General features: G+C 64.9%; 188 protein-coding genes, 3 tRNA genes, 1 pseudogene and 1 riboswitch (2 of these 193 only partly in view). Of the genes and pseudogenes, 99 read left to right on the plus strand and 93 right to left on the minus strand.

The genetic code is table 11. The annotated features are described in order from the left end of the window. The 8 genes from HWQ56_RS17070 to nac all read right to left on the minus strand — a co-directional run. On the minus strand, nucleotides 1-245 hold the 5' end (the start) of the coding sequence (locus HWQ56_RS17070) for an SDR family oxidoreductase (RefSeq protein ID WP_176571255.1). Its footprint begins 508 nt before the window's first position; the window shows 245 of its 753 coding nt (coding positions 1-245); its start codon is at nucleotides 243-245; its stop codon lies beyond the left edge, outside the window. A 93-nt stretch (nucleotides 246-338) separates the two neighbouring features. Then, a complete protein-coding gene (locus HWQ56_RS17075; RefSeq protein ID WP_176571256.1) occupies nucleotides 339-1109 on the minus strand; it encodes a LamB/YcsF family protein in 771 nt (256 codons plus the stop codon). An 11-nt stretch (nucleotides 1110-1120) separates the two neighbouring features. Beyond that, nucleotides 1121-1525 (minus strand): acetyl-CoA carboxylase biotin carboxyl carrier protein, encoded by a 405-nt coding sequence (locus HWQ56_RS17080; RefSeq protein WP_176571257.1) that lies wholly within the window; start codon nucleotides 1523-1525, stop codon nucleotides 1121-1123. 11 nt (nucleotides 1526-1536) lie between these two features. Further along, nucleotides 1537-2496, minus strand: coding sequence for a 5-oxoprolinase subunit C family protein (locus HWQ56_RS17085; protein WP_176571258.1), 960 nt, complete (start codon nucleotides 2494-2496; stop codon nucleotides 1537-1539). Continuing rightward, nucleotides 2493-3164 (minus strand): 5-oxoprolinase subunit PxpB, encoded by a 672-nt coding sequence (pxpB, locus tag HWQ56_RS17090; protein WP_176571259.1) that lies wholly within the window; start codon nucleotides 3162-3164, stop codon nucleotides 2493-2495. Before pxpB ends, HWQ56_RS17085 begins: the two co-directional genes overlap by 4 nt. After that, nucleotides 3161-4513, minus strand: coding sequence for an acetyl-CoA carboxylase biotin carboxylase subunit (accC, locus tag HWQ56_RS17095; RefSeq protein ID WP_158153314.1), 1353 nt, complete (start codon nucleotides 4511-4513; stop codon nucleotides 3161-3163). Before accC ends, pxpB begins: the two co-directional genes overlap by 4 nt. A gap of 1 nt (nucleotide 4514) precedes the next feature. Further along, nucleotides 4515-4937 carry an acetyl-CoA carboxylase biotin carboxyl carrier protein gene (locus HWQ56_RS17100; RefSeq protein ID WP_158153315.1) on the minus strand — a complete coding sequence of 141 codons (423 nt, stop codon included), beginning with the start codon at nucleotides 4935-4937 and terminating at the stop codon, nucleotides 4515-4517. A gap of 101 nt (nucleotides 4938-5038) precedes the next feature. Then, a complete protein-coding gene (nac, locus tag HWQ56_RS17105; RefSeq protein ID WP_176571260.1) occupies nucleotides 5039-5956 on the minus strand; it encodes a nitrogen assimilation transcriptional regulator NAC in 918 nt (305 codons plus the stop codon). 436 nt (nucleotides 5957-6392) lie between these two features. On the opposite strand from nac, the gene HWQ56_RS17110 reads away from it, so the two are divergent. From HWQ56_RS17110 to HWQ56_RS17125, 4 genes are all read left to right on the plus strand, one after another. After that, a complete protein-coding gene (locus HWQ56_RS17110; protein WP_158153727.1) occupies nucleotides 6393-7601 on the plus strand; it encodes an aspartate transaminase in 1209 nt (402 codons plus the stop codon). A gap of 10 nt (nucleotides 7602-7611) precedes the next feature. After that, nucleotides 7612-9153 carry an MFS transporter gene (locus tag HWQ56_RS17115; RefSeq protein ID WP_176571261.1) on the plus strand — a complete coding sequence of 514 codons (1542 nt, stop codon included), beginning with the start codon at nucleotides 7612-7614 and terminating at the stop codon, nucleotides 9151-9153. A 62-nt stretch (nucleotides 9154-9215) separates the two neighbouring features. Beyond that, complete coding sequence (locus tag HWQ56_RS17120; protein ID WP_176571262.1) at nucleotides 9216-10556, plus strand: OprD family porin; 1341 nt, start codon at nucleotides 9216-9218, stop codon at nucleotides 10554-10556. 66 nt (nucleotides 10557-10622) lie between these two features. Continuing rightward, nucleotides 10623-10835, plus strand: coding sequence for a hypothetical protein (locus HWQ56_RS17125; protein ID WP_176571263.1), 213 nt, complete (start codon nucleotides 10623-10625; stop codon nucleotides 10833-10835). 47 nt (nucleotides 10836-10882) lie between these two features. On the opposite strand, the gene HWQ56_RS17130 is transcribed toward HWQ56_RS17125, so the two are convergent. Then, the gene (locus HWQ56_RS17130) at nucleotides 10883-11551 is read right to left on the minus strand and encodes a glycosyltransferase family 2 protein (protein WP_158153731.1); all 669 of its coding nucleotides are present in this window, start codon (nucleotides 11549-11551) and stop codon (nucleotides 10883-10885) included. 172 nt (nucleotides 11552-11723) lie between these two features. Here HWQ56_RS17130 and HWQ56_RS17135 point away from each other — a divergent pair, with 172 nt between their 5' ends. Continuing rightward, the gene (locus HWQ56_RS17135) at nucleotides 11724-12623 is read left to right on the plus strand and encodes an SDR family oxidoreductase (protein ID WP_158153732.1); all 900 of its coding nucleotides are present in this window, start codon (nucleotides 11724-11726) and stop codon (nucleotides 12621-12623) included. Nucleotides 12624-12699: 76 nt separating this feature from the next. On the opposite strand, the gene HWQ56_RS17140 is transcribed toward HWQ56_RS17135, so the two are convergent. Both HWQ56_RS17140 and HWQ56_RS17145 read right to left on the minus strand, forming a co-directional pair. Continuing rightward, nucleotides 12700-13071 carry a termination factor Rho gene (locus tag HWQ56_RS17140; RefSeq protein ID WP_158153733.1) on the minus strand — a complete coding sequence of 124 codons (372 nt, stop codon included), beginning with the start codon at nucleotides 13069-13071 and terminating at the stop codon, nucleotides 12700-12702. Between the two features lie 236 nt (nucleotides 13072-13307). Next, nucleotides 13308-14501, minus strand: a complete 1194-nt coding sequence (locus HWQ56_RS17145; protein ID WP_176571264.1) for a DUF2252 domain-containing protein — start codon at nucleotides 14499-14501, stop codon at nucleotides 13308-13310. Between the two features lie 97 nt (nucleotides 14502-14598). Between HWQ56_RS17145 and HWQ56_RS17150 the strand changes: the two genes are divergently transcribed. The 3 genes from HWQ56_RS17150 to HWQ56_RS17160 all read left to right on the plus strand — a co-directional run bounded on the left by HWQ56_RS17150 (nucleotide 14599) and on the right by HWQ56_RS17160 (nucleotide 16042). Beyond that, entirely contained in the window at nucleotides 14599-15294 is a 696-nt protein-coding gene (locus HWQ56_RS17150; protein ID WP_176571265.1) for an SOS response-associated peptidase, read from the plus strand. A 39-nt stretch (nucleotides 15295-15333) separates the two neighbouring features. Continuing rightward, nucleotides 15334-15648, plus strand: a complete 315-nt coding sequence (locus HWQ56_RS17155) for a hypothetical protein (RefSeq protein WP_158155945.1) — start codon at nucleotides 15334-15336, stop codon at nucleotides 15646-15648. Nucleotides 15649-15727: 79 nt separating this feature from the next. Next, entirely contained in the window at nucleotides 15728-16042 is a 315-nt protein-coding gene (locus tag HWQ56_RS17160) for a hypothetical protein (protein WP_158155943.1), read from the plus strand. A gap of 5 nt (nucleotides 16043-16047) precedes the next feature. Here HWQ56_RS17160 and HWQ56_RS17165 read toward each other — a convergent pair whose 3' ends face one another. The 3 genes from HWQ56_RS17165 to HWQ56_RS17175 form a co-directional block, all read right to left on the minus strand. Further along, nucleotides 16048-16986, minus strand: a complete 939-nt coding sequence (locus tag HWQ56_RS17165; RefSeq protein WP_176571266.1) for an AraC family transcriptional regulator — start codon at nucleotides 16984-16986, stop codon at nucleotides 16048-16050. A 22-nt stretch (nucleotides 16987-17008) separates the two neighbouring features. Continuing rightward, nucleotides 17009-17842, minus strand: coding sequence for an oxidoreductase (locus HWQ56_RS17170; protein ID WP_176571267.1), 834 nt, complete (start codon nucleotides 17840-17842; stop codon nucleotides 17009-17011). A 296-nt stretch (nucleotides 17843-18138) separates the two neighbouring features. Continuing rightward, nucleotides 18139-18426, minus strand: a complete 288-nt coding sequence (locus HWQ56_RS17175; protein WP_176571268.1) for a hypothetical protein — start codon at nucleotides 18424-18426, stop codon at nucleotides 18139-18141. 306 nt (nucleotides 18427-18732) lie between these two features. Here HWQ56_RS17175 and HWQ56_RS17180 point away from each other — a divergent pair, with 306 nt between their 5' ends. After that, complete coding sequence (locus tag HWQ56_RS17180; RefSeq protein WP_158159283.1) at nucleotides 18733-20319, plus strand: ABC-F family ATPase; 1587 nt, start codon at nucleotides 18733-18735, stop codon at nucleotides 20317-20319. Between the two features lie 131 nt (nucleotides 20320-20450). Beyond that, nucleotides 20451-21650: an MFS transporter gene (locus HWQ56_RS17185; RefSeq protein WP_176571269.1), complete on the plus strand. Its 1200-nt coding sequence runs from the start codon at nucleotides 20451-20453 to the stop codon at nucleotides 21648-21650. On the opposite strand, the gene HWQ56_RS17190 is transcribed toward HWQ56_RS17185, so the two are convergent. Then, nucleotides 21644-22681 carry an alpha/beta hydrolase family protein gene (locus HWQ56_RS17190; RefSeq protein ID WP_158153334.1) on the minus strand — a complete coding sequence of 346 codons (1038 nt, stop codon included), beginning with the start codon at nucleotides 22679-22681 and terminating at the stop codon, nucleotides 21644-21646. The genes HWQ56_RS17185 and HWQ56_RS17190 overlap by 7 nt on opposite strands. Before the next feature lie 214 nt (nucleotides 22682-22895). Next, nucleotides 22896-23459: an FMN-dependent NADH-azoreductase gene (locus HWQ56_RS17195; RefSeq protein WP_158153333.1), complete on the minus strand. Its 564-nt coding sequence runs from the start codon at nucleotides 23457-23459 to the stop codon at nucleotides 22896-22898. A gap of 131 nt (nucleotides 23460-23590) precedes the next feature. On the opposite strand from HWQ56_RS17195, the gene HWQ56_RS17200 reads away from it, so the two are divergent. Both HWQ56_RS17200 and HWQ56_RS17205 read left to right on the plus strand, forming a co-directional pair. Then, nucleotides 23591-24499, plus strand: coding sequence for a LysR substrate-binding domain-containing protein (locus HWQ56_RS17200; protein ID WP_158153332.1), 909 nt, complete (start codon nucleotides 23591-23593; stop codon nucleotides 24497-24499). Next, complete coding sequence (locus tag HWQ56_RS17205; RefSeq protein WP_158153335.1) at nucleotides 24499-24849, plus strand: MmcQ/YjbR family DNA-binding protein; 351 nt, start codon at nucleotides 24499-24501, stop codon at nucleotides 24847-24849. The genes HWQ56_RS17200 and HWQ56_RS17205 overlap by 1 nt, the downstream gene beginning before the upstream one ends. 114 nt (nucleotides 24850-24963) lie before the next feature. Here the strand turns inward: HWQ56_RS17205 and HWQ56_RS17210 are convergent, their stop codons facing one another. Together HWQ56_RS17210 and HWQ56_RS17215 are read right to left on the minus strand one after the other, a co-directional pair. Beyond that, entirely contained in the window at nucleotides 24964-25383 is a 420-nt protein-coding gene (locus tag HWQ56_RS17210; RefSeq protein ID WP_158153331.1) for a DUF1294 domain-containing protein, read from the minus strand. Next, entirely contained in the window at nucleotides 25370-26200 is an 831-nt protein-coding gene (locus HWQ56_RS17215; protein WP_158153330.1) for an undecaprenyl-diphosphate phosphatase, read from the minus strand. Before HWQ56_RS17215 ends, HWQ56_RS17210 begins: the two co-directional genes overlap by 14 nt. Before the next feature lie 335 nt (nucleotides 26201-26535). On the opposite strand from HWQ56_RS17215, the gene HWQ56_RS17220 reads away from it, so the two are divergent. The 7 genes from HWQ56_RS17220 to HWQ56_RS17250 all read left to right on the plus strand — a co-directional run bounded on the left by HWQ56_RS17220 (nucleotide 26536) and on the right by HWQ56_RS17250 (nucleotide 32331). Next, nucleotides 26536-27081: an AAA family ATPase gene (locus HWQ56_RS17220; RefSeq protein ID WP_176571270.1), complete on the plus strand. Its 546-nt coding sequence runs from the start codon at nucleotides 26536-26538 to the stop codon at nucleotides 27079-27081. Nucleotides 27082-27361: 280 nt separating this feature from the next. After that, on the plus strand, nucleotides 27362-27802 hold the full coding sequence (locus HWQ56_RS17225; protein WP_176571271.1) for a hypothetical protein: 441 nt from the start codon (nucleotides 27362-27364) through the stop codon (nucleotides 27800-27802). 1 nt (nucleotide 27803) lies between these two features. Beyond that, nucleotides 27804-28382, plus strand: coding sequence for an adhesin (locus HWQ56_RS17230; RefSeq protein ID WP_176571272.1), 579 nt, complete (start codon nucleotides 27804-27806; stop codon nucleotides 28380-28382). Nucleotides 28383-28432: 50 nt separating this feature from the next. Continuing rightward, complete coding sequence (locus HWQ56_RS17235) at nucleotides 28433-29413, plus strand: heme utilization protein (RefSeq protein ID WP_158153326.1); 981 nt, start codon at nucleotides 28433-28435, stop codon at nucleotides 29411-29413. A gap of 67 nt (nucleotides 29414-29480) precedes the next feature. After that, a complete protein-coding gene (locus HWQ56_RS17240) occupies nucleotides 29481-30164 on the plus strand; it encodes a C39 family peptidase (RefSeq protein WP_158153325.1) in 684 nt (227 codons plus the stop codon). Between the two features lie 34 nt (nucleotides 30165-30198). Continuing rightward, nucleotides 30199-30954 carry a hypothetical protein gene (locus HWQ56_RS17245; RefSeq protein WP_158153324.1) on the plus strand — a complete coding sequence of 252 codons (756 nt, stop codon included), beginning with the start codon at nucleotides 30199-30201 and terminating at the stop codon, nucleotides 30952-30954. Between the two features lie 69 nt (nucleotides 30955-31023). Further along, the gene (locus HWQ56_RS17250) at nucleotides 31024-32331 is read left to right on the plus strand and encodes a coiled-coil domain-containing protein (RefSeq protein ID WP_158153323.1); all 1308 of its coding nucleotides are present in this window, start codon (nucleotides 31024-31026) and stop codon (nucleotides 32329-32331) included. An 86-nt stretch (nucleotides 32332-32417) separates the two neighbouring features. On the opposite strand, the gene HWQ56_RS17255 is transcribed toward HWQ56_RS17250, so the two are convergent. From HWQ56_RS17255 to HWQ56_RS17265, 3 genes are all read right to left on the minus strand, one after another. Next, entirely contained in the window at nucleotides 32418-32636 is a 219-nt protein-coding gene (locus tag HWQ56_RS17255) for a DUF7661 family protein (protein WP_158153322.1), read from the minus strand. A 107-nt stretch (nucleotides 32637-32743) separates the two neighbouring features. Continuing rightward, nucleotides 32744-33703 (minus strand): beta-propeller fold lactonase family protein, encoded by a 960-nt coding sequence (locus HWQ56_RS17260; protein ID WP_176571273.1) that lies wholly within the window; start codon nucleotides 33701-33703, stop codon nucleotides 32744-32746. Nucleotides 33704-33825: 122 nt separating this feature from the next. Next, nucleotides 33826-34773, minus strand: a complete 948-nt coding sequence (locus HWQ56_RS17265) for an AraC-like ligand-binding domain-containing protein (RefSeq protein WP_158153320.1) — start codon at nucleotides 34771-34773, stop codon at nucleotides 33826-33828. A 165-nt stretch (nucleotides 34774-34938) separates the two neighbouring features. Here HWQ56_RS17265 and HWQ56_RS17270 point away from each other — a divergent pair, with 165 nt between their 5' ends. The 4 genes from HWQ56_RS17270 to HWQ56_RS17285 all read left to right on the plus strand — a co-directional run bounded on the left by HWQ56_RS17270 (nucleotide 34939) and on the right by HWQ56_RS17285 (nucleotide 39565). Next, nucleotides 34939-35949 (plus strand): nitrilase, encoded by a 1011-nt coding sequence (locus HWQ56_RS17270; RefSeq protein WP_158153319.1) that lies wholly within the window; start codon nucleotides 34939-34941, stop codon nucleotides 35947-35949. Nucleotide 35950: 1 nt separating this feature from the next. Next, nucleotides 35951-36979 carry a phenylacetaldoxime dehydratase family protein gene (locus HWQ56_RS17275; protein WP_158153318.1) on the plus strand — a complete coding sequence of 343 codons (1029 nt, stop codon included), beginning with the start codon at nucleotides 35951-35953 and terminating at the stop codon, nucleotides 36977-36979. Between the two features lie 73 nt (nucleotides 36980-37052). Then, nucleotides 37053-37937: a transporter gene (locus tag HWQ56_RS17280; RefSeq protein WP_176571274.1), complete on the plus strand. Its 885-nt coding sequence runs from the start codon at nucleotides 37053-37055 to the stop codon at nucleotides 37935-37937. Nucleotides 37938-38578: 641 nt separating this feature from the next. After that, nucleotides 38579-39565 carry a LysR family transcriptional regulator gene (locus HWQ56_RS17285; RefSeq protein WP_176571275.1) on the plus strand — a complete coding sequence of 329 codons (987 nt, stop codon included), beginning with the start codon at nucleotides 38579-38581 and terminating at the stop codon, nucleotides 39563-39565. On the opposite strand, the gene HWQ56_RS17290 is transcribed toward HWQ56_RS17285, so the two are convergent. From HWQ56_RS17290 to HWQ56_RS17305, 4 genes are read right to left on the minus strand one after another with little or no spacing between them, the layout of a single operon-like run. Then, nucleotides 39546-40172, minus strand: coding sequence for a DUF6250 domain-containing protein (locus tag HWQ56_RS17290; RefSeq protein WP_176571276.1), 627 nt, complete (start codon nucleotides 40170-40172; stop codon nucleotides 39546-39548). The genes HWQ56_RS17285 and HWQ56_RS17290 overlap by 20 nt on opposite strands. Nucleotides 40173-40188: 16 nt before the next feature. Then, nucleotides 40189-42939, minus strand: a complete 2751-nt coding sequence (locus HWQ56_RS17295) for an exo-rhamnogalacturonan lyase family protein (RefSeq protein WP_176571277.1) — start codon at nucleotides 42937-42939, stop codon at nucleotides 40189-40191. A gap of 12 nt (nucleotides 42940-42951) precedes the next feature. Next, complete coding sequence (locus HWQ56_RS17300; protein ID WP_245217769.1) at nucleotides 42952-45204, minus strand: TonB-dependent receptor; 2253 nt, start codon at nucleotides 45202-45204, stop codon at nucleotides 42952-42954. A 32-nt stretch (nucleotides 45205-45236) separates the two neighbouring features. Then, nucleotides 45237-46244: an ABC transporter substrate-binding protein gene (locus HWQ56_RS17305; protein WP_176571278.1), complete on the minus strand. Its 1008-nt coding sequence runs from the start codon at nucleotides 46242-46244 to the stop codon at nucleotides 45237-45239. 246 nt (nucleotides 46245-46490) lie between these two features. On the opposite strand from HWQ56_RS17305, the gene HWQ56_RS17310 reads away from it, so the two are divergent. Further along, nucleotides 46491-47672: an MFS transporter gene (locus HWQ56_RS17310; protein ID WP_245217770.1), complete on the plus strand. Its 1182-nt coding sequence runs from the start codon at nucleotides 46491-46493 to the stop codon at nucleotides 47670-47672. On the opposite strand, the gene HWQ56_RS17315 is transcribed toward HWQ56_RS17310, so the two are convergent. The 3 genes from HWQ56_RS17315 to HWQ56_RS17325 form a co-directional block, all read right to left on the minus strand. Then, nucleotides 47657-48475, minus strand: coding sequence for an alpha/beta hydrolase (locus HWQ56_RS17315; protein ID WP_176571280.1), 819 nt, complete (start codon nucleotides 48473-48475; stop codon nucleotides 47657-47659). The genes HWQ56_RS17310 and HWQ56_RS17315 overlap by 16 nt on opposite strands. Next, entirely contained in the window at nucleotides 48454-49746 is a 1293-nt protein-coding gene (locus tag HWQ56_RS17320; RefSeq protein ID WP_176571281.1) for an alpha/beta hydrolase family protein, read from the minus strand. Before HWQ56_RS17320 ends, HWQ56_RS17315 begins: the two co-directional genes overlap by 22 nt. A gap of 129 nt (nucleotides 49747-49875) precedes the next feature. Further along, the gene (locus HWQ56_RS17325; RefSeq protein WP_158158011.1) at nucleotides 49876-50688 is read right to left on the minus strand and encodes an AraC family transcriptional regulator; all 813 of its coding nucleotides are present in this window, start codon (nucleotides 50686-50688) and stop codon (nucleotides 49876-49878) included. Nucleotides 50689-50914: 226 nt separating this feature from the next. Between HWQ56_RS17325 and HWQ56_RS17330 the strand changes: the two genes are divergently transcribed. From HWQ56_RS17330 to HWQ56_RS17350, 5 genes are read left to right on the plus strand one after another with little or no spacing between them, the layout of a single operon-like run. Beyond that, nucleotides 50915-52546, plus strand: coding sequence for an APC family permease (locus HWQ56_RS17330; protein WP_158158012.1), 1632 nt, complete (start codon nucleotides 50915-50917; stop codon nucleotides 52544-52546). After that, on the plus strand, nucleotides 52543-53469 hold the full coding sequence (locus HWQ56_RS17335) for a 4-hydroxyproline epimerase (RefSeq protein ID WP_176571282.1): 927 nt from the start codon (nucleotides 52543-52545) through the stop codon (nucleotides 53467-53469). Before HWQ56_RS17330 ends, HWQ56_RS17335 begins: the two co-directional genes overlap by 4 nt. Nucleotides 53470-53525: 56 nt before the next feature. Then, entirely contained in the window at nucleotides 53526-54473 is a 948-nt protein-coding gene (locus HWQ56_RS17340) for a dihydrodipicolinate synthase family protein (protein ID WP_176571283.1), read from the plus strand. A gap of 52 nt (nucleotides 54474-54525) precedes the next feature. Next, a complete protein-coding gene (locus tag HWQ56_RS17345; RefSeq protein WP_176571284.1) occupies nucleotides 54526-56103 on the plus strand; it encodes an aldehyde dehydrogenase (NADP(+)) in 1578 nt (525 codons plus the stop codon). Nucleotides 56104-56105: 2 nt separating this feature from the next. Then, on the plus strand, nucleotides 56106-57371 hold the full coding sequence (locus tag HWQ56_RS17350) for an NAD(P)/FAD-dependent oxidoreductase (RefSeq protein WP_176571285.1): 1266 nt from the start codon (nucleotides 56106-56108) through the stop codon (nucleotides 57369-57371). A 289-nt stretch (nucleotides 57372-57660) separates the two neighbouring features. Here HWQ56_RS17350 and HWQ56_RS17355 read toward each other — a convergent pair whose 3' ends face one another. The 3 genes from HWQ56_RS17355 to HWQ56_RS17365 form a co-directional block, all read right to left on the minus strand. Beyond that, complete coding sequence (locus HWQ56_RS17355; protein ID WP_176571286.1) at nucleotides 57661-58158, minus strand: DUF1543 domain-containing protein; 498 nt, start codon at nucleotides 58156-58158, stop codon at nucleotides 57661-57663. A 173-nt stretch (nucleotides 58159-58331) separates the two neighbouring features. Beyond that, a complete protein-coding gene (locus HWQ56_RS17360) occupies nucleotides 58332-59708 on the minus strand; it encodes a PepSY-associated TM helix domain-containing protein (protein ID WP_176571287.1) in 1377 nt (458 codons plus the stop codon). Nucleotides 59709-59790: 82 nt separating this feature from the next. Next, nucleotides 59791-60168 (minus strand): DUF2946 domain-containing protein, encoded by a 378-nt coding sequence (locus HWQ56_RS17365; RefSeq protein WP_158157275.1) that lies wholly within the window; start codon nucleotides 60166-60168, stop codon nucleotides 59791-59793. Nucleotides 60169-60318: 150 nt separating this feature from the next. Between HWQ56_RS17365 and gabP the strand changes: the two genes are divergently transcribed. After that, complete coding sequence (gene gabP, locus HWQ56_RS17370; RefSeq protein ID WP_176571288.1) at nucleotides 60319-61710, plus strand: GABA permease; 1392 nt, start codon at nucleotides 60319-60321, stop codon at nucleotides 61708-61710. Between the two features lie 19 nt (nucleotides 61711-61729). Here gabP and HWQ56_RS17375 read toward each other — a convergent pair whose 3' ends face one another. Then, nucleotides 61730-63994, minus strand: a complete 2265-nt coding sequence (locus HWQ56_RS17375) for a hybrid sensor histidine kinase/response regulator (RefSeq protein WP_176571289.1) — start codon at nucleotides 63992-63994, stop codon at nucleotides 61730-61732. 191 nt (nucleotides 63995-64185) lie between these two features. On the opposite strand from HWQ56_RS17375, the gene HWQ56_RS17380 reads away from it, so the two are divergent. Beyond that, a complete protein-coding gene (locus tag HWQ56_RS17380; protein WP_158157282.1) occupies nucleotides 64186-64440 on the plus strand; it encodes a hypothetical protein in 255 nt (84 codons plus the stop codon). A 6-nt stretch (nucleotides 64441-64446) separates the two neighbouring features. On the opposite strand, the gene HWQ56_RS17385 is transcribed toward HWQ56_RS17380, so the two are convergent. The 4 genes from HWQ56_RS17385 to HWQ56_RS17400 form a co-directional block, all read right to left on the minus strand. After that, nucleotides 64447-68556, minus strand: a complete 4110-nt coding sequence (locus HWQ56_RS17385; protein WP_176571290.1) for a CheR family methyltransferase — start codon at nucleotides 68554-68556, stop codon at nucleotides 64447-64449. Nucleotides 68557-68756: 200 nt separating this feature from the next. After that, nucleotides 68757-70001 (minus strand): saccharopine dehydrogenase family protein, encoded by a 1245-nt coding sequence (locus tag HWQ56_RS17390; protein WP_158157286.1) that lies wholly within the window; start codon nucleotides 69999-70001, stop codon nucleotides 68757-68759. Between the two features lie 28 nt (nucleotides 70002-70029). Next, nucleotides 70030-71127, minus strand: coding sequence for a carboxynorspermidine decarboxylase (locus tag HWQ56_RS17395; RefSeq protein ID WP_158157288.1), 1098 nt, complete (start codon nucleotides 71125-71127; stop codon nucleotides 70030-70032). A 151-nt stretch (nucleotides 71128-71278) separates the two neighbouring features. Next, nucleotides 71279-71689, minus strand: coding sequence for a PA0061/PA0062 family lipoprotein (locus HWQ56_RS17400; protein ID WP_158157290.1), 411 nt, complete (start codon nucleotides 71687-71689; stop codon nucleotides 71279-71281). A 481-nt stretch (nucleotides 71690-72170) separates the two neighbouring features. Between HWQ56_RS17400 and HWQ56_RS17405 the strand changes: the two genes are divergently transcribed. The 11 genes from HWQ56_RS17405 to glcF all read left to right on the plus strand — a co-directional run bounded on the left by HWQ56_RS17405 (nucleotide 72171) and on the right by glcF (nucleotide 84911). Then, on the plus strand, nucleotides 72171-73289 hold the full coding sequence (locus HWQ56_RS17405; protein WP_245217771.1) for an ABC transporter substrate-binding protein: 1119 nt from the start codon (nucleotides 72171-72173) through the stop codon (nucleotides 73287-73289). Between the two features lie 114 nt (nucleotides 73290-73403). Then, on the plus strand, nucleotides 73404-74318 hold the full coding sequence (locus HWQ56_RS17410) for a branched-chain amino acid ABC transporter permease (protein WP_158157292.1): 915 nt from the start codon (nucleotides 73404-73406) through the stop codon (nucleotides 74316-74318). Beyond that, a complete protein-coding gene (locus HWQ56_RS17415; RefSeq protein WP_245217772.1) occupies nucleotides 74311-75315 on the plus strand; it encodes a branched-chain amino acid ABC transporter permease in 1005 nt (334 codons plus the stop codon). The genes HWQ56_RS17410 and HWQ56_RS17415 overlap by 8 nt, the downstream gene beginning before the upstream one ends. After that, nucleotides 75312-76067 (plus strand): ABC transporter ATP-binding protein, encoded by a 756-nt coding sequence (locus HWQ56_RS17420; RefSeq protein WP_158157294.1) that lies wholly within the window; start codon nucleotides 75312-75314, stop codon nucleotides 76065-76067. Before HWQ56_RS17415 ends, HWQ56_RS17420 begins: the two co-directional genes overlap by 4 nt. After that, nucleotides 76064-76768, plus strand: coding sequence for an ABC transporter ATP-binding protein (locus tag HWQ56_RS17425; protein WP_158157295.1), 705 nt, complete (start codon nucleotides 76064-76066; stop codon nucleotides 76766-76768). The genes HWQ56_RS17420 and HWQ56_RS17425 overlap by 4 nt, the downstream gene beginning before the upstream one ends. Continuing rightward, on the plus strand, nucleotides 76765-78198 hold the full coding sequence (locus HWQ56_RS17430) for an NAD(P)-binding domain-containing protein (protein ID WP_176571291.1): 1434 nt from the start codon (nucleotides 76765-76767) through the stop codon (nucleotides 78196-78198). Before HWQ56_RS17425 ends, HWQ56_RS17430 begins: the two co-directional genes overlap by 4 nt. A 196-nt stretch (nucleotides 78199-78394) precedes the next feature. Further along, on the plus strand, nucleotides 78395-80206 hold the full coding sequence (locus tag HWQ56_RS17435) for an ABC transporter ATP-binding protein (RefSeq protein WP_176571292.1): 1812 nt from the start codon (nucleotides 78395-78397) through the stop codon (nucleotides 80204-80206). 80 nt (nucleotides 80207-80286) lie between these two features. Further along, entirely contained in the window at nucleotides 80287-81060 is a 774-nt protein-coding gene (locus HWQ56_RS17440; protein WP_176571293.1) for an ABC transporter ATP-binding protein, read from the plus strand. Nucleotides 81061-81139: 79 nt separating this feature from the next. Continuing rightward, complete coding sequence (gene glcD / locus HWQ56_RS17445; protein ID WP_176571294.1) at nucleotides 81140-82639, plus strand: glycolate oxidase subunit GlcD; 1500 nt, start codon at nucleotides 81140-81142, stop codon at nucleotides 82637-82639. Further along, nucleotides 82639-83682, plus strand: a complete 1044-nt coding sequence (gene glcE, locus HWQ56_RS17450; protein WP_176571295.1) for a glycolate oxidase subunit GlcE — start codon at nucleotides 82639-82641, stop codon at nucleotides 83680-83682. Before glcD ends, glcE begins: the two co-directional genes overlap by 1 nt. 2 nt (nucleotides 83683-83684) lie before the next feature. Continuing rightward, nucleotides 83685-84911, plus strand: a complete 1227-nt coding sequence (glcF, locus tag HWQ56_RS17455; RefSeq protein WP_176571296.1) for a glycolate oxidase subunit GlcF — start codon at nucleotides 83685-83687, stop codon at nucleotides 84909-84911. 240 nt (nucleotides 84912-85151) lie between these two features. On the opposite strand, the gene HWQ56_RS17460 is transcribed toward glcF, so the two are convergent. After that, nucleotides 85152-86027, minus strand: coding sequence for a DMT family transporter (locus HWQ56_RS17460; protein ID WP_245217773.1), 876 nt, complete (start codon nucleotides 86025-86027; stop codon nucleotides 85152-85154). A gap of 358 nt (nucleotides 86028-86385) precedes the next feature. Here HWQ56_RS17460 and HWQ56_RS17465 point away from each other — a divergent pair, with 358 nt between their 5' ends. Next, nucleotides 86386-88437, plus strand: coding sequence for a TonB-dependent receptor family protein (locus HWQ56_RS17465; RefSeq protein ID WP_176571297.1), 2052 nt, complete (start codon nucleotides 86386-86388; stop codon nucleotides 88435-88437). 16 nt (nucleotides 88438-88453) lie between these two features. Continuing rightward, nucleotides 88454-89857, plus strand: a complete 1404-nt coding sequence (locus tag HWQ56_RS17470; RefSeq protein WP_176571298.1) for an LLM class flavin-dependent oxidoreductase — start codon at nucleotides 88454-88456, stop codon at nucleotides 89855-89857. A gap of 13 nt (nucleotides 89858-89870) precedes the next feature. Here HWQ56_RS17470 and glgB read toward each other — a convergent pair whose 3' ends face one another. From glgB to HWQ56_RS17485, 3 genes are read right to left on the minus strand one after another with little or no spacing between them, the layout of a single operon-like run. Then, entirely contained in the window at nucleotides 89871-92090 is a 2220-nt protein-coding gene (gene glgB, locus HWQ56_RS17475; protein WP_158157311.1) for a 1,4-alpha-glucan branching protein GlgB, read from the minus strand. Between the two features lie 3 nt (nucleotides 92091-92093). Further along, nucleotides 92094-95411, minus strand: coding sequence for a maltose alpha-D-glucosyltransferase (treS, locus tag HWQ56_RS17480; protein WP_176571299.1), 3318 nt, complete (start codon nucleotides 95409-95411; stop codon nucleotides 92094-92096). Between the two features lie 13 nt (nucleotides 95412-95424). Then, a complete protein-coding gene (locus tag HWQ56_RS17485) occupies nucleotides 95425-97443 on the minus strand; it encodes an alpha-1,4-glucan--maltose-1-phosphate maltosyltransferase (RefSeq protein ID WP_176571300.1) in 2019 nt (672 codons plus the stop codon). 188 nt (nucleotides 97444-97631) lie between these two features. On the opposite strand from HWQ56_RS17485, the gene HWQ56_RS17490 reads away from it, so the two are divergent. Further along, nucleotides 97632-97793, plus strand: a complete 162-nt coding sequence (locus HWQ56_RS17490; protein ID WP_176571301.1) for a hypothetical protein — start codon at nucleotides 97632-97634, stop codon at nucleotides 97791-97793. Between the two features lie 308 nt (nucleotides 97794-98101). After that, nucleotides 98102-98341, plus strand: a complete 240-nt coding sequence (locus HWQ56_RS17495; RefSeq protein ID WP_158158000.1) for a DUF3203 family protein — start codon at nucleotides 98102-98104, stop codon at nucleotides 98339-98341. 28 nt (nucleotides 98342-98369) lie between these two features. Here the strand turns inward: HWQ56_RS17495 and HWQ56_RS17500 are convergent, their stop codons facing one another. The 4 genes and pseudogenes from HWQ56_RS17500 to mhpT form a co-directional block, all read right to left on the minus strand. After that, the gene (locus HWQ56_RS17500) at nucleotides 98370-100211 is read right to left on the minus strand and encodes a feruloyl-CoA synthase (RefSeq protein WP_176572423.1); all 1842 of its coding nucleotides are present in this window, start codon (nucleotides 100209-100211) and stop codon (nucleotides 98370-98372) included. Between the two features lie 87 nt (nucleotides 100212-100298). Continuing rightward, a complete protein-coding gene (locus tag HWQ56_RS17505; RefSeq protein WP_176571302.1) occupies nucleotides 100299-101747 on the minus strand; it encodes an aldehyde dehydrogenase in 1449 nt (482 codons plus the stop codon). Between the two features lie 97 nt (nucleotides 101748-101844). Next, nucleotides 101845-102675, minus strand: coding sequence for a p-hydroxycinnamoyl CoA hydratase/lyase (locus HWQ56_RS17510; protein ID WP_158158002.1), 831 nt, complete (start codon nucleotides 102673-102675; stop codon nucleotides 101845-101847). 88 nt (nucleotides 102676-102763) lie between these two features. Beyond that, nucleotides 102764-103980, minus strand: a pseudogene (gene mhpT, locus HWQ56_RS17515) (3-(3-hydroxy-phenyl)propionate transporter MhpT). A 213-nt stretch (nucleotides 103981-104193) separates the two neighbouring features. On the opposite strand from mhpT, the gene HWQ56_RS17520 reads away from it, so the two are divergent. Then, nucleotides 104194-104460, plus strand: coding sequence for a hypothetical protein (locus HWQ56_RS17520; protein WP_158157535.1), 267 nt, complete (start codon nucleotides 104194-104196; stop codon nucleotides 104458-104460). Between the two features lie 42 nt (nucleotides 104461-104502). Here HWQ56_RS17520 and HWQ56_RS17525 read toward each other — a convergent pair whose 3' ends face one another. Further along, on the minus strand, nucleotides 104503-108099 hold the full coding sequence (locus tag HWQ56_RS17525) for a transporter substrate-binding domain-containing protein (RefSeq protein WP_176571303.1): 3597 nt from the start codon (nucleotides 108097-108099) through the stop codon (nucleotides 104503-104505). Between the two features lie 10 nt (nucleotides 108100-108109). Further along, entirely contained in the window at nucleotides 108110-108736 is a 627-nt protein-coding gene (locus HWQ56_RS17530; protein WP_158157533.1) for a response regulator transcription factor, read from the minus strand. 213 nt (nucleotides 108737-108949) lie between these two features. On the opposite strand from HWQ56_RS17530, the gene HWQ56_RS17535 reads away from it, so the two are divergent. The 5 genes from HWQ56_RS17535 to csrA all read left to right on the plus strand — a co-directional run bounded on the left by HWQ56_RS17535 (nucleotide 108950) and on the right by csrA (nucleotide 115785). Continuing rightward, nucleotides 108950-109999, plus strand: a complete 1050-nt coding sequence (locus tag HWQ56_RS17535) for a DNA topoisomerase IB (protein ID WP_158157532.1) — start codon at nucleotides 108950-108952, stop codon at nucleotides 109997-109999. 70 nt (nucleotides 110000-110069) lie between these two features. Beyond that, nucleotides 110070-112580: an excinuclease ABC subunit UvrA gene (locus HWQ56_RS17540; protein ID WP_176571304.1), complete on the plus strand. Its 2511-nt coding sequence runs from the start codon at nucleotides 110070-110072 to the stop codon at nucleotides 112578-112580. Between the two features lie 65 nt (nucleotides 112581-112645). Next, a complete protein-coding gene (locus HWQ56_RS17545; protein WP_158158467.1) occupies nucleotides 112646-113446 on the plus strand; it encodes a glucose 1-dehydrogenase in 801 nt (266 codons plus the stop codon). After that, nucleotides 113439-115262, plus strand: a complete 1824-nt coding sequence (locus HWQ56_RS17550; RefSeq protein WP_176571305.1) for a glycoside hydrolase family 15 protein — start codon at nucleotides 113439-113441, stop codon at nucleotides 115260-115262. Before HWQ56_RS17545 ends, HWQ56_RS17550 begins: the two co-directional genes overlap by 8 nt. A 325-nt stretch (nucleotides 115263-115587) precedes the next feature. Beyond that, nucleotides 115588-115785: a carbon storage regulator CsrA gene (gene csrA, locus HWQ56_RS17555; protein WP_027979421.1), complete on the plus strand. Its 198-nt coding sequence runs from the start codon at nucleotides 115588-115590 to the stop codon at nucleotides 115783-115785. An 86-nt stretch (nucleotides 115786-115871) separates the two neighbouring features. On the opposite strand, the gene HWQ56_RS17560 is transcribed toward csrA, so the two are convergent. From HWQ56_RS17560 to HWQ56_RS17615, 12 genes are all read right to left on the minus strand, one after another. After that, entirely contained in the window at nucleotides 115872-118277 is a 2406-nt protein-coding gene (locus tag HWQ56_RS17560) for a hybrid sensor histidine kinase/response regulator (RefSeq protein ID WP_176571306.1), read from the minus strand. A 34-nt stretch (nucleotides 118278-118311) separates the two neighbouring features. Next, nucleotides 118312-118770: a response regulator gene (locus HWQ56_RS17565; RefSeq protein ID WP_158158470.1), complete on the minus strand. Its 459-nt coding sequence runs from the start codon at nucleotides 118768-118770 to the stop codon at nucleotides 118312-118314. A 17-nt stretch (nucleotides 118771-118787) separates the two neighbouring features. Next, entirely contained in the window at nucleotides 118788-121106 is a 2319-nt protein-coding gene (locus HWQ56_RS17570) for an ATP-binding protein (protein WP_176571307.1), read from the minus strand. 177 nt (nucleotides 121107-121283) lie between these two features. After that, nucleotides 121284-122024 (minus strand): hypothetical protein, encoded by a 741-nt coding sequence (locus HWQ56_RS17575; protein ID WP_176571308.1) that lies wholly within the window; start codon nucleotides 122022-122024, stop codon nucleotides 121284-121286. A gap of 133 nt (nucleotides 122025-122157) precedes the next feature. After that, a complete protein-coding gene (locus HWQ56_RS17580; RefSeq protein ID WP_158158473.1) occupies nucleotides 122158-122391 on the minus strand; it encodes a hypothetical protein in 234 nt (77 codons plus the stop codon). Nucleotides 122392-122552: 161 nt separating this feature from the next. Next, nucleotides 122553-122639: transfer RNA gene (locus HWQ56_RS17585), tRNA-Leu, on the minus strand. A 227-nt stretch (nucleotides 122640-122866) separates the two neighbouring features. Continuing rightward, nucleotides 122867-122940: transfer RNA gene (locus tag HWQ56_RS17590), tRNA-Cys, on the minus strand. Nucleotides 122941-122982: 42 nt separating this feature from the next. Then, nucleotides 122983-123058: transfer RNA gene (locus HWQ56_RS17595), tRNA-Gly, on the minus strand. A gap of 66 nt (nucleotides 123059-123124) precedes the next feature. After that, the gene (pgsA, locus tag HWQ56_RS17600; RefSeq protein ID WP_158158999.1) at nucleotides 123125-123685 is read right to left on the minus strand and encodes a CDP-diacylglycerol--glycerol-3-phosphate 3-phosphatidyltransferase; all 561 of its coding nucleotides are present in this window, start codon (nucleotides 123683-123685) and stop codon (nucleotides 123125-123127) included. A 33-nt stretch (nucleotides 123686-123718) separates the two neighbouring features. Next, on the minus strand, nucleotides 123719-125542 hold the full coding sequence (gene uvrC / locus HWQ56_RS17605; protein WP_176571309.1) for an excinuclease ABC subunit UvrC: 1824 nt from the start codon (nucleotides 125540-125542) through the stop codon (nucleotides 123719-123721). A 2-nt stretch (nucleotides 125543-125544) separates the two neighbouring features. Next, entirely contained in the window at nucleotides 125545-126132 is a 588-nt protein-coding gene (gene gacA / locus HWQ56_RS17610) for a response regulator transcription factor GacA (RefSeq protein ID WP_176571310.1), read from the minus strand. 167 nt (nucleotides 126133-126299) lie between these two features. After that, nucleotides 126300-126668: a helix-turn-helix domain-containing protein gene (locus HWQ56_RS17615; RefSeq protein ID WP_158157162.1), complete on the minus strand. Its 369-nt coding sequence runs from the start codon at nucleotides 126666-126668 to the stop codon at nucleotides 126300-126302. Nucleotides 126669-126749: 81 nt separating this feature from the next. Here HWQ56_RS17615 and HWQ56_RS17620 point away from each other — a divergent pair, with 81 nt between their 5' ends. Next, nucleotides 126750-126962, plus strand: coding sequence for a DNA-binding protein (locus HWQ56_RS17620; RefSeq protein WP_158157159.1), 213 nt, complete (start codon nucleotides 126750-126752; stop codon nucleotides 126960-126962). 12 nt (nucleotides 126963-126974) lie between these two features. Here HWQ56_RS17620 and HWQ56_RS17625 read toward each other — a convergent pair whose 3' ends face one another. Further along, entirely contained in the window at nucleotides 126975-127409 is a 435-nt protein-coding gene (locus tag HWQ56_RS17625) for a GNAT family N-acetyltransferase (protein WP_176571311.1), read from the minus strand. Next, nucleotides 127399-128175, minus strand: a complete 777-nt coding sequence (locus HWQ56_RS17630; RefSeq protein ID WP_176571312.1) for a carbon-nitrogen hydrolase family protein — start codon at nucleotides 128173-128175, stop codon at nucleotides 127399-127401. Before HWQ56_RS17630 ends, HWQ56_RS17625 begins: the two co-directional genes overlap by 11 nt. A 613-nt stretch (nucleotides 128176-128788) precedes the next feature. Here HWQ56_RS17630 and HWQ56_RS17635 point away from each other — a divergent pair. The 7 genes from HWQ56_RS17635 to HWQ56_RS17665 all read left to right on the plus strand — a co-directional run bounded on the left by HWQ56_RS17635 (nucleotide 128789) and on the right by HWQ56_RS17665 (nucleotide 136771). Then, complete coding sequence (locus HWQ56_RS17635) at nucleotides 128789-129877, plus strand: 3-deoxy-7-phosphoheptulonate synthase (RefSeq protein ID WP_158157153.1); 1089 nt, start codon at nucleotides 128789-128791, stop codon at nucleotides 129875-129877. A 184-nt stretch (nucleotides 129878-130061) separates the two neighbouring features. Beyond that, entirely contained in the window at nucleotides 130062-130343 is a 282-nt protein-coding gene (locus tag HWQ56_RS17640; protein ID WP_048370005.1) for a peptidylprolyl isomerase, read from the plus strand. 117 nt (nucleotides 130344-130460) lie between these two features. Next, nucleotides 130461-132308 carry an extracellular solute-binding protein gene (locus HWQ56_RS17645; RefSeq protein WP_176571313.1) on the plus strand — a complete coding sequence of 616 codons (1848 nt, stop codon included), beginning with the start codon at nucleotides 130461-130463 and terminating at the stop codon, nucleotides 132306-132308. Next, entirely contained in the window at nucleotides 132308-133369 is a 1062-nt protein-coding gene (locus tag HWQ56_RS17650; protein ID WP_176571314.1) for a microcin C ABC transporter permease YejB, read from the plus strand. The genes HWQ56_RS17645 and HWQ56_RS17650 overlap by 1 nt, the downstream gene beginning before the upstream one ends. After that, nucleotides 133369-134391, plus strand: a complete 1023-nt coding sequence (locus HWQ56_RS17655) for an ABC transporter permease (RefSeq protein ID WP_176571315.1) — start codon at nucleotides 133369-133371, stop codon at nucleotides 134389-134391. Before HWQ56_RS17650 ends, HWQ56_RS17655 begins: the two co-directional genes overlap by 1 nt. 7 nt (nucleotides 134392-134398) lie before the next feature. After that, entirely contained in the window at nucleotides 134399-135985 is a 1587-nt protein-coding gene (locus tag HWQ56_RS17660; RefSeq protein ID WP_158157335.1) for an ABC transporter ATP-binding protein, read from the plus strand. 15 nt (nucleotides 135986-136000) lie between these two features. Beyond that, entirely contained in the window at nucleotides 136001-136771 is a 771-nt protein-coding gene (locus HWQ56_RS17665) for a 3-hydroxybutyrate dehydrogenase (protein ID WP_176571316.1), read from the plus strand. 151 nt (nucleotides 136772-136922) lie between these two features. Here the strand turns inward: HWQ56_RS17665 and HWQ56_RS17670 are convergent, their stop codons facing one another. Then, nucleotides 136923-138077 (minus strand): PilT/PilU family type 4a pilus ATPase, encoded by a 1155-nt coding sequence (locus HWQ56_RS17670; RefSeq protein WP_158157331.1) that lies wholly within the window; start codon nucleotides 138075-138077, stop codon nucleotides 136923-136925. 87 nt (nucleotides 138078-138164) lie between these two features. Here HWQ56_RS17670 and HWQ56_RS17675 point away from each other — a divergent pair, with 87 nt between their 5' ends. The 3 genes from HWQ56_RS17675 to HWQ56_RS17685 all read left to right on the plus strand — a co-directional run bounded on the left by HWQ56_RS17675 (nucleotide 138165) and on the right by HWQ56_RS17685 (nucleotide 141226). Continuing rightward, nucleotides 138165-140345: an ATP-binding protein gene (locus HWQ56_RS17675; protein ID WP_176571317.1), complete on the plus strand. Its 2181-nt coding sequence runs from the start codon at nucleotides 138165-138167 to the stop codon at nucleotides 140343-140345. Nucleotides 140346-140380: 35 nt separating this feature from the next. Further along, complete coding sequence (locus tag HWQ56_RS17680; RefSeq protein WP_011061856.1) at nucleotides 140381-140656, plus strand: peptidylprolyl isomerase; 276 nt, start codon at nucleotides 140381-140383, stop codon at nucleotides 140654-140656. A 162-nt stretch (nucleotides 140657-140818) separates the two neighbouring features. After that, on the plus strand, nucleotides 140819-141226 hold the full coding sequence (locus HWQ56_RS17685; protein WP_158157327.1) for a hypothetical protein: 408 nt from the start codon (nucleotides 140819-140821) through the stop codon (nucleotides 141224-141226). 52 nt (nucleotides 141227-141278) lie between these two features. Here HWQ56_RS17685 and HWQ56_RS17690 read toward each other — a convergent pair whose 3' ends face one another. Then, nucleotides 141279-141539, minus strand: coding sequence for a DUF1652 domain-containing protein (locus HWQ56_RS17690; protein WP_158157325.1), 261 nt, complete (start codon nucleotides 141537-141539; stop codon nucleotides 141279-141281). A gap of 332 nt (nucleotides 141540-141871) precedes the next feature. On the opposite strand from HWQ56_RS17690, the gene ligD reads away from it, so the two are divergent. Then, nucleotides 141872-143491 (plus strand): non-homologous end-joining DNA ligase, encoded by a 1620-nt coding sequence (gene ligD / locus HWQ56_RS17695; RefSeq protein WP_176571318.1) that lies wholly within the window; start codon nucleotides 141872-141874, stop codon nucleotides 143489-143491. A gap of 21 nt (nucleotides 143492-143512) precedes the next feature. Then, nucleotides 143513-143638 (plus strand): hypothetical protein, encoded by a 126-nt coding sequence (locus HWQ56_RS29290; protein ID WP_280634413.1) that lies wholly within the window; start codon nucleotides 143513-143515, stop codon nucleotides 143636-143638. 13 nt (nucleotides 143639-143651) lie between these two features. On the opposite strand, the gene HWQ56_RS17700 is transcribed toward HWQ56_RS29290, so the two are convergent. Together HWQ56_RS17700 and HWQ56_RS17705 are read right to left on the minus strand one after the other, a co-directional pair. Further along, a complete protein-coding gene (locus HWQ56_RS17700; protein ID WP_176571319.1) occupies nucleotides 143652-144275 on the minus strand; it encodes a LysE family translocator in 624 nt (207 codons plus the stop codon). A gap of 56 nt (nucleotides 144276-144331) precedes the next feature. Continuing rightward, entirely contained in the window at nucleotides 144332-144508 is a 177-nt protein-coding gene (locus HWQ56_RS17705; RefSeq protein ID WP_176571320.1) for a hypothetical protein, read from the minus strand. Between the two features lie 159 nt (nucleotides 144509-144667). On the opposite strand from HWQ56_RS17705, the gene HWQ56_RS17710 reads away from it, so the two are divergent. Next, nucleotides 144668-144916: a hypothetical protein gene (locus HWQ56_RS17710; protein WP_158157502.1), complete on the plus strand. Its 249-nt coding sequence runs from the start codon at nucleotides 144668-144670 to the stop codon at nucleotides 144914-144916. A gap of 3 nt (nucleotides 144917-144919) precedes the next feature. Here the strand turns inward: HWQ56_RS17710 and HWQ56_RS17715 are convergent, their stop codons facing one another. Further along, nucleotides 144920-145108, minus strand: coding sequence for a hypothetical protein (locus HWQ56_RS17715; protein ID WP_158157499.1), 189 nt, complete (start codon nucleotides 145106-145108; stop codon nucleotides 144920-144922). Between the two features lie 118 nt (nucleotides 145109-145226). Then, the gene (locus HWQ56_RS17720; RefSeq protein ID WP_176571321.1) at nucleotides 145227-146294 is read right to left on the minus strand and encodes a catalase family protein; all 1068 of its coding nucleotides are present in this window, start codon (nucleotides 146292-146294) and stop codon (nucleotides 145227-145229) included. A 262-nt stretch (nucleotides 146295-146556) separates the two neighbouring features. Between HWQ56_RS17720 and HWQ56_RS17725 the strand changes: the two genes are divergently transcribed. From HWQ56_RS17725 to HWQ56_RS17740, 4 genes are all read left to right on the plus strand, one after another. Further along, entirely contained in the window at nucleotides 146557-148080 is a 1524-nt protein-coding gene (locus HWQ56_RS17725; RefSeq protein ID WP_176571322.1) for an FAD-dependent oxidoreductase, read from the plus strand. A gap of 54 nt (nucleotides 148081-148134) precedes the next feature. Then, nucleotides 148135-148698 (plus strand): type 1 glutamine amidotransferase domain-containing protein, encoded by a 564-nt coding sequence (locus tag HWQ56_RS17730; protein WP_176571323.1) that lies wholly within the window; start codon nucleotides 148135-148137, stop codon nucleotides 148696-148698. A gap of 210 nt (nucleotides 148699-148908) precedes the next feature. After that, on the plus strand, nucleotides 148909-150006 hold the full coding sequence (gene zapE, locus HWQ56_RS17735) for a cell division protein ZapE (RefSeq protein WP_176571324.1): 1098 nt from the start codon (nucleotides 148909-148911) through the stop codon (nucleotides 150004-150006). Between the two features lie 34 nt (nucleotides 150007-150040). Further along, nucleotides 150041-150526 carry a P-loop nucleotide/nucleoside kinase family protein gene (locus tag HWQ56_RS17740; RefSeq protein WP_176571325.1) on the plus strand — a complete coding sequence of 162 codons (486 nt, stop codon included), beginning with the start codon at nucleotides 150041-150043 and terminating at the stop codon, nucleotides 150524-150526. A 9-nt stretch (nucleotides 150527-150535) separates the two neighbouring features. Here the strand turns inward: HWQ56_RS17740 and HWQ56_RS17745 are convergent, their stop codons facing one another. Continuing rightward, the gene (locus HWQ56_RS17745) at nucleotides 150536-152413 is read right to left on the minus strand and encodes a propionyl-CoA synthetase (RefSeq protein WP_176571326.1); all 1878 of its coding nucleotides are present in this window, start codon (nucleotides 152411-152413) and stop codon (nucleotides 150536-150538) included. A gap of 86 nt (nucleotides 152414-152499) precedes the next feature. On the opposite strand from HWQ56_RS17745, the gene HWQ56_RS17750 reads away from it, so the two are divergent. Further along, on the plus strand, nucleotides 152500-153786 hold the full coding sequence (locus HWQ56_RS17750; protein WP_176571327.1) for a leucine-rich repeat-containing protein kinase family protein: 1287 nt from the start codon (nucleotides 152500-152502) through the stop codon (nucleotides 153784-153786). Between the two features lie 106 nt (nucleotides 153787-153892). Here the strand turns inward: HWQ56_RS17750 and adeC are convergent, their stop codons facing one another. The 3 genes from adeC to HWQ56_RS17765 are packed head-to-tail and all read right to left on the minus strand — an operon-like array spanning nucleotide 153893 to nucleotide 159594. Continuing rightward, a complete protein-coding gene (gene adeC, locus HWQ56_RS17755; RefSeq protein ID WP_176571328.1) occupies nucleotides 153893-155302 on the minus strand; it encodes an AdeC/AdeK/OprM family multidrug efflux complex outer membrane factor in 1410 nt (469 codons plus the stop codon). Then, nucleotides 155299-158448: an efflux RND transporter permease subunit gene (locus tag HWQ56_RS17760; RefSeq protein ID WP_176571329.1), complete on the minus strand. Its 3150-nt coding sequence runs from the start codon at nucleotides 158446-158448 to the stop codon at nucleotides 155299-155301. The genes adeC and HWQ56_RS17760 overlap by 4 nt, the downstream gene beginning before the upstream one ends. A gap of 3 nt (nucleotides 158449-158451) precedes the next feature. After that, nucleotides 158452-159594, minus strand: a complete 1143-nt coding sequence (locus HWQ56_RS17765; RefSeq protein ID WP_158158315.1) for an efflux RND transporter periplasmic adaptor subunit — start codon at nucleotides 159592-159594, stop codon at nucleotides 158452-158454. 218 nt (nucleotides 159595-159812) lie between these two features. On the opposite strand from HWQ56_RS17765, the gene HWQ56_RS17770 reads away from it, so the two are divergent. Then, a complete protein-coding gene (locus HWQ56_RS17770; RefSeq protein WP_158158316.1) occupies nucleotides 159813-160022 on the plus strand; it encodes a hypothetical protein in 210 nt (69 codons plus the stop codon). Between the two features lie 493 nt (nucleotides 160023-160515). Here the strand turns inward: HWQ56_RS17770 and HWQ56_RS17775 are convergent, their stop codons facing one another. Beyond that, a complete protein-coding gene (locus HWQ56_RS17775; protein ID WP_176571330.1) occupies nucleotides 160516-163977 on the minus strand; it encodes an indolepyruvate ferredoxin oxidoreductase family protein in 3462 nt (1153 codons plus the stop codon). Nucleotides 163978-164142: 165 nt separating this feature from the next. Beyond that, nucleotides 164143-165012, minus strand: a complete 870-nt coding sequence (locus HWQ56_RS17780; protein WP_176571331.1) for a LysR family transcriptional regulator — start codon at nucleotides 165010-165012, stop codon at nucleotides 164143-164145. 94 nt (nucleotides 165013-165106) lie between these two features. Here HWQ56_RS17780 and HWQ56_RS17785 point away from each other — a divergent pair, with 94 nt between their 5' ends. From HWQ56_RS17785 to HWQ56_RS17805, 5 genes are all read left to right on the plus strand, one after another. Further along, nucleotides 165107-165520, plus strand: coding sequence for a VOC family protein (locus HWQ56_RS17785; protein ID WP_176571332.1), 414 nt, complete (start codon nucleotides 165107-165109; stop codon nucleotides 165518-165520). A gap of 25 nt (nucleotides 165521-165545) precedes the next feature. Continuing rightward, nucleotides 165546-166814: a cation:dicarboxylate symporter family transporter gene (locus tag HWQ56_RS17790; protein ID WP_245217774.1), complete on the plus strand. Its 1269-nt coding sequence runs from the start codon at nucleotides 165546-165548 to the stop codon at nucleotides 166812-166814. Nucleotides 166815-166879: 65 nt separating this feature from the next. Next, nucleotides 166880-167347, plus strand: coding sequence for an Lrp/AsnC family transcriptional regulator (locus HWQ56_RS17795; RefSeq protein WP_158154035.1), 468 nt, complete (start codon nucleotides 166880-166882; stop codon nucleotides 167345-167347). A gap of 445 nt (nucleotides 167348-167792) precedes the next feature. Continuing rightward, entirely contained in the window at nucleotides 167793-168302 is a 510-nt protein-coding gene (locus tag HWQ56_RS17800; RefSeq protein WP_158154036.1) for a sigma factor-like helix-turn-helix DNA-binding protein, read from the plus strand. Between the two features lie 58 nt (nucleotides 168303-168360). Then, a complete protein-coding gene (locus HWQ56_RS17805) occupies nucleotides 168361-169503 on the plus strand; it encodes a M14 family metallopeptidase (RefSeq protein ID WP_158154037.1) in 1143 nt (380 codons plus the stop codon). Between the two features lie 61 nt (nucleotides 169504-169564). Here HWQ56_RS17805 and HWQ56_RS17810 read toward each other — a convergent pair whose 3' ends face one another. Both HWQ56_RS17810 and HWQ56_RS17815 read right to left on the minus strand, forming a co-directional pair. Then, a complete protein-coding gene (locus HWQ56_RS17810) occupies nucleotides 169565-170113 on the minus strand; it encodes a cytochrome b (protein WP_158154038.1) in 549 nt (182 codons plus the stop codon). Further along, nucleotides 170110-171189 carry a catalase family peroxidase gene (locus tag HWQ56_RS17815; protein WP_176571333.1) on the minus strand — a complete coding sequence of 360 codons (1080 nt, stop codon included), beginning with the start codon at nucleotides 171187-171189 and terminating at the stop codon, nucleotides 170110-170112. Before HWQ56_RS17815 ends, HWQ56_RS17810 begins: the two co-directional genes overlap by 4 nt. Before the next feature lie 153 nt (nucleotides 171190-171342). Between HWQ56_RS17815 and HWQ56_RS17820 the strand changes: the two genes are divergently transcribed. From HWQ56_RS17820 to HWQ56_RS17830, 3 genes are all read left to right on the plus strand, one after another. Continuing rightward, nucleotides 171343-171849 carry a sigma-70 family RNA polymerase sigma factor gene (locus HWQ56_RS17820; RefSeq protein WP_176571334.1) on the plus strand — a complete coding sequence of 169 codons (507 nt, stop codon included), beginning with the start codon at nucleotides 171343-171345 and terminating at the stop codon, nucleotides 171847-171849. Continuing rightward, nucleotides 171846-172565 carry an anti-sigma factor family protein gene (locus HWQ56_RS17825; protein ID WP_176571335.1) on the plus strand — a complete coding sequence of 240 codons (720 nt, stop codon included), beginning with the start codon at nucleotides 171846-171848 and terminating at the stop codon, nucleotides 172563-172565. The genes HWQ56_RS17820 and HWQ56_RS17825 overlap by 4 nt, the downstream gene beginning before the upstream one ends. Before the next feature lie 305 nt (nucleotides 172566-172870). Next, nucleotides 172871-174892 (plus strand): FIST N-terminal domain-containing protein, encoded by a 2022-nt coding sequence (locus HWQ56_RS17830; RefSeq protein WP_158154042.1) that lies wholly within the window; start codon nucleotides 172871-172873, stop codon nucleotides 174890-174892. A 45-nt stretch (nucleotides 174893-174937) separates the two neighbouring features. On the opposite strand, the gene ydiJ is transcribed toward HWQ56_RS17830, so the two are convergent. Then, nucleotides 174938-177958 (minus strand): D-2-hydroxyglutarate dehydrogenase YdiJ, encoded by a 3021-nt coding sequence (gene ydiJ, locus HWQ56_RS17835; RefSeq protein ID WP_176571336.1) that lies wholly within the window; start codon nucleotides 177956-177958, stop codon nucleotides 174938-174940. Between the two features lie 153 nt (nucleotides 177959-178111). Between ydiJ and HWQ56_RS17840 the strand changes: the two genes are divergently transcribed. After that, on the plus strand, nucleotides 178112-179008 hold the full coding sequence (locus HWQ56_RS17840; protein WP_176571337.1) for a LysR substrate-binding domain-containing protein: 897 nt from the start codon (nucleotides 178112-178114) through the stop codon (nucleotides 179006-179008). On the opposite strand, the gene HWQ56_RS17845 is transcribed toward HWQ56_RS17840, so the two are convergent. Together HWQ56_RS17845 and HWQ56_RS17850 are read right to left on the minus strand one after the other, a co-directional pair. Continuing rightward, nucleotides 179005-179538, minus strand: coding sequence for a cupin domain-containing protein (locus HWQ56_RS17845; RefSeq protein ID WP_158154047.1), 534 nt, complete (start codon nucleotides 179536-179538; stop codon nucleotides 179005-179007). The genes HWQ56_RS17840 and HWQ56_RS17845 overlap by 4 nt on opposite strands. 260 nt (nucleotides 179539-179798) lie before the next feature. Continuing rightward, nucleotides 179799-181124: a sigma-54 dependent transcriptional regulator gene (locus HWQ56_RS17850; RefSeq protein WP_176571338.1), complete on the minus strand. Its 1326-nt coding sequence runs from the start codon at nucleotides 181122-181124 to the stop codon at nucleotides 179799-179801. A gap of 329 nt (nucleotides 181125-181453) precedes the next feature. Here HWQ56_RS17850 and HWQ56_RS17855 point away from each other — a divergent pair, with 329 nt between their 5' ends. Further along, complete coding sequence (locus tag HWQ56_RS17855; protein WP_158158175.1) at nucleotides 181454-181723, plus strand: hypothetical protein; 270 nt, start codon at nucleotides 181454-181456, stop codon at nucleotides 181721-181723. 106 nt (nucleotides 181724-181829) lie between these two features. Here the strand turns inward: HWQ56_RS17855 and HWQ56_RS17860 are convergent, their stop codons facing one another. From HWQ56_RS17860 to cobW, 4 genes are read right to left on the minus strand one after another with little or no spacing between them, the layout of a single operon-like run. Continuing rightward, nucleotides 181830-182471 carry a vWA domain-containing protein gene (locus tag HWQ56_RS17860; RefSeq protein WP_245217775.1) on the minus strand — a complete coding sequence of 214 codons (642 nt, stop codon included), beginning with the start codon at nucleotides 182469-182471 and terminating at the stop codon, nucleotides 181830-181832. 17 nt (nucleotides 182472-182488) lie between these two features. Beyond that, the gene (locus HWQ56_RS17865; RefSeq protein ID WP_158158174.1) at nucleotides 182489-183490 is read right to left on the minus strand and encodes a magnesium chelatase ATPase subunit I; all 1002 of its coding nucleotides are present in this window, start codon (nucleotides 183488-183490) and stop codon (nucleotides 182489-182491) included. Then, nucleotides 183490-187248: a cobaltochelatase subunit CobN gene (gene cobN / locus HWQ56_RS17870; protein WP_176571339.1), complete on the minus strand. Its 3759-nt coding sequence runs from the start codon at nucleotides 187246-187248 to the stop codon at nucleotides 183490-183492. The genes HWQ56_RS17865 and cobN overlap by 1 nt, the downstream gene beginning before the upstream one ends. Nucleotides 187249-187251: 3 nt before the next feature. Then, nucleotides 187252-188319, minus strand: a complete 1068-nt coding sequence (gene cobW, locus HWQ56_RS17875) for a cobalamin biosynthesis protein CobW (protein WP_176571340.1) — start codon at nucleotides 188317-188319, stop codon at nucleotides 187252-187254. A gap of 96 nt (nucleotides 188320-188415) precedes the next feature. Beyond that, a riboswitch (cobalamin riboswitch) is annotated at nucleotides 188416-188610 on the minus strand. Between the two features lie 390 nt (nucleotides 188611-189000). Here cobW and HWQ56_RS17880 point away from each other — a divergent pair. From HWQ56_RS17880 to HWQ56_RS17890, 3 genes are all read left to right on the plus strand, one after another. Beyond that, nucleotides 189001-189396, plus strand: coding sequence for a cobalamin biosynthesis protein (locus HWQ56_RS17880; protein ID WP_176571341.1), 396 nt, complete (start codon nucleotides 189001-189003; stop codon nucleotides 189394-189396). A 69-nt stretch (nucleotides 189397-189465) separates the two neighbouring features. Beyond that, a complete protein-coding gene (cobM, locus tag HWQ56_RS17885) occupies nucleotides 189466-190212 on the plus strand; it encodes a precorrin-4 C(11)-methyltransferase (RefSeq protein WP_176571342.1) in 747 nt (248 codons plus the stop codon). Between the two features lie 8 nt (nucleotides 190213-190220). After that, nucleotides 190221-191192 carry a GlxA family transcriptional regulator gene (locus tag HWQ56_RS17890; protein WP_425331909.1) on the plus strand — a complete coding sequence of 324 codons (972 nt, stop codon included), beginning with the start codon at nucleotides 190221-190223 and terminating at the stop codon, nucleotides 191190-191192. Here HWQ56_RS17890 and HWQ56_RS17895 read toward each other — a convergent pair. The 3 genes from HWQ56_RS17895 to HWQ56_RS17905 are packed head-to-tail and all read right to left on the minus strand — an operon-like array spanning nucleotide 191158 to nucleotide 193740. Then, nucleotides 191158-191571, minus strand: a complete 414-nt coding sequence (locus HWQ56_RS17895; RefSeq protein WP_176571343.1) for a VOC family protein — start codon at nucleotides 191569-191571, stop codon at nucleotides 191158-191160. The genes HWQ56_RS17890 and HWQ56_RS17895 overlap by 35 nt on opposite strands. After that, the gene (locus HWQ56_RS17900; protein WP_176571344.1) at nucleotides 191568-192533 is read right to left on the minus strand and encodes a hydroxymethylglutaryl-CoA lyase; all 966 of its coding nucleotides are present in this window, start codon (nucleotides 192531-192533) and stop codon (nucleotides 191568-191570) included. The genes HWQ56_RS17895 and HWQ56_RS17900 overlap by 4 nt, the downstream gene beginning before the upstream one ends. A gap of 16 nt (nucleotides 192534-192549) precedes the next feature. Beyond that, the gene (locus HWQ56_RS17905; RefSeq protein WP_176571345.1) at nucleotides 192550-193740 is read right to left on the minus strand and encodes a CaiB/BaiF CoA transferase family protein; all 1191 of its coding nucleotides are present in this window, start codon (nucleotides 193738-193740) and stop codon (nucleotides 192550-192552) included. A 113-nt stretch (nucleotides 193741-193853) separates the two neighbouring features. Here HWQ56_RS17905 and HWQ56_RS17910 point away from each other — a divergent pair, with 113 nt between their 5' ends. After that, nucleotides 193854-194756, plus strand: coding sequence for a LysR family transcriptional regulator (locus tag HWQ56_RS17910; RefSeq protein WP_425331910.1), 903 nt, complete (start codon nucleotides 193854-193856; stop codon nucleotides 194754-194756). 81 nt (nucleotides 194757-194837) lie between these two features. On the opposite strand, the gene nfuA is transcribed toward HWQ56_RS17910, so the two are convergent. From nfuA to HWQ56_RS17925, 3 genes are all read right to left on the minus strand, one after another. After that, on the minus strand, nucleotides 194838-195422 hold the full coding sequence (gene nfuA, locus HWQ56_RS17915; RefSeq protein ID WP_158155652.1) for a Fe-S biogenesis protein NfuA: 585 nt from the start codon (nucleotides 195420-195422) through the stop codon (nucleotides 194838-194840). 69 nt (nucleotides 195423-195491) lie between these two features. Next, nucleotides 195492-196514 carry an acyltransferase family protein gene (locus tag HWQ56_RS17920; RefSeq protein ID WP_176571347.1) on the minus strand — a complete coding sequence of 341 codons (1023 nt, stop codon included), beginning with the start codon at nucleotides 196512-196514 and terminating at the stop codon, nucleotides 195492-195494. A 180-nt stretch (nucleotides 196515-196694) separates the two neighbouring features. Further along, nucleotides 196695-198989: a fatty acid cis/trans isomerase gene (locus HWQ56_RS17925; protein WP_176571348.1), complete on the minus strand. Its 2295-nt coding sequence runs from the start codon at nucleotides 198987-198989 to the stop codon at nucleotides 196695-196697. 182 nt (nucleotides 198990-199171) lie between these two features. Between HWQ56_RS17925 and metH the strand changes: the two genes are divergently transcribed. From metH to HWQ56_RS17945, 4 genes are all read left to right on the plus strand, one after another. Beyond that, nucleotides 199172-202864, plus strand: coding sequence for a methionine synthase (gene metH, locus HWQ56_RS17930; RefSeq protein ID WP_176571349.1), 3693 nt, complete (start codon nucleotides 199172-199174; stop codon nucleotides 202862-202864). A gap of 44 nt (nucleotides 202865-202908) precedes the next feature. Beyond that, on the plus strand, nucleotides 202909-203118 hold the full coding sequence (locus HWQ56_RS17935; protein ID WP_176571350.1) for a DUF2970 domain-containing protein: 210 nt from the start codon (nucleotides 202909-202911) through the stop codon (nucleotides 203116-203118). Between the two features lie 354 nt (nucleotides 203119-203472). Beyond that, nucleotides 203473-205131 carry a nitrite/sulfite reductase gene (locus tag HWQ56_RS17940; protein WP_158155662.1) on the plus strand — a complete coding sequence of 553 codons (1659 nt, stop codon included), beginning with the start codon at nucleotides 203473-203475 and terminating at the stop codon, nucleotides 205129-205131. Then, nucleotides 205115-205609: a DUF934 domain-containing protein gene (locus HWQ56_RS17945; RefSeq protein ID WP_158155664.1), complete on the plus strand. Its 495-nt coding sequence runs from the start codon at nucleotides 205115-205117 to the stop codon at nucleotides 205607-205609. The genes HWQ56_RS17940 and HWQ56_RS17945 overlap by 17 nt, the downstream gene beginning before the upstream one ends. Before the next feature lie 142 nt (nucleotides 205610-205751). Here the strand turns inward: HWQ56_RS17945 and HWQ56_RS17950 are convergent, their stop codons facing one another. The 3 genes from HWQ56_RS17950 to sohB all read right to left on the minus strand — a co-directional run bounded on the left by HWQ56_RS17950 (nucleotide 205752) and on the right by sohB (nucleotide 216954). Further along, nucleotides 205752-210473 carry a dermonecrotic toxin domain-containing protein gene (locus tag HWQ56_RS17950; RefSeq protein WP_176571351.1) on the minus strand — a complete coding sequence of 1574 codons (4722 nt, stop codon included), beginning with the start codon at nucleotides 210471-210473 and terminating at the stop codon, nucleotides 205752-205754. A gap of 66 nt (nucleotides 210474-210539) precedes the next feature. Further along, the gene (locus HWQ56_RS17955; RefSeq protein WP_176571352.1) at nucleotides 210540-215825 is read right to left on the minus strand and encodes a dermonecrotic toxin domain-containing protein; all 5286 of its coding nucleotides are present in this window, start codon (nucleotides 215823-215825) and stop codon (nucleotides 210540-210542) included. A 103-nt stretch (nucleotides 215826-215928) separates the two neighbouring features. After that, entirely contained in the window at nucleotides 215929-216954 is a 1026-nt protein-coding gene (gene sohB / locus HWQ56_RS17960; protein ID WP_158155669.1) for a protease SohB, read from the minus strand. A gap of 823 nt (nucleotides 216955-217777) precedes the next feature. Here sohB and HWQ56_RS17965 point away from each other — a divergent pair. The 9 genes from HWQ56_RS17965 (at nucleotide 217778) to HWQ56_RS18005 (ending at nucleotide 226161) form a co-directional block, all read left to right on the plus strand. Next, the gene (locus tag HWQ56_RS17965) at nucleotides 217778-218479 is read left to right on the plus strand and encodes a histidine phosphatase family protein (RefSeq protein ID WP_158153689.1); all 702 of its coding nucleotides are present in this window, start codon (nucleotides 217778-217780) and stop codon (nucleotides 218477-218479) included. A gap of 52 nt (nucleotides 218480-218531) precedes the next feature. Next, nucleotides 218532-218846, plus strand: coding sequence for an SCP2 sterol-binding domain-containing protein (locus HWQ56_RS17970; protein WP_158153690.1), 315 nt, complete (start codon nucleotides 218532-218534; stop codon nucleotides 218844-218846). A 219-nt stretch (nucleotides 218847-219065) separates the two neighbouring features. Continuing rightward, on the plus strand, nucleotides 219066-219908 hold the full coding sequence (gene efeU, locus HWQ56_RS17975) for an iron uptake transporter permease EfeU (RefSeq protein ID WP_176571353.1): 843 nt from the start codon (nucleotides 219066-219068) through the stop codon (nucleotides 219906-219908). Between the two features lie 14 nt (nucleotides 219909-219922). Continuing rightward, nucleotides 219923-221113 (plus strand): iron uptake system protein EfeO, encoded by a 1191-nt coding sequence (gene efeO / locus HWQ56_RS17980; protein ID WP_158153692.1) that lies wholly within the window; start codon nucleotides 219923-219925, stop codon nucleotides 221111-221113. Between the two features lie 18 nt (nucleotides 221114-221131). Further along, nucleotides 221132-222439, plus strand: coding sequence for an iron uptake transporter deferrochelatase/peroxidase subunit (gene efeB, locus HWQ56_RS17985; protein WP_176571354.1), 1308 nt, complete (start codon nucleotides 221132-221134; stop codon nucleotides 222437-222439). A 27-nt stretch (nucleotides 222440-222466) separates the two neighbouring features. Further along, the gene (efeO, locus tag HWQ56_RS17990) at nucleotides 222467-223294 is read left to right on the plus strand and encodes an iron uptake system protein EfeO (RefSeq protein ID WP_158153694.1); all 828 of its coding nucleotides are present in this window, start codon (nucleotides 222467-222469) and stop codon (nucleotides 223292-223294) included. A gap of 162 nt (nucleotides 223295-223456) precedes the next feature. Continuing rightward, a complete protein-coding gene (locus HWQ56_RS17995) occupies nucleotides 223457-224524 on the plus strand; it encodes a phosphotransferase family protein (RefSeq protein ID WP_176571355.1) in 1068 nt (355 codons plus the stop codon). Nucleotides 224525-224534: 10 nt separating this feature from the next. Next, complete coding sequence (locus tag HWQ56_RS18000) at nucleotides 224535-225302, plus strand: SDR family oxidoreductase (RefSeq protein ID WP_158153696.1); 768 nt, start codon at nucleotides 224535-224537, stop codon at nucleotides 225300-225302. 85 nt (nucleotides 225303-225387) lie between these two features. Beyond that, the gene (locus HWQ56_RS18005) at nucleotides 225388-226161 is read left to right on the plus strand and encodes a TSUP family transporter (protein WP_158153697.1); all 774 of its coding nucleotides are present in this window, start codon (nucleotides 225388-225390) and stop codon (nucleotides 226159-226161) included. A 26-nt stretch (nucleotides 226162-226187) separates the two neighbouring features. Here HWQ56_RS18005 and nudC read toward each other — a convergent pair whose 3' ends face one another. The 3 genes from nudC to HWQ56_RS18020 form a co-directional block, all read right to left on the minus strand. Continuing rightward, on the minus strand, nucleotides 226188-227018 hold the full coding sequence (gene nudC, locus HWQ56_RS18010; protein WP_158153698.1) for an NAD(+) diphosphatase: 831 nt from the start codon (nucleotides 227016-227018) through the stop codon (nucleotides 226188-226190). Nucleotides 227019-227038: 20 nt separating this feature from the next. Further along, nucleotides 227039-227851 carry a crotonase/enoyl-CoA hydratase family protein gene (locus tag HWQ56_RS18015; RefSeq protein ID WP_176571356.1) on the minus strand — a complete coding sequence of 271 codons (813 nt, stop codon included), beginning with the start codon at nucleotides 227849-227851 and terminating at the stop codon, nucleotides 227039-227041. 205 nt (nucleotides 227852-228056) lie between these two features. Further along, a protein-coding gene (locus tag HWQ56_RS18020) for a glycoside hydrolase family 15 protein (protein WP_176571357.1) crosses the window boundary here: on the minus strand, nucleotides 228057-229254 show its 3' portion. 596 nt of this gene lie beyond the right edge of the window; only the last 1198 of its 1794 coding nucleotides appear in the window; its start codon lies beyond the right edge, outside the window — the gene reads right to left on this strand; its stop codon occupies nucleotides 228057-228059.

The raw sequence follows: 229254 nt of genomic DNA on the forward strand, positions 1-229254 counted from the left end.
CCGGCGTTGTTGACCAGGATGTCGAAGCGCTGGCGCTGGAACAGCGCGGTCAGCCCGGCCAGGTCAGTGACGTCGATGGCGTGGGCGATGCAGCCCGTGCGTTCGGCAAGCTCCGCCAGCTTGTCGGCGCTGCGGGCCAGGGCGTGTACCTGCAAGCCTTCGGCGCACAGGCGCTCGACCACGGCGGCGCCGATGCCGGAGGAAGCGCCGGTGACCAGCGCGGTTTTATAGTCGGAGAATGGCATGCTGTGTTCCTCAATTCCTGCTTCTGTTCTGGACTGTACCGAGCCAGGCTCGCAGCGACCAAGACGCATTGGTTGTGTGGCAATAAGGTGCGCTTATGACCGCACCAGTTGGCTGACAGGGGTGATGACGGCGCCCTGCCCTTCGATGAATGAGCGCAATTGGCGCGCCAGTTGCACTGCGCCCGGCGTGTCGCCGTGCAGCAGGATGGAACAGGCATTGACCTTGACCGCTTCGCCGTCGAGCGTGGTGACAGTGCCGTGTTGCAGCAGTTGCGCCACCCGCTGGCGCACCTGGGCCGGGTCCTTGATGACCGCGCCGGGGGTACCCCGCGGCACCAGCAGGCAGTTGCGGTCGTAGGCACGGTCGGCCAGGAAGGTGGTGGCCACGCGCAGCCCATGCTGGTCGGCGGCGGCCTCGATGGCCTGGCTGCTGGACGAACTGATGATCAGGCTCGGGTCGAACCTGGCCACCGCCCCCACCAGCACCTCGGCCATGTGCGGGTCGGCGGCCACGCGGTTGCCCAGGGCGCCGTGGAAGCTCATGTGGGTCATGGGGTGGCCGACCACGGCGGCCATGCCGGCCAGGGCACCCAACTGGTAGACCACGCAGGCGGCCAGCTCGGGCAGGTCGATGTTCATGGCGCGGCGGCCAAAGCCTTGCAGGTCGGGGTAGCCGACATGGGCCCCCAGGTCGATACCCAGGGCCTTGGCCCGACGCACGGTGGTGTCCATGATCAGCGGGTCGCCGGCGTGAAAACCGCAGGCCACGTTGGCAGAGGAAACGATCTCCATCAGCGCCTGGTCTTCGCCCATGGTCCAGGGCCCGAAGCCTTCGCCAAGGTCTGCATTCAAATCGATACGCATGGTATGCCTCCTCAGTTGACCAGCTCGAACAGCGGCTGGCCATAGCCCACGGGTTCACCTTCACCGGCACGCAAGGCGCTCACCTGCCCGGCCCGGTCGCTGCGCACCGGCAGCATCAATTGGCCGATCTGCAGCACGCCCAGCAGTTGCCCGGCCTGCACCCGGTCGCCCACCTGGACCCAGGGCTTGCGCTCGTCCGGGTGCTGGCTGAAAAAGTGCCCCGGCCCGCTGGCGTTCACCGTGGCCACGGGTTCCGCTGCCTGCACCACCTGGGCCACAGGGACCGGCGCTGGCAACGGCGCCTTGGCCGAACCGCGCCGGATCATCAGCTCGAAACCGCTGCGCTGAATGTGCAGTGCAGTGAGGTTGGCGGCGCTGAGCCAGGTGACCAGTTGGCGAATATCCTTGATGTTCATGGCGGCGCTCCTCAAAGGGTGTGCAAGGTCAGCAGGCGCCGGGTGGCGTCGAGGAAAGCCCGGTTCGCCTCCAGCGCGTCCAGGGCCTGTTCGTAGCTGCAAGGAATGAACCGCACGTGGCTGCCAATGGGCGCCTGACCCAGCCGCCAGAGGTCGGCCTCGATCACCGTGGCGAATTTCGGATAGCCGCCGCTGGGTTGGGCGTCGCGCATCTGGATGATCGGCTGGCCGCCGTGGGGCACCTGGATCACGCCGGGCACGATGCCGTGGGAGCGGATTTCCAGTGGCTGCTTCGGCAACAGGGGCTCGCCTTCCAGGCGGTAGCCGTAGCGGTTGCTCTGGGTGGTTATTTTCCACTGCCCGGCCCAGAACGCGGCTTGCGAAGCCTCGCTGAAACAGTCGTATTCGGCTGCCGGCAATACACGCATGGCGGGTACGCCGTCCACCTCCAGGGGCAAGGCCCGGGCCGCCAGGCCGACGCCGAAATCGGTAGCCCCCGCCAAGCCCGGGCGGCCGGCTGGCAGACGGTCGCCCTGCTGCAGCATACGCCCCTGCCAGCCACCGAACTCCCCGCGCAACTGGGTGCTGCGCGAGCCGAGCACCTGGGGTACGTCGACACCGCCGGCCAGGCACAGGTACGCGCGGCTGCCCGCCGCTGGGTAATTCAACTTCAACACCTGGCCGGCTTGCGCCTGTGCCACCCAGTTGGGCGGCAGCGCCTGGCCATCCAGGGTCGCGCCGCATGCGGCACCGGTGACGGCGAAGGCACAGTCTTCAAGGAAGCGCACCTGGAAAGGGAACAGCGGAATCTCGATGGCGGCGTCGCCCTCGGCGTTGCCCAGCAACAGGTTGCCGAGCATCAACGACAGGTTGTCCATGGCCCCGGACGTGCCGACACCGTAGCCCAGGCTGCCATGGCGACCCAGGTCCTGGACGGTGGCCAGGGCGGTGGCGCTGATGATCTCGATCATCGAATGATCCTCTCGATACGCAGGCGAATATGGTCACCCGGCTGCAGCAGCGCGGGGGGCGATTGCAGGGCGTCGAAGAACACCATGTCGGTGTGGCCGATGGTGTTCCAGCCGCTGGGGCCTGCCGAGGCCGATACACCGGTTTGGACGCCGCCGATGGAAACGGCACCGGCGCCGATGTTCAGCACCGGTACCTGGCGCCGGGGGGTGGCCAGCCGCGGGTCCATGCCGCCCAGGTAGCAGTAACCCGGGTGACTGCCCAGGGCGTACACCGGGTACAGCGGTTCGCAGTGCAGGTTGCAGAGGGTTTCCACGTCGAGCCCGGTGTGGGCGACGACGTCGGCCATGTGGGGGCCGAATTCGCCGCCGTAGGTCACCGGCAGTTCGACGATGCGGCCTTCCAGGGGTAGCGGCTGGCAGGCTTCCCACGCCTCCAGCAGGTGGCTCTTGAGGCCATGCAGGTCGCGCGGGGGTTGGTGGAACGTCAGCATCAGGTTGTTCATGCCCGGCACGGCTTCGCGTATCGCCGGCCAGCCCTGGGCGAGACGGGCCAGGGCCCAGATCCGTTGCTGTGGCGCCAGGTCCAGCGCCCCCGGGGCTTCGAACAGCACGGCGGTGGTGCCCAGCAGGCTGATGCGCGGGGTGGCGTCGATGTTCAGGGCACTCATGCTGAAGTCCTCGTGTGCAGCCAGCGTTCAAGGTGGTGGATGTCGACGCCGCCTTCGCGGAAACCCGGGTCCTGGAGGATGTCCAGGTGCAAGGCGATATTGGTGCTGATGCCTTCCACGCGCATCTCGCCCAAGGCCAGCCGCATCCGCGCCAGGGCCTCTTCACGGGTGGCGCCGTGGGTGATCACCTTCGCCACCATGGAGTCGTAGTACGGCGGTACGCGGTAGCCATGGCTGACGTGGCTGTCGACCCGCACCCCGTAGCCGCCGGGCACTTCCCAGCGGCTGACGACGCCGGGGGTGGGCATGAAGCTGGCCGGGTCTTCGGCGTTGATGCGGCATTCCAGGGCGTGGCCGTGAACGCCGATGTCGGCCTGGCTCAGGCTCAGCCGCTCGCCACGCGCCATGCGAATCTGTTGCTGAACGATGTCGATGCCCGTGGTCATTTCGGTGACCGGGTGTTCCACCTGCAGGCGGGTGTTCATTTCGATGAAATAGAAGGCGTCGTGCTCGAACAGAAATTCGAACGTACCCACCCCGACGTAGCCTATCTGCCGGCAGGCGGCGGCGCAGCGTTCGCCCACCTGGGCCAGTAGTGCCGGGGCGATGCCGGGGGCGGGTGCCTCCTCCATGACTTTCTGGTGCCGGCGTTGCAGCGAGCAGTCGCGCGCCCCCAGCCACAGGGCATTGCCGTGGGCATCGCAGAGCACCTGGATTTCCACGTGGCGCGGCTCGCCGAGGAATTTCTCGATGTACAGCTCCGGGTTGCCGAAAGCGCGCCGAGCTTCTTCGCGGGTCAGGTTGATGGCGTCGAGCAGCTGGCTCTGCTGCTCCACCACGCGCATGCCGCGCCCACCGCCACCGCCGGCGGCCTTGACGATCACCGGGTAACCGATGTCGTGGGCGATGGCCAGGATGGTCTCGGGGTCTTCAGGCATGCTGGTGTCGGGACCCGGCACGCAGGGCACCCCGGCCTCGCGCATGGCGCGCTTGGCAGCCACCTTGTCGCCCATGGTGCGAATGCAGGCGGCGCTGGGGCCGATGAAGGTCAGGCCAGCCTGAGCCACGCGCTCGGCGAAAGCGGCATTTTCCGAGAGGAAACCGTAGCCAGGGTGAATGGCCTGGGCGCCGCTCACTTCGGCGGCGAACAGCAGCGCAGCCTGGTTCAGGTAGCTCTGCCCGGGGGCGGCCGGGCCGATGCACACGGCCTGGTCGGCCAGTTGCACGTAGCGGGCCTCGCGGTCGGCCTCCGAGTACACGGCCACGGTCCTGAGACCCAGGCCCTGGCACGCGCGCAGAATGCGCAGGGCGATTTCGCCGCGGTTGGCGATCAATACAGTGTCGAACATGTCACGCCTCCCCCAGCTGAAAAACGGCTTGGCCGGCCGCGACTTCCTCGCCGCTGGCGGCAAGCACCGCCAGCACGGTGCCGGCCCGTTCGGCCTTGAGCGGGTGGAACATCTTCATGGCTTCCACCACGGCCAGGGTCTGGCCGGCTTCCACTGGGTCGCCCACTTGCACGAATACCGGCTGGTCGGGGGCGGGAGTCAGGTGCAGCACGCCATACAGGGCCGCGCAGGCTTCGAAGCCCGCGGCAGGTGCCGCCTGGGGGGCGACAGGGCTGGGCGCTACCTGCGGCGCGGCGGCGACAACAGGCGCCGCCGCACCCTCGCGCAGCAGGCGCAAATGGGTATCGCCTTCGTTGAGGCTCAGTTCGCTGAGGTCTGAGGCGGCCATCAGGTCGATCAGCGCTTTGATGCGTTCCGGGTTCATGCAAAAGCCCCTGCCGTGAATGAGAAAAGTGGCTGGGTAAACGATATCGAGCGGCGCAAAACACGGCCAAGACGGTTTGACTGTGGGGAGATAAGCGGCCCTTATGACTGCGCAGACACCAGATTGCCGCGCATGTCGGCAATCAGTTCCAGCAGGATGGCCTTGACCGCCTGGGCCGGTACCGACAGCGGCAAATGCCCGGAGAGGCACAGGGCCAGGGGCGCCTCGATGTCCGGCTGGGTGATGCGGCACAGGTGTGCATCGTGCACCGCCACCAGGGCGCGGGCGGCGGACTCCGGGAGGATGGTGGAGCCGAAGTGTTCACTGACGGCCGCCGCTAGGGTGGTGGACGACTCCACCTCGGCGATCACCCGGGCACTGAGGCCGAGCTTCAGGAAGGCTTCGTCCACCAGGCGGCGCATGGTGTTGTAGGTACGCGGCAGCAGCAAGTCGAGGTCCGCCACCTCGGCCAGGCTGATGTCATCCCGGGCGTGCAGTTCGGGGTCGGCGCTGACCAGGTACAACTGCTCGCGCATCAACGGCACGAAGCTCAGGCCATGCACTTCACGGCCGCCGTACAGCACGGCCATGTCCATGCGCCCGTTCATGATCAGTTCGCTGAGGGTGGTGCCGAAGTTTTCGTTGAGGTACAGCAGAATGCCGGGGTGGCGCTCACGCACCCGGCGTAGCAGCGGCAGCGACAATGCGGAAGCGGCCGTGCCGGGCGCCAGGCCCACGGAGACCTGGCCGGACAAGGCGAAGCCGGTGGCATTCACATCGCTCTGGGCCTGTTCGCACTGGCGCAGAATCAACTGCGCGTGGCCGTAGAGCACCTTGCCGGCCTCGGTGGGGGTGACGCCGCGCTTGGTGCGGATAATCAATTGCTGTTGCAGCTCGGCTTCCAGGGTCACCAATTGCTGGCTGAGGGCTGGCTGGGCAATGTGCAGCACATCGGCGGCCTGGGTCAGGCTGCCGACATCGACGATCTTCACGAAGTACTTCAAACGGCGCAGGTTCACTGGACAACACACTCGGGCAAGGTGGATGAGTCCTTTAGAGCAAAACCCGGGCCAGCCGGGCTCCTCCTGTAGCGTGAACCCACCGGCGCGGCCATTCTCTGTGGGACCCTGCGGTGCATCAGGCCTACCGCGTTGTGGCCTTCCCGAGCTTCGCCCGGTCCCACAGGGTCAACCTCACCGGCGCGGCCATGCCCTGTGGAACCCTGCAGTGCATCAGGCCTACCGTGAGGTATAAGCCTTCGCTATGGATACGCTTATCCACGAAGCAACCCATCTCGCCACGGCTAGCAATCAGGGCTCGGCACTGTTTTGGTGCGCCCTGCGCTGGCGGCGGTCATAAGCTGTGCCTATCAAACCAGAACAAACTTGTCTTATCAGCGGAACCGCCGTGCCTCGTAACGTAGCCGTCATCAGGCCACCACCCGAGGAAAACCCCGTGACCGTTTCCCGCATCGCCGCCCGTGTGCACCGCATCAAACCCTCGCCCAGCAGCGCCGCCGCCGACCGTGCCAACGAACTGCGCCGCGCCGGCCACTCGATCATCAACCTGGTGGTGGGCGAGCCAGACTTCGACACCCCAAGCCACATCCGCCAAGCCGCCTGCGCCGCCATCGAAGCCGGCCATACCCGCTACACCCAGAACGCCGGTACCCCTGAGCTGCGCCAAGCCATCGTCGACAAGCTCAAGCGCGAGAACGGCCTGGATTACACCCCGGCGCAGATCGTGGTCACCAACGGCGCCAAGAGCGCGATCTACAACGCCTTCTCCGCCACCCTGGGGGCCGGCGACGAAGTGCTGATCCCCGCGCCCTACTGGGTGTCCTACCCGGACATGGTGCTGGCCTGCGAAGGCGAACCCGTGACCCTGGCCTGCGACGAAGACCACCACTTCAAGCTCACCGCCGACCAATTGCGCGCCGCCATCACCCCACGCACCCGCTGGCTGCTGCTGAACTCCCCCAGCAACCCGACCGGCGCCGTATACCACGCCGACGAACTGCGCGCCTTGGCCGATGTATTGCTGGACTACCCCGACGTGCTGGTGATGACCGATGACATCTACGAGCACATCCGTTACGACGACCGCCCCGCCACCCATATCCTGGCCGTGGAGCCGGCGCTCAAGGACCGTGTGCTGGTGATCAATGGCGTGTCCAAGTCCTACGCCATGACTGGCTGGCGCATCGGCTATGGCGCCGGCCCTGCCGACCTGATCACCGCCATGGCCACCTTGCAGTCGCAATCCACCAGCAACGCCTGCAGCGTCAGCCAGGCCGCCGCCGTGGCGGCCCTGACCGGCGACCAGGCGTTCATCGCGCAAAGCCGCGCCGTGTACCGCCAGCGCCGCGACCGTTGCCTGGCATTGATCAACGCCATCGAAGGCTTGAGCTGCCTGCCGCCGGAGGGCGCTTTCTACCTGTACGTCAACTGCGCCGGCGTACTGGGCAAGCGCACCCCGCAAGGCCAGGTGCTGGAAAGCGACAGCGACTTCATTCTGTACCTGCTGGAAAGCCAGGGCGTGGCGGTGATCCCGGGCAGTGCCTATGGCCTGGCGCCGTTCTTCCGCATGTCCACGGCCTCGGCCATCGAGACCCTGGAAACCGGCTGCCAGCGCATCGCCGCCGCCGTCGCGGCGCTGGTGTAAGGGGTTGACGATGACGCTGCCGAGCCCCCCGGCCCTGAGCTTCAAACAGGCCCTGCTGGCCATGCTCGGCCTGTCCCTGGTGTTGATGCTGTCAGCCCTGGACCAGACGGTGATCGGCAATGCGTTGCCAAGCATTGTCGCCCAACTGCAAGGGTTCGAGCTGTATGCCTGGGTGGCCACCGGCTACTTGCTGGCGTCCATCGTCACCATCCCGATCTTCGGCCGCCTGGGTGATTACTTCGGCCGCAAGCCCTTCGTGCTCGCGGCCACCGTGGTGTTCACACTGGCTTCGCTGGTGTGCGCGCTGGCCCCCAGCATACCAGTGCTGGTACTGGGCCGGGGCCTGCAGGGCGTGGGCGGCGGCATGCTGATCGGCACGGCGTTCGCGTGCATTCCCGAACTGTTTCCCGACACCCGCCAGCGCCTGCGCTGGCAGATACTGCTCAGCGCCCTGTTCAGCGTGGTCAATGCCCTGGGCCCAGGCCTGGGGGGCTACCTGACAGAGGCGTTCGGCTGGCGTTCGGTGTTCTACATCAACTTGCCCCTGGGCGTGCTCGCGCTGTTCTTCGCCTGGCGCTACCTGCCCTGGTATCGGCCGCTGCGCCGGGGGGCCATTCGCCTGGACTGGCTGGGCGCGCTGCTGATTGCCGTGGTGCTGGGCAGCCTGCAACTGTGGGTGGAGTGGTTGGGGCAGTCGTCCACCACCGCCAGTGCCGCGCTGGGCGGTCTGTGCCTGGTGGCGCTGCTTGCCTTGGTCGGATGGGAGCGGCGCTGCCCGCACGCCTTGTTGCCCGCCGCCCTGTTCAAGGCCGGCAGCGTGCGCCAGTTGTTCGTGTTGTCGCTGCTGGCCGGGGCGATCATGTTCACCCTGCTGTTCTACTTGCCCCTGCTGCTGCAAGGCAGCTACGGCTATTCCCCCCAGGACGCCGGACTGCTGATTACTCCGCTGGCCCTGAGCATCACCCTGGGGGCGATCGTCAACGGCCGCGTCATCACCCACCTGCGCAACCCCAACCGCGTGCCCCTGGCCGGCTTCGCCGTGTTGGCACTGGCCTGCCTGGGCTTGTGGTGGGCAGGTCTGGGCGCGTCGTTCCACCGCCTGCTGGGCTTGATCCTGCTGGCGGGGTTGGGCCTCGGGTTCATCCTGATGAACCTCACGGTGTTCACCCAGACCCTGGCCGCCCGCGAGTTCCTGGGCATCGCCACGGCCCTCACCCAGTCGCTGCGCCTGGTGGGTGGTTTGCTGGGCACCGCGGTGATGGGCGCACTGGTCAAACTGCTGTACGTCGTGCACCTGCGCCACGCCTTCGACGCCATCGACCAGGGCGCCGCACTGGCACCCTACCTTGACCCGCAGGTGCTGCTGCAACCTGGCTCCGCTCACGACAACGGCGCCCTGCTGGCCCTGGCCCGCCAAGCCCTGGCCCAGGGCCTGGGCACCGGCCTGCTGCTGTGTGCGGCGCTGGCCGCGGTGGCCCTGTGGGTATTGATGCGATTACCGCCGGTGGCGCTGAGCCGCGCCCCGGCCCCGGTTGCTCCTGAAGAACAATAACGACCTTGACTGCCGCCATTGCCTGCCTCTCACAACATTGACTACAGCATGAGGATAACCCGATGGTGCTTTTGAATCGCGCAGCCAACCGCGCACCCACTCTCCTGGCCGGCCTGTGTGGCCTGGTCATCGCGCAACAGAGCAACGCCGAAGGCTTTATCGAAGACAGCACCGCAAGCATCCTGGCGCGCAACTTCTTCAGCAACGCCGACAACCGCAGCGGCGCCGCCGACCCCAATTACACCCAGGAGTGGGGCCAGGGCTTCATCCTCAATTTCAAGTCGGGCTATACCCCCGGCACCGTCGGCTTCGGGGTGGACGCCATCGGCATGCTGGGCATCAAGCTGGACTCGGGCAAGGGCCGCCACTACAACCCGTCAGGCACCGCTTACAACGGCAACATCTTCCCCACCGACGATGGCCGTGCGGCTGACGAATTCGCCAGCCTGGGCGCCACCGCCAAGATGCGCGTAGCCAAGACCGAAATCCGCGCCGGTGCCCTGGTCCCCATGCTGCCGGTGGTCATGTCCACCGACCGCATGCTGCAACAGACCTTCAACGGCGAACAGATCCAGTCCAAGGACCTGCGCAACTTCACCTTCACCGCAGGCCAGCTGGACAGTGTCAAAGGCCGTGGGTCGACCAACCAGATGGGCATGTCGATTCCAGGCGCCAACAGCCGCCTGACCGGCAAGTTCGTGCACAAATTCCAGTACGCCGGCGTGGACTGGAAAGCCAACCCCAACCTGTTGCTGCAGTACTACTACGGCAACCTGGAAAACTTCTACACCCAGCATTTCCTGGGCTTGGTGCACAACTGGAAGGTCGGCCCCGGCACCTTGCGCAGCGACCTGCGCTACTTCAACAACAGCGCCGATGGCAAGGACAACAACGACCCGGACTACTACACCGCGGGTTACTACGGCGACGGCGTCACCAAGGGCAAGGTCGACAGCCAGCTGTCCAGTGCCCTGTTCACCTACCAGGTGGGCCCCCACACCCTCGCTGCCGGCTACCAGCAAGTGACCGGCGACAGCGATGCGGTGTGGCTGAACCAGGGTGACGGCTCCACCGCCTACTTCATGACCGAGTCCATGATCGGCAAATTCCAGCGCGCCGGCGAGCGGACCTGGCAGGTGCGCTACGGTTACGACTTCGCCGCCATGGGGGTGCCGGGGCTGACGTTCCTGGGCATGTATGAAAGCGGCTCGGGGATTCACACCGCCACCGGCGACAAGCGCGAGTGGGAACGCAACCTGACGCTCGCCTACACCGTGCAATCGGGTCCCGCCAAGGATTTGAGCGTCGCCTTGCGCCATGCCTCCCTGCGCACCGAGTTTCCAGGGGCGCGGGACCAGGATGAGCACCGGGTGATCGTCACCTACCCGATCAACCTGTTCTGACCCCAGAAAAGCCGAACTCCTGCACGCGGCGCGTCTCCAATGTTCAGAACAACCGAGGAGACGAACATGAGCGACCGCGACAGCAACAACAACCCGCCCACCGACGTGGCAGGCAAACCGGTGAACGTGGTGGAGCGCGACCTGCAAGACCGCGATGACGACACCCGTGGCGTGGACGAGGCGATCACGCCCTCTTCCACCCGCGTGAAGGAGCAGGACGCCGAGGCACTTCGCCGCAAGACCGACGAGATCGAGCGCAAGGTGGCGGACGGAAATTGAGTCGATACCCCTGAAAAGCCCGCTGCCCAGCAGCGGGCTTTTCAGCTTCAGAGCGCCGCGGACACCGGTGCCTCAAGGGACAGCAGGTAATCACCGAAGCCTTCACGGCATTTGAAGTCACGGCGCGCGCTGGTGACCACCGGGTGGGTGGCGGTCCAGACGATTCGCGCCCCCGTACGCTCCAGGTCAGCCACCAACTGCACATCTTCGTGGGCAGCCAAGTGCTGAAAGCCACCGGCGCTCAAATAGGCCTTGGCGCTCAGCCCCAGGTTGGCGCCATGGATATGCCGGTGCCCTTCGACGAAACGGTACGCCGCCAGGTAACTGTCACGTACCTCCGGGGCGTGGTGCTCCCAACTGTCTACCTGCACGGTGCCGCACACGGCGTCCGCCTCGAAATCCAGCTGTCGGGCCAGCCAGTCGAACGGTACCTGGGTGTCGGCATCGGTGAACGCCAGCCACTGCGCGCCCTCCTCGATCATCACCTGGGCACCCAGCGCCCGTGACCGTCCGACATTGCGGAAGGTCACGGCCAGGGTCGTGACCCCTGCCGCGTGGGCCAGGGCACCGGTGTCATCGGTGCAGTCGTCCAGCACCACCAGCACTTCGACCCGGATACCCGCCAGACGGGGGTGCCCGGCCGCCAGGGTGACCGACGCCAGGCATTGTTCGATGTAGGTTGCCTCATTATGTGCGGGTATCACGACACCGATCATTTATTATCCCTCGCCGCGCGCAAGCCATGACTGATGAGTTATCGACTACCGAGGCTCGCACAAGGTTTAAAAAATCTTTGCGCTGACCCGCCGCGGGAGAAAATTTGAACGTTTGCCTGCCCCTCGCCCTCCACTGCCATGACTTCAATGATGCCGTCCGAGGAGAACCGACATGGCGACCGACAACCAGTACAGCATGCAGAACCCGCTGACCCAGTACCCGCAGCCGGAGTTCCCCGACCAGCCGCAGTCAGCCCCAGGCACAGTGCACAAATTGCACCCGGCGGCCGACCACGGCGAGACCAGCTACAAGGGTTTTGGCCGCCTGGCCGGGCGCAAGGCACTGATCACCGGCGCCGATTCGGGCATTGGCCGCGCCGCGGCCATTGCCTACGCCCGTGAGGGCGCCGACATCGTGCTCAACTACCTGCCTGAGGAAGAAAGCGACGCGCGGGAAGTGGTGCAACTGATCGAGGCCGAAGGCCGCAAGGCTATCTGCCTGCCGGGCGACCTGAAGGACGAGCGCTTTTGCCAGTCCTTGGTCAGCCAGGCCGTGGAGCGCCTGGGCGGCCTGGACATCCTGGTGAACGTGGCCGGTAAACAGCAGGCCGTGGAAGCCATCGCCGACATCACCACCGAGCAGTTCGACGCCACGTTCAAGTCCAACGTGTACGCACTGTTCTGGCTGTGCAAGGCCGCGCTGCCGCACTTGCCGGCCGGCGCCACCATCATCAACACCGCGTCCATCCAGTCCTACAGCCCATCGCAGAACCTGCTGGACTATGCATCCACCAAGGCTGCGATCGTGGCGTTCACCAAGGCCCTGGCCAAGCAAGTGATCGCCCAGGGCGTGCGGGTCAACGCCGTGGCGCCCGGCCCCATCTGGACGCCACTGCAACCCAGCGGCGGCCAGCCACGGGACAAGATCCCCACCTTTGGCTCGCAGACGCCCATGGGCCGCCCAGGCCAACCGGCCGAGTGCGCGCCGTTGTATGTGTTCCTCGCGACTCAGGAATCGAGCTATATCACCGGTGAGACCTTTGGCGTGACGGGCGGCACCCCGTTGCCCTGACGCCGGGGCGACAGCCCATGGCAGCGGCCCCGGCCGCTGCCATGGTGTCCGCGCAACGCTGGCATCCTTTAGATGCTTAGCTCAGCGCTGCCACCAGCTGCGCCTTGGTCATGGTCGAGCGACCCCGGATGTCACGGCTGCGCGCTTCCTTGAGGAGGCTCTCCTTGCTCTGGCTCGCCAGCGAGCTTTTGCTGTCGCGCGCTTCGCCTGCCCGGGTATGGGCCGCACGCTTGGCCGAGTCGGACTCGGCGCTGCGCTTGGCGCTGCGCGACGTATGACTACCCGAGCCGCCCTTCTTCTCGCCACCGCCCGATTGCTTGTTGACGGTGGCCCAGGCCCGGGCTTCGGCGGTTTCCCTGGACGCCCCCTGATCTTCGTAAGTCTGCTCGATGTGCTGCGCCTTGCGCTTCTGTTCGGCGGTGTACTTGTCTTTGCTTCCACGTGGCATGGTGGTCACCTCGTTCATCGTGCAAGCCCTGCGTGTGCGGGACTCTTCAAGGTTGTGAAGCCATGCCGCCGGATAAGTTCGATGGTGCCGGGCTTAGGCTCTGTACGAAACGCATCCCAACTCGGCCATGCTGCGTTGAAAACAGGCTCGGAATGCTCATTTACAACACGTAAACTCCGCTTCCTCGCCTGTTTTCGCCTTGCCTGGCCTTCGCTGGAATACATTTCATACAGACCCTAGTCCTTTTGCGCATCCAGTGCGTAACGGCGGCAGTGCTCCAGGTAGCCGATCTCGTGGTTGCCCACCAGTTGCACCACGCTGGACCACAACCAGGACGGCGCATCCAGCACCCGCGAGCGATTCAGTTGCAGGTCCTTGATCCATTCGGCGCGGGTACCTTTGTCCATCTGCCGGGCATGGGCCAGGCCCACCACCCGCGCCAAGTAGGCGGCCGCGCGCATGGCTTCAACCTGGCTGAGTTGGTCGAGTTCCAGTTTCATGTCCTGGGGCAGCAATTCGCGAATGAAAAACCCTTGGTCGAGCATGCGCGCACTGATCATGCGGTTGCCCAGGCCAGGGCTCAGGTGTCGCGCCCCTTCGACCACGCGCTTGCCGTTGTCGCGCGGCATGTGGGCCCGCGCGGCCCGTGGTGCGGCGGCGCCCACGGCCTGCTTGATGTCGATCAGGCAGTAGTCCGGGTCGTCATCGTCGCCCACGCCCAGCAGCGCGGCGTAGCGGCTGAGGCCCAGGGAGCTGCAGCCCTTGACCCAGTAGGCCGAGTCCAGGAGCTCGACCCGGTCGTTCTTCGAGCGGCCCTTGAGCGAAGTGACCAGGCCGTGGATCTCCTGGCTGTCGCACAAATTCTGCAAGGCTGTGCGCTCCTGACGCGACAAAGGCCAGAAGTGCTTGCCCAACGGAATGGTGGGCCGTGCATCCTCGATGCGCTCCTGTGCCAGGTGTTTCCAGGTGCGCTGCACAGCGCTGCGCATGCCGGCCTTGACCTGGGCCGGGCGTGGCGGGTCCTCGTCGCTGGCATCGGTGAAGGCCAATTGGTACCCGCGCATCACTTCTTCGAGCATCTTTGCAGTGACTACGCCGGGCAGGTCGGAACCACGCGCAGCGGTGGCCAGGGACAGTGCCAGGCGCACCAGGTCGTGAACCGGATTGCCGATCACGGTCTGGTCCAGGTCGCGAATATGAATGTCGATGCGGCCCTTGAGGTCCCCGGTGGGGCCCAGGTTGCCCGCGTGGCAGTCACCGCATATCCATACCGCCGGGCCATTGGGCAGGCGGCGGCCAGGCTGGCTGTGCAGCCATTGGTAAAACTGCACCGTGCTACCGCGCACGTAAGCGTGGGCAGAGCGGGCCATTTTCAGATTGCGCAGTTGAGTGAGGGGTTTGAGGCGGGCAGAAGGACGCGGTGTTTTCATGGAGGGACCGTCTAGGGTGTGAGCAGTGGACTGATGGCCCGAGAAAATGTTTCAAACTATTACAACTACGCTGTAGACATGACCGGAGGAGCCAACCATGTGTGGACGTTTTTCCCAGGCCGCGCGGATGGACCAGTACCTGCTGGAGTTGGATTTCATCAACCGTGCCCGCATGGAGCCGGTGACGCCACGCTACAACGTCGCCCCCACGACCCGGGTGCCGGTGTTGCACCGTGAAGGCGACACCTTGCACAGTGCTGCCCTGCGCTGGGGCTGGGCCCCTGCCTGGGCCCAGGACAAGCGTCCGCCCCCCATCAACGCGCGGGTGGAAACCATGGCCAGCAACCGCTTCTTCAGGGGCGTGTGGCCCCATGGCCGGGTGCTGGTGCCGGCCGATGGCTGGTTCGAATGGGTCAGCCATCCCCAGGCGCCCAAGCTCAAGCAGCCGTGGTTCATCCAGCTGGCCAGCGCCAAACCGCTGTTCTTCGCGGCCCTGGCTCAACGCGGGGGCGCCCAGGATGGTTTCGTCATCATCACGGACGCCAGCGACCAAGGCATGGTCGACATCCACGACCGTCGGCCCGTGGTGCTGGCCCCCGACGCTGCCCGCGCCTGGCTGGACCCGGGGCTCGACACCGCCCAGGCCGAAGCGATCGCCCGCCATGAAGGGCGGCCTGTGAGCGACTTCCAGTGGTACGCCGTGGGCCGCGAAGTGGGCAATGTGCGCAACGAGGGGCCGGGCCTGATTGCACCGTTGGGCACGCCGGGCTCGGCAGAGGACCTTCTGTTGTGAGAAAATCAGCTTCGTTTTCAAAAGCTTGGAGAAACAGGTTTGGTCACTCACTACTCATCGAACGGCAGCGAAATCGCTTGCGGTCGCAACACACCCAAGGTCGTCAGCTGCGCGAGCCCTGAGCAAGTTACCTGCAAATCGTGCCTGCGCTCGCTGGCCAAGGCAGACGCCCCAGCGGTGGCCAACAAGGCCCCGTCGCTGGCCGACATCCGCAAGCAGAAGGCGCAGGCCAGCCAGCCCAAGGCAGCCCCTGCCCGCTTCGATGCCAAGGCCCAATGGCGCGCGCGCCTCGCCGAACTGCCAGGCCGCTCCCGCCTGCCACGCGGTACCCAGGGCACCCAGCGCTTCGTCTGATACCGCCGGTCAGCCCTGACGCACCTTCCCCCTGCCCGCCCCTCCAATGCAGTACACACGCGCACTGGAGGACCGGGCCATGAACAGATTCCTGACTGCACACGCATTGGCGGGGTTGCTACTGGCAAGCCCCCTGCTGGCCGTGGCGGCTGCCGATGAAACCCAGACACCGGCACCCGCCACCGCGCTGCCGGGGATGAACCAACCCCCCAGCGCTGACGCGGACAAAGCCAACAGGGCCAACAAAAAAGGCGAGGAAGCCTCGGGGAACAATTCCGGAGCCGAAACCCAGCAGACGGTCAAGGACGCAAAAACCTCAAGCAAATCCACTGGCAACAGCACCACCACCCACAAGAAAACCAAGACCACGCACAAAGCGGCGCCCCAGCAATAGCCCCGTCAATGGGATGACACGTACGCAGACGGCCCGCTGGGCGCTGGCAACGCATAGGTGGCCTTCATCCATTCCACTTCCGCCTGCGGCGTGCGTCCGAAGAACCGCTTGAATTCCCGGCTGAACTGCGACGCGCTTTCATAGCCGACGCTGAACGCCGCGGCAGAAGCACTCATGGCCTGGCGCAGCATCAGCAACCGCGCCTGGTGCAACCGCGTCGACTTCAAGTACTGCATGGGCGAGGCATCGGTCACCTTGCGAAAATGCAGGTGGAAGCTTGGCACACTCATGTTAGCTTCCTGGGCCAGCGCCTCCACGTCCAGGCGTTCATGGTACCCACTGTGGATCTTGCGAATGGCTCGGGTCACCTTGCCGAAATGCCCCTGACGGTTGAGCGCAGCCCGCAATGAGCCGCCCTGGGCACCGGTGAGGATGCGGTAGTAGATCTCGCGCACCAGCGCAGGCCCCAGTATCAGCGCATCTTGCGGCACGCTCATGGCTTCGAGAAAACGCAGTGTCGAAGTGCGCAGGCCGTCGTCCATGGGCGAGGCATACATGCCCTTGGGTTGAGCGCCACTGGGCCCGAAGGCCTCATCCACCTGCAACATCAATTCGCCGGCCAATTGCAGGTCCAGGCGCATGTACACCGCCAGCATCGGCTGTGTCTCGCTGGCGTCGGTTTCCATGGTGAACGGCACCGGCACCGACACCACCAGGTAGTGCTGGGCGTCGTACACATAGACGTCCTCACCCAGGTAACCGCGCTTGCGGCCTTGGCACAGGATCACGATACCCGGGTCGTACAGCACCGGTGTACGCGTGAGCGGTCGGTTGGCGCGCAGGAACCGTACGTCGTCGCGGGCACTGAGGTTATAGCCCTCCACCGGCGCCAGTTGCTCCAGCAACTGCACCATGCGCGCGGTGCAGGTATCGGTGTGCTGCATGTCAGTCACCTCGGCGTACCCTTCAACCGTCCGTCGAACGGGTCAGGTCTTGCCATCGATCTATCTCGTCCGCCGCGTGGGCCAGCTTGTCCCGCACCAGGGCGAGGGCATCACTGCCCAGCAGCAAATGCGCCGGCGGTGCGGGGCTGGCGATCAGTTGCAGCATCGCCTGCGCCGCTTTCACCGGGTCGCCCAGCTGCTTGCCGCTTTTTGCTTCGCGCGCCTGGCGTATGGGGTTGAAACTGGCATCGTAGTCACTGATGCTGCGCGGCGTGCGACGCATGGAGCGCCCGGCCCAGTCAGTGCGAAATGAGCCCGGTGCCACCGCCGTGACGGCAATGCCCAAGGGCGCCAGCTCCTTGCTCAGCGTATCGAAAATGCCCTCGAGCGCAAACTTGCTGCCGCAATAGTACGCGATGCCGGGCATGGTGATAGTGCCGCCCATGGACGTAATAGCGATGATATGCCCAGCCCGGCGCTGGCGGAAATACGGCACGAAAGCCTTGGTCACCGCCACCGCGCCAAACACATTGACCTCGAATTGGCGGCGCATCTCCTCCAGGGGAGACTCTTCGAAGATGCCTTCATGGCCGTAGCCGGCGTTGTTCACCAGCACATCCACCGGGCCATGGGCCGCCTCCACCTCGGCGACCACGGCGTCGATGCGGTCAACGTCAGTGACGTCCAGCATCACGCCGTGGGCACGTTCATGGTCGAGGGCTTCAAACGCCTGCAAGGCAACGTCGGTGCGCACCGTACCGATGACGCGGTGCCCGCCTGCCAATGCCTGCTGTGCGAGTGCGTGGCCGAAGCCGCTGCTGACGCCGGTGATGAAAAGGGTTTTGGGGGTAGTCATGGCGAAGTCCTGTCGAGAGGTACGCGGCCATGATAGGCAGCACGCGTTGCTCGCCCTATGCCGGTTCGTGTTCCAGGATTGCCTATTCCTATCGGTGGCCTAACCCACAACCACATTTTAATAGCCAGCTAACGAAGTTTTCACATCCCAGGGCGTAACGTTCACAACAGCTCCTTTGATTCCCCTGCCCGCTACCCCCCATCGCGGGCATTTTTTTGCCTGGAATTTGGCGGAACAACGCTTTATCCGGCCCAAAAACCCCGCGACGTGGCGGGGTCTGTGGGTGGCATTACGGCTCAATGGTTGCCGGGCGAGGGTTCTTCATCCTCATCGACAGGCGGGTTCGCCGGTTGGCCCGGGAACTCCCCGCCTTCATTACCGATGGTGTCCTCACCGTCGTCTTCCTCCTCGGTACTATCGTAAGCACCTTCGTCGCTCCCTGGCTCGCCGGCCGCGAAATGGGGGCGCTGGGGCAATGTCGCTTCACGCCCATCACCCTTGGGGCCATGGGCGGTTTCATTGTCCGTGGTTGCGCCGATGCCATGTTGAGAGATGTTGCCTGGGGCATTTTCGTTGATGTCCATCACTACCTCTGCTGAACGCGTGCAGATACGCGTTCTATTGTGAGATAGGCAAGACTGCGGGAGTGCCTCACCTCAGACGAACGGGCAGCGGCAGATTAGCGGTCGGCAAATCGAGCGCTGCCTTCAGGACCTTACCTGGGTGAGACAAAGGCAATGATACGCAGAGCGCCATACACCTCGCGCCCTACCTATGAGACAATAGCGCCAGTCCGGTTTGACTCCCGCATCCACCTTCCCCGCAGCTCGACCTCATGGCCGCATGCTGCCGGTGGCATTTGCGCCCCAAGTAATTGATAGGTAAGCCCTTTGATCTCCACAGCTAACATCACCATGCAGTTCGGCGCCAAGCCGCTGTTCGAGAACGTTTCGGTCAAGTTCAACGGCGGCAACCGTTACGGCCTGATCGGCGCCAACGGTTGCGGCAAGTCGACCTTCATGAAAATCCTCGGCGGCGACCTGGAGCCGTCCGGCGGCCAGGTGATGCTGGAGCCGAACGTGCGCTTGGGCAAGCTGCGCCAGGATCAGTTCGCCTACGAGCAGTTCACCGTGATCGACACCGTGATCATGGGCCACGAGGAGCTGTGGAAGGTCAAGGCCGAGCGTGACCGCATCTACTCCCTGCCGGAGATGAGCGAAGAGGACGGCATGGCCGTTGCCGAGCTGGAAACCGAGTTCGCCGAGATGGACGGCTACACCGCCGAATCGCGCGCCGGTGAACTGCTGCTGGGCCTGGGCATTCCCCTGGAACAGCATTTCGGCCCGATGACCGAAGTGGCACCCGGCTGGAAGTTGCGTGTCTTGCTGGCCCAGGCGTTGTTCTCGGACCCGGAAGTGCTGCTGCTCGACGAACCGACCAACCACCTGGACATCAACACCATTCGGTGGCTGGAAAACATTCTCACGGCGCGTAACAGCACCATGATCATCATTTCCCACGACCGTCACTTCCTCAACAGCGTGTGCACCCACATGGCTGACCTGGACTATGGTGAACTGCGCCTGTTCCCAGGCAACTACGACGAGTACATGACCGCGGCCACTCAGTCGCGCGAGCAGCTGCTGGCAGACAACGCCAAGAAGAAGGCGCAGATCTCCGAGCTGCAGACGTTCGTCAGCCGGTTCTCGGCCAACGCCTCGAAAGCCAAGCAGGCCACGTCCCGCGCCAAGCAGATCGACAAGATCCAGCTGGCCGAGGTCAAGCCGTCGAGCCGCGTGAGCCCGTTCATCCGCTTTGAACAGACCAAGAAGCTGCACCGCCAGGCGGTGACCCTGGAGCAGGTGTCCAAGGGCTTCGACGGCAAGACCCTGTTCAAGAACTTCAGCTTTACCGTGGAAGCCGGCGAGCGCGTGGCGATCATCGGGCCGAACGGTATCGGCAAGACTACCCTGCTGCGCACCCTGGTGGGCGAGCTGGCGCCCGACGCCGGTGCGGTGAAGTGGACCGAAAGCGCGGAGCTGGGCTACTACGCCCAGGACCACGCCCACGACTTCGAAGACGATGTCACCTTGTTCGACTGGATGGGCCAGTGGACCCAAGGCGAGCAGATGATTCGTGGCACCCTGGGCCGCATGCTGTTCTCCAACGACGAGATCCAGAAATCGGTGAAAGTGATCTCCGGTGGTGAGCAAGGCCGCATGCTGTTCGGCAAGCTGACCCTGCAGAAGCCAAACGTGCTGATCATGGACGAACCCACCAACCACCTGGACATGGAGTCCATCGAAGCGCTGAACCTCGCGCTGGAAAACTACCCGGGCACGCTGATCTTCGTCAGCCACGACCGTGAGTTCGTATCCTCCCTGGCGACCCGCATCATCGAGCTGAGCGACAGCGGCGTCGTCGACTTCAGCGGCACCTACGACGACTACCTGCGTAGCCAGGGCGTGGCGTTCTAACAACCAACGTGCGGGCGGCCGCCAGCGCCGCCCGGCATCGGTCATGCCACAGCCAGCCTCGCCTTTCATTTTCCGCCCCGCCCCGCCATGATGACCTGACTCCGCCACCGCCCGCCCGCGAACGAGCCGTCATGACCGCCGCCCAACAGCCGCCCACCCCCCGCGCTTCCAGCGTCACCCTGAAGATCGTCTCGATCGTTTTCTATACCTTCATCGCCTTCTTCTGCATCGGCCTGCCGATCGCCGTGCTGCCAGGCTATGTCCATGATCAGCTGGGCTTCAGCGCCGTGGTCGCCGGCCTGGTCATCGGTGCGCAGTACCTGGCGACGCTGCTCAGCCGCCCACTGGCCGGGCGCGCCGCCGATGGCTTGGGCACCAAGCGCACGGTGGTGCTGGGGTTGATCGGGGTCGGCGGCAGTGGTGCGCTGACCCTGGCGGCCACGCTGCTGCACGGCGAGCCGGTACTCAGCCTGAGCGTGCTGGTCATCGCGCGGCTGTTGCTGGGGGCCGCCCAGGGGCTGGTCGGCGTCGCCACCAACGCGTGGGGCATCAATGAAGTGGGGGCCGAACATACGGCGCGGGTCATTTCCTGGAGTGGCATCGCGTCCTATGGCGCGGTCGCGCTGGCGGCACCCATGGGCGTGGGGATGGTGCAACTGGGCGGGTTCAATGCGCTGGGAGCGGCGTTGATGGCGTTGGCCGGCGTCGCGCTGCTGTGCATTCGTCGCAAGACCTCCGCGCCCTTGATGCGCGGGGAACGCCTGCCGTTCTGGGCGGCGTTCGGCAGGGTTGCCCCCTACGGAGTGAGCCTGACGCTGGCCTCCATCGGCTATGGCACCCTGACCACCTTCATCACCCTGTACTACCTGGACCGCGGCTGGAATGGGGCGGCCTTTTGCCTGACGGCGTTCGGGGTGAGCTTCATTGTCGCGCGACTGCTGTTCATCAACGCCATCAACCGCCTGGGCGGCTTCACCGTGGCACTCGCTTGCATGGCCACCGAAGCCCTGGGCCTGGCACTGGTCTGGCTGGCGCCCTCCACGGCCTTTACGTTGCTGGGCGCCAGCTTGGCAGGTTTCGGCCTGTCGCTGGTGTACCCGGCGCTGGGCGTGCTCGCCATCAGCCAGGTGCCCAGCGCCAGCCGCGGGGCGGGGTTGAGCGCCTTCGCCGTATTCTTTGACCTGGCCCTGGCATTGGCGGGCCCATTGATGGGTGCCATCGCCCTGCACCTGGGCTACCGCTGGATATTCTGCTTTGCCGCGTTACTGGCCGTCAGCGGGCTGGGCCTGGTGCTGCTGCTCGCGCGCCATGCCCGACGCGCCGGTCATTGATCTGCCGTCTGCATGCCAGCGTGGCTCGGCTCGCTGAGGGTCTGGCTGAAGAAATGCCCGGCCTGGCGCACCAGGTCGCGGTGGATGTCTTCGCGGTTGACGCCGTCGGCGTCGTTGCACAGGCCCGGCATGGCAGCCTTTTGCTCATCGTCGCAAGGGGCCATGAACACGAAGTGTCCAGCGCCGGCCAACAGTTTGTAGTCCGAAACCATAGGCAGTTTGCGCGCCAGGGCAGCGGCGTTTTTGTCCAGGGCCAGCAGCTTGTCGCTGTCACCGCTGTAGATCAGCGTCGGCACGTGCACTTGTGACAAGGTCTCGCGGTTGAACATCAGGCCCAAGGGGGCCATCAGCAGCAACGCCTTGACGCGTGCGTCGGCGGCCGGGTGCAGGTCATCGCGGTCCACCAGCAGCTCGCCATGGGTCTGGCAGGCGTCGGCGTCATGGGGGAATTCGGCGCAGTACTTGCGCAGGCGGTCCAGGTTCGGACGTGCGCCCGAGAGAATCAGCGCCGTTTCGCCGCCGGCTGAGTAACCGATCACCCCGATCTGCGCGGGGTCGATGAAGGGCGAGAGCATCGGCTCGGCCAACGCCGAGGTGATGGCTTGGGAGATCTGCAGTGGGCGGCCGTACAGGTTGCTTACGGCGCCCAGCCGGCTATGGTCCTTCCAGTTGTCACCCGGGTGGTAGACCGCCACCACCACAAAGCCCTTGCGGGTCAGCGAAGTGATCAGGTCATGGAGCGCCAGGGGGGTGCCGGCATTGCCGTGGGACAGCATCAGCATCGGGTAGCGGCCCATGGCGATGCGCGCGTCTTCGGTGGCCTCGACCTTGTAGTTCTCGATCCGGGTCACCTGTTCGCGCTGGTTCGACGGGTAGAACGCCAGCGCCTGCATGGGCTGGTGATCCAACGGGTCGAGAAAGGTCAGGCGATGGAAGCCCACGCTCCAGTGAGCAGGCGGCGCTGCCCAGGCTTGCACTGAAATCAGGCCAAGGGCCATGCACATGAGAATATTTGCACAAAGACGCATCATGGGGATGCCCACCTTTGCCACCCGCCTGAATAGGAACCTTTCGCTGCTGTTGCAGTGCACTCAGTGTACGTCCTGTACACGCGCCCACCGAGTGAAAGGTTAATCAGTGTTGCATAAGCATAACCCGGGCCAACTTTTCATGACAGATAAAAAACGCCGCCCGTGACTGCTTGGAGCAGCCCCGGGCGGCGCGAGTTCAGCTTATTTTGTGCTATCAGGCTGCGAACAGTTTCGAATCGATCTTAGCCTGGGCGCCGGCCAGCGCCTTGGCGCGGACTTCTTCACCGTAGGCCAGGCCTTCGGCACGGACGATTTCGATGTCGGTGATGCCGATGAAGCCCAGCAGCACTTTCAGGAACTCTTCGTGGGCCACGCCGCTTGGCTGGCCAGCGTGGATACCGCCGGAGGTGGAAACGATCACCACTTTCTTGCCACCGCACAGGCCTTCAGGGCCAGCTTCGGTGTAGCGGAACGTGGTGCCGGCGACGCAGATACGGTCGATCCAGGCTTTCAGTTGGGTCGGGATCGAGAAGTTGTACATCGGCGCGCCGATCACCACGACGTCGGCGGCCAGGAATTCGCTCAAGGTGTCGGCCGACAGCTTGGCTTCCACTTCGCCGCCCGCCAGGGTGGCCGAGGAGAAGTGAGTCAGGGCGTCAGCGGCCAGGTCACGGTAGGTCACGTCGGCGCCGGCGAAGGATTGAACCACGGCCTGGCTCAGCTGACGGGAAGCCGAATTGTCGCCGAGGATGCTGGAATCGATGTGCAACAGTTTCATGGAGTGTCTCCTATTGAAAGAGGCCGCCGGGGCAGCTGGAATGGGGATCATCCTACCGGGATATGGAATGGATGATTAGTCGGCGCGTTTGCGTTAGATTGTCCCACTCATGAGACGATAAGAGCGCGGCCATGCAGGACCTCAATGACCTCTATTATTTTGCCAAGGTGGTGGAAGCCCAAGGCTTCGCTGCGGCCGGCCGCCAGTTGGGGGTGCCCAAGTCGCGTTTGTCCCGACGTATCGCCGAACTGGAAGACCGCCTTGGGGCCCGCCTGCTGCAACGTACAACCCGGCAACTGAAGCTCACCAGCGTGGGTGAACGTTATTTGCGCCATTGCCAGGCCATGTTGCTGGAAGCGGAAATGGCGGACGAGGTGGTCGCCAGCCTGTCCAGCGAACCGCGCGGCCGCCTGCGCGTGTCGTGCCCAGTGGGCCTGGCCCACGAGTTCCTGCCCAAGGTCATCAGCAGCTTCCTGCGCGACTACCCCCATGTGCAGTTGGACATGGTGCTGCTCAACCGTCGCGTGGACCTGATCACCGAAGGCATCGACGTGGCGCTGCGCGTGCGCGAGCCGGGTGATGAAGACCCGGGCCTGGTCACCCGCCGCCTGCGCGAGGCGCGCACGGTGCTGGTGGCCAGCCCTGCGCTGCTGGCGGGAAACACCATCGCCAGCCCCGACGACCTGGTGGCCCTGCCCGTGCTGGGTGCCCTGGAGGCAGACCGCATGGTCCACCTGCGCCTGTTGGACGAGCAGGGCAACAAGCGCGACCTGGTGCTGGAAGCACGCCTGGGCATTGAGGATTTCGTGGTGCGCAAGGCCACCGCCATCGCCGGGCTGGGCTTTACCCTGCTGCCGATCATGCACTGTGAGGCGGAACTGGCCAGCGGTGAACTGGTGCAGTTGCTGCCTGACTGGTCTTTGAGCAATGGTTGGCTGCAAGCGGTGTACCCGCACCGGCGCGGCGTGCTGCCGGCCGTGCGCGCCTGGATCGACCACCTGGTCAAAAGCCTGGAAGAATGCGGAGAACGCTACATATGATGAATGAACAGCAACTGGCCGATTTCTGCCTGGGCCTGCCGGGTGCCCGGGAGGATTACAAGTGGGGCGGCATCCGCGTGTTGTCCGTCGCGCACACCAAGATGTTCGCGGTGTTTGGCCTGGCCGGTGACAGCCTGTCCCTGAAGGTCGACAAGGACCTGTTCCTGGGTTACGTCGACCGTCCGGGCATCCGCCCGGCGCCGTACCTCGCGCGGGCTGGCTGGGTCAGCCTGGCGTTGCCGTTGCCGGTAGGCGATGAGGAAGTACAGGACTTGCTGCGCCGGTCACATCAACTGGTGGTGCGACGGTTACCGAAGAAGGCGCAGGTGGGGATGCTGCTGGACCTGTAGGGCCGGGAAGCCGACCACGCGGTGCGGCAGGCAGACCACGGTGTACCCTTCCCGAGCTTCGCCCGGTCCCACAGCGCAAGCCCAGCACCGCAGGCCACTCCTGTGGGCGCCTGCCTACAACGCGTGCCGGCTGAAGAGGTAGGCCCACGCGGCCTGATGCACCAGCACGATCAGCCAGAACACCACCTGGTAGCTGACCTTGCGGGTCTTGTGCCGAAACAGCTGCTGGGCCACCAGCGCCCCGGGCCATCCGCCCAGCAGTTCCACCAGGTGCAGCACCTTTTCCGGCGTGCGCCGGCCCTCGGTGCGGGCCTGATGCTTGTCGCGCCAGTACAAACCTGCCGCGATCAGGCTGAGCAGTACGTACACCAGCAGCACCACCGGCCGGCCGCCGCGCATGAACTGCAGCACCACGCCGGCCATCGGCAATGCGCACAGCAACACCCACACCGCCAGCTTGAGCTTGAGGTAGCGCACCCCTGGCCCGCGCTGACCAGCCGACGCCCTGGCGGCGCCAGCGCTACGGCTGGACATGGTCCCAGTCGATCCAGCCAAACCACCAGGTCGCCAGGATCAGCATGCCGAACCCGATGCGGTACCAGGCAAACAGGTCGTAGGTGTGGTTGGCGATGAACTTCAGCAGGCCCTTGACGGCGATCATGGCAAACACGAACGCCGTGACGAAGCCCAGGGCGAACACCGGCAGGTCACTGGCCTGGAACAGGTGCCGGTATTTGAACCCCGAGTACACTGCGGCGCCTACCATGGTCGGCATGGCCAGGAAGAACGAGAACTCGGTAGCCGCCTTGCGCGACAGGCCGAACACCAGGCCGCCGATGATGGTGGACCCGGAACGGGAGGTGCCCGGAATCATCGCCAGGCACTGGGCAAAACCGATTTTCAGTGCATCGGGCCAGCGCATGTCATCTACGTGCTCGATGCGCACCACATGCTCGCGTTCCTCGGCCCAGAGCATGATGATCCCGCCCGCTACCAGGGCCACGGCCACGGTAATGGGGTTGAACAGGTACTCATGGATCAGGTCGGCGAAAATCACCCCCAGCACCACGGCGGGCAGGAAGGCGATCACCAGGTTGGCGGTAAAACGCCGCGCCTGGGGCCGCGTAGGCAACCCGGTGACGATCTCGAGTATCTTGCGACGAAACTCCCACACCACCGCCAGGATCGCCCCCAACTGAATGATGATGTTGAAGGCCATCGCCCGCTCCCCGCCAAAATCGAGCAAATCGGCCACGATAATCTGGTGGCCGGTGCTGGAAATGGGCAGGAACTCCGTCAGCCCCTCGACAATTCCCAGAATCAGTGCCTGAAAGGCGGTCCAAACATCCATCAAATTCCCCCAAGTGAAGCGCTGCTCATAGGCAGGCTCCTGTTTTCTTTATAGTCGTGTTCACCACGATCACAGCAAGGCGCGCCAAAGATCGGTTGCAAACCGTGAAAACTTTGTGAAATCAACGATTCGAAACGAAATGACCAGAGGGGCGGCGAAATGCTATCAGACCAGTCTGGCACCGCCCCCTGACAATACGATGAAATCCCGCCATTTTCGTGTATCACCGGGCATGCAAAGCGCCGGCCACTCCCATGGCCGGTTACAATCGCCTCGTTTGTCCCACGGAATTCGATAATGTTCCCCATCGCCCTGCCCGCAAGCCCCCCGCAGCCATGAAAATCGTGGTGTTGACCGGCCCCGAATCCAGCGGCAAAAGTGCCCTGGCCCACGCCCTGCACGCCCGGTTCGGCGGCGTGATCGTGGGCGAATACGTCCGCCATTTCATTGATACCCACAACCGTGACACGTGCTATGCGGACATATCCGCCATCGCCCGCGGGCAATTGGCCTGGGAAGACACGGCACGGGCCCAACGCCCCGGCTTGTTGCTGTTGGACACCCACCTGTTGAGCAACCTGCTATGGAGCCGCACGCTGTTCGGCGACTGTCCGGCCTGGATCGAAGCGGCCCTGCTGGAGCGCCACTACGACCTGCACCTGTTGCTGTCGCCCGACGGCGTGCCGTGGCAAGGGGATGGCCAGCGCTGCCAACCGCAGCTGGCTGACCGCCAGGCATTTTTCCGCCAGGCCCGGGACTGGCTGGAGACCCACGGCAAACCCACGAAAATACTGCACGGCGATTGGGCCTGCCGCGGTACCAGCGCGATCGACGCCGTGCACGCGCTGCTGGCCCCGAGCACGCCGACTGTCCATTTCTGAAACACTGCACCCCGCTCAAACCCTCGCCACTACGCCCCACGTCGGGATCGTGACCAACGCTGTTAATGCAGCGTTACACCGGGATCCACGTGCGGGCCGGCCACTGGCCACTGTTCGTATCCGGCAGTACGCTTTTGCTGTCTCAGCGCTGTTACAGTCGCCGCCCGCCTTCAACGCCACAGGGTGTTAACCCCTTGATTCACATGGCGCGATGAAAACTGGCACACGCCCTGCTCTGTCCTTCGCAACGCCAACAAGGCCGGCGAAAACAACAAGAGGGATGGCCATGAACGGGACAACTCATACAGGCATTGCTTGCCTGCTGCTGATGGGGTGCTGCTACAGCCTGACTGCCCAGGCGGCCGGCGATGGCACCATCGTGCTTCAGCGTCTGGTGCAGCCTCGCGTGGCCTACCACCCCACCATGCGCCCAGACCCCAACCCCCTGACGGTCAATACCAACGTCTCGAAAGTGGTGACCGGGGCCGTCAATACCGAGCTCAGCGATGGCGATATCGCCGGCATCAGCAGCGGCAACAGCATCAACCGCCTGTTGATGCCCGATGGCAACCTGCGCGGCCTGAGCAGCACCGCCAGCGCCCCACTGCCGGGCATGGCCGCGGGCCACGGTGGCGGGTCGGGCAACGGTATCTCCAACACGGTCAATTCGGCCCTGACTCAGGGCCTGGCGCCCCTGCGCATGCTCAGCGGGGGCCAATGACATGAAGCGCGCCCTGCTCGCCCTTGCCCTGCTGACCAGTTGCAACGCCTTTGCCGACAGCAACGTGCCAGTGGTCAACACTGCCGTCATGGACAGCACTGCCCAAGGCTACGTCGGCAACCTGAACCTCAACCAGGCCGCCGGCGACCTGCAACAGCAGGCCAATGCCCGCGCCATCGCCAGCGGCGGCCAGGTCAGCGCCACCACCCAGATCAGGCAAGTGTCCAGCGCCACGGTCAACCCGGCCATGAACGCGCGTGCCTCGATCCAGGGCAACTCATTCACCAACGGCAGCGGCGCACTGGGCATCAACCAGTCCGCCGGGGCCACCAACCAACAAGCCAATGCCATGCGCCTGACCACCAGCACTCAGCCGCTCAGCATTGACGACAGCGCCCTGTCCCAACAGAACGTGGCGCTGGCGAAAGGCTCCGACTCAGCAGGCTCCCCGCTCGGCAACCGCCAGGTCAACACCGATGACCAGGCCTTCACCGGTAGCCGCGGGCTGATCCAGCTGAACCAGAGCGCCGGGGTGGGGAACCGCATGGGCAACACCCTGAGCGTAAGGGTCGCTGATTGACCCTCCTAAATAGAAACAACACTTAACTAAAATAAGCACGGAGAAACACCATGAAACCTGCACTGGCACTCAAGCCTCTTGTATTCGCCCTCGCTGCCGTCATGGCTGTCGCCGCTCACGCCGGCGACGATCGCAACCAGGGCGGTCACGGTGACCCTCACCATGGTGGACATCAACAGCAACCCGATCCCATGCTTCAGATTCAACTGACCGCCGGCGCGGCTGCCGTGGTGTCCGACGCCCAGCACAGCTCTGGCAACGCGGTGCTCAACGAGGGCACCAAGAACTCGGCCACCATCGACTCCTCGGCCGCCAACTCCAACGGCAACCTGGGCGTGAACGTGGCTGGCGGTGACGCCAACCAACAAGACAACGCCGCCGCGATCGCCACCGCCGACGAAAGCTTCATCTTCGGCAGCGCCTATGCACAAACCACGGCCACCCAGTCCAACACCAGCAACACCGTGGCCAACTACTCCACCACCGCCAAGACCAGCCTGACCGGCACCGCCAACGGCAGTTCGGGCAACATCGGCATCAACGTCACCTCAGGCGACTACAACCAACAGAAAAACAACCTGGCCATTGCCGTGTCCGGCGGCCGCGTAGCCGGCGCCAGCGCCTCGGCCGACCAGACCTCCAGCGGCAACACCGTGGGCAACGTCGCCGACCGCACCTACAGCAAAGACACCCTGTACGCGACCTACCACGCCACCGGTTCCTACAAGGGCACGGGTACCGGCACCGTCGGCGGGAACGACTCCCACAGCGGCCAGGACAACCGCGGTGGTCACCAGAGCTCCAGTCAACCACTGGCCTTCAAGGAAAGCGGCAGTGTCGAGCTCAACGGCGTAGCGTCGTATCAAGTGCTGACCCCTACTGGCTGGGCCAACCCTGTGAACAACAGCGCCTCGGTCTCCAACTCGCTCAACAACGTGTCGGGTAACGTCGGTGCCAACGTGTCCGCAGGCGTCGGCAACCAACAAAGCAACTCGCTGTCCATCGCTGCCGGCTGCAAAGCCTGCATGTAACCCGGACGGCCTTGAGGGCCCCCGCCTGGGGGCCCTTTTTCACCCCCCCCAGCAAGGCGACTCGACCATGCGCGTTCCTGCCCTCCTCCCGTTACTGCTGCTGTTGGCCGGCCCTGCCTGGGGCGCCCACATGTCCGTACCGGCGTTGCCCGGAGGCACGGTGATCTACAAGCCCGTGCAGAGTATGCGTGAGCGGCACTTTTCCGATCTGGTCGAACAGAAAACCGACTTCAGTTGCGGCGCCGCCGCACTGGCGACGGTGCTGCGCCAAGCGTATTGGCTGGACGTCGACGAGAAAACGGTCATCGAAGGCATGCTCGCCCATTCCGACCAGGACACCGTCAAGGTGCAGGGCTTCTCGATGCTGGACATGAAGAAGTACGTGGAAAGCATCGGCATGCGTGCCCGTGGTTACCGCATACCCGCCGACAGCCTGGACAAGATCACCATCCCGGTGGTGGTCCTGATGGACATTCGTGGCTACAAGCATTTTGTCGTGATGCAGCGCGTGCAGCGCGACTGGGTCTACGTGGGTGACCCCGTGCTAGGGCACAAGCGCTACACCCGCCAAGACTTTGAAAAAGGCTGGAACGGCATCATTTTCGCCGTCATTGGCCAGGGTTACGACAAGACCAATGCCTTGCTCGCGCCCCCCCTGCCATTGACCGCCAAGGGCCAGCTGGATCAGTTCAAGCCCGTGCAAGACGCGGATCTCATGGACTTCGGCTTCATCCAGAGTGATTTTTTCTAAATAAAAAAGGGGCACGAAGCCCCAGGAGCATCCGATGAATACTCAGCAATGGCTGTTGGCCCTGTGCCTGACCGCCAGTGTGCCGGTGCACGCCAGCCCGGCATTCCAACCGATAGAGGTCAAGGACGCCGAACTGTCGACATTGCGGGGCCGCTTCGTCATGCCCGGCCGCATCATCAGCTTCGGCGTGGTGATGTCCACCACCTGGCAGAACGCCAACGGCGACATCATTGGTGCCAACGCCAATCTGCAAGTACAGGCCAGCACCATCAAGCCGCAATTCTACGTGCAGATGGTCAACCAGAAAGGGACCGGCACCGCCAACCTGGCACAGAACCCCGGCCAAGGCGTGATCACCGGTGGCGCGGGGCTCACCGCCACCCAGGGCGTGACCCAGTCGGTGCGCGCCGCCGGCGACAACAACACGGCCTACAACAACGTCGACCTCAGCGTGACCCAGGCCAGCCAGGCCCCTGCCGTTACGGCGCCACAGGGCCAGGTGCTGGCCCCGGGCAGCTCCATCACCGGCAGCAATGGCGCGGGCAGCCTCACCGTGGCCAGCAACGGCAATGGCGTGCAATTGTCGATCCAGGCCAACAACAACCAGGGCACTACCCTGCAGTCCCTGGGCCAGGGCGGGCTTTCGCAATTGACCGCACTGACCGGCAGCACCAACCAGGTCACCAACCTGACCCAGCTCAACGTGGTGCTGGGCAACAAGTTGCCCGCCTCCGGTTCCATCGACGCCGGCCTGAGCCAGCTCAAGGGGCTGCGCAACATGGGCTACTGAACCCCCTGGAGGGAAAAACTGGACTACGCTTCGTCTCAAAATAAATGCAGTCACAAGGGACGGCTCACCATGCAACGATCGCTTTCGTTCAACGCTGTGGTCTGCTTGAGCGCGCTACTTCCAGCGACGCTCGTGCAGGCCGCCCCCGACCCCCAGGTCGAGGAACTGAAACAGGAGCTGGCGCAACTCAAACAGCGTTACGATCAACAGCAGCAAGCCTTGATGGTCTTGGAGCAACGGGTCCGGCAGGTGGAAGAAGCCCCCGCCGCGCCGCCGCCCAAACGGTTGAGCAAATCCCCGGCCGAGCCCAGCAAGGCCCAGACCCTCGCCACCGGCGCCCCGGGCACCAGCGCCGCCCAGGCCAGTGGCGGGGCGGCGGGCGGGGCGTCCTACGGGCAGTCGCTCAAGGACGACCAGGCCCCGGCCCAGAGCGTCAACAACCTGTATGACGAGAACACCGGGTTCTTCGGCGGCGGCAAGTTCAGCCTGGAGACCGGCATCACCTATTCGCACTACGACACCCGCCAGTTGGTGCTCAACGGTTTCCTGGCGCTGGACTCGATTTTCCTCGGCGACCTCAACGTCGACCGCATCAAGGCCGACACCTGGACCCTGGACGTGACCGGGCGCTACAACATCAACAACCGTTGGCAGTTCGACCTCAACGTGCCGGTCATTTATCGCGACTCGGAGTACCAGTCCGGCGGCGTGGGGGGCGACAGCACCAAGATTTCCCAGGAGTCGGTCAGCCGCGACCCGACCATCGGCGACATCAATGCGGGCGTGGCCTACAAATTCATGGACGAAGGCCCCTACCGGCCCGACGCCGTGGTCAGCCTGCGGGTCAAGGCGCCTACCGGCAAGGATCCCTACGGTATCAAGTTGATTCGGTCGAGCACCAACGACAACCTGGCCGTGCCTGAAACCCTGCCCACCGGCAACGGGGTGTGGTCCATAACCCCTGGCATATCGCTGATCAAGAGTTTCGACCCGGCGGTGCTGTTCGGCAGCTTTGCCTACACCCACAACTTCGAGAACACCTTCGACGACATCGACCCCAACGTGGGCAGCTCCATCGGCGGCAAGGTAGACCTGGGCGACAGCTTCCAGATCGGCGCGGGCGTGGCCTTCGCCCTCAACGAGAAGATGAGCATGTCGTTCTCGCTGACCGACCTCATTCAGCGGCGCAGCAAAATCAAGCAGGACGGTGGCGACTGGCAGGGCGTGCCGGCCAGCGACGCCAACGCCGGCTACTTCAACATCGGCATGACCATCGCCGCCAGCGACTCGCTGACCATCGTGCCCAACCTGTCCATCGGCATCACCGACGATGCCCCGGACTTCACCTTCAGCCTGAAATTCCCGTACTATTTCTGACCGTTCGAAACGTTCGGCCGGCGGGCCCTTCACCCGGTCTCATGACAGAGCCCGGGTGAAGGGCCCGCCGCTGTTTCAGGCGAGGGCTATTGCAAGCGCTTCACCTCCCGGTGCGGCCCCCGCGCGGACTCGTGGTAGATATCGTCCAGCCAAGCGGCGATCTCGCCTTCGGTGACGAAGTCGGGAATCACCACCTCGTGCATCCGCGAATGCTTGCCTTCGCCGGTATCCACGCGGAACACCTGCCAATGTTCGCCCGCCTTGCGTACCCCCAGTAACTTGCCGAACACATCGTAGATCATCATGGCGTGCCTCCCTGGGCCTGGTCATGTGCAAACAAGGATGCTGGCAGGGTACCCACACATTGTGCTCCCGGGCCAATGCTGGTTTGCTCTACCTTAATGCCTGTTTTTCAGTAGAACGACAGCGTCTCCACCCCTTTGCCACAGGCCAGGGTTCGTACCACCTGCGCCGACGCCAGGTCCACCACACTGATGGAGCCCGCATCATGGTTGGCGATCAGCACCGTGTGGCCATCTTCGTGGAACGCCATGTCCATCGGGCCTTTCTGCAAACGCACCACCTGCTGCGCCTCCAGGCTGGCCGGCAGCACCGCGGCCAGTGGCTCTTCGTGGCTGGTAACGACCAGATAGCGGCCATCGGGGCTGAAGCGAGCGATTTGCGCAGGCTTGCGAAAGCCCTGCAGATCAATGGTGCGGGTCACCCGGTCGGTGTCGGTATCGACGATGAAGAGCTGCGCCGAGGCGTCGGACACCAGCACCAGGGTGCGGCCATCCGGTGACAGGCCAATGCCATCCAGGGGGCCTTGCACGTCAATGTCCTTGATTCGGCGACGGGCCCGCAGGTCGATCACCGACACGAACGCGTCTTCCTCATTCTCGGTGTAGAGCTTCGAACCGTCGGGCAGCAGCTCCATGCGGTGGGCATTGCTGGAGCCGGTTTTGATGGCGTGCAGAATGCGCCCGCTCTCGGCGTCCATCTCCAGCACCACACCGCTGTTTTCACACAGGCAGTAGAGCTGGCCCTGGGGCCCCCACCGCAAGCAGTGCGGCGCCTTGAACGGGGCGACACTCAGGGTGCGCGCGTGGCTGCGGGTGTGCAGGTCGATGACCGCCAGCTCATGGCCTGGGTGAGGGTTGTCGCCATGCTTGCCATCGCCGTAAATAGGCACATAGGCCATGCGCCGGTCCGGGGAAATGGCCAGCTCATGGACACGCGGCGTAAAACCTTCGAGGGCCCGCAGCGGCCGGTAGGTGACGGGGTCGAGGAACAGGACCTTGTTGCCGATCTTGTCGATGGCGATCAGGCCGTTATGGCCGGTCAGGGTGTTGAGCGCAGGGGTCGAAGTCATGCAGTCAGCCTCTGGTTGCGCCGGGCGAGGGAATGCGGAAAAAGCCCGGGCCGATGCAAGGCTTGACCCCTACCGCGCCCGGAAAGTTTCCCAAACGGCGCCCTCCACACGCCCGCCCTGCCTCAACCGCGACGGTATTCGCGCGGCGTTGTCTCGAAACGTGTGCGGAACGCGCGGCTGAAATGCGCCATGTCGACGAACCCCCAGCGGTAGGCGATTTCACTGATCTGCCGGGCTGCCAGTGCCGGGTCGCGCAGGTCACGGGCGCAGCGTTGTAGACGGCTGAGCAGCAGGTAACGGCCAAAGGAGGTCTGCTCTTGCTGAAACAGGCGATTGACGTAGCGCGGGGTGACGCCGAAGCAGGCGCTGACCGCAGCCACGTTCAGCTCCGCGTCGCCCAGGTGGGCCTTCACGTAGTCCTTGATGCGCAACAGCAACGCCGTGCAGCGTGCACTGCCGGCCACCGCGCCTTGCTCCTGGCCCCGCTGGAACAGGGCCATGGCCAACAGGTCCAGGCCCTGCTCGCCCAGGCACACCTGCTGGGCGCTCGGCAGCTGGTCTTCCAGGGCACCCAGGCCCAGCAGGAAGTCGGCTGCCAGGCGCTGCAGTGGGTGGTTTCGTGACATGGGCAGGGCCGTCAGGTACTCAAGGTTACCCAACCGCCGCTGCAAGCTGGCGCGCGGGATCTGCACCACGGTCTGGCGAAACGCCCCATCGAAGTGCAGCCGATAAGGCCGGCGCGTATCGTAGATCGCAAAATCACCCACCTGCAGGCACGCTTCACGCCCTTCCTGCTCCACCCCTGCCCGGCCTTCACGGGCCAGGCTGAGCAGCACGTACTCGGCATCGCCATGGGCGATGGCGCGGCGGTCTCGCACAACGGTTTGCGCCTGTGCGCGCACCTCCACCAGCGACAATTCGCCCAGCCGTACAGCCTGCAAATGGCCCTCGAACGCCTCCGGCGAACCCAGCCGACACTCCAGCGGCACAAAGGTGTCGCACACCACTTCCTGCCAGTAGGCCAGGCGCTCCCGGGGCGCCACGCTGTCCGTCGTGAACTGAATACTCATGGTCAACAACCTCGATCAACCTCGATACGGGCGGTTTTGATGCAATTCCTGCTCCGTCAGACGAGCGGGTGCCGGGGCAGTCAATTTTCAGTTCCCGCGGGGCCTACTGCCTCGCCACCGGGGGGCCCTAGGCTGTGCTCAACCGAAACAGCCGAGAGCCTCACCATGCAAAAACCGATAAAAGTCGCCTGTGTGCAAGCTGCCCCTGTGTTCCTGGACCTACACGCCACGGTAGACAAGACCATTGCCCTGATAGCCCAGGCCGCCGCCGAGGGTGCGGCGCTGATCGCCTTTCCGGAAACCTGGATTCCGGGCTACCCGTGGTTCCTGTGGCTCGACGCACCGGCCGCGTACCTGCCGTTGGTGCACCGCTACCACGAGCAATCGCTGGTACTCGACAGCGCCGAGGCCCGGCGCATCAGCGACGCGGCCCGCGAACACGGCATCCATGTGGTCCTGGGCTACAGCGAACGGGCCAATGCCAGCTTGTACATCGGCCAGTGGATCATCGATGACCAAGGGCAAACCGTGGGGGTGCGCCGCAAGCTCAAGGCCACTCATGTAGAACGCACCCTGTTCGGTGAGAGCGACGGCAGTTCGCTGCGCACCTTCGACACCACGCTGGGCACGCTGGGGGCCCTGTGCTGCTGGGAGCACCTGCAACCGCTGTCCAAATACGCCCTGTACGCCCAGAACGAGCAGATTCACGTAGGGGCCTGGCCGAGTTTCAGCCTGTACCGCCACGCGACGGCAGCCCTGGGCCCGGAGGTGAACATCGCGGCCTCACGGGTGTACGCCGCTGAAGGCCAGTGCTTTGTGCTCGCCCCTTGTGCCCTGGTGTCGCCGCAGATGATCGAGTCGCTGTGCGACACCGACGCCAAGCGCCAGCTGCTGCAACCCGGGGGTGGCCATGCGCGAATCTTTGGCCCCGATGGCAGCGAGCTGGCGACACCGCTGGCCGAGGATGAAGAAGGCCTGCTGTACGCCACCCTGGACCCCGCGGCGCTGATCTACGCCAAGGTGGCCGCCGACCCTGCCGGGCACTACTCGCGTCCCGATGTCACCCGGCTGATGCTCAACCGCACGGCCAATCCCTGCGTGGTGGACTTCCGCCCGCCAGCGTTCGACACCCTGGAGCCAGCCAACGACGCCCCCACCGGCGCACAGGAGGCGTGAGATGGAATCAGCGATCCCCGACCACCTGCGTCAGCAACGTCAGTGCCCGGCCACCACGCCTGCCCACTATCAGCCGCCCTTCCCGGCTTGGTCGTCGCGCTTCAGCCCCTTGACCGGCCAGGTGGTGATGGCCTGTTTCGGCGTGCAAGGCCGTGATGGCATCGCCCTCAGCGACCTGGCGCCGATCACCGAGCGGTTTTCCATGGCCGACGGCCCGCTGTTCTGGGATGGGGCCGAATGTGTGGACGCCCAGGGCTTCCATACCGGTATCGCCATCGCCTACTGGGCTGACGTCCAGGCCTTCGCCCGCTGGCAGCAGACCTGCGGGTTTACCGCCTGGTGGCAACACGAAGCCCGCGAGCGCGGCCCGCTGGGCTGGTTCATGGAAGTGGTGTGCCCTACCGCCGAGCGTTTCGAGACGGTGTTTTCGTCCCCGGACCGCGCCGAAGGCATCGGCCATCTGGCCAGCCACGTCAGCGCGCCGATTCTGGAACATGGCTACTGGGGCAGCGCCCGCGATCGCTTGCCCATTGCCCAGGTCGATCCACTGCCGGGGCGTGCGCCGGCCAGCGTGCCGCCGCCCCACGGCAAACGGGTACGCCTGCCGGGCCGCGACAACCTGTGCCTGATCCGCTCCGGCCAGGACTGGAGCGACACCCGTGGCGAGGAGCGTCGGCTGTATTTGAATGATGTGCGCCCGGTGCTGGAAACCGGCATGACCTTCCTGCGCGACCAGGGCGGCGACATAGGCTGCCTGAGTTGCAGGTTCATGCAGGCGGTGGACCGCAGCGGGCTGCCCATCGATAAAAGCTTTGGCCTGGCCTGGTTCGATGATCTCGCCCACCTGGAACGCTGGGCCAAGACCCACCCCACGCATGTGGCGATCTTCGGCGGGTTCATGAACTACGTGCAAACCCTCAACTTCCAGATTCAGCTGCGGCTGTATCACGAAGTGGCGGTCATACCGGCCAGCGCGCAGTTTTTCGAATACGTCAATTGCCACCCCGGCAGCGGCCTGCTCTCGCGCTGACCGCACCGCTCACTCATTTACCCGGTTGCGCTGGCCCGGCCAGCGCAGGCCTTGTCACGCCAGGAGTTCGACCATGAACCTGTTCACCCGCGCCCCCCGCCACCTGGGCCTGCTGGCCCTGGCCTGCGGCGCCAGCAACGCCCAGGCCCTGGAAATCACCGCCGGCGACTACGAGCCGTTGCCCGTGGGCGCCAGTGCGCTGCTGCTGTACTTCCAACACGCCGACAACAGCGACTTCTACCAGCAAGGCCACAAGGTCTCGGACAACTTCCGGCTCAAGACCGACGTTAGCCTGCTGCGCTACATCCACTCCATCGGCCTGGCCGACGACTTGGTGGTCGAACCCCAGGCCATTCTGCCGTACGGTCACCTTCACGCCAGTGGCGACGCCAGCGCGCTGGGCCAGACCACTGGCACCGGCGACCTGATCCTGGGCGCGCCGGTGAAGTGGCGGCTGAACACTGCGAACAAGGACATTGTGTCGCTGGCGCCCTACGTCTATGTGCCCACCGGCAGCTACGATCGCGATGATGCCCTGAACCTGGGTGAGAACCGCTGGCGGGTGCTGCTGCAGGGCGCCTACATTCACCACTTCGATGCACAGTGGGCGCTGGACACGGCGGCGGACGTGTCCTGGTTCGGGCCCAACCACGACTACACCAGCGGCGGCGTGACGTTGAAGCAGCAGGCGCGCTACGAATACCAGGCCTACCTGCGCTACAACCTTTCGCCCGCCACGCAGGTGGCAGCGGGAGGTGGGCGGATACAGGGCGGCAAGACGTCGGTCGCGGGCGTGGACCAGGATGACACCACCGACACCACTTATGCGCGGGTGATGGTTACCCACATGCTCACCGCGTCGCTGCAGATGCAAGTCGAAGCCGGGCGAGACCTCGAGGTAGAGCAAGGCTTCAAGGAAAAGGCCCGCCTGAACCTGCGGCTGGCCAAATTGTTCTAGCTCTTCCCCCTGTCGACGGGGCACGCGGTGGCCTGATGTTGCGCGGCGTTTGGGACGCGGCCGGGTCCGCTGCTACCCCGTACGCGTCGGCGGTGCGGGCGGTGGGCCTGATGTTGCGCGGCGTTTGGGACGCGGCCGGGTCCGCTGCTACTCCGTACGCGTCGGCGGTGCGGGCGGTGGGCCTGATGTTGCGCGGCGTTCGGGACGCGGCCGGGTCCGCTGCTACTCCGTACGCGTCGGCGGTGCGGGTGGTGGGCCTGATGTTGCGCGGCGTTCGGGACGCGGCCCAAGTCCGCGTAGCAGCGGACCTGGCCGCGTCGGCGGTGCGGGCGGTAGGGCTGATGCCGCGCCGGGTCCGTGTAATTCAATGGACTCGCCCAAGCCAAGGCGTCAATGCGCCACGGTGGCAGTCTAAACAGCCAACGACAGCGAGGGCGAGTCCATGGAAAGCATACTTCGGTTGACCAATCCCTGTCTCCTTCTGATTTGTTGATCTGCACCTCCGGCGAAGACGAGTCCGCTGCTACGCCGGGCCGCGCACTTATGCCAAAACCGCCGGTGCGCGGTTTTTTGGTTCTTTCCCCCGGCGCCGGGAAACGGGCACAGTAACCGCCCTCTCGGCCTCTGGAACCCGTGTCACCATGCACCTGGATCTGCGCCAGCTTCGCCACTTCATTGCCCTGGTCGAATTTCGCAACTTCGGCCTCGCCGCCCAGTCGGTCAATATCTCCCAGTCGGCCTTCAGCCGCAGTATCCAGGCGCTGGAACAAAGCTTCGGCGCACGGCTGATCGATCGCAACCGTAACCTGGAACCCAGCAAGAAAGGCCTGATCGTGCTGGAGCACGCGCGGCTGCTGGTGGGCAACGCCCACAACCTGATCAATGAAGTGCGCCAGTTCAACGAGCGCGAGGCCGGTGAGCTGTCGTTCGGCTGCGGCCCTGCGCCGGCTGCCTGGCTGATGCCCCAGGCCATCGGCCACTTCACCCGCCAGCTGCCGAAGGTGCGCCTGCGCTTCCACGTGGACAACTGGCAGGCGCTGGGGCAACGGTTGCTGGCCGAGGAATGCGAGTTCTTCGTCGCCGACGCCCGCCATTTCGAATTCGACCCCGACTACCGGGTGCAACTGCTCAGCCCCCACCGCTGGGGGTTTTGCTGCCGCAGCGGCCACCCGCTGGCGCAGTTCGATGAGGTCAGCGTGGAGCAACTCTTCAGCTACCCCCTGGCCGGCACCGTGCGCCCGCCCAACCTGCGCAAAGCGCTGGTGGAACTCAGCGGCCGACCTGACTTCCAGACCAGCATCGAGTGCGACAATGGCTATAGCCTGGTGGCCGTGATCCAGCATTCCGATGCCATAGGCACCACCAACGTCAGCCGCAGCAACCCTTATCTGCAGCAGGGCCTCAAACTGCTCAAGGTGCGTGGGCTGGACCCGCAGGCAGCGGAGTTCTACACCCACTACGGCATCGTCAGCCGCGCTGGCTACAAGCTGTCTTACCTGGCGCAGACGCTGATCGAAGCCTTCCTGGAAGCTGACCGGGCCATGCAGGCCGTGGAAGCCGGCCTGCCGCCGCTGCCAAGCGATGGCAGCGACCGGCTGCGGGATGTACTTACAGGGCTTGCACACTGAAGTCCGTGATCCGCTGGCGGGACCACACCGAGCGGAAACCGAAGTAACCCGGCGCAGGCAAGCCTGCCAGCGCCTGGTGGAACACCCGTTCACCGTCGACACTGAAGCCGGTGCCGTCAGCGGTGACTTCGATCACGACCTGATAAGCGTGCCCCGCCTTGAGCAGGTGCCCTTCATCCAGCCATTCGCCCAGCAATGGCCGGCGCACACTGCCGTCGTAGCGGCGAAAGCGCGTGGTGGTATTGCCGTTGCCGCCCATGCCCACGTACCAGGTGGCCAGCGAGTCATAGCTTTCCAGCACGCCGTCGCGCACGGACAACCCGCTTCCATTCATCTCGTGGGCGGCCCAGAAGCAGTTGAAGTCCGACAGCCTGTCGTTGGCCTTCCCTTCCACCAGCACCTGTCGGCGAAACGCGATGCGGTAGGCACCGGCCAGCCGCTGGGTCAGCCACAGGGTCATGCCGGCGCTGGTGTCCATGACCAGCCCGCCGCGCTGCACCGTCACCGTGGAGTCATCGGGGCATTCGGCCTCCACCCGCCAACGGCGCATATCGAACTGTTGAAAACGGTCCTGGACAATCACGGAGCCCGGGGTACTGCCTTCCATGTAAAACACTCCAGCTTCACTGCGCATGGGAAATGGGGGGGCCGGCCAGCGCCAGCAAGGCCATGGCCGTCAGCCCCCATTGGGCGACGGCGTTGGTGGACAGGTTGGCGCCCGCCGAGGTCCCCGCGCGCTCATCGATGATGGACACCGGCCCAGGCTCGTTGAGGTCCCGCACGTAAGCCGGTACCAGCACCCGGTGCAGTTCGCGGTTGGGCCGCGGGATACCTCCGGAGCCGGCGGCGAACTCTTGCCAGGCGCGGCGTTGCAGGCTGCGGTCGTTCAGCCGCCAGCCGGCGAATGCGGTCAGGCGCGCGTGGCCCTGGGCGAGGTTGAGGTTGCCCAGCGGCTTGCCCAAGGCATGGCGCACCTGCTCGGCAGGCGCGTTGTACAACCTGCAGTAATCCAGCCAGGCGCTTTCGAACCGTGCCGAAGGCAGTACCTGCAAGAGCTCGCTGCAGATCTCCGCCAAACCGAACACGGCCGACAGGTGCGATACGGTCAGCTTGCCGCTGGTGTCGATATCGAAGCGGCCACTGTCCAGTTCCATCTCGCCGACACCGGTGAAAAACCCATGGGGCTGGGCGGCGATGCTGTCCATGCTGTTGCGCAGGCGACGGGCCAGCGCCGGGTCGCCGGTACGCTCCCATTCGGTGAGCCAGGCCGCCGCGATGGCGCCCCAGTCAGTGCCGAAGGCAATGCTGGCGTAGCCGTCGCGGGCATCGCGCTGCTGGCCCACCTTGCGCCCTGGCACCACCTCGCGCAGGGTGCGCAAGGCTTCGACCTGGGCGTGCATCAACTCACCCACCCGCTCGTCGGCCGTCAGGTAATACAGGAACCGACGGTTGGCCACCGTGGAGATCCGCAACTGCTTGGCACTGTCGCCCCAGTGCTGCACATTGTGCCGCGAGCCCAGCGGGGCGAAGCGGCCGATGTGGTGCACGTCCACTTCACCGGTGTGGCGCGTCATGGCTTCGGCCATGCGGAACACGTCATGGCGCCCGGTGCGCAGAAAGTAGTACCACAGCCACAGGTCGGTGCTCAGTTCGGAGTTGTCCCAGGCGTAGCCACCCACGTCGTAACGCCACACATGGCGGTCTTCGTCGTAGGTGTGCATGACGTCGCCGTAGTCCCAGAAACCGTACCAGCGACGCTGCTCCACTTCGTCGCGGTAGAAGTCGAAATAGAACGCCAGTTGCGCCTCAAGGCCGCGGGTGGCCGAGGCATGGGGGTCTGCGGGTGCCCAGTCAGGGCCGAACACCCCGGCACGGTGCAAACGGGTGGGGTCGGCCACCAGCAGGGGTGGGTCCTGAATACGCCGGGCAATGTCCACCAGTTGCGCGTTGCTGGGCGTGGCGGCAACACACTGCAGTTCGATCTCGCTGGTGCGCGCCACACCCAAGGGTGTGCCGAACCCAGGCTCGTAGTCCTCGTAAGTGATGTCCAGCGCTTCGCGCTGGCGGGTGAAGTCGGTTTCGCCCATCCCGTCATGGTAGAACCGCAAGTCCATGGGCGCGGCTTGGGCGGCCCATAGCCACAGCGTCACCTGGGCCAGGTCGGTATGGGCGTCGTCGATATCCAGTTGCGCCGGATAGCTTTGCCAGAAATTGCGCACGCCGAACACCACGCCGCCACCGGGCGACCCCAGGTAACCTACCCCGGCCGCGCGCTCGCCGGTAGCGCTGTTGAGCCAGCCATGGCCCTGGGCGGTGCGTTTGGTGATCTGGTAGCCGTCCGGGTGGGCCTGCAGCAGGCGGTAACTGCCGAACGCCGGGATGTACTGCAGGCGTTGGGCAACCTCAGGGGCGAACTGCGCCACCGGCGGCGTCGCCCGCCCTTCGATCTGCGCACGCCGTACCGCTTCACCGGGGTCGCGACGCAGGCCGGTGAGGCCGCGTACCGCTTCGGCGAACACACCGCCATTGGCCGCCACGAAGCGTACATGACGGTCGTGCAGTGCCGCGGTCTGCGGGGTATCGAAGCGCAGGGCGATGCCCTTGATGAAGTCCTGATGCTCGTCAGCGTCGAACACGAACGAGTGCACCAGGCGCAAGCGATCGCTGTTGGCGTAAGCGTACAGGCGCAGGGTAAAGGGCAGCAGGCGCCGCGTGCCCTGGCTCAGTTGGTGGCTGCCGCGCAAGGTGATGACCGCACGCACCGGGCCCTGCTGTTCGACCTCCACAGTGTCGATCTGGCTGCGGTATTGCTCGAGCCGGGTACCCGGCTGGTCGGGGTCGCCTTGGACGTGCAGCAGCAGGTGGCCGCCTTGCAGGGTCGGCTGACCCTGGCGGCTGACACGGGCTAGCAGCACATTGCCCTGGCGGGGAATGTCGCAGCGCAGCACGCCAGTGTCCAGCACCAGGTGGTCCGCGTGCGCCGTCACCAGGCTTGCGCCGGCGGCCGGCGGCGCCACCAATGGGCTGAGTTCATAGCGGGTTGCCACCTGTGGCTGAGGGCCCAGGGCATGGGCGCTCCACTTCAGGCTGCCATCCGGCCAATAGGCCAGCGGCCAGCTCTGCACGGGCGTCACCTGGCCATCCCCGCGCAGCTCGAAACCGCTGCTGGCCGGTACCAGGCCCTGAGGCCACGGCGTGCCCCAGGTGACCCCGGCGAAACTGCCCGGGACGTTGCCGCCCAGCCAGCCCAAGGCCGTGCGCAACGGCCCGGCCGCTGGCGTGGCCGCCTGGGCGCTGCCGATAAAGGGAACGCCGCCAGCCAGTAGTGCACTGCCGCGCATGAAGCTGCGGCGGTTGAACATCATCGAGTCCATTGCTTCGCGCCCCTAGAAGTCATAACCGAGGGTGACGCCCACCGTGCGCGGGTCACCCAGCACGCCGAAGGCCGTGCCGTAGTCGCCGGTATTGAGCGACTGGTAGTAGCGTTTGTTAAGGGCGTTGTTCACCCACAGTGAAGTGCTCCAGTGCCCCTCACCGTACTTGCCGCCCAACCCGGTGGAGAGCGCCAGCAGGCCATAGCCGGGAATGCGGGTGAAAGCCGAATCGTCCACCGTGCCATAGGCCCAGGTGCGGTAGGCCCAGCGACCGGCCACGAAGGCATCCAGGCCGTCCAGGGCCTGCCACTCGTAGCGGCTGGCGAGGGTGTAGGTCAGCTTCGGCGAGCGGAATACGCGGTTGCCGCTCTGGTCACAGGTGGCCGGGGCGTTCGCCGCCAGGGTCACTTCCGGTGGGCAGGTGGCGTTCTTGAAGTCCAGGTACTTGTTGTCCAGCAGCGTGGCATTGAAGTCGATACTCCAGCCCGAAAGGGGCTTGAGGTTCAAGGTAGTCTGCACGCCCCGCGAACGCAGGGTGCCGGCGTTGATCAGGTAGCTGCTCTGGCTGTCCAGATCGTAGGCGGTGGTCTGGAATTTAGAGATCTGCGACCAGAACAGCGCCGTGTCCAGGTTCACCCGGCTGTCCAGCCAATGGCCCTTGAAGCCCAGTTCGGCGCCCTTGGTGGTTTCCGGGTCGATGAACAGACTGTCGGTGCCGGCCTTGGTGGCCGCGCCAGAGGAAATATTCAGGCCACCGGACTTCTGCCCGTAGGCCACCGTCAGGTAGGTCTGCAGGTTCGGCTGCAACTGGTAGCTGAAGTTGACCATGGCTGCTGGCAGGCGGCTGTACTGGTTAAGGTCGCCGGAGTCGAAGTCGTTCTTGTTGACCCGGCGGAACGAGCCGGATTTCTTCTCGTAGGTTTCTCGGGCGCCGGCGGTGATGTCCAACGCGTCGGTCACGTGCCAGGTGCCCTGAGCCCAGGTGGAGAACACTTCCTCATTCAGCTCGCCCCAGCGCTGCACCAATTTGTTGGTATTGGTGGTGCTGGCGTAGTAGATCGTCGGGTAATACGCCGCGTAATGGTCGTGGGCATAGGTGTCCAGGTTCTCGCCGAAATAGGCGGCGCCCAACGCGTAGTCGAAGAACTCGCCACGGGGGGAGTCCAGGCGGAAATCCTGGGACCAGACGCGGTCGCGTACATCGCCGCCGCTGTCCGAATACAGCGGCACGTCCAGGTTGTCAGCGGTCTTGGGCTTGAAGCCGAAGTAACGGTACGAGGTCACCGAACGCAGGTTGTAGCCCTCGCCCAGCCGCCAGTTGGCCTCGGCGGAAACGCCGCCCTGGGCAACCTTGGCACTGCTTTCATCGTCCAGGGCAACCTTGCGCCCACCGCTGACCACGTCCGCGCCCAGCAGCGCCGCGCGGTTGCGGTAGGTGTCGACGCCATTGATGGCATGGGTGGCGTCCAGCACCAGCACCGGGTCACTGCTGGCCTTGTTGTAGTCGGCGATCAAGCGCAGGCTGAAATCATCATCGGGCTTGTACAGCAGTTGGCCGCGAAAGCCGTCCTGGATGCTGCCGCCCAGTTCATGACCGTTGGTGATGTTTTCCACCGTGCCACCGCGCTCGGTGTGGGACAGGTTGATGCGCCCGGCCCAGCCGTCGCCCAGGGGCCCGGAGAGCATGGCCTGGGTCTGGGTGTAGCCATGGCTGCCTACCGACTGGCGCACCGAGCCTTCGGGGGTGAAGGTGGGTGGGCGGCTATGGATGTCGATGGCGCCACCGGTGGTGTTATAGCCCTTGAGCGTGCCCTGGGGGCCACTGAGCACGCTGGCGCTGTCAATGTCCACCAGGTCGTTGGAGAGCATGCCGGGGCGACTGAGGTACACGTTGTCGAGGAACAGCCCGACGCTGCTGGGCATGCCGATGTTGATCTCGCTGCCGCCGCCGTCACCCACACCGCGAATCGTGATGCGAGTGTCGTACGCGTTGACCGTGGCCACATCCAGGCCCGAGGCCAGTTGCTGCAAGTCTTGCAGACGGTCGATGCGCTGCTGCTGCAGGGTTTCACCGCTCAGGGTCTGGGTGGAGGCTGGCGGTTGCTGGGCATCGACAGCGCGCGCGGCTTCGACCTTGACGGTCTGCAGTTGCGGCTCGGTACTGGAGGCGGCCGGGCGGGTCTCGTCGGCGAAGGCGCCAGTACTGGCGCTGCCGATCATCAACGCCAGCAGCGAGGTACAGGGGTTCAGGGCAAAGTGCTTCATGGGGTGTCCGTGCAATCGTGGGGCGGTTCGGTTCAGTGAGCGGCGGCGGTCTGCGCAGGTACGCCCGGTGGAGGGGTGGCCAGCCAGTCGCGGACCTGGACATCACGGCGGATCAATCGCGCCTTCAGCGCGACCTCCACCGCTTGCTGCAAACGGGCGATGAACGCTGGGTCAGGGGTGGGTGAGAGCAGCACCGACAAGGGCGCCGCGCCTTCAAGGTCGGCGCGCAGGATGGCCTCGGGGTAAGCCGCCTGGTCCGCCTGCAACCGCAGGTAGGCGTCGCGGTGCTCTGGGGCGGCGGCCCAGTCGGCAGCCTGGCGCTGCACCTGGGCAATGCGCGCGGGCCAGTCCGGGTGGGCCTGGGCCAGGGCCCCGGTCACCAGCACCAGGCCGGCCAATTCCCCGGCACCGCCCAGGCTGCGGGTGGACAGGGGCACGGCGGCCAGGCCCTTGTCTCGCAGGGCGAGGACGTTGGCGCCGCCCCAGGTGGCGTCGATCTGGCGGGCGGCCAGGGCGGCACTGGCGGCGACGAAGTCGAGGTTGACGACCCGCACATCCTTTTCCGTCATGCCCGCGGTGTTCAGCGCTTGGATGAAGGACAACTGCGCTGCAGTGCCACGGAACAATCCCACGGTCTTGCCCCGGAGGTCTGCCAGGTTCTTGACCGGCGAGTCCGGCGGCACCGCCAGGTAGTGGCTGACACCCCGGGCGGCGACGGCGACGATGCGGGTGTCCAGGCCGTTGGCCTTGCCCACGATGCTGGCCAGGTCGCCCAGGTAGGCCATGTCCACCTGGCCGCTGGCGATGGACTCATTGATCAGCGGCCCGGCGCCTTTGAAGAACAGCCACTTAACCTCGACCCCGTCCGCCGCGAAGGCCTGCTCCAGCAGGTGCTGATTGTGGATCACGTCCACCAGACCACCACCGGCAGGCGTGGTGCCTGCGCCGATATCCGGGACGGCCACGCGCAACAGGGTGTGCGCCGAAGCATGGGCGCAGCACAGGCTGAGGGTGAGCGCGGTGAACAGGGGTCGGTACATGCAAGCTCCGTGGGGGTGGGGGGCACGGCGCCGTTAAACCACGATGGACGGGTGAAGGCTAAATACCGAAAAACGCATGCAACCCGTTGATTTGGCATAAGTCAGGCGGCTGGCGGGCGCCAGCGATTATTCGCGGCACGCAAAAAAACATTGATGAATATGCATTGGCCATGCAGCGGGCAACCGGGGTCTACTGACCGGCCCCAGCGTCCCGGCCACGGGGCGCGCATGCCTGCCGGACCTGCCATGACCCGTACCTCGCGCACCACCCTGCCCCTGCTGTTGCTGCTGGCCGGCGCCCATGTGTTCAACGACCTGTTCCAGGCCGTGCTGCCCTCGCTGTACCCACGCCTCAAACTCGACTTGCACCTCACTTACGCGCAGATCGGCCTGGTGACCCTGGCTTTCCATGCCTGCGGCTCGCTGTGCCAGCCGTTGGTGGGTGCGCTGGTCGACCGCTTCGAGCTGCCGCGGCTGTTGCCGCTGTCAATGCTGTGCATGGCCGCGGGCATGGGCCTGCTGGGAATGGCCGAGGGCTTCCAGGGCCTGTTGGCCGCCGCCGCGGTGGTCGGGCTGGGCTCCTCGCTGTTTCACCCCCAGGGCTCGAGGCTGGCACGGCAACTGGCGGCCGGGCGGCCGGGGCTGGCGCAGTCGCTGTTCCAGTTGGGCGGCAACATCGGCTCGGCCCTGGGCCCCCTGCTGCTGGCGGCGTTGCTGTCGATGCCCTTGGCTCGGGGCGCCCTCTGGCTGCTGGGCCTGGGTCTGGCTGGCGCCGGCCTGCTGGCCTGGCTGGTGACAGCAGTGCCGAATGCCGTGGGGCCAGCGGCACCGCGCCAGCGCCCGACCCCGTTGACCGCCGACGTGCGCCGGCCTCTGGCCTTGCTGGCCGTGCTGGTGCTATCGAAGTACGTGTACCTGGCGGCCATGGCCAACTACTACACATTCTTCCTGATCGAGCGTTTCCAGCTGTCCACCGCCCAGGCGCAGGTGCAGCTGTTCGTGTTCCTGGCCGCCATCGCCGCCGGCACGTTGATCGGCGGCCCGCTGGGGGACCGCATCGGGCGCAAGCCGGTGGTGGTGATGTCGATCCTCGGCGCCTGCCCGTTTACCTTGCTGCTGCCCTACGTCAGCCTGCCGTGGACCCTGGTGCTGGCGGTGCTCATCGGCCTGGTCCTGGCCTCGGCCTTCGCCGCTATCCTGGTCATGGCCCAGGACCTGCTGCCGGGCCGAACCGGGCTGGTCGCGGGGTTGTTTTTCGGCTTGACCTTCGGGGTCAGTGGCGTGGCCGCGGCCGGGTTGGGGCAACTGGCCGACCAGGTGGGCATGGTGGCGATGTTCCGCCTGTGCGCGGCGCTGCCCCTGCTCGGTGTGCTGGGCCTGGCATTGCCCGGCACACCCGCCCTGCCCCGGCCTCAGCCGGCCGGTTGAAGCACCCGGTGCCAGAACGCTTCGCTGGCGTGCATGGCCTGCTCGATCGCAGCTTGGCGGCGGGCGAGGTCGGGACTGGCGAAGCTGTGGCCCACGCCTGGGATGACGATCAGCGTGCTATCGCCGCCCGCCCGTCTCAGGGCCTGATGCATGCCCTGTGACTGGGCGACGGGGATGACCGTGTCCTGATCCCCGTGAAGCAGCAAGGTCGGTGGCAACGGCCCGCTCAGGTACCTGACCGGGCTGGCGGGCAACGCGTGAGCACACGTGCCCGTGGTGCAGCCCAGCCAGCGCCGCGCCGCGTCGGCGGTGGCCGGAGGGAATGCCGCCAGCGTCTCTAAGTCAAAGGCGCCGTACCAGGCCACCAGGGCCTGCACCCGCTGCTCTGGCCGCGCCGTCAAGGCTGCCAGTGCGGCCAGGTGCGCTCCCGCCGACACGCCCCACAACCCTGTACGTTGAGGGTCGATGGCCAACGGTCCGGCGTGGGCGTGCAACCAGGCCAGCGCCGCTTGAATGTCAGCTACCGCTGCCGGGTACGGGGCCTGGCCGCTGAGCCGGTAGTTCACCGACGCTACCACATACCCCTGACCCGCCAAGGCTTGCAGCTGCGCGGGGAAGTCGGTGAACGCGACGTTGCTGCGCGCATCGCCCGCTTCCCAGCCGCCGCCATGGACAAACACCAGCAACGGGTGCCGGGGGCGATGGTCGGCTGGCCGGTACAGGTCCAGCGTCAAGGGCGCCGCGCCGTTCGGCCGCCCATACACCTGATCGGCCAGCCGTGTCACTTTCCCGCGGCTGGCCAATGGTAGAACTCCATGCCCACCGCGCTGCGGTTCCTGAACCCGGCCCAGTAGGTGTGGCCCAGCAGGGGCTTGCCCTGGGCGTCGACCTTCCATTGGCCATCAATGGCCCTGGGCACCAACGTGAGGTAGTTGCTGCGGTCCTGACCCTTGAGTTGCTGGTCGAGGAACGCAGTGACGAAATGCTGGTTGAGGTTGTTCAGGCGGGTGCTGTCCCAGGCGGGTTCGCTGTAGGCCGAGAAGTCCTCGGGGTTGGCGCTGGCGGCCGGCGGTGGCGGGTTGGGCGCCACGTTGTGGCGAGCATTCTGGTACACCAGCAGGTAGCGATCGGCATTTACCGCCCCTTCGGCCAGGCGCCGCACGCCATCGCTGTAGCCGGCGATATCGTCCTGGTCGCCAACCACGAACAGGGTCGGCAGGGTCAGCCCGGCCAGGCCCTTGGCGTCGAAAAAGCCCTGGCGCCCGCCCCAGGGAGCAAAGGCGATCAGCGCCTTGATGCGAGGGTCATGCAGCTTGGCGTACTCGGGGTTGCCAGCTTGCAGGCGCTGCAATGCCCCACCGGGCACGAAGTTCACGGCCACCTGACTCAAGCCCGCGCCGCCCACCAGCAAGGCGCCGTAGCCGCCCATCGAATAACCGATCAGAGCACTGTGGTCCACATCCACTTTGCCGGCCAGCCAGTGGCCGCTGTTGGGCCGGGCCCAGGTCGCCACCTGGTCGAGCACGAACAGGTCATCTAGCGGGCGGTTGAGCAAGGTGCTGGCGAAACCGGCCTTGTCGGCGCGAGTCGAATCGGTGTGGTCGATGGCGGCCACGACGTAGCCGCGCGAGGCCAAGTGCTCGGTGAGGTAGCTCATCTGCAGCCGTGAGCCGGGGTAACCGTGGGACAGAATCACCAGCGGGTAGCGGCCCTCCGGATCAGGGACAGCATCACGCACCGCTCGACCAGCGAACTGGAACGGTGTGTTGGGGCGTTTGGGATCATTGGCGCCGGCGCCGAGGACGTCGGTGTAGGTGGTACCAGGTTGTTGACCGGGCCTGAGGCTGGCCGGGTACCACAATTCCACACGCAGCGCGCGATCGTGGTGCTGGCCGGGCGGGGTCGCGAGGATGTCCAACTGGTCGTGGTGCACTAGTTGTTCGGTGCGCACACCGACACTGTAGGTACCCGTGGCCGCCAGGTCCGGGGCATCGGGGCGGGCATCGCCATAGAAGGCAAACGCGCTGCAGGGCAGCAAAAGGGAACACAGGCAAAGCAGGTGCTTGACGCTCATTGCGGGGGCTCATGGTGATTGGTAGCGCTAACATTGCCGTGTGGTGAGCGTGGCGTCCAATCACCAAAAAGCAGCGAGGTGGCGGTATTGGCTATAAGCGCGGGAAGGCGCATACCGCGCATCGCCTGCTTACCGATCTGGCGTCAGGTCCCCAAGGTCGTGCTGTTGCGCAAGGCCGGTGGCCTGGCGGTATTGGCGCGGGGTAAAGCCGGTCAGGGTCTTGAACTGGCGGGTAAAGGCGCTGTGGTCGGTATAGCCGCACTGCAGGGCGATATCGGTGATCGGCAGGTCGGTGTGCAGCAAGCGGTGGGCGTGCTCCAGGCGCACTTTGTGAATCATCTGCCGGGGCGTGAGGTGGAACACGCGCTTGCAGTAGCGCTCCAGTTGCGCCACGGAAATACCGGCGATACGGGTCAGCTCGCCCATGGTCACGTTGCGGTGGAAATGCGCACGGATGTAGTCGTCCACCGCCGCCAGGCGCTGGTAGGCCGGATGGCTATCGCTGGCCGTTTGCAGGTCCACGGAAATGCCCGCCAGGCCAATGATCTCATCGCGGCGGTTGTAGATGGGCTGTTTGTGGGTCAGGCACCACCCCGGTTCGCGGCTGCCGTACAGGTGCATCTCCAACTGGTCCTGCAACACCCGCCCTTCTTCCAATACCCGCCGGTCCTGTTCGGTGTAGCCCGGCCCCAGCTGCGCCGGAAACACCTCGGCACTGGTCTTGCCCAGCAACGGTTGCAAGCGCTTGAAACCGCAGCGCTGCACCAGCGTGTGGTTGGCCATGGCATAGCGCGCCTGAACGTCCTTGATGAAGATCACCGCGTTGGGAATCACGTCGAGCATGGGCAGCAGCGGCGCCACGCCGATGAGCATCTGCTGCAGGTTTTCCGGCCGCTGGGATTGAGCGTCAGCGCACAGGAACGCCAGGGCATTGTGGTCCATCAGGGGGCTCTCCCGCCGTAGGGTGGCCGCAGCTTGCCCCACCCAGGGCGTGCGTGTCCAGCCAGGCACGACACTACCATTGTGCCGATTTCGTCATCGCCCATGACGAAAAGCATCAAGCCGGCACGGGCCGATCGGTTCACTGTAGCCGCACTTCCAACAACAAATGCCCGCTGGGCTACAAGCGACATCACTGCCGATCAATAACACACAAAAAGGCGACGCTATGTCAGGTTCAGGCAAGTTCAAGAAACAACTCTCCCTCACAGACCTTACCTTCATAGGCCTGGGCGCCATTTTCGGCTCCGGCTGGCTGTTCGCGGCCAGCCATGTGTCCACCATCGCCGGCCCCGCAGGCATTTTCTCGTGGCTGCTGGGTGGCTTCGCGGTTCTGCTGCTGGGCATCGTCTACTGCGAATTGGGCGCCGCCCTGCCCCGCGCCGGTGGCGTGGTGCGTTACCCGGTGTATTCCCACGGCCCGTTGATGGGTTACCTGATGGGCTTCATCACGATCATCGCCTTCTCCAGCCTGGTGGCCATCGAAGTGGTCGCGGCCCGCCAATATGCCGCGGCCTGGTTCCCGTCCCTGACCCAGGCCGGCAGCAGCAACCCGACCCTGGCCGGTTGGCTGCTGCAGTTCGCCCTGCTGGTACTGTTCTTCCTGCTCAATTACTACAGCGTGAAGACCTTCGCCAAGGCCAACAACTTCATCAGCCTGTTCAAGTTCATCGTGCCGTTGCTGGTGATCGGCGTGCTGTTCACCTTCTTCAAACCCGAGAACCTGACCGTGCACGGCTTCGCGCCTTTCGGGCTGTCGGGGATCGAGATGGCGGTGTCTGCCGGCGGCATCATCTTCGCCTACCTGGGGTTGACGCCGATCATCTCGGTGGCCAGTGAAGTGAAAAACCCGCAGCGCACCATTCCCATCGCGCTGATTCTCTCGGTGCTGCTGTCCACCGCCATCTACGTACTGTTGCAACTGGCGTTCCTGGGCGGGGTGCCCACCGCAATGCTCGCCGACGGCTGGAGCGGCATCAGCAAGGCCTTCTCCCTGCCCTACCGCGATATCGCCCTGGCCCTGGGCGTCGGCTGGCTGGCGTACCTGGTGGTGGCCGACGCGATGATCTCGCCCAGCGGCTGCGGCAACATCTACATGAATGCCACACCCCGGGTGATCTATGGCTGGGCCCGCGCCGGTACCTTCTTCAAGGTATTTACCCGCATTGACGAAAAGTCCGGCATTCCACGCCCGGCGCTGTGGCTGACCTTCGGTTTGTCGCTGTTCTGGACCTTGCCGTTCCCCTCTTGGGAAGCGCTGATCAACGTGGTCTCCGCCGCCCTGGTACTCAGCTACGCCATTGCACCGATTTCAGTGGCCGCCCTGCGCCGCAATGCCCCGGGCATGCCACGGCCGTTCCGGGTCAAAGGCTTCGCGGTGCTGGGCCCGGTGTCATTCATCATCGCCGCGCTGATCGTCTACTGGTCGGGCTGGGCCACCGTGTCCTGGTTGCTGGGCCTGCAGATCCTGATGTTCGTGGTGTACCTGCTGTGCCACCGCCTGGTGCCCACCGACCATCTGAACATCGGCCAACAAGTGCGCTCCTCGGCCTGGCTGATCGGTTTCTATGCCGTGACCATTCTACTGTCATACCTGGGCAGTTTCGGTGGCACCGGCGTGTTGGCGCACCCGTATGACACCCTGGTCGTGGCGGCCTGCGCATTGGCCATCTACTACTGGGGCGCCGCCACCGGTGTGCCCAAGCACCTGGTACGCCTTGAGGCGGACGAGTCCGAAAGCGAAAGCGCTGACGCCCTCGTCACCGCCACACCCACCTACTCGAACTGGAAAGCCTCATGAAACAGGTCCATGTCATTGACTCCCATACCGGCGGCGAGCCCACTCGCCTGGTGATGAAAGGCTTCCCCCCCCTGGCGGGCAGCACCCTGGCCGAGCAGCGCGACTACCTGCGCGAGCACCACGACGACTGGCGCCGCGCCTGCCTGCTGGAACCGCGGGGCAACGATGTGCTGGTGGGCGCCCTGTATTGCCCGCCGGTGTCGCCAGGCGCTACCTGCGGGGTGATCTTCTTCAACAACAGTGGCTACCTGAACATGTGCGGCCACGGCACCATCGGCCTGGTGGCCTCACTGCAACACCTGGGGCTGATCGGCCCTGGTGAACACCAGATCGACACCCCGGTGGGCCAGGTCAGTGCCACCCTGCACGACGACGGCGCCGTGACCGTGCGCAACGTGCCGGCCTACCGCTACCGCCAGCGCGTGCCGGTGGACGTGCCCGGCTTTGGCCAGGTGCACGGTGACATCGCCTGGGGCGGCAACTGGTTTTTCCTGGTGGCCGAGCATGACCAGGATATCCGCCTGGGCAATGTAGAACGCCTCACCACCTTCACCTGGGCCATCCTCAAGGCGCTGCAAGCCCAAGGCATTCACGGCGAAGACGGCGGCCTGATCGACCACGTCGAACTGTTCGCCGCCGATGAGACGGCCGACAGCCGCAATTTCGTCATGTGCCCTGGCAAGGCCTACGACCGGTCCCCCTGCGGCACCGGCACCAGCGCCAAGCTGGCCTGCCTGGCCGCCGACGGCAAGCTGGCCGCGGGTCAGCCCTGGGTGCAGGCGAGCATCACCGGCAGCCAGTTCGAAGGCCGCTTCGAATGGGAAGGCGAGCGCATTCGCCCCTCGATCACCGGCCGCGCCTACATGACCGCCGACAGCACGTTGCTGATCGACGAACAGGACCCCTTTGCCTGGGGCATCTGAGCCCCGGCGTTTTTTCTTCACACCCTCGACCTGACTGAATACGGGAAGGAATCACCATGAGCGACAACATTTTCACCGGTTGCATGCCGGCCCTGATGACCCCTTGCACCGACGCGCGCACCCCTGACTTCGATGCGTTGGTGGCCAAGGGCCTGGAACTGATCGACATTGGCATGAGCGCCGTGGTGTATTGCGGCTCCATGGGCGACTGGCCACTGCTGACCGGGGCTCAGCGCCAGGAAGGCGTGGCCCGCCTGGTAGCCGCCGGCGTACCCACCATCGTCGGCACCGGCGCGGTGAACACCCGTGAAGCGGTGGCCCACGCGGCTCACGCCGCCAAGGTCGGTGCCCATGGCCTGATGGTGATTCCGCGCGTGCTGTCCCGGGGCGCTTCGCCGGCGGCACAGAAGGCCCACTTCGCGGCCATTCTGCAAGCCGCGCCAACGCTGCCCGCGGTGATCTACAACAGCCCCTATTATGGATTCGCCACCCGTGCCGACCTGTTCTTCGAACTGCGCCGCGAACACCCCAACCTTATCGGTTTCAAGGAATTCGGCGGCGCCGCCGACCTGCGTTATGCAGCGGAGAACATCACCTCCCAGGACGATGACGTCACCCTGATGGTGGGCGTCGACACCCAGGTGGTGCACGGTTTCGTCAATTGCAACGCCACTGGCGCCATCACCGGCATCGGCAACGCCCTGCCCCGCGAGGTGCTGCAATTGGTGGCCCTGAGCAAGCAAGCGGCCAAGGGCGACGCCAAGGCCCGGCGCCTGGCGCGTGAACTGGAGGCGGCGCTGGCGGTGCTGTCGTCCTTCGACGAAGGCTGCGACCTGGTGCTGTACTACAAGCACCTGATGGTGCTCAACGGCGACCGCGAATACACCCTGCACTTCAACGAAACCGACGTGCTCAGCGCGGCCCAGCGCCGCTACGCTGAAACCCAGTACGCGCTGTTCCGCCAGTGGTACGCCACCTGGTCGGCCGAACACCACCTGGCGTGAGCCCCCCTGCTGGCCGGCCCCCCGGCCAGCCCTTTTCCTCCAAGGACACCCCATGACACTGACAGGCAAGATGCTGATCGGCCAGCAGGCCGTGGCCGGTAGCGGCACGGCCATCCACGCCATCGACCCAAGCACCGGCCAGATGCTGGAACCGGCTTACCTGGGCGGCACAAGCGATCACGTGGCCCGGGCGTGCGCCTTGGCCCAGGCCGCACTGGACCCCTATCGGAACCTGGCGCTGGTTACCCGCGCGCTATTGCTGGAAACCATCGCCAGCGAAATCGAAGCCGTGGGCGACACCCTGATCGACCGCGCGGTGGCCGAAACCGGCCTGCCCCGCGCGCGCCTGCTGGGCGAACGTGGCCGTACCTGCCAGCAACTGCGTACGTTCGCCCGGGTGGTGCGCGCGGGCGAATGGCTGGACGTGCGCATCGACCCGGCGCAGCCCGCGCGTACCCCCCTGCCCCGCGCCGACCTGCGCCAGCAACAGGTCGCCCTGGGGCCGGTCGCGGTGTTTGGCGCCAGCAACTTCCCCCTGGCGTTCTCCGTGGCAGGCGGCGACAGCGCTTCGGCCCTGGCCGCCGGCTGCCCGGTCGTGGTCAAGGCGCACAGCGCGCACCCCGGCACCAGCGAACTGGTGGCCCAGGCGGTGGCCCGGGCCGTGAAGCAGTGCGGGTTGCCGGAGGGGGTGTTCTCGCTGTTGTACGGCACGGGCCATGAAGTGGGCATCGCCCTGGTCACCGACCCGCGCATCAAGGCAGTGGGCTTCACCGGATCGCGCAGTGGTGGCATGGCCTTGATGGCGGCGGCCCAAGGCCGCGCGGAACCTATCCCGGTGTACGCGGAAATGAGCGCCATCAACCCCGTGCTGTTGTTCCCCGCAGCGCTGCACGCTCGGGCAGGCACACTGGCCCAGGGTTTCGTCGCTTCACTGACGCTGGGGGCCGGGCAATTCTGTACCAACCCTGGCCTCGTCATTGCCCAGCAGGGTGCGGACCTGGATCAGTTCCTCGGCGCGGTTGGCCAGTACCTGAAGGACAGCCCGGCGCAGACCATGCTAACCCCCGGCATATTCCAGGCCTACCGCGCGGGCATCGCAACACTGAGCGCCCATCCACAGGCGCAGCAGGTGGCGGTGGGTACCGCGGCGACCGGACCTCATCAAGGCCAGGCGCAGGTGTTCCTCGTCACCGCGCGGGACTTCCTCGCCGACCCGGCGCTGCACGCGGAAATCTTCGGCGCTGCGGCCGTGGTGGTGCAATGTGCCGATGATGGCGAGCGCCTTGCCGTCATCGAACGCCTGGAAGGCCAACTGACCCTCACCCTGCACCTGGACGACGCCGACCTGGCGGCCGCCCGCGCGTTATTGCCGAGCCTGGAACGCAAGGCCGGGCGCCTGCTGGTCAACGGTTGGCCAACCGGCGTGGAAGTCTGCGATGCCATGGTTCACGGCGGTCCTTTCCCGGCCACGTCCGATGCGCGCACCACGTCAGTGGGCACCGCGGCCATCCTGCGCTTCCTACGCCCGGTGTGTTATCAGGACTTTCCGCCTGGGCTGCTGCCTGACGCCCTGGCCCAGGACAACCCGCTGGGGTTGCGCCGCCTGATTGACGGTCAACGGGAAGCCTGATCATGCAGACCACCGGTTTTTCCGCCCCTCAGGGGCCATTGACCACCGAGATCGCCGTGATCGGCGCCGGTATCATCGGCGTTGCCAGCGCCCTGGCCCTGGCTCGCCAAGGCCACCAGGTACTGGTGCTCGATGGCCAGGGTCCGGGCTTGGGCGCCTCCTACGGCAACGCCGGACACCTGGCGACCGAACAGGTGTTCCCCATTGCCGACGCGTCCATCCTGATGCGCCTGCCCAAGATGCTGCTGGACCCGCTGGGCCCGCTGCGCCTTGACTGGCGCTACCTGCCCCGGGCGCTTCCGTGGTTCACCCGGCTGCTGCTCAACCTGCGCGCGGCCCCCTACCACCGCACGGTAGCCGGCCTGCGCGCGCTCAACGAAGGTAGCCTGGGCGCATGGCAGCGGCTGCTGCAATCCATCGACCGCCCGCACCTGCTGCGCCATGACGGTTCGTTGCTGGTGTTCGAGCACCCGGCGTCGCTGCCTGCCCTTCAGGCGCTGCAAGCGCGCATGCGCGAGCAGCAGGTACCGGTGGAATGCTGGCAGAGCCAGGCCGTGCGCGATGCTGCGCCGCAGCTGAGCGAACACCTGCAAGGCGGGTTGTTCTTTCCTGAAACCGGGCATTTCCTCGACCCCTACCGGCTGGTGGGCGAACTGGTGAACGCGGCCAAGGCCCAGGGTGTTCGCTTTGTCCAACAGCAGGTCGACAGCGCGCACTTCAATGACGCGGGTGTGGTGTTGGCCAGCCAGCCGAGGCATGTGCACGCGCGGCGGGTCTTGATCGCCTGTGGTGCCCACTCGGCGCCCCTGACTCGGGCGCTGACCGGCAAGCACGTGCCATTGGACACCGAGCGCGGCTACCACCTGATGCTGCCCCGTGAGCATGGCCGCCTGCCGTTCGCGGTTACCTCGCTGGAGCGCAGGTTCATCATGACGCCCATGGCCGATGGCCTGCGGCTGGCAGGCACCGTCGAGTTCGCGGGCCTGCAACGCCCGCCTACTCCGGGGCGGGCCGAGCAACTGCACCGGTTGAGCCGGGGGTTGTTCAAGCAGGACCTCGATACCGAAGCGGCCACGCCATGGATGGGGTTTCGCCCGTCCCTACCGGACTCGTTGCCGGTGATCGACAGCCTGAACGATGGTCGCGTGCTGCTCGCCTTCGGGCACCAGCACCTGGGACTGACCCAGGCGGCGGTGACGGCGCAACGGGTAGCCGCAATGGCGGCGGGCCAACCCGCGCCGTTGCCTTACCGCCTGAACCGGTTTTAGCCAGCCTGCTCCCTTCGCCCGGTCCCACAGCGGCGAACGCTGAACCCGCCGCCAACCCTGTGAAGCAGACGAAGCGCTGCATCAGCCACACCGCGGCGCGCCCTTCCCGAGCTTCGCCCGGTCCCACAGCGGTAAACGCTGAACCTGCCGCCAACCCTGTGGGACCGGGCGCCAGCTCGGGAAGCAGACGACGGGCTGCACCAGCTACAACGCAGCGCGCCCTTCCCGGGCTTCGCCCGGTCCCACAGGGTGTTCCTCGCGGCGTGCCTATGGGGGACGGGAGCCTGGGTCAGGCCGGTAGCACGATGTAGTCGTTGTGCTGTACCACGCCCTGATGCGGCGCTTCGACGAGGTGAACGTAGCGCCCACCCACCAGGTCGATGGCCAGGCAATCATCCACGTCCATCAATGCGTCGGTATGGCCTTTCTGCCAGTGGGCCAGCATCTGGCGCTTGCCCTTGGCCTTCGCTTCGTTGGGGTCGTGGGCCACGACCAGCAGGTACTGGTGGGCCTCGCCAAAGGATTGGTCTTCATAGCCGCCCAGGTTGATGAAGTACAACCGCGGTGCGCCGGGCGCCGGGGCCAGGGGGCTGAGCTCGACTTTCCAGCCTTCCACGCCGTCGACCTTCATCCACGAATCGATGTGCAGGCCCGCCTGGCTGCCAAACCAGGCCTGGCGCAGTTGCGGGTAAGTCGCCTGGAGGGTATCGGCGACGGCGAAAGCGACGTCGTGCACCTCGATACGGGCGCGGGGGTGTTTGCCACCCAGCATGACAATGAAAAGCATTGGGGGTTTCCGAACTCTGAACAGGGTGATGGTAACCTCGGAATCCCCCGGAGGCGACAGGGACCATGGTCTTACAGAAATGCAAGGCGCTGGCCGCGCCTTACTTTACTGCGTACACGGGTAGCAGCGGACCTGGCCGCGTCACGGACGCCGCGCCCCCTCAGGCATCGCCATCAGTAACGCTCTTCGATCGGCGCCCACTGGCTGCGAGTGCGCCCGGCCAGGGCATCCCAGGCGACGAACAGCACCAGGCTCCCGCCCAGCACTGGCAAGGCTAACCCCAGCGCGATGGCCACGGCCAGCACGCCGATGCGCTGTGCCGGGCTGAGGGCGCGGCAGGCGGCCACCAGACCCTGGGGGCGGGTCTTGCCGATGACCAGAATGGGCCGGCGACGCCACCACAGCACATACCCCCACACCACCATCACCGCCAGGCCGCTGGCGAAGACCACCAGCACCACCTGGTTGGCCACTCCGAACAGCGCGCCCATGTGAGCGTCGATGCCCCAGCGAGTCAGCTTGGCCGCCAGCGGGTAGTCGGCAAACCGTACCGTGCTCACCACCTTCAAGGAACCCGGGTCGATCGCCGCGGCATCCACGTGAGTGGGCCAGCGCCGGTCGATCTCGGTCACGGTCCAGGCCTTGCCGGCCGCCGCAGGCGGGGCAATTTCGACCTTCGGCGAACGAATATCGGCGGCGCGGGCACTGGCCAGCACCTGGTCGAACAGTGCCAGGTCGGTGAGCACCGGCAGCGCGGCCATTTTCATGCCGTGATGCTGGGCGTGTTCATCCATGGGCATGTTCATCGTCATCGGCTGGCCCAGTTCGGTGCTCACGCTGGGCGTCGACCAGCCCCACCAGCCACGCAGTACGCCTATGTTGCCACCGGCCCATTGCGACCAGGTCAACCCTGTGGCCGAGAAGAACAGCAGGCCCACCAGCAACCACAATCCGGTAGTGGCATGCCAGCGCCGCAGCGCGCTGGCCTTGCGCCGCCGCTGGGCCACCCACAGCGCCACGCCGCCCAGGGCGGCCACCCACAACCAGGACGCGGCCAGCTCACTGTACAGGCGGCCCACCTCCCCCAACAACAGCCCACGGTGAAACTGGTCGATCCACGTACGCAACGGCAGCACGCCGCTGGTGCCGTACACCGGTAAATCACCGCGTACCTGCGCGGTCACCGGGTCGATGAAGATGGCCCGGTTGGCCGAAGCCCCCAGGCCAGGCTGGTTGAACATGACGCGGGTAGTGTCACCCTCGTTGGGCGCCGGGCGCAGTGCCGCCACCCGTGCCGTCGGCCCGACGGCGGCCTGCGCCGCTGCCACCTGGGTCGCCAGCGATAATGCAGGCCCGCGGCTGGCCGTGTGCAGCGCCTGGTCATACAGCTGGTTCTCCAACTGCGGAGTCAGGGCATACAGCACCCCGCTCAGGGCAGCCACCAGCAGGAAGGGCCCCACCAGCAGGCCGACGTAGAAGTGCAAGCGTTTCAACAGGGCAAGCAACGGCCCCGGCGCCCCAGGCGCCGTTTTCACAACAGGTTCAGACATACATTCACCACAAGGGGCAGCCGCGCGCCAGCGCGCCGGCCCGGTACTCAAGGAAGTCGGAAAAACGATCGCGTCCGAAGGCTCAAGGGGCTTGTGGCTGAAGGGCGGGAATCAGGTAGCGTGGCGGTGGCCGCCGTTGCCCGAGGGACGGCGCCAGGGCCGCGCGCACGCGGCGAATCAGCCAGCCCAGGGTGATGAAGAAGATCAGCGCCAGGGCCACCGTGGCCGCGAACGAGCAGGCATTGTCCATGCTCTTGAGGGCGGTGGGCGCCATGTTCATCTTGCCCATGTCGTCCATGCCGGGCATGTCGGCGTGGGCCATCGCGTGCTCGACCTGGGTCGGCTGGGAAAACGCACCCAGCATCTGCCCGTGGCAAAGGCTGCAGGCCAGGCCATTGCACAGGATGAAGGCAAACAGCATCCAGGCGATCAGCGAGCGGTGGGTACGGGCAAGTGTCATGGGCCGGGAATGTACCATTTTGGCGCGTCTGCCGACAGGGCAGCGTGTCGTGATTGGAATCAGCGGCGCCGCTCGTGCATAACCGACCCTCGGCCTGCCTCCGTAAAGTGAGCCTGCGCTTTCGCGTCGCCATACAGGGACCGTAGAACAATGACAAGCCAGCCGAACAGCCAACTGTCGCAAGGCTTCAAACCCCGCCACGTCACCATGTTGTCGATCGCTGGCATCATCGGTGCCGGCCTGTTCGTCGGCTCCGGCCACGCCATTGCCGCCGCCGGCCCTGCCACCCTCATCGCCTACGCCCTCTCCGGCCTGCTGGTGGTGCTGGTGATGCGCATGCTTGGCGAAATGGCTGTGGCCAACCCCGACACCGGTTCGTTCTCCACCTACGCCGACCAGGCCATCGGTCCCTGGGCAGGCTTCACCATCGGCTGGCTGTACTGGTGGTTCTGGGTGCTGGTGATTCCCATCGAGGCACTGGCCGCCGGGCAAGTACTGAACGAATGGTTCCCGGCCATCGATGGCTGGGTGTTCGCGTTGCTCTCGGTGGTGCTGCTGGCCATCACCAACCTGTTCAGCGTGGCCAAGTATGGCGAGTTCGAATTCTGGTTCGCGCTGATCAAAGTAGCAGCCATCATCGCCTTCATCGGCCTGGGCGCCGCAGCGCTCATGGGCTGGCTGCCCGACCGCCAGGTGAGCGGGCTCAGCCGCCTGATGACCGAACACGGTGGCTTCGCCCCCAACGGTATGTCCGCGGTGGTCGGGGCTTTCATCACCGTGATGTTCAGTTTCATCGGCACCGAGGCCGTGACGATCGCCGCCGCCGAGTCCAGCAGCCCGGCACGCAACATTGCCAAGGCCACCCGTTCGGTGATCTGGCGCATTGGCATTTTCTACTTGCTGTCGATCGCCGTGATCATTTCCATCGTGCCGTGGGATGACCCGCAGTTGGCGCAACTGGGCTCCTACCAGCGCGCCCTGGAACTGATGAACATCCCCCATGCCAAGCTGCTGATGGACATGGTGGTGCTGGTGGCGGTGGCCAGTTGCATGAACTCCTCGATCTACATCGCCTCGCGCATGCTCTATTCCCTGGGCCGCCGCGACGAGGCCCCGCGCCAGGTCAAGGTAACCTCGGCGGGCGGGGTACCCCGGGCGGCGGTCATCGCCAGCACCGTGATCGGCGCCGCCATCACCGTGATCAGCGAATTCGCCCCGGCCGGGCTGTTCCAGTTCCTGCTGGCCAGCAGCGGCGTGATTGCCCTGCTGGTGTACCTGGTGATCGCCGTGTCGCAGTTGCGCATGCGCCGGATGCTGGTGCGCAGCAACGTGCAACTGCACTTCAGGATGTGGCTGTTCCCCTGGCTGACCTACGCCATCATCGTTTTCATCATCGCTGCGCTGGGGGTGATGCTGGTGACGCCGGAACACCGAGCGGAGGTGACCACCACCATGAGCCTGGCGCTGATCATCTCGTTGCTGGGCATCCTGACCGCCCGCCGCCATTCGGCCCTGGCCCTGGCGCCCCGCCACACCGGGTAGCAGTGGCCGCGAGGTTGCGTCAGCCCTGGGCTTTGCCCAGCATCTGCGCGACCTTGCTTTCCAGGTCCACCAGTTGGAAAGGCTTGGTGAGTACCTGGGTCAAGCCCGTGCTGAAGCCTTCACCCAGCACCATGCTTTCCGCATAGCCCGTGATGAACAATACCCGCAGCGCCTCCAGGCGCTGGCGCGCGGCATCGGCGACTTGCCGGCCATTAAGGCCACCGGGCAGGCCGACGTCGGTCACCAGCAAGTCGATCACCTCGCCGCTTTCCAGCACACGCAGGGCCGATGGACCGTCTTCAGCTTCCAGCACCTGGTAGCCCGCGGCCCGCAGCGCATCGATCACAGGCAGGCGCACAGTGGCTTCATCGTCCACCACCAGCACCCGCGCATTCTCGGGGGCGCGCAGCACCACAGGTGATTCGCACGGCTCACTGTGCGGCTGCACCTGGCCGACGAAACGGGGCAGCAGCAGGCGGAACCGGCTACCGGCGCCTTCTTCGGAAATCACCTCGACCTGCCCGCCTGACTGGCGCACGAAGCCGTGCACCATGGACAGCCCCAGGCCAGTGCCCTGGCCGATGGGTTTGGTGGTGAAAAATGGATCGAAGATGCGCTTGATGTCCGCGGCCGCAATGCCGGTACCGGTATCGGACACGGTGACCGCCACGTATTCCCCAGCCGGCAATTCCAGGCGGCTGGCGGCGAAGGCGTCGAGCTCGACCATCTGCGTGGTGATCGTCAGCTGGCCACCGTCGGGCATGGCGTCGCGGGCGTTGATGGCCAGGTTCAACAACGAACTTTCCAGCTGCGCCGCGTCGATCTTGGCCATGCCCACGGCCGGATCGATTTGCAGGTTCACCGCGATGGCCGGCCCCACTGCGCGGGTGATCAGGTCCTCCATGCCATCGACGAGTACATTGATGGCGGTGGGCTTGGGGTCCAGGGTCTGGCGGCGGGAAAACGCCAGCAGGCGCTGGGTCAGGGCCGCGGCACGCTTGGCGGAAACGTGTATCGCGGCGATCAGTTTGCCAACGCTGGCAGGCTGCTCCTGCCCCAGCCTGCGTTCCAGCAGTTCGGCACTGCCCAGGATGCCCGCCAGCAGGTTATTGAAGTCGTGGGCAATGCCGCCGGTCAATTGCCCCAGCGCTTCCATCTTCTGCGATTGACGCAGGGCCTCGTGGGTATGGACCAATTCCTGAGTGCGCTGGGCCACGCGCTCTTCGAGGTGTTCATTGGCCTGCTGCACCTGGCGGAACAACTGGGCATTGTCGATGGCGATGGCGGCATTGGCCGCCAGGGAAACCATCAAGCGTTCATGGCGAGCGGTGAAACGCCCTGGCTGCGGGTGGCCGAAGAACAACCCACCCAGTACCTTGCCAGTGCGCGATACCACGGAAATGGCCAGGTAGCTGCGCACCGGCAAATGCCCCTTGGGCATGCCCCGGTGGGGCTCCGACAGCCCATAGCGTGGGTCGGCGAGAATGTCCTCGGAGCGCACCACCCCTTCGTTCAGGAAGGTGGGGGAGAAAATCGCGGTGGCGCGCGGGTGCCCCAGCTTCTCGAACGTCGCGCGCTCGGCGCCGGACAAGGTGTACAGCTTCAGGTATTCGCCGGTTTCGTCCAACACGTTGTGGAAATAGGCGCCGAACGCGGCCTCGACCAGGTCGGTACCGGCATCGGTGAGTGCCTGGACGATACGCTCCAGGTTGAGGTCGCTGGCAAAGGTGGAATTCAGCGCGCGCAGGATACCCAGGGTGCGGGTTTCCTGCTCCAGGGCATTTTCGGCCTGCACGCGGTCGGTGACGTCGCGGCCCTGGTTGAGAATGCCCACTACCGTGCCCTGCTCGTCGCGCAGGGGCGTGAGGCTGTAGTTCCACCACGTGTCGGTACGTTGCCCGTCGCGCAGGATCGGCAGCAGCTGCTCGTAGACCGACACCCCCTGCCCGGTCTCGAACACCTGGGCCAACTGCGGACCCAGGATTTCCCAGAAGGCCGGCCACACATCCCGGGCTGGCCGCCCCAGCGCCCAGGGATGCTGGTCGGCCACCAGCGGCAGCCAGGCGTCGTTGTACAGGAGCAGGCCGTCACGGGACCAGAAGATGGCACTGGGCACGGTGCAGTCCAGGCACAGGGCAACGGCCCAACGCAGCGGCTGTGGCCAGTGCTCAGGCGCGCCCAGGGCGGAGCCATGCCAATCGAATGTACGCAGGCGCTGGCCCTGCTCGCCCCCATGGGAGATGAAGTGGAGCGTGGCACCAACAGGCGAAGCGGTCTGGGACATGGTGAGGTTCGGCTGGCCGGGAAAGCGCAACTCTACCCAAGAAGCGCGGTAACGCACAGCACCAACGCGCAACATCTGCTAAACCTGTGGGAGATACCACCGGCGCCCTTGCTACAGATCAATGGCAGCGGCCGAGGTTCGAGGTACAAGGACAACAGCACATCTCGTTGCTGCTCAAGGAGGATTCACCCATGGCCAATGTCAAACTGCTCGCCGGCGACTTTCTGCAAGGCGAAGCCCATTACCAGGACGGGTTTCTCAACCTGCGCACGCCTCTGACGCCCTGGCCCGGGCTGAACCTGCCCGTGGAGGCGATCGATAGCGTGGAGGCCGTGGGGGGCGATGCCCAGGTCACCTTCATCCTGGCGCTCAAGGATGGGCGCAAAATGAGCGCACTCACCGATGCCGCGACCTTTGACCGCCTCAAGCGCCACCACGTGGCCTAGGACGGGTCAGGCGGTAACCCTCAGGATGGCCTCGATCAATTCGATGTAGGGCACCGGCTTACCGATCTGCTCGACGAAGTCGGCGCCCCCGGCCTGTGGCTGACCCGGCCCCATGCCCGTGAGGGCGATGGCCGGGGTGGCGGCGTTGCGTGTGGTCTCGCGGATCGCCTTGAGTAACTGATGACCATTCATGCCAGGCATGCCCAGGTCGGAGACGATGACGTCATAGGTGGCATGCCCGGCAGCGGTCAGGGCCTGGAGCGGGTCGGTGAACGCCTGCACCTGGCCCCCCTCCATTTCCAGCAACGCCTGGAGGGTCGACAGCACCTCGGGGGAATCATCCACCAGCAGCACGCGCACCGTCGCCAACTGCGCCGTCGGCGTGGCCGCCACGGACAATTGAGCGGGTTTGTCGCAATGCAGCGGCAGCCAGACGCTGAAAGTGCAGCCATGGCCGATACCCGCGGACTGCACCTGCACCCGTCCGCCATGGGCCTCGGCCAACTGGCGCACCAGCGACAGGCCGATACCCAGCCCATCGCGCTGGTAGGAGGCATGCTGGTGGGCCGCCTGGCCGAACAGCTCGAACACCCGGTCCAGGTCTTGCGGCGCCAGGCCATGGCCGTTATCGATGACATCCAGGCGCGCCAAGTCGCCGTCGCGGCTGGCGTGCAGTTGCACACGGCCACTGGCCGGGGTGAACTTGATGGCATTGTTCACCAGGTTCCATACCACCTGCTCGACACGCACCGGGTCGGCGTCCAGGATCAGCGGCGGCGAGTCGGTTGCCTGCTGCAAATGCACGTCGCACTGCCCCGGCGCATGCGCCACCACCGCGTGGATGTCCTGCAGCACCTTGCGCAGGTCCACCTGCATGCGCTCCAGCTTGAGTTTGCCGGTGCGCACCCTGGCCACGTCGAGCAGGTCATCGATGATCCGTGCCTGGCTGCGCACAGCTTCCTGGATGGTGTGCACCGCCTTGTCCGCCAAGGGCAGTTCACGCGTCAGGGGCAACCGGTACAGGAGGTCGGCATTGAGCTGGATGAGGTTGAGCGGGTGCTTGAGTTCATGGGACATCACCGCGAAAAACTCGTCCTTCAAATCACTGCTGGTGAGCGCCTGAGCCAGGCCACGGGACTGCTGGTCGTGCAATTGCTTGTGTTCGGTCAGGTCGCGGGCGATCTTCACTGCCCCCCTGAAGTTCTCGCCTTCCAGCACCGTGGTCTCGCTGCTGCAGTAGAACTGGCTGCCATCCTTGCGCTGGTACCAGCGCTCGTCCTCGACGCGGCCTTCATGCCGGGCCTTGAGCAGCTCGGCGGCCGGCACACCCGCAGCGCGGTCCTGGGGGGTGAACAGGAAGTCGAAAAAGCGCTCCTGAGCCTCGTCCTTGCTGTAGCCGAACATCAGTTGGGCGCCGGTGTTCCAATGGCTGATGATGCCATGCTCGTCCTGGATGATGATGGCGTAGTCATGGGTGCTTTCAGCCACCAACCGCAAGCGCTCTTCGCTCAGGCGCAGGTACTGCTCGGCGGCGCGACGCTTGGTGATGTCGATGAAGGTCAATACCGTGCCGTCGATATGGTTTTCGCTGGAACGGTAGGGCAGCAAGCGCGCGATGTACCAACGGTTGTCGCTGCTGCGCACTTCGCGCTCAATGATGGTCAGGCTTTCGAACACGCTGGCGGCGTCGGCGGGCAGGTCTTCATAGTCGAGCCGGTGGGTGATGTCGAACAGCGAACGACCGGTGTCCACCGGCAGCATGCTGAAAATCTCGGTGGCGCGCGGGGTGAACCATTTGATGCGCATGCTGCGGTCGACGAACACCGTGGCAATGTCGGTGGAAGCGATCAGGTTGGTGAGGTAGTCATTGACCTTGTCGGTTTCCTCGACCTTGGTCTTGAGCTCGTAGTTGACCGTCAGCAACTCCTCGTTCATCGACTGCAGCTCTTCCTTGCTGGTCTCCAGTTCTTCGGTTGCCGAGCGCAGTTCCTCGTTGATGGCCTGCATTTCCTCGTTGGAGGCCTTGAGCTCTTCGCTGGACACCTCGGACTGCTCGATGGTCTCCTGCAATTGCAGCTTGGTGCGCTGCAGCTCCCGCTCCAGGTTGTGCACCACCTGGTTTTCGGTCTGCACCTGGCTGTCCCCCTCCTCATGGCCAGGGGGCAAGGGGGCCTCCTCGAACATCACCAGCACGTAGTCGCCCTCGGTTTCGGCGTCCTTGTAGGGCGCGGCGGTGATCAGCACCTGCAAGCGCTGGTCATTCCCTTGAACGACCACCCGGCGCGAGCGCACCAGGCTGTTGGTCTGCTGCACTTGAAACAGCGCGGTGCGCACTTCAACCCGCAGGTCCGGGTCGATGAGGGCCAACAGGTTGCGCGAGACTTCGCCCCCGGCGTGGCGCAGGTAGCGGCCTGCCTCGGCGGTCATGTGCAGAATATCGGCATTGGTGTCGACGATCAGGCTGGGCGGTGCGGTACGGGCGAGGGCACGCTGATGAATGTCGGCCAACGCCAGGCGCCGGGGGCTTTCACTCTTGGGAGCTTCCAGCACCCGTTCGTTGCGCACGTACCCGCCGCGGGGGACGGTCGGGGCACGGCGGCTCGCCGCCGTGCCGGTGCGTGCACGAAAAATGCGCTGGCGTTTGTCCACCGCCGTGAACAGGTCACCACAGGCATCGGCCGACTCCGACGAGCCCAGGAACAGCGTGCCCCCAGGGCGCAGGGCGAAGTGAAACATCTGCAGAATCTCGCGTTGCACCTCCCGGTCCAGGTAGATCAACAGGTTACGGCACACGATCAGGTCGATCTGCGAAAACGGTGGGTCGCAGAGCAGGCTGTGCTTGGCGAACAGGACCTTTTCGCGCACCTCTTTGCGCACGCGATAGTTGGCCTCTTCCTTGTGAAAGAATTGCCGCAACCGAGTGCTGGGCACGTCGGTGGCGATCGCGGGGGAATACAGCCCCGCCCGCCCGGCCTTGATCGCCCGCTCATCGATGTCGGTGGCGAATATCTGCAGCCGCGTCTTGTTATCGTGGCGCTGCAGCTGCTCGATCAGCAACATGGCCAGGCTGTAGGGCTCCTCTCCGGTCGAGCAGCCGGCCGACCAGACGCGGATCTCATGGTCCTCGCCCTTGGCCTGGGCGTCCTCGAGCAAGTGCGGCAGCACGGTACGTTCCAGGGCCTCGAAGGCTTCGCGGTCGCGGAAGAAGTTGGTGACACCGATCAGCATATCGCCCAGCAGCGCCCGGGTTTCCTCGGGGCGGTCGTGCAGCACGCCGAGATAGGAGAGGAGGTCTGGCTGCAGGCACACCTGCATGCGCCGCTCGATGCGGCGCAGCACGGTGGCGCGTTTGTAATGCTTGAAGTCATGGCCGGTAGCGCTGCGCAACTGGCTGAGGATGTCCTGCAGCGCCTGCTCGGCGGCCGCTGCATCGCGCTCGGCCACTGGGCGAAAGGCAGTCAATTCGGGGTCGCTGGCGGTGGGCAGGTGGATATGCCGGGAGTTGTGCCATAGCTGCACCAACTTGCGCGGCATATCCGCCACCGGCATGACCATGTCGACCATATGGGTAGCGATCGCCGCCTGGGGCATGGCGCTGAACTCGGCGTCCTCGGGGGTCTGGGCCAGCGTCACGCCGCCCTCCTCCTTGATGCGGGCCAGGCCCAGCGCGCCGTCGGAACCGGTGCCCGACAGCACCACGCCCACGGCCCGGGCCTGGTGCACGCGGGCCAGGTCGCGGAAGAACAGGTCGATGGTCACCGGCAGGCCATCGCGCTTGAGCGCCGGCCCGACCTGCAGCTGGCCCTTCTCCATGCCCAGGCTGTGCCCAGGGGAAATCACGTAGACGTTGTTGCTCTGGATCGCCACCGGCCGGGTCACTTGCAGGACCGGCATGGTGGTGGCTTCCTGGATGAGCTTGTCGGCGACGCTCTGGTGTTCGGGAGACAAGTGAAAAATCACCACGAAAGCCATGCCGCTGTCGCTGGGCATGTGCTTGAAGAACTGCTTGACTGCCTGCAGGCCGCCAGCCGACGAACCAATGCCCACGACCGGAAAGGACAGCGAACGCAGTTCCGGGTCGTCAACAGCGGGATGATGCGGGGAGTCGGCGCTCATGGCGATGCCTTGTGCAAGGGAACATGCAGAATCGAGGACGCGGCGTGCACGGCAGCGGCTTGGCCATGGCAAACAACGTGGAGCGTTCATTCTTGCATAGCGGCGACGGTCTGTCGCCAAGCGGGAGGCTGTGACGAACCAGCATGACGGGATGCGCCCCTTGCAGGCGCACCCCGTGTTACATCAGGCGGTGCGACAGATCAGGCGTTCTGATCCCAGGGGCGGTCGCCCTGTTCGTCCTTGATGCGGGTCGGCAAGCCCATCACGTCCAGCGCCTTGAGGAACGGCTCGGCTGGCAGTTCCTCGACGTTGGCCATGCGCTGCACGTCCCACTCGCCACGGGCCACCAGCAAGGCAGCCGCGACGGGGGGCACGCCGGCGGTGTAGGAAATGCCCTGGCTGTCGGTTTCGGCGTAGGCTTCTTCGTGGTCGGCCACGTTGTAGATGAACAGCTCGCGTGGCTGGCCATCCTTGGTGCCCTTGACCAGGTCACCAATGCAGGTCTTGCCGGTGTAGCCCGGCGCCAGCGACGAAGGGTCGGGCAGCACGGCCTTGACCACTTTCAACGGCACCACTTCCAGGCCTTCGGCCGTCTTCACCGGCTGCTCGGAGAGCAGGCCCAGGTTTTTCAGCACCGTGAACACGTTGATGTAGTGCTCGCCGAAGCTCATCCAGAAACGCACGTTGGGCACGTTCAGGTTCTTGGAGATCGAGTGCACTTCGTCGTGACCGGTCAGGTACAGGTTCTGCGAACCCACTACCGGCAGATCATCGGTGCGCTTGACTTCGAACATGGTGTTGCTGGTCCACTGGCTGTTCTGCCAGCTCCACACCTGCCCGGTGAACTCGCGGAAATTGATTTCCGGGTCGAAATTGGTGGCGAAATACTTGCCATGGGAACCGGCATTGACGTCGAGAATGTCGATCGAATCAATGCGGTCGAAATACTGTTGCTGCGCCAGTGCGGCGTAGGCATTGACCACGCCCGGGTCGAAACCGACGCCCAGAATCGCGGTGATGTTCTTCTGCTGGCATTCCTCGAGGTGCTTCCACTCGTAGTTGCCGTACCAGGGCGGGGTCTCGCAGATCTTGCCCGGTTCTTCGTGAATGGCGGTGTCCAGGTAGGCGACACCGGTATCGATGCAGGCACGCAGCACCGACATGTTGAGGAAAGCGGAGCCGACGTTGATGACGATCTGCGATTCGGTCTCGCGGATCAACGCCTTGGTGGCTTCGACATCCAGCGCGTTCAGCGCGAAGGCCTGGATATCGGCGGGTTGCTTGAGGCTACCCTTGGCCTTGACGCTGTCGATGATGGCCTGGCATTTGGAGATGTTGCGCGACGCGATGGCAATACGACCGAGTTCGTCGTTGTGCTGCGCGCACTTGTGGGCCACCACCTTGGCGACACCTCCTGCACCAATGATAAGTACGTTCTTCTTCAATTTCTTTACTTCTCCTTCAACCGCCAGCTCAGGACAGGCTGGACAGGTAATCGTCAAAACCAAACTCGCGAACAACTTCGACGGTACCGTCGAGTTGTTTCACTACGATGGACGGCATTTTCAGGCCGTTGAACCAGTTTTTCTTCACCATGGTGTAGCCGGCGGCATCCACGAACGACAGGCGGTCACCAATGGCCAGCGGGCGCTCGAATTGATATTCGCCGAAGATGTCGCCCGCCAGGCAGGATTTGCCGCAGACCATGTAGGTATGCTCGCCGCTGCTGGGAGCCAGCTTGGCGTTGAGACGGTAGATCAGCAGGTCGAGCATGTGCGCTTCGATGGAGCTGTCGACCACGGCCAGGTGCTTGCCGTTGTACAGGGTGTCCAGCACGGTGACTTCCAGCGACGCGCTCTGGGTGATGGCCGCCTCGCCGGGTTCCAGGTAGACCTGCACGCCGTACTTCTCGGAGAACGCCTTCAAGCGTGCGCAGAACGCGTCCAGGGCATAGCCTTCACCGGTGAAGTGAATGCCGCCGCCCAGGCTCACCCATTGCACCTTGTGCAGCAGGTGGCCGAAACGTTCCTCGATGGTGCCCAGCATCTGGTCGAACAGGCCGAAGTCGCCGTTCTCGCAGTTGTTGTGGAACATGAAGCCGGAGATCTGCTCGATCACCGCTTCAACCTTCACCGGGTCCCATTCGCCCAGGCGGCTGAACGGGCGGGCCGGGTCGGCCAGCAGGTAGTCGGAGCTGCTGACTTGCGGGTTGACGCGCAGGCCGCGCACCTTGCCCTGGCTGGCTTCGGCGAAGCGCTGCAACTGACCGATGGAGTTGAAGATGATCTTGTCGCAGTTCTCGAGCATTTCCTCGATTTCGTCGTCGGCCCAGGCCACGCTGTAGGCATGGGTCTCGCCGGCGAATTTCTGCCGGCCGAGCTTGAGCTCGTAGAGCGACGACGAGGTAGTGCCATCCATGTACTGCTGCATCAGGTCGAACACCGACCAGGTGGCGAAGCACTTGAGTGCCAGCAGGGCCTTGGCGCCGGAGTGCTCGCGCACGTAGGCGATCTTCTCCATGTTGCGCACAAGCTTTTGTTTGTCGATGAGGTAGTACGGTGTCTGGATCATGTCGAGCCTCCGGCAAGGCCAGGCAAAAAAGGACGCGAATTGTGCCTTCTCTCACCGCATGACGAAAGGGCAGATTGCGTATTTTGCCGCATCAGGCCGCCGGGTGCCCGCCAAACGGGCGCTGACCAGGCGCCCAGGCGATAAGTGGAGGTCAGCCGCCGTTGCAGTCGAACTGGTCGGTGCGGGCCACGTGCTTGCCATGATCGTTGACCAGATCCACGTGCATGGCCACCCCCAGGCTGGACTCCTGCAACTGGTAGTGCTCATCGGGCTTGAAGCGCGGGTAGGTCAAGCTGGCGTGGCAGGTGCGGTCGTCCACGTAGACACTGTTGGCCGCGTACACCATCACTTGCAGGCGGTGCTTGCCGGGCGGAACCTGAAAGTAGCGGCCATCGGGCAGCGGCTTGCCGTCGAGTTTTTCCGCCAGCATGCTGTTGCGCGCCTCTTCCTGCAGGCCCACCCAGGCGTCGTGGGGGTCGGGTTTGGGCAGGCTGGCGGCGCAGGCCGACAGCAGGGCTGTCAGGCCCAGGATAGGTAAAAGCGTCAGTGCTTTTGTGTTCATGGGTGGTCCTCACAAGGTTCAGGGCAATGGCGCCATAGTGGCGACGGCGGGTGGCGCAGCGCCAATGAATCACCATGAAACGAATTTCAGCCCTGCTATAGAAATGCGTGAACCCGGGGGCCGGCGTGGAACAGCGATGAACTCGAGAACCCTTATTCCTCAACGACATATAAAACAATTAAAAGATATTAGATAAGCATAACAACCCTGGGTATTCTCCCGCCCCGCAGACGCCCTGTGCTGATGGAATAGCACCGCGAACTTTCTATGTTCCATCGACCTGTTTTCTACTACCAAAGTACTGCTTCTCCCCTGCTTTGGCATTGCATTAAACCGCTCGCATGTCTTACATACTCGCGCGCTGATACTGACCATCAGCGTCTTGCCTGTTCAATTTACACCGCGCGCATAACGCTTTATTCCAGCACCGCCTGGAAGGCACCCGCGCGACCATCGAAACTTGGGTTTGGGGATACACATCATGCTATTCAAACAGGCACTTCTGAGTCTCGCACTCGCCAGCGGCGGGTTAAGCGCCGTGGCCCAGGCCGTCGAGGCACCCATTCGCATCGGCTACCAGTTGCCCTTGACCGGTAACACCGCTCAGTATGGCCAGGACTTCAAGGTGGCGGCGCAGATCGCCCTCAAGGAGTTCAACGCCTCTGGCCGCTTGCCGGTGCCCGTGGAGATCGATTTCCAGGATTCGCGCTCCGACGCCAAGGAGGCCGTGTCCATCGCGCGCAAGTTCTCCGATGACCCGAGCATTGTCGGGGTGCTGGGGGATTTCACCTCTACCGTCTCCATGGCGTCGGCCCAGGTGTACGCACGCGCCGGCGTGCCACAGTTGTCGCAGACGGCATCGCACCCCGACTACACGAAGATTTCGAAGTGGCAGTTCCGCAACATCATCACCGAAAACCAGGAGGGCCCGTTCAACGCCGACTGGATGGCCAGCCAAGGCTATAAAAAGGTCGCAGTGATCGGTGAGCAGACCGACTGGGGCCAATCCGCGGTGCAGGCCTTCGAGAAGAAGGCCCAGGCCAATGGTACGCAGGTGGTGTTCTCCGAGTACTTCAACCGCGGTATTCCAGATTTTCGTTCATTGATCACCAAGCTCGACCGTGAGCACCCGGACGCCATCTATGGTGCGATCTTCTATGAGGACGCCGCGCAGTTCCTCAAGCAACTGCACCAGCTGGGCGTGACCGCGCCGGTGTTCGCCAGCTCCGCGGCCTACAGCGAGCAACTGCTGAGGCTGGCCGGCAAGGACGCCGAGGGTTTCCGTGTCAGTTCCACCTTCGTGCCCACGGTGGACAGCGATAACGTGCGCCACTTCGTCAGCGAATGGAAGCAGGCCCGCAATGGCGAGGAACCGGGGCAATTCCCGGCCCAGGCCTACGATGCCACGCGCATCATGCTCGATGCCGTCGCCCATGCGTACCCGGCGCCCACCCGAGAAAAAGTACGTGATGCATTGGCGCAGACCAGGGACTTTCCCGGCGTAACAGGCACCACAACGTTCGGGCCTGATCGTGAACCGCAAAAGTCCTTGGTCAAAGTACAAGTGGTCGATGACCACTTCGCCCCACTGGCCAACTGAATGAATAGGGCATGCCAACTTCAACGTTGCCTGCCCGGTTAAATAAACGGTTCTTCAAGTCGTCCGGGCTGCCTCTGACGGCTTGAACTACCTTGGCTGTTGAAGGCGGTCTTGGTGATTGATTCATATTATCTACAGCAACTGGTCATCGGTTTATCCCAAGGGATGATCTATGCCTTGGTGGCTATTGGTTTCACGCTGATTTTCGGGGTGCTCAACGCGGTCAACTTCGCCCATTCCGAGGTCTATACCGTCGGCGCTGTGGCCGGGCTGTTTTTGATTGGCGCCTCCTCCCCTCCGCTCGCCGCGATCATCCTGCTGGTGGCGGTGGTGGGTGCGCTGGCTGGCCTGGGCCTGGAACGCGTGGCGTTCAAGCCGTTGCGTCGGTTCGCCGACGAGGCTTCACTGAAATCGCGAGCCATGCGCGAATCGACCCTGATGTCATCGCTGGCAATATCGATCATCGTACGCGAGGGCCTGGAACTGGCCATGGGTTCGCAAATGCAACCGGTGCCTGCCCATTACCTGCTCAATACCCCTATCGTTTTCGCAGGTATCACCATCGTCAGCGGTGACATCGTGATCTTCGGGGTATCGGCCGTGCTGCTGGTGGGCCTGCAACTGCTGTTGAAGAAAACCCGCATGGGCCTGGCCATTCGCGCCGTGTCCAACAACCCGCTGGGCGCCAAGTACAGCGGCATCAATATCGACCGCACCATCGTCTCCACCTTCGTGCTGGGCTCCCTGATGGGCGCGGTGGCGGGCCTGCTGGTCAGCCTGTACTACGGCTCGGTGTATCCCTCCATGGGTTTCGCACCCGGCATCAAGGCGTTCGTGGCCATGGTCATGGGCGGGCTGGTGTCGATTCCCGGTGCCGTGGCCTGTGCGTTGATCCTGGGCGTGGCAGAAAGCATGGCGACCACCTTCATGCCCTCGGCCTGGGCCGACATGGTGCCGTACCTGTTCCTGATCGTAACGCTGGTGTTCTTCCCCCGCGGCCTGTTTGGCGGAGGGCGCGAGCGTGTCTGACCGTCTTTTTTCCCGCTGGCCCCTCATGGCCTTGCTGTTGCTGGTGTTCGGCCTGGTGCCGGCCGGACTGTACCTGCATGGCGGCGGCTATGGCTACCAATTGGCCTGCCTGGTCCTGATATTCGCCCTGCTGGCGGCCTCCCTGCATCTGGTGTCGGGCGTCGCCGGCCTGTTGCACCTGGGCCAGGCAGCATTCTACGGGGTGGGCGCCTATGTCGCGGCGCTGGCCGGGGTGACCTGGCACGTGCCGTTTTGGCTGGCCCTGCCCCTGGCGGGCCTGGGGTCAGCGCTGATCGCCCTGCTGGTGGCCCTGCCCACCATGCGCCTGGTCAGCATCTACTTCGCCGTAGCCACCCTGGCCATCGGCCAGATGATCTACCTGGTGCTGATGAACTGGGTCCCTGTGACCGGCGGCCCCAACGGCGTCACACTGTTCTCACCCATGGACCTGTTCGGCCTGGAGATCACCGGCAATAACGGTATCTACTTCGTGGTCGCCACCACGGTGACATTGTCGGTGGCGGTGATTCACCGGCTTAGCCATTCCTACTACGGCAATGCCCTGCGTGCGCTGCGCGAGGATGACCAGTGCGCCGCCGCCATGGCCATCGACACCGTGCGGCTCAAGATCCAGGTGTTTACGGTGGCCGCCTTCTTCGCTGGCATCGCCGGGGCGTTGTGGGCCTATACCACCGGGTACGTGTCACCCAACGACTTCCGGTTTTCCGAAACCATCCTGGTGCTGGCGATGGTGGTAGTCGGCGGCCTGGGCAGCCTGCCCGGCGCCCTGCTGGGTGCGGTGTTGCTGGTGCTGCTGCCCGAGGCCCTGCGCGGCTTCGGCGACCTGCGCAACATCATCGTCGGCGTCGTCATGTTCCTTTCCATCGTCTTCCTGCCCAAGGGGCTATGCGGTGAGGTATCGGCGCTATCACTGGCGCGCGGGGCGCTGGGGGGGGCCTGGAAAACCGAAGGTGGCAAAAAGGTGGGATGGAAATGAAACTGCTCGAATTCAACGACCTCACCCGCCGTTTCGGCGGCCTGACGGCCGTGGACCAGGTGTCCGGCCATGTCGCCGAGGGCGAACTGGTGGGGCTGATCGGGCCCAACGGCGCCGGCAAGACCACCCTGTTCAACCTGTTGACCGGCTTCGTGCCCGCCAGCGCCGGCACGGTGCATTTCAATGGCCATGACATCACGCGCCAGGCGCCGCACAAGGTCGCGCGCCTGGGGCTGTCGCGCACGTTTCAGAACCTGCGGGTGTTTCCCAACATGACCGTATTCGACAACACGTCGGTGGCCGCCACCGGTGTTATCGGTCATGGCTTGAGGGCAACGCTGCTGGGCGACCGCCAGCGCGCCCGGCAGATTTCCGAGCGCAGTTGGCAGGCACTGGAACGGGTGGGCCTGGCGCACCTGGCCGACCAGTTGGCCGCCAACCTGTCCTACGGCCAGCGAAAGTACCTGGAAATCGCCCGGGCACTGGCCATGCAGCCGCGCTTGCTGGTGCTCGATGAGCCGGCCGCCGGCCTCAATGACACCGAAACCGCGCAACTGGCGGCCTTCATTCGCCAACTCAACGCCGACGGGCTGAGCGTGATGCTGGTGGAACACGACATGAACCTGGTGATGTCGATCTGCGAACGCATCATGGTGCTGGCCTCGGGTCGCAAGATCGCCGACGGCCAGCCCGCCGCGATCCGCAGCGACGCCGCTGTACTGGAATCCTACCTGGGGGCGGATGAGCCATGAACATTCTCGATATCCAGGCGCTGCGCATCAACCTGGGAACCCACGACATTCTGCATGGCATCGACCTGGCTGTGCCGGAGCGCAGCATCATTGCCGTGCTGGGCGCCAACGGCGCGGGCAAGACCACGCTCATGCGTGCTATCTCCGGCATCTACAAGCCTAGCAGCGGGCGCATTCTGCTAGGTGGTGAAAACATCGCCGGCCTGCCTAGCCACGCTATCGTCGCCCGGGGTGTACTGCAGACCCCGGAAGGCCGGCAGATCTTTTCCACCATGACGGTGCGCGAGAACCTCATCATCGGCGGCGGCCCCCAGGGTCTGGCCGAGTTGGACTACGTACTCGGGCTTTTCCCAGTGCTGGGCCAGCGCCTGGAACAACTGGCCGGTTCGCTGTCGGGCGGTGAACAGCAGATGCTGTGCATTGGCCGTGCGCTGATGCGCAGGCCGCGCTTGCTGTTGATGGATGAGCCCTCGCTGGGACTGGCCCCTCGGGTGGTCAGTGAAATCTTCCAGTTGGTGGAGCGGATCCGCGCCAACGGTCTTACCGTGCTACTGGTGGAACAGAATGCCCGCGCTGCCCTGCGGGTGGCGGATCATGCCGCGGTGCTGGACAACGGCCGCATTACCCTGGAAGGCCCAGCGCAGCAGGTGGCGGCGGACCCGCGCATCGTCCAGGCTTATCTCGGAGGTCATACCCATTGAACACTCAACGCGCCACCAACGCCCTGGCCACCCAGCGCCTGCATGAAGAACTGGCCTACCTGCGCCTGCCGGCCAACCCGTGGCCCAGCCTGGGCACCCCGGCGGGCAGCAGCGACATCGCCGAGGTGGCGATCATCGGCGCCGGCATGTTCGGCATTGCGGCCGCCGTGGCACTGCGGCTCAAGGGCATCGACAACCTTCGCCTGTTCGATGACAGCCCCAGAGGCCACAGCGGTCCCTGGACCACCTACGCGCGCATGCCTACCCTGCGCTCGCCCAAGGAATTACCTGGGTTGGCACTGGGCATTCGCGCCCTGACCTTTCGCGCCTGGTATGAGGCGGTGCATGGCGCGCAGGCCTGGGAGCAGTTGTACAAGATCCCCAACGGCACCTGGCAGGACTACCTGAACTGGATCGCCGAAGCGTTCGACTTGCCAATTGAGCATGACACGGCCATCAGCACCTTTGCCGTCGACGCCAAGGGCGTCACGCTCAAACGCGCCGATGGCGACCAGGTGCGGGCACGGCGCCTGGTCATCGCCAACGGCCGCGCCGGGGCCGGCGGGCCGAGCATACCGGCCTTCATCGATGCGCGGCTGTTCCCGCGCCTGGCGGCCCACACCTGCGACCCGGTGGACTTCACCGCGCTGGCGGGGCGGCGGGTGGCGGTGATCGGCGCGGGGTCATCGGCCTGGGACAACGCGGCCACGGCCCTGGAACATGGCGCGGCCCAGGTGACAATGTACGCCCGTAGGGCCTGGCTCCCGCAGATCAACAAGGCACGAGCGTCCACCTACCCGGGCTTCGTCGAGGGCTGGCACAGCCTTGCGCCCGAACAGCAATGGGCGCTGGCCAGCTACCTCGACGATACCCCGCCGCCGCCGCCCCACGAAACCGTGTTGCGCACCCTGGCGGCGGGAGGAAAGCGCTTCACCTTGCACTTGGCGTCCCGCTTGCAGGACGTGCGTGAAGCCGACGGCCAGGTGCGCTTGCAACTGGCCGAGCACACCGACCATGCCGACTTCCTGATCGTGGGTACCGGTTTTCGCGTGGACCTGGCCCATGCCCCACTGTTCGCCGAGGTGGCCGAGCGCGTCGCCCTGTGGCGCGATCGCTTTGAACCGGCACGTGTCGGGCGACGGTCCCACCTGGGGTTGTACCCGTGGCTGGGAGATGGTTTCGAGTTGCAGGAGCGCAATGCAGCCCCCGGCCCGCTCAACCGCGTGCACCTGCTAAACCACGCCGCGAGCTTGAGCTTCGGCGCGTTGGCTTCGGATATACCGGCGATCAGCGCAGCAGCCGAGCGGCTGGCTTCGCGTATCGTGGCGCATGTGTTTGCCGAAGAGTTCGCGGGGCACCTGGGGTATCTGCAGGGTTGGGAGGCTGAGTGGGAGTTGGAGCCCACGCCCTATCTGCGGCGTGACGCGTAGTACTTGAAGCATCCGCAGGCAACGCGGCCGATCTGGCAGCCCTCTTCCCGAGCTTCGCCCGGGTCTAACGGGTTGCCAGGCACGCCGCCGCGGATCAGGTGAGCGCTTCACGCAAGCCAGGTGCCAGCAAGGATTGGCTGAATGGACGCTTGAACTGGCACAATGGCCAGCCACCCGCCCCGGACAACGCCCGACCATGCCTTTGTTCAACCGCCTCAGCACCTTCAGCGTCCAGGCAGGGCGTGCCGTGACATTGGTATGGGGCACCTCGCGCCTGCTGTTCATCGGCCTGATCGTGGCTACCCTGGCCGCTGGTGTACTGCCGGCCTTGGCTGCGTGGATCGGCCAACGCATCGTCGATGCGGTGGTGCAGGCCATGCAAGTGCACGCCAGCGGCGCCCAGGCGCCGGTGTGGCCAGTGCTGCGCTACGTGCTGGCCGAAGCCGGGGTGCTGGCCTTGCTGGCCGCGGCCCAACGGGGCTTGTCGGTGCAACAGGCATTGTTGCGGGTGCAACTGGGCCAGAAGGTCAACCTGCTGATCCTGGAAAAAGCCCAGACCCTGTCCATGCTGCAATTCGAGGACTCGGCGTTCTACGACAAGCTGGTGCGGGTGCGCCGCGACGCGTCCACCCGCCCCCTGGGGCTGGTGACCAAGGGCCTGGGGCTGGTGCAGAACCTCATCTCGCTGATCAGCTTTGCGGTGCTGCTGGTGCATTTCTCGCCCTGGGCCCTGGCCATCCTGGTGCTGGGCGCCCTGCCGGTGTTTTTTGCCGAGGCGCATTTTTCCGGGGACGCTTTCCGCCTGTTCAAGCGCCGCGCGCCCGAGACCCGCCAGCAGGGCTACCTGGAAGCGCTGCTGTCCCAGGAAGCCCATGCCAAGGAGGTCAAGCTGTTCGGCCTGGCACCGTTGCTGCTGCAACGCTACCGTGACAATTTCAGCCGCCTGTATGCCGAAGACCGCCGCCTGACCCTGCGCCGCGACGGCTGGGGCTTCGCCCTGGGGCTGCTGGGCACGGCCGCGTTCTACCTGGCCTATGCCTGGGTGGTGCTGGACACTGTCCAGGGCCGTACGACCCTGGGCCAGATGACCATGTACCTGGTGCTGTTCAAGCAGGGCCAGAGTGCTATCACCGCCAGCCTCGCGGCCATTGCCGGGCTGTACGAAGATGGCCTGTACCTGTCCGACCTTTACGAATACCTGGCGCATGAGGGTGTGCAACCCCGGGGCCACCTCACGGCAGGCGTCCGGCCGGGTGACGGGCTGCGCTGCGAAAACCTGGGCTTTCGCTACCCGGACGCGTCCCGGGACACCCTCAGTGCCATCGACTTGCACCTGGCACCGGGCAAAAGCCTGGCCCTGGTGGGCGAAAACGGTTCGGGCAAGACCACCTTGATCAAGCTGCTGACGCGCCTGTACACGCCCGGCCAGGGCCGCATCCTGCTCGATGGCAGCGACCTGCAGGACTGGGACGAGCAGGCCCTGCACCAGCGCATCGGGGTCATTTTCCAGGACTACATCCGCTACCAGATGACCGTTGGCGAGAACCTCGGCGTGGGTGACGTCACGGCTTTCGATGACCGCGAGCGCTGGTCCGAGGCGGCGGCGCAAGGTATCGCGGCCGAGTTCATCGAGCGCCTGAGCGAGGGTTATGGCACGCAACTGGGCCGCTGGTTCGTGGGCGGCCAGGAACTGTCTGGTGGCCAATGGCAGAAAGTGGCTCTGTCGCGGGCCTACATGCGCCGTGATGCCGACATCCTCATCCTCGACGAACCCACCGCTGCCCTGGACGCGGGCGCCGAAGCGGCAGTATTCGAGCATTTCCGCGAGTACGCCAAGGGCCGCATGACTCTGCTGATCTCCCACCGTTTTTCCAGCGTGCGCAGCGCCGACCATATCATCGTGCTGGACCAGGGCCGCATTGCCGAACAGGGCAACCACGAGCAACTGATCGCAGGCGGCGGCCGCTACGCCGAACTGTTCGACATTCAGGCGCAAGGTTACCGGTAGGCCGGGGATGCGGGCCGATTGCAATCGCGGTGGCTGATTGCTTCAATGTCGGCCACCTTGAACACGCACTAAGGGCCACCATGATCGAGTTGAACCAGGTTACCGCCTTCCAGCAGGAAAACCGTGTCTTCGACCAGCTGTCGCTGCACATCGGCTACAACGAGCGGGTCGCTATCCTCGGCCCCAACGGTGCCGGCAAAAGTACCCTGCTGAAGCTGATCAACCGCGAGCTCTACCCAGTGGAGCGGCCCGGCAGCTATTTGCGCCTGTTCGGCCATGAAACCTTCAACCTGTGGGACCTGCGCGCCAAGATCGGCTTCGTGTCCCAGGACATGCAGGAAGACTACACCCCCTACACGTCGGCCCTGGACGTGGTGATCTCCGGCTTCTTCGGCGCCATGGGCACCCACGCCCACCTGCGCCCCGACGCCGAGCAGACCGCCCGCGCCCGCGAACTGCTGGGCCAGCTGGGCATGCAGATCGATGAGCAGCGCATGTTCCAGCGCTTGTCCACCGGCCAGAAACGCCGCCTGCTGCTGGCCCGCGCCCTCGTGCACAATCCCCGCGCGCTGATCCTCGACGAACCCACCGCCGGCCTGGACATGGGCGCCAGCATGAGCCTGCTGAGCCTGATGCGCGACTTCTGCCACGATGACCGCGCCATGATCATCACCACCCACCACATCGATGAAATCATTCCCGAGATCGAGCGCGTGGTGCTGATCCAGCAGGGGCAAGTGATCGCCGATGGGCCCAAGGCGCAGGTGCTGACCAGCGAGCGGCTGTCCGAGTTGTACCAGACGTCGTTGCAGGTGAGTGAGCAGGGTGGGTGGTATCGGTGTTGGCATGGGTGAATATTAGAAAGCGCCGACTGGACGCCAGGCTGCAGACGGTCTAAGTATCAAGGCAACCCTAAAAACAAGAAGCCTGGCCATGAACATTCTCCACGACGATCGGCTGGACGGCGCCCTGCCCGCGGTCGACAAGCAGGGCTTGATCAATGCCCTGACCACGGCACTCCCGGCCCTTGACCTGCTGTACCGCGCCGAGGACCTCAAGCCCTATGAGTGCGATGGGCTGTCCGCCTACCGCACCACGCCGCTGCTGGTGGCACTGCCCCGCCATCTGGAGGAAGTTCAGACGCTGTTGCGTATCTGCCACCAGCGCCAGGTGCCCGTGGTGCCCCGTGGCGCGGGTACTGGCTTGTCCGGCGGCGCGTTGCCGCTGGCCCAGGGCGTGCTGCTGGTGATGGCACGGTTCAATCAGATCCTCGACATCGACCCCTGCGCCCGTACCGCCCGTGTACAGCCAGGGGTGCGCAACCTGGCCATCTCCCAGGCGGCGGCCCCCCATGGCCTGTATTACGCCCCTGACCCGTCGTCGCAGATCGCCTGCTCCATCGGCGGCAACGTCGCCGAAAACGCCGGCGGCGTGCACTGCCTCAAGTATGGCTTGACCGTGCACAACCTGGTCAAGCTTCAGGTCCTGACGGTCGACGGCGAGCCGTTGACCCTGGGCAGTGACGCCCTCGACAGCCCGGGGTTCGACCTGCTGGCGTTGTTCACCGGTTCCGAAGGCCTGCTGGGGGTGGTGACCGAAGTCACCGTCAGGCTGCTCCCCCGCCCGCACGTGGCCAAGGTGCTGCTGGCGGCCTTCGACTCGGTGGAAAAAGCCGGCCAGGCGGTGGCCAACATCATCGCCGCGGGGATCATTCCCGGTGGCCTTGAGATGATGGACAACCTGGCCATTCGCGCCGCCGAAGACTTCATCCACGCGGGCTACCCGGTAGACGCCGAGGCCATTTTGCTGTGCGAACTGGACGGCGTCGAAGCGGATGTGCATGAAGACTGCGAGCGTGTGCGGCAGATCCTCGACGCCGCCGGGGCCACCGAGGTCCGTCAGGCCCGCGACGAGGCCGAGCGCGTGCGCTTCTGGGCCGGGCGCAAGAATGCCTTTCCGGCCGTGGGGCGGCTGTCACCGGACTACTACTGCATGGACGGCACCATCCCGCGCCGGGAGCTGGCCGCAGTACTCAAGGGCATCGCCGCGCTGTCGGCGGAATACCAATTGCGGGTGGCCAATGTGTTCCATGCCGGGGACGGCAACATGCACCCGTTGATCCTGTTCGACGCCAACCTGCCCGGCGAGCTGGAGCGGGCCGAGGCCCTGGGCGGCAAGATCCTGGAGATGTGCGTGGCGGTGGGCGGCAGCATCACCGGCGAACATGGCGTGGGCCGCGAGAAAATCAACCAGATGTGCAGCCAGTTCAACGCCGAGGAACTGACCCTGTTCCACGCCGTGAAGGCCGCCTTCGACCCCGGCGGCCTGCTCAACCCCGGCAAGAACATCCCCACCCTGCACCGCTGCGCCGAGTTCGGCGCCATGCACATTCACCACGGCCAGGTACCCTTCCCTGAACTGGAGCGTTTCTGATGAGCCTGGACACGTTGCTCGATGGCGTGCACCAGGCCATCGCCAGTAAAACACCGCTGCGCCTTCATGGCGGTGACACCAAGGCCTTTTTGGGCCGGCCCACCGCTGGCACGCCGCTGGATACCCGGGCCTGGCGCGGTATCGTCAGCTATGACCCTACGGAACTGGTGGTGACGGTGCGAGCCGGCACGCCGGTAAGCGAGTTGCTGGCCACCCTGGACGAGGCAGGGCAAGCATTGCCGTGCGAGCCACCGGACTTCAACGGCAGGGCCACCGTGGGCGGCATGGTCGCCGCCGGCCTGGCCGGGCCACGACGGCCCTGGAGCGGCGCGGTACGCGATTTCGTCCTCGGCACGCGGGTCATCACGGGGTTGGGCCAGCACCTGCGCTTTGGTGGCGAGGTGATGAAAAATGTTGCCGGCTATGACCTGTCACGGCTCCTGGCCGGTAGCTTCGGCAGCCTGGGGCTGATCACCGACGTATCGCTGAAAGTCCTGCCCAAACCACGCTGCAGCGCCAGCCTGGTGCTGGACATCGGCCCTGCAGACGCCTTGCAGCGCCTGACCGAATGGGGCCAGCAGGCATTGCCCATCAGCGGCGCGTGCCATGACGGCCAGGTGCTGCACCTGCGCCTGGAGGGCGGTGAAGCCAACGTCGCCGCGGCCAGCGACCGCTTGGGCTGCCGCAGCGCCGATGCCGGGTTCTGGCGCGACCTGCGCGAGCATCGCTTGCCCTTCTTCGCCGATCCGCGCCCCCTGTGGCGCCTGTCGCTACCCTTCAACGTAGACCTGCTGGACCTGCCCGGTGAGCAGTTGCTGGACTGGGGCGGCGCCCAGCGCTGGCTGAAATCCGACGTCGAGGCCGATCACCTCCGCGCCCGGGTCAGCGCCCTGGGCGGCCATGCCACCTGCTTTACGCCCGGGGTGCTGGATTGTCCCTTCCAGCCGCTGGCCCCGGCGTTGCTGCGCTATCAGCGCCAGCTCAAGGCACGCCTCGACCCCCACGGCCTGTTCAACCCTGGCCGCCTGTACCCGGAGCTCTGACCATGCAAACCCACCTCAGCGATCAGGCCCGGCTATTGCCACGCGCCGCCGAAGCGGAGAAAGTCCTGCGCAGTTGCGTGCACTGTGGTTTCTGCAACGCCACCTGCCCTACCTATCAACTGTTGGGCGATGAGCTGGATGGCCCCCGCGGGCGCATCTACCTGATGAAGGAAATGCTCGAAGGCGCGCCCATCACCGCCGCCACCCAGACCCACCTGGACCGCTGCCTGAGTTGCCGCAACTGCGAGAGCACCTGCCCTTCGGGCGTGCAATACCATACTTTGCTGGACATTGGCCGCGACTACCTGGAACAGCAGGTACCCCGCTCCCTGGGCAGCCGGCTGCTGCGTGGCACCCTGCGGGCCGTGGTGCCGCACGCGGGATTGTTTAGCGCCCTGACCCAGGCTGGGCAACGGCTGCGCCCGCTGTTGCCCGGTAGCCTGCAGGCCAAACTGCCGCGCCAGCCGCGCGCTGCCGGGGAACGCCCGGCACCGCGGCATGCACGGCGCATGCTGGTCCTGGAAGGCTGCGTGCAACCGGGCTTCTCGCCCAACACCAACGCCGCTGCCGCGCGGGTACTCGACCGCCTCGGCATCAGCCTGGTGGCGACGCCCCAGGCAGGGTGCTGTGGTGCCGTGGACTATCACATGAATGCCCAGGGCACGGGCCTGGACAGGGCGCGGCGCAATATCGACGCCTGGTGGCCGGCCATCGAGGCCGGGGCCGAAGCCATCGTGCAGACGGCCAGCGGCTGCGGCGCATTCATCAAGGAATACGGCGCACTGCTCAAGGACGACCCGCACTATGGCGCCAAGGCGCAGCGGGTCAGCGCCCTGGCCAAAGATCTGGTAGAAGTGCTGCGCGAAGCGCCCCTTGAAGGGCTGGCCGTGCACAGCGACCAGCGCCTGGCGTTTCACTGTCCGTGCACACTGCAGCATGCCCAGAAGCTGGGTGGCGCGGTGGAGGGCGTGCTGGCGCGGCTGGGCTTTACTCTCAGTGCCGTGCCCGACGGGCATCTGTGTTGTGGTTCGGCGGGCACCTACTCAATCACCCAGCCGACCCTGTCGAAACAACTGCGCGACCACCGCCTCAATGCCCTGGAAACCGGCAAGCCGGATGTCATCGTCACCGCCAACATCGGCTGCCAGACCCACCTGGACGGCGCCGGGCGCACACCGGTGCGGCACTGGATCGAACTGGTGGACGAAGCCTGCCAGACGCCCCTGTAGCAGCGGACCTGGCCGCGTCGGCGGTGCATGCGGTGTACCTGAAGCTGCGCGGTGCGAGTGACGCGGCCGGGTCCGCTGCTACGCCGGTCCGTGTACGCCGGTCCAGGTAGCAGCGGACCTGGCCGCGTTGGCGGTGCACGCGGTGTACCTGAAGCGGCGCGGTGCGAGTGACGCGGCCGGGTCCGCTGCTACGCTGGTCCGTGTAACGGCGGACCTGGCCGGGTCGGCGGTATGCGGGGGTCAGGCAGGCGCTGCCACCTTGGCTACTTTCGGAGGGCGGGTGCCCAGCCAGGAGGCCAGCACGATCAGCGCCCCGCCGCACCACGAGACCAGCGTCAATTGCTCACCCAGCCACATCACCGCGAAGCACGCGCCAAACAACGGTTCGGCTCCCATCAGCAGTGACGTACGGCTCGGGCTGGTGTGGCGCAGGGCGAAGTTCTGGGCGAAGAACGCAAACAGCGTGCAGAACAGCACCAGGTAAACCGTCTGACTCCAGAACGCCAGGTGGAGCGGCAAGGCCGGCACACCACCGGTCGTCACCAGCAGGATAGCCAGGGTGCCGAAGCCCACCACGCCGACCTGCACCGCCGTCAGCGCCAGCGCCGGCACCTGGGTGCCCAGTTGCAACTTGCGCGTGGTGCACACCATCAGCGCGCGCAGCAACGCCGCCAGCAGAATCAGCCAGTCGCCCGGGTTCAACACCACATCACGGGCCCCGGTCAGCATCAGCGCCCCCAGCAACGACAGGCCCGCATAGCCGAAAGTCTCACCCCTGGGCCGCTGGCCAAACATCGCCCATTCCACCAAGGGCGTGAGCACCACGCACAGGCTGATCAGAAAAGCGGCGTTACTGGCCGTGGTCATCGCCACGCCGTAGGTCTCCGCCAGGAAGATCGACAGCAGGATGCTCCCCATCATCACCCCCGGCTTCAACGCCGCCCGCACGTGCCCGCGCAACCAGGGCAGCAACAGCACAAACGTCAACAGAAAGCGCACGCTGAGAAACCCCAGTACCGGGTAGAACACCAGCGCGCTCTTGGCCACGCCATAGCTGGTACCCCAGATCAACGCCACCATCAGCAGCATCAGTTCGGCCATTCGCAGTTTCGACATTATCAGACGCCTCTGAGCAGGAAGGCCGGATTATCACCAAGGCCTTTGCCGAGTATTAGCCCGCCTGCCCGGACAACAGTTGTGCGCCGGGTGAACCAATCCCGCCGGCAGACCACTGTTGGGCGGCCAACAGTGGTTGGACAAACTGGCCGCACAACCTCCAGTACCAGCCCGTGAAACCCGCGAAAAACCGCTCTGGCACAGGTGGTACGGCTTTTGCTCCTGACCTGCCAGAGCCAGACTATTCACATAGATGCTCCTCACAGACATTGGACTCTCAGGGGTATTGATATTGAACACGAATGACCGGGCTCGCCCTAGCGCCCGCAGGCCTCACGCACGCACACTTTCCCTGGCCATGGCCGTCAGCACTGGGCTGGCGTTGCTCAACAACGTCCAGGCTGCCACCGACACCAGCCTCGACACCGTCGTCGTCACCGGCCACGCCCAGACCGACACCCAGGCCGATAGGGAACGCCTCAACCAGGTGGCCGGCGCCACCCATGTGGTGGACAACAAGGAAGTGGAAAAGGGCCGCGCCGCCACTGCCGAAGACGTCCTGGCGTTCCAGCCGGGCGTCTATGCCCAGGCCACCAGTGGCCAGAGCGCGGCCAAGGTGTCGATTCGCGGGTCGGGCATCAACGCCTTCTACGGCGGGTACGCGCTGGGCATCAAGTACCTGTATGACGGCATCCCCGTGACCGGCCCCGGGGGTACCCAGGAAGACCTGCTGGACATGGCCGCCGTCGACCACACCGAAGTGCTGTCGGGCGCCAATGCCTTCGAATACAGCGCCCTTACCCTGGGTGGCGCCATCAACATGGTGACCCACACAGGCTACACCTCGCCGGGGAACTACGTACGCCTGGAAGGCGGCAGCTTCGGCTACAGGAAAGAACAGCTGAGCACCGGCGGCGTGGTCGGCGACAGTGATTACTACCTGTCGATCCTGCACAACGAACGCAAGGGCTACCAGGACGACTCGGCCAACCACGGCAATGACGTGGTGGGCAACTTCGGCCACCTCTTCAACGACAAACTGGAAACGCGCTTCACCTTCCGCTACCGCGACGAAGACAACACCAACGCCAGCACCCTGACCAAATACCAGATCAAGCACGACCCCACCGCCAACAATTACCGCTGGGTGCGCAAGAAGCCCGGCACCACCCTGCTGGGCAGCACCACCACCTATACCTTCGACGACAACTCCAAGCTGGAGGTGGGCCTGGGCTACCACCATTACACCTTGACCGACGGCCTGCACTACTACGCCAACCCTGGCCAATGGGACTCCACCGACCTGTCCACCTCGCTGCGATACCTGCGCAAGGGCGACACGCTGTTCGGCCTGCCGAGCAACACCACCCTGAGCTTCAGCAGCACCGTGCTGATGCCTGGCAACGAGCGGGTGCGCAATCCCGATACCTGGGCGCTGGTGCAGAAGAACAACTTCACTGGCTCGCGAGACACCGTGTTCTCCCTAGGCAACGACCTGCAACTGACCGACCGTACCTGGCTGACCACGGGGTTGTCGCTGGCCAACACCCAGCGCGATGTGCGCGTGACCTATGCCACCAACGCCAATACCAGCGAGTTCCCCAGCGAGGTCAACTACAACGACTGGAACCTGGCCCCGCGGATCGGCATTCGCTATGCGCTGACCCCGGACGTGCAACTGTTCGGTAACGTCAGCCGCTCCATAGACCCACCGGTGACCTGGTACTACTCCTCGGGGCCGGTCAGCAACCCCTACGTGCAGCCGCTGCATGCGCAGAAAGCCAACACGGTGGAACTGGGGGTTCGCGGCAGCCAGGATATCTTCGACGGCAGCTTCACGGTGTACCGTTCGTGGGTGCAGGGCGAGTTGCTGTCAGCGGTGATCGCCGATGCCACCGCCACCTCCAACGAGATCGTCTCCAACACCAACGCCTCACCCACCATTCACCAGGGCGTCGAGGCAGGCCTGAGCACGCTGCTGTGGACAGGCCGGAACGGCAGCACGGTGAAGTGGCGCCAAGCCTACACGGTCAACGACTTCTACTTCCGCCACGACGCCACCTTCGGCGGCAACCAACTGCCGGGTCTGCCACGCCAGGTTTACCAGAGTGCCCTGCAGTACCAGCACCCCAGCGGCTGGTATGGCGAGGTCAACCTCAACCATGCCTCCAGCTACTACGTGGACTTCGCCAACACCGTGAAAGCCCCGGAGTACACCATTTTCGGCGCCAAGGTCGGCTACGAAGCGCCGAGCAAGCGCTGGAGCGTATTCCTGGACGCCCGCAACCTGACCGACAAGCACTACGTGACCGCCTCCAAGACCTCTTACGACCTCAAGGGCGTGGACTCGGACAATTTCTACGTGGGTGACGGCTTTGGCGTCACCACGGGCGTGTCCTACCGCTTCTGACCACCGGACTGTTTCCATGACCCTGAAAAAACTGCACGTCAACCTGTTCGAAATGAACTGCGTCAGCCACATCACCCATGGCCTGTGGGTGCACCCGGACAACAACCGCCACCGTTTCAATGACCTGGACTACTGGACGGAACTGGCACAACTGCTGGAAGCCGGCGGCTTCGATGCGGTCTTCCTTGCCGATGTGATCGGTACTTACGATGTGTTCCGCAACGGGCCCGAAACGGCGCTGCGCGAAGGCATGCAAATCCCCAGCAACGACCCCATGCTGGTGATCCCGGCCATGGCCGCGGTCACACGCCACCTGGGGTTCGGGGTGACCTTCTCCACCACCTACGAACCGCCCTTCGCCTTTGCCCGGCGCATGAGCACCCTGGACCACCTGACCAAAGGGCGCGTGGGCTGGAACATCGTCACCTCCTACCTGCCCAACGCCGCGCGCAACTTTGGCCATGACGACGAGGTGCGCCATGACCAGCGCTACGAGATCGCCGACGAATACCTGGATGTGCTGTACAAACTGTGGGAAGGCAGCTGGGACGACGACGCGGTGGTCCAGGACCGGGAGAACCGGGTCTACACAGACCCGACCAAGGTGCGCTATATCGACCATGTGGGCGACTACTACAAGGTGGCCGGCCCGCACTTGTGCCAGCCGTCGCGCCAGCGCACGCCGGTGCTGTTCCAGGCCACCGGTTCGCCGGCGGGTATCGAGTTCGCCGGCCGCCATGCCGAGGTGGTGTTCACCGGCGGCAAGAGCCACGAGACCATCCGCCGCAACATCCAGACCATGCGCGACAAGGCTGTTGCCCATGGCCGCGAGCCAGATAGCATCAAATTTGTGGTCATGGCCTCGATCATCACCGGGCGCACCGACGAGGAAGTGGCGCAAAAACTGCACGCGTACGGGCAACTCCTGAGCGTCGAGGGGTCCATGGCCCATTTCCAACTGCCGGTGGACCTCCTGGCCTACCCTCGCGAGGAGGTGGTGGCCAACATCATCCGCCGAGAGAGACTCGCCTCACTGTTTCTCGACTACTTTCCACCGGACGAAACCGTAGGCCAGGCCCTGGACCGGATGGGCAGCCTGGACCAGGGGTACTTTTTCGTGGCAGGCACGCCACAAGTGGTCGCCGACCGCATTGAACAGTGGCTGGATGAGGATGGCATCGACGGTATCAACCTGCGCCAATTCATGTCCTTCGAGACAGCGCGCGATTTCATCGAACTGGTGGTACCGGAATTGCGCAGGCGCGGACGTTACCGACACGCGTACGAGCCGGGGGAAACCTTGCGCGAGCGGCTGTTCGGCGCAGGCCAGGCGAAGCTGCCGGGCAACCACTTCGCCAGCCGCTACCGGGACCCGCAGGCGTTGAAACAGCCCGCAGCCCCGTTGCGATTCGACGGCTAACAGCGGACCCGAGCTACTGCACAGGCCGCAAGATGAGTACTGCCAGCGGTGGCAGGTTCAGTGACAGCGAGAGCGGCTGGCCATGGCTATGCACCGGTTCGGTCGCCACCGCGCCACCGTTGCCGTAGTTGGAACCGGCGTAGATCTCAGCGTCACTGTTGAGCACCTCTTCCCAGCGCTCGGCGAAGGGCACGCCAACGCGATACCCTTCGCGCGGGACTGGCGTGAAGTTGGCCACCACCAGCAGCGGCTCGCCTGCCTTGCTCCAGCGCAACCAGGCGAACACGCTGTTGGCCGCGTCATCGCCAATCAACCACTGGAAGCCTTGGGGCACGCAGTCCTGGTCATGCAGCGCGGGCGCTTCGCGGTACAGACGGTTGAGGTCGCCCACCAGCTTCTGCACGCCCAGGTGGTCGGACTGCTTGAGCAGGTACCAGTCCAGTTCGCTGTCATGGTTCCACTCGCGCCATTGGCCGAACTCGCAGCCCATGAACAACAGTTTCTTGCCGGGGTGCGCCCACATGAACGTCAGGTAGGCACGCAGGTTGGCGAATTTCTGCCAGCGGTCGCCGGGCATCTTGTCGATCAGCGAGTGCTTGCCGTGCACCACCTCGTCGTGGGAGATGGGCAAGATGAAGCGTTCGGAATAGGCGTAGATCAACCCGAAACTCAACTCGTTGTGGTGATGGGTGCGGTGGATCGGGTCGTTCTGGATGTAGTGAAGCGTGTCGTGCATCCAGCCCATGTTCCATTTGTAGGCAAAGCCCAGGCCGCCCTGCTGGGTGGGTTGGCTGACGCCCGGCCAGGCGGTGGATTCCTCGGCGATGACCAGCGCACCCGGCGCCTCCAGGGCCACCACATCGTTGAGGTGACGCAGGAAATCGATGGCTTCCAGGTTCTCGCGGCCACCGTAGCGGTTGGGAATCCATTCGCCCGCCTTGCGCGAATAGTCGCGGTACAACATCGAGGCCACCGCATCCACGCGCAGCCCGTCGACGTGGAAATGCTTGAGCCAGTGCAGCGCCGAGGCCAGCATGAAGCCGTGCACTTCGGTGCGGCCCAGATTGTAGATCAGCGTATCCCAATCCTGGTGGAAGCCTTCCAGCGGGTTGTCGTATTCATACAGGGCGGTGCCGTCGAAACGGGCCAGGCCGTGGGTATCGGTGGGGAAATGCGCCGGCACCCAGTCCAGGATCACGCCAATGCCGCCCTGGTGGCAACGGTCGATGAAGGCGGCGAAATCATCCGGGCTGCCATAACGCGCCGAGGGCGCGAACTGCGACAGCGGCTGATAACCCCACGAACCACCGAACGGGTGTTCCATGATCGGCATGAGTTCGATGTGGGTGAAGCCCAGTTGCTGTACATAAGGCACCAGGCGGTCGGCCAGTTCGTGCCAATTATAGTTGCGCACCTCGCCTTCTTCGTTGATCTCGCATTGCCAGGAACCGGCGTGCAGTTCGTAGATCGACAACGGCTTGTTCAACCCGTGGTGTTCGCCGCGTGCCTGCATCCAGGCCTCGTCGCCCCAGGCATGGCTGAGCGGCTGGGCCACCTTGGACGCGGTGGACGGCGGCAGTTCGGTGCGCAGGGCAACGGGGTCGGCCTTGAGCGGCAGGACACCGTCGTGGCTGAGCACTTCGTACTTGTAGGTCTCGCCCGGTTGCAGACGCGGCACGAAGATCTCCCACACGCCTGATGGGTGGCGCAGGCGCATGGGGTGGCGGCGGCCGTCCCAGATGTTGAAGTCCCCCACCACCGACACCCGCCGCGCATTTGGCGCCCACACGGAAAAGCGCACGCCGGGCACCCCGTCGACGTTCACGCACTGGGCGCCCAAGGCGCTGCTGAGGTCACGGTGGTTGCCTTCGGCGAACAGGTACAGGTCCATCTCACCCAGCAGCTCACCAAAGCTGTAGGGGTCTTCGCTGATCTGCTCGCCACCGGCCCATTGCACCTTCAGCAGGTACGGGCGCTGGTCGGGGAATTGGCCGACGAACAGCCCCGGCACCTCGCCCTGTTCCAGGGAGCCGCGCTCTTGCTGGGTGTCTTTGTCCAGCACCTGCACGCTGAGCGCCGTGGGCAGGTACGCACGAATATATTGCCCACCCGCCCCATCGGCGTGCGGGCCCAGTACCGAAAACGGGTCGCGGTGGTCGGCGCGGATCAGCGCCTCAATGTCCGCCTTCGGCGGGAAAGCCCCGACCTTGCCCTGTTCCTTGTGCGCGTTCATTTACTACTCTCCCCTGGTACTCAGTAACCCGAACAGCCCATGCAAAGGCACGGCCAGCCAGCTCGGGCGATTCTCGGCTTCGTATGCGATTTCGTAGCAAGCCTTCTCCAGGCTGAACAGCTCCAGTGCCGCGCGTTCACCATCGGCGTCCTGCCAGGCATGGGCCAGGCTGGCCGTGGCCAGGCCATAGGCCTCGATGAACGCATGGCGGGCTTCGTGCAAATAACGTTTACCCACGCGCTGGCGGGCCTGCTCGGCTTCGGGGCGGTCATCCACACCCTGGGCGTTGCGCATGGCCATGGCGGCAGCGTAGTCGAAAGAGCGCAGCACGCCGCTGACGTCCTTGTAGGGGCTGTACTTGGCCCGGCGCTCTTCCAGCGGCCGTGCCGGCTCGCCTTCAAAGTCGATGATGTAGGCATCGCCCTGCACCACCAGCACCTGGCCCAGGTGCAGGTCGCCATGCACGCGCATGATCAGCCCGCCCACCGCTTGCTGGCTGAGCTGGTCGATGTGGCTGAGCAGCGACGTGCGCTGCTTGAGCAGGTCGTCGACCAAACCGCGGTCTTCCTCGGCCAACTCGTGGTAATGCTGCTCCAGCAATTGCAAGGCGCGCTCCAGCTGGGCGCTGACACTGCTGCTCCAGCCCTGGGCATCCTTCTTGCCGCTGGGGCTGGCCTTGAAGTCGGGATTATCGGTAGGCGCAGCCAGGACCTGGTGCATCTCGCCCAGGCGTTGGCCCAGCAAGCCGGCGAAGTCAGCCAGCTCGCCCAGCGCGTTGTAGTGCTGTTCCTGATCGGAGTGGCCCAGTTGCAGCTCGTCGCGAATGGCCCGCTCCAGGTTATTCTGGGTCCAGGCCCAGGCGTCGCCCTGGTTGTTCAGGTAACCCTGGGCGATCATTAACAGGTGTGGCACGCCATGGTCATCGACGCGGCTGACCGACCCCAGCAGCGGCGAGATATTGGCGAAGCCGGCGGCCGTGAGGTAGGCACCCATTTCCAGTTCCGGGTGAACGCCGCCACTGACCCGGCGGATCATCTTCAGCACCATGCTGCCCCCCACCACTACCGAGCTGTTGGACTGCTCGGCGGACAGGTAGCGCACTTCAGGCTCGGCGGCCAGGTTCAGACGTGCCAGTTCGGGGGTGGCAGCGAAGTGAATCTTGCCCTCCTCGCAGGTGAGCACGGTGCCGGCCTTGAAGCCCTGCACCACGGCGCGAATGAAACTCTCCAAAACGAAGGCATCGGTGATCAACCCCACCTGGCGGTTGCGTCGCACCCGTGACAAGGCCAACTGATGGGGCAAGGCACTGCTGGGCTGGTCTTCACCCAGCAGGCCGAACGGGAACTGGTAGCGGCTGACCTGACCGCCGCTGCGCACCTCGATTTCACTGAGCAGCACCGGGCTGGTGGGCGTGCCGAAGCGAACGCCGTAGGCAATCCGTACCTGATCGATGGCAGTGTCCTTGCCGGCGAACCAGCGGCGTTTGGGCAGGTATTGCGGCAGGGCCTGGGTTTCCAGGCTGCTGCGCGACGGTTCTTCCAGGAGCTCTTCCATACGTTTTTTCAACACCAGGGTGAGGAAGTCGGGCAGCGGCTGGGCCGGCTCAACGTGCCAGCTGGGCATCTGCGCTGCGGTGGCCAGCAGAAACCAGTAGAAACCATAGGGCGGCAAGGTCAGCAAAAAGTTCAGTTGGCCGATGGGCGGGAACGCACTGCCCCCCAGCATTTCCACCGGCACCATGCCGGCGTACTGGGAAAGGTCCAGCTCGGCGGCCTGAGCGGCGCGCGAAACGTTGGCCACGCACAGCACCAGTTCATTCTTGCCGTCGGGGCTGGTGTACTCGCGAATATAGGCCAGGATGCGCCGATTGCTGGGCGACAGCATCTTCAGGCTGCCGCGGCCAAACGCTTTCTGTTGCTTGCGCACGGCCAGCAGGCGCCGGGTCCAGTTGAGCAGTGAGTGAGGGTCATTGGATTGGGTCTCGACGTTCACCGACTGGTAACCGTAGAGCGGGTCCATGATCGGCGGCAGCACCAGGCTGGCGGGGTCGGCGCGAGAAAAACCGCCGTTGCGGTCGATGGACCACTGCATGGGGGTGCGGACGCCATCGCGGTCGCCCAGGTAAATGTTGTCGCCCATGCCGATTTCGTCACCGTAATACAGGGTCGGTGTACCCGGCATGGACAGCAGCAGGCTGTTGAGCAACTCGATGCGCCGACGGTCGCGCTCCAGCAACGGCGCCAGGCGCCGACGAATGCCCAGGTTGATGCGCGCACGGCGGTCGGCGGCGTAGTAGTTCCACAGGTAATCGCGCTCGCGGTCGGTGACCATTTCCAAGGTCAACTCATCGTGGTTGCGCAGGAAAATCGCCCACTGGCAGTTCGCGGGGATCTCCGGGGTCTGGCGCAGAATATCGGTAATGGGGAAACGGTCTTCCTGGGCCAGGGCCATGTACATGCGCGGCATCAGCGGGAAGTGGAACGCCATGTGGCACTCATCGCCGTTGTCGCCGAATACATCACCGAAATACAACTGGGTGTCTTCCGGCCATTGGTTGGCCTCGGCCAGCAGCATGCGGTCGGGGTAGTTGGCGTCGATCTCGGCACGGATCTGCTTGAGCACCTGGTGGGTTTCGGGCAGGTTCTCGTTGTTCGTGCCATCGCGCTCGATCAGGTAGGGGATGGCGTCCAGGCGCAGGCCGTCGATGCCCATGTCCAGCCAATAGCGCATGACCCCCAGCACCGCCTTCATCACCTGGGGGTTGTCGAAATTCAGGTCAGGCTGGTGGGAGTAGAAACGATGCCAGAAGTACTGCCCGGCCACCGGGTCCCAGGTCCAGTTGGACTTTTCCGTGTCCAGGAAGATGATTCGCGTGCCGTCGTACTTCTGGTCGGTGTCGGACCACACGTAGAAATCCCGCGCGCGCGACCCGGGCTTGGCCCGGCGGGCACGCTGGAACCAGGGGTGCTGGTCCGAGGTGTGGTTGATGACCAGTTCGGTGATCACCCGCAGGCCGCGCTTGTGGGCTTCGGTGATGAACCGCCGCGCGTCGGCCATGGTGCCGTAGTCGGGGCTCACCGCCTTGTATTCGGCGATGTCATAGCCATCATCGCGGCGCGGCGACGGGTAGAACGGCAACAGCCAGATGGTGTTGACGCCCAGTTCGGCAATGTAGTCGAGCTTGTCGATCAGGCCTGGAAAATCGCCGATACCATCATTGTTCGAATCGAAAAACGACTTGACGTGTACCTGGTAGATCACCGCGTCCTTGTACCACAACGGGTCGTTGATAAAGGCCGCGGTGCGGGGTTTCTTCGCCATGGGTCAGTCCTTTTCAGAGCGCCGCGCTGATGCGCCAGATGCCGAATGGCTGGTAGCCGGGGTCGATGCGCATCCACTGGGTTTTGCCGTACCAGGTCCAGCGGTGGCCGGTCATCAGGTCTTCGCCCTGGGTGGCCGCGCTGTCATCCAGGCCCAGCTCCCACAATGGCAGCTCGAAATGGGCTTCCTGAACGTTGTGCGGGTCGAGGCTGACGGCGATCAGGATGTAATTGCGTCGGTCGGCGGTGCGCTTGCCGAAATACAGGATGTTGTCATTCCAGCACTGGAAGAACGCCAGGCCCAGGTGGGTTTGCAAGGCCGGGTTCTGGCGGCGGATGCGGTTGAGCTGGGCGATTTCGGCGATGATATTGCCCGGCTGGGTATAGTCCCGCGGGCGGATCTCGTATTTCTCCGAGTCCAGGTATTCTTCCTTGCCCGGGATAGGCGCCGCTTCGCACAACTCGAAGCCCGAATACATGCCCCACAACCCTGAACCCATGGTGGCCAGGGCCGCGCGGATGAGGAAGCCGGCGCGGCCGGAATCGTGCAGGAAAAAGGGGTTGATGTCGGGGGTGTTGACGAAGAAGTTCGGCCGGTAGCAGTCGGACCACGGCGGCTGGTTGAGCTGGGTAAAGTACTCGGTGAGTTCAGCCTTGGTGTTGCGCCAGGTGAAGTAGGTGTAGCTCTGGGAATAGCCGACCTTGCCCAGGCGCGCCATCATTGCCGGTTTGGTGAATGCCTCGGCGAGGAACATGACATCAGGGTGTTCCCGGCGCACGTCTTCGATCAGCCATTGCCAAAACGGCAGCGGCTTGGTGTGGGGGTTGTCGACGCGGAAAATCTTGACGCCCTCTTCCACCCAGCCCACGACCACATCGCGCAGCGCCAACCATAAACCGGGAATGGCGTCGGCGGCGTAGAAATCGACGTTGACGATATCCTGGTATTTCTTCGGTGGGTTTTCCGCGTAGCGGATGGTGCCGTCCGGGCGCCAGCTGAACCAGCCCGGGTGCTCCACCAGCCAAGGGTGGTCCTGGGAGCACTGGATGGCGAAGTCCAGGGCGATTTCCAAGCCGTGCTCGGCGGCGGCCGCCACCAGGTTGCGGAAATCTTCACGGCTGCCCAGTTGCGGGTGAATGGCTTCGTGGCCGCCATCGGCGCTGCCGATGGCATACGGGCTGCCCGGATCCTCGGGGCCGGCCTCCAGCGAGTTGTTGCGGCCCTTGCGGTGCTTGCGACCGATGGGGTGAATGGGCGGGAAATACAGCACGTCGAAGCCCATGTCGCGGATCATCGGCAGGCGGCTGTGCACGTCATTGAAGGTGCCGTGGCGGGCCGGGTCGTCGGTGATCGAACGGGGGAACAGTTCATACCAGCTGGCGAACTGGGCCCGCTCACGTTCCACCTCAACGGGGAATTCATGGCTCTTGCTCAGGTAGGCACGCGGGTCGGCCAGGCTCATCAGTGCGGCCGTGTCCTTTTGCAGCAACAGCGCCACCTTGCCGTCCTGATCCAGGCCCTGGAACTCATCGTGCAGGTGCATCAGCTGGCGGCGCAGGGTCTCTTCGCTTTTTTCGGCGCTCTGCACCAAGTGGCGGCGGCCCTCTTCCAGCTCCAGGCCGATGGGCACGCCTGCGGCGTATTTCTTTTCCAGCTCGTAGCGGTAGGTGGCGAAGAGGTCGATCCACGCCTCGATGGTGAACACATGGCGGCCCACCTCACTGACGCTGAACTGGCCTTGCCAGCTGTCGTTGCCCAAGTCCTTCATGGCCGAGCTGTGCCACTGGCTACTGCCCAGCGCGCGCCAGCGCAGCACCACGGCCAGCTTGTCGTGGCCATCGGCGAACACTTTGCTGTCCACGGTCAGGCTTTGTCCGGTCACGGCCTTGACCGCGAACTGGCCGCCATCAATGGCGGGCCGGGTGTTTTCGATCACGATCCGAGGCAGCAGCAAGGCCTGGGACAGGCTCAGTGCCTGCTCGTTGGTTTGCTCGGCCGCCTGGCCGGTTTCGAAGGGTTGATCCGCGGTCATCGAGCATCTCCTACACGCCCCAAGGACGCTCATCCATTACCAGAAAAGGCCGGCCAACGCTGCCGACGCATGCATTAAGTTCCGAGCCATGGGGGTGCTGAAAGTTCATCGGCAATGATGCCCGGGAGTCATCGGCGAAAACCTGGTGTCCAGATCCCTGACAGCCCCACGAACCTGGGAGGAACCCCATGAATATCCCGATTCCCGCCGAAACCCCGGACCCCAACATCGACGACCCCACCCTGCCGCCGCCTGACCCCGAGACCGAACCCGACGAGCTGCCGGTCAAGCCCACCGTGCCGCCAACCGTGGGCGACCCGCCCAGCCAGGAACCGCCGGCACAGCTGTAAGGTTTTTTTCGCGATAGCGACTACAGAGCATAGATGGGGTGGGAATAAGCGTGACCCGATAGTCATGAATTTTTTCGCCCCAGCGCCGCGCACCATGCACCCACGTAGCAGCGGACCTGGCCGCGTCACGAACGCCCCGCAGTGTCCTGCACAAACAAGGCAGACGAGGGTGCATGTCCTGGCATCTCCAACTTTCCCGGATTCCGTGAAGAACCTTTAAATCGGCTGACCGTCGATCAGGCCGAACGGCGCTAATGGGCCGGGTGCGGTCTAACGTCCGTACACCCATAACAATAGGGAGAGGAGTCATGCCCGTGGAAATTGATGCCAAGACTCAACGCTGCACGCTGATCGAGCAGGACGTTCGCTATGAAGGGCCTGCCGCCCAGATCCGGATCAGCACCGACGAGCAATTGCGCATGTCCATCGCTGAACTCAACGGCCACCGCGTGCCCATCACCGAAGTCGAAGCGGACGCCCTGACCGTGGCCGGAGCCGTGGACGGCAGGAAGCACCTGAAGGCCACTACCTCCGGTTCGGTGATCTGAACCGCTGTGGGGCTGGGCGCCCCTGCCCCTACCCCGCCGTGCCGGACGCGAGCACCCGGGGTGCCTTGCCAGCGTAGAGATCGTCGATCAGCGTCGCGCGGCCCTGCAAGACCAGACGCTGGTTGATCGAGCCCTTGTCGGTGATTTCACCCCGGTCGATGGAGGGCGGGTCCTCAGCCAGGGCCGCCCAGTCCAGGCGGCTGGCGCTGCCGGTGGCGTCGGCGTTCAAGTGGGCAAGCAGGCCGGCCAGCCAGTCCTGCACAGGCGCTGCAGCCACCACCTGGGCAACCGAGGCGTCGTGGCCAAGGCCACTGAGCTGACGACACTCGTCCAGCCGTGGAAACACCAGCAGCCCCAGGCGCTCGCGATCCGGCCCCACCACCACGACGTCGTGCACATACGGCGCGCCCTCGAGAATGACCCGTGTGCGCAAGGGCCCGACGCTGACGAACACCCCAGACGACAACTTGAAGTCTTCAGCGATGCGCCCGTCGAACATCAGCCCCAACTGCGGGTTGCGCGGGTCAGCCAGCCTCACCGCATCGCCCGAACAATAGAAGCCCTGCTCGTCGAAGGCTTCACGGGTCTGTTGCGGCGAGCGCCAGTAGCCAGGCATTACGTGGGGGCCACGGAAGCGCACTTCCAGCTTGCCGTCGCGCGGCACCAGCTTGACCTCGCAGCCGGGGGCCGGCAGGCCGACGTAGCCGGCAACCGAGAGCGGGCCGGTGGTGAAGGTGCACGAAGGCGACGTCTCGGTCATGCCCAGCCCGGCCATCATGCGGATACGCTCGCCACAGTGCGCCACCGATACCTTGTCGAGCCGGTCCCACACGGCCTGGGACAAGCCGGCGCCAGCGAAGAAAAACAGCTTCATGCGGGCGAAGAAGGTTTCCCGCAGGCCGGCGTCCGCTTCCAGGCGGCTGACCAACTCTTCCCAGCCCTTGGGCACCGTGAGGTAGGCAGTGGGCGAAATCTCGGCAAGGTTGCGCAAGGTCTCGCCGAACAATGCGGGGGTCGGCTTGCCATCGTCGATGTACAGGCTGCCGCCGTTGTACAGGACGATACCGACGTTGTGGCTGCCACCAAACGTGTGGTTCCACGGCAGCCAGTCCACCAGCACCGGCGGCTCGTCGGCGAATTCGGGGAAGGTCTGCAGCAACATTTGCTGATTGGCGCAGAGCATGCCCTGGGTGGTGATCACGCCCTTGGGCAGTTTGGTGGAACCGGACGTGAACAGGAATTTGGCGATGCTGTCGGCGGTCAACGCGCTGAACGCGGCGTCTGCCCGGGCACCGCCCGTTCCTGCCAGCAGATCGGCGAAGGCCAGGCTCGGACGCCCTGGTAACCGGCCGTCGCCCAGCACCACGGGCAGATGGGCCGGCAACACGGCGGCGATAGCCGCGCCATAGCTGGCATCGGCGGCATAGACCAGCCCAGGGGTCAGGGTGTCGATGATGTGGCGCAGCTTGCCGTAGTCGCGTGATACCAGCGAGTAGGCCGGCGACACCGGGCAATACGGCACCCCGGCATAGAGCGCCGCGCAGTTCAGTTGCAGGTGTTCCAGGTCGTTGCCGGAGAGAATCACCAACGGCCGCTCGGCGCTGAGGTCGAACCCCAGCAGGTGTTCGGCGATGACCCGGGTACGCGCCAGCATCTGCGCATAGCTGATGCGCTGCCACTGCCCATCGGCGCCGCGCCGGGCCACAAAGGTTTGCTGCGGACGCAGCCGGGCCCAGTGCTGCAGGCGCTCCATCAGGCGATGCGGGTGAGCCTGCAGCGGTTCGAGCGCACGCATGTGCAGCACGCCCTGCACTTCATCGACCTGCACCTGCGGGTGGCCGATGTTCACGGCGCGCCAGGGCGCCTCCATTGAACGGTTCACGTGATATCCCTCTGCCTGTTGTTTTTGTTGAAGCAGTGAATCAAGCGCTTGCTGGCACGCCAGCGCCAACCTCGCCTAGATAGGGTAATGCCGCGGGCCGTTCTGCAAGGTTACCCAGCGCAGTTGGGTGAACTGCTCGATGGCCGCGGTGGCGCCGAAGCTGCCGTAGCCACTGGCCTTGACGCCGCCGAACGGCATGTGGGCCTCGTCGTGCACGGTAGGGCCGTTGATGTGGCAGATGCCTGACTCCAGGCGCTGGGCCAGCGCCAGGGCGCGGCGGGTGTCGCGGCTGAAGATGGCCGCCGACAGGCCGAACGCCGAGTCGTTGGCCAAGGCCAGCAAGGCCTCGTCGCCGTCACCGCGCAGTACCACGGCGACCGGGCCGAACGACTCCTCGGCATACAGGCGCATGGCCGGGGTGACATGGTCGAGCAACACCGGCTGCATCACACTGCCCTGGGGAGTGCCCCCGCAGACCCGCCGGGCACCCTGCCCCACGGCATCGTCCACCAGCCCTTGAATACGCACGGCAGCGGACGGGTCCACCAATGCCCCCAGCACCGAGCGACTGTCGGCAGGATCGCCAGCACGCAAGCCCGCGACCTTGCGCGCCAGGCGAGCGACGAAATCGTCGGCCACCTCGGCGTCGACGATCAGGCGCTCGGTGGACATGCAAATCTGCCCCTGGTTGAAATACGCACCGAAGGCCGCGGCCTCGACGGCTGCGTCCAGGTCGGCGTCGGCCAGCACCAGGAACGGCGCCTTGCCACCCAGTTCCAGCAGCGCAGGCTTGAGGTGGCGGGCCGCGACCTGGCCGATGATGCGGCCCACATGGGTGGAACCGGTGAAGTTGACCCGGCGCACCGCCGGGTGGGCGATCAGGCGCTCGACGATGGCCGCGGCGTCGGCCGGCGCGTTGCTGATGATGTTCACCACGCCAGCACCCAGGCCGGCGTCTTCCAGCACCTGGCCGATCAGGCGGTGCACGGCCGGGCTCAGTTCCGAAGACTTGAGCACCACGGTATTGCCGCAGGCCAGCGGCATGGCGATGGCGCGGGTGGCGAGAATGACCGGGGCGTTCCAGGGGGCGATGCTGAGGATGACCCCGCACGGTTGGCGCAATGCCATGGCGAAGCTGCCAGGCACATCGGAGGGGATCACCTGGCCGTGCACCTGGGTGGTCAAGGCGGCGGCTTCCCGCAGGATATTGGCGGCCAGTTGCACATTGAAGCCATACCAGTTGGCCATCGCTCCGGTTTCGCTGGCCATGGCCACGAACTCGGTGCTGCGCGCCAGCAGGTTGTCGGCGGCGCGCAGCAGGCGGTCGCGGCGCTCGCCGGGGCCCAGTGCCGCCCAGGCGGGAAACGCGGCCTGGGCGGCGTCGACTGCGGCGTCGGCGTCTTCCAGGCTGGCCGCGGCGGCGATGGACACCACCTGGCCGGTCATCGGGCAACGACGCTCGAAGGTGCGGCCATCACGGGCGCCGACGGCCTTGCCGGCGATCAGCAGAGGGACTTCGAACATGGTGCATTCCTCGTTGTTATGGTTGTCGGGAATGATCGTCAAGGGTTGCGCATGGGGTGCCGGGCGCCACTCGGGCGCCCGGCAACGGGATGCTCGATCAGCGCTTGTAAGCCTGCAACCCCGGCTTGATGCTCTTGTCGTCCAGGAACTGTTTCAACCCCTGCTCGCGGCCGTGCTCGGGGTCGCGCAGCTGCGCCTGGTCGAGTTTGGCGTACAGGTAGTCCTCGCTTTGCTCCCAGGTCAGCTCGCGGCAGCGCTTGAAGCCATTCTTCGCCGCGCGCAGTACCACCGGGTTCTTGTCCAGCAGGTCGCGGGCCAGCAGTATCACTTCTTCACGCAACTGGGCCAGCGGCACGCTCTTGTTCACCAGACCCATTTGCGCGGCCTTGGCGCCGTCGAACGTCTTGCCGGTCATGATGTAGTACAGCGACTGGCGGTGGCCCACGGTGTCGGCCATGGCCTTGCTGACCAGGTTGCCCGGCGGGATGCCCCAGTTGATCTCCGACAGGCCGAAGGTCGCCTCGTCGGCGCAGATGGCCAGGTCACAGGCCACCAGTGGGCTGAAACCGCCACCAAAGCACCAGCCGTTGACCATGGCGATGGTCGGCTTGCTGTACAGGCGCAACAGCTTCCATTGCCATTCCGAGGCATCGCGGCGGATACGCTCCTGCAGGATTTCCGGGCCGGCATCCACTTCGCGGAAGTATTCCTTGAGGTCCATCCCGGCGGTCCAGGCACTGCCAGCGCCGGTGAGCACCAGTACCCGGGCATCGGCGTCCTGCTCGACCGTTTCCAGTACATCGCGCATTTCCCGGTTCAGGGTCGGGCTCATGGCATTGCGTTTTTCCGGACGGTTCAAGGTGACCCAGGCGATACCGTCTTCGACGTCGACGGTGACGGTTTGCCAGCGATTTTGGTAACGGCTCATCTCACACCTCTTGTTCTTTGATTTGTGCGTTGCGAATGACCAGACGGTAGCGCGGCAAAATGGTTACGTCAATTAATGGTTTATCTTATTAACTATATTTTTGCAGTGAAGCACTCACCGGCGCCCGCTGGCCGCTTGCCAGCGCCAGCGTTGCCAGCGCCGCGACCACCAACCCCGGCGCGGCGGCCAGCAGCACGCCGCCTACCCCACCCCCGCGGCCAGCACGTGGCCTGCGGCCAACGGCCCGGCCATGGACCCCAGCCGCCCCACTGCCACACATGCCCCGGTGCCGGTGCCGCGCATGTCCGCCGGGTAGAGCCGTGGCGCCAGCGCATACAGCACCAACTGCCCGCCAATGCAGCAGTAACCGGCCGCGAGCCCGGCCACGGCCATGGCCACGAACGTGCTGGCCAGGCCCAGGCCGGCCAGCGACAGCAGCATGCCCAGGTAGGCGACGGTCACGGCCAGTGCCGTGCGGTTGCGGTCCATCAGGCGGCCGGTCAGGAACGAACCCGCTGCCCCACCCAAGTTGAACAGCACTTGAATGTAACCCGCGTCAGCACGGCTATACCCCTGGGCCATCAGCAGCGAAGGCAGCCAGTTGAGCAGCATGTACAGCACGGTGAGGGTGAAGAAGCACGCCAGCCACAGGAGCAGTGTGCGGCGCCCGCGCCCTTCGCTGAACAGGCGGGCGACCGATGCCCCCGCGGCGTGCCGTGCGGGGGCCGCAAGCGGGCCGGCAGGTAGCCAGGCCAGCAGCCCCGCAGCAATGGCCAGGGGTGCCACACCGCCGACCTGAAACACCAGGCGCCAGTCGTCCCCTACCCCGGCCAGGCTGATCACGGCCGCCAGGGCGCCGCCCAGGGGAACGCCGCAGTAGGTCAGGCTCACCGCGGTGCTGCGCCAATGGGGCGCGGCCGCTTCACTGGCCACGGCAATAATGATTGGCAGCGCCGCCCCCAGGCCCAGGCCGGTGAGCAATCGGGCCAGCAACAGGCTGGGAAAGCTCAGCGCGTGGGCGGTGAACCAGGTGAAGGCGCCAAACAGCATCACGGCGGCCAGCAACACGGGCTTGCGCCCGGCGCGGTCGGCCAGCCAGCCGCCCAGGAAGGCGCCGGGCAAAAGCCCCATCAGCCCGGCGCTGAACACCCAGCCCAGTTGCTCGGTGTTCAGGCCCAGGGCCTTGGCCATGAACGGGGCGGCAGTGCCGGTGGATTGCAGGTCGAAGCCTTCAAGCAAGGCAACGGCGAAGCACAGCGCAACGGTCATAACCGCGCGCTGGGAAGCAGCGGGAAGCAAAGGCATGGCGTGCATCTCTTGTTGTGGTTGTGGGGCACGTGGGTAACACAATTAATGATTATATCTATTAATCAATTGCTTTCCACCCGGACCCGCTTCACGCCTTGTGCGAATTGTGCTGAACCAAGCGATAGCCGCCTCTGTCGTAGTTATAAGCCGACTACACTGGCTTGTGCTGTGCAATGAGATGGTTCATCCAACTGATCGAGGACGTCATCCATGAAGCGATTGCTAGGCTGTGGGCTGTTAGTACTGGCGGGGGCGCTGAGCTTCCAGGCCAGCGCGGCGGACGATGATACGTGCAATGCCAACATTCAGCGCTTGCAGGACCGGGTCAATAGCGCCGGCACCACCGATCCCAAGGTCAAGGAACTGGTGACCAAGGACATCGAGAGTGCAAGTGCGGCCCGCGACAAAGGCAACGTGAAGGAATGCCTGGCCATCACTGACCGGGTCAAGAGCCGCCTGGACAAGTACAACAAGTAATTCCCGCCGTGGGCGCCCGCCGTACCGGCCCCACGCGTTCTCTCAGACCTGACCGCCGCTTTCCAGGCGCGCGGTCAGGTCATTCAGCGCTGTGCGCAGCGCGGCAACCAGTGCCACCAGCGGTTCCCCCGGGCTCGAGCACGCCTGTTCCACCTGATCACAGGCGTCGACCACGTGCGCGGCGCGAATGATGCGCGCGCCCCCCTTGATCCGATGCGCAAGGTCGGCAATGGCTTGGCGATCCCCGTCCAGGTCGAGCGCGTCCAGGGTCAGCAGGTCCTGGCGGCAGCAATCCGTCAGGCCGTCGAGCAGTTGCTTCAATGCCTGGGTGTCGGCACCGGTCAGCTCTTGCAGTGCCCCCAGGTCATGCCCACCACGCCCTGGGTCGGGCGTCGGCGCCTGTTCGCTGCCGGACGGCTCCAGCGCCTGTGCCAGCGCGGTAAGGCTCAAGGGCTTGAACAGGCAGCCGTCCATGCCAGCGGCCAGGCAGCGGGCGCGCTCCTGAGGCACGGCATTGGCGGTAAAACCCAACACCTTGCACCGGGCTCCCCCGCTGCGCTGCTCGTGCAGCCGGATGGCCTGGACCAGTTGGTAGCCGTCCAGGCCGGGCATGTTGCAATCGCTCATGACCAGGTCGAAGTCACCGCGCAGCCAGCTCAGCAGGCCAGTGTTGCCATCCTCGGCCAAGGTGACCCGGTGGCCCAGGTAAGTCAGTTGCTGCTGCAACAGGATTCGGTTGGCGCGGTAGTCGTCGACCACCAGTACGTTCAGCGAACGGCTGGCAACGGGCACGTCCAAGGCATCCGCCTGCCTGGCCGTCGCCCACCCCAGGGTCAGTTCAAACCCCGCCTGGGTTCCCTGCCCCAGCGTGCTCTGCAGGGCCAGGTGCCCGCCCATCATGGTGCACAAGGTGCGGCTGATGTTCAGGCCCAGGCCGCAGCCCTCACGCGCCGATTGCTGATGGTTGCTGGCCTGGGTGAAGGCGCTGCCCAATTGCGCGACTTCGTCGGGGGGAATGCCCACCCCCGTGTCGCTGACGGTCAGTTTCACCCAGAGCCCCGCGTCGCCGGGACGCAGGTGCACCGCCACCCGCACTTCGCCTTCGTGGGTGAACTTCACCGCGTTGCTCAGCAGGTTGGACACAATCTGCTTGAACCGCAGTGGGTCCAGCAACACCAGGGAGCCGGCCTGCCCTTCGACATCGAGCACCAGGCGCAGGCGCTTGTGCCGGGCCTGCACTTCGAACAGGCGGACCACGGCTTCGACATGCCCCATCAGGTCGGTGGGTTTTGGTTCCAGCGTCAGGTGGCCGGTTTCGATGCGGGTAATGTCGAGAATGTCGCCAATCAGTGCCAACAGACTGTTGGCGGCGCTGGCGGCCACTTCGATGGACAGGTGGTCGAACACGCCCTGTTCTGATTTCTTCAGCGCCAGTTCGAGCATGCCCGTGATGGCGTTCATGGGCGTGCGGATTTCATGGCTCATGGTGGCCAGAAACACTGTCTTGGCGCGGTTGGCGGCTTCGGCCTGCTCCTTGGCCTGCTGATAGGCCAGCAATAGCCGTTGGCGCTCGGTGATGTCGATCCAGCCGCCAATCAGCCCGGCGATGGCGCCGTCGGTGGTGGTGTAGGGCAGCGCCCAATGGTAGATGGTCATGAGCTCACCGTTGTGCAGGCGTACCTGGCGGTCGGCGACTACCTTGACGTTGTCCTTCATCGCTTGCAGGTACGCCTGCTGATAGGACTCGGCCTCCTCGAAGGTAAAGGCAATGGTCTGGCCGACGGGCTTGCCGACCACGTCGTCGAGCTGCACCTGCAAGGCTTCCAGGTAACTGGCGTTGCAGGTCAACAGATAGCCTTTCGGGTCGCGCACGTAAATGGGGTGCGGGGTGCCATCGATCATCACGCGCATGAACTCCAACTGGTCGGTCAAGGCCACTTCCGCCTTGACCCGGCGGCGTACCTGCCGCCGCAGCTGGGTGATCCAGCCCAACCCCAGGCCCAGCAGCACCACCACCATGATGCTCAATTGCACGATGTGCCAGCGGTGGCGGCTCCAGAAGCTTTCCTCCAGCACCACCTCCCCGCGCCAGCGCGCCGCCAGGTCGTTGAACTCCTGGGGCGGGATGGCCAGCAGTGCCTTGTTCAGGATCGACAGCAGCTCCGGGGCATGGTGCGAGGTGGCGAACGCCACGCTCGCGGGGCGCACCGGCAGCGTGGCATTGATGTGCAGGCGCCCCGCGTACTGGCGGAAGATGCGGTAGCGCGCCCCGATCAACGTGAGCATTGCCGCGTCCGCCGCGCCGTTGGCGACCATGGACAGCGCATGGTCGGCACTGGGGGCCGGCACCGGAATGACGCCGGGGTATTGCTCGCGCAGCACATCGAACAGGAAACTGCCATGGATCACCGCCAGGCGCTTGCCATCCATCTGCTCCAGGGAGTGCGGCGCTATTTCGCCATCCCGGGTCACCAGCACCCGCGGACTGCTCATGTAGGCCCGGGTGAAACTCAACTGCTGCTCCCTGGCCGGACTGGGTGGCAACGCCGCCAGCAGGTCGGCGTCGCCGCGCTGCACGCGGTTGATCATTTCGGCCAGTGACTTGCCCGTCTGCACTTCGAACTCCAGGCCGGTCATTTGCCCGATCACCTCCAGCACCTGGGCGCTGATCCCGCGGTAACGGCCTTGGCTGTCCAGGTAACTGAGGGGCAGGAACTGGGGGTCTATCAATACTTTCAGGGTCCCGGCATTGGCCAGCCAGCGCTGCTCGGCTTCACTCAGGGCCAGGGCGTGCCGTTGCCCGATGGTCACCCCGCCCACGCTCCAGCGCCCCAGAATGGCCAGCCGCTCGTGGTCGGGAATGGCCTGCAGGGCAGCGTTCACCAGGGTCAGCAGGCGGCTGTTGCGCGCCGAGAAGGCGAAGCCGAAGTAGTTGCTCTGCACTTGCGGCAGGTGGCTGAGGTACAAGCCATTGAGTTGCCCTTTGTACACCTGGTAGTAAGCGCCCAGGGCGTTGCCCAGAAACACATCGGCCTGGCCGAACGCCACGGCCCCCAGCGCCGCCACGGAGGAGGAATACAGCTGGATGCGCGCGCCGGGGTACAGATCCTGGACCACGGCCTGGGGCAAGTAGAACTCCTGCATCGCCAGGCGCCGGTTATCCAGGCCGCCGAACAGCGCGGTGCGGTCATCGCTGCGGCTGGCCAGCACGGACTCATCCTGGGCATAAGCCTGGGACAGCATCAGGTTGGCGGTGGCGGCCTCGAACACATTGGAGGTGCCCAGCACATCGATCGAGCCGTCGCGCACCGCCGCCAGGGCTTCGGCGCGGCTGGGGTAGCGCACCACTTCGACGCTGAGGTTGAGCAGGCTGGCCACCAGCCCGGCATAGTCGGCGGTGATGCCCTCGTACTCTTGGCCAGTGCCCAGGATATCGAAGGGCGCGTATTCCGGCTGGCTGACCCCCAGGCGCAGTACCCGCCGCTGCCACAGCCAGCGGCGGTCATCGTCGGTCAGCTCCAGGCGCTCCACCTGCCCCGGCGGCAGGGTGGACCGGCCGTACAGCACGGGCGCCTGGGGGGCGGCCAGGGCCGCGGGCGCGCACAACAGCCAGAACCAGCAAAACATCCGTGTGAACATGGTGCCGCCCTTAGATCAAGGCATGCCGCCTGGCCAGGTCCGCCAGGTCGACCAGGGACTGCACCCGCAGTTTCTCGATCAGCCGCGCCTTGTAGGTGCTGACGGTCTTGTTGCTCAGCAGCATGGCGTCGCCGATGGCCTTGTTGCTGTAGCCGCGGGCCAGTTGTTGCAGTATCAGCAACTCGCGGTCGGTAAGGCGGGCGATGCATTGGGCCTCGGTGTCCAGGCAATCACCACGGTGTACCGAGCTCAGGGCCACGTCGGGAAAGTAGGTGTAGCCAGAGGTGACCGCCTGCACGGCCTTGACCAACTCGGTGAGGTTGTCGGACTTGCACACGTAGCCCGCGGCGCCCACCTTCATGCAGCGCAAGGAAAAGTAGTCGGGCGCCTGGGACGTCAGCACCAGGATCTTGACGGGCAACTCCAGCGCCTTGATCCGCTGGATGACCTCCAGGCCGTCCATCTTGGGCATGCCTATGTCGAGAATGACCAACTGGGCGCCGTAGTCGCGCACCATCTGCACCGCATCGGCGCCATTGTCGGTCTCTGCCACTACCTTGACCTTCATCTTTTCCAGCAGCAAACGCACGCTGGCACGGATGAACGGGTGGTCGTCGACAATCATTGCTCTGTACATGGCATCCTCGCTTGGCAGACGGTCGAGCAGCGGCGATGCAAACACCCCGCTGCCCGTAATGCCGCAGTATTGGCGCCATAGGCTGTAGGAAAAAGCCGGACGATTCCGAATGAAACTCGGAAATTTCCCAAATACCGAAACCCTCCACCGGCTTCGCACCTCCGCCAACCGCCGTGGTCTATTACCGGGAACCCCGAGGGAAAAACCGATACCATGGCCGACCTTGCCGCCCTGTCCGAACAGCCCGAGTTACCGCCGGACCTGCACTATGTGGATGACAGCCAGCCCGGCATCCGCCGCGAACGCGAAGGCGACCACTTCGTCTATTTCACCGCCAAGGGCGCGCTTATCGAAGACCCCGCGGTCATCAAGCGCATCAACGCCTTGGCGGTGCCGCCCGCCTACACCGACGTGTGGATATGCGCCGACCCGCGCGGCCACCTGCAGGCCACCGGCCGCGATGCCCGCGGGCGCAAGCAGTACCGCTACCACGTGCGCTGGCGCGAGGTGCGCGACGAAAACAAGTACGCGCGCATGGTGGCGTTCGGCAATGCGCTGCCCAAGCTGCGCAAGCAACTGGAAAGCCACCTGGCACTGCCCGGCCTGGACCGCAACAAGGTCATGGCCACGGTGATCTACCTGTTGGACACCACCTTGATCCGCGTCGGTAACAGCCAATATGCCCGCGACAACAAGTCCTACGGCCTGACCACCCTGCGCAACCGCCATGTGGCGGTGAAGGGCAGCGCCATCGAGTTTCATTTCCGCGGCAAGAGCGGCGTGGAGCACCGGGTGTCGGTCAAAGACCGGCGCGTGGCGCGGATCGTCAAGCGCTGCCTGGAATTGCCAGGGCAGCATCTGTTCCAGTACCTGGACGACCAGGGTGAGCGCCACACGGTCACCTCATCGGACGTCAATGCCTACCTGCAAGACATGACCGGTGCGGACTTCACCGCCAAGGACTACCGCACCTGGGCCGGCAGCGCACTGGCCTTGGCCATGCTGCGCGAACTGCACTGGCAGCCGGAACCGGAGGCCAAACGCCAGATCGTCGAAATGGTCAAGGCAGTGGCGCGTACCTTGGGCAACACCCCGGCCGTGTGCCGGCGCTGCTACATTCACCCGGCGGTGCTGGAGCGCTACGTGCTGGGGGAACTGGCGAAGCTGCCCAAACCACGCAAGCGCAAGGGTTTGCGCCTGGAAGAGGTGGCGCTGGCGACATTTCTGCAGCGCTTGCTGGACCTTCAGGCCGCCCCGGCGTGATGGAGGGAACGGCGATGGGCTACCTTTGTCGGTTATAAGACGCCCATAGCCATTACAGGTGCAGTGCTCCATGAAACCGATCGGCCAGTCCGGCTACGTGCAAGTACGCGGTGCCCGCGAGCACAACCTCAAGAACGTCGACGTCGACATTCCCCGCGACGCCCTGGTGGTGTTCACCGGGGTGTCAGGCTCAGGCAAGTCATCGCTGGCCTTCGGCACCTTGTACGCCGAAGCGCAGCGCCGCTACTTCGAGTCAGTGGCACCCTATGCCCGCCGCTTGATCGACCAGGTGGGCGTGCCCGATGTCGACCGCATCGATGGCCTGCCGCCGGCCGTGGCGCTGCAGCAGCAACGTGGTACGCCCAGCACGCGCTCGTCGGTGGGCAGCGTTACAACCCTGGGCAGCCTGGTGCGCATGCTGTACTCGCGCGCCGGCCACTACCCGGCCGGCATGAGCATCCTGTATGCCGAAGACTTCTCCCCCAACACCCCCCAGGGCGCCTGCCCCGAGTGCCACGGCCTTGGCCGCGTGTACGAAGTGAATGAACAGACCATGGTGCCGGATGACTCGCTGACCATTCGCGAGCGCGCCGTGGCGGCCTGGCCCACGGCCTGGCAAGGCCAGAACTTGCGCGACATTCTGGTGACCCTGGGCTATGACGTGGACATTCCCTGGCGCGACCTGCCCCAGGAACAGCGCGACTGGATTCTGTACACCGAAGAGCAGCCGACGGTGCCGGTGTACGCCGGCCTGACCCCGGCCGAAACCCGCCAGGCCCTGAAACGCAAGCTGGAGCCCAGTTACCAGGGCACCTTCACCGGGGCACGGCGTTACGTGCTGCATACGTTCACCCACTCCCAGAGCGCGCTGATGAAAAAGCGCGTCAGCCAGTTCATGCGCGGCACCCTGTGCCCGTTGTGCGAAGGCAAGCGCCTGAAACAGCAAGCGCTGCAAGTGACGTTCGCCGGCCTGGACATCGGCGAATTCTCGCAAATGCCCTTGGCACGCCTGACCGAGGTGCTGGCCCCCCTGGCTACCCACGGAGACCCCAACGGCCTGTCGGTGGAAAAGCACCTGGCCGCCCAGCGCCTGGCCCACGACCTGCTGCAACGCCTTCACACGCTCACCGACCTGGGCCTGGGGTATTTGGCCCTGGAACGCAGCACCCCCACGCTGTCGTCCGGCGAACTGCAACGCCTGCGCCTGGCCACCCAGCTCAACTCGCAGCTGTTCGGGGTGATCTATGTGCTGGACGAGCCGTCCGCCGGCCTGCACCCTGCCGATGGCGAAGCCCTGTTCGACGCCTTGCAGCGGCTCAAGGCCGCCGGCAACACCTTGTTCGTGGTGGAGCACGACCTGGAAACCATGCGCCGCGCCGATTGGCTGGTGGACGTTGGCCCGGCGGCGGGCGAGCACGGCGGCACCGTGCTGTTCAGCGGACCACCCCATGGCCTGGCCGACATCGAAGCATCGCAGACGCGCCTGCACCTGTATGGCGACGCCCACCCGTTGCCCCACCCGCGGCGCAAGCCCGTGGACTGGCTGAAGCTGGCGGACGTGACGCGCAACAACCTGCAGCGCCTGGCCGTGGACTTCCCCCTGCACGCATTCACCGCGGTAACCGGGGTCAGTGGCTCGGGCAAATCCAGCCTGGTCAGCCAGGCGCTGCTGGAACTGGTGGCCGAAGCCCTGGGGCATCCGTTGGCCGACGAAGACGACAGCCCCGATAACCCCTTGGAAGACGCCGCGCCGGTGACCGAGTCCGGGCACATCGTCAGCGGCATGGGGGCCATTCAGCGGCTGGTGAAGGTGGACCAGAAACCCATCGGCCGTACGCCGCGTTCGAACCTGGCGACTTACACCGGGCTGTTCGACCAGGTGCGCAAACTCTTCGCGGCCACGCCCGCGGCCCGTGAGCGCGGCTTCGATGCCGGGCAATTTTCCTTCAACGTCGCCAAGGGCCGTTGCCCGCAATGCGAAGGCGAGGGCTTTGTCAGCGTCGAGCTACTGTTCATGCCCAGCGTCTACGCCCCCTGCCCCACCTGCCACGGCCAGCGCTACAGCCCGCAGACCCTGGAGGTGGAATGCCTGGGGCTGAACATCGCCCAGGTGCTGCAACTGACCGTGGACCAGGCCTGCGAGGTATTCGCCCAACAGCCCCCCGTGCTGCGCGCCCTGGCGGTGCTGCGCGATATCGGCCTGGGCTACCTGCGCCTGGGCCAGCCCGCCACGGAGCTGTCCGGCGGCGAGGCCCAGCGCATCAAGCTGGCCACCGAACTGCAACGTGGCCAGCGCGGCGCCACGCTGTACGTGCTCGACGAACCCACCACGGGGCTGCACCCCTGTGACGTGGACCGGCTGCTGGCCCAGCTCAACGGCCTGGTGGACGCCGGCAACACGGTGATCGTGGTGGAGCACGACATGCGCGTGGTCGCCCAGTGCGACTGGGTCATCGACATGGGCCCGGGGGCTGGCGACAAGGGCGGCAGCGTGGTGGCCTGCGGGCGCCCGGAAAAAGTCGCCAAGGCCCGCGCCAGCCGCACGGCGCCCTACCTGGCGGCCGTACTGGCCAGCACCTGACGCCGGCTGAACTCTTGCCCGCCTGGGCCAGTCGACTGTGCACACTCATTGCCCAGAGGCTGGCCATGCAGATATCCCTTCAACACCAGGTGGCGCTCGTCACCGGCGCCAGTTCCGGCCTGGGAGCCGGCGCGGCCGAGGCGCTGGCCGAGGCCGGCGCCGCCGTGGTGGTCAACTACAACCGCCATGCCGAACCGGCCGAGGCACTGGCCGAGCGCATTCGCGAAAACGGCGGCAAGGCCCTGGCCCTGCAGGCCGATGTGTCCCAGGAAGACCAGGTTGAGGCGCTGTTTGCGCGCACGGTGGAAACCTTCGGTGCCCTGGATATTTTGCTGGCCAATTCCGGCCTGCAGAAGGACGCCGCCACGGTGGACATGACCCTGGCCGACTGGAACCAGGTGCTGCAGGTCAACCTCACGGGCCAGTTCCTGTGCGCCCGCGCGGCGCTGCGCCAATTCATCAAACAGGGGCCGCGCCCGTGGGTTTCCCGCGCACAGGGCAAGATCATCCACATGAGTTCGGTGCACCAGCTGATTCCCTGGGCCGGGCACGCCAACTATGCCGCGTCCAAGGGCGCCATTGACTTGCTGATGCGCAGCATTGCCCAGGAGGTCGGTGGCCAGGGTATCCGCGTCAACGCCATCGCCCCCGGCGCGATCAAGACCGCCATCAACCAGGACACCACACAAGGCGAAAAAGGCCAGCGCCTGCTGGAGCTGATTCCCCAAGGCCGCCTGGGCGAGGTCCAGGACATCGCCAATGCGGTGGTGTGGCTGGCTTCCGATGCTTCTGACTATATCCACGGCACCACCCTGTTCATCGACGGCGGCATGAGCCTTTACCCAGGATTCAAAGACAATGGCTGAACACGCACGAAGCAGTACCCAAAGCCCGATCGAAGCCCACGGCATCATCGGCGACATGCGCAGTGCTGCCCTGGTGGCCGATACCGGGGCGGTGGACTTTTTCTGCTGGCCGGACTTCGACAGCCCGTCCATCTTCACTGCTCTGCTCGATACCCCCGAAGCCGGTGTGTTCGAGCTGGCACCGGTACTACCGCATGCCCGTCGGCAGCAGATCTACCTGCCAGACAGCAACATTCTGCAAACCCGCTGGATCGATACCGGTTCGGTGGTCGAGGTCACCGACCTGATGCCCATTGGCGAGAGCCCTGACGACATGCCTCGGCTGGTTCGGCGCATTCGCGCGGTCAATGGCCAGGCGCAGGTGCGCATGCGGTGCCGGGTGCGCCACGATTACAACCGTGCCGCCACCCAGCCGCGCCTGGATGGCGAGCAGGTGTGCTTTGATGCCCAAGGGCAGCCCAGCCTGCGCCTGGCCTCGTGCCACACGCTGCACATCGATGAGCACGGCTGCGCCGTGGCCGACTTTACCCTGGCCGAAGGCCAGTGCGCTGAGTTCATCCTGGGCGCCGAGGACGACCCACTGGTACGCGCGGGCCAGAGCCAGCGCTGCTTCGAGCACACCCTCAAGTACTGGCGGGACTGGCTGGGCCAGTCCCATTACCAGGGACGCTGGCGGGAAATGGTGCACCGTTCCGCCTTGGCGCTCAAGCTGCTCACCTCGCGCAAGCACGGCGGCATCATCGCCGCGCCCACGTTCGGGCTGCCGGAGCAGGCCGGTGGCGGCCGCAACTGGGATTACCGCTACACCTGGATCCGCGACGCATCGTTCACCGTCTATGCCTTCATGCGCCTGGGCTTCAGCGAGGAAGCCAATGCTTATGTTCGCTGGGTACGCGAGCGCGTCAGCGACTGCTGCCAGGAGCGCGTGGACCTGCGCCTGATGTACGCCCTTGACGGCCGCCAGGAGTTGCCGGAAGAGGAGCTGTCGCACTTGGCCGGCCATGGCGGCGCCACCCCGGTGCGCGTCGGCAACGGCGCCTATACGCAAAACCAGCTGGATATCTACGGCGAGTTGCTGGACGCCGTGTACCTGGCCAACAAGTACGGCGAGGCCATTTCCCACGAGGGCTGGCGCAACGTCCAGGCCCTGGTGGATAAAGTCTGCGAGCGCTGGCACCACAAGGACGTGGGCATCTGGGAGATGCGTGGCAACGAACAGCATTTCCTGCACTCGCGACTGATGTGCTGGGTGGCCCTCGACCGCGCCCTGCGCTTGGCCAACAAACGCTCTTTGCCCGCGCCCTTCGCGCGCTGGGACGAAGTACGCCAGGCTATCCACGACGACATCTGGACCCACTTCTGGGACGACGAAGCCGGGCACTTCGTCCAGCACCTGGGCAGCCGCGAAGTGGACGGTGCATTGCTGTTGATGCCGCTGGTGCGCTTCGTGGGCGCCAGCGACCCGCGCTGGCTGGCCACCCTGGCCGCGATCGAGCGCGACCTGGTGCGCGACGGCATGGTATACCGCTACCGGGAGGCCGACGACGGCCTGGACGGCGAGGAAGGCGCGTTTACCGCGTGCAGCTTCTGGTACGTGGAATGCCTGGCCCGGGCGGGCCGTGTAGAAGAAGCGCATCTGGAATTCGAACAACTGTTGCGCTACGCCAACCCGCTGGGGCTATACGCCGAAGAGTTCGACCGCCAGGGCTGCCACCTGGGCAACACCCCCCAGGCGCTGTCGCACCTGGCGCTGATCAGCGCGGCGAGCTTTCTGGACAGGAAGTTGAGTGGGCAACGAACGTATTGGCAGCCTTGAGCAGGTGGAGGCCAGGGCGTTGGTTTACCCGCGCCCTTGAAACCATGCGCCGCACGCGCGGCGCATCCCGCTGGGACCGAATGAACATCGCCTGGCTTCCCCCTTCCATGAGTTTTTCTTTAGCGGCGATGAAGTTTTTCATTACAGGCAGGCGCAAACGCGCGGAAACAGCCATAATGGCAACCATCACATCCTGATACTTAATTGTTTCCTATTCTGAAAAGACCGGATCAAGGCAAGTTCGGGGAATTTAATCCGGTCCCGTGCGTCTCAATCCCGACCCGAAAGTCAAAAGTGGACTCACTGACCCAGCAAGGAGCAGCACATGCTGATACTCACCCGTAAAGTAGGCGAGACCATCGTCATCAACGACGACATCAAGATCACCATCCTTGGCGTCAAGGGGATGCAGGTTCGCATCGGTATCGATGCGCCGAAAGAAGTACAGGTACACCGCGAAGAGATCTACAAACGCATTCAGGCTGGCAGCCCTGCCCCCGAAAAAGAAGACCACAACCACTAAGGTCTCCGCGTTCCCGCCTTGCCGCCTGGGCCGCTGGCCCAGTCGCACGCTTGAGCCCGCCCTCACTCACCAGCGGCTGATGCCTGTCAGGGCAGCGGTTGCGAACCTTCCAGGTTGGACTGCGCCGCCAGTGCGTGCTCCAGTTTCTCGGCCAGTTCATCATCCCGAAAGGGCTTCTGCACCACCAGCGGCTCATGCCCGCGCAGGCCCTCCAGGTCCGCATACCCCGTGATGAACACTACGGGCAGATGAGGGTGGACGCCACGCGCCACCTGGGCCAGTTGCGCGCCGTTCATGCCCGGCATGGCATAGTCGGTCAGCAGCACGTCCACCTCTTCGCTCAACACGTCCAGCGCTGCCTGGCCACTGGCCGCTTCCAGCACGTTGTACCCCAGTCGGTCGAGCAACTGCGCGGTGACCGCGCGCACCTGATGGTCATCGTCCACCAGCAGTACCGTACGGTTGCCACCTTGCACCGGCTCGCGACGTACGGGCACGGGCGTCGAGCGCAGGGCAATGGCGTTGAGACTCGGCAAGTAGACGTCCACCGTGGTGCCCTGCCCAGCGGCCGTGGTGATGCCAACCCCGCCCCCGGACTGCTTGGCGAAGCCGAAGACCTGAGCCAGTCCCAGGCCGGAACCTTTGCCGATGTCCTTGGTGGTAAAGAACGGCTCGAAGGCCTTGGCCAGCACCGCCTCGCTCATGCCACTGCCTGTATCGCCGATGGACAGCACGACGTAGGCCCCGGGCTCCGGATCCTGTGGGTGCTGCGCAGGGCGCTCGACCACGGCGTTGCGGGTGGCCAGACGCAGGGTACCGCCGTTGGGCATCGCATCGCGGGCGTTGATGGCCAGGTTGAGGATGATCATCTCGGTCTGGGTGGGGTCGACCAGCGCGCTCCACAGGGCGTCATCGGTATGGGTCTGGATCCAGATACTGCCACCCAGGGTGCGCTGCAGCAGCTCGAACATGCCGAACACTGTGTCGTTGAGGTTGACCGGGATGGGTTCCAGCCGCTGGCGACGGGAAAACGCCAGCAGCTGCGCGGTGAGCTTGGCCCCCCGCTCACCGGCTTCGCGAATGTTGTGCAGGCGGCTCTGCACCTTTTCCATCACACCGCGCTCCACGTCGCGCGCCAGGAAGGTGGTGCTGGTGAGGATCACCGTCAGCAGGTTGTTGAAGTCGTGGGCCACGCCGGCCGTGAGCTGCCCCACGGCTTCCAGGCGCTGCATTTGCTGCAGCGTGGCCTCGATGCGTTCGCGCTCTTTAATCTGCTGGCGCAGCTGTTCATTGGTGGCGGCCAACTCATCCACCACCGCGCGTTCGCCGGTGATGTCGCGCACCGCGGCATACATCAGGCCATCGTCGGGCACGATGGTCCACGACAGCCAGCGGTAGTCACCGTCGGCATGGCGCATGCGGTTGACGAAACGGGTGGAAACATTGCCACTGGCGATGTTCTCGGTTTCGCGCACCGTGGCGCCGATATCATTGGGGTGCACCAGTTCCCATAGCTGCATCTGCCCCAGGGTTTGCCGGGACCAGCCCAACGTATCCTCCCAGGCGGGGTTGAGGGCGATGGGCGACATGTCGAAGCGCATCACTGCCAGCAATTCCCGGGACAGCTCCCAGGTACGGTCGCGCTCGCGGGTGCGCTTTTCCACCCGGTCGCCCAGCAACTCGTTGAGCCGCTGCAAGGCTTCGGTGGCCTGCTTCTGCTCGCTGACGTCCTGAATGACGCCGGTGACCCGCACGCACACCACGCCTTCGAAAAACGCACGGCCGCTGATGGCCAGCCACCGCTCGCCGCCATCGGGCATCACCGCCCGGTATTCCACCTGGTAGGTGCCGTTGCCCTCCGGCGACATGGCTTGGGCCATGGCCTCCTCCACCCGTGCGCGGTCGTCGGAGTGGCAGCGGGCCAGGAAATACTCGAGGTCGACCCCCACGTCCGGGCCTATCCCGTACAGGGCCCGGCAGCGCTCGTCCCATACCAATTGATCAGTGTGCGGCGTGAAGTCCCAGACCCCCATACGCGCCGCGTCGATCGCCAGGTGCGCGCGCACTTCCATCTGCTGCAGAGTCTGTTCGGCGCGTACACGCTCACGGCGCTCATGCACTTCCGCCAGCGCTCGCTTGACCGCCTTGGGCAGCAGGGTCAGGTTCTGCTTGAGCACGTAGTCGATCGCGCCCAGGCGCATCATCTCCACGGCGTTTTCTTCGCCGTACACTCCGGAGAGGAAAATGAAAGGGGTCTGCGGGGCAATTTCCCGGGCGCGTTGCAGCACCTGGGCCCCCGAAGAACCCGGCAGCAGGAAGTCGCAGAGAATCAGGTCGAACGTCTGGGTGCGCAGCACCTGTTCGGCGCCCTGGTGGTTGAATACCAGGGTCGACTCGATCACCAGGCCAGCCCGCTCCAGTGTCAGCAGGCACAGTTCGGCGTCACGCGGGCTGTCTTCGATCAGCAGTAGTTGCAGGGGCTTTGACAGCATACGCAGGTATCGATCTCGTTCAATTGGCCCGTTCTCAGGTAGGGCGACGTTGCAGGCGCAGCGAACCAGGCGGTGGCTCGTTGAGCACCGCCCAGAATACCCCGAGGTCGGAAATCGCCGCGACGAACTCCTTGAACTCCACGGGTTTGACCACGTACGCGTTGACACCCAGTTCATAGGCGCGCATCAGGTCGGGCTCTTCACGTGACGAGGTCAGCATGACGGTGGGAATACTGCGCAGCTCCGGCGACTCGCGCACCGCCTTGAGCACCTCCAGGCCATCGACCTTGGGTAGTTTGAGGTCCAGCAGCAAGACCGCCGGGTTGCCCTCCAGCCGTTGGGCGTGGGCGTTGCGGCGCAGCAGGTAATCCAGGGCCTCGGCGCCGTCACGCATGACGATCACTTCGTTGGCCAGCTGGCTGCGCTCGAGCGCAAGCAGCGTGAGTTCCAGGTCTCGTGGGTTGTCTTCCACCAGCAGGATGGGTTTGAGCATCGATAGCCTCGGTAAAATCATGCGGAATTGCGGGCCGGGTGGTGGGGCAAGGCGAAACTGAAGGTCGCCCCTTCGCCCAGGGCACCCTGGGCCCACACACGGCCGTCATGGCGTTCAATGATACGCCGGACGCTGGCCAAGCCAATGCCGGTACCTTCGAATTCTTCCATGCGATGCAAGCGTTGAAACACGCCGAACAGCTTGTCCACGTACTGCATGTCAAAGCCGACGCCGTTGTCACGAACATAGACCACGGTTTCGCCATTTTGCTCAGTGGCGCCTATCTCGATCACCGCAGGGTCGCTGTCCCGACTGTATTTGAGGGCATTGGAAATCAGGTTGCGCAGGGCAAGATGCAGGAACGCGGCATCGGCCAGCACCCGGGGCAGCGCCTGGACGTGCCACTGCACATCGCGGCCTTCGTAGTCAGGGATCATTTCCTGACGGATGGCGTCCACCAGCGCGCCCAGGTCGACATCGGACAAGCGCAGGGCGGAACGGCCCATCTGCGAGAAGCTCAGCAGGTTGTCCACCAGGCTGCCGGCGAATCGCGCCGACTCGCCGATGTGGTCGAGGAAGCGTTGGCCACGCTCCGATAGCTTCTCGCCCTCGAAGTCGCCCAATAGCTCGGCATAGCCGGCAATATGCCGCAACGGTGCCCGCAGGTCGTGAGACACGCTGTAGGAGAAAGCTTCGAGCTCCTTGTTGGAGCGCTTGAGTTCGCCCGCCAGCTGCGCCAGCTCCTCGGCCTTGCGCAACACGATGCCGAGCACCGCGGTGCGCAGCTCGGCCACCCCTTCGATTTCCAACGGGTCCCAAGGGCTGGAATAGCCTTTGACGGTTTCCTGCCAGCTGTCGAAACTGTGGCGTGGGTTGAGCGCGCCGCTGTCACTGATGCTTTTTTCCGGCTTGCCCGCCCAGTTCACACTGCGGGCCTGCTCGGGCTTGAACCAGATCAGGTAGTGGGAGTGGATTTCCGAGATGGCCACGGCCAGCACGCCACCCACCTGGGCAGCCAGGCCAGGCAACGACGGAATATCGCGGCCTACATTGTCGCTGTGAAAGACTTCATGGCCACCGCGCTCGGCCAGCCATTCGGTCAGGGCCTGCACCTGGGCTTCATCGGGGGTCTGGCCGACCAGGTCGCAGCTGGAGGCGGTAATGATCGCCGCGCCCTGGGCACGGGCAAAGCCGAGCAAGGTATCGCTCAGGGCCAACGCACCGTCACGCACGCTGTCACGGTCGGCCATGGCCGACAGCAGTTGCACGATCTGCTGGCGCACGCCCAGCAAGCGCTGATTGCGCACGTGCAACTCCATCGACTCGATTTGCAACGACAGCACGCTGCCCAGCAGCTCGCACGCCGTGCGGCTCTGGAACCGCACCGCCTTGGGTTCGGCATGGTGACAGGAGATCAAGCCCCACAGCCGCCCACCGACCACAATGGAAATCGACATGGACGCCAAGGTGCGCATGTTGCGCATGTATTGCAGATGAACCGGCGAGACGCTGCGCAACGCCGCGTGACTAAGGTCTAGCGGCCGCTCGGTCAAGGGGTTGAGAGCGGGCACCAGAGCCGCGGGCACGTAGTTGGCATCCTCGATCACACGGATGCGGTTGGCGCAGTACAGTGCGCGCGCCTGGGGCGGAATGTCTGCCGCAGGAAAGCACAGGCCCAGGTAGCTGGGGTAACCCGGGTCGGCCAGTTCGGCCAATACCAGGCCATCACCGGCTTCGTCGAAGCGGTAAGCCTTGACGCGGCCGAAGCCTGTGATGCGCTTCACCTCTGCCACCGCCTGGGCGCAGACCTGTTCAATGCTTTCGGCACCTTGCAGTTGGCCGATGAAGGTACGCACCAAAGGGTAAAGGTTGGCGTAGGCGGTCAGCACATCGCTGGCGGGCTCGAACTCGGCAATCAGCACACCGTCGAAACGGTGCACCATCAGCGCGATGGGCGGGCCCTGATAGTTGCCTACGGCGAAGCGCACATCCGCCACATGCATGGGCTTGTGTTCGTCGCTGGTGCGCTCGGCCAACAGCCGCGCCACCTGATCGCCGCCCAGCAGCAGCTCCGGCAGGCGTCGCCCCAGCCACTGTAGCGCCGCCTCGCCAAGCCAGCGGTGAATGTTCTCACTGGCCTGCAGCACCGCCAGACTGTCGGGGTCCAGAACCAGCATGAAACCGTGGGGCTGAATGCTGCCAGGCAAATGAATGGGCTCTTTCGCGCAATTGGCGGTGGCCTGAGCCAAAGCCGCTGAAATGTCGCCGGATGTCAAAGAAGATCTCCTTGTGCGTGCCCCGTTCTCTGCGCTGGAACGGGCACGTATCGTGGTCATCCGCTTGTTGTTAAACAGACACTCACGACTCAGACAGCACGATATCAAATTCTATCGCTGCAACTGCAAAAAAAGTGGCTTTTACATGGCACCAGGCCGGTAGCCGGCGATGGCGAAGTAGCCCCTGCAGGACCAGACGAAGCTCGGGCGGGGCCAGATGCACGGCGGCTTGGCGCCTCAGCGCCCCTGCGCGACCAGTTCCCTGCCGTAACCCAGCAGCCAGTTGCGCACCTGGGGCGTGGTGCCAGCCTTGTCTGCCAGGTGGTGGGTGTTGTTGGACACCCAGGTCAGCCGTGTGTAGCTGTTGCCGCTGGCATCACGCATGCCGTACATCATGCCCCGGTGCCCGGCCAGGTCGACATTGGCCAGTTCCTTGATGGTCGTCACCGCCACCCCCTTGAGCACCATGTCCTGCAACAGCAGATCACCGTCGGGGCAATGCAGGTAACGGCGCAAGCCATTGAGCCCGTTCTCAGTGTACACCCCCATTCGGTAGGACACCTGCACTTCGCATTGACGCGTCTGGCTCAGTCGTGGCGCGTCGTACATGCCCTGCGGGCTCGCCAGCTTGCGCGCCGGGCGCTCACGCTGCACCTGCACCAGGCGCGACACCATGCTGGCATTGTCGACGGTTTCGACATAAGTACTGGGCTTGCGCCGCTCACGCAGCCTGCGCTCGATCTGTGCCCGTTCTTCAGCCGAAGGCCCCGCCGCCGGCCCAGTGCTGGCCCGCAGCAAATGGGCGCTGGTCATGGCGTCTTCCAGGCGGTCCTGGTCCTTGAAGGGAATGTCGAAAATGGAAATCTCATGGTAGCCCTCGTTTGTCGAAGGGCGTTCCAACGTGGCGGCGTGGCCAGATAGCGCTACCACCGCGGTAGCGAGAAACAGCGTGCTGGCCAGGATTCTGGGTGAGGTCATGGTTTCAGTCCTTGAAACGCAAGGTTCCGCGCGACAGGCGGCAGGGGAACGTTATTTTTACTACAAAGAGGGTAGCCGGGAAATGGCCATGGCCTCATGACGTGAATCAATTCCCTGGCACCCACTGACGCCGCTAGCGCTCGCGATGCTCCTCAGGGCCTGCGCCCAGCGCGGCGGCAATCAGTTCATCGACCGCCGAGGCACACTGCACGCGGAATTGAGCCGGGTGCGTACACAGCTCCGGGCTGCCCAGTATCCCCAGCTTGGCGGCCTCGGCCACTGTGCCCAGGTCGATGCCCTGGGCCTTGAGCTGCTGAATGATGGCCAGCATCGCCACTTTTTGTTGCTCTGACGTCACTCTGTACATGGCCGACTCTCCTCAGCCCACATGATTGGGACTGGCAGGCGTTAGGCACAGAACAGAGGGCGCTGGTTCAGAATTTATCACGGCGCGGGGGGGACTTGCGCGTAGCGGAAAAAACAAAAAGGGCCTGCCGACGGTAACGTCTGGCAAGCCCTTGATTTGTTTGGTGCCCGGAGCCGGGGTCGAACCGGCACGTCCTTACGAACGGGGGATTTTAAGTCCCATGCGTCTACCAATTTCGCCATCCGGGCGGTAGCGCGATACAGCCTGAGTGCGAGGGATCTTACACCCCTGCCCCGCCTTCATACGGAACCCTAATAACGTTTAAACCGTTTTAGCGCACCAACAGCGAGCCGATGAATATATACACCCGTCCCTGAACAAGCAACAACGTTCAGGCACTTTCCCAGACAAAATATTTCATTGCCTGGAAATAAAAAAGCCCTGTAGATCAGTGATCTACAGGGCTTCGTTATAATGGAGGCCGAGGTCGGAATCGAACCGGCGTAGACGGATTTGCAATCCGGAGCATAACCACTTTGCTACTCGGCCTCAAATGTACAGCAACTTACAACCGCTGCTCCACATAAAAACTGGAGCGGGAAACGAGACTCGAACTCGCGACCCCGACCTTGGCAAGGTCGTGCTCTACCAACTGAGCTATTCCCGCGTCGTGTTGATGGGCGCCATTCTAGCGATTTAAAAATCGCCGTCAACCCCTTGATTCAAAAAAGTTTTATTTATTTTCAGTTTGGCTGTTCAGGTGCGGCCAGGCGGCACGCAGGTAGTGGGCCATGGACCACAGCGTCAGGCCAGCCGCGACCATCAGCAAGGTGTAGCCCAGCAGCACCCAGGCGTCGATCTGCGCGGGGTTGCCCAGCAGGATCACCAGGGCGAGCATTTGCGCCGCGGTTTTCCACTTGCCCATGCTGGACACGGCCACATGGGCACGCGCACCGATTTCGGCCATCCACTCGCGCAAGGCAGAGACGACGATTTCCCGGCCGATGATCACTGCCGCAGGCAGGGTCAGCCAGACGTTATGGTGCTCCTGCACCAGCAGCACCAGGGCCACGGCTACCATCAGCTTGTCGGCCACCGGGTCCAGGAAGGCGCCGAAGGGTGTGCTCTGCTCCAGGCGCCGGGCCAAATAGCCGTCCAGCCAGTCGGTGGCTGCGGCGATGGCGAAGACCGTGCTGGCCGCCGCATAGCTCCACGTATAGGGGAGGTAGAACAGCAGGATGAAAAACGGAATGAGCAGGACGCGCAGAACGGTAAGCAGGTTCGGGATATTCATCGGCACAACTGGCGGCTGGGTGAGTGGGGCATTCTACTCGCTGTGCAGGTTCGCATAAATCGACTCTGCGAGCTTTTTGCTGATCCCCGGGGCTTTGGCGATTTCGTCGATGCTTGCACGAGACAGCTCTTGCAGGCCACCAAAATGTTTCAATAAATCACGACGACGCTTGGGCCCTACCCCCGCCACCCCTTCCAGGGTGGAGGTGCGACGGGTTTTTCCACGCCGGGCGCGGTGGCCGGTGATGGCAAAGCGGTGAGCTTCGTCGCGGATCTGCTGGATCAGGTGCAACGCGGGGGAATCGCCCTTGAGGGTGAACTCATGGGCCACGTCATTGAGGTACAGGGTCTCGAAACCGGCCTTGCGGGTGGTGCCCTTGGCCACGCCCAGCAGGATCAGGTCGGGGATCGCCAGTTCCTGGAGCACGTCGCGGGCCATGTTCAACTGGCCCTTGCCGCCGTCCACCAGCAGCACGTCGGGCAGCTTGCCCTCGCCGTCCTTGATACGGCTGAAGCGCCGCGTCAGGGCCTGGTGCATGGCCGCGTAGTCGTCGCCGGCGGTGACGCCCTCGATGTTGTAGCGGCGATAGTCCGACTTGATCGGCCCCTCGGGGCCGAACACCACGCAGGACGCCACGGTGGCCTCGCCGCTGGAGTGACTGATGTCGTAGCATTCCAGGCGTTGAGGCGGCTCGTCCAGGTTGAGCACATCGGCCAGGGCCTCGAACCGCGCCGCCACATGTTGGCGGTTGGCCAGCCGCGCAGCCAGGGCTTGCTCGGCATTGGTGACGGCCAGTTGTTGCCAGCGTGCCCGGGTACCGCGCACCCGGTGGCTGACGCTCAACTCGCGGCCGCGCAGGGTGTCGATGGCGGCCACCAGGGCCTCGACATCCTCCGGCACCACGTTGACGATCAGTTCCGCCGGCAGGTCGCGCTCGCTGCTGGTGAGGTAATACTGGGCCAGGAACGCCGACATGACCTCGGCAACCTCTTCCTCGATACCCACCTGGGGAAAGAAATTCTTGCTGCCCAGCACCCGCCCGCCCCGCACGCTGATCAGGTGCACGCAAGCGCCGCCCGGGTTGACGAACGCGGCGACCACGTCCACATCGCCGCTGCCGCCTTCCATGTTCTGCTGGTCCTGCACCCGGCGCAGCAAGGCGATCTGGTCACGCAACAGCGCAGCGTTCTCGAAATCCAGGCCCATGGCGGCTTTTTCCATGCTCGCCGACAGTTCATCGGTGAGCTGGTGGCTGCGCCCCTCCAGGAACATGATGGAGTGACGCACGTCCTCGGCATATTCCTGCGGCTCCACCAGGCCCACGCACGGCGCCTTGCAGCGCTTGATCTGGTATTGCAGGCACGGGCGGGTGCGGTTCCTGTAGTAGCTGTCCTCGCACTGGCGCACGAAGAACGTCTTCTGCAGCAGGCTCAGGCTTTCGCGAATGGCGCCGGCACTGGGGTACGGCCCGAAATACTTGCCCTTGGCCTTCTTCGCCCCACGATGAATGCTCAGCCGTGGGAACGCACCGTCGGACAGGAACACGTAGGGGTAGGATTTGTCGTCGCGCAGCAGGATGTTGTACGGCGGCCGCCATTCCTTGATGAGCGTCTGCTCCAGCAGCAGCGCTTCGGTTTCGTTGCCGGTGATGGTGGTTTCCACCTGGGCGATTCGCCCGACCAGCGCAGCGGTCTTGGGCGCCAGGCCGGTCTTGCGAAAATAGCTGGCCAGGCGTTTCTTGAGGTTCTTGGCCTTGCCGACGTAAAGCAGGCGTGCCTCGCTGTCGAACATGCGGTAGACACCCGGGCGGGCGCTGCAGGTGGACAGGAAGGCAGAAGGTTCGAAGGGGGTTTCCATGTTCAAAGGCTGGCGTCGACCATACCGTGTCGCACGGCCAGCAAGGTGAGTTCGACGTCACTGGCGATCGACAACTTTTCAAAGATGCGGTAGCGGTAAGTATTCACCGTTTTGGGTGAAAGGCATAGCTTGTCGGAGATGATCTGCACTTTCTGGCAGTTGACGATCATCAGCGCGATCTGGATCTCACGTTCGGACAACAGGTCGAACGGCGAGTTCGTGGTCTGCGGCTGGAACGACTTGAGCGCCAGCTGCTGGGCGATCTGCGGGCTGATGTAGCGCTGGCCGGCGAACACCAGGCGAATGGCCTGGACCATTTCATCGAGCCCCGCCCCCTTGGTCAGGTAGCCAGCGGCACCGGCCTGGAGCAACCGGGTGGGGAACGGGTCTTCCTCACAGACAGTCACGGCCACCACCTTGATGTCCGGGTGCCTGCTGAGCAACTTGCGGGTCGCCTCAAGGCCGCCGATGCCGGGCATCTTGACGTCCATGAGCACCACGTCTGGCTTGAGGTCGCTGGTGAATTTCAGGGCGTCTTCACCCGATTCCGCCTGGCCGATGACCTGCAGCCCGTCGATGTCGGCCAACATCCGAGTGATGCCTGTACGTACCAGATCATGATCATCGACAACTAGGCCCTAATCAAGCAGACACCTCGTTCTTGGGCTTTGAAGGAATTGTTAGCCACCTTAGCAAAAAATCGGATCCGGAACCTAGCGCAAAGCGTCATGCACATGACGCCATGCGTCCGTTGCCATCATTTGGCGCGCGGCGAACCTCGTCGCGGCCGGGCGGAATAGTTGGCTGCCATCTCGGCCAGGCTGTTGGCCATCTGGCGGATGGCATCCTGGCCCTCCCGCGGCAGCACACGATAATGCCCCAGAACATGCTCCTCGGCCTGACTGAGGCGATCGGCGGGTATCGGCGTGCGCACCCCGGTCAGCACATACAGCACATCCACGCCCTGCGTCGCGACCTTGGCCAGGTAATTGGCCTTGGGCGTGCGCTCGCCACTCTCATACTTGCCCTGGGCGTTGGGCTCGACGCCGCCGATATCGCCGAACTCTTTTTGAGTCAGGCCGAGCCTGTCCCGTTCTTCCCGTAAACGCGAACCGATTCCAGTCATTTGAATGTATAATCCCTTATTAATCACCCATACGGGTGATATTTTTAACCACAATTACACCAAATAAAACGGACTTGAACTATGCACGGTATACGGACTGCCGCACAAGCCAGGGCCTGGCTCGACCAGCAGGGAAAATCAGTACAAGAATTTGCCAGGGAACACGGCGTGGACCCCGCCACCACCTACCAGGTGCTGTCGGGACGCAAGAAAGGCCGCCGCGGGGAATCGCACAAGGTGGCCGTCTTGTTGGGGATGAAGGAAGGAATAGTGCCCGACTACACCACAGGCTGACCGCACGGCCGATCAGTCGGCGCTGAGGCGCTCCATGCGCCAGAAGCACTCGTCTTCACCGACTTCGGCAAAGCCCTTGCGCACGTACAGGTGGCGTGCCGGGTTGGACTGGAACACCATCAGCCGCACCCGTGGCAGGCGCCTTTCGCGGGCCAGGTCCATGATGCGGTCCAGTGCCCAGCCACCGATACCCCGGTTGCGCGCCTCGGGCAGCAGGTGCAGTTCACGGATGAACAGCGCCTGCCGGTCAATGCTGAGGCTGAAGTACCCCTGGGCAATGCCGTCGGCCAGGATGATGAAATTGTCCCGCCACAGCCACGCCTGGTTGAACGCCTCCTCTTGCCACAACAAGCTGTAACGGCCGTAATAAGGCAGCATGGCCTGGCGCGTCAGGTTGCGGGAAAAATCCAGGTCGCCCTCGGTGGCGGCACGCAATTCAAGCCGCATCCGCCCCTCCCTCGGCCACCAGGCCTTCGACCCGAGCCTGCCAGCCCTCGCCCGTGCGCCGCGCTACCAGCAGCTGTTCACCGGCCCCGTTGACCGCCACCACCAAGCGCCCCTGGGCATCCCACAGCGCGCTGCGTCCAGCCGCCTGCCAGCCGCCGGTGGGCCCCCCGTGGTTGGCCAGCAGCACGGCCATGCCATGGGTGCGGGCATAGCCCTGAAGGATGTGACTGTCGGCCGGGTAGCCCGCCTCACCTATGAGCACGCTGGCGGCATACACAGTGGCCCCCGCCTCACGGGCCAGGCGCGCGTGCTCGGGGCGAGTGAAGTCGGCGCACACCGCCAGGGCGATGTGCTCGCCCCCCAGGTGCAGGGGCGCACCGCCGATGCCGGCGGCGAAAAAAACCTCTTCACCGCCGTGCAGGTGTTGCTTGGTATAGACCGTCTGGTCGCCATTGGCGTGCAGTACCAGCGCGCCTATCCGCACTTCCGTTTGGGTGGATTCGCGCAACGGCAAGCCGACCACCGTCGTCATGCCCAGTGTTCGCGCCCGATCGCGCAGCGGCTGCAGCAGCGGCGTAGCGGCGGGTTGCGCCAGCGCGGCCGCCAGGGTGGGCTCGTAACCGGTCAGCGACAGCTCCGGGAACAGCAGACATTGCACGCCATGGTGCGCGGCACGGTCCATGAACTGCAGGTGGCGGGCGATATTGGCGGCCAGGTCGCCGGCAATGGCGCAGGTCTGGGCGGCGGCGATGCACAGGGCGGTCATGAGATGTCCTGATCTCGAAATGATGAAATGAATGATGCCACAAACCTGACAGCGATCACTCACAGGGCCGCGGCATAAAACCGCAGATAACACTTGAACAGTGCGCAATCGCTGCAGTAAGCTCGGCGCATCTTGACGGAGACATCCATGTCCAACGCCCTTCACACTCAGGCTCAGCACACTGCCAGCGCACGTCGCTCGGTAGCGGTTGCGGCTGTGCGTTCGGCTGCCGTCGTTGCAGATTATTACTATGGGTATTGGTTTAGCCACTGGCGCGCCTGATACCCTTATCCGGCGGCCAGAACCCAAGGTCGCCCGGTTTGAGAAACTCCAAAACCCCCGGTCGGCCTCCCGACCGGGGGTTTTGTTTTTTTCGCCACCTGTTTTCCCTTTTTGCCATTTGCCACAGAGGATCGACCCCATGAACTACGCCACCTATTACCGCTACGACTATTGCACCGCCTGGCGATTTACCACCCTCCGTTCGGGACAGCTTGCCGCCTCCGACCGGTCGTGCCTGGGTGGCCATGCGCTAACACATACCAATAGTCGAACATCGCGATAGGGTTGCGCGTGCGCACAGGGTGCGCCGCCAACCCAGGGAAAATACTTCATGAACATCTCAATCAGTGCCCTGCCCCTTGCCACCACCGCTGCCCAGGCCCTGCCCCTGGCCCCTGCCGCGAATGCGCCGGCCCTTCAGCGCTTGCCCAGCACCGTCGAACTCAAGCAGCAACTGCCCCTGGCCCGCGAACTCAACCAACAGGTCAGCGGCCATCGCAACGCGATCCGCGCCATTCTCGAAGGCCGTGACCCACGCCTGCTGGTAGTGGTCGGCCCCTGCTCGCTGCACGACCCCGATTCTGCCCTGGAGTACGCTGAACGCCTGGCGACCCTGGCCACCGACGTGCAGGACCAACTGCTGCTGGTCATGCGCGCCTACGTGGAAAAGCCCCGCACCACCGTGGGTTGGAAAGGCCTGGCCTACGACCCCCGCATGGACGGTAGCGACGACATGGTCGGCGGCCTGAAACTGTCCCGCCAACTGATGCTGGAAATGCTGCACATGGGCCTGCCCCTGGCCACCGAATTGCTGCAGCCCATGGCGGCCGGCTACCTGGACGACCTGCTGAGCTGGGTCGCGGTGGGGGCGCGTACCACTGAATCGCAGATCCACCGGGAAATGGCCAGCGGCCTGAAGATGCCGGTAGGTTTCAAGAACGGCACCGACGGCGGCGTGGCCATCGCCTGTGACGCCATGCGCAGCGCCGCCCACCCGCACCGCCACTTCGGCGTGTCCGCCGAGGGCCACCCGGCCATCATCGAAACCGCTGGCAACCCCGACACCCACCTGGTACTGCGCGGCGGCCATCGCGGCCCCAACTACGACCATGACAGCGTCGCCCAGGTACACCAGGCACTGGGCAAGGCCGGCGTCTCGGCGCGCATCATGGTCGATTGCAGCCACGCCAACAGCGGCAAGAACCCGCTGAACCAGCCCAAGGTGTTCAATGACGTGTTGCAGCAGCGGCTGCTGGGGGACCGTTCACTGGTGGCGGCCATGCTGGAAAGCCACCTGTTCGAAGGCAGCCAGGCCATCGGCCCGGGCATGCGGTACGGGGTATCGGTGACCGATGGTTGCCTGGGCTGGGAGGATACCGAAGCGCTGTTGCGCGACGCGGCGTTCGCGCTGCGCGGTTGACAGTCCGGCTACCCATGGCTGCAGCAGTGGCCCGGGGCGCGTCGACGGTGTCGGCGGCGTGCCGGCTGCTGCGCGGTGTATGGGACGCGGCCGGTCCGCTGTCACGGTTGCCGGTTGAAGCACGCGACGCCACGCCGATTTTGCGTTAGGCTGCTTTCTTTCTGTTTTTCTGGAGTACTTTCCCATGGCCAAAGCCACTGCCCGTCACATCCTGGTGTCCTCGGAAGCCAAGTGCAACGAACTGAAAGCACAAATCGAAGGCGGCGCCGACTTCGCTGAAGTCGCCAAGGCCAACTCCAGCTGCCCGTCGAGCCGCCAAGGCGGCGACCTGGGTTCGTTCGGCCCTGGCCAGATGGTCAAGGAGTTCGACACCGTGGTGTTCAGCGCCCCGATCAACGTGGTGCAAGGCCCGGTCAAGACCCAGTTCGGCTACCACCTGCTGGAAGTGACCAGCCGCCAGGACTGATCCTGCCCGACCAACAGAAGGCCTGCGCTCGCGCAGGCCTTTTTGTTTGTGAACGGCGCCGCAGTTGGTGGTAGGGTTGTATGCGCCTGCAACCCCACCCTTTCAACAAGGCAGACAATGCGCTCGGTTTTCGCCCTTCTGTTCCTGACCGCCTACTGGCTGTTGCCCACCAGCGCTGTCGCGGCCGCGCAACATGCCCTGACAGTTTACGGCGAACCGCCGAAGTACCCTGCCACGTTTGACCATTTCGACTACGTCAACCCGGCGGCGCCCAAGGGTGGCAGCCTGCGACGCTCGGCGGTGGAAATCGGCCAGTTCGACCACTTGCTGCCTTATATAGACAAGGGCACGGGGGTCAGCCAGGTCGACGGCTTGCTGTATTCGCCGCTGGCGCTACGCTCCCTGGACGAACCCTACACCGTGTATGGCCTGATCGCGCAGAAAATGGAACTGGCCGACGATCATCTGTCCCTGCGCTTTTACCTCAACCCCAAGGCCACCTTCAGCGACGGCGTCGCCATTACCGCCGACGACGTGAAGTTCACCTTCAACCTGTTCATGACCCAGGGCAGCCTGCGCTTTCGCACCCAGTTCGCCGACGTGAAACAGGTAGTGGTGGAAGGCCCGCGGCAAGTGCGCTTCGATTTCAGCAGCACCGACAACCGCAGCCTGCCCCTGGACCTGGCCTCGCTGCCGGTGCTGCCCGAGCACTGGTGGAAAGACCATGACTTCGCCGCTGGCGGTGGCTTCGACGCGGCGCCCGGCAGTGGCCCCTATACCGTGGGCAAAATGGACAACGGCCGCAGCATCACCTTCCAGCGGGACCGGAACTGGTGGGCCAGAGACCTGCCCGTGACCCGCGGCCTGTACAACTTCGACCAGTTCGGCGTGGAGTTCTTCGGCGATACCGAAGTCGCCCGCCAGGTGCTGATGGGCGGCGCCTATGACTACAACCGCGAATTCTCCGCCACCGCCTACACCATCAAGTACAACAGCCCGCCCCTGGACGACGGTCGCCTGCAACGCGCGCACCTGGCCCCGCAAAGCCTGCAAGCAGCCCAGGGTTTCGTGTTCAACCTGCAACGGCCGGTGTTCCAGGACCGTCGCGTGCGCCAGGCCCTGGCCCTGCTGTGGGACTTCGAATGGACCAACCGCCAGCTGATGCGCAGCCTGTATATCCGCCAGCAGAGTTTCTTCGCCAACAGCCCGCTGGCGGCCCGGCAGCCGCCGGATGCCGCGGAGCTGAAGATCCTCGAACCCCTGCGCGGCAAGGTGCCCGACGAAGTGTTCGGCCCGGCCTTCGAAGCCCCGCGAACCGACGGCACGGGGTTCATCCGCGACAAGCAGCTGCAGGCCCTGGCCCTGCTGAAGGACGCTGGCTGGCGCCCGGAGGGTGACCGCCTGGTGAACGCCGCGGGCGAGCCCCTGAGTTTCACCTTCCTTAACGGCCAGGCCGGCCTGGAGAAACTCATTCTGCCCTGGAAGCGCACCCTGGCGCAGATCGGCATCGACCTGCAGATCCGCCGCATCGACCCTTCCCAGTACATCAACCGCCTGATGGCCCGCGACTACGACATGATCATCACCGGCTACCCGGTGTCCGCCTCGCCGGGCATGGAGCTGTACAACTATTTTGGTTCGGCCAGTGCCACCGACAGTGGTTCCAACAACTACATGGTGCTCAAGGACCCTGCCGTGGACAGCCTGATCAAGGGCCTGGTCAGCGCCCGCACCAAGGCCGACATGACTGAATACGCCCACGCCCTGGACCGGGTGCTGCAGTGGAACTACTACTGGATTCCCAACTATTACCCGCCAGGCACCTCAACGGTGTGGTGGAACCGCTTTGGCATTCCCGCGCACCCGGCGCCCAACGACGAGGCCCCTGAAACCTGGTGGCAGGTCAGCCCCACACCGCTCACCAATACCCAGATGGCCGACCTGCGCGCCAAGGAGGCCCATTGATGCTGGCCTATGCCCTGCGGCGCCTGCTGCTGATCGTGCCGACCCTGGTGATTATCCTGCTGGTCAATTTCGTCATCGTCCAGGCGGCCCCCGGCGGCCCCGTGGAACAGGCCATCGCCCGCCTGCAGGGCCTGGGCGGCGGCGCGGTGGGTGGCAGTGGTGGCGATTCGGTCCAGGGCGCTTCGCGGGCCAGCCGCGGCCTGGACCCCAAGCTGATCAAGGACATCGAGCGCCAGTACGGTTTCGATAAACCGGCCCACGAGCGCCTGTGGCTGATGCTGAAAAACTACGCCACCCTGGACTTTGGCAACAGCTTTTTCCGTGGCGCCAAGGTCACCGACCTGATCCTGGACAAGATGCCGGTGACCCTGTCGCTGGGCTTCTGGGCCACGCTGATCACCTACCTGGTGTCCATCCCCCTGGGCATTCGCAAGGCGGTGCACCACGGTAGCCATTTCGATATCTGGACCAGCACCGCCATCGTCATCGGCTACGCCATGCCCGCCTTCCTGTTCGCGATGCTGCTGATCGTGCTGTTCGCCGGCGGCACCGAGCTGAACTGGTTCCCGGTGCGCGGCCTGGTCTCGGAAAACTTCGCCCAGCTGTCGCCCCTGGGCAAGGTGGCCGACTACTTCTGGCACCTGGTGCTGCCGGTACTGTCGCTGGTGATCGGCGGCTTCGCCACCCTCACCATCCTGACCAAGAACTCGTTCCTCAACGAAATCACCCGCCAGTACGTGGTGACCGCGCGCGCCAAGGGCGTCAGTGAGCGGCGAGTGCTGTACGGCCACGTGTTTCGCAACGCTATCCTGCTGGTGGTGGCCGGCCTGCCCCAGGCGTTCATCAGCGTGTTCTTCGCCGGTTCCTTGCTGATCGAGGTGATCTTCTCCCTCGACGGCCTCGGCCGCCTGAGCTATGAGGCCGCCGTGGCCCGGGATTACCCGGTGGTGTTCGGCACCCTGTTCATCTTCACCCTGTTCGGCCTGCTGATAAAGCTGGTGGGCGACCTGTGCTACACCCTGGTGGACCCGCGCATCGACTTCGCCGCGAGGACTGCCTGATGAAGCATCTGTCACCGGTGTCCCGTCGGCGCTTGCAGCGCTTTCGCCAGAACCGCCGAGGCTGGTGGTCGCTGTGGCTGTTCCTGGCGCTGTTCGCCCTGAGCCTGGGTGGCGAACTGATCGCCAACGACAAACCCCTGGCCGTCAGCTACCACGGCCAGTGGTACTTCCCCGCGTTCAAGCGCTACACCGAGACCGAGTTCGGTGGCCTGCTGCCGTTCCAGCCCGACTACCGCAGTGACTATGTGCGCACACTGATCAGCGAGGGCGGCGGGCGCATGTATTTCGCCCCCATCCCGTTCAGTGCCGACACACCCAACTATGACCTCACCCAACCGGCCCCCAGCCCGCCCACCGCCAGCAACTGGCTGGGCACCGATGACCAGGGCCGCGATGTGCTGGCGCGGGTGATCTACGGTGCGCGGGTATCCATTCTGTTCGCCCTGGCGCTGACCTTGATCAGCTCGTTGATCGGCATCGTCGCCGGGGCGCTGCAGGGCTATTACGGCGGCTGGGTCGACCTGTTCGGCCAACGCCTGCTGGAAGTGTGGTCGGGGCTGCCGGTGCTGTACCTGCTGATCATCCTGTCGGGCTTCGTGGAGCCGAACTTCTGGTGGTTGCTGGGGATCATGGCACTGTTCTCCTGGCTCTCCCTGGTGGACGTGGTGCGCGCCGAATTCTTGCGCGGCCGCAACCTGGAGTACGTGAAGGCCGCCCGCGCCCTGGGCCTGAATGACGGCAAGATCATCCGCCGGCATATCCTGCCCAATGCCATGAACGCTACCCTGAGCTACTTGCCGTTCATCCTCACGGGCGCCATCTCCACCTTGACTGCCCTGGACTTCCTGGGCTTCGGCATGCCAGCGGGCAGCGCCTCGCTGGGCGAACTGATCGCCCAGGGCAAGGAAAACCTGCAGGCGCCGTGGCTGGGGTTCACGGCTTTCTTCACCTTGGCACTGGTGCTGTCGTTGCTGGTGTTCATCGGCGAGGCATTGCGCGATGCCTTCGACCCCCGCGCTTGAGGCCAGCATGAGCGAACACCTGATCGAAATACGTCACCTGCGGGTCGAGTTCAACGGCCACGTAGCGGTGAAGGACCTCAACCTGGACATCCCCGTGGGTGAATGCCTGGCCCTGGTCGGCGAATCGGGTTCGGGCAAGTCGGTGACCGCCCACTCGATCCTGCAACTGCTGCCCACCATCGGCACCCACAGCCAGGGCAGCATTCGTTACCGTGGCACTGAATTGCTGGGCGCCCCGGCGGCGACCCTGCGCGAGATCCGTGGCAACCGCGTGGCGATGATCTTTCAGGAGCCGATGACGTCGCTCAACCCGTTGCACACGGTGGAAAAACAGATCGGCGAAACCCTGCTGGTGCATCGCGGCCTGACCGGCAAGGCCGCCCAGGCGCGCACCCTGGAACTGCTGCGGCTGGTGGCGCTGCAGCACCCGGAGAAACGCCTGAAGGCCTACCCGCATCAGCTCTCCGGTGGCCAACGGCAACGGGTGATGATCGCCATGGCCCTGGCTTGCGAACCCGACCTGCTGATCGCCGACGAACCCACCACGGCGCTGGACGTGACGGTGCAGCGGCGCATCCTGCACCTGCTCAAGTCGTTGCAGCAGCGCCTGGGCATGTCGTTGCTGCTGATCAGCCACGACCTCAACCTGGTGCGCAGTATCGCCCAGCGCGTGTGCGTGATGCGCGCCGGCGAAATCGTTGAACAGGCCGATACCGAAACCCTGTTCTGCCGCCCGCAACACCCCTACAGCTGCGTGCTGATGAACGCAGAGCCGGCCGGCGAGCCCTTGCCCCGCCACGAACGGCCCAGCCTGTTGCAGGTCGACGACCTCAAGGTGTGGTACGCCACCGGCGGCGGCCTGTTGCGCAAGCCCCAGTACATCAAGGCGGTGGACGGCATCAGCCTGAGCCTGCAAAAGGGCAAGACCCTGGGCATCGTCGGCGAGTCGGGCTCGGGCAAGTCGACCCTGGGCCAGGCGATCCTGCGCCTGCTCGACTCCGAAGGCGCCATTGCCTTCGATGGCCACGCGCTGTCCGGGCTCAGCCCCAAGCAGATGCTGCCGTGGCGAAAGCGCATGCAGGTGGTCTTCCAGGACCCGTTCGGCAGCCTCAGCCCGCGGATGTCGGTGCAGCAGATCATCAGCGAAGGCCTGGAAGTACACGTGCCATGCGACGCCCAGGACCGCGAGCAACGGGTGATCCGCGTGCTCGAGGAGGTCGGCCTGGACCCGGCCAGCCGGCACCGCTACCCCCATGAGTTTTCCGGTGGCCAGCGCCAGCGTATCGCCATCGCCCGCGCCCTGGTGCTCAAGCCCGACCTGATCCTGCTGGACGAGCCAACGTCGGCCCTGGACCGCACGGTGCAGAAACAGATCGTGGCGCTGCTGCGCCAACTGCAGGACGACCATGGGCTGACCTACCTGTTCATCAGCCACGACCTGGCGGTGATCAAGGCCCTGGCCCATGACGTCATCGTGGTCAAGGACGGCCAGGTGGTGGAACGTGGCCCCAGCCATGACCTGTTCGAAGCGCCGCAACACCCTTACACCCGCGAACTGCTGCTGGCCGCCCATGTGCAGCCCGAGCAGACCTGACCTGGAGGCACGCCCATGACCCTGAACGGCAAGACGGCACTGATCACCGGCTCCACCAGCGGCATCGGCCTGGGCATTGCCCATGGCCTGGCCGCCGCGGGGGCCAATGTGATTCTCAACGGCTTCGGTGACGCCCAGGCGCTGCTCGCCGACTTCGCCCGCCATGGCGTGAAGGTCGGCCACCATGGCGCCAACGTCAGCCACCCCAGCGAGATAGAGGCGATGTTCGCCTACGCCGCGGCCGAATTCGGCGGCGTCGACATTCTGGTCAACAATGCTGGTATCCAGCACGTGGCCGCTGTCGAGGACTTCCCGGTGGAGCGTTGGGACGCGATCATCGCCATCAACCTCTCGGCCGTGTTTCACGCCACCCGCCTGGCCCTGCCGGGCATGCGCCAGCGCGACTGGGGCCGCATCGTCAACATCGCTTCGGTGCATGGGCTGGTGGGCTCCACCGGCAAGGCGGCGTACGTGGCGGCCAAGCATGGGGTGATAGGGCTGACCAAGGTGGTGGGCCTGGAAACGGCGAAAACCGGCGTCACCTGCAACGCCATCTGCCCGGGGTGGGTGCTGACGCCCCTGGTGCAGCAACAGATCGACGACCGCGCCGCCAAGGGCGTCGACCCGCAGCAGGCGCGCCAGGACCTGCTGGCGGAGAAGCAGCCGTCGCTGGAATTCGTCACGCCCGAGCAACTGGGTGAGTTGGTGTTGTTTCTGTGCGGCGAAGGCGGCAGCCAGGTGCGCGGCGCCGCATGGAACATGGATGGCGGCTGGCTGGCGCAGTGATTCAGGCGCTGACACCGCGCCGTCGCCTGCTACTGCGCGGCGTCCAGACGCGGCCAACCCGTACGCGCCGTAGCAGCGGACCTGGCCGCGTCACGGGCGTCGCGCAATGTCAGGCACACCGCATCTGGCTTCGACGCGGCCAGGTCCGCTGCTACGGCTTCTCGTCGTCTACCAGGTTCCAGTCGGCGCTGTCGATGTCCTGTACGGGCGTCGGCGGTGGCGGTGGGGTGCTGGGGTCGAAGCCCTTTTCCTGGTGCAGCTTCAGGCGCAGGCGCAGGTTGTTCTGCGAGTCGGCGTTCTTCAGCGCTTCCTCTTCATCGATGGCCCCCTCCAGCGCCAGCTCATAGAGCGCCTGGTCGAAGGTCTTCATGCCCAGGTTCACCGATTTTTCCATGATGCCCTTGAGTTCGCCAAATTCGCCACGGTGAATCAGGTCGCGAATGGTCGCCGTGCCCAGCATCACCTCCACTGCCGCACGCCGCTTGCCGTCCACGGTCTTGACCAGGCGCTGGGAAACGAAAGCCACCAGGTTGTTGCCCAAGTCATTGAGCAACTGTGGACGACGGTCTTCGGGGAAAAAGTTGATGATGCGGTCCAACGCCTGGTTGGCGTTGTTGGCGTGCAAGGTGGAAATGGCCAGATGGCCGGTATCGGCGAACGCCAATGCATGCTCCATGGTCTCGCGGTCGCGAATCTCGCCGATCAGGATGACATCCGGCGCCTGTCGCAAGGTATTTTTCAACGCCGCCTGGAAGCTGCGGGTGTCGACACCCACCTCGCGCTGGTTGATGATCGACTTCTTGTGCCGGTGCACATACTCCACCGGGTCTTCAATGGTGATGATGTGGCCACTGCTGTTGCGGTTACGGTAATCGATCAAGGCCGCCAGGGACGTGGACTTGCCAGAGCCAGTGGCGCCGACGAACAGCACCAGCCCGCGCTTCTGCATGATGGTCTCCAGCAGCACCGGCGGCAGCTTGAGGTCTTCGAAACGGGGAATGTCGAGCTTGATGTTGCGTGCCACCAGGGACACTTCATTGCGCTGCTTGAAAATATTGATACGGAACCGGCCCACCCCCGACAGTGACAGGGCCAGGTTCATTTCCAGGTCACGCTCGAAATCGATGCGCTGCTCGCTGTCCATGATATCGGCGGCGATGGCCGCCACTTCGCCGGGTTTCAACGCCTCGGCTGACAGCGGCTTGAGCACGCCATTGAATTTCGCGCACGGCGGCGCCCCGGTGGAGAGGTACAGATCCGACCCGTCCTGGCTGGCGAGGATTTTAAGCAGGGCTTGGATTTCCATATGCGTGGGTCCACAGGGCGTTGATAGGAAAGTAAGCTATAGCTTGGCGGTAGAACAGCCCGCCATGCAAATCAAAGGATCAGCCAAATGAGCGGTACCCCTGTCGGCGGCAGCATCGCCGAACTGATCGACCAACTGCCCTTCGGTGACAGCCCGTTGCCGGCACCTGACCAATGGCCGCAAAGCCTGCGCACGGCAGTGGACATCGTCAGCCATTCGCCCATGCCCATGCTGCTGTTGTGGGGCCCGCAACTGTGCCAGCTGTACAATGACGGCTTCGCCCACCTGGTGGGCAGCAACCACCCCCGCGCCTTCGGCCAGCCGGTGGACCTGATCTGGCCACAGCTCAAGGACTTCACCGACCCTATCTACCAGGCCGTGCTGCAAGGAGAGGTGCGCACTTACATCGAACAGGGCTTCACCCTGCCCCGTGACGATGGCACCGCCGAAGTCTGGCTGGACCTGACCTACAGCCCCATCCGCGACGAAAACGGTGTGGTGGCCGGCATTCTGGTGACCGCCATCGAGGCCAACGAGCGGCGCCGTGTCACCGCCGAGTTGCAACGCCGTTCCGAGGCCAGCGCCAAGGCCCAGCTGGACACCGAAGAGCGGCTGCAATTGGCCCTGGAAGCCACCAACGGCGTGGGCACCTGGGATTGGGACATCCGCGAGGACCTGTTCCAGGCTGATGCCAGGTTTGCCCGCCTGCACGGCGTCGACCCCAACCTGGCGGGCAAGATGCCCATCGGTGAATACCTCAAGGCCGTGCACCCCGACGACCGGGGCAAGGTAGCCCGCAGCATCAACGCCTGCGTGCACAGCGATGGCGAATACGCCAACGAGTACCGCCTGCTGCGCCCGGACGGCGAAGTGCGCTGGGTGTTCGCCCGCGGGCGCAGCCACAACGACCACCATGGCCGGCCCATCCGCTTCGTCGGCGCGTCCATCGATATCACCGAGCGCCGGGCGGCGGAAAAAACCCTGCTGCGCCTCAACGAGACCCTTGAGGAGCGGGTGGCCGAGCGTACCGAGGCGCTGGCCGAAGCCAACCGCCGCCTGCAGACCGAGATGCAGGAACGCGAACGGGCTGAGGATGCCCTGCGCCACGCGCAGAAAATGGAAGCGGTAGGGCAACTGACCGGCGGCATTGCCCATGACTTCAACAACATGCTCACCGGTATCATCGGCAGCCTGGACCTGATCCAGCGCTATATCAGTGCCGGGCGCAGCCACGACATCGGTCGCTTCATCGAAGCCGCGGTCAGTTCCGCCCACCGCGCCGCCGCCCTCACCCACCGGCTGCTGGCGTTCTCCCGACGCCAGTCGCTGGACCGCAAGCGCCTGGACCCCAACCATCTGGTGCACTCGCTGGAAGAACTGTTCAGCCGCACCAAGGGCGAGCACATCGAACTGAAAATACGCCTGGCCAGCGACACCTGGCCGGTGAACACCGACGCCAACCAACTGGAAAACGCGCTGTTGAACCTGGTGATCAACGCCCGTGACGCCATGCCCGAGGGCGGCGAAATTCGCATCGAGACCAGTAATTGCACCCTCGGCACCCGCCCCGACGGCGCTGAGACCATCAAACCCGGCGATTACGTACGCCTGAGTGTCTGCGACAACGGTGCGGGGATGACGCCTGCCATCCGGGCCAAGGCGTTCGACCCGTTTTTCACCACCAAGCCCATTGGCCAGGGCACCGGCCTGGGCCTGTCGATGATCTACGGGTTTGCCCAGCAATCGGGCGGCCATGTCAGCCTCGACAGCGAACCGGGCCAGGGTACCTGCGTGCACCTGTACCTGCCGCGCCACAACGAACAACCCGAAAGCCGGCCCCCGGTACTGGCGCCCCAGGGTGCGCCGCTGGCCAAACAGGGCGAGAGCGTGATGGTGGTGGAGGATGATCCGGCCGTGCGCATGCTGGTGCTCAACGTGCTCGATGAACTCGGCTACCACGCCCTTCCCGCCGCCGATGCCAAGACCGCCCTGCCGTTGCTGGAGTCGAGCCTGCGCATCGACCTGCTGGTAACCGACGTGGGGCTGCCGGGGCTCAACGGTCGCCAACTGGCTGAAATAGCCCGCCAGCACCGCCCCCGGCTCAAGGTGCTGTTCATGACCGGCTACGCCGAGAAGGCCGCCGAGCGCCATACGTTCCTGGCCGAAGGCATGGACATGGTCACCAAGCCATTCTCCATCGACCTCCTGGCGAACAAGATTCGCGAAATGATCAATCAACCCGCCCCGGACGGCGGATTTGCGGCATAATCCCGCGCTTTTTACCACCGTACAGGGGCCGCGTCATGAAAGCTCAAGCTCGTCACATTCTGGTCAAGACGGCTGAAGAGGCCGAACAACTCAAACAGCGCATCGCCAAGGGTGAGGCATTCGATGTGCTGGCAAAGAAGTACTCCACCTGTCCGTCGGGCAAGCGCGGCGGCGATCTGGGGGAGGTACGCCCCGGGCAGATGGTGGGCGCCATCGACCAGGTGATTTTCAAGAAGCCGCTGCGGACCGTGCACGGCCCCATCAAGAGCAAATTTGGTTACCACCTGGTGCAAGTATTCTTCCGCGATTGAGGCCTTCGCATCGAAGGAACACGCCCTGGCTGGAAGCCACCGGGCAGGAAACCCAGGCAGGCGAGCATTGAAAACCCGATACCAAATTCACATGCCCAAAGGCTAGCGACCGCGCTAATATGCACCTCTCCGCTGGATGCACCACTTTTTCAAGGATCCGAAATGCCCCTGACATTCCGTCGACTTGCGTTCTTTTGTGCCTTCCTCTGTTTCGCCCTGGCGCTGATCTGGGGAATGGGTGCCGACCGGCTACTGGCCTTCTGGGACATACCCCACAGTGAAGTGTCAGCCCTGATGGGGCGGCGGCTCGCCGCATTGCTGCTGGGGGTGGGGGTGATGTTCTTCAGTGTGCGTAACTGCCCGCCCTCGCCGGCCCGTGCCGCCCTGGTGCGTGGTTTCATGGTCGGCTGCCTGGCCCTTGCCCTGCTGGGCATGTACGACTGGCTCAGTGGCCACGCGGGACCCGGCATCCTGGTCTCGGTGTTTGCCGAACTGGCCCTGGGCCTTGGTTTCATCAGCGTGGGCAACGGCGAACGTGCCAGCCTGCGGCAGGTGCAGGCATCGCGCTGAAACACAAACGGCGGCCTTCCCAGGCCGCCGTTGCGTGGGCGCAGGCAGGTGGTCAGAAGCGCTCGCCGACCCGCCTGACTTCATTCAGGTGCTGGCCCTTCAGGTCCGCACGCACGCCGGCAATGAGGTTGGAAATGGCTCGGCTGCTGTTCAACTGCTGGGCCTGGATGCCGGTCACGGTGAAGTCCGATCCCTCGTGCGCCTGATCGAACACCTTGATCGTCAGGGACTTGTCCTGGGCCACCGTGCATTGGCAGCGCATGGGTAGAAAGCTTGATTCGATGATATTGCGCAGTTCGAGGGTCGACAGCATGGTAACGCTCCATTTCTTGTTGGTAGCATCCGTGATTGATACAGCGATCGTTCGGACAGCCTAGATGGCTATTTGATTGCGCGCTGAACCACCGGTCTGGTGGTCTGGGTCCTGACCTCTTCCACAGCAGTTTTCGTGCCCGCTGCGCTAGCAATTCCCTGTTCGAGAAATCAAGAAGTTAGCTCGACACAGGCTTATAGCCATCATGCAATTTGCCCGTTCTCGGGGCGGCCATCCTGCAAATTGCACTCTGGCCGCGCACTGAAACTTTGCGCCCTTGAGCAGGGTCATCTGCTGTGAGGATTTCCCGTCGTATCTTCAGGAAAATCACCATGGCCAAGCCGTCGAGCGAAGAACGCCGCAGCACCGCTGCCGAGCCCCCCTCAGAGCCAGCCCCCCTGCCGACCAGCCTGGCGCCCCAGCGCGCCACGCGGGTCGAGCAGCCCCCGGAGGGCGACTGGTTATTTGAAATCAAACACGATGGCTACCGCCTGATGAGCCGAATCAGCGACGGCCAAGTGCGCCTGTTCAATCGCGAAGGCGCTGACTGGACCGCCGAATTGCCCCGCCAGGCCCAGGCCATTGCCGCATTGAACCTCAAAGAAAGTTGGCTGGACGGCAAGCTGGTCAAGGCCGACGCCCATGGCGTGGCTGACTACAGCGCCTTGCAACAGGCCTTCGAAGCGGGCCAGTGCCAGGACTTGCAATATTACCTGTTCGACCTGCCCTTCCATGAGGGCCGCGACCTGCGCGAGCAACCGCTGGAAACCCGTCGCGCCCAGCTCAAGCGTTTGCTGGGCACTCGCCGGCACAGCCTGCTGCGTTTCTCCGAAAGTTTCACCGCCACGACCCCGGATATTCTGGAGGGGGTCTGCGCGCTCAACCATGAGGGTGTCATTGGCAAACGCCGTGGCAGCCTCTACCAGGACGGCCAGCGCAACCTGGACTGGATCAAGCTGGACTGCCACATCGACCAGCGCCACGCTGCCCCGTTGACCGAGACCCAGGCACGGCACACCGATGAACCCAGCCACGATTTCAGCGATGGCCACCGCGAATCGGTCGCCGGCGTTTCGCTGCACGAGCCCGAACGCATCATCGACCGTGACAGCCAGACCAGCCGCCTGCAACTGGCCACCCTCTACCAGCGCTTGGGCGCCTGGCTGCTGCCCCAGCTCAAGGCCCGCCCCGTGGCCCTGATGCGGGCGCCACACGGGGTGGAAGGCGACCTGTTCCTGCAACGCCATACCGAGCACCTGGCCGTGCCCCACATCAACTTGCTCGCGCCGTCGTTGGATACCGGGCACGGGCGCCTGATGCAAATTGATCGGCTGCCGGGCGTGATCGAAGCGGTGCAGCGCGGTGCGGTGGAATTCCACACCTGGGGCGCCAGCAGCCAGCGCCTCGATAGCCCCGACCGCCTGGTGCTGGACCTGGACCCCGATGTGACCGTGCCCTGGCATGCCGTGCTGGAGGGCACCACGCAAACCTTGGCACTGCTGGACGACCTGGGCCTGCGCGGCTACGTGAAAACCAGTGGCGGCAAGGGCATGCATGTGATCGTCCCCCTGGCGCGTCATGCTGGCTGGGATGAGGTACGGGCCTTTGCCAAAGCCATTTCCCACTACCTGATGACCCAGATGCCCGAGCGTTTCACGGCGGCCCAGGGCCCGCGGTCGCGGGCAGGGCGAATCTTCGTCGACTACCTGCGCAACCAGCGCGATGGCTGCATGGCCGCGGCCTACTCGCTGCGTGCCCGCCCAGGTTTGCCGGTGTCCACACCTGTGGCGCGCGATGAAGTCCCGGCATTGACCAGTGCCCGGCACTGGCACGCCGGCAACATTCTGGAGCGCCTGGATACCCTTGCGCTCGACCCCTGGCAAGGCTACGACAATCGCCAGCGACTGACGGCACGGATGTGGGGGCGGCTGGGCGCCGAACCACCCCATTGATCGGGGTGCACCATCTGCTTGATGACCGGGGCCCCCCTTCAGGGCAACCTGGTGACCGGCCTGGGCCGGGACACCATTGTGCTGTCGGGCGGACGCATCGGCGGCAACATCAGCATGAGCGCCGGCAGCCACTGGGGTTACCCTTGAGCTGGTAGGCGCCTCAGCGGCGCGCCGCCAGCAGCCCTGCCCCAGCGAAACCGAGCAATACCGCGCTGGCGCGGTTGAACAACCGGCGCGGCCGCTCCTGGCTGAACCAGCGCTGCAGGTGGCTGCCCAGCCACGCATAAAGGGCGATGGCCAGCCACTCCAGCACCAGGAACATCAGGCCCAGCCAGAAGAACTGCACGGCCACGGGGGTCGGGGCGTCAACGGTCACGAACTGGGGCAGGAAGGCCGTGAAAATCAGGATAGCTTTCGGGTTGCCTGCCGCCGCGCAGAATTCCTGTACCGCCAGCTTCAGCAGGCCTCGGCCACCTGAGCCATCTGACGCCTGCGGGGTGACCGGTGCGCGCCACAACTGCACGGCCAGGTAGAACAGGTAAAGCGCCCCGGCGACCTTCACCACCAGGAACGCTGCCGCGCTGGCGTGCAGCACCACGGCCAGCCCCATGGCCGCCAGGGCGATCATGCCGGCGAATGCCAGCAGCCGACCGAGCCCGGCCAGGCAGGACATGGTGAAACCGTAGCGGCTGGCGTTGTGCAGCGACAGCAGGTTGTTAGGCCCTGGGGCCATGTTCAGTGCGAAACAGGCGGGCAAGAACAGCAACAGGGTCGCAAGGGTCACGGCGCGAGGCTCCAGGCAAGGTGGCTTGGCAGCCTAGCACCGTGGTGCGGCAAGGCTCAACGGGGATCGTCAGGGCTCATATCATCATCGCCGGTCTCGGTACGGACTTTGTCGGGGTCCAGCTCCGGGTCCTTGTCCAAAGGCAGCGGCCGCAGATCCTCGTCGCCAGGGCGTGGCGGCACGGGGTCGGGGGCCAGGGGGTTGCTGGAGCGGTCGAGCGGGTCGGACGTCATGATGCACCTCGGCGCTGGGGGGGGTGTTCATTGGAGCGCAGCCTGCGACGGGAGTTGCGCCACCGATGAAACCCGTTTGAATCCCTGCCCGCCACGCCTGTCCCACTTGTACGGATGTCGCGCAATCCTGCGTGCCCGCACTCAAGGCTCGAGGTATTCATGAGCAATAAACCGTTGGAAAAGGAAGTACTGACCCGCCTGCTGCACGCCCACCCACAAGGCCTGGGCAAGGAAGTGCTGGACAACTTCACCGGTGAAAAAGCGGTGGCCGGCATGCTCAAGCACCTGCAGGACGAAGGCTATATTCACCACGGCACGGTCAGTATCGATGACCACCTGCCCGCTGTGACCTACCCGGTGAAACTGACTGCCAAAGGGGTCGAGGCGGCCAAGGCGCTGGACCACTGACCGTCAGCTGCAAAAATGCACCGCCAGCAGCAACAGGGTCATGGCCAGCAGCGTTTCGCCGCAGATCGCCACGCCCTCGCCTGCCGGCCCCAGGCCCAGCGCCCGGCGCTGTTGCTGCTGGGCCGCCCCCGCGGCCCACACCACGCTACCGGCCAAACCACAGGCCACCGCCACCATCAATAGCCACGCCATCTCACCCGCCCCCGCCAGGTTGCAAAAAAACTTAGGGCAGCCGGCGATGAATTCGTTCCCCCCACGGCGCTATTTCTGGAACGCCAGGGCCGGGTAGCCGCTGGCGGCGCTGGAAGCCTCAGCGAGGTTCGTGGATGGGGCAGCCGGAATGCTCGGCGCGAAAGCCCGCCGAATGTTCATAGGCCGGTTTGCGCACACGCATGATGCCCCCCAGTGGGCGGTGGGCCGCCAACCCATGCCAAGGGCTGAACGCCATGGCAGTGTCGATGGCCTGAATGCGTTCAGGCGTCCAAGAGGCCTGGCGGGGCACATGGATGCGCGCCACGGTCACGTAAGGGCTCTCTTCTTCTGGCCACTGCTTGGACGCGTCTTCGATGGGCATCTTTTCCAGGCTGGTCGCCAACTGCACGCGCACTTCCCATACCCCGTCGTGCTCGGCGAAATACGCTTGCACCGCTTCGCGCAGGCCATCCGGTTTGTCATCCAGGTCCACCGGCTGGTCGGTGAGCGCACGCAGCGCCGCGGCGACCGGCACCACACTGATCTTGCCGTAGTAGGGTCCGTACAGCACCGGCACCACGGTGTTGAAGGTTTCGCCCAGCGGGTGGGTCTTGGGGTGGCCGCCCAGGCTCTTGAGGGTGCCGCTTTCGCCGCCCATGGCCTCCACCGTGGTCTCGATGCCGCGCAACGCGGCGGACAAGGCCCGCTTGAGCCCCGGCATCTTGTCGGTGGTCTTGGCCAGCAGCTTGAGGGTGCGCAGGAAATCCTTGGGGGTGGCAGCGGTGAACGCGGTGGAGTTCTGCATCACGAAGTCCTGGGTGGTGTCCCCTTCGCTGCCCGGTAGACGTTCCCCTTCCACACCGACGATCTTCACCGCCAACCCGCGCGGTGTAGAAACGCGGTCATCGAGAATGTCACCCGGGTTGGTGGACAGGCGCAGGTACACCTTGTAGCTGCCCGGCCGGGCAAACGCGCCCTGGGCCAACTCCGCCGGCAACGGGTCCAGTACCTCAAGGGTACCTTCCAGCAAGCCATGGGCCTTGGCGTGCACGCTGCGAACCGGGTGGCCATAATCGGCCTGGGTCGTCTCCAGGATGCTGTGCATGGCTTCCACCAGCTCGGCGCTGGTCTGCGCCTCATCCTCGGGTATCTGTTCAAAATCGGCTTGGAACACAAGAGCGGTCATGGCGGCACCTCAGTTAGGTCATCGCGCTCCAGCACGGTCTGGAGCGGCCAGCGGTAACGCGAGCAGGCGAACATTTCGCCGGCCCACCCGATATCAGTCAGCCATCAGGGGGGAGGCGTTCCACGCACCGGCAGGCCGCGCTGACCAGCGGCAGGCGCATCCATTCGGATGGACAGCAACGCCCCCGCCCGTCGGCTCGATGCAGCCGCGACGCCGCTGGCCCGGTCCACACGGTCAGAACCGAGCGCCTGAGGACAGCCCCATGACCGAACATGCCGTAGCCCATGTGGACCAACTGGAAGAGGACCGCGCCCTGCGCGTGAAAGCCGGTGATCAGACGCTGATTGTGCTGCGCCACAATGGCCAGGTGCGTGCGTACCAGGCCGGCTGCCCCCATGCCGGGGCACCGCTGGAAGAAGGCGCCATCTGCGAGGACCGCTTGATCTGCCCCTGGCACAAGGCCGCGTTTGCCTTGAATGACGGTGAGGTCACCGAGCCCCCTGCCCTGGCCAGCCTCAAGCGCTACCCCGCGCAAGTACGCGGTGACTATCTATGGGTGGATGACCAGCCGGCCCATGCCCCCCTGCCAGCCCCCCAGGGCGCCGGGCGCACCTTCATCGTGGTCGGTGCCGGCGCGGCGGGCTCGGCGGCGGTGGCCAGCCTGCATCGCCAGGGTTTTGCCGGGCAATTGCTGTGGATCGACCCGGAAGCGGACCCGGCCTACGACCGGACTGCCTTGAGCAAATTTGTCATCGCCGGGCAGCAAACCCCGGCCCAGGTGCCGGCGCTGCTGGATGATGAGGTACTGGCCTGGCCAAACCTGCGACGCGTGCGGGGCAACGTCAGCGGCCTGGACGCCGTGAACAAACACATCACTCTGGCGGACGGCCAGCAACTGACCTACGACGCCGCGCTGCTGGCCACCGGTGGTGTCCCCCAACGCCCGGCCATACCCGGTGCGCAACTGCCTGGCAGTTTCGTGCTGCGCTCGCGCGACGATGCCGCGCGCGTGCTTGAGCAGGCAAGGAACAGCCGCCGGGCGGTGATCATCGGCGACAGCTTCATTGGCTTGGAAGCGGCGTCGGCATTGCGCCAACTGGGCCTGGAGGTGCAGGTAGTCAGCCGTCACGAAACGCCGCTGGCCCGGCAAGTGGGTCACCCGGTCAGCCGCGCCCTGCGCCGCTTGCACGAACAGAACGGCGTGGTGTTTCACACCGCCACCGAACCGGCGAGCCTGGAGGGCCACGAGCGAGTCGAGGCGGTAATGCTGACCAACGGCGAACGTCTGGCGGCCGACCTGGTGCTGTTTGGCACCGGGGTAACACCCGCCACGCACCTGGCCCAGGGCCTGCCACTGGGCGACGACCATTCGCTGATCGTCGACAGTGGCCTGCGTGCCGCGCCAGGCTTGTGGGCGGTGGGTGACATGGTCAACTTTCCCCTGGCCGGGCACCCGCTGCGCATCGAACACTGGCGGGTCGCGCAGCAACAGGCCTGCCTGGCCGCCGAGAACATGCTCGGTGCGCAGCGCGAATACAGCGACGTGCCGTTCTTCTGGAGCCTGCAACATGGCAAGACCCTCGAAGTGCTGGGCCATGGGCGGGCCTGGAACGCGATAGAGCTGACAGGCGATGCAGACGGGATGAACTTCGTCGCCCTGTTGTGCGTCGATGAACAGGTGGAGTCGGTGGTCGCCTGCGGGCACCGGGCGTTGCTGGCGATGCTGTCGCAGCGCATGAAGCGGCCGTTGTCGCGCGGTGAGGCGCTGGCCCTGATCCATTCGTAAACAGCGCAGGCGCTGCACCGCGGCGCCTGCCGGGTTCAATCCGAGGAGTACCCCATGAGCACATCACTGCAAGGCAAGAAAGTACTGGTCATTACCTCCAACACCGGCGTGGAGCGCGATGAGCTGGTCAAGCCGCTGGAAGCGTTGAAAGGGTTCGGTGCACAGGTGACCCATGGTTCGATCAAGGGCGGTACGGTGCAGACGTTCCTGCACGACACCGAGAAAGACCGCACGGTCGAATCGCAGCACACTCTGGCGGAACTCAAGGGCGATGATTATCAAGCCCTGGTGATTCCCGGTGGTACCGTCAATGCCGACACCCTGCGCCAGGACCGCGACGCCCAGCGCCTGATCAACGAATTCGTCAACGCCGGCAAGACCATCGCTGCCATCTGCCACGGCCCGTGGGCGCTGATCGACGCAGGGGTGATCGAAGGCAAGACCCTGACGTCCTACCCCAGCGTGCGCATCGACCTGCTGAACGCCAAGGCAGCGGGCTGGGTCGATGAAGCGGTCAAGGAATGCCCGGCCAATGGCTGGACGCTGATCACGTCCCGCACCCCCGACGACTTGCCGGCGTTCAACCAGGCTATCGCCAACGCCCTGCAAGCGGGCTGAGTCCCACAGGATTACGGCCAGCCCGCCGCTGCGGGCTTTGACCTGCGGGCTGTCGCACCGGCGCGTACAGTGCCAGCCCGCACCTCCACGGCCCCCAGTCCGACTATCGCCCACCCCTTCCCCGCCACGGCTAGCCCGCCTTCGCCTCATTTGCTTAAATACCCGCCACGGCCCGCCGTGGGCCTTTCGTTCTGTCACGAGGAAAGCCCCTTGGCCGCGTTACCGCCAAAGAAATCCTGGTTCAAGTCCCGCCTGGGCAAGGCCTTGGGCCGTCGCCACCTGGGCCGCGGGGTGCATATCACCGAGTACTTCCAGCACAAAGCCCGCGAGCAGGGTTTCACCCTCAGCCATGGCCAGCAGCAGGTCATCGACAGCATGGCCGAACGGGTCGAGCCGTTGCTGCAGGAAGACGCCGCCTTGCCCCGCAGCCTCTACCTGTACGGCGCCGTGGGGCGCGGAAAAAGCTGGCTGCTGGATGGCTTTTTCCAGGCCATGCCCATCACCCGCAAGCGCCGTTTGCACTTTCACGACTTCTTCGCGCGGCTGCACGAAGGCATGTTCCGTCACCGTGAACAGGCCGATGCGCTGGAGACCACGCTGGACGAGCTGCTGGGCGATTGCCGGGTGCTGTGCTTCGACGAATTCCACGTGCATGACATCGGCGACGCCATGCTGCTGACCCGGTTGTTCAAGGCCCTGGACGCCCGCGGCATCTTCCTGGTGGTGACCTCCAACTATGCGCCCGAAGGCCTGTTGCCCAACCCGCTGTACCACGAGCGCTTCCTGCCGGTGATTCGCCTGATGAACGCGCAGATGCAGGTGATGGAAGTGGGCGGCGCCCAGGATTACCGGGCGCTGCCCAGCGCCGCCAGCGAGCAGCGTTTCACCCAGGGCCACTACGTGTGGCCGGGTACCCCCGAGCAACGCCGCGCCCTGGACCTGCCACCGGCCGACCTGCCGCCCTTCCCCCTCGCCGTGGGCAAACGCCAGCTCCGCGCACGCATGAGCCATGAGCGCACCATCCGCTTTGATTTCGACGACATCTGCGAACAGCCCACTGCGGTGATGGACTACCTGGACCTCAGCGGGCGGTTCGACACCTGGATCATCGACCACCTGCCGTTGCTCGATGACTGCTCGATTGCCGTGCAGCAGCGCTTTATCAACCTTATCGATGTGCTTTACGATCAGGACAAGCGCTTGATGCTGATCAGCGAGCGGCCCCTGGCCGAGAGCCTGGCGGGCCAGGCCATTGACCTGGCACGTACCCGCAGCCGGTTGGGGCAGCTGAAACAGAATCACCCCTGAAGCGCATGCATTGACCCATCAAGGATGACCCAGCATGGCAACCCTGCACCTGCTTTGCGGCAAGATCGCTTCCGGCAAGTCAACCCTGGCGGCTACGCTGGCCGAAGCACCGAACACCGTGCGCCTGAGCGAGGACCTGTGGCTCGCCCGCCTGTACAAGGAGCAATTGCACAGCGTGGCCGACTACGTGCGCTGCGCCGCCCTGCTGCGCGACGCCATCGGCCCCCATGTACAGGCCTTGCTGCACGTGGGCGTGAACGTGGTACTCGACTTCCCCGCCAACACCCCGGCCAACCGTCAGTGGATGCGCAGCCTGTTCGAAGCCAGCGGCGCAGCCCATGTGCTGCACGTGCTCGATGTGCCGGATCAGGTGTGCAAAGCGCGCCTGCGTGAACGCAATGCCGCTGGCGACCACGAGTTCGCCGCCAGCGACGAGCAGTTCGAGTTGATCAGCCGCTACTTCAGCATGCCTTCGGCCGAGGAAGGTTTTACCCTGTCCGTCAGCGATCAGGCACGCTGAGAGCATGCTTCAACCTGCGGCCAGCACCGCGGCGATCTCTTGCAGGATGGCCGGGTCATCCAGGGTTGACGGCGGCGCGAACGCCTCGCCATCGGCCAGCTTGCGCAGCACCGCGCGCAGGATCTTGCCGGAGCGGGTCTTGGGCAGGCGCTTGACCACCCTGACCCGGTGGAAACAGGCCAAGGCGCCAATCTGCTCACGCACCCGGGCCACCAACTCGGCCTGCAGTTGCCGGGTTTCGAGGGGCGCGCCATCCTTGAGCACCACCAGGGCGAGGGGCACCTGGCCCTTTATCTCGTCACGCACGCCGAACACCGCGCACTCGGCCACCTGCGGGTGCAGCGCCACCACATCTTCCATTTCCCCCGTGGACAGGCGGTGGCCGGCGACGTTGATGACGTCATCGGTGCGCCCCATGATGTAGACAAAACCGTCCTCATCCAGATAACCGCCGTCACCGGTGTGGTAATGGCCCGGGTAGGCGGCCAGGTAGGCCTGCAGATAGCGTTCATGGTCGCGCCACAGGGTTTGGCAACAACCGGGCGGCAATGGCAGGGCGATGACAATGTCGCCTTGCTGCCCCGGTGCCTGCACATGGCCCTGCTCGTCCATGACCCGTACCGCGTAGCCGGGCACGGCGCGGTTGCTGGAACCGGTGCGGGCACCGGAGCCGTCGAGGTGTGCGCACGGGGCGGTGACTGGCCAACCGGTTTCGGTCTGCCACCAGTGGTCGTGCACCGGTTTGCCGGTCACCGACTCCAGCCAGGCATGGGTGCTGGAGTCCAGTTTTTCGCCGGCCAGGTACAGGCGGCGCAGGGAGCCCAGGTCATGGCGAGACAGCAACCGGCCTTCCGGGTCTTCCTTGCGGATAGCGCGCATGGCCGTGGGCGCGCAGAACAGCGCGTTAACCCGGTACTGCTCGATGATGCGCCAGTAACTGCCCGCGTCCGGGGTGCGCACCGGCTTGCCCTCGTAGAACACGCTGGTGCAGCCGGCCATCAGGGGGCCATAGACGATCAGGGAATGGCCCACCACCCAGCCGACGTCAGAGATGCCCCACCACACGTCCCCGGCGGCCATGCCATACACCTTGTCCAGGGCAAAGCGCAGGGCCACGGCGTGGCCGCCATTGTCACGCACAATGCCTTTGGGCCGGCCCGTGGTGCCTGAGGTGTACATGATGTACAGCGGGTCGCCGCTGGCCAGTTCCACCGGCGCGGCGGGTTGGGCATCCTGCACCTCGCGCTGCCAGTCCAGGTCCCGGCCGGGCACCAGGCTGGCCGCCAGTTGCGGGCGCTGCCACACGGCGATGTGGCGGGGCCGGTGCCGGGCCAGCTCCAGGGCTTTGTCCAGCAGTGGCTTGTAGGCGACCACTCGGTCGAATTCCAGGCCGCAACTGGCGGTGAGTATGAGCGCGGGCTGGGCATCATCGATGCGGACGGCCAGCTCATGGGCGGCAAACCCACCAAACACCACGGAGTGCACCGCCCCCAGGCGAGCGCAGGCGAGCATGGCCATGGCCGCCTGGGGAATCATCGGCAGGTACAGCAGCACCGTGTCACCCTTGCCGACGCCCAGCGCGCGCATCCAGCCGGCCAGCCGTGCCACCTCGTTACGCAGCTGGCGGAAGCTGAATCGTTGCTGGCTACCGCTGACGGGGGAATCGTAGGCCAGGGCGGTCTGTTCGCCACGGCCCTGCTCAACCTGGTGGTCCAGGGCCAGAAAGCTGGTATTCAGGCGCCCGTCGGCGAACCACTGGTGGGTGCCGTCGGCGCGTTCACAGAGGACTTGGGTGGGGGCTCGGAACCAGGCCACTTGCCGCGCCTGCTCGGCCCAGAAGCCGACGGGGTCGGCGAGGGAGCGTTGATAGTCGTGCTGATAGGTCATGAATCCTACCCTGGATTGTTTTTATGAAGGGCGAAATCAGAGTATGGCCGCTATGATGGGCATCGCGAATTTTCAAGACGAGCCCTATGGATACCCTTGCACGCCTGAAGGCTGGCCAACTGGCCGGCAGCACCCGTCTGGACCTGGCCTGTGGCCTGACCGAGTTTCCCCGCGAGATCTTCGACCTGGCCGATACCCTGGAGGTGCTGAACCTGACGGGCAATGCCTTGAGCAGCCTGCCCCAGGACCTGCATCGGCTCACCCGGCTGAAGATCCTGTTCTGCTCCAGCAACCAGTTCACCGAACTGCCGGCGTGCATTGGCCGCTGTGAAAACCTGAGCATGGTGGGGTTCAAGTCCAACCGGATCCGCCAGGTGCCAGCGGCCGCCCTGGGGCCGAAGCTGCGCTGGCTGATCCTCACCGACAACTGCATCGAAGCCCTGCCGGACGAAATCGGCGACTGCCAGCTGATGCAGAAATTCATGCTGGCCGGCAACCGCCTGACCCAACTGCCTGCCAGCATGACCAAGCTGCAGAAGCTGGAGTTGCTACGCCTGTCGGCCAACCGCCTGGCCGCGCTACCCGACTGGCTGCTCACGCTGCCCAGCCTGGCGTGGCTGGCCTGGGCCGGCAACCCCATGAGCGCTGACTACACCACGCCCCACGACGAGGACGGCATCAGCGCCGATGTGGCCTGGGCTGAACTGCAAATGGAGCAGAAACTGGGCGAAGGGGCTTCCGGCATCATCAGCCAGGCCGTGTGGCGAGGGGACACACCGGTGGCGGTGAAGCTCTACAAGGGCGACATGACCAGCGACGGCACCCCGCTCAATGAAATGAACGCCTGCATCGCCGCCGGCCTGCACCCCAACCTGATCCGTGTCGAAGGCAAGCTCAAAGGTCACCCCCAGGGCGTGGCGGGGCTGGTCATGGAACTGGTGGGGCCGGAATTTGGCAACCTGGCGGCGCTGCCCAGCTTCGACACGTGCAGCCGCGATGTGTACCCCGCCGACACCCGATTCAGCGCCGATGCCTTGCTGGCCATGGCGCGGGGTATGGCAGCGGTGGCCGCACACCTGCATCACCACGGCATCAACCATGGCGACCTGTACGCGCACAACACGCTGTACACCGCCCAAGGCCAGTGCCTGCTGGGCGACTTCGGCGCGGCGTCGTTCTACCCGCAGGATGGCAGCCAGACGGCTGCGGCGTTGCAGCGCATCGAAGTGCGAGCGTTTGGCATCTGGTTGGGAGAACTGCTGGAGCGATGTGACGAGGTACAACCGCAGTGGCAGGCGTTGCAGCACGCCTGCGTGCAGCCGGACGTGCTGGCACGCCCGGATTTTCACGACGTCATCGCTGCGCTGGCCTGAGCAAAGCCGCGTAGCAGCGGACCTGGCCGCGTTGGCGGTACAGGCGGTATGCCTGAGGCCACGCGGCGTGCTTGACGCGGCCAGGTCCGCTGCTACGCGGCATCGGTCATTCCTTCCACCCTCCCCCGAGCGCCTTGTACAGGTTCACTTCGGCGGTCAGTTGCGACAACCGGTCGGTGATGGCCGACTGCTGGGCACTGAACAGGGAGCGCTGGGCGTCCAGGAACGTCAGGTTGCTGTCGATGCCGGTGCGGTAGCGGCGCTCGGCCAGGCGGTAATAGTCCTGGTTGGCCTGCACCAGGTCGGTCTGGGCCTGCAACTGCTGTTTGTAGGTCTGCCGTGCGGCGAGGCCATCGGCGACTTCCTGGAAACCGGTCTGGATGGCTTTCTCGTAGCTGGCCACGTCCACGTCTTTCTCGATTTTCGCGTAGTCGAGGCTGGCTTTCAGGCTGCCGGCGTTGAAGATCGGGAGGTTGATGCTCGGCGCAAACGTCCAGGTGCCCTGCCCGCCCTTGAACAGGTGCCCCATGTCGGCGCTTTCACTGCCGGCACTGGCGGTCAGGGTGATGCTGGGGAAAAACGCCGCGCGGGCCGCGCCGATGTTGGCGTTGGCCGCCTTGAGGGTATGTTCGGCCTCGAGGATGTCCGGCCGCCGTTGCAGCAGGTCCGACGGCAAGCCAGCCGGTACTTCGGCCACCAGCCCCGCCGCCAGCGGTTGCGCCGCCGGCAGGTTATCGGGCAGGTGCGTGCCCAGCAGCAACACCAGGTTGTCCATGTCCTGGGCCACGGCGCGCTGATACTTGGCCAGGCTGACCTTGGCGGTTTCCACCGAGATGCGCGCCTGGCTCACGTCCAGCGCCGTCGAGACGCCCACTTCGCCGCTGTGAGCAGTGAGCTTGTAGCTTTGCTCATAGGCTTGCAGGGTGTCCTGGGTCAGCTTCAGCAGCTCCTTGTCCGACTCCAGGGTAAACCAGGCGTTGGCCACACTGGCCACCAGGCTGATCTGCGTGGAGCGCCGGCCTTCGTCGCTGGCCAGGTAGGTTTGCAGCGCCTCCTTGCTCAGGCTGCGCACCCGGCCCCACAGGTCCAGTTCATAGGCACTGACGCCCAGGGTGGCGGTGTATTCGCCACCCACCGCAGTCTTGCCGGTGGTGCTCAGGTCAGCCGGCGTGCGCGTGCGTTCGGCCGTGCCACCGGCGGTCACCGCCGGGAACAGGTCAGCCCGCTGGATGCGGTACTGGGCGCGGTAGGCCTCGACATTCAAGGCGGCCACGCGCAGGTCGCGGTTGTTGTCCAGGGCGGTGTGGATCACCGCCTGCAAGGCCGGGTCATGGAAAACCTGGCGCCAGCCCTGCTCGGCGGCGGCCTGGGCGGCCGCCTCCTGGGCCGGCGCGTACGCCGGCCCTTGGGGGAACTGCGCGGCCACGGGGGCTGCCGGGCGATCGTAGTGCGGGATCAGCGAACAGCCACCGAGCATGAAGGCCGCCAGTGCCAGAAACGTCAGGGGACGGGTCATTGTGCGGACTCCTCTTCAAGGGCAGGTGCGGGCTGGTCTTTCGCCTTGCGTTTGTCGCCAAACAGCGACGACACCGAGACGAAGAACAACGGCACCCAGAAAACGGCCAGTGTGGTAGCGGTGAGCATGCCGCCGATCACGCCCGTGCCGATGGCGTGCTGGCTGCCGGCACCGGCACCGTGGGAAATGGCCAGCGGCACCACGCCCAAGATGAACGCCAGCGAGGTCATGATGATCGGCCGCAGGCGCAACCGGCAGGCCTCGATGGCCGCTTCGGTGTAGCTGCGCCCCTGCTCGTGAAGTTCCTTGGCGAACTCGACGATCAGAATGGCGTTCTTCGCCGCCAGGCCGATGGTGGTCAACAGGCCCACCTGGAAGTACACGTCGTTGGACAGGCCGCGCAACGTGGTGGCCAGCAAGGCACCGATGATCCCCAGGGGCACGACCAGCATCACCGCGATGGGAATTGACCAGCTTTCATACAGGGCTGCCAGGCACAGGAACACCATCAGCATGGAAATGGCATACAGCGCGGGCGCCTGGGAACCGGACAACTTCTCTTCGTACGACAACCCGGTCCAGGCATAGCCGACGCCGGTGGGCAGCGTCGCGGCAATGCGCTCGACTTCGGCCATGGCCTCGCCGGTACTGTGGCCGGGGGCCGGGGCACCGAGGATTTCCACCGCCGACACACCGTTGAAACGCGACAGCTTCGGCGAGCCGTAGATCCACTTGCCACTGGCGAAGGCCGAGAACGGCACCATGGTGCCGGCGCTGTTGCGCACGTACCACTTGTTCAGGTCTTCAGGGTTCATGCGCGAGTCGGCCTTGCCCTGGATGTACACCTTCTTCACCCGGCCCCGGTCGATGAAGTCGTTCACGTAGCTGCCACCGAAGGCATACGACAGGGTGTCGTTGACGTCGGCAACCGTCACGCCCAGCGCCTCGGTGCGTTCGTCGTCGAGGATCAACTGGTACTGCGGTTCGTCGTCTAGGCCATTGGGGCGCACTTGCGCCAGGATCGGGCTCTTGGCGGCGGCAGCGAGGAACTTGTTGCGCGCTTCCATCAACTTGGCGTGGCCCACGCCGGAACGGTCCTGCAGGTACACGTCGAAACCGCTGGCGTTACCCAGTTCCATCACCGCGGGCGGCGCGAAGGCAAACACCATGGCGTCGCGGAAACCGAGGAAATGCTTCTGGGCGCGGGCGGCCAGGGCCGAAATGCTGTTGTCGGCGTTGCGCTCATCCCACGGCTTGAGCATGACGAAGCCCATGCCCGAGTTCTGGCTGCGGCCGGCGAAGTTGAAGCCCGTGACGGTGAACACCGAGCGCACGGCGCCGGTTTCCTTGGTCAGCATGTAGTCACGCATGCGGTCGATGACCTGCTGGGTGCGCTGGGCCGGGGTACCGGGTGGCGTCTGCACCTGGGTGAACAGCACGCCCTGGTCTTCTTCCGGCAGGAACGAAGACGGGATGCGCGTGAACAGCCAGATCATGCCCACCACGATCAAGGCGTAGGCCAGCAGGTACGGCACCTTGTTGCGCAGAATGCGGCTGACGCTGCGCTCGTAGCGGTGCACGCCGCTGTCGAACGTACGGTTGAACCAGCCGAAGAAACCGGTGGTCTTGCCGTGCTGCCCTTTGGCCACAGGCTTGAGAATCGTGGCGCACAGCGCCGGGGTGAACACCAGTGCCACCAGTACCGACAGGGCCATGGCCGAGACGATGGTGATGGAGAACTGGCGGTAGATCACCCCGGTTGAGCCACCGAAGAACGCCATGGGCAGCAGCACCGCTGAGAGCACCATGGCGATGCCCACCAGCGCCCCCTGGATCTGGCCCATGGACTTCTTGGTGGCCTCCTTGGGGGACAGGCCCTCTTCACTCATCACCCGCTCGACGTTTTCCACCACCACGATGGCGTCGTCCACCAACAGACCGATGGCCAGGACCATGCCGAACATGGTCAGGGTATTGATGCTGAAACCGGCGGCGGCGAGGATACCGAAGGTGCCCAGCAGCACCACAGGCACGGCCATGGTGGTGATCAGCGTGGCACGAATGTTCTGCAGGAACAGCAGCATCACCAGGAACACCAGGATGATCGCTTCCACCAGGGTTTCGATCACGCCATGGATGGAGCCGGTGATCACCGGCGTGGTGTCATAGGGGTACACCACCTTCACACCTGGCGGGAAGAAGGGTTCCAGTTGGTTGACGGTTTCGCGGATGGCCTTGGCGGTGTCCAGGGCGTTCGCGCCAGTGGCCAATTTGATGGCCATGCCCGAGGCCGGCTTGCCGTTGTACTCGGAGCTGATGCTGTAGTTTTCGCCGCCAAGGCCCACATCGGCCACGTCGCCGATGCGCACCTGGGAGCCATCGGTGTTGACCTTCAGCAGGATCTTCTTGAACTGCTCGGCGGTTTGCAGGCGGGTCTTGCCGATGATGGTGGCGTTCAGCTCCTGGTGCGCCACCGACGGCAGGCCGCCGAACTGGCCGGAGGACACCTGCACGTTCTGGTTGGTAATGGCGGTGGACACATCAGCCGGGGTCAACTGGTACTTGTTGAGCTTGGCCGGGTCCAGCCAGATGCGCATGGCGTACTGGGCGCCGAACACCTGGAAATCACCCACGCCGCTGGTGCGCGAGATGGGGTCCTGCATGTTGGAGACGATGTAGTTGGCCAGGTCGTCCTTGGTCATGCTGCCATCGTCGGACACCAGGCCGATCACCATCAGGAAGTTCTTCACCCCCTTGGTCACGCGGATGCCCTGGTTCTGCACTTCCTGTGGCAACAGCGGCGTCGCCAGGTTGAGCTTGTTCTGCACCTGCACCTGGGCCATGTCCGGGTTGGTGCCCTGGTTGAAGGTCGCCTCGATGGTCATCGAACCGTCGGAATTGCTGTCCGAGGAAATGTAGCGCAGGTTGTCGATACCGTTGAGCTGCTGTTCGATCACCTGCACCACGGTGTCCTGCACGGTCTGCGCCGAAGCGCCCGGGTAGGTCACGGTGATGTCGATGGCGGGCGGCGCGATGCTGGGGTACTGGTTGACGGGCAGGTTGAGGATCGACAGCGCGCCAACCAGCATGATCACCAGGGCAACCACCCAGGCGAAGATGGGCCGGTCGATAAAGAACTTGGACATCGGTTACTCCCCTTTCGCCGCGACGCTGGCCTGGGCGTTGGCGGCAGGCGCGACATTGCTGGCGGCGCTGACCTTCACGGTTTCGCCGGGCTTGACGTACTGCAGGCCTTCGGTGATGACGCGGTCGCCGTCGTGCAGGCCGTCTTCGATCAGCCAGTCGGTACCCACGGTGCGGCTGGCTTTCAGTTCACGCAGCTCGACCTTGTTGTCGGCATTGACCACCAGCGCGGTGGGGGTGCCCTTGAGGTCGTGGGTCACGCCCTGCTGGGGCGCCAGGATGGCGGTACTGGCGATACCGGCCTGCAGTTGCGCGTGCACGAACATGCCGGGCAACAGGGTGTGGTCGGGGTTGGGGAACTTGGCACGCAGGGTCACGGAGCCGGTGCTTTCGTCCACCGACACTTCCGAGAATTCCAGGGTGCCATCCTGGTTGAAGGCACTGCCGTCTTCCAGGGTCAGCTTGACCTTGGCGCCGTTGTCGCCGGCTTTCTGCAACTGGCCGCTGGCCAGGGCCTTGCGCAGCTTCAGCAGGTTGGCCGAGGACTCGGTGACGTCCACGTAGATGGGGTCCAGTTGCTGGATGGTGGCCATGGCGGTGGTCTGGGCGCTGGTGACCAGCGCCCCTTCGGTCACGCTGGAGCGGCCGATGCGGCCATCGATGGGCGCCAGCACCTTGGTGTAGCGCATGTTGATTTGCGCCGTCATCAGCGCGGCCTGGTCTTGCAGCTCGGTGGACCGGGCGTTGTCGTACTCCTGGCGGCTGACCGCCTGTTCAGCGATCAATTGCTTGTAACGGTCGGCCAGGGACTTGGCGGAGGCCAGGCTGGCCTTGGCGCTGGCCAGGGTGGCTTCGTACACCGAGGGGTCGATCTGGTACAGCTGCTCGCCGGCCTTGACGTCGGTACCTTCCTTGAACAGACGCTTGAGAATGACGCCGTCCACCTGCGGGCGCACTTCGGCGACCCGGAAGGCGGTGACCCGGCCAGGGACTTCGCTGGTCAGGGCGTAGGGTTGCGGGTGCAGGGTCACCACGCCGACCTCGGGCGTCTGCTGGGCGGGTGCAGCCGCCTCTTTATTGCAGCCGCTGAGCAGGCAGGCCAGGGCCGCCGCAGCGACCACAGTGGTCACGCAAGGCTTGAGTTTCATGGAAGGTCCTCGTTTGCGAGCAAATAGATAGCTAGCTAACGACATTAATGGATAATTGTGCATTCACGATGGAGAGTGGGTGCGACCTGATGTCGGGTTGGTAACCACGGGGGTACCCTGTGCTACACGAAAACGGCGAACCTGCTGGGCGTTTCGGGCTCAGACAGGGACAGGGCGTCGATGACCGGCGCTGTTTTTCTATTCACACGGAGTGAGCGATGAACCTTCCGGCTTTCTTTCTCAACGCGGTGGTGTGCACCACGGCAGCCCATGACAACTGCATGCCCCCGCAGTTTGTGTGGATGGCGCCTAAATTCCTCAACGACGACGCCCGTGCGCAGCAATGCAACGCACGGGCGCAAGGGTTGAACAAAGCGCAGGAGGACAAGACCATCTTCTACCGCTGCGATGCGCAACGGGGGGCTTGATCGCCCCCTCCGGGCGAGACCTGGAGCCAGCCATCCGGCGAGAGCAGGTGTTTCCCCTGTGGGACCGGGCGAAGCTCGGGAAGGCCACGCCGCGGTCTGGCGGATACACCGCAGCGCCTGCTTCCCGAGCTGGCGCCCGGTCCCACAGGGTTGGCTGCGGTATGAGTGTTTTCCCTGAACTGACCTCAAAAAGGTGGATGTGGGTATCCAACTTTTTGGGGGTCAGCTCAGGTTCGCTGCGCAGTGGTTGTTTCCCCTGTGGGACCGGGCGAAGCTCGGGAAGGCCACGCCGCGGTCTGGCGGATACACCGCAGCGCCTGCTTCCCGAGCTGGCGCCCGGTCCCACAGGGTTGGCTGCGGTATGAGTGTTTTCCCTGAACTGACCTCAAAAAGTTGGATGTGGGTGTTCAACTTTTGAGGGGTCAGTTCATTCGATGCGCAGTGGGTGTTTCCCCTGTGGGACCGGGCGAAGCTCGGGAAGGCCGCGCCGCGGTCAGGCGGCGGCCTCGTAGAGCTTGACCACCGCCGGCTCACCGTCGCGCAGGCACTGGCGCAACCGCTGTGCTTCCTGCTCGGCCGCTACCACGGCCTTGTCCTTCACATGCCCATACCCGCGAATCTGTTCGGGCAAGCGCGCCAGGCTCAAGGCCGTGTGGCGATTGGCAGGAGTGAGGTGGGCCAGGATCAGGTCAATGTCGGCACGATAGGCGTCGATGAGCGCCCGCTCCTGCCGACGCTCCTGGCTGTAGCCAAACGGGTCGAACGCACTGCCACGCAGGAACTTGAAAGGCGCGAGCAAACCGAACGCCTTCAGCATCCACGGGCCGAAACGGCGCTTGTGCTGGCCGCCCAGCCAGGACGGCGCCAGGTGAAATTCGAGGCGGTAATCTCCCTCGAACTGCGCTTGCACCTGACGCACGAATTCACCATTGCTGTACAACCGCGCCACTTCGTATTCGTCCTTGTAGGCCAACAGCTTGAACACGTACCGCGCCACGGCTTCGGTGAGGGCCTGCGGCTGCCCCGGCAGCAAGCGAGCTTCGGCGTCGCGTACCCGTTGCACCCACGCCAGGTAGCCTTGGGCGTACGCCTTGCTCTGGTAGTGGCGCAACGTCTCGGCGTTGGCCGCCAGGCGTTGGTCCAGGGACAGCTCCAGCTCGGCCGGCACGGCGCGGGTCGGTTCCAGCACAGCGTTCACCGCGCCCAGGTCATGGGCCGCACGACGTCCCCACAGGAACGCCTGCTGGTTCAGGCTCACGGCCACGCCATTGAGTTCAATGGCCTTGTTGATGGCTTCGGCGGTAACCGGAATCAAGCCCAGCTGGTAGGCATGGCCGAGCATGAACAGGTTGCTGGCGATGGTATCGCCCAACAGGCCCACGGCCAGGCGGGTGGCGTCGACAAAATGGGTCTTGTCGGCGCCCACCGCGTCGGTGATCGCCTGGCCCATGGCGGCCGCCGGAAACTGCGCGTCCGGGTCACGGGTGAACGCCGCTGTCGGCGTCTGCTGGCTGTTGACCACCGCGTGGGACTTGCTCAGGCTCAGCTTGGCCAGGGCGTCCGGACCGGAGGCCACCAGCAGGTCACAGCCCAGCAGCAGATCGGCATCGCCCGCAGCGATACGCACGGCAAACAGATCATCCTGGTGGGCCGCGATGCGGATATGGGTCACCACCGGGCCGAACTTCTGCGCCAGGCCGGCCTGGTCCAGCACGCTGCAGCCCTTGCCTTCCAGGTTGGCCGCCAGGCCCAGCAGGGCGCCTACCGTCGTTACGCCAGTCCCCCCCACACCGGGCAGGAGGATATTGAACGGCCTGTCCAGCCGCGGCAGCACCGGCTCGGGCAAAGCGCTGAACGCCTGCTCGCGGCTGGGCAGTCGCGGCGTGCGCAACTGCCCGCCATGCACAGTGACGAAGCTGGGGCAGAAGCCCTCCACGCAGCTGAAATCCTTGTTGCAGGCGTTCTGGTCGATCTCGCGCTTGCGGCCCTGGGGCGTTTCCAGCGGCAGCACCGACAGGCACCCGGACTTCACGCCGCAATCTCCACACCCCTCGCACACCGCCGGGTTGATCAGCGCCCGCTTGTTCAGGTCGGGCATGCTACCGCGCTTGCGCCGGCGGCGCTTCTCGGTGGCACAGGTCTGGTCGTAGATGATCACCGACACGCCCTTGAACTCGCGCAGCTCGCGCATCACCGCATCCAGGTCGCGGCGGTGATGGAAAGTGGTAATGGGCGCAAAACCGGCGCGAGTGGGGTATTTGTCCGGTTCGTCGCTGACCAGGGCAATGCGCTGCACGCCCTCGTCGAATACCTGGCGGCTGAGCTGATCGACCCGCAGGATGCCGTCAATGGGCTGGCCACCGGTCATGGCCACCGCGTCGTTGTAGAGAATCTTGTAGGTGATGTTGACCTTGGCCGCCACCGCCGCCCGTACCGCCAGGTGGCCGGAATGGAAATAGGTGCCATCGCCCAGGTTCTGGAACACGTGGGCGGTCTCGGTGAAAGGTGCCTGGCCGATCCAGGTCACGCCCTCGCCGCCCATCTGGGTGAAGGTCTCGGTTTCGCGGTCCATCCAGATGGTCATGTAGTGGCAGCCGATACCCGCCAGGGCGCGGCTGCCTTCAGGCACCTTGGTGGAACTGTTGTGCGGGCAACCGGAACAGAAATGCGGGGTACGCTGAACCGTGTGCAACGGCGCCTGCAACGCCTGTTCCTTTTCCTGCAAAAAGCGCAGCCGCGCTTCGATCTGCGGGCTGCTGTAGATAGGCGCCAGGCGCTTGGCAATCACTCGGGCGATCATGGCTGGGGTCAGTTCGCCGAGGTTGGGCAGCAACGAACGGCCCTGCTCGTCGAACTCACCGACCACCCGAGGGCGTTTGTCCACTGGCCAGTTGTACAACTGGCCAGTGAGCTGGTCTTCGATGACGCTGCGCTTTTCCTCCACCACCAGGATCTCGTCCAGGCCTTGAGCGAAATCGTGCACCGACATCGGTTCCAGCGGCCAACTCATGCCAACCTTCAGCAGGCGGATACCGACCGCTGCGCACAAGGTTTCATCCAGGCCGAGCTCTTCCAATGCCTGGCGCACATCCAGATAGGACTTGCCCGTGGTGACGATGCCAAGGCGTGGCTGAGCCGAGTCGAGTACCACCTTGTTCAACTGGTTGGCCCTGGCAAAGGCGCGCGCGGCGTAGATCTTGTAGATGTTGAGGCGCGCCTCCTGAGCCAGCGGAGGGTCGGGCCAGCGAATATGCAGGCCGCCTTCGGGCAGTTCGAAGTCTTCGGGGATGCAGGTCTGCACCCGCAGCGGGTCAACCTCCACCACTGCCGACGAGTCGACGTTTTCGGCGATGGTCTTCATGGCCACCCAGCACCCGCTGTAGCGCGACAGCTCCCAGCCGATAATGCCGTAGTCGAGGATTTCCTGGACGTTGCACGGGTTGAGCACCGGAATCATCGCCGCCATGAACGCGTGTTCGCTCTGGTGGGCAATGGTGGACGACTTGCAGCCATGGTCGTCACCGGCCAGCAACAGCACCCCGCCCTGGGGTGCGACGCCAGCCGAGTTGCCGTGCTTGAACACATCGCCGCAGCGGTCCACCCCCGGGCCCTTGCCGTACCACAAGGCGAACACGCCATCGTATTTGCCGTGGGGAAACAGGTTGACCTGCTGGCTGCCCCACACCGCGGTGGCGCCCAACTCTTCGTTGATGCCGGGCTGAAAATGAATGGCGTGGGTCTGCAGGTAATCGCGGGCTTCCCACAGGCTCTTGTCCAGGTTGCCCAAGGGCGAGCCCCGGTAACCGGAAATGAACCCCGCAGTGTTCAGCCCGCGGGCTTCGTCACGCTGTTTCTGCAACATGGGCAGGCGGGTCAGGGCCTGGGTACCGGTCAGGTACAGGTGCCCGGTGGCGAGGCGATACTTGTCGTCCAGGCGGACGTCGGCTAGGGACATGCGGCACTCCTGTTATTTTTATGGGTGGCCATGACTCATCAGTCAGTGGCTAAAAATATGCCTGCGGGAGTGCGGGTTTTTCTTCCTAAATAACGGCGATTCCGCTCGCGTTGTGCATGATTTTTTCGCTATCGCCGTCCTGAGCGGTCCATTCATGCAGGGCGATCAGGGGCGCGCCCCGGGTCCGGCCAGCCGCTTGAGCAGCGGGATGACGGCAGGCTTGCGACCCGGTGCCGAATAGGCCAATACCACCTGCCGAGCAAACCGCTCGCCCGGGTCCACGGGCAAGGCTTGGCAGGCGCCGGTCTGCAGTCCGCCCCACTGGGGCACCAGCGCGACCCCCTGCCCGCACCCCACGAGAATGCTGATGGTTTCCAGGGCATCCAGGTCGCAACTGACGCGGGGCTCGATGCCCAGGTCGTCCAGGTAACGCTGGGCGATCTGACCACCCCAGGAACAGGCGTCATAGCGCAGGTACGGCTGGGTACGCAATTGTTCCGGGACCTCGTGCGGTTGGGTCACGTGCCTGGACAGGAACATCAGCGGTTCGCTGCGCAGGACCGCGCAGCGAATGTGCTTGGCGACCGGGAACGGTGGCTGCACCAGAATGGCAGCGTCGAGTTCGTCGGCCATCAGTTGGTCGAACAATAGCCTCGAGTCCCCCGGCGTGATGCGCAAGCGCAGCCTTGGTGCGTGATTGCCCAGGCCTTCCAGCACCCCTGGCAGCAACCCTGTCAGCGCTGTGGAAATGGCCCCCAGGCGAAAATCCCCGGCCAGGCCGTCGACCTCCACGTCTTCGCGCAATGCGCTGGCCTGCCGCACGATGGCGCGCATTTGCGGCGCGAGCCGGGTACAGGCCGGCGTAGGCTTGACTGAATGCGCGCTGCGGTCCAGCAGTGTGCAGCCCAACTGCTTCTCCAATGCCTGGACACGCAGGCTGAGCGCCGCCGCCGTGAGGTTGCCGGCCCTGGCCGCAGCGGCGATAGACCCGCTGTCCAGTACCGATATCAGGCTTTCGAGGTACCGGGTATCCATCACTTTTCCTTGTGCTGAGCGCAAGCGTTGCTGCGTTTACTTGAAAGGCCAGGCCTCATAATCTGGGGCGGAACCTAGCATGGGAGCCTTTGCAATGAGTACCCCCTTTCATATTGCCTATCATGTCCGCGACCTGGACCAGGCGCGGACCTTCTACCGCGACGTGCTGGGCTGCGCCGAAGGGCGCAGCACCGACACCTGGGTCGACTTCGACTTCTTTGGCCACCAGGTTTCGCTGCACCTGGGCGAGCCGTTCAAGACCACCCGCACCGGCAAGGTCGGCGAGCACCTGGTGCTGATGCCGCACATTGGCGTGATCCTGCCCCTGGAGCGCTGGCTGGCGCTGGCGCAACGGCTGGAGCAACACGGCCTGGCCTTCGAGATTCCCCCGGTGGTGCGCTTTGCCGGCGAGCCAGGCGAACAGCGCACGATGTTTTTCCTCGATCCCAGCGGCAACCCCATTGAAATAAAAGGTTTCAAGGACATGTCCGGCGTCTTCGCCGCCTGATTGCGTTACCCCACTGGAACAGACAATGAATAACAACAAGAAAATGAGTTTGATCACGCAGATCATGATCGGCCTGGCCTTGGGCATCATGACCGGCGCCTTGCTGAAACACTTCCCCGAACAGCAACACTGGATCGTCGAGCAGATCCTTCGACCGGCCGGCGATGCATTCATCAAGTTGATGAAAATGATCATCGTACCCCTGGTTTTCACCTGCATGGTGGTGGGCATCGCCGGCACTGGGGGCCGGTCGCTGGGGCGCATGGGGGCGCGCAGCCTTGTATACTTTTTTCTGGTCACCGGCGTGGCGATCGTATTTGGCCTGGTGCTGGGCAATGTCATGCAGCCCGGCGCCGGCGCCGACCTGGCGCTGCCAGCGCCTGCCACCGTCTCGACCGCGCCCACTCACGCCGGTAGCCAGGGGATGGGCCAGGTATTGCTGGGGATCATTCCGGACAACATCGTCAGCGCCATGGCGGAAACGAAGCTGCTCTCAGTGCTGTTCTTCGCGATCCTGTTCGGCGCGGCCCTGGCCAGCCTCAAAGACGAGCAGAAAGCGCCGCTGCTGCGGGTATTCCAGACCGTGGCGGACACCATGTTCAAGCTCACCGCCATGGTCATGCGCTACTCACCCATCGGCATCTTCGGGCTCATCGCGGTGACCGTGTCCAGTTTCGGCATGGCATCACTGCTGCCGTTGGCGAAGTTGATCGCCATCACCTACCTGGCCGTGATCGTCTTCGCCCTGGTGGTGTTGGGGAGCATTGCACGGGCGGTGGGAGTCAACCTGTTTCACCTGATCGCGACGATCAAGGATGAACTGATCCTGGCCTTCAGCAGCGCCAGTTCCGCCACGGTGATGCCGCAACTGATGACCAAGATGCACGCCTATGGAGCCCCTCGGCCCATTACCAGCCTGGTGATCCCGCTGGGCTACTCGTTCAACCTCGACGGCGCATCGCTGTTCGCAGGGCTGGGCACCCTGTTCATCGCCCAGGTGTACAACATCGACCTGAGCCTGGCCGACCAGGCGATGCTGGTGCTGATCATGGTGCTGACCTCCAAGGGCGCGGCCGGGGTTCCAGGGTTCATGTTCGTGATTCTCACCGCCACCCTGACGACTGCGGGCCTGCCAGTAGAGGGCGTGGCGCTGATCGCTGGCGTTTACCGGCTGATGGACATGCCTATCACCGCCTTGAACGTACTGGGCAACGCCTTGGCGCCGTTGGTAATCGCCAAATGGGAGGGGACCCTGCGGCGCGAGCGGGCCACGCCACACGGAATGGCTTCCTGAACAAGCGCATTTATGCTGTGATGGCGCATGAACGTTTCGCTAAAAACAAGAAAAGGGAATTGATCATGCAGCCGAAGCTGAGCGCCATCGACCGGCGCATCCTGCGCCTGATCCAGCACGACGCCGACCTGTCCGCCGCCGATATCGCCGAGCGCGTAGAACTGTCGCAGTCGCCGTGCTGGCGGCGCATTCACCGCATGCAGGAGGAAGGCCTGATCGAACGCAAGGTCGCCCTGCTAAACCCACGCAAACTGGGCTTGAGCATGACGGTGTTCGTCAACGTCAAGCTGTCCGGGCATGGCCGGCGGTACCTGGCGGAATTCGAGGAAGCGATCACCGGCTACCCGGAGGTGCTGGAGTGCTACACCATGGCGGGCGGGATGGATTACATGCTCAAGGTGGTGGCCCAGGACATCGCGGCCTATGAACGTTTCCTGCGCGACCATCTGTTGCAGAAGCCGCATGTGCAGGAGGCGCATTCGAACATCGCCATGAGCGAAGTAAAGCGTACGACGGAATTGCCGCTGGACTGAGCAGAAAAATTTTCTGCACAGGCGATACGAAATCACTTGACCTGCAAATGATAACGATTATTATTGAGCCAACTGATCGCGAGATCGGTTGGGTAATCCGAAAGGCCTTAGGTCGGACTTTCGAATTATCTCCTCATCAGGCTAATCACGGTTTTTGACCCGGCTTTTTGCCGGGTCTTTTTTTTGGTTTCTTCAGGCTAATGAAGACGGGTGTCGCTTGAATTCGATGGCGCGCATGATAGCAAAGGTCTATCACCGGAAGGAAGCGTCTATCGCTAATTATTGGCTAGCAAATCAGCGGTTTAGCCTGAGAAAAAGTAATTCAGCACTTGAGAATCACTCTCAAGAACACTAAGCTGCGGCAGCGTCAGGGAAGACGCCCCCTTCAAGGATGCCCGCGCAGCCCGCTATCGACCAGGCCCTTGGCGGCCAGGAGGACGTTTCGATGACCCAACTGCTCTCGCCTTTGCATAACCTTTTCCAGCACGAACCCATCGACAAGGGCCACGACGCCTTGTACTTGCGCCTCAAGAAATTGTCGCGCCGGGTGCAACAGGTGTTCCTGCTCAGCCGCCTGGACGACCTGCCCTACCCGGCCATCGCCGAACGCCTGGACACCAGCGTCGCGCAGGTGGAGAAAGCCATGTTGCAGGTGCTGGAGCACTGCCGCAGCGAAACCGGCAGCCAGGCCGCCAGCGCCTGGTACGTGAAACTGCAGAACCCCCAGACCACCGCCAGCGAGCGCATCGACTTCCGCCGCTGGCTGGACGCCGATGCCAGCCACCTGCAAGCTTTTCACGGTACCGAACTGCGCTGGCGCCAACTGCTGCCGGCCGCCCGCTACCTGGGCCGCAGTGGCTGGCATCAGCACCGCCGGCGCCACGCCGGGGCCACCGGCTGGGCATTGGCGCTGCTCGGCGCACTGCTGGTAGGCGGCCTGGCCGGCTGGATCTGACGGCTGGCCGCCAGGGGTGTAGAGTACGGCGGGTACACGACTCTACAAGGAAGCGACCATGGCCACGGCCACCCTCACTGTCAGCGCCGACTTCGACAGCGGCAACATCCAGGTGCTTGACGCCAGCGATGCTCGCCAGGTGCGCCTGGCGATCCGCCCCGACACCCGCAGCGATCATTTCCAGTGGTTTCACTTCAAGGTCGACGGCCTGGTGCCCGGCCAACCCCATGGCTTCAGCCTGACCAACGCCGGGCAATCGTCCTATCGCAACGCCTGGTCCGGCTACCACGCCGTGGCGTCCTACGACCAGAAAAACTGGTTCCGGGTACCGAGCGAGTTCGATGGCCAAGCCCTGAATTTCAACTTCGAGCCCGAGCAGCCTCAAGCCTGGTTTGCCTATTTCGAACCCTACAGCCGTGAACGCCACGAGTGGCTGATCAACGAAGCGGTCACCCATGCCGGCCTGCAACTGTTGGCCGTGGGCAAAAGCGCCGAAGGCCGCGACCTGCCGCTGCTGCGCAAGGGCGACGGCGCGGCCGGCAAGCAATGCATCTGGATCATTGCCCAGCAACACCCCGGCGAGCACATGGCCGAATGGTTCATGGAAGGGGTGATCGAACGCCTCCAGCACGACGATGCCGAGCTGCAGGCGCTACTGGCAGAGGCCGACCTGTACCTGATCCCGCACATGAACCCCGACGGCTCGTTCCATGGCCACCTGCGCACCAACGCCATGGGCAAGGACCTCAACCGTGCCTGGCAGGACGCCAGCGCCGAATTCAGCCCGGAGGTGTTTTTCGCCCTGCAGCAGATGCAGAAACATGGCGTCGACCTGTTCATCGACGTGCACGGCGACGAGGAAATCCCCCACGTCTTCACCGCCGCCTGCGAAGGCAACCCGGACTACACCCCGCGCATCGCCGGCCTGGAGCAACGCTTCCGGGATCTGCTCTGTGCGCAGACCAGGGACTTCCAGCAAGTGCATGGCTACCCGCGCAGCGCACCAGGCGAGGCCAACCTGACCCTGGCGTGCAATGCGGTGGGGGCGAAATTCGATTGCCTGTCGCTGACATTGGAGATGCCGTTCAAGGACCATGATGACAACCCGGATACGTCAACCGGATGGTCGGGGAAACGGTCGGCGCAATTGGGCAAGGATGTGTTGAGCGTGGTGGCGAAGATGGTTGGCGAGCTGCGCTGAGACCAGGCTGCCATCGCAGAAGGGGACAGCCCCCGAGGGGGCTGCGCCGCTCGCCAGCGCGTCAGGCGTGCGGCTTTTCCCCCGATGTCATGCTCTGCAACACCCCATCGCGCCGAATCCAGCCGTGATACAGCGCCGCCGCCAAGTGCACCAGCACGGTCAGGAACAACAGGTACGCGAGAAACCCATGGGCCTTGCGCAACAGCGCGAACGTATGGGGCTCGGCCGGCAGGATGGCCGGCAACTGCACCGAGGCGCCCAGCATCACCGGGTCGCCCGCCGCCGAGATCATGGCCCAGCCCACCAGCGGCAGGATGAACATCAAGGCATACAGCAACCAGTGGGACAGCTTGGCCGCCAGTTTCTGGATGGCAGGCAAGTCGGCTGGCAAGGGCGGCTGGCGAGTGAACCAGCGCACCAGCAAGCGCACGATCACCAGTGCCAGAATGGCGATGCCCAGGGGCTTGTGCAGGTGCAGCAACCATTCGTGGCGTTCGGACACGGTGCTGACCATGCCCGCGCCAATGAACAGCATGGCGATCAGCAGCACGGCCATGGTCCAGTGCAACACCCGGGCGGCCGGGGCGAAGTGTTCAGGGCGTGCTTTCATGGCTTGGTTCCCCCGGCCGGTGCGTTGGCGCTGAGCTGGTCGACTTCCGAGGTCCGGCGCAGGTACGAGCTGGCGTACGCCGCCGAGCGCGCGGCCAGCAACGGATCGTTGGAGGCCTCGATGCCACTGGGCAGAATGGTGGGGTCGTAGTTGACGTCGCGGCACTGGCCAGTGATCTGCGGTTGCATGCGCTCAAGCACCAGGGTACCGGCATCCACCGTCTTGCGCCCGGCGGGCCAGGCTTTGCTGGCGTCGTCCACGGGGTCGCCGGGGTCGGCCAGGGTCATGCGCAGGGTCCAGCGCAGCGGGCCACCGGCCAGGCGCTGGGCCAGGTCCGCCTGCAGGAAGTCTGCACCGGCATCGGCACCGGCCGGGGCCGAATCGGTGGCCTCGGGCACCACGGCCCACCGCACGGCCTGGCGCTGCCCATCGGTGTTGGTCAGGTAGAAGGCGTTGATGCTGTTGTAGGTTTCGGTGGCATAGCTGGCCGACGGTTTGGCCCCCTTGACCCACGCCAGGAACGGCCCAGTCTCGGGGTGCGCGGCGAAGAACGCTGGCATGGCGTCGGGCTTGGGCTTGCCGGTGGCCGGGTCCGGCGTGCCAGCCTGGAGCATGGCGTAAAACGCCTGCGGGGTGCCTACCGGGAATACCGGCATGCTGTTCATGCCGGTGCGCCATTGCTGGCCGTTGGCAAGGTTGAAGCGTAACGCCAGGCTGCGCAGCGGCACACTGGTGTCCGGGGCATAGGGGTTGCCACTGGGCAAGGCGAACCGGCCAACCACGGGTGTGCGGGCCTGGGCGAAGACGCCACTGGAAGACAGGCTCTGCAACTGCCCGTTGCTCTCGAAATAGCCGATCACGCACACACCCTTGGCGTGGTTGCGTCGGTAGCCGGGGTGCACGCCATTATTGGTCTGCAAGGCGTTGACCATGTCCCGCGGTTGCAGGCGCTGCGGGTCCAGGCGGCCACTGACGTAGGCGAAGGCGGCTACGCCGACGGCGACCACGGCGGCGATGCCCACCAGGCGCAGGGCCGTGGCGAGCGGGGTCAAGGGTGGGGGCGATGGATCGAGCATGAGCGACTCCAGATCGGTGGGGTGCTATGAGACGAAGGCCGGCACGGTTTATTCCCAGCCCCTGGCGAATAAATTCAGCGTAGGTGCCGTGGAATAAAACGCGCCGTCATTCGTCTTGCTAATCTAGACACCAGGCCCCTTGTGACCGCCGCCATGAACGACTTCGATGACCAACTGCGCACCTTGTTGCCACGCCTGCGGCGCTTCGCCTTGTCCCTCACCCGCGAGCCGAGCAGTGCCGACGATTTGGTGCAGGGCTGCCTGGAAAAGGCCTTGAGCCGGCGCGCCGAGAAAAACGCCGAGGGCGAACTGCGCGCCTGGCTGTTCCAGATCCTCTACCGCCAGTTCATCGACAGCCACCGCCGCGCCCGGCGCTATGCCCGGTTGCTGGAGTTTTTCACCGGCCGCGACGACGACCAGCCCTCCGTCGAACGCACCGTCCTGGCCCAATCGGCCTTGCAAGCCTTCGACCGGCTGAACGACGAGCAACGCGCCTTGCTGCATGCCGTGGGCGTGGAGGGCCTGAGCTACAAGGAAGCTGCCCAGGTGTTGCAAGTGCCCTTGGGCACCGTCATGTCGCGGCTGTCCCGCGCCCGCCAAGCCCTGCGCCTGCTTCATGAAGGCGAGATTCAACGCCCTGCCCTGCGGATATTGAAATGATCACCCTGCCCCCGACCGAACACGACCTGCACGCCTATGTCGACCTGCGCCTGAGCCCGGCCGACCGCCAACGCCTGGAGACCTGGCTGGCCAGCCATCCCGAGGTGGCCGCTCAGGTGAAGGGCTGGCAGAAAGACGCCCGGCTGCTGCGTTCGGTGCTGGGGGCTTCGCCCTTGCCCGACAACCCGGCGCTTGACCCCAGCGCCGTGCGCCAGCGCCGCCGCCACCGTTACCAGCAATACCTGGGCCGCGCCGCCGCACTGGTGCTGGCAGTGGCCCTGGGCGCCGTGGGTGGCTGGCAGGCGCGCCCCGGCGTAGCGCCCATGACCGACGCCTTGCAGGCGTATCGGTTGTTTGCCGAAAAGGACGTGTTGCCCGCCGACTTCAAGGTCGGCGCTGGCAACAGCGTGCAGCCCTGGCTGGACCGGTACTTCCGGGATGCCGCGCGCCTGCCCGACCTCGAACGCGCCGGATTCAAGGCGGTGGGGGCAAGGCTGCTGAGCACCGACCAGGGCCCTGCGGCCATGGTGTTGTACCAGGACGACCGGGGGGCCCGGGTCACCTTCTACATCCGCCCGCCGGGTCCGGGCAACAAACTGCTGCCCCGTGGTTCGCGTCGCGAGGGGGGCCTGCAGGCTGATTACTGGTCGGGCCCGGGGTACAACTATGCCGTGGTCGCGCCGGTTGACGTGGCAACGAAAAGACTCCCACTGTAGCAGCGGACCTGGCCGCGTCACGACGCCACGCACCATCAGGCACACCCCATGCGTTGCCAACGCGACCAGCGCCGCTGTTGCTGCCACTCGCGCCTGGCCAGGAACGCCTGGCTTTATCACCGATTTCGATCCGTGACCGCGCCTGCGCTAGCGTCATCATAAGCAACTAGGTGAATCGATTCAGCCAGCCGCTTGTCATACCTTCGTACCGGTCCTATCAAGTCCCGGTCTGCCAGGTCGATGCAGTGGACGAGGCACGCACCTGTTGTTCCCCCTTTTCTCTGCCGCCTATAGGTCCCGACCCGATGAACCCCTTCCGCTTCCTCCGTCAAGCTGCATCGGCCGCAGCCGGGACCGCCAGCGTGGTGAGTACCTTCAGCAACCTGGCGAGCGACCTGCAGGCCATCCACCTGAGCCCGACGTTCATTGCTGGCTTCGTTTCGCCGCACCTGGACCTGGACGCCGTGGCGCGCCAGTTGCGGCAGCGCTTTCCGCAGGCCACCTTGAGCCTGTGCACCACCGCGGGCGAACTCAGCAGTGCCAGTGAAAGCCTGTATTGCGCGGCGCAGGGTCACTGGGACCGGATCGTGCTGCAACTGTTCGACGCCAGCCTGATCGCCGGCGCCGAAATGGTCAGCGTACCGCTGCTCAGCGAAGACATACGCGGCAACGGCAAGCGCCTGGGCATGCGCGACCGCATCGACAGGCTGGTCGGCGAGCTCAAGCGCACGCGGGTCAACATGGCCCTGGACAGCCGCGACACCCTCGCGTACGTACTGTTCGACGGCTTGTCGGCGTCCGAATCCTTCTTCATGGAGGCCTTATACGAGTCCGGCCGCTTCCCGTGCCTGTTCGTCGGCGGCTCAGCCGGTGGCAAGGACGACTTCCAGAAAACCCTGTTGCACGACGGCCAGCGCAGCTACCAGAACCACGCCCAGATCGTCTTTCTCAAGTGCGCGCCGAACGTCCGCTTCGGCGTGTTCAAAAGCCAGAACTTCGAACCCACGCCGCTCTCGTTCAGTGTACTGACGGCGTCGCTGGAGGAACGCTACATCCACCAGGTGTTCGACGCCGCCGGCAACATCAAGACCATGGTCGCGGCGCTGTGTGACGCCTTCAAGTGCGCGCCCAACCAGCTGGAGAAGTACCTGGCCGAATATTCCTTTGCCATTCGTGTGGGCGAGGAACTGTTCGTGCGCTCCATCGCTCGCATCGACTACGCCCGCGAAACCATCCACCTGTTTTGCGACGTGGCCCCCGGCGAGGAGCTGGTGATGGTCAAGCGCACATCGCTGCGTGACGCCACCCAACGGGACTTCCAGCGCTTCTTGCAAGGCAAAGGCGGCCAACCGGTTGTGGGGTTGCTCAACGACTGCATCCTGCGCCGTGCCAACAACGCCGGCAAACTGGGGGAAATGACCGGGGTGTTCGGTGACGTGCCCGTGGCGGGTTTCTCGACCTTTGGCGAAATCCTGGGCCTGAACCTGAACCAGACGCTGACCGCCATCTTCTTTTTCAAGGTGGCCAAGGGCGCGACCTTCAGCGATGACTACATCGACCGCTTCGCCAGCCACTATGGCGAATTCAAGGCGTTCTTCCTGCGTCGACAGATCCAGAAACTGGCTGGGCTGAACCGCGTGGTGGTCAAGCAGATCGAGGCCTTCAAGGCCCACCAGTACACCAGCGACCTGGACACCCAGGGCCTGGATGCCAGTGTGCAGCCGGTGTTCAGCGGCCTGGCCGACTTGGGCTCGGTGCTGTCCCAGGCCACCGAACAGCAGGCGGAAATCGCCCGGCAGTTGCAGCATTACTCCGGTGAACTGCACCTGTCCATGGACGACCTGACCAGCACCATCGACCACCAGAACAGCGTCACCGCCCAGGCCGGCAACACCGTCACCGGGCTGTCCGACCACGCCGATGAAGTGGTGGGCAGCGCCCGCGACCTGGCGCAGTCGAGCCTGCGCATCCAGTCGGTGGTGCAGGTCATCCAGCAGATCGCCGGGCAGACCAACCTGCTGGCCCTGAACGCTGCCATCGAGGCAGCCCGGGCCGGCGAAACCGGTCGCGGTTTCGCCGTTGTGGCGGATGAAGTACGCAAATTGGCCGAAATCACCCGCAAGAACGCCGGGGAGATTGGCGTGGACATCGACGCCTTGTCGGGGGAGATCCAGAAGGTCGCTTCGCAGATCGAGGAGCAGTCGAGCGCCGTGGGTACGCTCAAGCAGTTGCTGGGCGACCTGGAAAACTCCAGCCGCATGACCGAAGGGACCTCCCAGCGCACCAAGAAAATCGCCGATACGCTGACCGGCTTGACCCACCTGTAGAGACGCTGGCATGCAGCCCCCTGCCTCGCAGGGGGCCGCGCCGTATCAGCCGAGCAGCTGCTGCAACACCACTTCCAGCGGATGACGCAGCTGTTTGTCGGCCATGCGCTTGACCTGGCTGCGGCACGAGTAGCCGGTGGCCAGGGCTTCGCCGTCCTTGGCCAACTTGCCGGCCCAGGACTGGTCGAAGATGGTGCGCGAAGTGGCCTGGTTGCGCGCCTCGTGGCCATAGGTACCGGACATGCCGCAGCAGCCGGTGGCCTCGGTGACCAGGTTCAAGCCCAGGCGCCCGAACACCTGCTCCCACTGCCGGGTACTGGCGGGCACATTGGTCTTTTCGGTGCAGTGGGCCATCAGCCGGAAGCTGCCCGTGCCACGGGCGGCGTGTTCGGGCAGCACATCCATCAGCCACTCCTGGGGCAGGGCCACCTTCGGGCAGGCTTCCAGCCCCGGCACCTTGAGGTATTCCTGGCGGTACACCAGGGTCATGGCAGGGTCCAGCCCCACCAGGGCCACGCCGCAGTCGGCGAGCGCCTTGAGCTGGGTGGCGTTGCGGATCGCAGCCTTGGCAAAGGCGCCCAGGAAGCCCTGCACATGCAGTGGCTTGCCGTTGGCGCTGTAGGGTGCCAGGAATACGCGGAACCCCAAGCGGTGGGCCAGTTCGATGAACGAGGCCAGCAGCGGTGTCTCGAAATAGCGGGTGAAGGCATCCTGCACCAGCACCACGCTGCGCTCGCGCTGGGCCGGGGTCAGCTCGCGCAGGGCCGGCAGGCTGGCGACTTGTACCTTGCAGCGGGTCAGAGTCGCCTGCAGGTTGTAGCGGCTGAGCAGCGGGCTGTCGACCATGCCGGCCTGCCCTTCCAGCAGGCGCCCGACCAGCCGGCTGCCCATCACCGCGTTGTAAAGGCCCGGGGCGTGGGCCAGGTACGGCAGGGTAAATTCCAGCGAACCGATCAGGTAGTCACGCAGCGGGCGCTGATAGCGGCCGTGGTACAGCTCCAGGAACCGCGAACGGAATTCCGGCACGTTGACCTTGACCGGGCACTGCCCCGCGCACGACTTGCATGCCAGGCAACCGGCCATGGCGTCATAGACCTCATGGGAAAAGTCCTGCTGCCCGCGGCGGCGCGCCAGGTTGTTGCGCAGACGGCTCGGCAGGCCCTTGGCCCAGGCGGCCTTGCCACGGGCGGCGGCCAGCACGTCGACATTCGCCGCGCCTTGCAAGCGCAGCCATTCACGGATCAGCGAGGCCCGGCCCTTGGGCGAATGCTGGCGCTCGCGGGTGGCTTTCCACGACGGGCACATGGCGTCGTCGGGGTCGAAGTTGTAGCAGGCACCGTTGCCGTTGCAGTGCACGGCGCTGCCGAAGCTCTGCCACACGCGCTCGTCGATCTGGCGGTCGTAGTCGCCGCGCATCGGTGCTTCGTTGACCTTGATCAGCCCTTCGGCGCTGTCGGGCGGGGTGCAGATCTTGCCGGGGTTGAGCTGGTTGTGTGGGTCGAAAGCGCCCTTGAGCGCTTGCAGCGTCGGGTACAGCTCACCGAAGTAGGCTGGCACGTACTCCGAGCGCAGGCCTTTGCCGTGCTCGCCCCAGAGCAGGCCGCCGTAGCGTTGGGTCAGCGCCGCCACCGCATCGGAGATCGGCTTGACCAGTGCGGCATGGGCCGGGTCTTTCATGTCCAGCGCCGGGCGCACGTGCAGCACGCCGGCGTCCACATGGCCGAACATGCCATAGGCCAGGCCATGGCTGTCGAGCAGCGCGCGGAAGTCAGCGATATAGTCCGCCAGTTGCTCAGGCGGTACCGCGGTGTCTTCCACGAACGGCTGCGGGCGCACCTCGCCTTCGACGTTGCCCAGCAGGCCCACCGAGCGCTTGCGCATGGTGTACACGCGGTTCACCGCTGCGGCGCCTTCGGCCAGGGTGTGGCCCAGGCGTTCAATGCTGGTGTCGGCCTGCAGGTGCTCCACGAACGCCGCCACCCGGGCGTTGACCTCGGCCGGGTCGTCACCGGCGAATTCCACCAGGTTGATCCCCAGGGTCGGGCGACCCGGGTCCTGGGGGAAATACTCGGCCACGGCATGCCAGACGATGTCCTTCATGGCCAGCAGCAGCACCTTGGAGTCCACGGTCTCGATGGACAATGGCTTGTGCGCCAGGAGGGCATTGGCATCGCGCAGGGCGTCCATGAAGCTGCTGTAACGGACGTTGACCACCACCTGGTAGGTTGGGATCGGCAACACGTTGAGCTTGGCTTCCACCACATAACCCAGCGAGCCTTCGGCCCCGCACAGCACGCTGTTGAGGTTGAAGCGCCCCTGCTCGTCGCGCAGGTGCGCCAGGTCGTAGCCTGTCAGGCAGCGGTTGAGCTTGGGGAAGGTGCGCTCGATCAGCTCACCCTGGGTTTCTTCGATGGTGCGGGCCACCCGGTAGACTTCGCCGGCCCGGCCCGGTTGCGCACAGGCCTGAGCCAGCTCGGCCTCGTTCAACGGCAGGCTATGCAGGCGCTGGCCGCCCAGCAGCACGCTGTGCAATTCCAGCACGTGGTCGCGGGTCTTGCCGTAGGTGCAACTGCCCTGGCCGCTGGCGTCGGTGTTGATCATGCCGCCCACGGTGGCGCGGTTGGAGGTGGACAGTTCCGGGGCGAAGAACAGGCCATGGGGCTTGAGGGCCTTGTTGAGCTGGTCCTTGACCACACCGGCCTGCACCCGCACCCAGCGTTCCTCGACGTTGATTTCGAGAATACCGTTCATGTGCCGCGACAGGTCGACGACGATACCGTCGGTCAGCGACTGGCCGTTGGTGCCGGTGCCGCCGCCGCGCGGCGTCAGCTTGACCGCCTGGAAGCGTGGTTCGGCCATCAACGCGGCGACGCGCGCCACGTCGTCGGCGTCCAGCGGGAACACCGCGGCCTGGGGCAGGCGCTGGTAGATGGAGTTGTCGGTGGCCAGCACCGTGCGCGTGCCATAGTCGGTGCTCATCTGGCCGCGGAAACCGGCGCTGCGCAGGGCGTCGAGGAAATCAGGGTACAGGGTGGCCGGGGCGGTGCCGGTCAGGTGGGCGATCATCGGGGGATGGCCTCGTTTTATGTCAGGCAAATCATGAATACGGCCAGGGCGCCTATGGTCAACAGCCGCCCAGGTAGTGGATGATGCCCATGTTCCCGGACTTCGGCGCCAGGCACAAACCGATATTGCCGCCACCTTTAATGACTTTTACGAATGAATTACCGCAACCTCACGCCCTCCATGTCCGTGCTCCTGGCGTTCGAGGCCGCCGCACGCCATGAAAGCTACACCCGCGCGGCCACCGAACTGTCCCTGACCCAGAGCGCCGTGACCCGCCAGGTGCAAGCCCTGGAACAGCAATTGGGGGTTACGCTGTTCCGCCGCGAGGGCCGCGCAGTAAAACTCACCGACGTCGGCCGCCTGTATCAGCGCGAGATTGCCGAGGCACTGGGCCGCGTGCGCAGTGCCACGTTACACGCCATGGCCCACCAGGCCGGCGCGGGCAGCCTGCGCCTGGCGACCCTGCCCACTTTCGGCTCGAAATGGCTGCTGCCGCGCCTGCATGGATTCTACCGCCACCACCCCGACGTGCTGGTGCACATCAATTCGCGCATCGAACCGGTGGACTTCGCCACCAGTGGCATCGACGCCGCCATCGTGGTGGCCACGGGCGAACTGCCCGGACTGATCTGCCACCGGCTGCACGCCGAGGAACTGATGGTGATCCTATCGCCGACATTGGAGGCCACGCGGGCGCAGTGGAGCCCCGTGGACATCAGCCAGCAGGTGCTGCTCAGTGTCGCCAACAACGCCAACGCCTGGGGCGAGTGGTTCACGCACCATGGCCTGCCTCACCAGACCATGCGCCTGGGGCCCAGTTTCGAGCTCACCTCGCACCTGGTGCAGGCGGTACGCGCGGACATTGGCATCGGCCTGGTGCCACGCATCCTGATCGCCGACGAACTGGCCAGCGGCGAACTGACCTGCCCCACCCTGCCCTACGCCAGCGCACGGGGCTATTACCTGGTGTACCCGCCGCGCAACCAGGCGCTGCCGGCGCTGGATGCCTTCCGCCACTGGTTGCTGGACACGGCCGAGCGCGACGTCTAGGCGCGGTTTGGCACCCAGTATTGGGCCACTGCGCCGTGGGCGCCTTGCACCGGGTCCTGGTCGGGGAATGGCAGCGCGGCAATGGCAGACCGCTGCGCCGGGGTCGGCGCCTGTCGGCAGATGTTGCCCTGCTGGCCCGGCGGGTAGGCGCCCACTACCTGGAAGTCAGTGCTGGAGCCCAGGTTGCGGTGGCCAGTCCCGGCAGGCAGTAACAGGACATCGCCCGCGCTCACCTGCACCTCCTCACCGCCGGGGCCACCCAGCATCAACCGCGCCTGGCCACTGAACACCCCTAGCACTTCGTGCCCCTGGGTGTGGTAGTGGTGGTAGTCGAACACACCGTAGCGCCACTGCGGGGGCCAGCCGTTGGCGCTGAAGGTGCGCTCGAACAAGGCGGCAGGGTCGCTGCCCTGCACGGCAATGGCCTGCGGGTAGATCAGAACGGGCAGGCGCGGATTGTTGGGCACCCAGTCATGGGCGGTGGGAAACATCAAGGTCTTCACGGCGGGGGTCGCCTGGGCTCGGGTCATCAGTGAGCCTGCTGGGCCAAGCACAGCCAACAGGGCCAGCTTGGCGACGTCACGTCGAATAAGGGGCATGAATATCTCCGGCTGTTCAGCGCAATCTGAAACCGGTTTCATCCTAGCACAGGAACTTCGCGGCACCGCCGACGCAGCCAACCCTACTTTACGCCAACCGCTGTAGCAGCGGACCTGGCCGCGTCCCAGCCGCCGCGTAGCATCAGGCAGACCGCAGGCGCCGCCGACGCGGCCAGGTCCGCTGCTACCGGTCAGCGGATCTGGTGTTTGTGCAATAACCGGTAGAAGGTAGGGCGCGAGATGCCCAGTACCTTGGCGGCGATGCTGAGGTTGTCCGCGTGGCGGTTGAGCACGTCGCACAGGGCCTGGCGCTCGGCGCGGTGCTTGTAGTCTTCCAGAGTGCCCATGGGCACCACGGTGGCCGCCTGGCTCATCAGCCCGAGGTCCGCGGCCTCTATCTGCCGCCCTTCGGCCAGCACCAGACCGCGGCGCACCCGGTTCGCCAGTTCGCGCACGTTGCCCGGCCAATCGTGCTTGCCCATGGCAATCAATGCATCCTCACTGAAGCTGCGCGGCCGGCGCCCGGTTTCCTGGCTGTAGAAGTGGGCGAAATGGTTGGCCAGCATCGACAGGTCACCGTGACGCTCGCGCAATGGCGCCGTCACCACCTGCAGCACATTGAGACGGTAATACAGGTCTTCGCGGAACCGCCCGGCGCCGATGGCCGACTCCAGATTGACATGGGTGGCGGCCAGCACCCGTACATCGACGGCGATCGGCTGGCTACCGCCCACCCGCTCGATGTGCTTTTCCTGCAGGAAGCGCAACAGGTTGGCTTGCAGTTCGAGGGGCAGGTCGCCGATTTCATCCAGGAACAGGGTCCCCCCATGGGCCGCTTCTATCCGCCCGATCTTGCGCTGGTGCGCGCCGGTGAACGCGCCTTTCTCATGGCCGAACAGCTCGGACTGGATCAGGTGCTCAGGGATTGCCCCGCAATTGATCGCCACGAACGGCTTGGCGTGGCGCTGGGATTGGCGGTGCAGGGTGCGCGCTACCAATTCCTTGCCCGTGCCGCTTTCCCCGCGAATGAGCACGGGCGATTCAGTGGGCGCGAGCTTGCTGAGCAGCTTGCGCAGGTCACGGATGGGCCGGCTGTCGCCCAGCAGTTCATGTTCCGGCTGGTTGACGTGCACAGCGCCCTGCCCGCGCAGCCGCGCCATGCCAAACGCCCGCCCGAGGGTGACCTGCACCCGGGACACGTCGAACGGTAGCGTATGAAAGTCGAAGAACCATTCACAAACGAAGTCACCGACGTTCTGCAGGCGCAGCACGTCCTGGTTGAGTACCGCGATCCACTCGGTGTTGCTGCGGCTGATCAGGTCCTTGACGGCTTCGGGCCGCTCCAGGTGAAACGGCTGGAGCCGTAACAGGCCCACATCGCACGGGCGGTCACCGGCTTCGTCAAGCCCGCAGCTGTCCACCTCCCAGCCCACGGTGCGCAAACCAGGCAGCAACTGGTGACAGTCCTCGCAGGGGTCGACAATTAACAGGCGTCGTGTGGTTGCCATCTCGAGCATGACCGGTTCCTTGGCGCCAGAAGTATAAAAGTTATTAGAAACAGACAGTTGGCGCTCGCGTCTGTAACAGTAGCAATTAACTTGACGCTGCCTAGGACCGTTGGTCTGCAAACGACCTGCGGCTTTTCACCGCGCGGGGGAATTTCACTTGCTTTTCAACGTCTAACCGAACGTTGAAAAAAACCGGTAAAAAACGTTGCCTATTTTTCTGCCCGCGTGTGACTTGTTGCCCGGTTGGCAGCATCAGTACAAACAGACATGGGCACTACCGGCGTGACTCACCGGCGGCCTTTGAACCTTTTCCGGGCACACGAGAGAGACTGAAAACCATGAACGCCCCGCTGCGTGTCAACGAAGCACTTCTGATTGCCGGCCACGCCTTCGAACCCTTCCAGTGCGTGGCCTGGGCCCCGCAGGATGGCAACGGCGAACTGAGCCTGACCGTGGTAGACCGCACCCGCAACAGCATTGGCCGCAAGCAAGTACCGAGCAGCACTTACTCGGACCCGGCGCAGTGGCAACACTTGCTGGAAGAAGTACGCGCCGAACTCGCCCAGGGTGGTTATGCGCTGCAACCCTGGAGCATGCCAGCACAATAAAGAGCACCGGCAATGGCAGGAAGTGGCAACTTGGGCAGTCATCAGTATTAATTAACCCCGGTTGCCTTAACCTGTCCATTCACGCGCAGGACTTGCTGACTGTACGCTATAAAGTGCCTGGCACACTGTCTATATGTTGATAATCCGCGCCTAGCTCGTCGGCCAGGTCCCGAGCGCGGCCCAGGCGGATGGCCCCTCGTTCGATATCCACCAGCAGCGCCGGACATGGCAGCGGCGCGATGGCGTGCGCGCGCTTGATCCGCCCATCGGTCACGATCAGGCACCGGCGGACTTCATGGGGAAACGCCTTGGCTCGCCTGGCCAGCCACTCGCCGGCCTGCTGCAGCGCCGCCAGCAACGGCGTGCCGCCACCCGCCCCCAGCGCCTGCAACCAGGGCTGCAAGCCTTGCGACGCCTTCAACCCATGGCGCTGCCAGTGGGGCTGCTCGCCACTGGCGGTCAACAAGGCCAGGCGCGCGCGCTGGCGGTAGGCTTGATCGAAGAGTTCGGCCAGAAGGCCTTTGGCGTCAGCCAGGGCCTGACGCCGGCGCGTGGACGCCGAGGCATCCACCACCACCAGCCACAACTCGGCGGCACTGCCCCGGCGCTGGCGCCAGCGCAGGTCGGACGCCAGGCGTGGCCGGCCCTGTAACAGGGTCGCCGCCCAATCTACCGTACCGTTGCTGGCGGCCCGGGCGCGACCACGCCGACCTTGCTGCCCGCCGCCCTTGGGTCGCGCACCCGCCACGGGGCGCTGGCGGGTGCTCAGGGCTTTTTTGGCCAGCTCGGGACCTCACGCCGCTGGCCCATGGGCGTGGCCTGGGGCGGCAGGCTGCCCCACTGGCCCTGGGCACTGCTGTGCTGCCCGGCATCGCCACCGGACGCAGGCGGTTGCGCGCTGTCGGGCGCTTCGGGCGGCTGACGACGGCGATGGCGCAGGGCGAATTCGGCCACCGCATCGATGTCCTGCGCCTCGATGGCCAGCGCGCCACGCCAAGCCGCATGGGCCCTTGCTGCGCGCAACCACACCAGGTCGGCGCGCAGCCCGTCCACGCCGGCGGCAAAACAACGTTGCGTGATGACGGCCAGCGCCTCGTCGTCCAGCGGGACTTCCTCCAGCACGTCCCGAGCCATCTGGCAGCGCTGGCGCAACGCGTCCTGGCGGCCGGCCCATTCAGCGCAAAACCCATGGGGGTCGGCGTCGAACGCCAAGCGGCGGCGAATGATCTGACTACGTTCCTGGGGTGGCGACTGGCTGTCCAGTGCCACGTTGAGGCCGAAACGGTCGAGCAACTGCGGGCGCAGTTCGCCCTCTTCTGGGTTCATGGTGCCAATCAGCACGAAGCGCGCGGCGTGGCGGTGGGAAATGCCATCGCGCTCCACCCGGTTGACGCCGCTGGCGGCCACGTCCAGCAGCAGGTCGACCAGATGGTCGGGCAGCAGGTTCACCTCATCCACGTACAGCACGCCACCGTCGGCCTTGGCCAGCACCCCGGGGGAAAATTGTGCCCGCCCCTCGCCCAGCGCGGCGTCCAGGTCCAGGGTGCCTACCAGGCGCTCTTCGGTCGCGCCCAGGGGCAAGGTGACGAATTGACCGCTGGCCAGCAGATCGGCCAGGCCGCGGGCCAGGGTGCTCTTGGCCATGCCCCGCGGGCCTTCGATCAGCACACCGCCGATCCGGGGGTCGATGGCGCTCAGGCACAGCGCGAGTTTCAGCGCATCGGCGCCCACCACGGCAGCCAGGGGGAAATGGGGAATATCGCGCATCAGGTGTCTTCTTCCATATCCATCAGCAGCGTTTCCAGGGCCTCGCGGTACTCACCCGGCTCAGCCCACAGGCCGCGTTGCTGGGCCTCCAGCAAGCGTTCGGTGATGTCGCGCAAGGCGTGGGGGTTGTGCTGCTGCATGAAACCTCGGGTGTCGGCATCCAGCACGTAGGCCTCGGTGAGCAAGGCGTACTGGTGGTCGTCGATCAAGTGGGTGGTGGCGTCGAAGGCGAACAGGTTGTCCACCGTCGCAGCCAGTTCGAACGCCCCTTTATAACCGTGGCGCTTGGCGCCGTCGATCCATTTGGGGTTCACTGCCCGCGCCCGCACCACCCGGTTGAGTTCCTCTTTGAGGGTACGGATGCGTGGCACGTCCGGCTGGCTATGGTCACCGTGGTAGCTGGCGGTGGCCTTGCCGCCCAGGGTCTCGGCGGCGGCAAGCATGCCGCCCTGGAACTGGTAGTAGTCATTGGAGTCGAGCAGGTCGTGCTCGCGGTTATCCTGGTTCTGCACCACCGCCTGCACCTGGCTCAGGCGCTGGGCGAAACGCCCTCTGGCCGGGGTGCCTTCATCGGCGGCGCCATAGGCGTAGCCACCCCAGTTCAAGTAGGCCTCGGCGAGGTCATCGCGGGTTTGCCACAAGCGCCCATCGATGGCGCCTTGCACGCCGGCCCCGTAGCTACCGGGCTTGGCGCCGAAGATGCGCCAGCCTGCCTCGCGGCGCGCCTGCTCGGCGTCGATGCCCTGGTCCAGCAAGGCGGCCTGCTCGGCGCGGACCTTGGCCGCCAGCGGGTTGAGGTCGTCGGGTTCGTCCAGGGCCGCCACCGCCTGCACCGCGGCATCGAACAGGCGCAGCAGGTTGGCGAAGGCATCGCGAAAGAACCCGGACACACGCAGCGTCACGTCCACTCGGGGGCGGTCCAGCAGGCTCAGCGGCAAGATCTCGAAATCGTCCACCCGCTGGCTGCCGGTGGCCCACACCGGGCGCACGCCCATCAGGGCCATGGCCTGGGCGATGTCATCGCCGCCCGTGCGCATGGTCGCCGTGCCCCACACCGACAGCCCCAATTGGCGTAAATGGTCACCGTGGTCTTGCAGGTGGCGCTCCAGGATCAGGTTCGCCGAGGCAAAGCCGATGCGCCAGGCGGTGGTGGTGGGCAGGTTGCGCACGTCCACGGAAAAGAAGTTGCGCCCCGTGGGCAGCACGTCCAGGCGCCCCCGGCTGGGCGCGCCGCTGGCACCGGCAGGCACGAAGCGCCCCGCCAGGGCGGCGAGCAGCCCACCGATCTCGGCTGGGCCGCAGGCGTCCAGGCGCGGGGCCACGGTTTCACGCAGGCCCTCGAGAATCAGGTCCACTTCGGGCCATGCCGTTCGCGCCGGGGTGGCCAAGGCTTGCTCGATCAACTGTGCGGCGAACAGTTCCAGGCGCTCACGGGTGTCCCCGGCGGTGCGCCAGCTGTCATCGCCCATGGCCTGCAGGCAGGCTGGCCGAGCACCTTCCCACGGATCGCCGAGGTCGCAGTCCAATGGGTCGAAACCCAGTTCCAGCGCGCGGGCCAGGGCACGAATCAAACTGGCATGGGCGCCACGGCCGTCACCTCGGGGGATGCGCAGCAGCGACGCGAGGGTGTCGATCCGCAGCCGCCCCTGGGGCGATTCGCCGAAGATGTGCAGGCCGTCGCGAATCTGTGATTCCTTCAGGTCACACAGGTAGGTGTCCAGGCGCGGCAGCCACAGGGCGGCGTCGGCGTCGCTGTCCCACCCAGCGTCCAGTTGCAGTTCGCGGTCGATCTGCGCGTCGCGCACCAGGCCCAGGATCTCGCGTTGCAGCTCGCGGGCCCGGCGCGGGTCCAGTAACTGGGCGTCGTAGTATTCGTCGGCCAGGCGCTCCAGGTCGCGCAGCGGCCCATAGGTTTCGGCGCGGGTCAGCGGCGGCATCAGGTGGTCGATGATCACCGCCTGGGTACGGCGCTTGGCCTGCGCGCCCTCCCCTGGGTCATTGACGATGAAAGGATAGACGTTGGGCATCGGCCCCAGCAGCGCGTCAGGCCAGCACTCCGCAGACAGGCCCACGCCCTTGCCTGGCAGCCACTCCAGGTTGCCGTGCTTGCCCACGTGCACCACGGCGTCGGCGCCGTAGGCGTGGCGCAGCCAGAAGTAGAAGGCCAGGTAGCCATGGGGCGGCACCAGGTCGGGGTCGTGGTACACGGCGCTGGGGTCCAGGTGGTAACCACGGGCGGGCTGGATACCCACGAAGGTCAGGCCAAAGCGCAGGCCGGCGACCATCATGCGGCCACTGCGGCACATCGGGTCGGCAGCGGGTTCGCCCCAGCGCTCGCGCACCGCCTGCTGGTTGGCCTCGGGCAACCGGGCGAAAGCGGCCAGGTAGTCATCCATGGCCATGCTTTGGGCGCAGGGGCGCAGGTCCAGGCTTTCCAGGTCGTTGCTGACGCCGCCCAGCAGCGCCTGGATCAGGGCCGTGCCATTGGCGGGCAGGTCCTGCACCGGGTAACCCTGCTGTAGCAGGGCGGCGAGAATATTCAGCGCGGCCGCCGGGGTATCCAGGCCCACGCCGTTTCCGATGCGACCGTCGCGGGTCGGGTAGTTGGCCAGGATCAGCGCGATGCGCTTCTGGCCGTTGGGCAAGCGCGCCAGCTCGCTCCAGCGCCGCGCCAGTTCGGCGACGAAGTCCATGCGTTCGGCATGGGGGCGATAGCAGACCACGTCCGACTGGCTGCGCTCGCTGCGCCAGGCCAGGTCCTTGAAGCAGATGGGCCGGCTGATGATGCGCCCGTCCAGCTCTGGCAGGGCGATGTGCATGGCCAGGTCGCGGGCGCCCAGGCCCTGCTCGCTGGCTTCCCAGCCAGGCTGGTTGTCCTGGGCGCAGATCGCCTGGATCACCGGGATGTCACGGCGAAACGGCCGCAGGTGCGGGGCTTCGGGATTGGACTGGGCGAAGCCGGTGGTGTTGAGGATCACCGCCGCATCGACCGCATCGAGCCAGTCCTCGACCTGGGCCAGGCAGCCGGCCTCCTTGAGGCTGGCCACGGCGATGGGCAAAGGATTGAGGCCCGCCGCCTGCAGGCGCTGGCAGAACACGTCGACAAAGCCGGTGTTGGCTGCCTGCAGATGCGAGCGGTAGAAGATCAACGGTACGGCAGGCTGCCCCGGTACCCAGTCGGCCTGCCAGTGCGCCAGAGTCGCGTCGTGCCAGGCGGGGTGGTAAATGGCGGTGCGCGGTAAGGCCCGGGGTTCTTCCCAGGGGTAGGCGCGCCCCAGAAATTGGCTGGCCAGGCAGTTGAACAGCGACAACGCGTTGCCCATGCCGCCCTGGCGCAGGAAGTGCCACAGGCGCTCGGCTGCCTCGCGGTCCACAGTGCTCAGGTCGCTGAGCGCCGGGTCCGGGCGATCGTCACCTGGCACCAGGATCAACTGCACGCCGCGTTCGGCCAGGGCCACCAGTTGCTCGACGCCATAGCGCCAGTAGCCGATACCGCCGTGCAGGGAAATCAGAATGACCTTGGCGTGGCGCAGCACCTGGTCGACGTAGAGGTCGACCGAGGCATGGTTCTGCACCTGCATGGGGTTGGCCAGGCGCAAGGTCGGGAAATCGTCCGGCAGCTGCAGGGCCGCTTCGGCCAGCAGCGCCAGGTGGGAGTCACCGCTGCAGAGAATCACCAGCTCGGCCGGTGTCTGGCCCAGGTCGGCGATACTGTCGTCCGGCACGAAACCGCCGGGCTGGGTTCTCAGCAGGTGCATGGCTTAACCGTTCAGCGCGGCGCGCAGCTGGCTTTCCAGCAGCGCGGCGTCCAGTTCCTGGCCGATCAGCACCAGGCGCGTGGTACGCGCTTCTTCGGCGCCCCAGGCGCGGTCAAAGTGCTTGTCGAACCGGGTGCCCACGCCCTGGATCAGCAGGCGCATCGGCTTGCCGGGAATCGCCGCGAAGCCCTTGACGCGCAGGATGCCGTGCTTGACCACCAGGGTGGTCAGGGCGTCGAGCAGGCGCGCTTCTTCAGCCTGCGGCAGCTCGATGGAGATCGAGTCGAAGGCATCGTGATCGTGGTCGTCGTGGTCTTCGTCGTCGTGATGGTGGTCGTGGTGGGTCAAACGGCCGTCGATGTGCTCTTCCGACTCGGCGCCCAGGCCCAGCAGCACGTCCAGCGGCAAACGGCCGCTGCTCGCCTCGATGACCTTGACCGCTGGTGGCAGCTCTTCGGCAACTTCACGGCGCACGGCGGCCAGGGCCTCGGGTTCGATCAGGTCGGCCTTGTTGAGGATGACCAGGTCGGCGCTGGCCAGTTGGTCGGCGAACAGCTCGTGCAGGGGCGACTCGTGGTCCAGGTTGGGGTCCAGTTTGCGCTGGGCGTCGACCTGGTCCGGGAAGGCGGCGAAGGTGCCGGCGGCCACGGCTGGACTGTCGACCACGGTGATCACTGCGTCGACGGTGCAGGCACTGCGGATTTCCGGCCACTGGAACGCTTGCACCAGGGGCTTGGGCAGGGCCAGGCCACTGGTTTCGATGAGAATGTGGTCAAGGTCGCCGCGGCGCGCCACCAGTTCACGCATCACCGGGAAGAATTCTTCCTGCACGGTGCAGCACAGGCAGCCGTTGGCCAACTCGTAAACGCGGCCCGTGGCCTCTTCCTCGGTGCAGCCGATGGTGCACTGCTTGAGGATTTCGCCGTCGATGCCCAGCTCACCGAATTCGTTGACGATGACCGCGATGCGACGGCCCTGGGCGTTGTCCAGCATGTGGCGCAGCAAGGTGGTCTTGCCCGAGCCGAGGAAGCCGGTAACGATAGTGACGGGAAGCTTGGCCAGTGTTTTCATCGGATGCCCTTGGCAGGATGGCGGGCATATGGGACGAGAACCGCGGGTGCCAGGCACGCGGGTGCATTCGCCACCGGATCACCCCGCCCGGTTGAAGTGGAAGTCTGTGTCGAGGCAGGTCTCCTGGCTTGCGGCGTCGGCCCTCAGGCTCGGCCCTGGCACCTTCCCGCGCGTGCAGCGCAGTGGTATCGCCAGGGCGCACACCGCTTACAGTTGCGGGGGCAGCTGCGGCTTCAACCGCATTCCCATCTTGGCTCCGCTGGGCGGAGAACCTCGAAGGTGCAAGGCTACGCAGTGTGGGGGGGAAGGTCAATCGGTTGGGGGTGAGTGGGCGGTGGGGTGGGCAGGTGCCTGCCTTGGTTTTTCTGGCGCCCTTCAGACCGAGCGCCGCCCGCGCGGCGCTTCCCGGGCAAGCCCGGTCCCACAGGTATTTAGGGCCAATCTTGTCTGTGAGGCCACCTTGGCCGCCCTTGTTGGCATCAACACAGATCTGCAGTGAACCAACAAAGCCGACCAGGTGATGCCACAGGCATAACTGGCCCGAAACAGATGTGGGACCGGGCTTGCCCGGGAAGCGCCGCGCGGGCGGCGCTCGGTCTTGAGAACGCAATAAACCCAAGACATGCACCTCAAAACACCCCACAATCATCAAGCAACCTGAGCCAAACTCCAGGACCCAGCATGCCCTCCCTTTTCGCCGGCCTCGGCTGCCAACGCCATTGCCCCGCCAGCGCCCTGGCTGCCCTGCTTGACACCACCCTCGCCCGCCACGGCCTGACCCGCGCCGACCTGGCCGGCATCGGCAGCATCGACCTCAAGGCCGACGAACCCGGCCTGCTGCAACTGGCCAGCGAATTGGGGCTGACGCTGGTGGTATTCAGCGCAGAGCAACTGGCGGCCTTCGAAGGCCAACTGACCCATCGCTCCGCGCTGGCGTTCGCCCACACGGGCTGCCACGGCGTGGCCGAAAGCACCGCGCTGGCCATGGCGGGCAAAGGCGCCACGCTGCGGGTCACGCGACAAAAAAACGCCCAGGCGACCCTGGCATTGGCGCAGCCGGGCAAAAATCCCGGATAATCGGGCTTTATATAGCGTGCGCCACCTGAATGTCATTCACGCCGTGGCCGTTTCACTCAGGATTTCCCCATGACCGTCTACTTCATCGGCGCCGGCCCCGGCGACCCGGAACTGATCACCGTCAAGGGCCAGCGGCTGATTCGCCAATGCCCGGTGATCCTCTACGCCGGCTCCCTGGTGCCCACCGCCGTCCTGGAAGGCCACCGCGCCGAGCAGGTGGTGAACAGCGCCGAGCTGCACCTGGAACAGATCATCGAACTCCTCGCCGCCGCCGACGCGCGAGGCCAGGACGTAGCACGCGTTCACTCCGGCGACCCCAGCCTGTATGGCGCCATCGGCGAACAGATCCGCTGCCTGCGCGAGCGCGGCATTGCCTTCGAGATCATCCCCGGGGTGACCGCCACGGCCGCCTGCGCGGCGCTGCTGGGCGCGGAGCTGACGTTGCCTGGGGTATCGCAAACGGTGATCCTCACCCGTTACGCCGACAAATCACCGATGCCTGAGGGCGAAGCCCTGCACGACCTGGCGCGGCATGGGGCGACCATGGCCATTCACCTGGGTGTGCAGCACCTGGCGAGGATTGTCGGCGAGCTGTTGCCGCATTATGGTGAGGATTGCCCGATCGCCGTGATTCACAAGGCCAGTTGGCCGGATCAGGATTGGGTGGTAGGCACCTTGGCGGACATCGAAGCCAGGGTGGCAGCCAAGGGGTTCCGGCGCACGGCGTTGATCCTGGTCGGGCGGGTGCTGGACACCGACGCCTTTGGCGAGTCGGCGCTGTACCGCGCCGGGCATGCACACCTGTACCGACAGTGATACGAACCATGCGCCACATCGCCTGCCTGATCTACCCCGGGGTCATGAGCCTGGACGTCACCGGCCCCCTGCAGGTGTTCGCCTCGGCGAACGAAGAGCGGGCGCGCCTGGGCCTGCCATCCGCCTACACCTTGCACCTGCTGGCCGAAAGCACCGGCCCGGTGGTGACCTCGGCCGGTTTTGCCTTGCACGCCGAACACGCCTTTCACGCCACCGACCCGGGTATCTTTGACACCTTGCTGGTGCCCGGGGGCCAAGGTGAGCAAGCCCAGTTCGGCAATCAACCGCTGCTGCAGTGGCTGCGCGACGCGGAACCGCGGGTGCGACGCCTGGGTTCGGTCTGTTCCGGTGCGCTGATCCTGGCCCATGCCGGCCTGCTCGACGGCCACGCGGCCACCACTCATTGGGCCGATGTCGAAGCGCTGCGGGCCTTTCCCCGCATTCAGGTCCAGGGCGAACGGCTGCATACCTACCAACCGGGTGCCCCGCACCTGTTCACCTCCGCCGGCGTCACCGCCGGTATCGACCTGGCACTGGCGCTGCTGGAGGACGACCTGGGCCGCACCCTGGCCCTGGCGGTGGCGCGGCGATTGGTGATGTTCCTCAAGCGCCCGGGCGACCAGGCGCAGTTCAGCCCGCACCTGTCGCCCGAAGCCAGCCGCGCACCGCGGCTGGCGGCGCTGCTGGAATGGATACCCGCGCACCTGGGCGACGACTTGTCCCTGCAGGCGCTGGCCGAACGGGCGTGCATGGCGCCGCGCACCTTGTACCGGGTGTTTACCGCGGAACTGGGCACCACCCCCGCGCGCTACGTCGAACAGGTGCGCCTGGCGTCGGCCCGGGCCCTGCTGCAGGGGGGGCAAGCGTCGGTACAGAGCGTGGCGCGGTTGTGCGGGTATGGGCACCCGGAGAGTTTGCGGCGCAGTTTTCAAAAGACGCTGGGCGTCAGCCCGCAGCATTATGCGGAGCGGTTTGGTTGAGGTCCAGTGGCTCGGAAATCTCGATCAGGTTCAGGTCCGGGTCACGCACGTACACCGAACGAATCGGGCCCGTGGCACCGGTGCGCTGCACCGGTCCTTCGACGATGGGCCAGCGCTGCGCTTCCAGATGGGCAATCACCTGCGCAAGGCTGTGCGTGGCGATGAAGCACAGGTCCAGAGCCCCTGGCACAGGCAAGTGAGCCTTGGGCTCGAACTCATGACCGCGTACGTGCACATTGATTTTCTGATTGCCGAACCGGAAGGCGAACCGGCCGTTGCCGAAGGTCTCGTCGCGCATGCCCAGCACGCGCACGTAGAAGTCCTTGCAGGCCTCCAGGTCGATGGTGGTCAGCACAAGGTGGTCGAGGTGGTCGATCATCGGGTACGCTCCAGTTCGGGGTTGGCCACCTGCTTGCTCAAGGTGTGCACATGTTCAGGAATCGGGTGCAGGTCCAGCCGTCGCCCGGCCTTGAGGATCGCGCTGGGGGTGTCATGGCCGATCAGGCCAGGCAGTGTGGCCGAGGCGGCCAGCACGCGCGCCAGGTCCATGCCGGTGTCGTAGCCCATCAGGTCGAGCATGTGCACCAGGTCTTCCATGCACACGTTGCCGCTGGCACCCGGCGCGTAAGGGCAACCGCCCAGGCCGCCCAGCGAAGCGTCGAAACGGTCAACGCCGGCCTGCAGGGCCGCCAGGGTGTTGGCCAAGGCCATGCCACGGGTGTTGTGGAAATGCAGCGTGGTCTGCAGGTGCGGGAAGCGTTCGCGCACCTGCCGCGACAGTGCTTCGACCTGCGAGGGGAAGGCCATGCCGGTGGTGTCGCACAGGGTGATGCCGCGCACGCCCAGGTCGGCGAAACGCTCGACCCAGTTGAGCACTTCACCCGCGGGCACGTCGCCCTGCATGGGGCAGCCGAACACGGTAGACAGCGACACATTGATCGCCACAGGCCCCTGGCCGATGACGCCGACCACTTCCTTGAGCTGGGCGAAGGACTGTTCGCGGGTCATGCGCAGGTTGGAGCGGTTGTGCGGCTCACTGACCGACATCACCAGGTTGGCTTCGTCGATGCCACAGCCCAATGCCCGCTCGGCCCCGCGCACGTTCGGCACCAGCACGGTGTACTCGACACCCGGCTGACGGTGGATGCCGGCCATCACGGCTTCGGCATCGCGCAGCGCAGGAATGGCTTTGGGCGAGGTAAAGGACGTGACTTCGATCTTGGCGTAGCCGCACAGGCTCAGCGCGTTGATGAGGGCAATCTTGTCCCCGGTGTCGATGAAGGTCTTTTCGTTCTGGAAGCCGTCACGGGTGGCGACTTCCTGCATGAACAGGCGTTTCATTGAGGCTACTCCTGTATCAGATGAGGCCGCGGCGGCGCCAGGTTTCCCGGGTGCTCGCGTCGATGCCGATGCCGTCGAGCACTGCATCGGTGTGCTCGCCCAAGGCAGGGGCGCGGGATTTGATACGCCCCGGCGTGCCTAGCAGCTTGGGCACGATCCCCGGCAGGGTGACAGCGGTCCCGTCGTCCAGGGTGCTGGGGATCAACATGTCCCGGGCCTGGTAGTGCGGGTCACCGGCGATGTCCGCCGCGTCATAGATCCTGCCCGAGGGGATGTTGGCGTCCTTGAGGGCCGCCAGCACCTCGTCCAGCGAGCGCTCGGCAGTCCAGGTGGAAATAGCGGCGTCGATCCGTGCCACATGGCGAACACGACCATCGTTCTGGGCAAGCTCCGGATCATCGGCCAAATCCAGGCGGTCGATTTTCTCCATCAGGCGGCGGTAGATGCTGTCGCCGTTGCCGGCGATCAACGCGTACTTGCCGTCCTGGCAGCGGTAAGCGTTGGTCGGGGCGATACCGGGCAAGCTGCTGCCTGCCGGTTCGCGCACCGCACCGAACACCGAGTACTCGGGGATCAGGCTTTCCATCATGTTGAACACCGACTCGTACAGGGCCACGTCGATTTGCTGCCCTGCCCCGTCGTTCTGCTCGCGGTGACGCAGCGCCAGCAGCACACCAATGACGCCATGCAGGGCCGACAGCGAGTCGCCGATCGACACGCCCACGCGAACAGGGGTACGCCCCGGCTCGCCGGACAAGTGTCGCAGCCCGCCCATGGCCTCGCCGATCACGCCGAAGCCCGGCAGGTCCTTGTACGGCCCAGACTGGCCGTAACCCGATACTCGCAACATCACCAGACCGGGGTTGAGGGCAGACAGCTCGTCCCACCCCAGGCCCCACTTTTCCAGGGTACCGGGGCGAAAGTTCTCGATGAGGATGTCGGCCTCCTGCACCAGGCGCTTGACCACCTCGCGGGCTTCGGCCTGGTGCAGGTCAAGGGTAACCGACTGCTTATTGCGCGACTGGGCGGCCCACCACACGGAAGTGCCCTCATGCAGCATGCGCCATTTGCGCAGCGGGTCACCGGTGACCGGCGGTTCGATCTTGATGACCTCGGCGCCGAATTCGGCCAGGATTTTCGCGGCGAACGGGCCTGCGATCAGCTGGCCCATCTCAACCACCTTGATACCGTCCAAAGGTAAGCTCATGACGTTTTCCGTTCTTGTTGGAGGCGACGGTTGAATCATCCCCCCAAACCAGGCCAGTGAGAATTCACAAAATTTCCACTACCCTTGAGCAAACGGAAACGCTAGGCCACTCCTTGATGAACCTGTACCCACTCGACCTGCAATCGCTGCGCCTCCTGGTGCTGGCGGCCGACCACCAGAACCTGACCCGCGCCGCCGACAGCGCGCACATGACCGTTTCCGCCGCCAGCAAGCGTTTGTCGGAACTGGAACGAGTGACCGGGTGCACGCTGTTCGTGCGTCTGGCTCGCGGCCTGCAGCTGACCGCTGCCGGGCGTGGGCTGGCAGAGCATGCCCGTCATATCCTGGAAAGCGCGCAGCGCATGGCGTATGACGCCAGCGACTATGCCAACGGCGTGCGGGGCCACGTCAGGCTGTTCGCCAATACCTCGGCGGTCATCCAATTCCTGCCTGAGGACCTCACGACTTTCCTGGGGGCGAACCCGCACGTGCGCATCGGCATGGAGGAAGCGCTCAGCGAGATGACCGTCCAGGCCGTGGAAGACGGCCAGGCCGACATCGGCATCTTCGCCGACAATGTCCCCGCCCCTCACCTGGAGATCAAGCCCTACCGACGTGACCGGCTGGTAGTGCTGGTACCTCAAGTCCATCCATTGGCGCAGCAGCCCAGCGTGACCCTGGCCGACACCCTGGACTACGACTATGTGGCGCTGAATCAGGGCAGCTCGCTGCTTCGCCGCATCACCGATGCAGCAGCACGCACCGGCAAACTGCTCAAGGTGCGCATCCAGGTCAGCAGCTTCGACGGCATCTGCCGCATGATCAATGCCGGCCTGGGCATCGGCATCCTGCCGCTAGGCTCGGTGCACCCGGAACTGCTGGTGTCCAAGTTGCGCGCCATCCCCCTGGAAGGCAGCTGGGCCTCCCGAACCCTGTATGTGGGCGTGGCCGATGCCGCCAGGCTCTCCCCCGAGGCCGCCAACCTGTACAGGTTCCTGAGCAACCTGGAGTCTTGAGTGACCCAGTGGCAGGTCTTCAGTTCGGCAATAAAAAACGGCGCTCACGGGGCGCCGTTTTTCAGTGTCGCAGCGCACGCCTTAGTAGTAGGCGTTTTCTTTCTGCGAGTGGTCGGTCACATCGCGCACGCCCTTGAGTTCGGGGATACGCTCGAGCAAGGTGCGCTCGATGCCTTCCTTCAGGGTCACGTCAGCCTGGCCGCAGCCCTGGCAACCGCCACCGAACTGCAGCACGGCCACGCCGTCCTCGACCACTTCGATCAGGGTTACCTGACCGCCGTGGCTGGCCAGCCCCGGGTTGATCTCGGTTTGCAGGTAGTAGTTGATGCGCTCGTTGATCGGGCTGTCTTCGTTGACCATCGGCACCTTGGCGTTCGGGGCCTTGATGGTCAGCTGGCCACCCATGCGGTCGGTGGCGTAGTCGACCACCGCGTCTTCCAGGAACGGCACGCTGACCGCGTCCAGGTAGGCAGTGAAACTCTTCAGGCCGATGGCGCTGTCTTCCGGTTTTTCCTCGCCTGGCTTGCAGTAGGCAATGCAGGTTTCAGCGTAGGTAGTGCCCGGCTGGGTGATGAAAATTCGAATGCCGATACCCGGGGTGTTCTGCTTTTCCAGCAGATCGGCCAGGTAATCGTGTGCCGCGTCGGTAATCGTTATGGCGCTCATGTAAGTTCCTCACAGACTTGCCCGCAGTTTACGCCAAACCGGGCGCGGCACAAAGTCCCAGTATTTTTGTCAGGTTATGGAGCGGCTCGGTACCGGCGCCAGGCGGGCCTCGGCCCAGGCCTTCATGCGGCGGTACAGGCGGGTCTCGATCCAGATGTAGCTGGCCCAGGACATCAGGGCGATCACCGGCACGCAGATGGCGAAGACCAGGTAAGGGTTGATGTTCAGGCGCTCGCTGGCGAACCAGCCGGTGTACAGCACTAGCACATGGATCAGGTACACCGAGTAGGAACAGTCGCCCAGGGTCTTGAGCAGGCGATTGCCCTTGAACCACGGCTCCATGGCCACGCAGGACACCACGATGATGGCGCTGGGCACGCCCCAGTTGAGCAAGCGGTCACTGGCCGGCAGATTGTAGATGGCCACCAGCGAGACGGCGATCAGCATCAGTGGCATCCACAACCCCTGGGCGACCCAGCCGCGGCGGTAGGCCCAGCCGATGGCGATGCCCAGCAGGAACTCGTAAATGATGTTGTTGGCGTAGAAGCGGCTGAGTACCCCGTACGTGCTGACCATCTCGCACACGGCGAACAAGGCCGCGGCCACCACCAGCGGGCGCAGACGCTGCGGCACCACGAACACCAGCGAGAACATCAGGTAGAAGAACATTTCGTAGTTCAGGGTCCAACCTACGTTCAACGTGGGGTACAGGCCATAGCCACCGGGGTTCTCGGAGGGAATGAACAGCAACGACAGGATGAAATGCGGCAGGTCCACCACCTGGTGAGGCATTTGCTGGCCCAGGGCGACGATCATCAAACCCATGAGCACGGTGTAGAACCAGTAGGCCGGGATGATACGGATGGCCCGGTTGAGCAGGAATCGCCCGGCGGGCATGTCCTTGTCCTGGGTGGACAGGTAAATCACCAGGCCGCTGATGACGAAGAAAATGTCGACGCCGACGGCACCGCGATCAACGAAGAATTGACCGATCGGCCCGCTGGCATGGAAGTCGAAGAAGATTTGCATGAAGTGATGGCAGACAACCGTCCAGGCTGCCAGGGCCCGGAGGGCTTGAAGCGAAATCAGCATGTTTACCGCCTTTTTTGTCACCGGACTGTGCGCCCTTTCGGTGCACGCTCACTAGGTCCGACTACAAAAAAGGGGCAAAGGTCAGCCTGATTGACCAGCGGTGCCCTCCGAGCGCTTGGTCCCAGCCCCACGTTGAACCCTGTGGGACCGGGCAAAGCTCGTGAAACGGGCAACACCGTTCTACAGATTCTCGTACCGATTCATGTCCAGCACCCCTGCCTCCTGGGGCTCGGTCTCCTGAATGTAGGTGCTCAGGTCATGGAAGAAATCCCAGAATTGCGGGTTGGTGCGGCGCACGCCCCAGCGCTCGACGATCTTGTCGAAGCTGGCCTGGTCCCGGGACTGTTCCAGGGCGTCGACAAAGGCCGGCACCTGGTCGGCCGGTACGTTGAACATGAAGTTGGGGTAGCTGCTGAGCACACCGGGCCACAGGGTCAGGCTGTCCAGCCCCGGTACGTAGCGGTAGGCCTCGCCCAGCAGGAACGCCACGTTGGTGTGCGCGCGGTTGCGCAGCAGGCTGTAGACCATGCGCCCGCTCTTGCCGGGTATGCGCAGCATGGTGGCCTCTGGCAAGCGGTCGATGACCTTCAGCCCTGCGGCCGGGCGCGATACCAGGCGGCTCAGGGACTGCTCGACGTTCTTGAACTCCTCGCTGATGCCGGTGCGCGAGCAATAGGCACCCGTGCAGCGGTTGATCGGGTCGGGGCTGGCGTTAAGCGTGCCGGCGCGCTGAATCAGCTTGAGGCCGAAATCCCGCTTGGGGTCATGCTCGTTGAGCTGCATGCCGCTGGGCGTGCTGGTGTCGATTTTCTGGTAGTCCAGCCACATCTTCACTTTGCCGCTGTTCTGGTACCAGCTGTCGAGCAGCTTGCCGCGCTTGTCCGCCGGCATCAGGCGCAGGAAATTGATTTCGGCGCCGTTGCGAATCAGGTCGAAGTACAGGCGCGTCTGCGCCTGGTGCGCCACGTTGCCATAAACGTCGAAGTTCACCGCCAGCTGGTAATAGGTGCGCTCCAGCAGCGGGTAGTCGAACAGCCACATCGTGGTCGGTACGTCGCCGATCAGGCCTTTGTTCACCGAGGCGCTGTCGAAATGACGGAAGATGGTCAGCAGCGCATTATCGTTGCCGGCCCACAGGGTGGCCCAGCTGGGCGGCGGCATGTCGGCGTAGGCGTCACGCCGCAGGTCTTCGTAGGCATTGCGCTTGTCACGGTAGGCCAGCCACAGCGACAGGATGCTGCCGACGTTGTCGTCCTGGCCAGGCATCTCCAGCAGCGGCGTGGCCTTGGCCCGGTACGCGGCGTCGGTGACGTAGCGATCACGGGCCGGTTCCTGGAACAGCGCCCAGAAGTGGTCGCGGATCACGTCGGTGGCGATCTGCCCGCGGCACACCGGCCCGCGGATAAAGGTACGCACGAAATACTCGGCGTTATCCAGCATGAACTGGTAACGGGCTACCGCGGGGATTGCCTGGAAGGTCTCGAACGGGTTGGCACGGTGGCGCGGCCCGTAGCCGGGCAACGCCGTGGCATGCCAGTCACCGCTGTAGAACAGTTGCTTGACCCGCGCCAGCTTGGCCGGCCCCATGGGGTAGGTGATGTGGGTCTTGTGCACGATCACGCCCTGCACCGCCATCAGGCGGTAATAGAACACCGAGCCTGGGTCATCGTCGGGGCGCCGGGTGGCGATCAGGTCGATGGGCTGGCCACTGGGTGTGCGCGAACGCACCCACTGGAAGAAGTGGCCCGGCTCACCGCCGGTGAAATAGATGTGCGCCAGGAACAGATGCTCGTACAGCCAGCGGGCCACCAGCGCCTCCGTGGAGCCCGGGCGGTTGAGCAGCGCTTCCCACTCGGCGATCTGCGCCGCTTCCTTGGGGCTGGCCTGGATCGCTTGCTGGTCCACCGGGGCGCCGGCGGCGATCCAGCGCTTGACGGTGGCGTACTGGGCATCGGTCAGGCCGGTCACGGCCAGCGGCATGCCTTCATGCTTGTGGGCGGCGGCGTAGGCGTCGAATTCCCCGGGCATTGGGCACATGTTGGTGCGGTTCAGCCCCAGCACGATGTTGTCGGGCAGTTTGCTGTTGGGCGGCAATGGGTTGTCGTGGCCCAGCTCCAGCATGCGCGCCATCAGCGCCGCCTGGCTGCCCTGGGCGTCGAGCACCGAGTAGAAACCCTTGCGGCGCCAGGCCTCGGGGCCGCTGGCGTCGTAGAAGATGCGCGTGGGGGTGACGGCGGTGCTGCGGTCGCCCTGGTACACCGGCACCTTGCTGGCGCCGCGGGTCGCCCCCTCGGCGCTGCCCAGGTTGAGCTGGCAGGCGGCATCGTTGCAGGCATGGCAGGCCACGCATTTTTCGGTGAGGATCGGCTGTATGTCACGGGTATAGGAAATCGCCGGGCTGGCGGCGGGGTCCTGCGCGTGAGCAGTCAGGCTAGCAAGCAGAATGACTGCGGCGGCAAGGAAGCGGTGCACCATGTGGCGGGGTCCTGATTGTGAAGTTGGATCGGGCGACTCGGTCACCGTGGTACCGATTCTACCTGTGGTGGGGCGCCTCAAACATGAACGAAATTCATGTAAAAGACAGAAGCGTTTAAAAGCGCGCAGGTTTGGTATTATTTCGCCTCTTCATTTTTGTCTTTGTCCTGACAGGTAGCCCAATGTCTGACCGCAGCGCTCGTCTCCAAGCACTTCAGCAAGCCCTCAAAGAGCGCATCCTGATTCTCGATGGCGGCATGGGCACTATGATCCAGAGCTACCGTCTGGAGGAATCCGACTATCGTGGCACGCGCTTCGCCGACTGGCCAAGCGACGTCAAGGGCAACAACGACCTGCTGCTGCTCAGCCGACCGGACATCATCGCCGCCATCGAGAAGGCGTACCTGGACGCCGGCGCCGACATTCTGGAAACCAACACCTTCAACGCCACCCAGGTGTCCCAGGCCGACTACGGCATGGAGTCGCTGGTGTACGAACTGAACGTGGAAGGTGCCCGGGTGGCGCGCCAGGTGGCCGACGCCAAGACCCTGGAAACGCCGGACAAGCCGCGCTTCGTCGCCGGCGTGCTGGGCCCTACCAGCCGTACCTGCTCCATTTCCCCGGACGTCAATGACCCGGGCTACCGCAACGTCACCTTCGACGAACTGGTGGAAAACTATACCGAGGCCACTGAAGGCCTGATCGAGGGCGGCGCCGACCTGATCCTGATCGAGACCATCTTCGACACCCTCAACGCCAAGGCGGCGATCTTCGCCGTGCAGGGCGTGTTCGAGAAAATCGGCTTCGAACTGCCGATCATGATCTCCGGCACCATCACCGACGCCTCCGGTCGCACCCTGTCGGGCCAGACCACCGAGGCCTTCTGGAACTCGGTGGCCCACGCCAAGCCCATTTCCGTAGGTTTGAACTGCGCCCTGGGCGCCAAGGACCTGCGCCCCTACCTGGAAGAGCTCGCGACCAAGGCCGGCACCCACGTGTCCGCCCACCCCAACGCCGGCCTGCCCAACGCCTTCGGTGAATACGACGAAACCCCGGCCGAAATGGCCGTGGTGGTCGAGGAGTTCGCCGCCAGCGGTTTCCTGAACATCATCGGCGGTTGCTGCGGCACCACCCCTGGCCACATCCAGGCCATCGCCGAGGCTGTGGCCAAGTACCCGCCGCGGGCCATTCCAGACATTCCCAAGGCCTGCCGCCTGTCGGGCCTGGAGCCGTTCACCATTGACCGCAGCTCACTGTTCGTCAACGTCGGCGAACGCACCAACATCACCGGCTCCGCCAAGTTCGCCCGCCTGATCCGCGAAGAGAACTACACCGAAGCGCTGGAAGTGGCCTTGCAACAGGTCGAAGCCGGCGCCCAGGTGATCGACATCAACATGGACGAGGGCATGCTGGACTCGAAGAAGGCCATGGTCACCTTCCTCAACCTGATCGCCGGCGAGCCGGATATTTCCCGCGTGCCGATCATGATCGACTCCTCCAAGTGGGAAGTGATCGAAGCCGGCCTCAAGTGCATCCAGGGCAAGGGCATCGTCAACTCCATCAGCATGAAAGAAGGCGAAGAGGCCTTCATTCACCATGCCAAACTGTGCAAGCGCTACGGCGCCGCCGTGGTGGTGATGGCCTTCGACGAAGCCGGCCAGGCCGACACCGAGGCGCGCAAGAAGGAAATCTGCAAGCGCAGCTACGACATTCTGGTGGACGTGGTGGGCTTCCCGCCGGAAGACATCATCTTCGACCCGAACATCTTCGCCGTGGCCACCGGTATCGAGGAACACAACAACTACGCGGTCGATTTCATCAATGCCTGCGCCTTCATTCGTGACGAACTGCCCTACGCCCTGAGCAGCGGCGGCGTGTCCAACGTGTCGTTCTCGTTCCGCGGCAACAACCCGGTGCGCGAGGCCATTCACTCGGTGTTCCTCCTGTATGCGATCCGCAATGGCCTGACCATGGGTATCGTCAACGCCGGCCAGCTGGAGATCTACGACCAGATCCCGCAAGAGCTGCGCGACGCCGTGGAAGACGTGGTGCTCAACCGCACTCCCGAAGGCACCGATGCGTTGCTGGCCATCGCCGACAAGTACAAGGGCGACGGCAGCGTCAAGGAAGCCGAGACCGAGGAGTGGCGTAGCTGGGAAGTGAACAAGCGCCTGGAGCACGCCCTGGTCAAGGGCATCACCACCCACATCGTCGAAGACACCGAAGAATCGCGCCAGTCGTTCAAGCGCCCTATCGAGGTGATCGAAGGCCCACTGATGTCGGGCATGAACATCGTCGGCGACCTGTTCGGCTCGGGCAAGATGTTCCTGCCGCAGGTGGTGAAGTCCGCGCGGGTGATGAAGCAGGCCGTGGCGCACCTGATCCCCTTCATCGAAGCCGAAAAGGGTGACAAGCCGGAAGCCAAGGGCAAGATCCTGATGGCCACGGTGAAGGGCGACGTGCACGACATTGGCAAGAACATCGTCGGCGTAGTGCTGGGGTGCAACGGCTATGACATCGTCGACCTGGGCGTGATGGTGCCGGCGGAAAAAATCCTGCAGGTGGCCAAGGAAGAACGCTGCGACATCATCGGCCTGTCCGGGCTGATCACGCCGTCGCTGGACGAAATGGTCCATGTGGCCCGCGAGATGCAGCGCCAGGGCTTCCACCTGCCGCTGATGATCGGCGGCGCCACCACCTCCAAGGCCCACACGGCCGTGAAGATCGAGCCCAAGTACAGCAACGATGCCGTGGTGTACGTCACCGATGCCTCGCGCGCCGTGGGCGTGGCCACCCAGTTGCTGTCCAAGGAACTGAAACCGGGCTTCGTCGAGCGCACTCGCCAGGACTACGTGGAAGTGCGCGAGCGCACCGCCAACCGCAGCGCCCGTACCGAACGCCTGACCTATGAGCAGTCGATCGCGGCGAAGGCGACATTCGACTGGGCGAGTTACCAGCCCGTGAAGCCGACCTTTACCGGTGCCAAGGTACTGGACGACATCGATCTGAACGTGCTGGCCGAGTACATCGACTGGACACCGTTCTTCATTTCCTGGGACCTGGCCGGCAAATTCCCGCGCATCCTCACCGACGAAGTGGTGGGTGAAGCCGCCACGGCGCTGTACGAGGACGCCAAGGAAATGCTGCGCAAGCTGATTGATGAAAAGCTGATCAGCGCCCGCGCGGTGTTCGGTTTCTGGCCTGCCAACCAGGTCGACCACGACGATATCGAAGTGTATGCCGACGACGGTCGCCCGCTGGCGCGCTTGCACCACCTGCGCCAGCAGACCATCAAGCCCGACGGCAAGCCGAACTTCAGCCTGGCCGACTTCGTCGCACCCAAGGACAGCGGCGTGACCGACTACGTGGGCGGTTTCATCACCACGGCCGGCATCGGCGCCGAGGAAGTGGCCAAGGCCTATCAGGACAAGGGCGACGACTACAACTCGATCATGGTCAAGGCCCTGGCCGACCGCCTGGCCGAGGCCTGCGCCGAATGGCTGCACCAGCAGGTGCGCAAAGAGCATTGGGGCTACGACCCCGAAGAGGTGCTGGACAACGAAGCGCTGATCAAGGAGCAGTACAAGGGCATCCGCCCTGCCCCGGGTTACCCGGCCTGCCCTGACCACACCGAGAAAGGCACCCTGTTCGAACTGCTGGACCACAACGGCCAGAGCGGCGTGACCCTGACCGAGCACTTCGCCATGTTCCCGGCCGCGGCCGTGAGCGGCTGGTACTTCGCCCACCCACAGGCGCAGTACTTCGCCGTGGGCAAGGTGGACAAGGACCAAGTGCAGTCCTACAGCCAGCGCAAGCGGCAGGACCTGACCGTGAGCGAGCGCTGGCTGGCGCCGAACCTGGGCTACGACGCGTAACCCCTGTGGAAGGGGGCTACACTGTCGGGCAAGGAGTCGCCACCATGCCCACGACCAAGCCCCCTACCCTCTGGCAAATGCTGCACAGCATCATTGCTGCCGCTTTCGGCGTGCAGAGCCAGAAGAACCGCGAACGCGACTTTACCCACGGCAAACCAGCGCATTTCATTTCGCTGGGCATCGTGTGCACGGTGGTGTTTGCACTAGGGCTGTTTGCACTGGTGAAACTGGTGGTACACCTGGCCGGGGTGTAAGCCCCTACTGGTGGCTGACCCAGAACACCGCGGCTGACACTACCAGGATAATGAGGAACAGGATCGCCCAGGCATCGACGCTGCTGTCGGGTTTGCGGCTTTTCACGGGGTTGCTCATGGTGCGGTCGCCTCTTTATGATTTTTATCAGGACGCCTTCGCAGTTAAGTTCAGCCTTGCCCCCACGGCAAGTAAGGACTTGAGACTAAAGTACTAAGGTTAGTACTTTTTGATCTTTCCTTATATTCAAACATCACTTTTGCGCATAACCCGAAACTGGTATCTTTCGTCGGCTCCGCTGGGAGTGCGCGGCCGTGCGCGCGAAATGCTGTAAGCAGCCTGAGAACAGGACACCTATGTACGTTTACGACGAGTACGATCAACGGATCATCGAGGACCGCGTCAAGCAGTTCCGTGACCAGACCCGACGCTACCTGGCCGGGGAGCTCAGCGAAGAAGAGTTCCGCCCGCTGCGCCTGCAGAATGGCCTCTACATCCAACGCTTCGCGCCCATGCTGCGGGTGGCCGTGCCATACGGCCAGTTGACCTCGCGCCAGACGCGCATGATGGCCAAGATCGCCCGCGACTACGACAAGGGCTATGCCCACATCAGTACTCGCCAGAACGTGCAGTTCAACTGGCCGGCGGTCGAAGATATTCCTGACATCCTGGCCGAACTGGCCACGGTGCAGATGCACGCCATCCAGACCAGCGGCAACTGCCTGCGCAACGTGACCACCGACCAGTTCGCCGGTGTTGCTGCCGATGAAGTGATCGACCCGCGCCCCTGGTGCGAAATCGTGCGTCAGTGGACCACCTTCCACCCCGAGTTCGCCTACCTGCCGCGCAAGTTCAAGATCGCCGTGAACGGTGCCAGCACCGACCGCGCCGCCATCGAAGTGCATGACATCGGCCTGGAGCCGGTGCACAACGCTGCTGGTGAGCTGGGCTTCCGCGTGCTGGTGGGTGGCGGCCTGGGCCGTACCCCGGTGGTGGGCTCGTTCATCAACGAATTTCTGCCGTGGCAAGACCTGCTCAGCTACCTGGACGCCATCCTGCGGGTGTACAACCGCTATGGCCGTCGGGACAACAAGTACAAGGCGCGCATCAAGATCCTGGTCAAGGCCCTCACCCCTGAGGTGTTCGCCCAGAAGGTCGATGCCGAGATGGAACACCTGCGCGGCGGCAGCACCACGCTGACCGAAGCCGAGCTGCACCGCGTGGCCAAGCACTTCGTCGACCCGGACTACAAGGCCCTGCCGGACTTCAGCGCCGAGCTGAGCGCCCTGGACGCCGAGCACCCGGGCTTCGCCCGCTGGCGCACGCGCAACACCCTGGCCCACAAGAAGCCGGGCTACGTGGCAGTGACCCTGTCGCTCAAGCCCACGGGCGTTGCCCCGGGCGACCTGACCGACAAGCAACTGGACGCCGTCGCCGACCTGGCCGACCGCTACAGCTTTGGCCAGCTGCGCACGTCCCACGAGCAGAACATCATCCTGGCCGACGTCGAGCAGAGCCGCCTGCATGCCTTGTGGCTGGAACTGCGCGAAGGTGGTTTCGCCACGCCGAACATCGGCCTGCTCACCGACATCATCTGCTGCCCGGGCGGTGATTTCTGCTCCCTGGCCAACGCCAAGTCGATCCCGATCGCCGAATCCATCCAGCGCCGCTTCGACGACCTGGACTATCTGTTCGACATCGGCGAGCTGGACCTGAACATTTCCGGCTGCATGAACGCCTGTGGCCACCACCACGTGGGCCACATCGGCATCCTGGGCGTGGACAAGAAAGGCGAAGAGTTCTACCAGGTGTCCCTGGGTGGCAGCGCCAGCCGCGACGCCAGCCTGGGCAAGATCCTGGGCCCCTCCTTCGCCCAGGAAGCCATGCCTGACGTGATCAGCAAGCTGATCGACGTGTACGTGGAACAACGCACCGAAGATGAACGTTTCATCGACACCTACCAGCGTATCGGTATCGAGCCCTTCAAGGAGCGCGTCTATGCAGCGAATCATTAAGAACAACGCAGTGGTCGACGAAACCTGGCACCTGCTGCCCAAGGACGCGACCCTGGACGGCATCAGCAACTGCGACGACCTGATCGTGCCGCTGGCCCTGTGGCGCGAGCACGGCCATGCCCTGCAAGCCCGCGACGGCGGCCTGGGCGTGTGGCTGGACAGCGACGAGGAAGCCGAGGAAATCGGCGCCGACGTCGACAAGTTCCAGGTCATCGCCCTGAACTTCCCGGCGTTCACCGATGGGCGCAATTACTCCAATGCGCGCCTGCTGCGTGACCGCTACCAGTTCAAAGGCGAACTTCGGGCCATTGGTGATGTGCTGCGCGACCAGTTGTTCTACCTGCACCGTTGCGGTTTCGATGCCTTCGCCCTGCGCGCTGACAAAGACCCGTACGAAGCGCTGGAAAGCCTCAAGGACTTCTCGGTGACCTACCAGGCCGCCACTGACGAACCGCTGCCGCTGTTCCGTCGTCGCTGAATACTGCACCGCCCTCGCTCATGGGTGAGGGCGGTTTGCAACAGGGCCACGCGGTCTATCGGTAGACCGCGTGGCCTTTTCTGCTGGCCAGCTACGCGCGCCCAAACACGGCTTGCCCCTGCCAGCCAAACGACACGATCCCTTACAGGAACTCGCGCGTCATGGTCCGTACCAGGGCATCGAACGCTGCTCGCTCGGCCGCGCCCAGGCGTTGGCGGGCTGCTTCCTGATCCGCTTCGCTCAACTGCAGGTCCGGCGTCACCGGCTCATGACCCGCCACTGGCTCGCCGCGGATCGCCGCGAGCACATCCGCAGCCAAGGGTTGGATATCCGGTTGCGGGCGGCTTAATTCGAACAGGTATTCCTGGCCGCTGTACCAATGGGCCTGCAACCGCTCGAAGGGCGCCGGTGAGCGCCTGCGCAGCAGGTCGCGCCAGGCTGGCTCGTTCACCAGCCAGTCCTCCAGACGCTGGGGCGTGGCCTGTTGTTCCACCCACGCCGCCATGCGCAGCATCATCTGCTCGGAGGCCAACTCACCGTACAGCATGGGCGCCGGCAGCAAGGGCAGCCCCAGGCGCATGGCCAGCGTGTGCCGCAGTAGCAAACGCAATTCCGCTTCGTCGGGCGAGGCCATTAGCTCGCGGTCGGCAAGGTCATCCAACGGGTCCAGCGCGGGTGCTGCCGCAGCCTGGTCGGGGGTCAACGCCTCGACTTCCCACTCGAACACCAGGCGCCCGCCCGCCTGGGGGAACAGCACTGCCCGCCGCGCCTGCCGCCGGCGCACCACTGCCATGGTGCGCTCATCGAGCAATTCGCCCTGCATGATCCCGCGCGCCATGGCCACTACCGGCGCCATGGCCTGCGGCCCCTCCTGCACCGCGGTGCTGGCCTGGTAGAACAGCACATGGGTTTCCCAGCGGTTGAACACCAGCGTAATACCATCGCCGCAGGTATTGAGGGCATCGTCGGCCACGGCGAACAGCATCTCGCGCAGGTGGGTAAGCCCCGCGTCGGCGACCGCATCGGCGGGCACGCTGATTGCGCGCAACAGGCTGTGGATGCGCAGGCGCGCGGCCAACCGCCCGGGTAACGTGGTGGGCGAACTGGCGAGACGGTCGAGCGCCAGGAGAAAATCCCCGGCTGCGGGTAACGCCTGCAACTCACGCAACGTATTGGCCAACTCCGCATCCAGGCCTTGGCGCCAGTGAACCGGCGGCACGCCTGCGGCTACGACTGGCTCTTCGAGGTGCGGCTCGATGCCGGCATCCAGCAGGCGCTGCAGGGCGCCGTTGCTCAGTTCGCCCTGGTCGATGTCCAGCGGTTGCATGCCCAGGGCCCGGGGCGCACGAAAGAACATCAGGTGCGCCAAGGGCGGCAGTTCCACCAAGGGGTTATCCAGCAACGACACCCATTCCAGGCGCAAGGGTGCGCGGTTCATGAGTGCCGACAATCCCTCGGGCCACTGCTCCAGTTCACAGCCCTCCAGGTCCAGTTCGCGCAGGGCCGCGAAACCGTCGAACGTGACGCCTGGCGCCACGCTGTTGGCCGCCAGGCGCAGGGTTTCCAGGTGGGGTAACTGTCCCAGCGCCAACACGCCCTGGCGGTCGATCAGCGCGCCGTTGTCGCGCAGGCTGAGCAGACGCAATTGCGTCAGCCGCGCCAACTGACCGACGTCGGCCGCGCTAAGCCCCTGGGCAACATTATCCAGATAGAGCTGACGCAGGCTCCCCAACCCACCCAGGTCCTGCATGGCCGCGGGGGACAGGGTCATGGGGTTGTCGCTGAGCGCCAGATACCGCAGGTGCTGCAAGCCTGTCAGGGGTGCGAACAGGGTGTCGCTCGCCTGCAACAGGTTGTGGTCCAGGTGCAGCCTGCCCAGCCACGGCAGTTGAGCGACCGCCGCGGGCACGGCGGTCAGTTGATTGGCCCTGAGCTCCAGCGCACGCAGATGCGTGAAGGCTTGCAGAAACGGCGATGGGTCTGCCTGCAGCCCCACGTTATCGAGCAGCAGCAAGTCGATATGGCTGAAGTCGGCGTCCAGCGCGGGCAGGTCGCCCAGCTCCAGGTCACTGAGGTCCAGCACATAGCCCATGCCTTCCCATTCCGGCCCCTCTGCCCGGTGCGTGTCGCGCTGCCAGGCGCAGCGAATCATGTCGACGGCGCTGACGCGGTCCTGCAGGCGGGCACCGTCGACGTCATCGGCAACGTCCACCAACGCCCGGCGCCACTGCTCAAGGGTCGCGGTCAGCCGGCCGAATTCGGCCTCCAGGCGCAGCATGTTGCGATGAGGGTGGTCCCCCAGGCCTGCTTCCAGCTCCTCAAGGTGCAGCTCATCGAGCGTTGGGTACAGCAGCCGCAGGCGGCCGCGGATGCCCTGGCCCCCACGCCCGCTCAAGGGGTAGCCGAGCAGGCCGTTGGCTTGGCGCACAGGTGGCCGCAGCCAGGGCAGCACGCGCGCCTGGCCAATGGCCTGGGCGGCCAGGCCACGGTCTGCGGCCAGGCGCTCGAACACCTGGCGACGCAGGTCGGCGTGGTCGCTGCAACCTGTCGCATCCTGCTGCGCCGGTGACAGTCGTTGCCACAGCTGCTCGGCGATGTCCGTGTCAGCCGGGACCTCATCGGGCGTTAGCTTCAGGTCGGCAGGCCAGCCTGGCATACGCCGGGCACCGGCCTCCAGCAAGCGGTTAGCGACGCGGCTGCCGGGGGTGGCGCGCCATAGATCCAGCAACGCTTCGTTCAGCCGCGCTTCACGCTGCGCCAAGTGAGCCTGTTCGGCCAGGCGCAAGGGCACACGGCCTGCGCCCAGAACACGGCGCTCACCGCGCCGGGCCCCAGCAGCGATGGCCTCGGCGCTGGCGGCAGGTAACCCGCTGAACTGCTGCCCCAGGCTGCGGCCGCCCATGCTGCCCGGCTGGCGGGCTGGGGCCAGTCCCAGGTATTCCAGCCCTGCCTGAGCTTCACAGGGCAGCGGCCGGTTGTCCAAGTGTAGGCGCACCAGCTGTTCACGGCTCAGGCCGATGGCCTGGCGCAGGCCCTCCAGCACCGGGGTATCGATAGGTTCCAACGCAGGGCCGAAACGCCGCATCAATTGTTCGTTGCTCCAGTGGCCGGGGTCTTCGTGCGCGCCACGCCAGCCACCCTGGCCGTTGTGGCGTACGGCGACTTTCCAGTCCACACCCGCTTGCGACGGGCGTATCCAGTCCGCCCCTTGTTCGCTGGCGTGCAGGTACCAGCGCCCGTCCAGGCGCAGGTATGCCTGGCCCGCGTGAACATAATGCCCCTTGGCATTGATGGGCGTGCCTGGAGGGGGACCCTCGGCAACCGCCAGGGCCTGCAGGTCAAGGGCGATCAACCGCTGCTCACCTGCCGGCGTCACCACCGGCAGCATGCCTTCGACGAACGCCGAGGGTTGCCCCAGCCGCTCGGCGCCCGCCGTCACGGCCATGAAACCCAGGTTGCAGGCCACACTGGCGAAGTGCCCCAGGGCTTCGTCGCGCTGCCCGTGGCGCCAGTCGTCCACCCCCAGGTAGGTCTCGCGCAGCAGTTGCACCGCGCCCACGGCAGCCATCGCCAGGCCCAGGCCTGGCACGAACAGGGCAGCCAGCGTGGCCAGGTCCATGCCGGTGGCCTCCAACCGTGCCATCAGCGCGGCATGGGCCTGGCGGTCTTGTTCGGCCGTTGGCACCACCCAGGTCGCACCATCGCCCAGGCTTTTTTCCAGCCATTGCCGGCGCAGCTGCTGCGCCACCGGCCCACTGCTGGCGGTCCAGCGCAGGCCCAGGTCGGCCGCCGGGTCGACGGCACGGTCGCCGCCAAACCAGCCACTGGGGCGCAGGGTGTCCAACAGGCGACGGGCGAATTCAGCCTGCTGGCCGTGGCCGACGTAGCGCTCCAGCCGCGCGCACGCCTGGGCGTCGAGCAAGCCCTGACGCCAGTCCTCGCACAGGGCTGGCCAATCCGTATATTCGCGCAGTGCCATTGGCCCCTCCCCGGCGCAGTAGACCAGGCAGCGGGCGGGTGCTGCGCCTGCCTGGCGCAACACCAGCATCGGTTGCAAGGCAAAGCCGTCATGGTGCCGGGTGACCAGGATTCGCAGGCGCCCCCACTCCACCGGCCGCCCCGCCCAGGTGGCCTGCGCCGTGCCGATCAGGCACTGCAAGGCGTCGTCGCTCAATTGCCCGCGCAGGTGAGCGGCGCGGGCGTTCACCTGCAATTCGGCATGCAAGTGCTGTTCAAGGGTACGGACCCGCCAGGTTTGCTCCTCGTTGGTGGCATCCGGGACCGCGGGCCCCAGGGTATCGAGCAAATGCTGCTGGTAGGCCGCGCCCAGGTCCAGCTCGCGACATGCACGGGCGAACGCCACCGGTTCGATCCCCAGGCGGTCCGCCTCATCGTAGGCATGGGGTGGCCACAAGGGCCCACGCTCGTTGAAGCGGCCCTTGGGGAGGATCACCGAGCCAACGCCAAAACCGGTGGCCTGCAGGTGTTGCGGAGCAAAGTTGGCCATGGCCGCCTGCAACAGATTGTGCCGTGTGACTTGAGTGCGCTGGCGATCCGTCAGGTTGGGCAGACCGGGCGTGTGGTGCAACCAGACCAATTCGCTTTCACGCACCGCCACGGTGCGGTTGAAGCGCTGCGCCAGCGCCTTGACCAAGTGGTCTTCGGCGAAAGCATGGGGCGCCTGGACCCGGCCCAGCAACGCCTGCACCGCAGCGCTGCTGCGCAAGCTGGCCGCTGCCCAGTGCCAATAGGCCTGGCTGAGCGCGGGTGAAGCCTGGCGTAGCCAGCCCGGCAAGTTATCGGCCAACAAGCCGGTGTGCTGCGCCTCGGGGTAGGCGGCAACAGAGTATGAAGTAGTGAGCATGGTGTGCTCCTGCACGCAAGGCGCGCGCCCATTGGCACGCGCCTCGTAGAAAGTGAAGGGACGCGGTCAGCCTTGGGCGGACAGCACGGTCAGTCGCAAAATCAACTGGGCATGGCGCTGGTGGTATTGGTCACCCAGCCAGTTCATCAGTCGAGAACGTTCGCCCTCCGTCAGCACCAGCGGCTGGAGCACACCATTCACGACGGTCAGGCGCCCAGGCAACTGCGCCTGCAGGTCGGCAAGCAGGCCGTCGGGCGGGCTTCCCTCGGGTGCCTCGAGCGCTTCGATGTAGTCGAACACTGCCGCCCGCCACGTGAGCAACTGATCGAATGGCTGTGGATTCAGTTTTTGCAGGTAACGTGACCAGTACTGCTGTTGCACCAACCACGCTTTGAGCCCCGCCTCCCCCCCGGCACGCTCGCGCGCCAGCACCTCACGTTCGACGGCATCCACCACGCGGTCACTGACATAGGCCTCATAAAGCATGCCGCCGTACGTTTCCTGCAGGTTCAGGCGCGTGGCCAACGCGATCTTCAGCTTGAGGATGATTTCCGCACGGTCGGGCACTCCTGCCCGCAGCGTGACGTCGCTGATGTCGTCCCCCAGGTGCAAGGGCGGCACTATTTCCCCCTCACGGGCCATGAGCTGGCGGCGACCCACGCGCGCCATGTAGATCTGGTCAGCCACCGACTCCAGCAACGCCTGGCGGTACAGGGCCCGCGAGGTGTCCAGCAGTGCAAACGGCATCGCATCGCCGCTGGCCGCTGCCTGCGCGGCGGCTTTCCACACCTTGACCAAGGTCTTGCAGCGCTGCAGCAGCAGGGCAATGCCATCACCGCAGGTGGCTTCGGCCTGTTCGCCCAGCTCGAACAACTGGTCGCGGAGTTCTATCAAGCCCAGAGATTGCTCCTCTGCTGTCGGGTGCACCAGCACCCGTAGCACCTCCCACATTTCCTCCAGCACGGCTTGGCCACGCAGGCGGAATTCCCGGGTCTCGATCAGCCGGCGCATCACGTAGAACAATTGGCCGGCCTCAGGCTCCTGCTCCAGCGCACGGATACGGGTCAGCAGCGGCTCTGGGCAGCCCTGCAACCAGCGTTCGCTGTTGCGCTCGCCGGCCAGCGGCGCGTCTTCGTTGACCACCAGCCCAGCGCCGTCGATGCCGGGTGCCAAACGCGCGGCGCGCAGGCGCTCGCGCGACGCCTCCGACAAGGGGTTATTGGCGATGGAGAACGAATATTCCTCATCCAACTCACCACCCTGCTCGGCTCGGTACTGCTCGACGAAATGACTGTTGGTCAAGGTCGGCACCTCGACGATGGCGTTGTTGGCCAGGTCAACGGCCTGCAACCGCGCGCCCGGGTCGAACATCAACTCGGTCAGGCCTTGTGGCCATTGGCTGATGCCGGTGCTGCGCAGGTTCAACAACTGCAGGCGCAGCATGCCACTGACCTGGGGCGCTAGCTCCAGCGGGTTGTTGCGCAGGTCGAGCTCGCGCAGCCCACCCAGGTTCGCCAACGCGGTAACACTTTCCGGGGTCAGGGTGATCTGGTTGCTGGCCAGGCGCAGGTAGTCCAGGCGGCGCAGGCGGGCCAGGCGCTGGAACCCGGCGGCGTCCAGCCGCACCGCGTTGTTTTCCACGCCCAGCTCGCGCAGTTGCGAACAGCTGGCCAGTACCTCGAGGGAGGCGGCGTCCAGGGTCAGGCTGTTGCCGTCCAGCAACAGTTGCTGCAGCCTCGGCGCATTCTGCAGCGGGCTCAGGCCGCCTGACGCTTCGTCGATGCGGTTGCCCTCCAGGTCGAGAAACACCAGCTCCCTGGCCGTGGCCAGCGCCGCCGGCACACTGCTCAGGCGGTTGTCAGACAGTCTGATGGCCCGCACCCTCGGGAAACGCTGAAGGAAGAAGTCCAGGGCGGCGCTCTCAGCGCCCTGCGCAATGTCCATGTCATTGAGCAGCAACGTGTCGATATGGCTGAAATCCGCGGTCAACACCGGCAACTCGCCGATTTCCATGCCACGCAGGTCCAGGGTCAGGCTCGGGACCAGATTCAAAGGAGATGGATGCCGCGTCTCGCGTCGCCAGGCTTCGCGGATGCGCTCGGCGACTTGCCGCCGGCTCTCTTCCGCCACCGGTTGGCCGTCCTCACGGGTGCGGGAGGAAGGTTGCCGCACCCAGTCGCTTAGCGAACGGTCCAGCACCCGGTATTCCTGCTCCAGTTTTTGCGCGTGCATGTCCAGGTTCACGTTCCTCGCCCGCCAGTCGGCCTTCAACTCGGCCCATTCCAGTTCTGGAATGTGGGGGTACAACGCGCGCAGGCGTTCGTGAGGGGTACGAGCGTCCCCCGGCATTCCTTGGTATTCGAGGTGTTCGACCCGGGGCTGCCAAGGGCGCATCCATGCCTGCTCCACTATCTGGCCGAGCGTGCGGCTGGCGCGATCTCGGTCCTGCTGCACGGCAGCGGTCAGGCGCTGCAAGAGCCTGTCACGATCGCTGATCTGCAGCCCCAGGGCATCGCGTTCGCTGTCAGGCAAGGCCTGCAGAATGGCACTGAACAAGTCCTGTTCGCCGCCGAGCAACTCCCCCTGCTCGTCCATGGCCTGGTAGCCATCGCGGCGACGAACGATGAATTTACGTTCGGCGTCGGCCGCTTCGCCCACGCTCACCAGGAGTTCGCCTCGGCGGCTGCCGTCGCGCAATTCCAGGCGTACCTTGCCGGTCCAGCCCTCCAGCCATGACAAACCACGCACGCCGAGACGGGCACTGTCGTCACCGAGCAACTGTGGCCGGTAAAAGCCGTCGATGGCGCAACCCAACCGTCCTTGGCGAATGGCCAGGCGCGCGGCTTCGGCCATTGCCACGGGCGGCTGCCCGGTGCGCAGCAACAGCGCGCGTTCAGCGTCGGTGGCCTGGTCGACGACGGCCTGGGCAAGGCTGGTGTTCAATTGCGTGAAGGACTGCTGCAGCGCTCGGGCCGCTGCGTCCGGCTGGGGTTGGCGGGCCTGGTCCAGGCTGTCGAAGATGGCGGCGCGCTCACGCTGCGCCTCATCGGCCAGCCGCTGGCTCAAGACGTCGGTACGCGCGGGGGCGTTGTTGGCGACGCTGTCGCCGAACAGTTGCTCCAGGCGCGAGGTGTCCAGCTGAGCCACCACACGCTCGGCCAGGCGCCCCGCTTCCAGTTCCTCGCGGGTAATGGTCACCGCTTCGGTCGTTTCACCCGCCACGGCCTCGTACAGGGTACCCGGGGCCGCTTCGGCCATGAGCCGCACCCCGACGTCGGCCGGCCAACCGGGCAGGTTCACCAGCAAAGGCGCAGGGTAGCTGTCGGCCGCAGGGATGGGTACCTGCTCTCGGATGCGGCCAATCAGGGTATCGACCTGCTGGTCTACCTGGAAACGACGCAAGCTCTCGCCCAGTGTCGCCGGCGGCTTGCGGTCATTGAACAGGCGGTCACGCAGTGCCCCCTCCGAGGTACCACTGGCCAGGCGCGCCTGCTCCAGCGCCGCATCGTCCAGGCCCTCGGTGACCGGGCCCAGGCGGCGCAGCAACGTCGCCCTGTTCCAGTTCAGTGCCGACTCATGTTCATGGCGCCAGGTACCGGCACCGTTGTCCCGCAGCGGCGGTCGGTAGCGGCCTTTATCGACCGGGTGCACCACCTCCCATCGGCCGGTGGCCGGGTCGCGCACCTGTTCGTGCACACGCCCATCGATGCGCACGTAGGTGCGGCCCTGCACTTCATATTGGCCGCGTGCGTTGGCGATGGCGCCTTCGGGTAATACCACGGGGCTTTCATAGGGCGCCAGGTCTGGATGCCACAAACGGCTCGTGCCTCCCTCGTTGACCACGACCAGTTCCTGGACGAATACCGAATTTTTCAGCACATGCCCGGCACCCGCTGTCGCCGCCACCGCCGCCAGGTTTTCCGCCACGGCAATGAAATGCCCCACGGCTTCACTTCGTTGGTGGTGGTGCCACTCGGAAACGCCGATGCACACCTCTTCGATCAGCTGTACGCCGCCGACCACCGCCATCAATTCCCCGACGCCGGGCACGAAAAACGAGGCCAGGGTCAGGGCATCCATTTCCAGCCCCAGGTAGTAGGCAAGGCGCGCCTCACGCTCCTGGCGGTTCTTGATGGCAGTCGGCACCACGGCCATGCGCCCATCGATGGAGGCCTTGGACAGCCGGTGCTGGTGCAGCAAGCGCAACAGCGAGGTGTCGTGCTCGGTGGCCTTCAGGTCGAGGTTGGCATCGGGGTCCGGTTGGCGCATGCCACCGAACACGGGCTTGGGCTTGAGTACATCGTTGAGGCGTTCAAAGAACGGCACCTGATCCCGGCGCAGCACGAAGCGGCGCAGATAATCCTGATAGCCACGGTCTCGCAATCGGGCCCTCAAGGCGGTGGCGTAGGCTTCGACGCTGGCGTATTGCTTGAAGACATGGTCCGGCTCGCCCGGCATATACACCACGCAGGCGCCGGTACCAGGGCAGCGAATCACCGCCATGCCGAGCAACGAATAAGGCAGGCGCCCCAAGGCATCGAGCAGGGTCACCTGGCAGAAGACCACGGGCTCGCCCGCCCAGCGCGCCTTCTCTGGCTCGGGCCCGCTGAGGGCCAGGAGCATCGGGTAGGCGTCTTCGTCCACATCACCCTTCATGCGGGCGATGTGGGCTTGCACGTTCAACTCGTCGCGCAGGGCGTACAGCAGGTCGGTGGTGACCGCATCGGCCGCGTTGTCTGGCACGCTCGCGCTAAGCCTGGCGGGGTTGAGGGCTTCTATCAGGTGCTCTTCGTAACGCGCCCCCAGATCGAGCGAGCGGCACAGGGCCGCGAAGGCCTCGGCGCTGATAGGCAGGACCTTGTCGCGCCGGTACCGGTAGAGGCGCGCGTCATCAGCATCGAGGTCGAAGCGGTGCTCACCCTCGGGCAGGATCACCGCGTAACCTGGCGATGGTTCCATGCGTTCGGTTTCGTGGGGCTCGAAGTTGACCAGGGCTGCCTCCAGCAGGGTCTGCTGGGTGGCATGCAATTCACCGCTCACCACGCCGCCGTCCAGTTTCAGACCAGGGGTGTAGGTGGTGCGTACCAGCACGTGCTTGTCCACATCGGCGGGCACATCGGGGTACAACCGTGCCAGCTCGGCCTGCAGCAAGGGCCGGGCGAACTCGGTAGGCGACTGCAGACGGGCCAGCCGCGCCTGGGCGGCGAGCATGGAATAGAGGCTGGTGGTGGCGCTGGCCTGGTAAGCCTTGCGCAGGGCCGGCGAGGCACTCGTCAGCCAGGCAGGCAGGCTTTGCTTAATCAGCTCCTGGTGGGCCAGGGGCGCGGGTGCGGCTTTTGAGTCGGTAGGCATGGAAAGGTTATCCTGAGGCGAGTTGAGGCCTCAGGAAACCATTCCGACCGTCGGGCAAGGCGGTAGATATTGCTGGGCGGCACGCTCGCCCAGTGGCCGCGTGTTACCAGAAGCGTTGCTGCCCCAGTTTGCTCCACAGACGCGCCGCCACGTGCTCGGCGCCCCCGGCGGCAGCCAGGCCGACACGCTCTTGCAGGCTCTTGCGCTCGGCGTAGTGCAGGTGGAACACCTCGGCCTGGGCAGCCCGCTCGGCCAGGTATTCGTCGCTGGTCTTGAGTTCGTCCACCAATTGGTTTTCCAGCGCCGCAATGCCGAGCCAGACTTCGCCGGTGGCCACCTGGTCGATGGCCAATTGCGGGCGATAGCGGGCCACGAAGTTCTTGAACAGCTGATGGGTTACGTCCAGGTCTTCCTGGAACTTCTCGCGGCCCTTCTCGGTGTTCTCGCCGAACACGGTGAGGGTGCGCTTGTACTCACCGGCGGTCAGCACTTCGAAGTCGATGTCATGCTTTTTCAGCAGCTTGTTGACGTTGGGCAATTGCGCCACCACGCCGATGGAGCCGAGCACGGCAAAGGGTGCGCTGATGATTTTCTCACCGATGCACGCCATCATGTAGCCGCCGCTTGCCGCGACCTTGTCGATGCACACGGTCAAGGGTACGCCGGCCTGCCGAATGCGCGCCAGTTGCGAGCTGGCCAGGCCATAGCTGTGCACCATGCCGCCGCCGCTTTCCAGGCGCAGCACCACTTCATCCTTGGCCGTGGCCAGGGTCAGCAGCGCGGTGATCTCATGGCGCAGGCTTTCGGTGGCCGAGGCCTTGATGTCGCCATCGAAGTCCAGCACGAACACCCGGGGCTTGGCCTCGGTCTTTTTCCTGGTTTTCTTTTTCTCGGCCTTGGCTTCCTGCTTGCGCAACGCCTTGAGCTGGTCCTTGTCCAGCAGCGTGGATTCCAGGCGCTCGCGCAAACCTTTGTAGAAATCGTTCAGCTTGCTGACCTGCAACTGCCCGGCAGCCTTGCGCCGGCCCTTGCCACGCTGCGCGGCGATGGCGGTCAACACCACGATGATCGCCAGCACCAGGGTGACGGTCTTGGCCAGAAAACTCGCGTACTCGGAGAGAAACTCCACGGGGGGTACCTCAAAGGCTTCAAAGCCTCATTCTACGGGGAGGATCTGGTGGGTGTCTAACAGTTGGGGGCGCAGATAATCTGGCGGACATTCGCGAAGCGCCGCGCGGGCGGCGCACGGTATCGAGGGCGCCAGAAACCTTGAGCCATGCACCTGGCGGACTTGACCCAATCTCAAGCCAGACAAACAAGGCGGACCAGGCAATGGCGCAGGCATAACTGGCCCGAAACAGATGTGGGACCGGGCTTGCCCGGGAAGCGCCGCGCGGGCGGCGCACGGTCTCAAGGGCACTGGAAAAGCCCGAGCCATGCACCTGAAAGCCATGATGCGGTTTCATGACAGGCTTTTTGGGACCCCGCTGGAGATTTCATCATGGCCACCGAGCACTAATCGATAGTTTTGTGGCGCCCTTGCGACCGCGCGCCGCCCGCGCGGCGCTTCCCGGCCAAGGGCTCGGCGCCCCCGCCGCTCCCACAGCTGTTTCGGGCCAGTTATGCCTGTGCCATTGCCTGGACCGCCTTGTTTTTTCGTGTGGGGACTGCATTAACGCCACCAGTGCATGCCTGGGTTTCTCTGGCGCCCTTGCGACCGCGCGCCGCCCGCGCGGCGCTTCCCGGCCAAGGCCGGTCCCACATCTGTTTCGGGCCAGTCATGTCTGTGCCTTTGCCTGGACCGCCTTGTTTTTCCTGCTTGGAACCGTATGGAAGTTCTGCTTCCACGGTCCCCGCCGCCCAATTCAAACAAGCGTATGTTTTTTCATTGACAGCCCTGCGCAACCTCCATAACCTCCAAGGCACCTTCAACGTACCCGGACGACGCGGACGTGGGCAGCATCTATCTGATTCGACATGGCCAGGCCAGTTTCGGTGCCGACGACTACGACGTGTTGTCGCCGCTGGGCATGCGCCAGGCCCAGGTACTGGGCGCGCATCTGGCTGACCTTGGCCTGACGCTGGACCGTTGCCTGGCCGGCAGCTTGCGACGCCAGCAGGCCACCGCGCAGCTGGCGCTGGAAGCCATGGGCGCCAGTCACCTGTGCGTGGACACCGATGCGGCCTTCAACGAGTTCGATGCCGAAGCGGTGATCCGCGCCATGTTGCCCGACCTGCTGCCCCACGAGCCCGAAGCGCTGCACACCCTGCGCAATGCGGCCCACAACCGCAGCGAGTTCCAGCGCCTGTTCGCGCTGTTGATCGGTCGCTGGCACGGTGGCCAGCACCCCACCCCCGACACCGAAAGCTGGGCCGCCTTCGTTGCCCGGGTCGAAGCGGGGTTGCACCGTCTGCTGGACCAGGCCGCCAGTGGCGCCAACATCGCCGTGTTCACGTCCGGCGGCACCATTACCGCCCTGCTGCACCTGATTACCGGAATCTCTGCCGCCCAGGCCTTCGAGCTGAACTGGCAGATCGTCAACACCTCGCTCAGCCAGCTGAAATTCCGTGGCCGCGAGGTAACCCTGGCCTCCTTCAACAGTCACACTCACCTGCAACTGCTGAAGGCGCCGGAGTTCATCACCTATCGATGAGCGCCCCCCTGCCTCACCCCTGTCGCTAGCCCTTCAAAGAAAGGATCGAACCATGAGCACCCTAGACACCGCCGTAGAAGCCATGAAGGCCAAATTCGACCCCTCCGCCGCTGCCGGTCTGGACCTGGTCTTCGGTTTTCGCATTGATGAGACCAAGCATTTCTCCCTGATCATCAAGGACAAGACCTGCGAACTGCAGCAAGGCGAGAACCCGGACGCCCAGGTCACCCTGGTCATGGACGAAGAAACCCTGAAAGGCATCGTCAGCGGCGAAACCGACGGCATGCAGGCGTTCATGGGCGGCAAGCTGCGCGCGGAAGGCGACATGATGCTGGCCATGAAGCTGAGCGAACTGTTTCCAGGCTGATACACTTTCTGTAACAAAAAAGACCCCGGGTGCATGCCCGGGGTCTTTTTTTGCCGGCAGCCAACCCTCCCCCCTGCCAGTGCTAGCTGACCCTGCAGGCCTATTGCCAGAATTTCTCATTAAATTTGCGCGAAACCCTCGCAAAAAGGGGGGCGCGCAGTTCAATAATGAGTCTCATTATGTTACAAGTTAGCATCCTTCTTAAGATTGTGGTGCGAAGTGCTGGTTCCATTCTTGATCATGCTGCGCGAAGGGATTGAAGCCGCGCTCATCGTTGGCATCATTGCCAGTTACTTGAAACAGACCGGCCGCGGCCAGTGGATGCCTGCCGTGTGGATCGGCGTGTTCCTGGCAGCCGCCATCGCCCTGCTGGTGGGCGGTGGCCTGGAGCTCATGAGCGCCGAATTCCCGCAGAAACAACAGGAACTGTTCGAAGGCCTGGTAGGCCTGGTGGCCGTGGTCATCCTCAGCTCCATGGTGTTCTGGATGCGCAAAGTGGCACGCTCCATCAAGCACTCGCTGCACGAGTCCATGGACCGCGCCCTGGCCAACTCCAACCACCAGGTCATTGCCCTGGTCGCCATGGTGTTCTTCGCCGTGGCCCGCGAAGGCCTGGAGACCGTGTTCTTCCTGCTGGCCGTGTTCCAGCAGAGCGAAGGCGCCGGTGCGCCACTGGGCGCCCTGCTGGGCCTGATTCTGGCGGTAGCCGTGGGTTTCGGTATCTACACCGGCAGCATGCGCCTGAACCTGTCGCTGTTCTTCCGCTGGACCGGCCTGTTCATCCTGGTGGTGGCCGCTGGCATTCTGGCCAACTCGGTACAGGCGCTGCATGAAGCCGGTATCTGGAACTCGCTGCAGGATGTGGTCTTCGATGTCAGCGCTACGCTGCCGATGGACGGCCCGGTTGGCTCGGTACTGGCTGGCATGTTCGGCTACCAGGACGCCCCGACCATCAGCACCCTGGGCGCTTACCTGCTGTACCTGGTGTTCGCCCTGGTCATGTTCTTCCTGCCCGCCAGCGCCCCCGTCGGGCGCAAGCCGGCTCCCGCTACTCACTCCTAAGGCTTCTTCCGTCAATGTCCAATCAAGCCCCAGGCCTGTCGCCACGCGTGCTGCGCGTGGCCGTGGCCGGCTCCGTGGTGGTGATGCTCGCCGCCGGTGCACTGTTCTACTACGCCTCTCAGGTAGCCTCGTCCAAGCGCCAGGCCAACCACGATGAAATCGTCGTCAACATCCACCCGCACAGCTGTGAGCCCAACGCCCTGACCATCCCGGCCGGGCATGCGAGCTTCCGCATCGTCAACAAATCCGAGCGCGCGGTGGAGTGGGAGATTCTCGACGGCGTGCTGGTGGTCGAGGAGCGCGAGAACATCACCCCGGGCATGAGCCAGGTGATCAACGCCAACCTGGCGCCCGGCGACTACGCCATTACCTGCGGCCTGCTCAGCAACCCGCGTGGCACCCTCACGGTCACCCCTACCGCCGAGTCCGAAGCCAACGCCAAGGCCCGCCCGGCCATGGTGGCCTTCATCGGCCCACTGTCCGAATACCGCGTGTACCTGAGCCTGCAAGGCAGCGCCTTGGTGCGTGGGGTCGATGCCTTGAACCAGGCCATCGCCGCAGGCGACCTGGCCGCCGCCCGTGCCGCTTATGTGCCGGCACGCAGCGCTTACCAGAGCCTGGCGGCTGCGGCCCAGCGTTATTCAGAGCTGGACAACGCCATCAACGCCCGCGCCGACTACTACGAGAAACGCGAGCAGGACCCAGGCTTCGGCGGCTTCCACCGCCTGGAATACGGCCTGTTCCAGCAGTCGAGCCTGGACGGCCTGGCCCCCGTGGCGCAGAAGCTGGCCACCGACGTCGCTGCGTTGAAAACCCAACTGCTGGCGCAGAACCTGCCGCCTGAGCAGCTGGTCAGCATCGTGGCCCGCAACATCCGCAGCCTGGCCGAGGTACGCACCAACGGCGAAGAAGAGCGTTACAGCCACACCGACCTGAGCGGTTTCGCCGCCAACCTGGCGGGCGCGCGCAAAGTGGTCGACCTGCTGCGGCCATTGTTGGCCAAATCGGCGGCCGACTTGCTGCCGAAAATCGACGCGGCGCTGAACGACCTGGGTACCCAGCTCGACAGCCTGCGCGACGGCGACGCCTACCGCGCGTACGACAAGGTCGGTCCGGATCAGCGCAAGCAGATCGCCGACAAGGCCAAGGCACTGGCCGATGCACTCGATGGAATCGATCCCGCCCTGGGCCTCTCGGCCCTGTAACACAGACGACAGACACACATGAGCGACTCGAAAAACAGCAACACCCCTGTCGACGCCCAGCGGCGCCGTGTATTGATGGGCATGGGCGCCGCCGGCGTCGCCCTGGCTGGCGGCGCCCTGAGCTGCCCGGCCATGGCGGCTGCCGAGGCCCAGGTGGCTGAAGCGCCGAAAAGCGACAAGACCCAGGACCGCCACGACTACCACGGCGTGCACCAGAGCGGCATCGTCACGCCGCGCCCGGCGGCCGGCATGATGGTGGCCTTCGACGTGCTAGCGGCTGACCGCAAGGATCTGGAGCGCCTGTTCAAGCTGCTGGACCAGCGCATCAAGTTCCTGATGACCGGCGGCGAAGTGCAGGAAATCGACCCGAAACTGCCACCCGTGGACTCCGGCATCCTCGGCCCGGTCGTCACCCCGGACAACCTGACCATCACCGTGTCGGTAGGCGCCTCGCTGTTCGACGAGCGTTTCGGCCTGGAACACGCCAAGCCCAAGCACCTGATCCAGATGGTCGGTTTTCCCAACGACGCCCTGGAGCCAGCCCTGTGCCACGGCGACCTGACGCTGCAGTTCTGCTCCAACACCCCGGACACCAACATTCACGCCCTGCGTGACATCGTCAAGAACATGCCGGACCTGCTGCTGGTGCGCTGGAAACAGGAAGGCACCGTGCCGGCCCAGGCGCCGAAGAAGCCCAGCGAGGCGGCCGAAAGCGCGCGCAACTTCCTTGGTTTCCGCGACGGCTCGGCCAACCCGGACTCCAACGACAACAAGGCCATGGACGCCATCGTCTGGGTGCAACCGGGCAGCGAAGAGCCGGCCTGGGCCGCCAACGGCAGCTACCAGGCCGTGCGCCTGATCCGCAACTTCGTCGAGCGCTGGGACCGTACCCCCCTGCAAGAGCAGGAAAGCATCTTCGGCCGCAAGAAGATCACCGGTGCGCCGTTCGATGGTGCCACCGAGCATGACGTACCGGACTACCACAAAGACCCGGAAGGCAAGCTCACCCGGCTGGACTCGCACATTCGCCTGGCCAACCCGCGCACGCCCGAGTCCCAGGCCAACCTGATCCTGCGCCGCCCGTTCAACTACTCCAATGGCGTGAACAAGAACGGCCAGCTGGACATGGGCCTGCTGTTCATCTGCTACCAGGCCAACCTGGAGAAAGGTTTCATCACCGTGCAGACCCGCCTTAACGGCGAGCCGCTGGAGGAGTACCTCAAGCCCATGGGCGGCGGTTATTTCTTCACCCTGCCGGGGGTAAAAAACGACCAGGACTTCATCGGTCGTTCATTGCTGCAAGCTTCCAACACCAAAAACGCTTAAGTCTTTGACAACATCGGGGATCCTTTCATGAAGAAGTCGCCACTCGCTTTGCTGCTGTCCCTTGGTTTGCTGCACGCTCCGGTCTCGGCCTTCGCCGCCGACAACTCGGCCCTGGACCTGGTCCAGCCGATCTCCGACTACAAGATCTACGTGACCGAAGAGCTGGACAAGCTGGGCAGCGAAACCCAGAAGTTCACCGATGCCATCAAGAAGGGCGACCTGGAAACAGCCAAAAAGCTGTATGCCCCGACCCGCGTTCACTATGAAGCCATCGAGCCGATCGCCGAACTGTTCAGCGACCTGGACGCCTCGATCGACTCCCGCGTCGACGACCACGAGAAAGGCGTGACCGCCGAGGACTTCACCGGCTTCCACCGCCTGGAATACAGCCTGTACTCGGAAAAGACCACCAAAGGCCTGGAAGCCCTGGCTGACAAGCTGAACAACGACGTGAAGGACCTGCAGACCCGCGTGGCCGGCCTGACCTTCCCGCCGGAGAAAGTGGTAGGCGGCGCGGCCGCACTGATGGAAGAAGTGGCGGCCACCAAGGTCAGCGGTGAGGAAGACCGTTACAGCCACACCGACCTGTATGACTTCCAGGGCAACGTTGACGGCGCGAAGAAAATCTTCGAACTGTTCAAGCCGCAAGTGCAGAAGAAAGACGCGGCCTTCGTGACCAAGGTTGAAAAGAACTTCGGCACCGTGGACAAGATCCTGGCCAAGTACAAGACCAAGGACGGCGGCTACGAGACCTATGACAAGGTCAAGGACGCTGACCGCAAGGCCCTCATCGGCCCGGTCAACACCCTGGCTGAAGACCTGTCCACCCTGCGTGGCAAGCTGGGTCTGAACTAAGGTTGTGCCTGTAGCCGCTGCCGAGGGCAGCGGCTACATCGGCTGTATTGATCGCCCTGCAACACCCCCGCCAATAACACCCCCTCGCACTTGTCCCCTGCCCTGCCGCGCATTAGATTGTTCAATGATCTGACGCATCCAGAATAAGCAAAAGGGATAACCATGGCGCTTACCGACCAGTCCACCGCCGTGCGCAGCGGTGAAGAGCTCGATGCCGCGCGTATCGACCCGTACCTCAAGGCGCACATCCCCGGCCTCACCGGCACGCCAAGCATCAGCCAGTTCCCCGGCGGCGCTTCGAACCTGACCTACCTGGTCACCTACCCCGAACAGGAATTCGTCCTGCGCCGCCCGCCCTTCGGGCACAAGGCCAAGTCGGCCCATGACATGGGCCGCGAATACCGCATCCTCAACCAGCTCAACGCCGGGTTCCCCTACTGCCCCAAGGCCTACGCGCACTGCACCGACGAATCGGTGATCGGTGCCGAGTTCTACGTGATGGAGCGGGTCAAAGGCATCATCCTGCGCTCGGACATTCCCGCTGAATTGGGCCTCGACCCGCAGAAGACCCGCGCCCTGTGCCACAACTTCATCGACAAGTTCGCCGACCTGCACCAGGTGGATTACGCCGCCTGCGGCCTGGCCGACCTGGGTAAGCCCGAAGGCTACGTGGCGCGCCAGATCAGTGGCTGGAGCGACCGCTACGACAAGGCCCGCACCCCGGACGCGCCGGCCTGGGACAGTGTCAAGGCATGGCTGGCAGACAAGCAGCCAGCGGACCACCCCACGCCTGCCATCGTGCACAACGACTACCGCTTCGACAATGTCATCCTCGACGCCCAGGACCCGATGCAGATCATCGGCGTGCTGGACTGGGAGCTGACCACCCTGGGTGACCCGCTGATGGACCTGGGCAACACCCTGGCCTACTGGATACAGGCCGATGACCCGGCGCCGGTGCAACTGATGCGCCGCCAGCCCAGCAACGCACCCGGCATGCTGACGCGCCGCGAATTCGTCGACTATTACGCCGAACGGGCCGGCATCCAGGTGGACAACTTCGATTTCTATTACACCTATGGCCTGTTCCGCCTGGCCGGCATCGTGCAGCAGATCTACTACCGCTTCTTCCACGGCCAGACCCAGGACAAGCGCTTTGCCCCGTTCATTCACATGAACACACTGCTGGAACAGATGAGCCTGAACGTCATCAAGCACTCCACCCTGTAAGGAAACCGAGATGTCCAAGACGCAATTGTTCGACCTCGACGGCAAGATCGCCTTCGTTTCCGGCGCCAGCCGCGGCATCGGCGAAGCCATCGCCAAACTGCTGGCCCAGCAGGGCGCCCATGTGATCGTCTCCAGCCGCAAGCTGGACGGTTGCCAGCAAGTGGCCGATGCCATCATCGCCGAGGGTGGCAAGGCCACCGCCATCGCCTGCCATATTGGCGAGATGGAGCAGATCCAGCAGGTGTTCGCCGCCATCCGCGAGCAGTTCGGGCGCTTGGACATCCTGGTCAACAACGCTGCCACCAACCCGCAATTCTGCAACGTGCTGGACACCGACCTCGGCGCCTTCCAGAAGACCGTGGACGTGAACATCCGCGGCTACTTCTTCATGTCGGTGGAAGCGGGCAAGCTGATGCGCGAGCACGGCGGTGGCAGCATCATCAACGTCGCGTCCATCAACGGCATTTCGCCGGGGATCTTCCAGGGCATCTATTCGGTGACCAAGGCGGCGGTGATCAACATGACCAAGGTGTTCGCCAAGGAGTGCGCGCAGTTCGGCATCCGCTGCAACGCCCTGCTGCCGGGCCTGACCGACACCAAGTTCGCCTCGGCGCTGGTCAAGAACGACGCCATCCTCAACACCGCCCTGGCGCAGATCCCACTCAAACGCGTCGCCGCCCCTAGCGAAATGGCCGGTACCGTGCTGTACCTGGCCAGTGATGCGTCCAGCTACACCACGGGCGTGGCGTTGAACGTGGATGGTGGTTTCCTGTCCTGAGCCGGGAGCGCGCTGGCGTGCCAGCGAGCTTTTTACGCCCCAAGGGGCTAAAATGCTCGCCCCGCCAAAAACAATGATCTACCCAATGCCCTTCGAACTCAGCACCGACCCCACTACCCTGCTCATTCTCGCCATTGTCGCCTTCGTCGCCGGTTTCATCGATGCCATCGCTGGCGGCGGTGGACTGCTGACCACCCCGGCGCTGTTGACCGCCGGCCTGCCACCGCATCTGGTGCTGGGCACCAACAAGCTCAGTTCCACCTTCGGCTCGGCAACCGCCAGCTTCACGTTCATTCGCCGCAAACTGTTCCACCCGCGCGAATGGTGGCCGGCACTGATCTTCACCTTGGTAGGGTCGCTGATCGGCGCCGTGGCCGCCCACTACATGCCCTCGGAATGGTTGAACAAGATGCTGCCGGTGATCGTCTTCGCCTGTGGCATCTACCTGCTGTTCGGCGGTACGCCCAAGGGGCCGGTGGACAGCCATGCGGTGATCAAGCAGAAACGGCAGATTCCCCAAGGCCTTGCACTGGGCTTTTATGACGGCGTGGCCGGGCCCGGCACCGGGGCGTTCTGGACCGTGACCTCGATGCTGATGTACCCCATCGACCTGGTACGGGCCAGCGGCGTGGCACGCAGCATGAACTTCGTCAGCAACGCGGCGGCGCTGGCGGTGTTCATCATCAACGGCAGCGTGGACTGGCTGATCGGCCTGAGCATGGGCACCTGCCTGATGGTAGGAGCCTTCTTCGGCGCCCGCAGTGCCATCAGCGGTGGGGCGAAGTTCATTCGCCCGGTGTTCATTACCGTGGTACTGGGGCTTACCGTGCGCCTGGCCTGGCAGCACTGGTTCGCCTGACGCTGCCCCCCCCGCTGGAACGGGTGTCAGCCCGGGAGAACCGGCGCAGGCAAGCCCAGGCGCTCGGCCACGTAGTGGTCGATGAGGTAGCGGGCGATCGACCGCGACGCCGGCAACGGCGGCAGGTCGTGCACATTGAACCACTGCGCATCCTCGATTTCGTCCGCCTGGGGCACGATGTCGCCGCTGTCATACTCGGCATGGAAGCCCAGCATCATCGAGTGTGGGAACGGCCAGCACTGGCTGCCCATGTAGCGGATGTTGCGGACCGTGACCTGCACCTCCTCCATCACTTCGCGGCGCACGCAGTCTTCCGCCGACTCGCCCGGTTCGGCGAAGCCTGCCAGGGTGCTGTAGACACCGGTGACGAAGCGCGGTGAACGGGCCAGCAGAATCTCATCGCCGCGGGTGATCAGCACGATCATGCTCGGCGAGATACGCGGGTAGCTGCGCAGGTCGCAGGCCTGGCAGTACATGGCCCGCTCCCAATGGATTTGCGTCATGGCCTGGCCGCAGCTGCCGCAGAACCGGTGCTCGCGAGCCCAGGTGCCAATCTGGGCGGCGTAGGCGAGCATCTTGTAGGTGTCGAAATCGCCCTGCATCATGAACTGGCGCAGGCCTTGCCACTGCACCCCTTCCCAATCGGCGGCGCCATGCAGTTCCAGCAAGTACACCGGCTCGCCGTCGAAATGGCCGATGCCGTGCTCGGCCAGTACGTCCAGGTTCTGCTTTTTCAGCCATTCACGGGGAAACAGCACGCCATTGGCGTCGAACGCGAAGCCCTGGGCGCAGCGGGCCACGGCCCAGCCCCCGGGCTGGCTGGTATCCAGTACTGCGGTGGTCCAGCGTTGAGACATCAGGGGCTCCTTGTGTGATATCAGTCGTCGAACTGCGGTGTCTGTTTGCTCATGCTCGCGGCCATGGCCACGCGCAAGTCGGTGCTTTGCAGCATCGCCGCGTTCCAGGTGGCGATGTATTCCAGGCCGTCGGCGATGCTGTGGTCGCGCATGTAGCCGATCATGGTCTTGGTGCCGCTCACCGCGATCGGTGACTTGGCGGCGATCTCCCGGGCGATGCTGAACACGCCTTCCAGCAGGCTGGCGGCGTCAGGGTAAACGCGGTTGACCAGGCCAATGCTGCGCGCTTCCTCGGCGTCGACCTTGCGCCCGGTGTAGGCCAGTTCCCTCAGGATGCCATCGCCGATGATACGTGGCAAACGTTGCAGTGTACCGACGTCGGCGGCCATGCCCATGTCCACCTCCTTGATGGAAAAATGCGCATCGGCGGCGGCATAGCGCATGTCGCAGGCGGCGATCAGGTCGATGGCACCACCAATGCAATAGCCCTGCACCGCGGCCAGTACAGGCTTGCGGCAGTGGTCGACGGCGTTGAACGAGGCCTGCATGTCGAGGATCTTGCGCCGCAGGGCGCGGGCGTTGCGGCCGGTGTCCTTGCCCAGTTCGCTGGCGACCGAGGCGAGCAGGCCCAGGTCGATGCCCGCCGAAAAATGCTTGCCGGCGCCGCTGAGCACCACCACGCGCACCGCTTCGGTATCATCCACCCACTGGAAGATTTCCACGATCTCGCGCCAGAACGCCGCGTTCATGGCATTGACCTTGTCGGGTCGGTTGATCTGCACGTGGGCGATGTGATCGTTGAGTTCGACGTGGAAGGCCTGGTAGTCGGTCATGGCAAATCCTTTTTGTTGAAAGGGGCAATGGCAGGACTATACCAAGGCGCGGCGCCGGGAAAACCAATTACCCGAACTTGGCCAATTTGCCCTGCTGCGTGCAGGCAAACCCAGGGAAACCACCCACACCGCAGCCAACCCTGTGGGACCGGGCGCCAGCTCGGGAAGCAGCCGGCGCGGTCTATCAGGTCGGTCCCCAGGTCGATCAACCGCTTTTGGCGCGATCCTGGGCCGGGCACTGGGCGCGGTGCAGGTTGAGGGCGGTGTTGATGATGCCGATGTGGCTGAACGCCTGGGGGAAGTTGCCCAGCATGCGGCCGCCGCGCGGGTCGTATTGCTCGGCCAGCAGGCCGACATCGTTGCACAGCGCGCTCAACCGGCCGAACAGCGCCTGCGCGTCGTCCATGCGCCCTAGCATGGCGTAGACGTCAGCCAGCCAGAACGAGCACACCAGGAAGGTACCCTCCCCGGGGTCCAGACCGTCGCAGCCGGTCTCGGTGTCATAACGCAGCAACAGGCCGTCACGCATCAGGCGATGCTCGATGTTGGCCAGGGTGGCGAGAAAGCGCGGGTCGTCGGCAGGCAGGAAACCGGTGAGTGCGATCTGCAAGAGGCTGGCATCGGTCTGCGACGAACCATAGGACTGCACGAAACACCCATGCTGGGGATCAACGCCGCGGGCACACACGTCAGCGTGGATCTGGTCGGCCACCGCCCGAGCGTGCTCGGCCCGCTCAGGATCCCCCCCGTCACTGGCCAGCAGTTTCGCCGAGCGGTCGAACGCCACCCAGGCCATTACCTTGGAGTGCACGAAGTGCCGCGGCTCGCCGCGGATCTCCCACAGGCCTTCGTCGGGCCGCTGCCAGATGCTTTCCAGGTACGGCATGATCACCCGGAAGATCGCCCGGCTGCGCGGGTGGCGCGGCAGGCCGCCGCGAATGGCCTGGGTCATGGCATCGGCCACTTCACCGTAGACATCGAGCTGCAATTGAGTCGCGGCGGCATTGCCGATGCGCACGGGCTGGGAGTGTTCGTAGCCACTGAGCCACGGCAAGGTCTGTTCGGGCAGGCGCCGCTCGCCACCCAGGCCGTACATGATCTGCATCTGCTCCGGGTTGCCGGCCACCGAACGCATCAGCCATTCGCGCCAAGCGCTGGCCTCTTCGAAGTAGCCCAGGTTCATGAACGCCAGCAACGTCATGGTGGCGTCGCGCAGCCAGCAATAGCGGTAATCCCAGTTACGTTCGCCACCCAGAAACTCCGGCAATGAAGTGGTGACGGCAGCAACGATGCCGCCAGTGGGCTCATACGTCAGCGCCTTGAGCACGATCAGCGAACGTTTGACCTGCGCGGTGTAGGGGCCTACATCGGGGCACCGATCGGAAAAGGCCCGCCAGAACGTT

This window comes from Pseudomonas eucalypticola, assembly GCF_013374995.1.
GTDB classification, from domain to species: domain Bacteria; phylum Pseudomonadota; class Gammaproteobacteria; order Pseudomonadales; family Pseudomonadaceae; genus Aquipseudomonas; species Aquipseudomonas eucalypticola.

Excerpts from the sequence above, each read along its gene's own strand:
- HWQ56_RS17075 (WP_176571256.1), bottom strand. The coding sequence starts at position 1,109 with ATGCGTATCGATTTGAATGCAGACCTTGGCGAAGGCTTCGGGCCCTGG.
- HWQ56_RS17080 (WP_176571257.1), bottom strand. The coding sequence starts at position 1,525 with ATGAACATCAAGGATATTCGCCAACTGGTCACCTGGCTCAGCGCCGCC.
- HWQ56_RS17085 (WP_176571258.1), bottom strand. The coding sequence starts at position 2,496 with ATGATCGAGATCATCAGCGCCACCGCCCTGGCCACCGTCCAGGACCTG.
- pxpB (WP_176571259.1), bottom strand. The coding sequence starts at position 3,164 with ATGAGTGCCCTGAACATCGACGCCACCCCGCGCATCAGCCTGCTGGGC.
- accC (WP_158153314.1), bottom strand. The coding sequence starts at position 4,513 with ATGTTCGACACTGTATTGATCGCCAACCGCGGCGAAATCGCCCTGCGC.
- HWQ56_RS17100 (WP_158153315.1), bottom strand. The coding sequence starts at position 4,937 with ATGAACCCGGAACGCATCAAAGCGCTGATCGACCTGATGGCCGCCTCA.
- HWQ56_RS17115 (WP_176571261.1), top strand. The coding sequence starts at position 7,612 with ATGACGCTGCCGAGCCCCCCGGCCCTGAGCTTCAAACAGGCCCTGCTG.
- HWQ56_RS17120 (WP_176571262.1), top strand. The coding sequence starts at position 9,216 with ATGGTGCTTTTGAATCGCGCAGCCAACCGCGCACCCACTCTCCTGGCC.
- HWQ56_RS17125 (WP_176571263.1), top strand. The coding sequence starts at position 10,623 with ATGAGCGACCGCGACAGCAACAACAACCCGCCCACCGACGTGGCAGGC.
- HWQ56_RS17130 (WP_158153731.1), bottom strand. The coding sequence starts at position 11,551 with ATGATCGGTGTCGTGATACCCGCACATAATGAGGCAACCTACATCGAA.
- HWQ56_RS17135 (WP_158153732.1), top strand. The coding sequence starts at position 11,724 with ATGGCGACCGACAACCAGTACAGCATGCAGAACCCGCTGACCCAGTAC.
- HWQ56_RS17140 (WP_158153733.1), bottom strand. The coding sequence starts at position 13,071 with ATGCCACGTGGAAGCAAAGACAAGTACACCGCCGAACAGAAGCGCAAG.
- HWQ56_RS17145 (WP_176571264.1), bottom strand. The coding sequence starts at position 14,501 with ATGAAAACACCGCGTCCTTCTGCCCGCCTCAAACCCCTCACTCAACTG.
- HWQ56_RS17150 (WP_176571265.1), top strand. The coding sequence starts at position 14,599 with ATGTGTGGACGTTTTTCCCAGGCCGCGCGGATGGACCAGTACCTGCTG.
- HWQ56_RS17160 (WP_158155943.1), top strand. The coding sequence starts at position 15,728 with ATGAACAGATTCCTGACTGCACACGCATTGGCGGGGTTGCTACTGGCA.
- HWQ56_RS17165 (WP_176571266.1), bottom strand. The coding sequence starts at position 16,986 with ATGCAGCACACCGATACCTGCACCGCGCGCATGGTGCAGTTGCTGGAG.
- HWQ56_RS17170 (WP_176571267.1), bottom strand. The coding sequence starts at position 17,842 with ATGACTACCCCCAAAACCCTTTTCATCACCGGCGTCAGCAGCGGCTTC.
- HWQ56_RS17175 (WP_176571268.1), bottom strand. The coding sequence starts at position 18,426 with ATGGACATCAACGAAAATGCCCCAGGCAACATCTCTCAACATGGCATC.
- HWQ56_RS17185 (WP_176571269.1), top strand. The coding sequence starts at position 20,451 with ATGACCGCCGCCCAACAGCCGCCCACCCCCCGCGCTTCCAGCGTCACC.
- HWQ56_RS17190 (WP_158153334.1), bottom strand. The coding sequence starts at position 22,681 with ATGATGCGTCTTTGTGCAAATATTCTCATGTGCATGGCCCTTGGCCTG.
- HWQ56_RS17195 (WP_158153333.1), bottom strand. The coding sequence starts at position 23,459 with ATGAAACTGTTGCACATCGATTCCAGCATCCTCGGCGACAATTCGGCT.
- HWQ56_RS17200 (WP_158153332.1), top strand. The coding sequence starts at position 23,591 with ATGCAGGACCTCAATGACCTCTATTATTTTGCCAAGGTGGTGGAAGCC.
- HWQ56_RS17205 (WP_158153335.1), top strand. The coding sequence starts at position 24,499 with ATGAATGAACAGCAACTGGCCGATTTCTGCCTGGGCCTGCCGGGTGCC.
- HWQ56_RS17210 (WP_158153331.1), bottom strand. The coding sequence starts at position 25,383 with ATGTCCAGCCGTAGCGCTGGCGCCGCCAGGGCGTCGGCTGGTCAGCGC.
- HWQ56_RS17215 (WP_158153330.1), bottom strand. The coding sequence starts at position 26,200 with ATGGATGTTTGGACCGCCTTTCAGGCACTGATTCTGGGAATTGTCGAG.
- HWQ56_RS17220 (WP_176571270.1), top strand. The coding sequence starts at position 26,536 with ATGAAAATCGTGGTGTTGACCGGCCCCGAATCCAGCGGCAAAAGTGCC.
- HWQ56_RS17225 (WP_176571271.1), top strand. The coding sequence starts at position 27,362 with ATGGCCATGAACGGGACAACTCATACAGGCATTGCTTGCCTGCTGCTG.
- HWQ56_RS17230 (WP_176571272.1), top strand. The coding sequence starts at position 27,804 with ATGAAGCGCGCCCTGCTCGCCCTTGCCCTGCTGACCAGTTGCAACGCC.
- HWQ56_RS17235 (WP_158153326.1), top strand. The coding sequence starts at position 28,433 with ATGAAACCTGCACTGGCACTCAAGCCTCTTGTATTCGCCCTCGCTGCC.
- HWQ56_RS17240 (WP_158153325.1), top strand. The coding sequence starts at position 29,481 with ATGCGCGTTCCTGCCCTCCTCCCGTTACTGCTGCTGTTGGCCGGCCCT.
- HWQ56_RS17245 (WP_158153324.1), top strand. The coding sequence starts at position 30,199 with ATGAATACTCAGCAATGGCTGTTGGCCCTGTGCCTGACCGCCAGTGTG.
- HWQ56_RS17250 (WP_158153323.1), top strand. The coding sequence starts at position 31,024 with ATGCAACGATCGCTTTCGTTCAACGCTGTGGTCTGCTTGAGCGCGCTA.
- HWQ56_RS17255 (WP_158153322.1), bottom strand. The coding sequence starts at position 32,636 with ATGATGATCTACGATGTGTTCGGCAAGTTACTGGGGGTACGCAAGGCG.
- HWQ56_RS17260 (WP_176571273.1), bottom strand. The coding sequence starts at position 33,703 with ATGACTTCGACCCCTGCGCTCAACACCCTGACCGGCCATAACGGCCTG.
- HWQ56_RS17265 (WP_158153320.1), bottom strand. The coding sequence starts at position 34,773 with ATGAGTATTCAGTTCACGACGGACAGCGTGGCGCCCCGGGAGCGCCTG.
- HWQ56_RS17270 (WP_158153319.1), top strand. The coding sequence starts at position 34,939 with ATGCAAAAACCGATAAAAGTCGCCTGTGTGCAAGCTGCCCCTGTGTTC.
- HWQ56_RS17275 (WP_158153318.1), top strand. The coding sequence starts at position 35,951 with ATGGAATCAGCGATCCCCGACCACCTGCGTCAGCAACGTCAGTGCCCG.
- HWQ56_RS17280 (WP_176571274.1), top strand. The coding sequence starts at position 37,053 with ATGAACCTGTTCACCCGCGCCCCCCGCCACCTGGGCCTGCTGGCCCTG.
- HWQ56_RS17285 (WP_176571275.1), top strand. The coding sequence starts at position 38,579 with ATGCACCTGGATCTGCGCCAGCTTCGCCACTTCATTGCCCTGGTCGAA.
- HWQ56_RS17290 (WP_176571276.1), bottom strand. The coding sequence starts at position 40,172 with ATGGAAGGCAGTACCCCGGGCTCCGTGATTGTCCAGGACCGTTTTCAA.
- HWQ56_RS17295 (WP_176571277.1), bottom strand. The coding sequence starts at position 42,939 with ATGGACTCGATGATGTTCAACCGCCGCAGCTTCATGCGCGGCAGTGCA.
- HWQ56_RS17300 (WP_245217769.1), bottom strand. The coding sequence starts at position 45,204 with ATGAAGCACTTTGCCCTGAACCCCTGTACCTCGCTGCTGGCGTTGATG.
- HWQ56_RS17305 (WP_176571278.1), bottom strand. The coding sequence starts at position 46,244 with ATGTACCGACCCCTGTTCACCGCGCTCACCCTCAGCCTGTGCTGCGCC.
- HWQ56_RS17310 (WP_245217770.1), top strand. The coding sequence starts at position 46,491 with ATGACCCGTACCTCGCGCACCACCCTGCCCCTGCTGTTGCTGCTGGCC.
- HWQ56_RS17320 (WP_176571281.1), bottom strand. The coding sequence starts at position 49,746 with ATGAGCGTCAAGCACCTGCTTTGCCTGTGTTCCCTTTTGCTGCCCTGC.
- HWQ56_RS17325 (WP_158158011.1), bottom strand. The coding sequence starts at position 50,688 with ATGGACCACAATGCCCTGGCGTTCCTGTGCGCTGACGCTCAATCCCAG.
- HWQ56_RS17330 (WP_158158012.1), top strand. The coding sequence starts at position 50,915 with ATGTCAGGTTCAGGCAAGTTCAAGAAACAACTCTCCCTCACAGACCTT.
- HWQ56_RS17335 (WP_176571282.1), top strand. The coding sequence starts at position 52,543 with ATGAAACAGGTCCATGTCATTGACTCCCATACCGGCGGCGAGCCCACT.
- HWQ56_RS17340 (WP_176571283.1), top strand. The coding sequence starts at position 53,526 with ATGAGCGACAACATTTTCACCGGTTGCATGCCGGCCCTGATGACCCCT.
- HWQ56_RS17345 (WP_176571284.1), top strand. The coding sequence starts at position 54,526 with ATGACACTGACAGGCAAGATGCTGATCGGCCAGCAGGCCGTGGCCGGT.
- HWQ56_RS17350 (WP_176571285.1), top strand. The coding sequence starts at position 56,106 with ATGCAGACCACCGGTTTTTCCGCCCCTCAGGGGCCATTGACCACCGAG.
- HWQ56_RS17355 (WP_176571286.1), bottom strand. The coding sequence starts at position 58,158 with ATGCTTTTCATTGTCATGCTGGGTGGCAAACACCCCCGCGCCCGTATC.
- HWQ56_RS17360 (WP_176571287.1), bottom strand. The coding sequence starts at position 59,708 with ATGTCTGAACCTGTTGTGAAAACGGCGCCTGGGGCGCCGGGGCCGTTG.
- HWQ56_RS17365 (WP_158157275.1), bottom strand. The coding sequence starts at position 60,168 with ATGACACTTGCCCGTACCCACCGCTCGCTGATCGCCTGGATGCTGTTT.
- gabP (WP_176571288.1), top strand. The coding sequence starts at position 60,319 with ATGACAAGCCAGCCGAACAGCCAACTGTCGCAAGGCTTCAAACCCCGC.
- HWQ56_RS17375 (WP_176571289.1), bottom strand. The coding sequence starts at position 63,994 with ATGTCCCAGACCGCTTCGCCTGTTGGTGCCACGCTCCACTTCATCTCC.
- HWQ56_RS17380 (WP_158157282.1), top strand. The coding sequence starts at position 64,186 with ATGGCCAATGTCAAACTGCTCGCCGGCGACTTTCTGCAAGGCGAAGCC.
- HWQ56_RS17385 (WP_176571290.1), bottom strand. The coding sequence starts at position 68,556 with ATGAGCGCCGACTCCCCGCATCATCCCGCTGTTGACGACCCGGAACTG.
- HWQ56_RS17395 (WP_158157288.1), bottom strand. The coding sequence starts at position 71,127 with ATGATCCAGACACCGTACTACCTCATCGACAAACAAAAGCTTGTGCGC.
- HWQ56_RS17400 (WP_158157290.1), bottom strand. The coding sequence starts at position 71,689 with ATGAACACAAAAGCACTGACGCTTTTACCTATCCTGGGCCTGACAGCC.
- HWQ56_RS17405 (WP_245217771.1), top strand. The coding sequence starts at position 72,171 with ATGCTATTCAAACAGGCACTTCTGAGTCTCGCACTCGCCAGCGGCGGG.
- HWQ56_RS17420 (WP_158157294.1), top strand. The coding sequence starts at position 75,312 with ATGAAACTGCTCGAATTCAACGACCTCACCCGCCGTTTCGGCGGCCTG.
- HWQ56_RS17425 (WP_158157295.1), top strand. The coding sequence starts at position 76,064 with ATGAACATTCTCGATATCCAGGCGCTGCGCATCAACCTGGGAACCCAC.
- HWQ56_RS17435 (WP_176571292.1), top strand. The coding sequence starts at position 78,395 with ATGCCTTTGTTCAACCGCCTCAGCACCTTCAGCGTCCAGGCAGGGCGT.
- HWQ56_RS17440 (WP_176571293.1), top strand. The coding sequence starts at position 80,287 with ATGATCGAGTTGAACCAGGTTACCGCCTTCCAGCAGGAAAACCGTGTC.
- glcD (WP_176571294.1), top strand. The coding sequence starts at position 81,140 with ATGAACATTCTCCACGACGATCGGCTGGACGGCGCCCTGCCCGCGGTC.
- glcE (WP_176571295.1), top strand. The coding sequence starts at position 82,639 with ATGAGCCTGGACACGTTGCTCGATGGCGTGCACCAGGCCATCGCCAGT.
- glcF (WP_176571296.1), top strand. The coding sequence starts at position 83,685 with ATGCAAACCCACCTCAGCGATCAGGCCCGGCTATTGCCACGCGCCGCC.
- HWQ56_RS17460 (WP_245217773.1), bottom strand. The coding sequence starts at position 86,027 with ATGTCGAAACTGCGAATGGCCGAACTGATGCTGCTGATGGTGGCGTTG.
- HWQ56_RS17465 (WP_176571297.1), top strand. The coding sequence starts at position 86,386 with ATGGCCGTCAGCACTGGGCTGGCGTTGCTCAACAACGTCCAGGCTGCC.
- HWQ56_RS17470 (WP_176571298.1), top strand. The coding sequence starts at position 88,454 with ATGACCCTGAAAAAACTGCACGTCAACCTGTTCGAAATGAACTGCGTC.
- glgB (WP_158157311.1), bottom strand. The coding sequence starts at position 92,090 with ATGAACGCGCACAAGGAACAGGGCAAGGTCGGGGCTTTCCCGCCGAAG.
- treS (WP_176571299.1), bottom strand. The coding sequence starts at position 95,411 with ATGGCGAAGAAACCCCGCACCGCGGCCTTTATCAACGACCCGTTGTGG.
- HWQ56_RS17485 (WP_176571300.1), bottom strand. The coding sequence starts at position 97,443 with ATGACCGCGGATCAACCCTTCGAAACCGGCCAGGCGGCCGAGCAAACC.
- HWQ56_RS17490 (WP_176571301.1), top strand. The coding sequence starts at position 97,632 with ATGAATATCCCGATTCCCGCCGAAACCCCGGACCCCAACATCGACGAC.
- HWQ56_RS17495 (WP_158158000.1), top strand. The coding sequence starts at position 98,102 with ATGCCCGTGGAAATTGATGCCAAGACTCAACGCTGCACGCTGATCGAG.
- HWQ56_RS17500 (WP_176572423.1), bottom strand. The coding sequence starts at position 100,211 with ATGGAGGCGCCCTGGCGCGCCGTGAACATCGGCCACCCGCAGGTGCAG.
- HWQ56_RS17505 (WP_176571302.1), bottom strand. The coding sequence starts at position 101,747 with ATGTTCGAAGTCCCTCTGCTGATCGCCGGCAAGGCCGTCGGCGCCCGT.
- HWQ56_RS17510 (WP_158158002.1), bottom strand. The coding sequence starts at position 102,675 with ATGAGCCGTTACCAAAATCGCTGGCAAACCGTCACCGTCGACGTCGAA.
- HWQ56_RS17520 (WP_158157535.1), top strand. The coding sequence starts at position 104,194 with ATGAAGCGATTGCTAGGCTGTGGGCTGTTAGTACTGGCGGGGGCGCTG.
- HWQ56_RS17525 (WP_176571303.1), bottom strand. The coding sequence starts at position 108,099 with ATGTTCACACGGATGTTTTGCTGGTTCTGGCTGTTGTGCGCGCCCGCG.
- HWQ56_RS17530 (WP_158157533.1), bottom strand. The coding sequence starts at position 108,736 with ATGTACAGAGCAATGATTGTCGACGACCACCCGTTCATCCGTGCCAGC.
- HWQ56_RS17535 (WP_158157532.1), top strand. The coding sequence starts at position 108,950 with ATGGCCGACCTTGCCGCCCTGTCCGAACAGCCCGAGTTACCGCCGGAC.
- HWQ56_RS17540 (WP_176571304.1), top strand. The coding sequence starts at position 110,070 with ATGAAACCGATCGGCCAGTCCGGCTACGTGCAAGTACGCGGTGCCCGC.
- HWQ56_RS17545 (WP_158158467.1), top strand. The coding sequence starts at position 112,646 with ATGCAGATATCCCTTCAACACCAGGTGGCGCTCGTCACCGGCGCCAGT.
- HWQ56_RS17550 (WP_176571305.1), top strand. The coding sequence starts at position 113,439 with ATGGCTGAACACGCACGAAGCAGTACCCAAAGCCCGATCGAAGCCCAC.
- csrA (WP_027979421.1), top strand. The coding sequence starts at position 115,588 with ATGCTGATACTCACCCGTAAAGTAGGCGAGACCATCGTCATCAACGAC.
- HWQ56_RS17560 (WP_176571306.1), bottom strand. The coding sequence starts at position 118,277 with ATGCTGTCAAAGCCCCTGCAACTACTGCTGATCGAAGACAGCCCGCGT.
- HWQ56_RS17565 (WP_158158470.1), bottom strand. The coding sequence starts at position 118,770 with ATGCTCAAACCCATCCTGCTGGTGGAAGACAACCCACGAGACCTGGAA.
- HWQ56_RS17570 (WP_176571307.1), bottom strand. The coding sequence starts at position 121,106 with ATGACCACGATACGTGCCCGTTCCAGCGCAGAGAACGGGGCACGCACA.
- HWQ56_RS17575 (WP_176571308.1), bottom strand. The coding sequence starts at position 122,024 with ATGACCTCACCCAGAATCCTGGCCAGCACGCTGTTTCTCGCTACCGCG.
- HWQ56_RS17580 (WP_158158473.1), bottom strand. The coding sequence starts at position 122,391 with ATGTACAGAGTGACGTCAGAGCAACAAAAAGTGGCGATGCTGGCCATC.
- pgsA (WP_158158999.1), bottom strand. The coding sequence starts at position 123,685 with ATGAATATCCCGAACCTGCTTACCGTTCTGCGCGTCCTGCTCATTCCG.
- uvrC (WP_176571309.1), bottom strand. The coding sequence starts at position 125,542 with ATGGAAACCCCCTTCGAACCTTCTGCCTTCCTGTCCACCTGCAGCGCC.
- gacA (WP_176571310.1), bottom strand. The coding sequence starts at position 126,132 with ATGTTGGCCGACATCGACGGGCTGCAGGTCATCGGCCAGGCGGAATCG.
- HWQ56_RS17615 (WP_158157162.1), bottom strand. The coding sequence starts at position 126,668 with ATGACTGGAATCGGTTCGCGTTTACGGGAAGAACGGGACAGGCTCGGC.
- HWQ56_RS17620 (WP_158157159.1), top strand. The coding sequence starts at position 126,750 with ATGCACGGTATACGGACTGCCGCACAAGCCAGGGCCTGGCTCGACCAG.
- HWQ56_RS17625 (WP_176571311.1), bottom strand. The coding sequence starts at position 127,409 with ATGCGGCTTGAATTGCGTGCCGCCACCGAGGGCGACCTGGATTTTTCC.
- HWQ56_RS17630 (WP_176571312.1), bottom strand. The coding sequence starts at position 128,175 with ATGACCGCCCTGTGCATCGCCGCCGCCCAGACCTGCGCCATTGCCGGC.
- HWQ56_RS17635 (WP_158157153.1), top strand. The coding sequence starts at position 128,789 with ATGAACATCTCAATCAGTGCCCTGCCCCTTGCCACCACCGCTGCCCAG.
- HWQ56_RS17640 (WP_048370005.1), top strand. The coding sequence starts at position 130,062 with ATGGCCAAAGCCACTGCCCGTCACATCCTGGTGTCCTCGGAAGCCAAG.
- HWQ56_RS17645 (WP_176571313.1), top strand. The coding sequence starts at position 130,461 with ATGCGCTCGGTTTTCGCCCTTCTGTTCCTGACCGCCTACTGGCTGTTG.
- HWQ56_RS17650 (WP_176571314.1), top strand. The coding sequence starts at position 132,308 with ATGCTGGCCTATGCCCTGCGGCGCCTGCTGCTGATCGTGCCGACCCTG.
- HWQ56_RS17655 (WP_176571315.1), top strand. The coding sequence starts at position 133,369 with ATGAAGCATCTGTCACCGGTGTCCCGTCGGCGCTTGCAGCGCTTTCGC.
- HWQ56_RS17660 (WP_158157335.1), top strand. The coding sequence starts at position 134,399 with ATGAGCGAACACCTGATCGAAATACGTCACCTGCGGGTCGAGTTCAAC.
- HWQ56_RS17665 (WP_176571316.1), top strand. The coding sequence starts at position 136,001 with ATGACCCTGAACGGCAAGACGGCACTGATCACCGGCTCCACCAGCGGC.
- HWQ56_RS17670 (WP_158157331.1), bottom strand. The coding sequence starts at position 138,077 with ATGGAAATCCAAGCCCTGCTTAAAATCCTCGCCAGCCAGGACGGGTCG.
- HWQ56_RS17675 (WP_176571317.1), top strand. The coding sequence starts at position 138,165 with ATGAGCGGTACCCCTGTCGGCGGCAGCATCGCCGAACTGATCGACCAA.
- HWQ56_RS17680 (WP_011061856.1), top strand. The coding sequence starts at position 140,381 with ATGAAAGCTCAAGCTCGTCACATTCTGGTCAAGACGGCTGAAGAGGCC.
- HWQ56_RS17685 (WP_158157327.1), top strand. The coding sequence starts at position 140,819 with ATGCCCCTGACATTCCGTCGACTTGCGTTCTTTTGTGCCTTCCTCTGT.
- HWQ56_RS17690 (WP_158157325.1), bottom strand. The coding sequence starts at position 141,539 with ATGCTGTCGACCCTCGAACTGCGCAATATCATCGAATCAAGCTTTCTA.
- ligD (WP_176571318.1), top strand. The coding sequence starts at position 141,872 with ATGGCCAAGCCGTCGAGCGAAGAACGCCGCAGCACCGCTGCCGAGCCC.
- HWQ56_RS29290 (WP_280634413.1), top strand. The coding sequence starts at position 143,513 with ATGACCGGGGCCCCCCTTCAGGGCAACCTGGTGACCGGCCTGGGCCGG.
- HWQ56_RS17705 (WP_176571320.1), bottom strand. The coding sequence starts at position 144,508 with ATGACGTCCGACCCGCTCGACCGCTCCAGCAACCCCCTGGCCCCCGAC.
- HWQ56_RS17710 (WP_158157502.1), top strand. The coding sequence starts at position 144,668 with ATGAGCAATAAACCGTTGGAAAAGGAAGTACTGACCCGCCTGCTGCAC.
- HWQ56_RS17715 (WP_158157499.1), bottom strand. The coding sequence starts at position 145,108 with ATGGCGTGGCTATTGATGGTGGCGGTGGCCTGTGGTTTGGCCGGTAGC.
- HWQ56_RS17720 (WP_176571321.1), bottom strand. The coding sequence starts at position 146,294 with ATGACCGCTCTTGTGTTCCAAGCCGATTTTGAACAGATACCCGAGGAT.
- HWQ56_RS17725 (WP_176571322.1), top strand. The coding sequence starts at position 146,557 with ATGACCGAACATGCCGTAGCCCATGTGGACCAACTGGAAGAGGACCGC.
- HWQ56_RS17730 (WP_176571323.1), top strand. The coding sequence starts at position 148,135 with ATGAGCACATCACTGCAAGGCAAGAAAGTACTGGTCATTACCTCCAAC.
- HWQ56_RS17740 (WP_176571325.1), top strand. The coding sequence starts at position 150,041 with ATGGCAACCCTGCACCTGCTTTGCGGCAAGATCGCTTCCGGCAAGTCA.
- HWQ56_RS17745 (WP_176571326.1), bottom strand. The coding sequence starts at position 152,413 with ATGACCTATCAGCACGACTATCAACGCTCCCTCGCCGACCCCGTCGGC.
- HWQ56_RS17750 (WP_176571327.1), top strand. The coding sequence starts at position 152,500 with ATGGATACCCTTGCACGCCTGAAGGCTGGCCAACTGGCCGGCAGCACC.
- adeC (WP_176571328.1), bottom strand. The coding sequence starts at position 155,302 with ATGACCCGTCCCCTGACGTTTCTGGCACTGGCGGCCTTCATGCTCGGT.
- HWQ56_RS17760 (WP_176571329.1), bottom strand. The coding sequence starts at position 158,448 with ATGTCCAAGTTCTTTATCGACCGGCCCATCTTCGCCTGGGTGGTTGCC.
- HWQ56_RS17765 (WP_158158315.1), bottom strand. The coding sequence starts at position 159,594 with ATGAAACTCAAGCCTTGCGTGACCACTGTGGTCGCTGCGGCGGCCCTG.
- HWQ56_RS17770 (WP_158158316.1), top strand. The coding sequence starts at position 159,813 with ATGAACCTTCCGGCTTTCTTTCTCAACGCGGTGGTGTGCACCACGGCA.
- HWQ56_RS17775 (WP_176571330.1), bottom strand. The coding sequence starts at position 163,977 with ATGTCCCTAGCCGACGTCCGCCTGGACGACAAGTATCGCCTCGCCACC.
- HWQ56_RS17780 (WP_176571331.1), bottom strand. The coding sequence starts at position 165,012 with ATGGATACCCGGTACCTCGAAAGCCTGATATCGGTACTGGACAGCGGG.
- HWQ56_RS17785 (WP_176571332.1), top strand. The coding sequence starts at position 165,107 with ATGAGTACCCCCTTTCATATTGCCTATCATGTCCGCGACCTGGACCAG.
- HWQ56_RS17790 (WP_245217774.1), top strand. The coding sequence starts at position 165,546 with ATGAATAACAACAAGAAAATGAGTTTGATCACGCAGATCATGATCGGC.
- HWQ56_RS17795 (WP_158154035.1), top strand. The coding sequence starts at position 166,880 with ATGCAGCCGAAGCTGAGCGCCATCGACCGGCGCATCCTGCGCCTGATC.
- HWQ56_RS17800 (WP_158154036.1), top strand. The coding sequence starts at position 167,793 with ATGACCCAACTGCTCTCGCCTTTGCATAACCTTTTCCAGCACGAACCC.
- HWQ56_RS17805 (WP_158154037.1), top strand. The coding sequence starts at position 168,361 with ATGGCCACGGCCACCCTCACTGTCAGCGCCGACTTCGACAGCGGCAAC.
- HWQ56_RS17810 (WP_158154038.1), bottom strand. The coding sequence starts at position 170,113 with ATGAAAGCACGCCCTGAACACTTCGCCCCGGCCGCCCGGGTGTTGCAC.
- HWQ56_RS17815 (WP_176571333.1), bottom strand. The coding sequence starts at position 171,189 with ATGCTCGATCCATCGCCCCCACCCTTGACCCCGCTCGCCACGGCCCTG.
- HWQ56_RS17820 (WP_176571334.1), top strand. The coding sequence starts at position 171,343 with ATGAACGACTTCGATGACCAACTGCGCACCTTGTTGCCACGCCTGCGG.
- HWQ56_RS17825 (WP_176571335.1), top strand. The coding sequence starts at position 171,846 with ATGATCACCCTGCCCCCGACCGAACACGACCTGCACGCCTATGTCGAC.
- HWQ56_RS17830 (WP_158154042.1), top strand. The coding sequence starts at position 172,871 with ATGAACCCCTTCCGCTTCCTCCGTCAAGCTGCATCGGCCGCAGCCGGG.
- ydiJ (WP_176571336.1), bottom strand. The coding sequence starts at position 177,958 with ATGATCGCCCACCTGACCGGCACCGCCCCGGCCACCCTGTACCCTGAT.
- HWQ56_RS17840 (WP_176571337.1), top strand. The coding sequence starts at position 178,112 with ATGAATTACCGCAACCTCACGCCCTCCATGTCCGTGCTCCTGGCGTTC.
- HWQ56_RS17845 (WP_158154047.1), bottom strand. The coding sequence starts at position 179,538 with ATGACCCGAGCCCAGGCGACCCCCGCCGTGAAGACCTTGATGTTTCCC.
- HWQ56_RS17850 (WP_176571338.1), bottom strand. The coding sequence starts at position 181,124 with ATGCTCGAGATGGCAACCACACGACGCCTGTTAATTGTCGACCCCTGC.
- HWQ56_RS17855 (WP_158158175.1), top strand. The coding sequence starts at position 181,454 with ATGAACGCCCCGCTGCGTGTCAACGAAGCACTTCTGATTGCCGGCCAC.
- HWQ56_RS17865 (WP_158158174.1), bottom strand. The coding sequence starts at position 183,490 with ATGCGCGATATTCCCCATTTCCCCCTGGCTGCCGTGGTGGGCGCCGAT.
- cobN (WP_176571339.1), bottom strand. The coding sequence starts at position 187,248 with ATGCACCTGCTGAGAACCCAGCCCGGCGGTTTCGTGCCGGACGACAGT.
- cobW (WP_176571340.1), bottom strand. The coding sequence starts at position 188,319 with ATGAAAACACTGGCCAAGCTTCCCGTCACTATCGTTACCGGCTTCCTC.
- HWQ56_RS17880 (WP_176571341.1), top strand. The coding sequence starts at position 189,001 with ATGCCCTCCCTTTTCGCCGGCCTCGGCTGCCAACGCCATTGCCCCGCC.
- cobM (WP_176571342.1), top strand. The coding sequence starts at position 189,466 with ATGACCGTCTACTTCATCGGCGCCGGCCCCGGCGACCCGGAACTGATC.
- HWQ56_RS17890 (WP_425331909.1), top strand. The coding sequence starts at position 190,221 with ATGCGCCACATCGCCTGCCTGATCTACCCCGGGGTCATGAGCCTGGAC.
- HWQ56_RS17895 (WP_176571343.1), bottom strand. The coding sequence starts at position 191,571 with ATGATCGACCACCTCGACCACCTTGTGCTGACCACCATCGACCTGGAG.
- HWQ56_RS17900 (WP_176571344.1), bottom strand. The coding sequence starts at position 192,533 with ATGAAACGCCTGTTCATGCAGGAAGTCGCCACCCGTGACGGCTTCCAG.
- HWQ56_RS17905 (WP_176571345.1), bottom strand. The coding sequence starts at position 193,740 with ATGAGCTTACCTTTGGACGGTATCAAGGTGGTTGAGATGGGCCAGCTG.
- nfuA (WP_158155652.1), bottom strand. The coding sequence starts at position 195,422 with ATGAGCGCCATAACGATTACCGACGCGGCACACGATTACCTGGCCGAT.
- HWQ56_RS17920 (WP_176571347.1), bottom strand. The coding sequence starts at position 196,514 with ATGCTGATTTCGCTTCAAGCCCTCCGGGCCCTGGCAGCCTGGACGGTT.
- HWQ56_RS17925 (WP_176571348.1), bottom strand. The coding sequence starts at position 198,989 with ATGGTGCACCGCTTCCTTGCCGCCGCAGTCATTCTGCTTGCTAGCCTG.
- metH (WP_176571349.1), top strand. The coding sequence starts at position 199,172 with ATGTCTGACCGCAGCGCTCGTCTCCAAGCACTTCAGCAAGCCCTCAAA.
- HWQ56_RS17935 (WP_176571350.1), top strand. The coding sequence starts at position 202,909 with ATGCCCACGACCAAGCCCCCTACCCTCTGGCAAATGCTGCACAGCATC.
- HWQ56_RS17940 (WP_158155662.1), top strand. The coding sequence starts at position 203,473 with ATGTACGTTTACGACGAGTACGATCAACGGATCATCGAGGACCGCGTC.
- HWQ56_RS17945 (WP_158155664.1), top strand. The coding sequence starts at position 205,115 with ATGCAGCGAATCATTAAGAACAACGCAGTGGTCGACGAAACCTGGCAC.
- HWQ56_RS17950 (WP_176571351.1), bottom strand. The coding sequence starts at position 210,473 with ATGCTCACTACTTCATACTCTGTTGCCGCCTACCCCGAGGCGCAGCAC.
- HWQ56_RS17955 (WP_176571352.1), bottom strand. The coding sequence starts at position 215,825 with ATGCCTACCGACTCAAAAGCCGCACCCGCGCCCCTGGCCCACCAGGAG.
- HWQ56_RS17970 (WP_158153690.1), top strand. The coding sequence starts at position 218,532 with ATGAGCACCCTAGACACCGCCGTAGAAGCCATGAAGGCCAAATTCGAC.
- efeO (WP_158153692.1), top strand. The coding sequence starts at position 219,923 with ATGTCCAATCAAGCCCCAGGCCTGTCGCCACGCGTGCTGCGCGTGGCC.
- efeB (WP_176571354.1), top strand. The coding sequence starts at position 221,132 with ATGAGCGACTCGAAAAACAGCAACACCCCTGTCGACGCCCAGCGGCGC.
- efeO (WP_158153694.1), top strand. The coding sequence starts at position 222,467 with ATGAAGAAGTCGCCACTCGCTTTGCTGCTGTCCCTTGGTTTGCTGCAC.
- HWQ56_RS17995 (WP_176571355.1), top strand. The coding sequence starts at position 223,457 with ATGGCGCTTACCGACCAGTCCACCGCCGTGCGCAGCGGTGAAGAGCTC.
- HWQ56_RS18000 (WP_158153696.1), top strand. The coding sequence starts at position 224,535 with ATGTCCAAGACGCAATTGTTCGACCTCGACGGCAAGATCGCCTTCGTT.
- HWQ56_RS18005 (WP_158153697.1), top strand. The coding sequence starts at position 225,388 with ATGCCCTTCGAACTCAGCACCGACCCCACTACCCTGCTCATTCTCGCC.
- nudC (WP_158153698.1), bottom strand. The coding sequence starts at position 227,018 with ATGTCTCAACGCTGGACCACCGCAGTACTGGATACCAGCCAGCCCGGG.
- HWQ56_RS18015 (WP_176571356.1), bottom strand. The coding sequence starts at position 227,851 with ATGACCGACTACCAGGCCTTCCACGTCGAACTCAACGATCACATCGCC.